The following is a 230686-nucleotide window of genomic DNA, read 5'->3' on the forward strand; positions in this document are numbered from 1 at the left end:
CACGTACGCGGCGACGACCGCGCCCGCGCCGAAGAACGCGCCCTGCACGGAGCCGGTGAGGAACCGGAAGACGACGAGTGCGGTGATGTCCGGCGCCATCGCGGACAGCCCGTTGCCGACAAGAAACAGCACGATCAGGCCCAACAGCAACGTTCGCCGGTTGATCCGGGCCGCGAGCACCACGATCGCCGGGGAACCGATCATGACACCGACCGCGTACGCCGTGATCGCGTGGGTCGCGACCGAGATCGTCACGCCGAGATCGGCGGCGAACAGCTGGATGATGCCGTTGCTGCCGAACTCGCCGGTGCCGATCGCGAAGGTACCCAGCGCCAGCGCGAACAGCGTCCGTTTCGGGTTGCGGACGCGGGTGGTCGCGGCGATGTGCCGCTTCTCCTCCGCGAGGCACTGGCTGCGGTACGCGAGCCCGTGCATCAGCGAGCGGCGCGTTTGATGACGTCGGCCGTCGCGGCGGGCTGCGACATCATCGCCACGTGCGAGGCGGCGACCTCGACGACGCGCGACCCGGCGCGTTGTGCCATGAACCGTTGCGCCGCAACGGGAATCACCTGGTCGTTACGGGCGGCGAGATACCAGGACGGGATCGTCCGCCAGGCCGGAACCCCGGACGGCTCCTCGAACGTGCTCGCGTTCAGCGGCCGCTGACCGGCCCACATCAGGGATGCCTTCTCCCTCGGCAGGTCGCCCGCGAAGGCGTACCGGAAAAGGTCTTTCTTGATGTATGCGTCGGCGCCCGTCGGGTGCGGGCGGAAGTCGAGCGCGTCCGGGGTGACCCTGCTTCCCGGGAAGCGGTACTGCAGGCCGGGGACGGTGTCGCCCTCGTCGGGCGCGAACGCCGCCACATAGACCAGCGCCTTCACGTTGGCGTTGCCCGTCGCGGCATTCGAGACAACCATGCCGCCGTACGAGTGCGCGACGAGAACCAGCGGGCCGCTCAGGGTGGCGAGGATGCTGGCGAGGTACGCGGCATCGGCGGCGACACCGCGCAACGGGTTCGGCGGAGCGATCACCGGGTAACCGGCGCGGGTCAGCTCGGCCGCCACCTCGTACCAGCCGGAGGCATCGGCGAACGCGCCGTGCACGAGCACCACGGTCGGGGCCGGTCGGCGGTGTGCCAGCGCGGCGGGTTCCGCCAGCACGGCGCCGGTGGCGGCTCCGGCAGTTCCGGCCAGCAAGGTTCGGCGGGTCATCGTCATGATCGTGTCCTCAGGTTCGTCTCCGACAGCGTGCGGCTGAACCTAAGGACGACCACGGGACAATCTGTGAATGGCCGAATTCAGTTTTCGGGAAGTCGGCCCGGACGGTGACGACACTGGCGGGCAGCGACCCTTGCCGGCCGTCACCGTCCGGATCTGGCGTCAGGTGCCGTACACCCCGAACTCCCAGAGCGAGTAGCCGTACTGGGTGGCCCGGGCGGTGCCGTTCACTCGCACGTAGCGGCCGGAGCCGGTGACGTTGAGCGTCTGCACGCCGCCGGTTCCGGCCGTGGTCGAGTAGATCGTCGTCCACGTGGTGCCGTTGGCCGAGGTCTGGATCTGGTACGCCGTCGCGTAGGCGGCCTCCCAGTTCAGCGTCACCTGGCTGATGGTGTGCGTGGCGCCGAGGTCGACCTGCACCCACTGCGGGTCGCTGAACGCGCTCGACCAGCGCGTCCCGGTGTTGCCGTCGACGGCGTTGGGCGCGGTGAAGGCGGCGTTCTCGGTGGACGAGGCGGTGGCCGGGTGTCCCTGGGACAGCAGGGTGGCGGTGGGCGGCGTGCTGGTGCCACCGGTGCTCCACACCTTCAGGTCGTACAGCGAATAGCCCCACGCCGACTGCCGGGCCGTGCCGTTGACCCGGACGTAACGGGCGGCGCCGGAGACCGCGAAGTCCACGTGCTCGCTCGTGCCGCCGGTCTTCGTGGCGACCGTGCTCCACGTCGTACCGTTGGTGGAGGTTTGGATCTGATAGGCCGACGCGGCGGCCGACTCCCAGTTCAGGCTGACGTGGTTGAGGTCGTAGGTCGCGCCGAGGTCGACCTGCACCCACTGCGGGTCGCTGAACGCGCTCGACCACCGCGTCGTGGGGTCGGAATCGGTCACGTTGCCGGGACCGAACAGCGCGCTCTCGCTGGACGAGGCCGTGGCCGTCTTGCCCGCCGCGACGTTGGTGCCCCAGGTCGACTGCGCGGACGGCGGCTTGTTGTAGACGGCGAGGTAGTCGATGTCGAGGTGCGCGCCGGAGACGGTCGCCGCGGTGGGCCCGCCGCCGAACGCCGCCGGGAACTGCCCGCCGATCGCCAGGTCGTAGATCGGCGTGAAGTTGTGGTGCACGGCGTTGTTCCAGGTGGTGGCGTCGACCTGGGTCGAGTTGATCGTGAAGATGTTGGTGTTGTCGAAGTAGTAGCGGATCTGCTCCGGCGACACCGACCGGTCGATCTCGACCGCGTACTTGTGGTAGCCGGTCTTGCAACCCGCGCAGGCCCGCTCGCCACTGCCGATGCCGGTGTATTCGTTGCACGGTCCGGTCGGCAGCGTGCCGCAGTGCAGCGTCGCGAAGAGCGAGTCGTGCCCGTTGATGTTCTCCATCACGTCGATCTCGCCCGAGCCGGGCCACGGGATGCCGATCCGCAAGGGCGAGCCGACCATCCAGTACGCCGGCCAGTAGCCGAGGCCGTTGCCGGTGTTCACGTCGGGCTGCTTGAGCGACGACTCGATCCGGACCACTCCCCCGGCCGGCGCGCCCCAGCCGTCGGCCTGCGTCTCGACCCGGCCCGAGGTCCAGCCGGCGACCGGGTCGGAGCCGGTGTGCAGCGCCTTGAGGACCAGATGGCCCGCGCCGTCCTGATAGACGTTCGCGGTGCTGGTCGTGGTGGTCTCGACCTCGCCGGTGCCGAAGTTGGCGCCCGCGCCGGCGTCATAGCGCCAGACGTCGGTGTTGAGGCCGGTGTTGGCGGCCCCGTTGAAGTCGTCGGCCCAGGTCAGCGTGAAGCCGGCCGGGGCGGCGGGCACCGCGGCGACGGCCGCGGTACTGGATGTCAGCTGGGCGGTCGCGGCGACGCCGAGGGTCAGCGCGACCAGCCCGGCCTTGAGCCGGGGTGTGATCGACATGCGTTCACCAGTCCAGGGGAAAGGGGATGACGGTGGACCGGCCGGTGGTACCGGGGATGTGGCCGGGTGTCGACGAGCACGCTCGAGAGAGCGCTTTCTCAGGCTCGGCTCATGCCCCTCGCGCTGTCAAGGCATCGACGGGCCTCCACGGTTCCGGAACTGTTCCGGAACCTGGAGGGGGTCGTCGATGGTGGTGGGCCGAGCCGGATCAGCGGACGGCGGCGTCGGCGGCCGGAAGTGACGAGGTCGCCGGTGGGGTGGGGCGCACCTCGGTGAACACCCGGGTGTGCATGGCCCAGTAGCGGAAGGCGGTCCCGAGGCCCAGGCCGATGATGTTGGCGGAGATGTTGTCCGCCAGCGGGCTGCGCAGGTCCAGGGCATAGTGCGAGACCGCGAGCGGCGCCAACGAGATCCCCAGGCCGATCAGCGACACCACGACGAACACGACGAACTCGCGGTGAACCGCGAAGCGCCGGTTCTCCCGGAACGTCCAGTAGCGGTGACCGAGCCAGGCCACGACGACACCCATGCCGGTGGAGATGGCCTTCGCGGCCAGCGGCATGTCGTAGAGCGGGCCGTGTCCTCCGGCGAAGCGGAGCAGGTTGAAACCGCCCACATCGGCCACGAAGCCGACGATCCCGACGATCCCGTACTTGGTCAAGCGCAGGCTGTGCCGACGCAGCCCGTCGTACCAGCGGCGGAGCAGAGCCACCCTCGTTCCTCCGTTACCCCGTGAATTCGTAGACGTCCACGCCTGGAGTCTGGTGTCGAAGCGTTGCATACGGCTCGAGCGTCGGCGCGTACGGCCGGGTGTGATCGACGAAGATCCACCGCACGCCCAGTCGCCGCAACTCCTGAGCCGCGCTCTCGGTGGGATTGGCGATGAAGCCGTCGTTCAGTCGTAGCAGGTCCGGCTTCCAGTAATTGATGGTGATGGAGTCCCGGCCCTTGGGCCCGAGCTTCGCCGACATCGGCGTGGCGGTCCATCCCTCGACCAGGACCTGCCGCTCGGTGAAGGCCGCGACCGTCCAGCGACGGCTGTCGCAATGGACCGGCTCCATCGGCGTCGTGCAATGGCGGTTCGTCATGACCAGGTCGTGGACGTCGGAGTGGTCGCGGATCCACCGGGCCGCGTCGATCTGCCCGCGGCTTGTCGCCAGGTGACGGGTGACCGGCACGGCCGGCAACGGCTTGGCCGAGGAGGTCGATTGAGTGATCTGCGAGATCGGCGTCTGCCCGGGCGGGAACAGGATGCCCCAGACCGATGACAGCACTCCGCCGGCCAGCACGGTCAGCACCATCGCGGCGCCGGCCAGCCGGAGCCGGTTCACCCGCCCACTGGTCCACACCGCGCCGGCGGCGGCCAGCACAACCAGACCGATGGCGATCATGGACTCGGCCACGGTCCACCCACCTGACCGCAGGGGTCCCACGACGGCGGGTCCGAGCCAGACGAGCGCGACGCCGGCGGGGACGCTCACGATCAATGCTCGCGCGAAACGCCGCGGACCGAGCACGCTGACCATGGCGGCCAGGCCCATCGCCGAGCCGAGGACGAGCAGCGGAATGGCCGTCCTCGCGAAGTACCACTGGCTCCGTCCCGGATGTCCGAATGCCGCGACCGCCACGGCCCCCGCCACACCTCCACCGATCAGCAGCCACGAGGTCGGGCTGAGGCGCCCGGTGCGGGCAAACGGCAGAACGAAACCCGCGGCGCCGCGGGCGAGGACTCCGGCCGCGGCGATCGCCAGGACCAGAGCTATGCGGAACGTCGTGTCCGGCGCCCCGAGCCATCCCGCCACCGGGGTCTGATCGGCGGCGTCCGACGGGCTGAAGTGCAGGCCCGCGCCCGAGCCGTGGTACACGACAATGAGCGCGAAGATCAGGCAGCCGGCCACCACGGCGAGGTCGCCGGCGACGGACATGACCCGGGACCGGTTGAAGACAAGCATCGCGGCCAGCGCGAGGCCGAGTCCGGCGACGAGAAGCGGAAGTGTCGACCCCTTCGTACCGGACGCACCTAGGCAGAGCACGACCAGCAGGAGCAGGCCACCGGCGCCGGACATCGATTTGTTCCATCGAAGTGCGAGGACGACGGCGGCGGCCACCACCATGGGGATCGCGAGTCCGAGGCTCGGCGACAGCGGCGCGACCGGTGACCCGATCGAGACGCGGCCGAGCAGATTGAGATCGCCGCCGGCGAAGGCCAGCAGACCCGCGACCGGGCCGGTCCATGCGCGGCCGGTCAAACGCACGGCGGCCGTCGCGATCGCGAACACCACCACGATCGGCATGAGGACCGCCATGAATCGGAACAGCACCTCGTCGAGCGGGACGCCGGACGCCACCGAGACCTGAGCCACCCACGCATGGCTGAACCAGTGGTAGGCCAGGGATTCGCTCTGGACCCAGGGGAAGGTCGTAGGCCCGCGGTGGGCAAGCTGACCGGCGAGCGCCAGATGAAGGTACGCGTCGACGTCCACCACTCGCGAGCCGGACTGCCAGCTCAACGGGACGGCGTGGAAGTAGGAGCGCAGCTGGGGGAGCGTGACCAGGGAGATCAAGGCGACCGAGGACGCCCACCACCACGGCAGCGGACGGGTTCGCGCGGTGCGCAGCCGGTTTCGCGTTCCCGGCACGAGAACGAGGACCACCGCGACGGCGACCGGGCTGAATGCGATCCACCGCTGGGCGGTGAGCCCGGCCACGACCTGAGCCCCGATGGCGAAAATTGAACCGACCGCGAAGCCCATGGCCAGGTCCTCGAGAAGCCAGCCGTGCCGCGGCCGCACCGCCCGCCATGCCAGCGCACCCGGCAGCACCTGCGTCACGAGCACGACGAGAGTCGCCACGAGTGCGTGCGGCAGGGGCATCTCACCCACCACCGAGCACGCCAGCAGCCCGGCGACCAAGAGCAACGCGACTGCGGCACCGAGGGTCCGCGGGACTACCGAGGACCTTGTCGTCGGGGCAGCGCTTACCGGCGGCGCGGGAGTCGTTGACACCTCGGCGTCAACCTTGGGCTGTGCCACACACGCTCCTACCTCGGGCTGGCTCGGGACCGGACGGAGTATAGACAGCTCACGACGGATTATCCGTACCCGTGCCCGCCAAGATTTCCCACCCGTTGCCTTCAAGAGTGCAGGACGAGACGCTATTGTTCGTGCTCGTGCCGCACACCGACCCCAAATCGACCGACATTCCGGTCAGAACCGGACTCGAGGGCGACGACAGCGCCGACGCCGGCGTTTACGTCAACCGCTACTTCGAGACCAGGCTCCCCCACGACGAGAACCGGGCAAAGGTGTGGAAACACCTGTGCGAATACTTCGCGCGCTGGATAGCTCCGGACGCCGAGGTCCTCGAGCTCGGAGCCGGGTGGTGCGACTTCGCCAACAACGTGGCGGCGCGGCGCGTCGTGGCGATGGATCTTGACGCGACGGTCAAGCGCGCCGCGGCGGGCCATGTGACCCCCGTGGTCGGTGACTGCACGGATCTCAGCCAGTTCGAGAACGGCAGCTTCGACGTCGTCTTCGCGTCGAACCTCCTGGAGCACCTGGAACGCCCGGTCGCGTCCCGGCTTCTCGCCGAGGCCCGCCGAGTGTTGCGCCCGGGCGGCCGGCTGATGCTCCTGCAGCCCAACTTCCGGCTGAACCCGGGTCGGTACTTCGACGACTTCACCCACGTCGCGATCTTCACCGATCAGTCACTCCGGGACTATCTGGTCTCCGAGGGCTTCACGGTCGAGCAGGTGTTGCCGCGCTTCCTGCCGCTCACCATGAAGTCCCGCGGCTCCAAGCTCACGTTCCTCGTCCCGTGGTACCTGCGATCGCCCGTCAAGCCGTTCGCCGGTCAGATGCTGCTCGTCGCGGCACGCTAGTCAGTCAAATTATCCAACGGAGGTAAACCTCGATGTGGAACGGCATGTCGCTGTCGGTCGTACTCCCGACGTACAACGAGAAGGACAGCATCGCCGAGGTCGTCAACCAGTTCGCTGCCCTGGGACTCGTCGACGAGATCATCGTGGTCAACAACAACGCCGCCGAGGGCACGTCCGCCGAGGTCGCCAAGACCGTGGCGCGAGAGGTCATCGAGACGCGACAGGGCTACGGTGCGGCGATCAAGCGAGGGCTGCGCGAGGCGAACACCGACCTCATCGCGATCTGTGAGCCGGACGGCACGTTCAAGCCCGCCGACCTGCACAAACTGCTCGCGTTCCTGCCCGAGTGCGACTACGTGATCGGGTCCCGGACGGTCTCCAACTTCGTCTGGGAGGGCGCCAACATGGGCTGGTTCCTCCAGTGGGGGAACTGGGCCGTCGCCAAGATGGTCGAGGTGCTGTACAACACCTCGTACCTGAGCGACGTCGGCTGCACCTTCCGGATCATGGGCCGGGAGCAGGCGGACATGATCCTCGACAAGTCCCGGCTGGACGGGTCGGCGTACGGCCTCGAGATGTTGCTGCTGGCTGTCATCATGCGGACCAAACTCGTCCAGGTCCCCGTCAACTACCAGGAACGGATCGGCGTCTCGTCGGTCACCGGCGACTTCGGCAAGACGGTCAAGCTCGGTTTCGAGATGATCGGACTGGTGCTCCGGATGTGGCTCGGCCGGCGGCGGATCCGGCGGGGGTACCGGCTCGGCGGGGCCAGCCCGCGCGTGAAGGTCGGTAGCTAGCCGGGCTCACACATGCGGGGATGGAATTCGACGGGGGACGCCGGCGCCGACAGCGTCCAGTACGAGCTGGGCGTCGGCGGAGTCCGAGCGAGTCATTGATGTAGGCGGACTGGCCGCCGGGATCGTCGGCTGTCATTCCGCGGACGAGTGCACGCCGGGCGTCAGCGTCACCCTAGGGCGGAGGCGGGCGAGGAGCGGCTTCGGTCCCGGGAGCTGAGCTTCCAGCAGCTGCTTGAACGCCGCACGCCGACTCCGAAACGCCCGCAGCAACGGGTTTACCCGACCCCCGCAGGCATCGGGTGACGTGACCGGCGCTCAGGGCAGCTGAACCACGCCGGCTTGAATCGGACCGTCTTCGGCGTAGTACGGCCCGGTAATCACGAAGACGAGGCCGGATTGCCGCCACGAACCCGTACACGCGAGGGGGATCGTGAACCGGCTGTAGCCTCCCGGGATCGCCGAAGGCACACGCGTCCACTTGCCGGGGTCACCGAGGGTGACGGTTGACGAAGAAGTCCTGGTCGCTGTTCGCCGTGACCACGATCGTCCCCGACACGGTCGGTGCGGCCGAGGGTAGGTATCCCTGTCCGCAGGTCCCGGCTGGTCTGATGGGCAAGCTTCTGGCCGTAGTTCGGGTCGCGCCGCCCTCCGCGACCGTGCTCAGAAACTCCCAGGTGACCCTGCCGTCGCGGCTTGCGTAGAGCTGGATCCTGGTGCTCGAGAAGTCTCCCAGCGCGTTGCCCGCACACAACACCGCGCCCAAGGCCGGGTTCGCCAACATCGCGATCTACGAGGCGAAGCGGCAGCCGCCCGCATCCGCGCGACCGAGCTAGCTCCGACGTCTCGCCGCCTGCGCCGGCCAAGGTGCCGTTGGGAATCGAACCGATTCGCTCACGCGACGCCGCTGGCTTGATGGGTCCGGTCGGCACGCTGGACCGAAAGACGAGGCCGCGCGAGAGGCGAATCTCGCGGGCTTTCCACCGGCAACTGCCGTCGGGCGGAATGCGGCAGCCAGAATTCGCAGCTAGAGCACGTTTTTCCGGGACAGCCGGAGTGATCGGCGGCCTCGCCAGAGCATCGGCGTCCATCGCTTGACATCATCACACGTGCGACCTATGTTGCAGGCGTATTACGGGCAGCTTCGCCGTCGAACCGATTCCTCGCCGTCCCCCGCACCGCTTCCCCGGTGCCTCACGAAGGCTCTCGTGGCCGCGTCGACCGCGGCCCTGGCTCTCATTCAGGAGGCATTCATGGTCAGAACGCACTCCCGTCTGCGGCGCGCGCTCGCGGCGACGGTGGCCGTCGTGCTGGCGTTGCTGGTCTTTCCCGGCGCGGCGGAAGCCGCCACCGCGACCGTCGTCCCGGCCACCATGTGGACCGACACGGCCGGCAACCGGCTGCAGGCGCACGGCGCCGGCATTTTCAGGGTGGGCTCCACCTACTACATGGTGGGCGAGGACAAGATCGCCGGCTCCACCTTCACCGCGGTGGCGTGCTACTCATCCACCGATCTGGTGCACTGGACCAGACAGGCCAACGCACTGTCCAGGCAGGCCAGTGGCGACCTCGGGCCCGGACGGATCGTGGAACGCCCCAAGGTGATCTACAACAGCACCACCGGCAAGTACGTGATGTGGATGCACATCGACAACACCTCGTACAACGATCAGCGCGCTGGTGTAGCGGTCGGCGACACGCCCTGCGGGCCGTACACGTATCTCGGCGCGACCCGGCCGCTCGGCCACCCCAGCCGGGACCTTGGGCTGTTCAAGGACGATGACGGCACCGCGTACATGATCCACGAGGATCCGGCCGCCGGCATGCGTATCGAGCGCCTGTCCGCCGACTACACCAGCGCGCAAAGCACGGTCGCCACCTTTCCGTCCCTGGAAGCTCCGGCGATGGCGAAGGTGGGTGGTCGCTACTTCCTGCTCACCTCACACCTGACCGGCTGGGGCACCAACGACAACGTCTACGCCACGGCCACCTCGCCGGCCGGGCCATGGAGCGCATTTACCAACTTCGCGCCGTCCGGTACGCGCACCTACGACTCACAGACGTCGTTCCTGCTGCCGATCAGCGGCAGTGCCGGAACCAACTACGTCTATGTCGGCGACCGCTGGAACTCCGGGGATCTGTACTCCTCGTTGCCGGTCTGGCTGCCCATCACGCTGACCAGCAGCGGCACCGCGGCCATGAGCTGGTTCCCGTCATGGGGGCTGGACACTTCGACCGGGGCGTTCACACTGCCGGCCTATTCCCGGCTCACCGGCAACCAGTCCGGCCGATGCCTGGACATCACCGGAGGCGTCTCGACAAACGGCACCCCCGCGGAGATCTGGGATTGCAACGGCGGCGCGTGGCAGCACTTCGCACCCAACCCCGCCGGCGAACTTCGCGTCTTCGGCAGCAAGTGCCTGCAGGCGCGGGGGCAGAGCACGTCGGCCGGCACTGCCGTGGAGATCGGGGACTGCAACGGGGGTGCCTACCAGAAGTGGATGTTGTCCTCCGACGGCACCATCGTCGGCGTTCAATCCCGACTTTGCCTCGACGTCAACGCGAACGCCACCGCGAACGGCACCAAGGTCCAGCTGTGGACCTGCAACGGAGGCGCGAACCAGAAGTGGACCCGACAGTGATCGGCCAGGTTTCTCCGAAGCCGAAGCTCGTCGACTGACCCCGTCCGTCCTCCCCCGGGCGAGCCGCCGGCTCGCCCGGCGATCCCCGGTGCCCTGACCCGAAGCGCATTCGGGTCCCCGCAACACCCTCGTCCCCCATCATCGACTCGCCCACCGGAGACTTCGATGCAGAGAAAAGGAAAACTCGGCCGGCTTGCCGCAAGAGCCTCGATCGCGATCGGCATGGTCCTCGCGGCCGCTGTCCCGCTTACCGTGGCGGGAGAGAGCCAGGCGGCCGCCAGCGAGGCGCTGAGCGTCGACCTGGCGTCCAGCCGTGGCACTTCCACGCTGGTCGGTGAAGGTGTCCTGTACGGGATAAACCAGGACGCGACGCTGCCGGCGGACCAGTTCATCCAGCCGTTGAGGCTCAACGCTTTCCGAGGTGGCGGTTGGTTCTCGGGCGGCTGGATCAAGGACAACTACCAGTTCGGCTCCGCCACCCAGGCCGATATCACCTCGATCATCGCTCAGGCCCGGCGGTTGACCCAGGTCGGAGCTCATCCCCAGTACCAGGTGCTGCTCAGCGACCTGTACGGCCTCAACGCCGGCCAGCCTTCGAACACCGTCTATCCCTGTGACAACGGCAACTGCACCAATTGGGCCACGTTCATCGACTCCACCGTCACCGCCCTGCAAGCCAGCGGACTGCCCTTCGCGTACGACATCGACAACGAGCCGGATATCTCCGTCTTCTGGAAGGCCGGGGTGAACAGCACCCAGTACTTCCAGATGTGGGACACCGCGTACCGGGAACTCCGCAAGGTGGCGCCGAGCGCGCAGATCGTCGGCCCGTCGTTCGCCTACACCCCGCAAAGCAGGCCGGCGCAGTGGAGCACGTTCCTGACCCACGTCAAGTCCGCGGGAACCGTGCCGGACTGGATCACCAATCACGATGAGGGCGACGTCGACGATCCGGTCACGGTGTCGCAGGCACTCAACAGCCAGCTGTCGGCCGCGGGGATCTCGGCCCGGCCGCTGTCGGCCAACGAGTATCAGCCCGCCGACCGGCAGACGGCCGGGGTGACCGCCTGGTATCTGGCCCGGTTCGCGCAGTCCGGTTACACCAACGCGATGCGGGGAAACTGGGTGTGCTGCATGACTCCCAACCTCACCGGGATCCTGACCCAGAGCAACGGCAACTGGACCACCAGCGGCAACTGGTGGGCGATGCGCGCGTACGCCGACATGACCGGCACCCTGGTCAACACGTCCGGCCAGGTCGGCAGCACCGCGATCTCCGCCTCGATCGACAGCGCCAACCGCCGGGCCGTGGCCATCATCGGCGACAGCAACGGATACACCGGCAGCGCATCGGTCGCCTTCAAAGGGGTGTCGTCCTACAGCTGGCTGGGCGGCAACGGCAGCGTCAACGTGATGGTCGAGCGCATACCGGACCAGGCAACGCTGAGCACGCCGCAGGTGGTTCTCAACCAGACGATGACCATCTCCGGCGGCGCCATCAACGTGCCGATCACCTTCCAGGCATCGCATGACGCCTTCGCGGTCTACCTGACCCCCGCCTCCTCCGGCGGTCAGCAAGGAGTGGAACTCGTCGGCGGCCAGTCCGGCCGATGCGTCGACGTGCCCAACGGCACAACCACCAACGGAGCGCAGACCCAGCTGTACGACTGCTCGGGCGGGTCGAACCAGCGCTGGACCTACACCTCGAGCAAGCAACTGCAGGTGTACGGCAGCAAGTGCCTCGACGCCAACGGCAACGGCACCGCCAACGGCACCGCGGTGATCATTTGGGACTGCAACGGGCAGACCAATCAGCAGTGGAATCTCACCTCCAACGGCACTATCACCGGCGTGCAGTCGGGCCTGTGCCTGGACGCCAACGGCGCCGCAACGGCCAACGGCACGAAGCTGATCCTGTGGGCCTGCAACGGTGGCTCCAACCAGCAGTGGAGCACGCGGTCATGAGAAGGGACCCCCGACCCATGTGGAAATCTCCACCATTTCGGCGCATGCGTACGGCAGCCGCGGCGCTCGCCGCGACGGTCCTCGCCGCCGCCGGTCTCGCCGCCGCGACCGCCGGGCCGTCCGAAGCCGCCAGTTCCATCACGATCAACGGCAACTCCTCCGGCCAGACCTTCGACGGGGTCGGCGCCGTCAGCGGCGGTGGCGGCAACAGCCGACTCCTGATCGACTACCCCGAGCCGCAGCGCACCCAGATCTTGGACTACCTCTTCAAGCCCGGCTACGGAGCTGCCCTGCAGGTTCTCAAGGTCGAGATCGGCGGCGACACCAACTCGACCAGCGGTGCCGAGCCCAGCCACGAACACGTCCGCGGTGACCTCAACTGCAATCGCGGCTACGAGTGGTGGATCATGGAGCAGGCGAAGGCCCGCAATTCCGGGATCAAGCTGGTCGCGCTGGCCTGGGGCGCGCCCGGATGGCTGGGCAACGGCAACTTCATGTCCACCGACACCATCAACTACCTCATGGATTGGCTGGGTTGCGCCAAGCAGCACAACCTGGCCATCGATTACCTCACCGCCGCCCAGAACGAGAAAAGAACCGACGCCAACTGGACCATCAGCCTCCGCAGCGCCCTCAACGCCAACGGTTACCAGGGCGTGAAGATCATCTTCGGAGACGACTATCCGGGAAGCTGGAACCCGGCGAACACGGTGGCAAGCAACGCGACCTTGCGTGGCGTCGTCGACGTCATCGGCGGTCACTACCCGTGCGGCTACCTCAGCGCCGAGTCCACCTGCACCGTCTCATCCACCGCCACCAGCACCGGAAAGACCCTCTGGGCCAGCGAGAACGGATCGCAGGACTACAACGACGGCGCCAAGCCGCTCGCCCGCGGCATCAACCGGGGTTACATCGACGGCCGGATGACCGCCTACCTCAACTGGGACCTGATCGCGGCGGTCACCCCGAACGTTCCGTGGTCGACCGTCGGCCTGATACTGGCCAACCAGCCATGGTCGGGCTGGTACGGCGTGGGCAAGGAAGCCTGGGCCGTTGCCCAGACCACCCAGTTCACCTCGCCCGGCTGGAGGTACCTGGACTCCGCCAGCGGCTACATCGGCGGCAACCGGAGCAACGGCAGCTACGTCTCGCTGCGTTCGCCGAGCAGCTCGGACTTCAGCACCGTCATCGAGACCATGGACGCCGGCGCCGCCCAGACGCTGAACTTCGCCGTCACCGGCGGGCTCTCCACCGGACAGGTGCACGTCTGGGCGACGAACCTGAACTCCAGCAATCCGGCCGACTACCTGGCCCACACCGCGGACATCACGCCGTCCGGCGGTGGGTTCAGCCTGACCGTGCAGCCCGGGTACGTCTATACCGTCACCACTACGACCGGCCAGGGCAAGGGCTCGGCCACCCCACCGGCCCAGGGTTCGCTGAGCCTCCCGTACACCGACAACTTCGACCAGTACGCGGCGGGCAAGGAAGCCAAGTACCTGATGGACATGCAGGGAGCGTTCGAAACAGTCTCGTGCGGTGGCGGCCGGTCCGGCATGTGCGTACGCCAGGAGACCACCCAGGTGCCGATCGTCTGGAAGACCGCCGCCGACCCCTACGCGGTGCTCGGCAACGTGAGCTGGAACAACTACACCGTCTCGTCCGACGTCCTGCTCGAACAGTCCGGTTACGCCGAGTTGCTCGGCCGCGCCGGCTCTCAGAACACCACCGACACCAACGGCCAGAACGCCTATTACCTACGGGTCAGCGACACCGGCGCCTGGTCGATCCTGCGCAACAACACCAGCGCCCAGATGACCACCCTGCGCAGCGGCAACACCACCGCGCTGGGAACCGGCCGGTGGCACACCCTCGCGCTCGCCTTCTCCGGCAGCACGATCACCGCGGTCATCGACGGCACGACGGTCGGCTCGGTCACCGACAGCACCTTCGCCGCCGGGCAGGCCGGCATCGGAACCAGCCGCAGCGAAACCGCCCAGTTCGACAACCTCAAGGTCGTCGCCGGTACGGGTGGCGGCACGGGCGGGTCCGCCTCGACGCTGCGTAACGTCAACGCAGGCCGCTGTCTGGACGTCCCGAACGCGTCGCAAACCAACGGCACCCAGACCGAGCTGTGGGACTGCAACGGCGGATCCAACCAGCAGTGGACGCTGACCTCGTCCGGCCAGCTCCAGGTGTACGGCACCAAGTGCCTGGACGCCTCCGGGCAGGGCACGACCAACGGCACTGCCGTGGTCATCTGGGACTGCAACGGGCAGGCCAATCAGCAGTGGACTGTCAACTCCGACGGCACGATCACGGGGGCCCAATCCCACCTGTGCCTCGACGCGACAGGGAACGGCACCGGGAACGGAACGCTCATCGATCTCTGGACGTGCAACGGCGGCAACAACCAAAAATGGGCTCGTAGCTGACGAGCTTCCGGCCCGGGTCGAGCGGACCCGGGCCGGAGCGTCGCCGAGCATCTTCAGCCGCGGGTCCATTTCTGATTGCTTCCACCGCTACCGGCCCACAACTCGACGAGTGTCCCGTTCGCTGTCCCGTTTCCGGTGGCGTCCAGGCACAGGTGCGACTGCGTTCCGGTGACCGCACCCGAGGCCGAGGCCGTCGGGGAGCGGCCGCTCCCCAGGTTCAGGTTCGCGACCACCCGGCTGCCGGGATTCGCGAAATTCGAGGCCGACGTCATCGCCGGCAGGCCACCGATGTTCAGCTGGTCGGGCGAAAGCCGGTTCGGCATCGTGTCGCTGCGATTGAGCTGCGCTGTGAAGCCGTTGGCGGCCCATTCGGCCACGCCCAACGAGCCGTTGCCCAAGGGCAGGAACTGCGTCGCGGAGCTCGGGGAGGAGCTCCAACACAATGGCGCAGACGCTGACGGCTACCACGTCGGTCGCTCCCGGTGCCGGGGCCTCTTCCAGACCCCGGCACCTGACTCATCGGCCGGCTATCGCAGGCTCCACTGCTGGTTCGATTGGCCGTTGCAGGACCAGAGAATCAGCTTCGTGCCGTTGGCCGTGGCCGCGCCGTTCGCATCCAGGCACAGCCCCGACTGCACGCCAGTGATCGTGCCGTTGGAGTTCACATTCCACTGCTGGTTAGTCTGTCCGTTGCAGTCGTAGATGATGACCGCCGTTCCGTTGGTCGTGCCCTTGCCGTTCGCGTCCAGGCACTTGTTGCCGTACACGGTGAGCTGCTTGCTCGAGGTGGCCGTCCAGAGCTGACCGGTGCCGCCCCAGCAGTCGTACAGCTGCATCTGTGTGCCGTTGGTGGTCGAGGCGTTCGGCACGTCAACGCAGCGACCGGACTGCCCACCGACGATTTCCTTGCCGCTACCGGTGCCGCCGCCGTTCGACGCGCCGTAACCGGCTGCCACGATGTTGGCCTGCACAGCGTTCTCCGTGGCGTCCGTCGGGTAACCCGAGGTCATCACGCCCTCGTAGAAGGTGCCCGCGGAGCCCTTGCTGTTGTCCCCGCCGATGCCCAGGATGATGGCGCCCTCCTTGTGCATGGGGTTGTAACCGGACACGTTGGGCCGCGCACCGCTGTAGAAGGTGGACAGGCCGCCGGACTGTGCGTTGCCGGCCCGGATGGCCCACTGATTGGGCTGACCCTTCACGATGGCGGTCAGGAACCGGTAGTTGACCGACGGGTCGTTCGCGTTGTAGCCCGCGTTGACACCTGAGAACAGGCCGTTCTCCAGATCGGCCATGACCCACGGCCCGTTGCCCGTGCCGTAGCCCCACACCCTGATGTTGCCGAAGTAGATGGCCTCCATGTGACCGTTGCCCGTGTCGTTGCTGCTGGTCTCGGCGTTTCCGTAATCGAAGCAGCAGCCACCGTTGTAGTGCGTGCCGTCGAAGATGGCGTACATGCCCTCCGGCTGATCGCCCGTGGCAATGCCGTTGGTGCTGTTGTTGCGGTAGCCCGTGCCGGCCGCCACGTAGACGCCGTAGGCCTTGTTCCCGTTGATGGTGATCGGGGCGGCGGTGGCGTTCGCCAGGTTGTCCGGGCCGCCCGCCGCGCCGCCGCCCGGCGCCTGGGTGAGGTCGTTGCCCCGGCCGGTCTGGTCGTAGATCCGGGTGATCAGGCAGGTGGTGCCGGCGCAGAACGAGTCCTGACTGGCCGAGTCGGCGTAGCCGCCCGCGCCCAGCGGCGCGATGCTGCGATACGTGTTGTCCGAGGCCCGGCGCACCTGATAGAGCGGCCCCGTGTAGGCGCCGAACAGGGCTCGGGTCGTGCTGTGCGCGGCGACGCAGGGCGTGCCGCCGGAGGCGTAGATGTCGCAGGGCCCAGTGGTCGCGGCCTGGGCGGGGGCCGTCGTGGCGAGTACGGCGCCGAGCAGGGCCGCGGCGCCGGCCGCGGTCAGCAGCGCCCTTCTTCTACGGCGCGAGACGATGATGGCCATGGGAACCTCACAGAGCGGTGGACGGAGCGGCGATGTGAACGTTAACGATCCAGGAGAGTCGATTGTTACGCCGCCATTAACGAGCCGTCAATGGCGGGTCTCACCGCTGACGAGCGCGTGAAAACCCCGTGAGGTCGGCGCTGAAATTGCGTAATCAGGAGCTGCTCATCGAAGTCGCCACACTGACAGTCACCATGGAAGACAACGGCGGCACCGGACGGCAGAACCGCGGAGCGGCGGTCTTCGCCCGGCCGGATGGGCCGGCCACCGGAAGCGCATGGGCGGCAACCGGGCGATTCGCGCGCTTAATTCCTAGGCCCGAGTGTGTTGAAACGCTCCGGCAACCTCCGAAGCGAATGTTGTTAGCGTTATCATTTCCGGCTCGGGTCACACGTCGGGATGTCCTGCGACAGCGCCCACGGTTCGAGGAAGGTGTAGATCTCATCGATCAGCTCGCCGCGCAGGGTGAGCACGGCGGTGTGATGCGGCCGGAAGCTGTGGGTCGGCGGATCCCAGAGGTGAGCCCGGGCGGCGAGTTGGCCGTTGGCGAAGGTGGGCGTCAGTCGCCACCTCAGCGAGCCGCTCAGCGGCCTCGCGCGCAGGAACGCCGCGATGGCGTCGACCCCTCGATACCACGTCGGGGTCGGCGGCATCGCGATAGTCGCCTCGTCGGTCAGCATGGCCGCGATGGCGCCGATGTCGTGGCGCTCCCATGCTTCGACGTACCGGCTGACGATCTCGCGCAGCCGGTCGTCGCCGAGCGCTCTGAGGGTCGCCTGCTGGCTGCGGACGGGGAGGCGGTCACCGACGGTTTCGTGGGCGCGACGCAGAGCGGCGTAAACCGAGGTCGGCGTCGTTCGCAGCGCCGTGGCCACCTCGGTGCCGGAGAAGCCGAGCACGTCGCGGAGGATCAGAACCGCCCGCTGGCGGGGCGGCAGGTGCTGCAGCGCGGCGATGAACGCGAGCTCGACGCTTTCCCGCTGCTCGTATCGCGCCTCCGGGCCGGCGATGCCGGCATCGCGATCAAGATCAAGCAATTCTTCCGCGTACGGCTCGATCCAGGTCGATCCGGGCCAGGGGTCGCCTAGCGGCCGGTGCGGATCGCCGGGCGGACCGTGGTCGATCGGCAGTACGCGGCTCGGACGGCGCTCGACCGCCCGTAGACAGACGTTGGTCGCGATCGTGTACAGCCAGGTTCGCACCGAGCTACGGCCCTCGAACGACGGCAGGTTCCGCCAGGCCCGCAACAGCGTCTCCTGCACGGCGTCCTCGGCATCCTGCGTCGATCCGAGCATCCGGTAACAATGCGCGCGCAGCGCCCTCCGATGCGGCTCGACCAGCTCGGCGTACGCCCGCTCACCGCCGGCGGCGGCTTGCCGGAGCAACTGGGAATCGGTCATCCACGCGTCCCTTCGGCCCTTGCGGGGCTCGAGCGGGGCCGTGGCACCGAGACCGCGGCCCCGCAAGCTGTCGAACCGTTACGCCGAGACGGCGACCAGCGCCGCCATCTCCCGCTCCACGGCCTTCGGCGAAGAGTGGAACTGCTCGCCGAGGGCCACCGCGAACGGATCGGGGAAGATGTCGTCCACGCCCGCCTCAACCCCGTCGAGGATGGCCTTCGCGACCTCGTCGGGTGCGGTCTTCTGGAACTGAGGCGGCAGATCCCTGGTCATGTCGGTGTCGACCGGACCGGGGTAGACGCCGTGCACGGTCACCCCCTGACCAGCCAGCAGCGCTCGTGCGGCCTGGGTGAGCGAGTGCTGTGCCGCTTTGGAGGCGCTGTAGGTGGGCTGCAGGGGCACGTTCGTGAGGCCGGCCGCCGACCCGATGTTGACGATGACGCCGCCGCGCCCCGCCAGCGTGCCGGCGAAGCCCGCGAGCACCCGCAGGACACCGAAGTAATTGACTTCCATCTCGCGGCGAGCGACGTCGACGATGGCATCGTCGGTCAGCGAAGTCGGCTCGAACGCGCCCGCGTTGTTGATGAGCAGATCGACGTCGGTGGCCCGGCTCGCCACCCCGGCGACCTGCCCGGCGTCGGTGACATCCAGCCGCAGGGCGACCAGGCGAGAACCGTGACGGTCACCCAGTGCCACGAGTGTCCTCGGATCACGAGCGGCGGCGTAGACCTTCGCAGCACCTCGTTCCAGGAGTGCCTCGGTGAGCGCCCGGCCGATGCCCCGGTTGGCGCCGGTCACCAGCGCCACTGATCCTTCAATCCGCCTCGAACCCTGCATGTCCGTCTCCCTCTGATCGAGTTACACAAGTAGAGATCCGGAGGGGCGGTGATATCTGTCGGTCGCGAAGCCCCGGAATGCATGACGCGCGTCACCAAGTTCCTGGTCGTCACGCGCGTATCGGGCGGGGCGGCGGTGGCGGTTACCCGCGGCCGCGGACGATGTCCTCGACCGCCCTGGGCAGCGTGGTCTCGAAGTCCAGCAGCTTGGCCCAGGTCGGCACGATCGTGATCACCGCCATCTGATCGAACAACGCCCGGACGCCGGATTCCCACGCCTGCCGCTGGTCTTCCGGCAGCCGCCTGGTCGACGCCCGGACGTACACGTCAGGAATTCCGTCGACGATCTCCACGCGCGCGGTCCCGCGGAGCAGCAGCACCTTCGGCGGATAGCCCTCGGTGTCGATGGTGATCGCGACCTGGGGGTTGACCCGCAGCGCGTCGTTCTTCGCCGAACCCATGACGGAGGCGAACACGAAGTGGGTGCCGTCCCACTCGTACCCCACGGGGACCACGCGGGGCGCACCGTCGAGGCCGACGTAGGCGATGCGGGCGGGGATGCGGGATTCCAGCAACTGCCTCGCGTACGGCATCGCCATCACCTCGGCGATTTTCGCGGCACTCATCGTTGTGGTCATCGCGGGCGGCCCTTCTTGTTGCGGAGGTGCCCGGCGAGGCTCCGGTCGGCCGCGCCCATAGCAACCTCACGGTTGCCATAGTAATGCAACCAGAGAGTTGCCACTAGGGAGACGATATTTGCGCCGTTGCCTCCGGGCTCCGGAGGCAACGATCACCGGGAATCACTCACCCAGCACGGCCACACCGCCGAACTCGTCGACCTCCACGCTGGTCTCGTCGACCACGCCCGGCCGCCACCGCGAGCAGGACACCAAGCCGGGCTCGAGCAGCGTCCAGCCGGCGAAGAAACGGGCGATCTCGTCCGGTGACCGCAGCGTGATCTTCGGCTTGCCGAACTGGTTCCAGTGGCGTACGCCCTCGTCGCTGGCCTCGCCGTAGACCGCGTTCGTGGCGTGGTTGATCACCAGGTAGCTGCCCGGCGCCAAGGCGCCTTTCAGCCGGTCGACGATCTTGTACGCCTCACCGGTGTCGGCGACATGATGTAGCACGCCCATCAGCATCAGTCCGACCGGCTGACTGAGGTCCAGCGTGCGGGTCGCCTCACGCAGGATCGTCGCCGGGTCCTCCAGGTCGGCCTGAATATAGTCGGTGACGCCGTCCGGGGCGCTGGTCAGCAGCGCGCGGGCGTGCACCAGAACCAGAGGGTCGTTGTCGACGTAGACGATCCGCGATGACGGTGCCACCCGTTGGGCGACCTCGTGCGTGTTGTCGGCGGTCGGCAGGCCGGTTCCGATATCGAGGAACTGCCGGATCCCGCGCTCTCCCGCGAGATGGCTGACGGCCCGGCCAAGGAACGCCCGGTCGGCGCGGGCCTGCTCGACGATGCTGGGAAGCATCTGCAGAACCTGCTCGCCGACCTGCCGGTCCACGGCGAAGTTGTCCTTGCCGCCGAGCCAGTAGTTCCAGACCCGCGCCGAATGCGGCGCGGTGGTGTCCAACTCGGCGAGAAGCTCTTCCCGAGACCGCGGATGCTGCGTCATGGCGCGACCCTAGTCCATTTCGGACCCGCTCGGCAGCCCGGAATTGGGACGTTAGGCGACTTCGATGGCGCGTGCGACTGCGCTGCCTCGTGTCCGGAACGCGACTGACCGGCCGGCGCCATCGACCCTCCGGGGATGAGCCCTTACGCTCTTAGGATGCGGGCCCGTCGGTGGGAGAACGCGTACGGCTTCGATCTCTGTGGTTGCCGTCCACTCCGAGCCGGCCGGCTGCGTACGCCTTGCCGGCGCCGGCCGCCGTGGTCACCGTCGATGGATCACCGACGGTGACGCCCGCCTTGGCCGACGTCATCACCGCCTCGCAGGACAACCTGCGTACCGGCTGGGATCGGGGTGAGCCTGCGCTCGCGCCGAGCACGATCACGAGCACGATCTTCGGCCAACTGTTCGCGACCAAGGTTCAGGGCCAGGTGTTCGCGCAGCCGCTCGTCATCGGCGGCACCGTCGTCGTCGGTACCGAGGACAACTACGTGTACGGCCTGGACGCGGTGACCGGGGCAGTGAGATGGCAGCGCAACCTGGGACCGTCCTGGCCGGCCAGCGCGATCGGCTGTGCGGACATCGCACCCAACGTCGGCAACACGGCCACCGGCGTCTACGACGCGGCGACCGGCCACGTCTACCTGACCACGAAGGTCAACGACGGACCGGACGTGCTGCATCCCAACTGGTACCTCCACGCGGTCGAGGTCGGATCCGGAGCGGAGCGTGCCGGCTGGCCGGTGAAGATCGTCGGCACGCCCTCCAACGACCCCGCTCACCCGTTCCAGCCGTACGACGTGAATCAGCGGCCCGGATTGTTGCTGATGGACGGCCGCGTCTACATGGCGTTCGGCTCGATGTGCGACCACGGCCACTATGTCGGCTGGGTGGCCGGCGTGAACACCGGCACCCGGGCGATCAGCGTGTGGTCCGACGAGGTCGGTGCCACCAGCAGCGGGGCCGGTATCTGGCAGGCGGGCGGTGGCCTGGTCTCGGACGGTCCCGGCCGTGTTTTCCTGACCACCGGAAACGGTGTGACCGCTCCGGACGGGCCCGGCGGTAACCCGCCACAGCAGCTGTCCGAGTCCGTCGTCCGGCTCGGCGTCGCGGCCGACGGCACGATCTCCGCGAAGGACTTCTTCAGCCCGGCCAACGCCGCCCAGCTCGACCGCAACGACCAGGACCTCGGCTCGGGCGGCCCGGTCGCGTTGCCCGCGCCGTACTTCGGCACGGCGACCACGCCGAACCTGATGGTGCAGATCGGCAAGGACGGCCGGTTGTTCCTTCTCGACCGGGACCGCCTCGGCGGGAAGAACCAGAAGGCCGGTGGCGGCGACGACGTGCTCCGGGTGGTCGGCCCGTACCTGGGGGTCTGGGGACACCCCGCGGCGTACGGCGGCGAGGGCGGTTACGTGTACGTCGTGCAGAACAGCGGCAGCATGCTGGCCTTCAAGTACGGTGTCGACGGATCGAACAGGCCGACGTTGTCCCTCGCCGGGAACAGCTCGGAAAGCTTCGGCTACAGCTCCGGATCGCCGATTGTCACCTCGGACGGCACCACGCCGGGCACTGCCGTGGTGTGGGCGACCAATGTGGACGGGCCGTCCGGCGCGAACGGGCGGCTGTGCGCCTACGACGCGGTCCCGGCGAACGGTCACCTCACGCTGCTGCGCTCCTTCCCGATCGGCACCGGCGCGAAGTTCACCACGCCGGCCTCGGCCGATGGGCGCGTCTATACCGGGACGCGCGACGGGTTCGTCTACGGCTTCGGGCAACCCACCACCGCCGCGCTGCAAACCACACAGACGCCCTTCGGCGACGTGCTCGTCTCGCAGACCGGCGCCGCGACGGTGACCGCGACCGCCACCCGCACCGTCACCGTCACCGCCGTCAGCACGACCGGCCCGCCGTTCGGGGCGACTGCACCGGCGCTTCCGGTCACCCTGACCGCCGGCCAGACGATCTCCGTTCCCGTCTCGTTCGCACCCACCTCGCCGGGCTCGTTCACCGGCGCGCTGCGGTTCACCATCATCGAGGCCGGCGTCAGCCAGACGCTCGGGGCCGGCCTGCAGGGCAACGCCATCAAGCCCGGCCTGACCGCGACGCCGGCGACCCTGGACTTCGGCGACATCGCCGTGGGCACCGACAAATACCTGACAATCAACTTCAGCAACACGGGTACGACGGACGAGACCGTCACCGCGGCGGTCGGTCCGGCGGCGCCGTTCACCGTCACTGGGCTGCCCGCCGTCGGCACCGTCCTGCGGCCTGGGCAGTCCGTCGGCGTGTCGGTGACCTACCGGCCCGAAGCACCCGGCACCCACACGTCGTCGGTCACGGTCACCGGCCCGCAGGGCGACGCCACCGCACTGCTGACCGGCACCGGCGCCATCGGCGTCGCCCAACTCTCCATCACGCCGGATTCGCTCAGCTTCGGCGCCGTGCCGGTCGGTGGATCCGCCACCCAGACGCTGGCCGTGGCGAACACCGGCAACCTTCCGGTCACCGTCACCAAGGCGGCGCCACCCGCGCTGCCGTTCGTCGTGAACACGCCGTTGCCCGAGGGACTGGTCCTCAACCCCGAGGACACCGCGCAGGTCGACGTCACGTTCGCTCCGACCAGCTCCGGGAGCTTCAGCAACACGTACGTGATCAGCTCGGACGACGGCCACGGGGCACACGACGTCCCGGTCACCGGCACCGCCGCCGGCCTGCCCGGCGGAACGCCGTTGCCGCCGATCACCCAGGGCGGCTGGTTCGTCAACGGGTCCGCCCAGATCTCCGGCACCAACGTGGTCCTCACCCCGAACGCGGCGGGTCTGGCCGGATCCGCGGTGTACTCGACGCCCGTGCCCAGCGACGGCCTGACCGCATCGTTCACCGCGCAGATCGGCGGCGGGTCGGGCGGTGACGGCATGACCTTCGCCCTGCTCTCCGCGTCCGGCAACAACAGCCGCAGTCTGGGCGGCGGCGGTGGCGGCCTCGGCGTCGCCGGCCTTCCGGGCGTCGCCGTCGCCCTCGACACGTACGGCAACGGGGCGGACCCGTCGAACAACTTCGTGGGCATCAGCACCGGCGCCAGCGGCGGCGCGCTGACCTATGTCGCCACCTCGACGAACATTCCGAACCTCCGCAGCGGCCCGCACGGCGTCACCGTGACCGTCTCCGGCACGACGATCACCGTCTTCCTTGACGGTGCGCAGCGGCTGTCGGTCAACGTGCCCGGACTCGCGCCGGCCGTCCTGCCGGCGTTCACCGGCGGCACCGGCACCGCCACCGACCTGCACGCGGTGCATGACGTCTCGATCAGCTCCGGCGGAACCCCGCTGCCGCCGCCGGGAACCGGCTGGCGGTTCAACGGCTCGGCCGACGTCGCCGGATCCCAGGTAGTCCTCACGCCGGCCGCGACGTCGCGGGCCGGCACGGCCATTTACACCAACCCCATCGCCACCGACGGATTGACCGCCTCTTTCACGTTGTCCATCGGCGGGGGAACCGGCGCCGACGGCGCCGCTCTCGTCCTGCTGGATCCCGCAAAAGCGGGCCCGACCAGTGTGGGAGGGGTGGGCGGCGGCCTCGGGTTCGCCGAGTTGGCCGGTGTAGCCGTGTCGTTCGTGACCTACCCGCAGGGCGGCATCGACTCGCACAACTTCGCCGGGATCGAGACCAGTACGGCCGGTGGCGCCGCTTCGTTCCTGGTGTCCACCACCGACGTCCCGGACCTGCGGGCGCGCAACCACGACGTGGTGGTCTCGGTCAGCGGCACCACGATCAGCATCGCCATCGACGGAACGGACGTGCTCAGCAGTGCGGTTCCGGCGCTCAAGCCGACCGCGCTCGTCGGCTTCTCAGCCGGAACCGGCACCCTGACCGACGTCCACGGAATCACCGACGCCCGAGTGGTCAGCGGCCGCACCGCCATGCCGGTGCCCGGCACCGGCTGGTCGCTGAACGGCTCGACAACGCTGTCCGGCGGAATCGTGCAGTTGACCTCCGCGGTCGCCGGCCAAGCCGGTACGGCCATCTACGCCACGCCGGTGCCGATCGCCCATCTACAGGCGAACTTCACCATGGCGATCGGCGGCGGCACCGGCGCGGACGGCCTCACCTTCATGCTGCTCGATCCGGCTCAGAACGCCCCGTCCTCGGTCGGCCGCAACGGCGCCGGTCTGGGCTTTGCCGGGCTCACCGGCGTGGCGGTCGCCTTCGTCACGCACGCCCAGAGCGGCGTCGCGTCGAACAACTTCGCCGGCATCCAGACCGGCGTCGCCACCGGCGCGACCTTCGTCACCACCTCCACCGCGGTACCCGGCCTACGCACCGGAACCCACGAGGTGAGTGTGGCCATTGTCGGCGGCGACCTCGTGGTAACCATCGACGGGTCGGCGTTGTTCACCACCCCGGTCGCCGGGATTCCGGCAGCCTGCCTGGTCGGGTTCTCCGGTGCCACCGGCGGGCTCACTGACGTCCACGCTGTGAGTGGCCTGCACATCGCGTACTAAAGAGTGCGCCACGAGGCAAGCACCGACATGACCTCGCCGTTGCAATCGACGCCGACGTCGTGCCCCGACGATTCACTGACGTGCAGGGTGGCGTCCGGTAGTTCCTGCGCGAGCCGGCGGGCGAAGGCGATCGGCGCGTTACGGTCGCGAGCGCCGTGCCACAGATGCACCGGCGTGGCGACCTCGCTGAGCGGAAACGTCCACCCGCGCTTGATCAGCGCGAGCTCCTGCACCGTGGCGCGGGTACCCTGCCGCAGCGCGTCCGCGACGGCTTCGAACTCGCGAATCGGTCCAGGCCGAGATGACCAGCCAGCGCGCGGAGGTCGTCACTCCAGCCGGCCAGGCTGCGTCGCCGCTGGTAACCCGAGGCGCCGTAGCCGGGTTTGTCCGGCGAGATCCACCGCAGGCCGGCTGCCCGTGCGGTCTCGTCGTAGCAGGCTCCGCCCAGGCCCGATACCGGCGTCCCGGCCGTGTAGATGACCGGGGATCCGGCCGGGTCTCCGAACTCATGCCAGCTCAGCGGCCTGCCGTCCGCAAGGATCATCACCGGGTGATCTGGCCGCTCACGCCCTCCTCGGGCGGGCTCTTCGCGGCTGAGGCTTGTGACGCGTCACCGCCGGCGCCTTCGTCCACGACCTGCCGGCCACGGGTGAGCATGAGCTGCGGCGGCTGCTCCTGGCCGCGCCAGCCGCTGACGTCGGTGCCCTGCGGCGCGTGCCGGGCGATGAAGTCGGCCATCGTGGTCAGCAGTTGCTGGTCGGTGAACGGGGTCCACCCGTGCGGCTGGCTCACGCCGTAGAGGAACTGGAAGTCGGGCGCCGGCGAGGTGAGGGCGTTGGTCCGCTGCTCGAAGTACGCCACACCGTTGTTGAGGAAGTAGGTGTCCTCGGTGCCGACGTAGACGGTCAACCGACCGGCGATCTTCGGTCCCAGCCTCGTCCAGTCGGTCGCGACGATCGACGAAAGGTCGAAACGCTTCTTCCAGTAGGCGGCCACGGTGTGGTCGATGACGCCGGTGCGCTTGTCCCAGATCGGCGCCGGGTATCCATCCTTGCCCTGCGGACCGAATACCGCCTGCCAGATGTCCCACTGCCCTTGGCTGCGCCCGTGCGAGGCGACCGCCCGCTCGTACGCGTTCTCCTGCTCGGTGGTCCACCAGGTGTCGCCGGTGTTCCCGCGGGCCGCCGGCCGCGGCACCGGCACCCACGAGCTGCCGGTGACGTACGCGTTGTCCTCGGCGTAGATGTCGATCACCTGATGGGCGCGGAAGTCCATCGAGTCGGGAAAACCGGCCCAGGCGCCGGCGTACGTGTCGGGGTAGAGCACGAGCGACGCCGCGGCGATCCACCCGCCGGTCGACCCGCCGGCGACGACCCGGCCCCAGCGCTGCCCGATCGTACGGAACGACTTGTCAATGGCGGGGATGAGCTCCCTGTTGATCGCGTCGCCGTACGGGCCGAGATTGGCGGAATTCGCGTGATAGGAGTCGTCGTAGAACGGATTCTCGCTGCGCACCTGCACGGAGATGAACCGGGCCGCGTCGGCCGACATCCACCACCGCGAGAAGTCATCGCCCAGCGCCTCATCGAAGCGGTGCGGGTTGGCGCGGGGGAAGTGGCGCGCGATCAGCTCCATCGGATAGCGGACGTGGCGGTTGGCGGCCAGGTCGTAGCCGGCCGGCAGCAGGATGTCGGCGCCGAGATAGACGTCGCGGCCCCAGAAGCGGCTCAGGAGCGCGGAGCGGATCTTCAGGTGTTTGACGTGCGCCGAGTCGGCCGGGTTGCCCTGCTGGCCGGTGCCGCCGGGCGGGATCGTGCCGATCGGCTCGATGACCTGGTCGAGCGTGAGGTGCACGGTCTGCGCGTGGCCGGTCAGGTGCACGGTGCGTGGTGTGGAGTAGACGTTGCCCGGCGAGTGCCAGATGTCGCCGCCGTCGCCTTGCGGCCAGTGCACCTGGACGACCGACCCGTCCGAGCGATGATTGGTCTCGTAGGTGCAGAAGAACGCCTGCACCACGTAGTCGCCGGCCGGGATGTCCTCGAACCGGGCGAGCGGGTAGCCGACCACCGTGGCGCCGGAACGTAGTAGGACCGGCCGGCCGGGCACGGCGTGCGCCACGTCCTGGCCGAAGAACGGCACGGTGATCGGCTCAAGGTTCTGCAGGTTGTCCCTGGGTTCCGGCGCGTCGGGGCTCAGATCCGACGGGCGGGCGATGATCACGAAGGCGCGGCCCGCGCCGCTGTAAGTTCCCGCGGCCAGCGTGAGCGAAAAATCCGGGCCGGGCCGCCCGCCCGCCTGAGCGGCGCCGGCGTCCGCCATGGTCACCAGACCGCCCACCGAGGCGAACGAGCCCGTCAACACGAAACGCCGGCTGAACCTGCCCTGCCCTGCAGCCATCATCTGTCTCCCGTTGCCGCGCCAACGCACCCTCCATCGAAGACGATAAGGCCGACCGGGTGGTCCGTGTGCCCCGATCATCGATGCCCTCGGCCAGGAAGACGCGCTGGAGGCGAGGATGTCGTGCAAGGCGCGGGCGCCGAGGGCTTGACGCCCTCGCGATCCGGATCCGGGCGGTGCAAACCCGGCACGACGGCACCTCCGGGGCGCCGCGGATCACCGCCGAACTGCACGACGACGGCCTGCAGTTCCTGGTGATCGGCGAGGCACTCGACGTGCGTCTTTTGCCGCCGGAAAAGACATCCGGGAAAGGTCTGACTTCGCAAGTCTCTTACGGGCTCGACACTACTGTCGTACGGTTCTGTCGAGGCGCGCCGCACATTGTGTCCGACCCCGACCCGTCCATCGACTCAACTGTTGGCCGTGACTGATTTCGGCCAGACACGATTGCCTTATGACAATACTTGAGGAGTCAGGAATAAAAAGGATCGAGGCGGCGCTCAAGAATGCAGCGTACATCACGGACGCGGCCAATGTCATCTCGGAGGACGGGTGGTCTCGTCTCCTTGGCCGCAGGGAGACGTGATGGGTGGTGTGGCCGGGACGCGGATCGTCGCGGCCGGCCGGACGGAGCGCTCCTCACCCATTGGGGTGGGCGGTCGCGCGAACGGCTTTCGGCCGTGATAGGGCCACAAGAATGCAACGAATGGCACTCTCCGGCGCCAGCGCTCGAGATTCGAGTAGAAGCGGCCTCCAGCGATCGGATTCTCGTCATCAGAGTGAGCGGTGAGATCGATATTGCCAATGCCCCTGCCTTGACCGACTGGTTCACCGATGTGGTGGAAGCGACCTCGACGGCTCAGATCACCATTGACATTGCGGATGTCGATTTTTGCGACGTCGCGGGGGTGCGCGCGTTCATTTCCGCCTACATTCATGCGAAAGTCCGTCGTATTGATTCCCAGGTCGTCAATCCACGCCCCCATATTGCTTGGCTGCTCGACGCCGCGAACGCGGCGTTTCTCCTCGAGCGAGGATCCTGACGGTGCCGCGGTTTCCAGCGCGGGCAGCGGCGGCACCTCTCTGACTGCTCCATCGGTGGTCTCTTGCCGTTCAGAAGTCGCCCAGCAGATCGTTCACGAAAGCCGACAGTCGTTCGTTGTGGGCGTCGTCGGTGACGAGGAACTGCAGGCCGAGCTCCGTCTCGTCGCCGCGGTCGCCGTGGGCCTTGTTGACGACATTGGCATGCACGGTGAGCCGTTCTCCGTCGTGGAGGAGCTCGACCGAGACGGGATCGCCTTCTTGGAGCCCCAGGTTGGATGGCGTGGTACAGCGCAACCCGCCGGAGCTGATGTTGATGGTGGCGACCGGAACCATCGGCCGGCCAGCCACCGACAGCCGAGCGTGGCCCGCAGCCGCGATCCGATCGTGCTGGCGTCGCTCGAGTTGACCGGCCAGGTTCGACATCTGTTCCACCCGGCCGAGGGTGTCCTGCATCTGTCCGGACAGTTCGTTGACCAGACTGTCCTGGTCGGCGGCGACGGCGCGCAGTGAGTCGGAGGCCTGCCCCACGCCCTCGATCCCCTCGATCATCGTGGTGATCGTGCGGGCCATCTCCGCGGTGTCGCGCTCCAGATCGTTGATGGTTGCGGTGATCTGCTCGGTCGATCGAGCCGTGGTGTTCGCCAGGTCTTTGACCTCGTCGGCGACCACGGTGAAGCCCTCGCCGAGGTCGCCGGCCCGGGCCGCCTCGATGGTGGCGTTCAGCGCGAGCAGACGGGTCTGGCCGGCGATGCCGGTGATCAGTTCCGCGGTCGACGCGACCCGGCGCAGGCTCTGCTCCAATATGTTGATCACCTGTTCGGCCTCCCGGGCCTGCTTGATCACGGCGCTGGTGGCCGCGTCGCTGGTGGTGATGCTGGCGTCGATGATGCCGGCCGCGTCGCGTACATGGCTGACCTGAGCGGTGATCGCGCGCAGATCCTCCGCGATCACCCCGGTTGATTCGTCGATGACCTCCTGGGTGCGCTGACGGAACTGCATCTCGACCTGCCGCTGGTGCTGGAAGCCGGCCCGCAGTTGCTGTTCACGAGCCGTTTGGGCGGTGTGGATGGCATCGTCCTGTTGCTGCAGCCGGTCCCGGGCCACGGCGAGGGCGCGGCCGATGTCGCCGAGTTCGTCGCGCCCGTCCGGTAGCGGTCGTTCGCCGAGATCCCCCTCGGCGATGGCGGTGACCGCGTGGGTCGTGAGCCGTACGTCATGAGTGGTACGCCGGACCGCGGCAATGGCGAACCAGCCGGCAAGCAGGAAGCCGCCGAGCGCGGCGCCGAGCACAAGGAGGCGCTCGCTGGCGTATGTCCGGATCCGGGCGTCGAGCAGGTCGGCGAGAGCGCGGTTCAGCGGTGCGACAGCGGTGCGAGCCGCCGTGCCCACGGCTGCCGGGTCGGCATTGGCCGGCGAGGCAAGGGCCTCTGTGACGGCCGACGCCAAGGAGACGGCCGCGTCCTGGGCGCCTTGTACCGGGCTGAGCCGGGTCTTCAGACCGGTCAGCTTGGTATTGCGGACCGCGGTGCCGATGTCACCGCCGAGGCTTTCCGCGCTCGACGCGAGGTTGCCGGCCGTCACGGCACGCGCCGCCAGCCGTGCCTGCCGGCTGTCGCCGTTGGCGGGGTTGGCCGCCCGCATGGCCGCGACCAGGGCCTTGGGCAGCTGAACGATCTGGGCGTCCATCAGATAGAACGAGTCCAGGTCAGGGTCGAGAATCAGGTTGGAGGTGTTGCCGGCTTCGGTGATCATCGCCGCCAGGGCCTCGGCGAGGGCAAGCCGCCGCGCGGCGCTGCCATCACCGAGTTCGGGCAGTGCCGCGGCGAGCTGGTTCAGGCCGAGGCCGGGCCGTTCGGTAGCGGCCCGTCGCGCGGCGGCCAGATCTGGTGATCGGCCCGCCACGGTGTCGGCGAGCGCGAGCAACATCGGCTGGACAGCGTCCGCACCCTCGCGCTCGGCCACGCTGAAGTCCACCTGATCGCCGCGGACGATCGAGTACATCGCGGTAGCCAGGGCGCCCGGAATGACCAGCACCACTACCAGGACCAGCAGGCGCATGCCGGTGCGCAGCCGCTCACATATGGCGAGCATGGGACGCAGCAGCCGTTGACTACCTGCGGTGTGGATCATGTGACGCTCCCCGGGTAGGTCTATTGACAGCGCCCTCTGCCAAGAAGGGCGCAAGATCGACCGGAATATTGATCATTCCAGCGGGAACTGAAGTCGATACGGCCGACGCGAACGGCGTTTGGTGTTGCACTGGACTGCTGCTTATTTCGGATCAGCACGGCACGACCGAAGCGTCAGGAGCGAGCTCGGGACTAAAGTCCCGAGCCGGGCGTCGGCGACGACGTCCAGCAACCGAGCGCGGGTGCCGGATGTGGCGTTGTCCCAGGGCCCGCCGGAGCACGAAGATCGTCGTCCGGATCGGCCGACGGTGTCGTTGAGGTCGTCGATGATCGTCGTGATGCGGTCCTGGATCCCGCCCAGGCCCGGCGCCGGCCCGGCGTCACAACCAGGACCCGCCGGATCGAGCGTTCGGATTTATTGCGAATATCGCGCCCATATTCTGAGTTCAAGCGAGCGCTTGCGGCGGTCGCTTGAGCCCGAAGAGAGGTCCGTCATGGTGCGGTTGCCGGCCACGTCGAAGGCCCGTGAGGATTCCTCTCGCGACAGTGTGGATCAGTCTGGCATTGCGCCAGGCATAACCTCTGACCAGGTGGTGGACTGTGTCCAGGCGAACATCTTCGTTGCCGACGCCGGCCTCGACCTCGTCTACATGAATGCGAAGGCCGCGCAAACGCTGCAAATCATCGGACCGGAGGTCGAGCGCGCATTCGGCGTTCGCCTGCAGGACGTGCTCGGCGGCAGCATCCATCGGTTCCACCGGGACCCCGGCCGGATCGAACGCATTCTGCATTCCTCCGCATTCGTTCCGCACGACACCCAGTTCACTTTCGGATCGGTCACCTTGGAGGCTCACATCAATCGCATGCTGGGACCGGGCGGGTCGGTGGCCGGCTATGTCGTGGCATGGGAAGACGTCACCGAGAAGGTTGCGGCGGCGGAGCGCGCTCGCACCGTGATCGGGCGGTTGGGTGAAACGGTGGAGCTGACCAAGGAGGTCAGCACGGCTTTGCAGTCGGTGGCCTCCGCGATGGACGAGATGTCGACGACGGTCACCGAAATCGCGCGCAACGGCAGCGAGGCCGCCGCGGTGGTCACGGGCGCGGTCTCCGTCGAGACGGCGACCTCCACGATGGGCCGGCTCGGTGAGGCGTCCGCCCTCATCAGCGAGGTGGTCAACACGATCTCGCAGAATGCCCGGCAGACGAATCTCCTTGCGCTCAACGCCACGATCGAAGCTGCCCGAGCGGGCGAGGCGGGCAAGGGCTTCGCGGTGGTCGCCGGTGAGGTGAAGGATCTATCCGGTGCGACTCAGAACGCTACTGAGCGGATCGGCGATTTGATCGACAACGTCCAAGGTCTCAGCCGGGCCGCGGCGGAGGAGATGACCAAGATCGCGGAAATAGTCGACACGATCAAGGACAGCCAGAATGCCGTCGCGGCGGCCGTCGAGGAGCAGACCGTGACCAACGCTGAGATCGCCCGCAACCTCGCCCAGGCCGCGCAGCAGGCCGAGACCGTCACGGGCCAGGTGTCGGCGTTCCTTGCCGCCAACACCTGAGACTCCCCCACGGGACGCTTCCGGGCCGACCGGCTACCGCGGTGGGACCGGAGGCAGCGAGTCGCTCGTCCACCGCTCGAGCGCCGCGCGCAGCGCATCGGGATCGATGGGCTTGGCAAGGTAGTCGTCCATGCCGGCGGCGAAGCACTGTTCCCGGTCCTCGGCCAGCGCTCCGGCGGTCATGGCGATGATGGGGATGTGCTCGCCGGGTGCCTCCCGTTCGCGTAGCGCGGCGGTGGCCGCGAAGCCGTCCATCTTCGGCATCTGACAGTCCATCAAGATCGCCCGGTAGGAGTGGGCTGCCGCCAGGCGCAGGACCTCCGTACCGTTTCGGGCGAGGTCGCAGTCGAAACCCAGGAGATCAAGCAAGTCCTCCGCGACCATCTGGTTGATCTGGTTGTCCTCGGCCAGCAGGACCCGGGTCCGATCGGCGGCGACAGTGTCGGATCGGTCGATCGCCGTGGCGCCGGCGTCGGCGTCGGCGCCGGCCGTGGACAGCCGATGCAGGCAGTCTCGCAGCCGGCCGACACCGACCGGTTTGGTGAGCAGGTGGCCGCCGAGATCCGGGATCGGTGGAGAATCCGTGTGGTAACTGGCCGAGGCCAGCACTACAACGCGGCATCCGCCGGCGGCGACCGCCGCGCCCAAGGCCGTCATCAGCCCGCCGCCTCCCGCCAGCATGCGATCGTCGACGACAACGAACTCGGGCGCACCTTCGGCCAGCGCCGCACAGGCCTGCCGCTCATCGATTGCTTCGACCGCGGTCAAGCCCCAGCTTCGGGTGTGTTCGACCACGAGCCGTCGGCGAGTGGGGTGGTCGTCGATCACCAGCACGCACCGCGACGCCAACGGGAAAGACTCCTCGTCGTCGGGCGGCGGCACGCTGGGGAGCGGGACGGTGAAGGCGAACCGGCTGCCCTGACCCGGCTCGCTCTCCACGGTGAGTTCGCCGCCCATGAGCTCGACGAACTGGTGGCTGATCGTCAGGCCGAGTCCCGTGCCGCCAAACTCACGGCTGATGGCGGCATCGATCTGGGTGAACGGCTCGAACAGGCGCGGCAGGTCGTACTCGGCTATGCCGACGCCGGTGTCGATGACGGAGAAGGTGACGCGCGGCTCGCCGTCGTCCGTTGGCGGATCCGGTTCGGCACACATGATCACGTGTCCGCGCTGGGTGAACTTCACAGCGTTGCCCACCAGGTTCAGCAATGTCTGCCGGAGCCGGCCGTCGTCGCCGTGGACTGTCGTGGGCAGGTCCGGTGGGTAGTAGCAGACGACTTCGATGTCCTTGCCGCGCCCGGCCTCGGCGGCGACCTCGATGACGGTTTCCAGCAGCTCCCTGAGATCGAAGTCGGCCGCGACGATGTTGATCTTCCCGGCTTCGATCTTGGAGAAGTCGAGGATGTCGTTGATGATCGTCAGCAGCGCCTTTCCGGAGGTACGGATCGCCTCGGCGTAACGCCGTTGCTCAGGGTCCAGGGCGGTGCCCAGGAGTAGTCCGGTGAGGCCGATGACGCCGTTCATGGGGGTTCGAATCTCATGACTGACCATCGCGACGAACTGCGACTTGAGCATCGCGGCCGCGAGTGCGTCGTCTCGTGCGGCGGCCAGTTCCTGCTCGACCTCACGGCGCTGGCTGATGTCCCGGATCGCTCCCGAGATCATGATGCCCTCGTCGGTCTGCAGCGGGGCGAGGCTGATCTCGATGGGGAACTCGGTGCCGTCCCGGCGTAGCCCGCACAGCTCCATCCCCGAGCCCATCAGCAACTTGTGCGGCGAGGCGAGGTAGTGCTCCCGATGGCCGACATGCCGGTCGCGGGCGCCGGCCGGCACGAGTTGCTCGACCGAGATGCCGGTCAGCTCCTCGCTCGGATATCCGAACAGCCGCCCGGTCTGATCGTTCGCCAACGTGATCTTTCCGGTGCCGTCGACGATGATCATCGCGTCCGGCGCCGTCTGGACCAGACGCCGGAACCGCTGTTCGGCGGCGGCCTGCGCGGTGACATCGCGGGCGATCGAGGCCGCCCCGACGATCGCGCCGTCCTTGTCGCGTATCGGGGAGATGGTCAGATTCACGCGCAGCCGGCTGCCGTCGGCCCGGCGCCGGACGCTGTCCATGTGAACAACCGGCCCTCCGTCGCGCAGCCTGGAGAGAACCTCGTCGATCTCCTCGAAATGACCGGGAAGGGCGAGCATCCGGATGGACTTACCGATGGCCTCGTCGGCCGTATAGCCGTACATCCGCTCGGCCGCGGCGTTCCAACTGACGATCGTTCCGTCCAGCGTCTTGCCGATCACGGCGTCGTCGGTGCTGCTGACGATCGCCGCGAGGAACGCCTGATTCCGTTCCGCCTCGCGTTGCGCGGTCATGTCCCGCGCCACGCTGTAGATCATGGAGTTCCCGTCGGCGAGCGTTGCCGTCCAGTTGAGCCAGCGGTACGTACCATCCCGGCAGCGGTAGCGATTCTCGAAGTTCGTCATCCGAATACCCGAGGCGATCAACGCGCCCGCGTCGATCCTCGTACGCTCGCGATCGTCCGGGTGCACGAAGTCCAGGAAGGGTCGGCTCATCAGCTCATCCGTGGTGAAGCCGAGTGTCTGCTCCCAGGCCGGATTGAGCCGCCGGAAGTAGCCGTCCCGATCGGCGATGCACAACAGGTCGCCCGACATGTCGAAGAAATGGTCGACCTGATCGCTCATCCGCTGCCGTTCCGCCTCGGCTGCTTTGCGCTCCGTGAGGTCCCGGTAGGTCGCGGTCCGGAGAACGACGCCGTCGCGGCTGCGGATCGGGCATGTCGTCAGCAGCACGTCGACTCGACCCCCGTCCGGGCGGACGATCTCGGTGTCGATCTCCTTCGCCTCGAGCGACCGGGCTTGCACGTCCAGCCGTCCGCTCAGCGCCGCCCTCCGTTCGGGCGGCCACCACGGGAACGGCGGCCGCAAGCCGACCACATCACCGGCGGCGTATCCGGTGATCTCGCACCATCGCGGAGTCACATGCAGGATTCGACCGTCGGCGTCGGCGGTGATGACGCCCTCCCTCAGCGAGTCGAGCACGGTCCGCACGTAGTCGCGCTCGTCCCGCAACTTCTTGTCCGCCGCATCCATCGCGGCGCCGGTCCGCATGAACAACAGGTAGAGGGAGGTAATCACCAGGCTGGTCGCCGCCGTTACGGCGAGGCCGACGTCGATCGGAAAGGAACTGCGGCCGGTCGCTGTCAACAGCACCGCGACGACGAGGATGGTCGCGACGGACGGCGCCAGTCCCCGCATTGCACGGCCGCCGGGACCCTGCCCGGTGAAGACGTCGCCGGGAGGGCGGTCCGGACGGCAGAGCGTGAGGCCCAGGCCGAGCGACAAAAGACCCAACCCTGCCAACAGCGATGTTCCCGGAAGCCGGTCGCTTCCCCGCCGGATGTACTCGGCGCCGTACAAATCGCCGAGGACCACCGTGGCGCCGGCCAAAAGTGTCCCGGGCACCAGCAAACGGCCGACCCGGCTGGTCCTGATCACTTTCGTGTCGAGCCCGACCAGAGAGAGACCTACGAGGAACAGCCCCACCGCCATGTGCAGCGACGGCCGGCCGGGCACTTCATTTACCGCCCACAGCCGGACCCGGCTCGGGAAAAGAGCGAAATCGACGAGGCGCACCCCGGCGGCGTATTCGAACAACGCGGTCGCGGCGACCACGGCCACCAGACCGCCGGCGAACCGGCCCGCCCGACCAACGGCCGGTCGACCTTGACTCGTCAAGATCAGCAAAAGGCCGGCACCGGCCAGCGTCAGCGCGGCGGCGGTGAGCGGCGGCACGGGCTGCCAGCGGTAATACCCGCGAGTGAGCGCCTGCACGCCGGTCGCGTATCCCGAGAGAACGACGAGCCCGATGGCAACCGCTGATCCGGCTGCGAACTGGGCGGCCAGCCGCGTCCCATGGCCGCGTACGTCCGCTGCGATATAAGCCATGTATTCCACTATCCAGTGATTTTTTACCAAAAAATGTTTAAACTGCAAAAGGGGTTTATCTGACCATTCGTAGGACCGAGGTACGCCATGACCGGGTCTTCCTTGGCGGCAGCGGATTCCGCTGCCGTGCTGGGCGAGTTGCGGCCGAGTCTGCCCCTCGCTGGGCATGCGATCCTGACGATCGACGCCACCGGCGCCGTCACGTCATGCAACGAGCACGCCCGGAAGCTCTTCGCGATCGCCTCGTCGGACGAACAGGTCCGGGCCGCCGATCTCGTTGGGCCTCCGGTAGGTGCGCCGGGTGGTGTACGTACGCTGCTCGACGGATTCGCAGCCACGCCGGACCGGCCGCCGGCCTGGACCGGTCACCTTCTGTGCCTTCGCGGCCCGGGCCGTCGATTCGCCGTCACCGCCACGGCCTCCCGCCATCGGAGCGGCGCTGCCGGCGGAGATGGATTGATCGTGGCCTGCGGGCTGCCGCCGGACGTGACGACATCGGCCGCGAGCTGGCTTCCACCGGACTACTCCCGGCAAATCGGCCACGAACTACGCGGTTGCTTGACCGGGATCGCGGGCCTCGCGGCGGCATTGGCAAGACACGCCGACCGAACCACGACCGGGGCCGGCGACATGCTGCGCCGACTGCGGATGATCGAACAGAGCGCCCGCACCGGCATCGCCACCGTGGACACCTTGGTGGAACTCACCCAGCTCGATTCGGGGCGGATCCGGTGTCACAGGGTGACTGTCGAGATCCAGCAGATCGTCGCCGCCGCCGTCGGCATGTGCGCCGCGATCACAGGCCAGGCCCAACGGGTAACAGCCGAGTCCGCCGCCGGCCCCATCCTGGTCCGAACCGATCCGGTTCTCGCGAAGCCGGTGGTCGCTGAGCTGATCACCAACGCGCTGGTCGCCGGCTCGGCCACGGACGTACGCGTACGCGCCGTCGCACGGGAAGACACGGCCCTCATCGAGGTGACCGACGATGGCTGCGGCATTGCGCCCGAGGAGCAGGCGGCGATATTCGAGCCGTTCGTACGGGGAGAGTCGGCGGCGGACGGCACCGCCGGCCTCGGTCTTCACCTGGCCCGCCGACGCGCCCAACTGATCGGCGCCGGCCTGACCGTGCGGAGCCGCCGCGGCTCTGGAAGCACCTTCACTCTGGCCCTGCCGATCCAGCAGGATCAGATCGCGGTCACGCAACCGACCTGCGTCGCCGGGAGCGGGAAATGACCACGGTACTGGTCGTGGATGACCGCGCCGCCAACCGCGAGGTGGCCCGCGACGCTCTCGACGAGGGCGGCTACGACGTCATCGAGGCGTCCGACGGCCGGCAGGCGTTGCAACTCGCGAGGTCGCAGCACCCGGATGTCGTCCTCACCGACATGCTCATGCCGGGCATCGACGGCTACCAGTTCGCTCAAGAGATGCGCGACGACCCGGAGACGACCGGCATACCGCTGATCTTCTACACCGCGAACTACAGCCAGGCCGAGGTACGGCCGCTCGCCGAGGCGGTCGGCGTGAGCCGCATCGTCGAGAAGACCGCACCACCCCAGGAACTGCTCGACGCGATCGCCGAGTCGCTCCGCGAATCCCCCGCTGCCGAAGCCAGGCCGCGAGGCACCCAGGCCACCCAACACATCGGCGTACTCAACGCGAAGCTCCTCGAAAAGACCGGTGCCCTGGACGAGAGCGAGGCACGGTTCGCGGCCATGGCCGAGGCCTCGCCGGTCGGCATCATCATCACCGATCGGCACGGCCGGGCCACGTACGTCAATCCGGGAGCCCGTCAGATCACCGGCTGGCCGGACGACGGCCTGCTCGGGACGGGATGGCTGAGTTGCCTGGGCATCGGACCCGGAGACCTGACGACCGTCGATGGCGAATGGCGGGCCGGCGGCGACCGTCGCGACTGCCGCCTCGCCCACCCGGACGGCCGCGACCGGCGGCTGACGCTGCTCGCCCGGTCGATCGTCGATGGCGAAGGAGAGGTGACCGGATCGGTTGTCACGGTCGACGACGTCACGGCCATGGTCGAGGCCGAGGAGCGACGACGGCTCGACGATCTCGATCGCGCGAGCGAAGCCCGGCGCCAGGCGACCGCCCGGTTCGAAAGCCTGGCTCGGCTGGCGGGCGGAGTCGCCCACGACTTCAACAACCTGCTCAACATCATCCTGTCGTTCGGGGACTTCGTCGACGAGTCTCTCGACGACGCCGAGAACGCCGTTCTCACTCGCGACCGGTCCGACGGCATCCGCCACGACGTCGACCGCATCCGCCAGGCCGGCCGGCGCGCCGCCGACCTCACGCATCAGCTACTCACCTTCGGCGGCAAGGAGGTGATCAAGCCGGCACTCGTCGACCTCAACGCCGTCGTACGCGAGGTCGTGGATCAGGCGCCCACCCCGGTCGGAGGAACCGTCGCGGTATCGACCAACCTGGCCGGCGACCTGAGCCCCGTGAAGAGCGACGCCGGACAGCTACACCAGGCGCTCATCAACCTGGTCACCAACGCCCTCGAGGCGATGGGCCCGGGAGGCCGTCTCGACATCACCACGGAGAACACCACCGGAACGTCGGCTCCCGGCGGTTCCGAGCGTCTCGTCCACCTGAGCATCACCGACACCGGAGACGGGATGTCTCCCGAGATCCTCGACCAGGCCATGGAGCCGTTCTTCACCACCAAGCCCAAAGGCGCCGGACCAGGTCTGGGCCTGGCCACCTCGTACGGCATCGTCCGTCAGTCCGGTGGTCGCCTCGTCCTCGAATCCGAGCCCGGACGAGGCACGACCGCGCACCTCTACCTCCCGGCCGCTCGCCCCGCGGCCGGGCCGCCGGCACCGGAAGCGGGACGCACCAGCCCGGCCGGCCGCACGATCCTGGTTGCCGAGGACGAGCCGGGACTCCGCGAGGTCATCCTCCGGATCCTGCGAAAGGACGGATTCCACGTGCTGGTGGCCGCCAACGGTCGCGAGGCGGCAACGATGGCAGGGCAATACGAAGGCCCGCTCGACGCCGTCCTCACGGATGTCGTCATGCCGGTGATGAACGGCCGTGAACTCGCTGCCGATCTCGCCGTGAGCCGGCCCGGCACTCCCATCCTGTTCATGTCCGGATACGCCGAGCCACTGATGAACGAGCAGGGACTCATCGAGACCGACGCCGCCGTCCTGAACAAGCCCTTCACCCGCGACGAGTTGCTGGCCGCGGTGCAACGCACCCTGGCGGCGATCGCCTCCTGAGATGATCATCTACCGCCGGGCAATGGGGAAACACCCGCTCCGGTCAAGCCGAGCAGGCTCAGTTTGTCCTCGATCGCGTCCCGGGTGAAGGGCTTGATCACGTATTCGTGAGCACCCGCGGCCAGCGCGCGTGCGATGCGTGTCCGCTCGCCTTCTGTGCTCACCATGATGATGCTGATGTCGCGCCAGTCAGGCCGAGAACGCACCGCGGCGACGAACTCCAGACCGCCGACCTCCGGCATGTTCCAATCAACCAGGACCAGGTCCGGCGGCACGGCCATGTCACCAAGAGCCTCCAGACCGGTACGGCCGTTGTCGGCTTCGGCGGTCTCGAAGCCGAGCGAGGCAACGATACGGCTGAGGATCATTCGCATGGCACGAGAGTCGTCGACGATGAGAGCCAGCATCTTTGCCTCCATCTGCGTGGGAACACGGTGCCTTCATCGGAAGCGCCGCACGGTCCGTGCAGCTTTCGGCTCGAGGACAGGACCAAAGTCCCGTCGTCGCGATGTCGGCGCGCCGGACGGCCAACGCGGAGAGCGCCCCGCCGACGACGGGCGCGATCAAATACGCCGCCAGCAGGTGGGTCTGGCCGGAGAACAGCGCCGGACCGAGCTGGCGGGCCGGGTTCGCCGACCCGCCGGTGAACGTGCCGAAAATGGCGCCTTGCAGGCCGAACAGCAAACCCACGATCCACGGCAACGGCCAGGCCGGCCGGTGCTCCAACACCCAGCACATCACCGCGACGATGATCGCGAGAGAAGCGGCCTCGACGACCGCAACCGAGGTGCCTCCCCGGCCGGGCGCAGGCTGAACGACCGCCCATCGCGTCGTGTGGTCAGACATCGCTCGACCCCAGGCGAGGCGAGCGAGGATCGTCGCGGCGATCGACCCGGCCGTCTGGGCGGCCAGGTAGGGCAGTACCCGGCGGGCCGGTGTACGCCCGTAGGAGAACATGGCCACAGTGATCGCCGGATTCATGTGCGCGCCGGTCCAGCGTCCCGGCCTCGACACCACGAAACCCACGATGACCAGGCCGACCAGCATCGACACGATGGCGCATCGGACCCACCGCTCGGCCGGCGCCGCTCCGGCGCCCATAGTGCCCCACCCCCAGCGCACCAGGGTGAAGACGGCGAACATGAAGGCCGTGGTCAGGCCGAGCTCGCCGAGGGCCATACCCATGTCCTCGCGGTCCGGCCTGAGCCGGGAGTGCAGGATTCTCGCCGCGACCTCGCCCGATCGTGCATTGACCAAGACCATGCCCTCAGTCTTTGCTGCCGGGCCGAAGATGATCAGTGCCGTTGGTCCCGAGATCATCCGCGGCTTTGAGCGGCGCACGGAACAAGAGAACGCGCACACGGACGATCGCCCGGGCCGATCGATCGGCCCGGGCGGTGCGTGGTGCTGGGGATTCAGATGAGCCAGCGGTGCTTCTGGACGAAGGGCAGCGAAGCCCACCAGCGGCCCAGTCCCCAGGTGTGCCCGGCGTAGGTGAGGGCGAGCACGATCGCGGAAACCGCGTAGATGAAGTGGTAGTCGGTGACCGGGTTGCTCGAGCCGCTCGGCTTGCCGGCACTGGTGTGCTGGGCGAGCGGGTACTCGGCGAACCACATCATGGCCATCATCAGGGTGGCGGCGCCGGCGGCGATCCGCATACCGATTCCGAGGATCAGGGCGAGGCCGATGCCGAGCATGCCGAGCATGAAGGCCCAGTTGGCGAACGGGGTGCCGGCGAGGTGGTGGAAAGTGCCCTGGAACGGGCCGACATCCACACTGGACAGGAAGCCCTTGGTGGGCGAGCCGCCGTGGATCCAGGCCTTGGCCGACGGGGTCGCGTAGCCGAAGCCGAAGGTCTTGTCCAGGAATGCCCACAGGAACACGAACCCCGTGGAGATGCGCAGCACGGCAAGTGCGCGGGCGGCGGAGTGGGTGAGCATGGAGCCGGGCGCCTCGACCTGTTCGAGGTGGGCCGCGTGGCTCCGGCCGGTGATCGTCATGACTTCCTCCTCGTTGATCTCTATGCCACTGACTCTGCTCCCCTGGCGAGGCCGGCACCCGGGCCGAAACACCCGACTACGGCGGGACTTTGGTCCCGGCTCGGCCGCGGGTGCTCAGGCCGTGATCGAGGTCGCCGGCAGGGTCCGGGGACCCTGCCGGCCGGAACGCTCAGCGCGAGAGGACCACCTTGAGGGCGCTGGTGCGCGCGGGGTCGCCGAAGACGTCGTACGCCTGCATGAATTCGTCGAGCCCGAACCGGTGCGTGACCATGTGGCCGAGGTCGAGCTGGCCCGCGACCAGCATGTCGAGCAGCCTCGGCGTCGAGTACGTGTCGACCAGGCCCGTGGTGATGGTGACGTTGCGGATCCACAGGTCTTCCAGGTGCAGCGTGGCGGGCTTGCCGTGCACGCCGACGTTGGCGAGATGGCCGCCGGCCCGCACGAGCGTGGCGCACAGCTCGAAGGTCTGCGGTGTGCCGACCGCCTCGATCACGACATCGGCGCCGAGACCGCCGGTCAGAGACCGGACCGCGCCGAGCGGGTCATCCGTGCCGGCCAGGACGGTGGTGTCCGCGCCGAACAACTTGGCGGCCTGCAGGCGGCTCTCCGCCTTGTCGATGACGACGATGTGGGCGGGCGAGTAGAGCCGGGCGGTCACGATCGCGGCCAGCCCGATCGGGCCGGCGCCGACGATCGCCACCGTGTCGCCCGGCCGCACGTGGCCGTTGAGCACGCCGACCTCGTACGACGTGGGAAGGATGTCGGCGAGCAGGACGGCCGACTCATCACTCACCTGCTCGGGAAGCTTGTAGGTGGACAGATCGGCGAACGGAATCCGAGCCAGCTCGGACTGCACCCCGTCGACGAGGTGGCCGAGGATCCAGCCACCGCCACCTAGGCACTGCCCGTAGGCGCCGTCCCGGCAGTAGCGGCAGATGCCGCACGCCGAGATGCACGACGCCAGCACCCGGTCGCCCGGGACGAGCCCGCCGACACCGCTGCCGACTTCGACGACGGTGCCGACCGCCTCGTGGCCGAGCACCCGGCCCGCCTCGACCTCGGGCACGTCGCCGCCGAGGATGTGCAGGTCGGTGCCGCAGATGGTGACGGCGTCGACCTTGATGATCGCGTCCCGCGGGTCGCGGATGGTGGGGTCGGGGATCTCGGTCCAGGACCGGGCGCCGGGCCCGCCGTAGACGAGTGCCTTCATGGTGGCCTCCTTTCCTCTCACGGTTCACCCGGCCCGGCCCGGCCAGTAGGGACCTGCGGCCCTACTCGGCGGGACCGGTGCGGGACTACCAACGAGTAAAGGGAGGCAGCGATGTCCGGATACGTGTACGACTTCATCGAGGGGAACAAGGACCTCAAGGACCTGCTCGGCGGCAAGGGCGCCAACCTCGCGGAGATGACCCGAATGGGCCTGCCGGTCCCGCCGGGCTTCACGATCACCACCGAGGCGTGCCAGGAGTACCTGCGTACCGGGTCGATGCCTACCGGGTTGCTCGCGGAGGTCGAGCACCACCTGCGGCAGATGCAGACCCGCATCGGCCGGACGTTCGGCGACCCGCGGGACCCGCTGCTGCTGTCGGTGCGTTCCGGCGCCAAGTTCTCGATGCCCGGGATGATGGAGACGATTCTCGACATCGGCCTCAACGACAGCAGTGTGGCCGGGCTGGCCCGGCAGAGCGGCGACGAACGGTTCGCCTGGGATTCCTATCGCCGGCTCATCCAGATGTTCGGCCGGACCGTGTTCGATGTGCCCGCCGGTGAGTTCGAGGACGGCGGCGATCGGGACGCCGCCGGCTTGAAGGAGCTCGTCGAGGCGTACAAGAAAGTCTTCCAGGCACACACCGGCCGCGACTTCCCGCAGGCCATCCACGAGCAGCTGTTCCTTGCGATCGGCGCGGTGTTCCGCTCGTGGAACGCCGAGCGGGCCACGCTGTACCGCAGGCAGGAGCGCATCCCGCAGGACCTGGGCACCGCGGTCAACATCATGGCCATGGTCTTCGGCAACCGCGGCGACGACTCCGGCACCGGGGTGGCGTTCACTCGCGACCCGGCCACCGGCCTGCGCGGCAGTTACGGCGACTACCTGCGCAACGCGCAGGGCGAGGACGTGGTGGCCGGCATCCGCAACACCATCGGCCTGTCTGAGCTGGCCACCATCGACCCGGCGAGCTACCGCCAGTTGCTGTCCATCATGCAGCGGCTGGAGCAGCGCTACCGCGACCTGTGCGACATCGAGTTCACCATCGAGAACGGCAAACTCTGGATGCTGCAGACCAGGGTCGGCAAGCGCACCCCGGCCGCCGCGTTCGTGATCGCCGCCCAGCTCGTCGACGAGGGCACCATCACGCTCGACGAGGCGCTGCAGCGGGTCACCGGCCAGCAGCTCGCCCAGCTCATGTTCCCGAGCTTCGACGAGACCACCGCTCCCCCGCCGCTCACCACCGGCGTGGCCGCCTCACCCGGCGCCGCAGCCGGCGCCATCGTGTTCGACTCCGCCGCCGCGGCCGCAGCGACCGGGCCGGTCATCCTGGTACGCCGCGAGACCAACCCGGACGACCTGCCCGGCATGATCGCCGCGCAGGGCATTCTGACCAGCCGGGGCGGAAAGACCTCGCACGCCGCCGTCGTGGCCCGCGGCATGGGCAAGACCTGTGTCTGCGGAGCCGAGGAGCTGGAGATCAGCGACGACAGGCTCGTCATCGGTGGCCGGACGCTGTACGCCGGTGACGTCATCTCGATCGACGGCACGAACGGACGCGTCTATGCGGGGTCGGTCCCGGTGCACGCGTCGAAGGTCGTCCGGTACTTCGAGGGCGAGCTCACCGCGCACGGCGACCCACTGCTCTCCGCGATCGAGCGCCTGATGATCCACGCCGACCACTCCGCCCGTCTCGGCGTGCACGCGAATGCCGACACGTCCGCCGACGCCGCCCGCGCTCGCCGCTTCGGCGCCACCGGCATCGGCCTGTGCCGCACCGAGCACATGTTCCTCGGCGACCGGCGGGTGCTGATCGAGCGCCTGATCCTGGGCGAACACGACGCTCTCGCGGCATTGCTTCCGTTGCAGCGCACCGACTTCGAGCGGCTGTTCGAAGCGATGGACGGCCTCCCGGTCACGATCCGGCTGATCGACCCGCCGCTGCACGAGTTCCTGCCGTCGCTGGAGGAGCTGACCGCCCGCGTGGCCCGCGCGACCGCGCTCGGCGAGGACCCCGGCCGCGACGGGGTGCTGCTGGCGGCGGTGCGCCGGATGCACGAGCAGAACCCGATGCTCGGCCTGCGGGGCGTACGGCTGGGTCTGGTTGTGCCTGGTTTGTTCGCCATGCAGGTACGTGCCGTCGCCGAAGCGGCCGCGGCCCGCGTCGCCGCCGGCGGCGACCCACGGCCGGAGATCATGGTTCCGCTGGTCGGTGCCGTTCAGGAGCTTGAGATCGTACGCGCGGAAGCCGAGTCGATCCTGGCTTCGGTGCCCGGCGCGCCCCCGATCCGCATCGGCACCATGATCGAGGTCCCGCGAGCGGCGCTCACGGCCGGGCAGATCGCCGGCGCCGCCGAGTTCTTCTCCTTCGGCACCAACGACCTGACCCAGATGACGTGGGGCTTCTCCCGCGACGACGTCGAGGGCGCCTTCTTCGGCCGCTACCTGAGTCTGGGCGTTTTCGCCACCTCCCCGTTCGAGACGATCGACCCGGACGGCGTCGGCGAGCTGGTGCGCATCGCCGTCGAGCGTGGCCGGGCCACCCGTCCCGATCTGACCGTCGGTGTCTGCGGCGAGCACGGCGGCGACCCGGCCTCGGTGCACTTCTTCCACGAGGCCGGCCTGGACTACGTGTCCTGCTCGCCGTTCCGCGTGCCGATCGCCCGCCTCGAGGCCGGCCGCGCCGCGGTCGCCACCGCCGCCGATTCCGACAGCCGTTAGGAGGAACACCATGTCGACGTCGACCTACGGGCCGGGGGTAACGGTCACCCCGGCACCTGCGGTCAGTGTCATACCCGTCCGGGACGGCGAGCGCGAAGTGGGCGCATGGATCGTCGGCCCGGAGGCAGCGTCCTTCCGTCCGGTCGTCGACGTGACCAGGCTGGCCGGCGCCGTCCTGGCCACCGCGGGCGCCGTGCTCGTCGCGACGGCCGTCACCGCCGCGGCGACCCGTCACCGTCCCGCGATCGGGGCGGTGACGATGGGACCCGGCGGCTGGGTCAGCGTCAAACGGGCCGGTTGCCCGCCGCTGCGTACCCGTGCCCATCGACCGTGGTGGGCGCGGGTGCTCCGAGCGGAGCGGATCGACTGATGGTCAAACCAGACGGACCGCGCGTTCATTGCCGTGCCAGGAAGACGGGACATGCCGCACGACGAAGCAGCTGCGCGACCGGCGAGCCGGACAGACCCGCGGCAAGCATGCTGCGACCATGACGGCCGACCACCACGAGCTGGGCTCGATGTGAGGCAGCGACGAGCGCCGCCGCCGCACTGGTGTGAGCCAGCTCGAGCTCGACGGGAACCCCCGGGTACCGCTCCTGCCAAGGGGCGAGTACCCGGCTGAGGCGGGCACGCTCCTCCGCCTCGGTCTCCGAGGTGTCGGCCTCTTCACCATCCGCCACCGACGACCGAAACGGAATCGCCGAGATATAGGCCCGAGCGGCCAGCAAACCGCAACCGCGGTCTGCCGCCGCTGAGAACGCGGTCCCCAGCACGTGATCGGCCGACCTGTCGGTGACACCGACCGCGATCGGACGTCGTCCGCAAAGGGACTGTCCTCGTACCACGACCACCGGGATCCCCGCCCGGACGGCGATCCGGCGGCTCACGTAGTCGGCCAGCGCTCCACCCGAACCAGCGATCACCAGCATCTCCGCGTCGCTGGACACCTCGAGCAGCCTCGGTGCGGCTCGCCCGGCGATCGTCGTCATCTCGGTCGGGACGCCTTCAACGAGATCGCACGTCGTCAGGTCGTCGACCGAGAAACTGTCGTCGCCGGTTCCCCGGCTGAAGGCAAAGCGCGTACGGCCGGCAAAATTTGCGACCAGCAGCCCCACCCGAAGCCGCCTCGCTTCCCCGGCTGCCCACCTCAGGGCGGCCACGCTCGGGATGGAGCCGTCCAAGCAGACGACAACTCGTGATGTTCCCATGGCTGTCCGCACTCCTCAGAACGGCCGCCACGGTCGGCGAGCCAGTCCTGCAGAAGGTCGGCGTGCGAGCGGCGGAATTTAGTCATTCACCCCGAGAGGCCGAATTCAGGCCGTAATCATGACGAACACCCCTGAGCACGCCAAAGGGCCGCCGCTCGTCGAGCTTCGAGACGCCTGTGCTGAGTAAGAATGCCGTGCCTTCGCCCGAAGGTGCAGGGTCGAAGGTCCCAAGCCGGCCTCACCGACGGGCTGCCGGTCTACTGACCGGGCCCGCCGGCGCTCGCGGACCAGGCGGCCTGGGCGCCCGAGTCGCCGATGCGGTAGATCCCGTACACCCCGGCCGCGCCGACGGCCAGCGAGAGCACCGCCACCACACCGGTCACCGCGGTGGACAGCGGGGCCAGATAGGTGCGGCGGCCCGGAGTCACCTGTGCCTCGCGCTGCCGCCACCAGACGACCAGCGCCAGGAGCGCGATCGGGATCGCATAGAAGATCGCGCTGTCGCCCAGTTCGGTGTGGTGGCGCAGGGCGGCGCTCTGCGGCACCCGGCCCTCCAGCCACTCGCCCGCACTGGTGGTCAGCGGCACCAGGAGCACGACCACGACGGAAAGCACGGCGTTCGGACCGGCCAGCCGGCGCCGGACCGCCGGCGACAGTGCGGTCAGCACGAGCAGGAGCGCGGACAGCGGCAGGAGGACGACGACGCCGTGCACCAGCAGCACATGGGCCGGCAACCCGTTGACGGTGTTCATGCCGGAGAAGGCTAGGGACGCGATTCTTGGAGTTCTCCCATTTCCGCCTCGCAGGCTTGCCCGGATGAACGAGCCATTGGCCGGGGCATGCGCCGCGTGACCCTCTGGATCGTTTCGACGATCGCCGCCGTCGTGCTGCTGCTCAGCTACCGGACGAGTCTGGGCGGCGGGAACGCGGCTGCCGGCACCGCGGTGATCCTGGCGCCGAGCGCCTCCGGCCCGGGCGGGAGAGATCTGACGGTCAACGGCTCGGTCGTCCGCACTCGCTGGGGGCCGGTCCAGGTCCAGGTCAAGATCAACAACCACAAGATCGTTGACGTACGCGCGCTGCGGTACCCGGACGGCAACGACCGGGACGCCGAGATCAACGGGTACGCGCTGCCACAGTTGCGCGCCGAGGTGCTGTCCGCCCAGAGCGCCCATGTCGACGTGGTCGGCGGTGCGACCTACACCAGCGGCGGATACCTGAAGTCGCTGCAATCGGCGCTCGACGCGGCACACTTCGCATGACCGAGGGCAGCTGCGAGAGTGGGACCGTGACCCGCGTACTGATCGTCGAGGACGACGGAGAGCTGGGCGACCTCCTCGTGCGTGCGTTCGCCGGCGCCGGATTCACCGCCGATCTGGCCCGGGACGGCCAGGCCGGGCTGCACCGCGCCCTCACCCGTGGCTACGACGTGCTGATCATCGATCGTGGCCTGCCCGCCATCGAGGGCCTCGACCTGCTCGCCCGGTTGCGGCGCAGGGGCGTGCGGGCGCCCGCGCTCATCCTCACCGCGCTCGGCACCGTCGCCGACCGGGTCGCCGGGCTGGACGGCGGCGCCGAGGACTACCTGGTCAAACCGTTCGAGCTGGAGGAGCTCATGGCCCGCGTCCGCGTGCTGTTGCGTCACCGCGGCGCGCCCGCCGGTCACGCCCTGCCGATCGGTGAGGCCGAGTTCGACCTGATCACCCGCACGGTCACCACCGAGGACGGCCCGCCGGTCACGCTCTCCGGCCGGGAGAGCGACCTGCTGCGCCTGCTCGCCGCGAGCCCGGCCCGCGTGTTCAGCCGCCGCGAGATCGTCGCCGGCGTCTTCCCCGAGTCCACCACCGAAACCCTGGCCGACACCTACGTGCACTACCTCCGCCGCAAGCTCGGCCCTGGCGTGATCGACACCGTACGCGGCAGCGGCTACCGGCTCGGCCGGCTATGAGCCGCCCCGACGCCGACCAGGAGCTGCTACGCCGCGCCCGCCGCACGCTGGCCGTCCGCAACACGGTCGCGATCGCCCTCATCCTGGTCTTTGTCGGCGCCGTCGCCCTGCTCGTCGTGTACCGGGAGGAGCGCTCCGCCCTCGCCGTCTCGATCCGGCAGACCGCGGCCACCGAGGAGGACGTCGTCGATCCGCCCGCCGGGAGCTGGATCTTCCGGCTGGACGCCGCCGGACGGCTGACCGCCACCGAGGACGCCCCGCCGGGCTTCCCCGACCGCGCGGCCCTCGACCGGGTCCGCGCCGGTGGCCCCGCCGAGGAGACGGAGACCGGTGGCCATCTCGTGGTCACCCGCCGGCGCGGCGCCGTGACCGTTCAGGTCGTCGGCAGTCTCGCCGCCCAGCAGGCGCAGACCCGGCGCCTGCTGGCCGCGCTCGCCGCGGCCGAGTTGCTCGGGCTGGCCGCGGCGGCGCTGACCGGCCGCCTGCTCGCCGGCCGGGCCACCGCACCGCTCGGCGACGCCCTGGCCCGCCAGCGCCGCTTCGTCGCCGACGCGAGCCACGAGCTGCGCACCCCGATCGCCCAGTTGCACACCCGCGCCCAGCTGATCGAGAAGGACCTGCGGACCGGCGCCGGCGCCCCCGACCTCGCGTCCGACGTCGGCCGCCTCGTCGCCGGCACCCGGCAGCTCGGTGAGATCGTCGACGATCTGCTGCTTTCCACCCATCTCACAAGCCGGTCCGAAGCGGCGGTGGAGGTCGATCTCGGCGTGGTCGCCGACAGCGTCGTGGGCGGCTTCGAGGAGCGAGCGCGATCCCAGGACATCGACCTCGAGGTTCGCGCCGACCCCGACCAACCCTCGATCGTGTACGGCCGGGAAGCCGCTCTACGTCGTGTCCTGACCGCCCTGGTGGACAACGCCCTCAGCCACACCCGGAAGGGCGGGTATGTCACCATCGAGCTCCACCGGCTCGACGGACCGGCCAGGGTTCAGCTGGTCGTGCGGGACGACGGCACGGGGTTCGCGCCGGGCGACGCCGAGCGCCTCTTCGACCGCTTCGCGCGCGGCCACGACGACCACCGGCGCTTCGGACTCGGCCTCGCGCTCGCCCGCGAGGTGATCACCGGTCACGGCGGCACGATCGAGGCCGCCGCCGCACCGGACGGCGGGGCCGTCTTCACGATCCGGCTTCCGGCGGCCCTGGCCTGAATCTTCGAGGTCTCCCATTTCCGCCGCCCAGACTTGCCCTGGGAAGCGAGCCGGCGCCACGGCGCCGGCCGGCATCGACAGAGACCACACAGCCAATCCATAGGGATCAGACCTTTGTCGCACAGAACCGTGACCGATGGTGATGGCATGTCCGTCACGGCCCCCTCCCGTCACTCGGCCCCGCCGCCGGCTCCGGCGCGTCGCACGTCCCCACGGGTGACGCCGCGGTGGTGGGCGGATCTGGGTGGACTGGTGGCCGGGCTGACAATGCTGATCGTGACCGCCCTCTGGGTGCACAACGGCGGGGCCCAGCAGCTCACTGGTGGAGGCGCCGACGCGCTCTCCGCGATCGGGCGCCTCACCGGTTTGTGGGCGTCCGACCTGCTGTTGCTCCAGGTGCTGTTGATGGCCCGGATCCCGCTGGTCGAGCGGGCGTTCGGGCAGGACCGGCTGGCTCGCTGGCACCGGTGGACCGGCTTCACCTCGTTCTGGCTGATGATCGCGCACGTCGTGCTGATCACTCTCGGCTACGCGGGTGCGGCCCACGCCAACGCGTTCGCCGAGCTGTGGGACATGGTCTGGACGTACCCCGGCATGCTGCTGGCCACCGCCGGCACCCTCGCGCTGGTCATGGTCGTGGTCACCTCGATCAGGGCGGCCCGGCGCAAGCTGCGCTACGAATCGTGGCACCTCCTTCACCTGTACGCGTACGCCGGCGTCGGGCTGGCTCTGCCGCACCAGCTGTGGACCGGCACCGACTTCATCGGTTCCACCACGGCGACCGTGTACTGGTGGACGCTCTACGCGATGTCGGCCGGCGCCGTCATCGCGTACCGGATCGGGCTGCCGGTCTGGCGCAATCTGCGCCACCGCCTCGTCGTCGAGCGCGTGGCCTGGGAGGGACCCGGGCTCACCTCGGTCTACCTGACCGGCCGGCGTCTCGACCGGCTTCCGGTGCGCGCCGGCCAGTTCTTCCACTGGCGATTCCTCGACGGGCCGGGCTGGTCGCGCGCCCATCCCTACTCGCTGTCGGCCATGCCACACGGGCGCGGGCTGCGGATCACGGTGAAGGACCTCGGCGACGGCAGTTCCCGCGTGGCCACGCTGCGGTCCGGCACGAAGGCTCTGATCGAAGGGCCCTACGGCAAGCTGACCGGCGAGACCTACACCGGCGGCCCGGTGACCCTGCTCGCCTGCGGCATCGGCATCACCCCACTGCTGGCGCTGCTCGGGGAACTGCCGTACGCCCCGGGCCAGGCCACCCTGATCTACCGCGCCCGCAACGAGGCCGAGCTCGCCTTCCGCGAGGAGCTCGAGTGGTTCGCCGCCCGCCGCGGCGTACGCGTCATCTTTCTCCTCGGGCAACGTGCGGCTCGACCGTCGTGGCTGCCCGCCCGGTACGCCGATCGCACCGACGCGGACGCCCTGCGGCAGCTGGTTCCCGGAATCAGTGGCTCGCAGGTCTACGTCTGTGGCCCCGAAGCCTGGGCCGAGGCCGCCCGCACCGCGGCCCGCGACGCCGGCGTCCGCCCCGAGAACCTGCACACCGAACTGTTCGCCTGGTAACGAAGGAGGGCAGGAAAGCAGATGCGCCGGATCACCCTGTGGCTGATGTCCACTGTCGCCGCGATAGTGCTGCTGTTCAGCTACCGCACCAGCACCAACGGCGGTGCCGTCGCAGCCGCGGCAACGGCGACGGCACCCGGCACCGCCACCCCCACGCCCGGCCCGAGCTCCCACCCGGCCTCCGGCGCGACGCCCAGCCCGAGCGCGTCCCGTTCCGGATCGTCCTCCGGCACCAAGACCTACACGGGCTCCGTCGCCTCGACCCGCTGGGGCGACGTCCAAGTGACCATCACCGTCACCAACGGCAAGATCACCGATGTGCAGGTCCCGGTCTATCCCAACGGAAACGGCCGGGACCAGGAGATCAACGCATACGCGCTACCGATCCTCCGGCAGGAGACCCTCCAGGCGCAGGGCGCGAGCATCGACGCCGTCTCAGGCGCCACCGTCACCAGCGACGGTTACCTGGAGTCCCTCCAGGCCGCCCTCGACGCCGCCCACCTGGCATGACCGCCGCCACGGTCGTCCTCAACCGTGCGTGTGCTCGCCGAGCAGGCGGGTGGCCAGGACGGCGGCCTGGGTACGCCGCTCCAGGCCGAGCTTGGCGAGCAGGCTGGAGACGTAGTTCTTCACCGTCTTCTCCGCCAGGAACATGCGGCCGGCGATCTCCCGGTTGGTCAGGCCCTCGGCGATGAACTCGAGGATCCGCCGCTCCTGATCGGTCAGCCCGGCCAGCTCCTGCGGCTGCTCCACCCCGTTGCGGATCCGCTCGAGCACCCGCTTGGTGACCGCGGGATCGAGCAGCGACTGCCCCCCGGCGACCCGGCGTACCGCATCGACCAGATCGGTGCCGCGGATCTGTTTCAGCACGTAGCCACTCGCACCGGCCATGATCGCGGCAAAGAGCGCCTCGTCATCCTCGTACGAGGTGAGGATGAGGCCTTTGATTGTCGAGTCGATCGCGCGCACGTCCCGGCAGACGTCGATGCCATTGCCGTCGGGCAGCCGGGCGTCGAGAATTGCCACATCCGGCCGGAAGGCCGGAATGCGGCGCGTCGCCTCCTGCGCGGACCCGGACTCACCCACGACCTCGATGTCGCCGGCCGCCTGCAGCAGGTCGACCAGGCCGCGGCGGACCACCTCGTGGTCGTCGAGCAGGAAAACTCGGATCATTCCTCATTTCTACCGTGTCATCGGCCCGACTCGAAGGGCCGAAGGTCCCGCTTCGTTCGGTGACGCGGGACTACGCTCAATGTCGTGGCCGAGCAGCCCGAACCTCCTTTCCTGGGCCTTCGCCCGCTGTCCAGAATCCGGCTCGACGAGTTGCTCCAAGAGATGCTCGACCGGGTCGGCGACGTCATGGCCAGTCGTGAGCGGCTGCGGGCGCTCCTGGACGCGGTCGTCGGCATCGGCACCGACCTCGACCTGCGCAGCACCCTGCAACGCATCGTCGAGGCCGCCTGCGCGCTNGCCGNCGCCNNNTACGGCGCGCTNGGCNTNATNNGCGCCGACCGCACCGAGCTGNNCGACTTCATCACNCANGGCATNGANNNCGCGANNCACGCNCNGATCGGCGACCTGCCGCACGGCCGCGGCGTGCTCGGCCTGCTGATCACCGACCCCCAGCCGGTGCGCCTGCCCGACATCCGTAAGCACCCCAACTCGTACGGCTTCCCGCCGCACCACCCGCCGATGCACAGCTTCCTCGGCGTCCCCGTCCGCATCCGCGAGCAGATCTTCGGCAACCTCTATCTGTCCGAGAAACAGGGCGCCGCCGAGTTCAGCGAGGACGACGAGGAGATCGTCGTGGCCCTGGCCGCCGCGGCCGGCGTCGCCATCGACAACGCCCGCCTCTATGCGATCGCCCGGCGCCGCGAGAGCTGGCTCGCCGCCACCGCCGAGATCACCGGTGTGCTGCTCGGCACGGTCCGGCTCACCGAGGCATTGCGGCTGATCGCCCGCCGCGCCCGCGAGGTCTCGGGCGCCGAGCTGGTGCTGGTGATGCTCTACGACGAGGAGAACAGCCGCTACACGATCGACGTCGCCGATGGCGACGATCCGGCCAGCGGCGAGCTGGTCGGCCGGCTCGTCGCTGTCGACCGGGCCGCCGCCGCCGAGTTCGGACAGGAGAAGTACCGGGTGGTGGAGAACTTGCGAGCGGTTGCCGAATGGCCGGGCCCGGTGCCCGAGAGTCCGGCGCTCGCCGCCCCGCTGGCCGCGTCGGATGTTCTTCAGGGCGTCCTGATCGTCACCCAGCCGACCGATCGCCCCGCCGGCGACGAGGACGCCGTCCTGCTGTCCACCTTCGCGGGCCAGGCCGCGCTGGCCCTGGAACGGGCCCGGGCGCAGGTGGAGCGCCAGCACCTCGCCGTGCTCGAGGATCGCGAGCGCATCGCCCGCGATCTGCACGACGTGGTCATTCAGCGCCTGTTCGCGACCGGCATGCAGCTGCAGGGTGCGGCCATGCAGGCGGCACGGCCGGACGCGGCCAGGCGGATCAACGGCGCCGTCGACGACCTGGACGCCACCATCCGGGACATCCGCCGTTCGATCTTCGAATTGCGCGGCCCGACCGGCCCCTCGCTGCGCGGCGAGCTGCACGATGCTGTCGATGCTGCCGCCACGGCACTCGGCTTCCGGCCGGTGCTCGACACCGTCGGCCCGGTGGACAGCGCCATCCCCGACGACATGGTGCCCGAGCTGATGGCCGTGCTGCGCGAGGCGCTGTCCAACATTGCCCGGCACGCCCACGCCGCCGGCGCTCGGGTCACCGTGCGGGTAACCTCCGCCGAGGTCGTGCTGCTCGTCGAGGACGACGGCGTCGGCGCCGACCCCGGCCGGGCCCGCGGCGGCGTCGTCAACATGGCCGAGCGCGCCCACGACCTGGGTGGGACCTTCGAGCTCGGGACGGGGCCAAAAGGCGGCACCGCGATCACGTGGCGGGTGCCGCTCGCCGGGTGAAGGGGACTTTCGCCCCTGATCGGGCACCGCTGTCAACCGGCACCGTGGTGGGACAAGCGACGTCAGCACCGTCATCGCTTGACCGACCCCGTGAGGTGCGTCATGCAACCCTCGATCACGATGCCGAACGGCATCGCCACAGCGGTCTACGACGAGCCTGCTCTGCTTCGAGCCGCCGAGGCGGCGATTCGGGCGCCGTCGCTGCACAACAGCCAGCCGTGGTTGTTCGGGTTGCGGGACGGGGCCATCGAGATCCGCGTCGACCCTGACCGGCGGCTCGCCGCCGATCGGGCCGGTTGGGCAGCCCGTATGGCTTGCGGCGCCGCCACGTACAACGCCCGGCTGGCGCTCGCCGTCGCCGGCCGGCCCGCGGTCGTGGATCTGCATCCGGATCCCGCCGATCGTGACCTGGTCGCCCGGCTGACGCCGGGTGTCCGGCGCCCGCCGACCTACGCCGAGTCGGAATTGCACGCCGCCATCGCGCGCCGATACAGCAACCGCGGACCGTTCTGGCCCGCTCCGGTTCCGGCCGAAGCGCGAATTGCCCTGCTCGAGGGCGCCCGCAGCGAGTCGGCCTGGCTCGACCTGCTGGTCGGCGCCACGGCCCTCACCGCGATCAGCGAGATCGCCCACAGCGCCGACCGTGTCCTCCGGCGTGACCTCCGCTACCAGGCCGAGCTCACCACCTGGACCCACGCCGACGAGGCGCCCGACGGCGTCCCGGTGCAAGCCGGCGCGCCGCTCGCCGAGTCGCAGGATCTCCTGCCGCAACGGCTGTTCGCCGATCGGCGCCGCGTTCCCGGCCGGGACTATGACGCGGAGCCGCTCGTCGGCGTGCTCGGGGTGCCCGGGAATCAGCCCGCCGACCAGACCACCGCCGGCCAGGCCATGCAGAAGGTGTTGCTCACCGCCACCGCCAAAGGCCTGGACACTTCGATGATCAGCCAGCCGATCGAGGTGCCGGCGGCCCGCGAGCAACTGCGCCGCGCGCTGGGCCGGTCCGGTCACCCCCAGATCGTGCTGCGGTTCGGATACGGCGACACACCGGGACATCCGACCCGGCGACGGGCCGTGGCCGAAGTCCTGGTCTGAATGATTCACCTGCCGAACGGCCACCTACCACGGGACCGGTGACCCTGACCGCCCCATCACGCCCGCGCGCACGGTGAAGGAAGAGGAGGGAGACCACCATGAGCGCGCGGCTACGGCTGGCCCAGTGTGGGCTGAGCGCGGGCAAACGAGCCCGGCTGCACCGCGATCCAGATCGGCCTGGCCGAGAAGTTCTACTGGGACTACGCGGGCGAGGTCCCGCAACGTCTGGCAGCGCGAGCACGACGAGTCGCTGCGCCTGGTTGACCAGCTGCCAGATCCTCGCCAAGTACCCGACACCGTGAACGGAGGCAAAGCCGTGAAGGCGCTGATCGTCTACGAATCCATGTTCGGCGGCGACACACCTGGTGTGAGGAAGCAAAGGGCACCGGCCGGACGGAATCCGGCCGGTGTCAGTGCGTTCCGAGGTGCGCCACGTCCAGGACCGGCCATCCGGCCGGAACCAGCGCTACCGGGCAGGTCGCCGGCCGCAGGCCGACCGGCCCGGCTCCGGCCGAGCCGTACAGCAACTCGGCGAAGCGCCCGTGCCGGCCGATCCCGGTGACCAGCAGCCGCCCCCGACGGGACGCTCGATCGATGGTGCATGCCAGGTCCAGATCGGACACCACCAACCGCTCGACGGCCACCTCCGGGAAGCGCTCCGACCAGTCGCTCAGAGCTTCGGCCAGCCGGGCTTCGGCCTCTCGGCGCTCGGTGGCGTATCCACCCTTCGCGATGACGGGTGCGGAACCGTAGGCGGCGCCGGGACGAGCCCACATGTGCACCGCCACCAAACGGGTTCCCAGGAGCGCGGCCTCGGCGAATGCGTAGCCGAGCGTCGCCGTCCCCGACCGCTGGGCCGACGACGCCACGACGACCGGACCGTTGTGGCCGGTGCCGCGGTTTACCAGCAGCGGGCATTCGCTGTGGTGCGCCAGGTAAGCCGCGGTCGATCCCCACGCCGGCCGGGTGACGGGATCGTCGCGGTGGCCCACGACGAGTAGCAGTGCCCGGGAGGAGCATCCGGTGAGCACGGTCGCGGCACCGCCGTCCAGCAGCTCGGTGCTGATCGAAAGGCTCGGCCCGGCGAGTTCCGCTCGCCGCGCCATGAGCTCCAGCAGCCGCGAGCCGTCGGTCCGGGAGGGCACCAGGTTCCTGCTCCGGAAGACACCGCGATATCGGCCGGGCCACACGTGCACGATCAGCAAGGACGCTCCGGAGCGTGCCGCCTCGGCCACCGCCAGATCGACGGTGGCGGGAGTGCTGCGTGAACCGTCCACTCCGACGACGACGGCGCGACTCTGCGGTGTCGGTGCTTCGTTGCCCATGGTCGCAGGCTAGGCGTGGCACGGAGCGGCCCGGCACGGTCGGGAGACCGGTCGGGCCGGGCCGTTGGTCATGGGACCTAGGTCCTTCGCGCGCCCGGCCTTTGGCCCTGCTGGGGCGGCGTCCTCGCGCCGGACGATGGTTGCGGACCCACGGAAGGGACGCAGCCATGATGTACCACGGATACGGATACGGCATGAGCGCCGCGTGGCCGCTCATCGTCTTCGCCGTTGCGCTGCCGCTACTGCTGCTCGCCACGGGCCTCCTGGTCGCCCAGCTGCACCGGCCGCCCGCCGCTTCCTCGCGGCCGGAGCCGGAGCCGGAGGCCGAGCGGGTGCTGGCCGACCGGCTGGCCCGCGGCGAGATCGACGCGGAGGACTACGAACAACGCCTGCGCACGCTACGCGCCACCCGGCGGTAGCCGTGCCCACCATCACCGCCCCCGCCGGCCTGAGCTCGGCGGAGGCCGCCGCGCGCCTCGCCGCCGACGGGCCCAATACCGTCGCCGCGCCCCCGCGCCGCCACCTCGCCGCGAGGATCGGTCGTCAACTGGCCGACCCCCTGGTCGCCCTGCTGCTGGCCGCCGCCGTGGTGACTACCCTGCTCGGCGACCTCGCGGACACCGCGATCATCGTGTTCGTCGTGGTCGTGAACACGGTGATCGGCGTGGTTCAGGAGGTGCGCGCCGACGCGGCGATCGCCGCGCTCGACGATCTCGCCGCGCCGTCGGCGCGGGTGGTGCGTGACGGCCAGGATCTGGTGGTTCCGGCCGCGTCGCTGGTCAAAGGCGATCTCGTACGCCTGGAAGCCGGCGATGTCGTGCCGGCCGACCTGGAGCTGACCGTCGCCGAGCGGGCCACGTTCGACGAGTCCTCGTTGACCGGCGAGTCGGTGCCGGTGCCCCGGTCGGCGGGCAAGCCGGCCGGCTCCGGCACCGTACTCACCACCGGCCGGGCGGCGGGCATCGTGACACAGACCGGCGCCGCCAGCTCCCTCGGCCGGATCACCGACCTGGTGGCCCGCACCAAGCCGGGCCCGACCCCGCTGCAGCGCCGGCTGTCCGCCCTGGGCCGGGCTCTGGGCATCGCCGCGGTCGCCGTCTCCGCGGTCGTCTTCGCGCTGGGTGTACTGGCCGGCCAGCCGGTCGCCCGGATGGCGATCACCGCGGTCAGCCTGGTGGTGGCGGCCGTGCCGGAGAGCCTGCCGGCGGTCGTGACCCTGGCCCTGGCGCTCGGGGCCCGCCGGATGGCACGCACCCGGGCGATTCCGCGCCGGCTGCACGCGGTCGAGACGCTCGGCTCGGTGACCGTGATCGCCGCCGACAAGACCGGCACCCTCACCGAGAACCGGATGTCCGTCCAGCGCGCCGTCACCGCGACCGGCGACCGGTACACGATCGAGGGCACCGGCTACGCACCCGCCGGCACGATTCGCCCGTCCGACCACGACGACCAACTGCGACGGCTGGCGCTGGCCGGCCTGCTGTGCAACGACGCCGGCCTGGTGCCTCCGTCCGGCGACGGAGAGTGGGGCGCGGCCGGCGACCCGATGGAGGCCGCCCTCGTCGCGTTCGCGGCCCGCTGCGGCCTCGACCCGGCGACCGAACGGGCCAGGGCCCCCCGGATCGCCGAACAACCCTTCGACCACGCCACCCTGCGCATGTCCACCGTGCACCGGCTCGGCACCGGCGAATACCTGGTCGTGGCCAAGGGCGCGCCGGAGGCCATGCTCGACTCCGCCGACGACCCCGCCCTGGTCGCCGCGGCGCGGGAAATGGCCGCCGACGGCCTGCGGGTGCTGGCCATCGCGACCGCGGTCACCGACGAGCCCGACCCCACGGTAACGACCCGAGCGGTGGGCCTGGTCGGCATCGGCGACCCGCTGCGGCCGGCCGCGGCGCTCACTGCCGCCGCGTTCACGCGCTCCGGCGTACGGCTGCTGATGATCACCGGAGATCACCCCGCGACCGCCGCAAGCATCGGCACCAAGCTGGGAATCCTCGGGCCCGGCGACGTCGTCGCCCGCGGCGACGACGGCCCCCTCACCGACCAGGAAATCGAGCACGCCCGGGTCTTCGCCCGCACCCAGCCCGAACGCAAGCTCGACATCGTGGCCGCCCTCCAGCAGCGGGGCGAGGTCGTGGCGATGACCGGCGACGGCGTCAACGACGCACCCGCCCTGCGCCGCGCCGACATCGGGGTGGCCATGGGCGGCGGCACCGAAGTCGCCCGGCAGGCCGCCGAACTCGTCCTGGTCGACGACAACCTCGGCACCGTCGCCGACGCGATCGGCGAAGGCCGGCGCATCTACGACAACATCCGCCGGTTCCTGCGCTACGCGCTCTCCGGCGGCATCGCCGAGCTGCTGGTGATGCTCGTCGGACCGCTGCTGGGCATGCCCCTGGCACTCCTGCCCGGCCAGCTGCTCTGGATCAACCTGCTCACCCACGGCGTCCCCGGCGTCGCGATGGGCGCCGAACCCGCCGAGGCCGACGTCCTGGATCGGCCACCACGCTCGCCGCAGGAGTCCGTGCTCGGCGACGGGCTGCTGGTGAGCGTCCTGCTGGGCGGGGCGGCGGTGGCGTCCGTGGTGCTGGCCGCCGGGTTCGTCGCGCATCAGGCCGGACGACCGTGGCAGTCGGTCATGTTCGTAACGCTGGGCCTCGCGCAGCTCGGGGTCGCCCTCGCCGTACGCGCCAAGGCCGCGCCCGCCGCCCACCGCAACTGGTCGCTGCTCGCCGCCGTCGCGTTCTCGGGAATTCTGCAGATCGCGGGTGTGCTCACCGAGCCGCTGCGTGTCCTGCTCGGCACCGAGCCACTGACTGCGGCCGAGTTGCTCGCCTGCGCCGCGGTCGCCGTCCTGCCCGGCCTCGCGCTGCGCCTGCTGCGGCACGGACGCGCCTGAGGCGGGACTTCCGGCCTGTCCGGTCGGGACCTGCCACCCTGCCGCCCCGGACCGCTCCGCCCGACGATCGAAGGAGATCGAAGGGAGACTGTCATGACCATTCTCGCGGCCACCGACGGGACCGACTGGAGCATGGCGGCCGTGGAATGGGCCGCCATCGAGGCGCAACGGCGGCACACGCCGTTGCGGATCGTGCACGCGTTCGACTGGGACTGGCACGAGTCCCGATTCGACATCGGCAACGAATACGTCGACGTCAGCCGCCATCTCGCGGAGGGTCTGCTGGCCGAGGCATACGACCGGGCGCGCGAGTGCGCGCCGGACGTCGGCATCGAGACCGAAGCGCTCATCGGGCAGGCCACGCCCCAACTGCTGGAAGCGGCCCGCGGCGCCGAGCTACTGGTGGTGGGCGGCCGGGGCCGCGGCGGGTTCACCGGCCTGCGGCTCGGCTCGGTCAGCCACCGGATGGCCGCGCACTCTCCTTGCCCGGTCGTCGTCGTGCACGGACACGACGTTCCCGGCGGTCCGGTCATCGCCGGAGTCGACGACTCGCCGGCCGCCGACCAGGTGCTCGGCGCGGCCTTCGACGAAGCGGCCGTCCAGGGATGCGACCTGATCATCCTGCGCTCGCTCGCCCCGGCGATCCCGCCCTGGCTGGCCGACGTGCGCCGAGCCGATCTCCTGTCGCCGGAGGACCGGGCGGCCAAGCTGCGCCGGATCGAGGACCAGCTGGCGCCATGGCACGACAAATACCCAGGCGTACGTACCGCGACTGTCCTCACCCACGACACCGCCGCCTCGGCCCTCATCCTGAGTTCCAGGAAGTACCGGCTCGTGGTCGTCGGCTCCCGGGGGCACGGCGCGGTCGGCGGCACCGTGCTCGGATCCGTCGGCCTGCAGCTGCTGCACCACGCCGCCTGCCCGGTGCTGATCGTCCGGGGCGAGGCCGCGCGATGACCACCACCGCGGAGCACGCCTACGACGCGGACAGCGCCGACGCGCTGGCCGTGGACGGCGGGATCATCACGATCCGGCCGGTCCGGCCCACCGATCGCCGAGCGCTTGCGCGGCTCTACGGTGACGCGACACCGGACAGCCTGCGCCTGCGGTTCTTCGCCATGCCCGGCAGTGGCACTATCGCCGCCGAGGTGGACCGGCTGTGTCAGCCGGAGTCCGACCGGCACCTGGCCGTGCCGAGTTCTCGCTGTTCGTCGCCGATGCCCACCGGGGACGCGGGATCGGCACCCTGCTGCTCGAGCACCTGGCCGCGCGCGCTCGTCGACCTCAACCCGGTCCTGGCCGGCCCGGAAGGAGTGGTCGCGGTGGACGCCAAGCTGCGGCTCGCGCCGGTCGGCGCCGAGCCGGATCCCCTGCTGCGCGCCGGAGTCGCCCGGACGGAGCAACCATGTCCACTCGTAAGGCTCTCGCGTTCGCGGCCGACCAGGCCTCCGCCCGCGGCGTGCCGCTGCGGGTGATCCGCGCCTGGAAGCCGGTGGCGGGCCCGTGGCGGAGACGCCGATGGTGACCCGGACCGTCACGCCCCAGGAGCGGCAGCCGTTCGATGACCTGGTCGCGGCATGCTGCTCGGATCCGTGTCCCAGCACATGCTCCGCCACGCCGCGTGCGACATCGCGATCGTGCACGAGGCCAAGGCCTGACAGAGCGACCGGCCCGGGGGCTTCTCCCAGGCCACAGGTCAGGCAGTCGTCAAGGGGCATCCGGCCCGCCGTGCCACCGCGCGCACCACTGCGGTCGCACGGGCGTCGGCGGGCCGGGCCAGCACGGCCAGGCAGCAGCATCGAGTGGCGGCGGTCATGGCGATCGCCGGGTCCACCGCGTTACGGACGGTGACAGAGACCGGCACGTCGGGATGTTTCCCGGCCCACCGTGTCACCAGGTCGGACAGGTCGGCCTCGTCGCCGGGGCGCAGGCCGGCGAACAACACCAGGAGAGAAACCGAACGAATCTGCGCCTCGTCGAACGCCTGCCGCAGGACATCCTCGGCGGAGGCCATGCTCAGGATACCGGCCAGGACCGGCCCGGACGTGCCGGGCCGTCCCGCATCCGGCCTGGTGGTCATGCCGGCCGGCTCGGGCCGACGTCGACGGCGGCGACGCCGGGGACAGTGCGGGCCAGCACGGCGGCGATGCCCTGTTCGGTGTCGTCGTCGAACTCACCGGTGACGTGGGCGACGCCGCCCTCGACGACCGCCGTCCAGCGGTGGCTGCCCGCGTACTCGTCGAGCCTGTGCTGCACCTCGGCGGTGAGCACGTCGTCGCCGCGCACCATGGCGCGCAGGATGTCGCGGCGGCTGATGATGCCGACGACCGTGCCGTCCTCGAGCACCGGCATGCTGCGTACGTCGTGCTCCAGCATCCGCTCGGCCACCTCGGCGACGTCATCGTCGGGGCGAGCGGCGACCGGGTACGGCGACATGATCTCGACGATCATGCCGGGCCGGTTGGCCGGGTCGGTGTCGGGCAGCCGACGCAGGCGCGCGGTGGGGTCGGCGGGCACGCGATGCCAGAGCAGGTCACTCTCGCTCACCATCCCGACCAGCCGGCCGGCGGTGTCCACCACCGGCAGCGCTGTCACCTTGTGAGCGGTGATCAGCTCGGCGGCGCTTTCCACCGTCGCGGTCTGCGTCACGGTGTGCACCGGGCTGCTCATGATGTCCTTGGCCCGCATGACGTCACCTCCGCGCCATCTGCTTCGTCAGATCGACGAGGCGGTTGGTGTAGCCCCACTCGTTGTCGTACCAGCCGAACACCTTCACCAACCGGCCCGACGCCTGGGTGAGCCGCGCGTCGAACACGCAGGACGCCGGGTCGCCCACGATGTCGGTGGATACCAGCGGCGCGTCGGCGTACCGGATGATCCCGGCCAGCGGCCCGTCGGCGGACGCGGCCGCGACCGCCTCGTTCACCTGATCGGCGGTGACCTCCGTCGTCAGCTGCAGGGTCAGGTCGCTGATCGAGCCGTCCACCACCGGCACCCGCAGCGCGACGCCGTCCAGCCGGCCGGCCAGTTCGGGCAGCACCAGGCCCACGGCCTTCGCCGCGCCGGTGCTGGTCGGGATGATGTTCACGCCCGCGGCGCGGGCCCGGCGCGGGTCCTTGTGCGGCGCGTCCAGCACGTTCTGGTCGTTCGTGTACGCGTGCACAGTCGTCAGGTACCCGTGCTCGATGCCGAACGCGTCGTGCAGCACCTTCGCCAGCGGCGCGACGCAGTTGGTCGTGCAGGACGCGGCCGAGACGATCTGGTGCCGCACCGGGTCGTACGTGTCCGCGTTGACCCCCGGGACCAGGGTCGCGTCGACGTTCTTACCGGGCGCCGAGATCAGCACCCGGCCCGCGCCCGCCTTCAGATGCAGCGCGGCGTCGTCCCGCGAGCGCAGCTTGCCGGTGGACTCGATGACCAGGTCGACGCCCAGGTCACCCCAGGGCAGCACGTCGGGCCGGCGCTCGGCGAACGTCGGGATGCTGTGCCAGCCGACGTTGAGCGTCTCGCCGTCGTAGGCCACCTCGGCGTCCACCCGGCCGAAGGTCGAGTCGTACTCGAACAGGTGCGCGAGCGTCCCCGTGTCGTACAGGTCATTGATCGCCACCACCTGAAGGCCCGCGTTGGCCATGTCCTTGGCCAGCAGGCGGCGGAGGTAGAGGCGGCCGATCCGGCCGAAACCGTTGATCGCGACTCGATAGGTCATGATGGTCCTCCCACAGTGGTTCTCCTCCCTCTCAGCCTTCCGTCGCCCGGGCCCGCGGGGCAGAGTCGAAGGTCCCGGCAGAACGGGACCGCTATCGGTACGCCTCGTCCACCCCGGACGATCAACGGGAGTGGCAGCGGGAGGGACAGCCGGAAAGGGCTCAGCGCCGCGGTACCGAAGACCGGGCCTCCACAACGTCGTAGTCGTGTCGGCGCCCCGGCCCGGCAGCAACGACGGCAATCCGCAGGCCGAAGGACCCTGGTGAGGCTCAACTCGACTGGTTGATCATTTGGGGTAGATCGGGCGGACGATCCAGGAAGATGCGGGAGGCGTCATGACTCGCGTTGAGTGCACGTGCACGCGTCGTATCCGGCGGCGGCCCCAGCAAGGCCCTCGTGCCCCACTACCCGAACCGCTCGGAACCTAGCCCGAGCGAAATGCCGATGCCCCAGCCGTGCGACCGATCTCGAAGGTGGGGAGGCGAAGGGCGATGAAGGAGTTCGCCGACTTCCTCGGTGGCCAGCCGCCCTTCGACGGGCTCGACGCCGACGATCTGGTGCGGCTGGTGCGGCACGTGGAGGTCGAGTACTTCGCCGCCGGGGCTGTGGTCGTTGCCGAGGACGAGACGCGGATCGACCACTTGTGGGTGGTCCGCACCGGCGCGTTGGTGGTGCTGGATCGTGGGCAGGTCGTCGACCTGCTCGGTGTGGGTGACATGTTCGGGCATCTCTGGCTGCTGTCGGGTCTGCCACCGCGGCTGCTGGTGCGCGCCGATGAGGAGAGCCTGTGCCTGCGCATTCCCGATCCGCGTGCGTTCCTCGCCAATCCCGAGAGGTTGCGGTTCACCGCGGTGGAAGCAGCCACCCGCCGCGGAGCGCTTGCGGACGGCGCTGTGCTGCGGGGCGACCGGCGACTCGCCGACTTGATGCGCCCGGTCGTCCGGTGCGCCGAGCTCGACAGTGTTCGCGATGCCGCCGACCGGATCAGTGCCGCCGGTGCCTCCTGCGCGCTGGTATCGACGGCTACCGGCCTCGGCATCATCACCGACCACGATTTCCGCCTCCGTGTGGCCACCGGGCGGGTCGGCGTCGACGCGCCCGCCGCGCGGGTGGCGACGGTGCCCGCCCTGACCATCCGCGAGGACGCCACCCAGGCTGCCGCGTTGCTGCGCATGGTGGAGCACGGTGTCCATCACCTCGTCGTGTGCGACCGGTCCGGGCGTCCGGTCGGCGTGGTGCGAGTGGTCGATCTTGCCCAGGCCGACGTTCGCGACCCGCTGCTGATCCGTTCGGCGATCGAGGGCGCCACATCGATCGACCAACTGGCGGAGGCGGCACGGTTGCTGCCGGCCACACTCGTCGAGTTGTTCGACAACGGTGTGTCCGCCGCTCACATCGGTGCGGTGCATGCCGCCATCGTCGACGCTGTCCTCCGGCGGGTGCTGAGCCTGCGCCACAGTCCGGCGCTGGGCGCCGTGGAGCATTCGTGGGTCCTGCTCGGCTCGCTTGCGCGGCAAGAGCCGCTGCCGATGTCGGACATCGACACCGCCCTGGTCTGGGCCGATCCGCCGGAGTCGGAGCCGGACCCGGCCGCAATGATCCGCAAGGAGGCCTGGGAGGTGCTTCGCGACCTACAACGATGCGGGTTGGCCTTGTGCGCGAAGGGCGCGAACGCCCACAGTCCCGTCTTCAGCCGGTCCCGGTCCGGCTGGATCGCCGCCGCCCGCGGCTGGCAGCACGACCCCACCCAGGAGAATGCCCTGCTGCTGTCGGCGATGGTCGCCGACAGCCGTCCCTTGACGAACGTGCCGCTCGGCCGCGCGCTGACCGAGCAGATCCGGACACACACTCGCAGCAACCAGTTCCTGAGGGCGCTGCTGGACGAGGCCTTGGGCTGGCGCCCGCCCACTGGATTCGTCCGGGATTTCGTGGTCGCCCACGGCGGTGAACATCGCGGTCAATTGGATCTCAAGAGTGGTGGGCTGGCCCCGGTGGTGGCGCTGGCACGGTGGATCGCCATAGTCAGCGGCGATGCCCGGGGCACGACGATCGACCGGTTGCGCCGTGGCGCCCGGAGCGGCCTTCTCAGCCAGGACGAGGCCGACACTCTGGCCGGCGGGTTCGAAAATGTCTACGCGATGCTGCTGCGGCACGAACTGCGCGCCGTCCGCGGCGGTACGACGCCCACGACGTACTTCATGCCCCGCGAACTCGACACCCTCACGCGCCGGCACCTGCGCGAGTCGTTCCGCGCCATCGCCCTCGTCCAGACCCGGGTGGACCGGGACTGGTGGAGGCGACTCGACCGATGAGATCGGCCCGGACGATGTTCCGGCGCCGCGCGCCGCTGCCCACGCCGCACCCACGTACCCCCTGGCGCGCGGCGGAGTACTGCGTCATCGATCTGGAGACCACCGGCCTCAACCTTGGCCGCGACGAGATCGTCGCCTACGGCGCGGCGATCGTGGCCGAGGCGCGTATCTCCTGCGGCCGCTCGGCGTACGGGCTCGTGCGTCCCGCCCGCCCTGTTTCTGTCGCGGCCTTGACCGTCCACGGGCTGCGCTCCGCCGATCTGGTCGACGCGCCCACCATCGACGAGGCGGTGGACGACCTCGTCGGTCTGCTCACCAACCGGGTGGTGGTGGCGCACGCGGCCTGGATCGAGCGCGCGTTCCTCAACCGGGCGTTACGCCCGCGCGGGATGTCTCTGGGACGGGCAGTGCTCGACACCGCCGCCCTGCTGCGAGCCTGCCGGCTGGCGGATGTCAGCGCCGCCCGCGAGCCGGATCTCGAGACGGCCTCCCGCCGGCTGGGACTTCCCGTCCACACGCCGCATCACGCTCTCGGCGACTCGTTCACGACCGCCCAAGTCTTCCTCGCCCTCGCCACGCGGCTGGAACGAGGGCACACCGGGAGCAACCCGCGTCCACTCACACTGCGACAGCTGTACGCCATCTCCCGGCACCACAGCCTCGATCGCCGCACGGCCTGAAGGACCGTTCGTGCCGCGGACGGCGCCGGGTCAGAGTCGGGACTTTGGTCCCGGCCGGTCGAGCAATCGGGCTCAAGCGCGAGGAAGGGGTGGCGGGCAGTGTCAAAGGCAAGGACATCGATTGAGGAGGACACCATGACCACCACCGGCCGGGACACCGCCGCCCACCTCGAGAAGGTTGAGGCGCCCGGCTCCATGCTGACCCACGGCGCCGCCCGCGCGCTCGCCGTACTGCGCATCTCCACAGGCTTCGTGTTCCTGTGGGCGTTCTTCGACAAGACCTTCGGCTGGGGCTTCGCCACCCCCTCGGCCCGCGCCTGGATCAACGGCGGCTCCCCCACCAAGGGCTTCCTCTCCAGCGTCGAGGTCGGCCCCGGATGGCTGCAGACCTTCTTCCACAACATCGCCGGCGACCCCTGGGCCAACTGGCTGTTCATGCTCGGCCTGCTCGGCATCGGCCTCGCCTTCGTCCTCGGCATCGGCATGCGCATCGCCGCCGGCGCCGCCGTCGCGATGATGGCCCTCATGTGGCTCGCCGAGTTCCCCCTCGACAAGACCGGCGCGAAGGGCGCCCCGAGCGGCTCGACGAACCCGATCACCGACTACCACTTCATCTACGCCGTCACCGGCATCGTGCTGGCCCTCACCTACGCCGGACACACCTGGGGACTCGGCAAATGGTGGGCCTCCCTCCCCCTCGTCCAGAAGAACCGCTGGCTCATCTGAACACTGCGGACAGTTGCCGCCCGGCCGACAAGCCGGGCGGCATGCCCGCGGTGCCGGCCGGTCGCCGGGTCCGTGAGCCGCCGACGCACCTCGGGCACTGACTAAAGGCTCCGGTCCGGCGGGTACGCGTAAAGGTCGACGAGCCGGTTCCGGGCAGCCTGCAGCCGGTCGGCGACCACGGCCAGGAAGCGGTTCTCCAGCTCACGCCCCAGCTCCGCATCCTCCGCCACCAGCGAGCGGACCTGGGCGGCATCAAGCTCGACCGCCCGGATGTCGCCGACGACGATCGCCCCGAAGCGGCGGCGATACGGCGGCAGCAGCCAGGACCACCCGACCGCCGAACCGGGCGCGAGTTCCTCGACGACGATGTCGCCGCGGCCCGGCACGTGCAGGTCGATCGCGACGGCACCGGAATGCACGAGCCAGAACCGATCGGCCGGCGCGTCCTCGCGGAACAGCCGGTAACCGGCGAAGTGGCAAACCGGCCGGGCGTGCAGGGCGAGCCGGTGCAGCCAGCCGGCCGGCAGGTCCGCGACGACCGGGTGCAATACAAGCAGATCGAAGACCGACAACATGGTCCTGCCTCCCTCACCTCGAGGCCAGGGACGCCGTGGTCGTGGCGAACGCCGACGGCACGCGCGGCGTCCCCGTCGACGCCTGCGGCGGCGTCCAGATGCCCCGTCTGGCCGATCTCGGCGGTGGACTGCTCACGGCCGGCATCGTGCTCGGCCTGATCGCGATCGGCCTCATCGTCCTCGGTGGCGTCGGGCTTGGCCGCCCGTACGTCGGCCGGCGGCACGTTCCGTACTGCGGTGGTCAGACGAGAAGTGTTTCGGCACCGGGCGCACTCCACTCGGCGCGTTCCTTGATGCCGAGCAGCATGCGCCGCTCCATGACCAGGCTGCCCGGTTCGACGACCAGCCGGCTCGCGAGTCGCTGCATGCGGCTCGTCCGGGTGGTCGCGATGCGGTTCCGGCTGACCAGCCGAGTCCCCAACCAGTAGCTGGACAGGTGGAAGATCCAGACCCAGTCGCCGTTGGTGGAGCGGAACGCGAGCGTGTGCTCCGGATCGCAGATCTCCACCCGCATGCCCGGTCCGGTGGGACCGAGCGGCAGGACGTCGCCGACGGCGAGGTGCTGGAGCTCCGGCACGATGTCGTCGGCGCTGTGCATGTCCAGGCCGAGCAGGTTCTCGATCCAGTCATAGGTGTACGCGCCGCCGCGCCCGCTGCCCATCTGCACGAGCCATGGCCAGACCGTCGCCGGCGCGGCCTCGATGGTGATGGCACGGGTGGACTGCAGGTCCGGGTGCGGCAGCAGTTCGTCACCGGGCAGAGGCCCGGCGACCTCCTCGTCGGTGGCGCCGTAACCCAGGCACCACCGACGCGCGGGCGGCGAGTAGGCCGCCGTAGCGGACGCCGCTACCAGGACGACGCCGCCGATTCCCTTCCAGGCTGCTGTTCTCATGTCTTGACGCTGCCTCGCACCGGGCCTGTCCGGTAGAGGCCCTTGGACCCCACCGACAGGACGGTCGGCGCGACCGGGCGGGACGGGTCACCGTCACGGTCGTCTCACCGCGCCGGGCCGATCGGGACACGAGCCCGGGACGCGGCGGGGTCTCGCATCCGCAGCAACGGCACGCCGAGGCCGTACGTCACGAAATGCCCGGTCGGACGGATCTCAAGGACCAAGCTCTCGGTACGGCGCTCGTCAGGGGCAAGACCCGCCAGGCGGGGAAGGCCGCCCAGAACAGCCGGCGGACGCACGACGGCGACGGCCGGGAAACTCACGGTCGCCGGCGGGATCGGCACCAACAGCGACATGATGCCGCCGCGACGGATCGGCACCGTCACCGCCACGTTGCCGTCGGCGGCGATGTGCCGGGCCTTCCAGCTGTATTTGCTGACCACCACGAACATACGACCACCGGACACGGCGTAGACGACACCGCTGGACCGTGGCGTTCCCGCCGGTGTGACGTGGCTGAGCACCGCGAACGACACGTGCGCCAGCGCACGCCAGACGTCCTGTGTGGTCGGTCGGCGGACCGTACGGCCGCCTTGGTGCTGGGTTGAGATGGACATGGGGCACCCCCTCTTCTCCCCAGGCATACCGGTAGCTTCCGGCGCTCGGCAGGGCCGGAAGCACCGGTCCGCCGGGCCGTCCGGCTCGTCGAGTTTGGCGGCGCCCTGCCACTGACACGGGGCGTGAGTTGCCACCCGCCGGCTCACCGAGCCCGGCAGCAGGCTGGCAAAGCCACCACGGCCGGTCTCGGCGTCCGCGAGCAGCTGCGCGGCCGGATGGCCGATCACCGGGTCGTCCTTGATCTCCAGCTCACCGCCCGCCACGCGGGCCTCGTACGAAGCGGCTGCGGTGATGCCTTCGGCGTGCCGGCGCGTGTCGTCCAGATAGACGCCGCTGGAGTCGTAGCGGGCCTCGCGCCACTCCCAGTCGTAGACATGTGTGATTCGCAACGAGCGGGAGACCCCTCGCCGACATCGGAGGGCCTCGCTCAGTGCTTGCCACGCACGACGACCACCGGGCAGTGCGCGTGCTGGACACAGAGCTGGCTTACCGAGCCGAGCAGCGTCCCGGCGAAGCCACCATGCCCTCGGGAGCCGACGACCAGCAGTGCCGCGTGGGCCGACGCATCGATCAGCACCTGGGCGGGGTGCCCGGGCAAGACGGTCTCCATCACCTCGATGTCCGGCGGATCGAAGCCGAGGGCATCCCGTACCGCCTCGCTGAGCAGCCGGCCGGCGGCCGCCCCGAGGTCCTCGGACCCGATCCGGGCCCACCCGGCGTAGGCCGGGACCTCCCACGCGATGATGGCTCTCATCCGTGCCCCGGTCAGTCGCGCCTGATCGAGAGCCCACCGCAGGGCGGCCTTGGAGGGGTTCGAGCCGTCGACACCGACCACTACATCGGAGTCACGAGCCCCGTCGAATCGGTCAACGTCGGACATCGGGTCCTCCTCACGACCGCCCTTCTCACCACGTTCGCTCCAGGAGCCGCTGGGCGTACAGGGCCACCGCGCCCGGCTTTGCTCAGGCCGCGCCAAAGGCGATGCCGGCGCCGAGGTCGGTACGGTCGTCGACATCGAAACTCAGCTTGTCGGCCACCTCGACGACGCCGGGCACCTGGCGGGTCAGCCGGGCGGCCTCGTGCGCCGAGGACCACAGCTCGACCCTGCCGTCCAGGGTCACCGCGCCGTCGTCGACCGTCACGGCAACCGTGCCGACGCGGCCGGCCAGCAGCCCGCAGAGGACGCCTGATTCGATGTCGGCGCGGATCTCGTCGTCCGGGCGCAGGTGCACCTTCAGCAGGTCGCCGCGGGTCACGATGCCGGTCAGCCGGCCGAGATCGTCGACCACCGGGAGCCGCTTCACCTTCTCGTCGTCCATCTTGCGTGCTGCCGCCGCGATCGACGTCCCGGAGAGCACCGTGACCGCCGGCGCGCTCATCAGGTCGGCCGCGGTCCGGGCCTGCGCCTTGACACGCTCGCCCCGATGGCGACGGCTTTCGAACAGCCGAGGCGCCTCGTCGCCCGCGTACTCGATCTTGCGCAACAGGTCCGCCTCGCTCACCACGCCGGTGACGCGCAGGTAGGCATCGACCACAGGCACGGCGCTGACACGATTTTCGATCAGCATGTCCACCATCGACCGGTAGGTGGCGGTCTGATCCACGGACACGACCGCCGTGGTCATCACATCGTCCACTGTCCAGTTCTCCATCACGCACCTCCCTCTGTGCCGAGGCTAGGAGCGCCCGCCGCGGGCGGGCAGGGCCATAGGACCCGACCTTCCCGAGCGCCGCGCGGCGCAGTCCGGTGCGGGGCTGGCTCATGTCCGAGCCGGCCGCCGCGCCCGCGGACGCTGGCCACCCGTGGTGGAAGGTGATGTGCCTGACCAGCGTCGATTACTTCTCGAGGTCACCGTGACCGACCCGTCGGACTTCGAGGCCGATCTTCTGGTCCGCGGTATCGTCCGGCACCACCGCTACCGGGTCCTCACCCTGGAGAGTTCCGCCGTGCCCAACGCTCTTCGGGCACGGCGAGGTGGCACCGGTGACGCGCGAGATCCTGCGCCGGCATGCGCCCGACCCGGCGCGGCGGCCGCACGTACACGCCGGCTGATAGATCGTTGGATCCGCCCGGTCCACCCGCCGACCTGGCCGGACCGAGAGAGCCGGGCCATCACCTGAGCGTGCGAGCGAGCAGCCGGCACAGGCCGAACCCCGTGATCGCCGACGTCGTCGCCGCCATCAGCAGGCCCCCGGCCACGCCGATCGCGGCGATGGCCACCAATCCCTGCCCCGGATGCCACAACGGCATCGAGAAGGCGAGGAAGACGCCGAGGCCGGCCGTCCAGGCAGAGGCCGTCACCGCGATCCACCGGGCCGGGTGGTGCACATACAGGCGGAGAACACACCATTGCGCCGTTCCGATCGACAGCAGCAGCCCGAGGCCCAGCACCGGGCCGAGAGCGATCAGCAGCGACGGAGGGACGTCGATACCCATGCCGACGGCGGTGGAAGGCAACATTCCGATGGCGTACGCGATTACGGCGCCACCCGCGGTAGCCGCGACCCAATGCGCCACATGCAGTCCCTGAAGCGCATGCCGGAGGACACTCGCCTGCGCCCATCCGAGCACGGCCCCTTCCACAGCGCCGGCCAGGACGACGGCCGTCGCCGCGAGTGCCGCGGGCGCGGGCGCGGTCGCCGCCCCGACGACGGCCGGAGCCGAGAATCCCAGAAACTCGCCGAGCGTGACGGTGAAGAACCAGCGCCGCCACAGGCGACGGCCGGACAGCGATCCGCTATCCGCGATCTTCACATGATCCGTGGTGGTCACAGCATGAGCGTGCTACCGGTCGGTGGCTCGCGGCAGGACCGCCATGCCCCCACCCTCGGGCCTTTCGCCTCTGACCCCGGAGACGGCACGGCGCCACGGTGGGCGGGAAACCACATGCCGGCCGGTCGGCCCGCGCATGAACGGAGACCGTCATGAATCCACATTCCATCGTCGTCGGCACGGCCGGCCCCGATTCCGGCAACACCGCCGTCGAGTGGGCCGCCCGTGAAGCCCAGCTCCGTCGACGGCCGCTGCACATCGTGCACGTCCTCGAGTGGAGTCCCGACGAGGCGCGAGAGGCCGGCGGCAGCAGCTACGTCGAGCGCGTGTGGTCGGCCTCGGAGGCGTTGACGGGCGCGGCGCGGCGACTGGCGCTCGAGGTCGCGCCCGAGGCAGACGTCACCGTGGGCACCCTGGTCGGTCACCCGGCCGCCCGCCTGCTCGAGGTCGCTGACAACGTGGAGCTCATGGTCCTCGGATGCCGTGGCCGCGGTGGATTCGCGGGGCTTCGGCTGGGCTCGGTCAGCCAGCGTGTCGCCACACACGCGTCCTGCCCTGTGGCCGTCGTGCGCGGCCGGCCGCATGCCGACGGTCCGGTCGTCGCCGGCGTCGGCGACTCCGCAGCCGCCGACCATGTTCTGGAAACCGCCTTCGAGGCCGCGGCCGCACGGTTGGCAAGCCTGGTTGTGGTCCGCTCGTTCGCGCCCGCGATCCAGCTCTGGGTGGCGAGCGTCAGCCCCTCCGAAATCGCGACACCGGAGCAGGACGCCGCCGAACGTGGCCGCGTCGAGGAGCAACTGGCATCCTGGCGGGGCAAGTTCCCCGAGGTGCCGGTCGAGATCGTGCTGACGCACGACGGCATCGCCGGAGCCTTGGTGGACGCGTCGTCCAGCGCCCGACTGGTGACCGTGGGAAGCCACGGCCGCGGCGCCATCCGCGGCGCCCTGCTGGGATCCACCGGTCTGCACCTACTGCATCACGCCGGCTGCCCGGTCCTCGTCGCCCGTCCACGCGGCGACCGCGCGTCCTGACGCATCTGTGCTCCGCCGGGGGACCATCCGGGCCGGCGACGTCACCGTCGGGCAAGCGCGGCGGACTCGGCCCTGGGCGGGCGGGATCCGCCGCGAATCCGAGCCACGCGGAAGACGGCTGGCCGGTCGGCGGGTCAGCCGATCATGCGAACGGCACCGACCACGTCAGGACCGTACCGGCGCGTTGGCCCGGCTCGATGGAAAGCGTGCCGTGGTGGCGCTCGGCGCGCTGCCGGAGGTTGGTCAGTCCGCTGCTGTGCCCGCTCTCAGTGAATCCGACGCCGTCGTCGCGCACCTCCAGCGTTAGCTCGCCGTTCGCGACCGTGGCGATGACCTCGGCCGAACTTGCCCTGGCGTGCCGGCCGACGTTGCTGAGCGCCTCGCGCAGCACCGCGACGAGGTCGTCCACGACGTCCCCGCGAACCGTGTCGAGCAGGCCGGAGAATCGCAGCGCCGGTTCGAAGCCGAGCGTCTCGCGGGCCTCGGTGACGATGTCCAGCAGCCGGGCACGGGTACCGCCGGTCGTGGTGTTCTGCCGGGTCTGCTGCAACGCGAAGATCGTCGTCCGGATCTGGCCGATGGTGTCGTCGAGGTCGTCGATGATGCTCGAGATGCGATCTTGCGCAGCGCCGGGCCCCACCCGAGCGGCCACGGTCTGCAGCGACAGACCAGCGGCGAAGAGCTTCTGGATGACGTGGTCGTGCAGGTCGGCGGCGATCCGCTCGCGGTCGTCCAGCATCGCCACGCGCTGCTGCTCCGCCCGGGCCTCGGCCAGCTCGATGGCGACCGCGGCCTGGGCGGCGAATCCGCTGGCCATCTCGAGTTCCTCGGCCGCGAAGCCGGCCGCGCCACGGCGACGGAACGCGCCCAGCACACCCAGCACCCGGGTCGACCCCCGCAACGGAAGCATCATGGTGGGGCCCACGTCGAAAGCGCCGCTCGTCAGCGGATCGATGCCGGCCTCCTGAGGCTCGTTCAGGCGCAGCGGTTCACCCTCGCGATAGACCTTCCCACTCAACGAGCCGTCCAATGACAGGACCTGACCCGTCAAGCCGTTCGCGCCGTCACCGACGGCGACCTCGATGCCCAGGACGTCCCCGTCGGGCAGCGGCAGGACGACGATCACCAGATCAGCGCGGGCCAACTCCCGACTGCGGTCGGCGATCATCCGCAGCGCCGTACCCTCCTGGTCATCGGCTGCCACCAGCTGACCGGTGATGGCCGCGGACGCCTGAAGCCACTCGCCGCGACCACGCGCGAACTCGTACAGCCGGGCATTGTCGATGGCAACCGCGGCGGTAGCGGCCATCGCCCGGGTGAGCTCCTCGTCCTCCTCACTGAACTCGCCCTTGTCGCTCTCGGCGAGGTAGAGGTTGCCGAACACGGTGCCGCGGATCTCGATCGGCACACCGAGGAAACTCTCCATCGGCGGATGCTCGGGCGGAAATCCCGAGGAACGGGCATCGTCGGCGATGCGACGCAGCCGGATCGGCCGAGGATCATCGATCAGCGCGCCGAGCAGGCCCTTGCCCTGAGGGAGATGCCCGATGCGGCCAAGCATGTCGTCGGGCATGCCGACGTGCACGAACTCGCTGAGCCCGCCACCGGGTGCGATGACGCCAAGAGCGGCATAGCGAGCACCTACCAGCTCCCGCGCAGCCTGAACGACGTGCTGCAACACCAGGGACAGATTCAACTCCCCGACGATCAGCTGATTGGCCCGCAGCAGGCCGCGCAACCGGCCCTGGGTGCCCATCACTTCCTGCGCTCTGCTGACCAATTGACCCAGCAGCTGATCAAGCTCCAGGCGAGGCTGATCGGGAAAGGTGAGCCGTGCCGCCGAGCCGGACGGCTGATCCTGCGCATCGGGGTCGTGGGCCGACATAGCCGCACCTCCTGGCCGGGCAGCACCGCTGCGGTGAGCAGCCCTCGGCATGACGAGCCACCTGATGCCACGGCGTCGGATCACACACCTGAGCACCGAAGAGGCCGTGTTCCCCCCGCTCAGCCGGAGCCTACCCGATGAGCATGACGCCACCGACCGTGCACACGTAGCTTGCTCGGGTCCTTCATCTGGAAGACCCGGTAGGTACGGCCCTTGGGCCCTACCTGCGGTCTTCGCCGGAGACGAGTCTCGGGGCCGAGGAAAACATGAAGGAGGAGCATCATGCGCGCAGCGGTGGTCACCGGCTTCGACAAGCCGCTAGTGGTCAAGGACGTGCCCCTGCCCGAGCCGGGCCCGGGCCAGATCCGGGTACGGATCGAGGCCAGCGGACTATGCCACACCGACATCCACGCCGCTCGTGGCGACTGGCCGGTCAAGCCGACACCGCCGTTCATCCCGGGCCACGAAGGCGTCGGCATCGTCGAGAAGCTCGGCGCGGGGGTCACCGAACACAGCGTCGGCGACCGGGTAGCGATCCCGTGGCTCGGGCACGCCTGCGGAACCTGCGAGTACTGCGTCACTGGCTGGGAGACCCTGTGCCAGGAGCAGCTCAACACGGGCTATGCCATCGACGGCGGTCATGCCGAGTACACCGTCGCGGATGCCCGGTACGTGGTCCGGGTGCCCGACGGCATCGACGCGGCCGAGGCCGCTCCACTGACCTGCGCCGGCGTGACCACCTACAAGGCGATCAAGGTCGCCGGCGTGACCCCGGGCGACCGGGTCGCGGTCTTCGGCATCGGCGGCCTCGGACATCTGGCCCTCCAGTACGCCCAGATCTTCGGCGGGGAGACCGTCGCGATCGACGTGACCGAGGAGAAGCTCGCACTGGCCAAGCAACTCGGGGCCGCCCGCGTGGTCAACGCGATCGCGGTCGACGCCATGTCGCTGACCGATCAGGTCGGCGGAGTGGACGTCGCCATCGTCCTCGCCGCCGATCGGCGTGTCCTCGAGCAGGCGCACGCCTGCCTGCGGCCGGGTGGCCGGCTGGTCCTCGTCTCGCTCCCGAAGGACAACGGGATGACGTTGCCGATTTTCCAGACCGTCCTCAAGGGCATCCGCGTGATCGGCTCGATCGTCGGCACCCGGGCCGACCTCGCCGAGGTCTTCCGGCTGCACGCTGCCGGACGCACCAAGGTCCTCTACGAGACGCGCCCGCTCGACGAGATCAACAAGTCGATCGACGATGTGCTCGCCAGCCGGGTCCCGGCACGGCTGGTGCTGATTCCCTGACGGTCATTCCGGGCTCGGAGGAAGACGAAGGAGGCCGCCGTGTGCCGAACAGGAGTCCGACCGCGAAAGCCCGCACGCACCAATCGTGGACGGCGTCTTCGCGAGCTCGGCTAGGAGACGCCGAACTCGTCCTTCATGACGTTGGCGACCGGCGAATCGGGCCGCACCCTGGGCACACCGTCGACGGTCACGTCGACAACCTCGTCGAAGAACGCGACCAGACCGGCGAGCGGTGACGCGTCAGGCAGCGGGTCGAGGTAGGTCCAGGCCAGATTCTCCCCCACCGCGAACGACAGGTACGTGGCGCGGCCCTTGTACGGGCAGGCCGTCACCATGTCGCTGGGCAGCACCTCCGCCTTGACGTCCTCGCGCGGCAGGTAGAACCGCGGGTACAGCTTCGTCTCGAACACGAGCGTCGGACTGCGCGACTCGGCCAGCAGCACGCCGTCCCGCTCGATACGCACGTGCCGGCTGCTGCGCCGCGCGTCCACGCGGGAGAACGGATCACGCGGGTGCGAGAACACGGGCTCGTCCTCCTCCGTCCAGTCGAACGCGTCGAAGTCGAACACGACATGACCGGCAAGGTCCGCATCGTCCGGACGGAACGCGGCACGCTCACGGACGTCGTCGGCAACGCGGACGTCGTACGCCTGCCCGGGCGTGGAATGCACGGCGAACGGGATGCCGGGATGCAGCACCGGTACGTCGCTCCCCGCAGCCGGCTCGACGGGTACGAGTTCGGCCCGGACATCCCCGTCCGGCACGGCGTACGTGGGCACGATGCGACGCGGTTCCCACAGCAGCAGCGCGGCACGGCTGTCGACGACGATCCGGCCCCCGAGCCTGGCCCGGACCCATTTGTCCGTCGGCTCGTGCCGCAGCACGCCGGACAGCCTCATCATCTCGTCACCGATTTTCAGACTCATGCCGGCAAGTCTTACCCCTGCACCCCTGGCTGGGGCGCCTTCATCAGATTCTCGACTTCCCGCAACGACGCCATCGACGTACGACCCTCGCGCTGTGGACCGCGGACCGGCTGTCCACGCGGTGACCCGGTCAACCCCCTGAACGGGCGGAACCGCTCGATCGGGAAGCCGGATGTCGGCCGCCGTGCGGCCGAAAGTACGGACGGCGGCCGGCGCGGACGGAGCCCTGCGTCGATACATTCATCGCCCGGAAACGGATTAACGATCGACTATCAGCGCAATTCTGGCCCCGCGGGCCTACGGCGCATCACGCACGGTGACGAACACGGCGCGAGCAGCAAGAAGTCTCCAGTTGTACAGTCCGGCGGATTATCCCCGCTAGCCGAGACGGAAGGCCGATGGCCAAGCACCGTGCCAGGGGCGCCCTGCGATGGGAGTGGCCGGCGTTGGCCCTGCTCGCACTGGCGGGGCTCGTGCTGGCCGGCGTCCTCGTCGCGGCCGCTCGCTCCGGGGATACCGGCACGGTGGCCGGGGACAGCTGCGGCCGGCCGGTGCGGGTGGTCGCCGCCAGCTCGTACACGCCGGTCCTCGCCGCCCTCACCCTCGGCCTGCCGCCGGACGACTGCCTGCGGCTGGAGGTGACCGCGGCGGACGGCCGGGCCGCGGCGAAGCGGGCCGGCGACGTGAACGCCGACCTGTGGATCGCCGACGACAGCTCGTGGGCCGCGAGCGCCGGCTCAGTCAGCCTGGCTCAGGCGCCGGCGCTCGGTGCGGGGACGGTGCTGGCAACCAGCCCGATCTACATGGTGACCGACCCGGCCACCGGGGCCCGGCTGAAGAAGGCCGGCGCCGGCTGGCTCGGGCTGGCCGGGCTGGTCCGCGAGAAGACGGCCCGGCTGGTGGTACGTGATCCGGGCGGTTCCGGCGACGGCCTGGTCGGCGCCGGCGCGGTGGCCGAGGCGGTCTGGCTGGACAAGGACATGGACGCCTCAGCGCTCTGGCTGGCCGATGCCAAGCGGACCACCCGCACCGTCATCGGCGACGACCCGGCCATTCCCGCCAAGGGCGGCGAGGTGGGCCTCGTGCCGGAGTACGTGCTGCTGCGCGACCCCGAGGCGGCCCAGAACCGCACTGTCCTGCCCGGCACCGACCACACCGCCCTACTGCGCTACACCTGGCTGCCGCTGGCGGCGGCCGCCGCCGACCCGGCGCGGGCGGCCGCGCTGGAGCGCCTGCGCACGCGGTTGACCAACAACGACGCCGCGGCCGACCTGCGGGCCGCCCGGTTGCGCACCCCGGACACGCGCCGGGTCGTCAGCGGCGAGGACCTGCTGCCGCCGCCCACCGCCGAGCCGTTCGGTGTGCTCGCCCCGCACCACGTCGATCACGTCTTCGCCACCTGGTACGCCGGCGACCGGCGGACGAACCTGCTGGTGGTGGTGGACGTCTCCGGTTCGATGGCGGCACCCGCCGTGGGCTCCACGTCGTCGCGGATCGAGCTGGTCCGGCAGGGCTGCCGCTCGGTGGCCGGCCTGCTCCCGGACGACTCCCGGATGGGCCTGTGGGAGTTCGGCAGCGAACTGGACGGCGGCCGGGACTACCGCTCGCTGCTCGCGATGACGCCGCTGACCCCGCAGCACCGGTCCGCGCTCGCCGGTGCCGTGACCGAGCTCAACTCACGCAAGACCGGCACCGGCCTGTACGACACGATTCTCGCCGCCTACACGTCGGCGCGGGACGCCTACCAAGCAGATGTGCCGAACCAGGTCCTGGTGCTCACCGACGGTCGCAACGAGTCGGACAAGAAGTCGCTGACCGCCGCCCAACTCTCCGCGGCGCTGCAGAAGGTCGCCGACAAGAACCGGCCCGTGCAGCTGAGCGTCGTAACCTTCGGCACGGCCGCGGACGCCAAGGTGGTCAACGACGCGGTCGAGCCAGTCGGCGGGTACGTCGACAACCTGTCCACGGCCACCGAGGTGGCGGCCGTGTTCATCCACGTGGCAGCCGGCGGCCTGCACCATTGAGCAGCTCCGGCTGACCGGGAAACGGGCAGCACGACGACGGTAGTAGTCGGTGCGTCGGCGAGCGAAATCGCCGCTGCCCTCGGGAATCCGGCATGGCGCCGCTCTTCGCCACGATCGAACCCTGGCCGCGGGCTTCAGCGTCGCTTCAGAGCCGTGTCAGCGGTGTCGGCCACGCTGGCGGCGATCGGGGCACACCAGATTTGCCGCGATCGGCCCCCACCTTTCAGGCCAGCTCTATCGGAGGTCCCATGAAGAAGCGGCGGTCGATCGTCTTCACGTTATCCGTCATGCTTGTCGCCACCTCTCTCTCCTTCCTCCAGACCGGACCGGCCCACGCCGCGGCCGAGCCGAACCAGGTCACGAACGTCACGGTCAGCCAGGCGGACGGCTTCACCACCGTGGCCTGGACGCCGGTGGACGGCGCTACCGACTACCAGATCGAGCGCACCGCCGTCGACGCCGACGACTCCCCCACCGCAACTCCCACCGTTGTCGGTGTGTGGCGGCCCAACCGCCAGATCAACAACGGGTCGCCGACCTTCGCGGACGCCGGCTTCAACCCCGGCGATCGGTTCGAGTGGCGGGTGCGCGCCCGGATCGGGACGGCGGAGCAGCCCTACTCGACCCCCGTGTTCGGCACCACGCTCACGCTGTCGGGTGATCCGGGCATCCCCCACGGCCTGCGCACGCAGTGGGAGACCACCCAGGCCGCGCAGTTCACCAGCGACGTCAACGAATTCGCCTACACTGCGGCCGTCGACGAGATGAGCGACCGGGTGCGGGTGGTCGAGATCGGCCGGACCGTCCAGGGCCGGCCGATCAACATGTTCGTCATCGGTCTTCCGGCGCCGCCGGCCACCCCGGCCGCCGTCGCCAAGACCTCGCCGCTGGCGATCAACTGCAACGTGCACGGCAACGAGCCCAGCGACCGGGAGGCGTGCCTGATCATGGCCCGGCAGCTCGCGTTCGGCACCGACGGGCGGACGCTGGACCTGCTCCGCAACACCACCGTGCTGATCATCCCAACGATCAACGGGGACGGCCGGGCCGCGGGCACCCGGGGTAACTCGACCGGGCAGGACTTGAACCGGGACTACTCACTGATCCGGCAGCCGGAGACTGCGGCGTACGTGCGAATGCTCCGCGACTACCGCCCGGTGGCCGGATACGACGGTCACGAGTTCGCCAACAGCCAGGCCGGTGACCTGCCGATGCTGCCGCCGCGGCACCAGAACGTGGCCCAGCCGATCTTCGACGAGTCGCTCGACATGATCGAGAACCACATGTACGTCGAGGGCGCCAAGGCCGGCTGGTGGCCGTGCCCGTACGGCTGCCAGAACGGCGGACCCGTGGGCCTGTCGGAGGAGACCATCCTCCGCAACACCCTCGGCCTGAAGAACACGGTCAACTCGCTGCTGGAGCTGCGCAGTGCCGGCGGCCCGACCCGTCCCGACGAGGCCAACGCGGCGAACAACCGGCGACGCAAGACGTTCTCCGCACTCTGGACGTTCAACTCGTTCCTGGACTTCCACCGCGCCCAACTCCTCAGCATCCAGAAAGCACGCATCGAGGCGATCCAGTTCCAGTCCGGAAACACCGGCCGGATCGTGTTCCGCGGCTCCCGGATCATCCCGGCGCACCCGGCGCCGCACCCGGGTGAGGCGCCGCCGCCCGACGACCAGCCGGGCCCGGGCCAGATCCTGGACAACGCACCGTGCGCCTACAAGCTCACCGACAAGCAGTACAACGGCGGGCGTACGGACGGCCCCGGCGGCATCGGCACCACCGTCGCCCAGCGGATCGCCGATCACGGCTGGAAGGTCGTCCAGGTCGCCGACGGCTTCATCGTGCCGCTGGCCCAGCCCGAGCGTGGCCTGATCCCGTTGCTGTTGGACGGGCAGGCCGCGGAGCCGTGGGTCAGCGGCGAGCGGATCTTCCCGACACTCACCGGCCCGCAACCCGGCCCGCTGACCGTCAACGGGTTCGTCTGCCTGTCGGCAGCCACCGTCAACGGCGGGGTCACCGTGCGCCCCGGCGGGACGCTGATCGCCACCGGCTCCACGATCGGCGGCCCGCTCACGGCCGACAGCGCCGCCGGGGTCTTCCTCGGCAACACTCAGGTGCGTGGTTCGGTCCAGGTCGGCCGCACCGCCGGCCCGGTCTCGCTGATCGGCTCGCCCCTGCTGGGCCAGGTCACCTTGGCCGGCAACATCGACGGCGGCGCGCCGTACCTGGCTGGCAACACCATCGCCAGCACGCTGAGCTGCACGGGCAACGTTCCGGCGCCGATCGACCTCGAGGTCCCCAACAAGGTCATCGGGGCGAAGACGGGGCAATGCGTGGCCTTCTGAGCCCGATCGAGAACCGGCGGAGCAGGTCGACCGACCACCCCGCCGGTTCTCAGATGGACCGACCCGGCCAGGCGCGAGCGGCTCACGGACGTCGGCAACACGGAGGCCGATGCGGCCCGCCCGCTGTGGTCTGTGCCTTCGGTGTGGGCGAGGCATGCTCGTTCCGTGACCTGACGGGACAGCGGGGTGCGGCGATCGATTGCTAGCATCCGGCATCTCAACTGGATCAAGGGCTGGAGCTGGCGTGCGGCGTATCTACAAGTCGGTCGTGGCCGGTCTGGCCCTTTTGCCGGTGGCCCTGCTGACTACCACCGGATCGGCCGCGGCGGCCACCAACTCGCTTACTGTGGCGACCTACGACCGCACCGGCGCCAAGGTCTCCGCTGCGCTGACGGTCGTCAACGTGTCGACCTACCAGGAGTACAAGGGCACCGGCAACAAAACCCGGTGGGTGCTGCCGAAGGGCACCTACGCGATCGTCGGCGACATCTGGACCAGCCGCGACCACAGTGACACGCTGAGTGCCCGCACGGTGATCGTCTCAGGGACCACCAAGACCACACTCGACGCCCGGTGGGGGAAGCCGCTGACGGTCAACCTTGACAAGGCCCCCGGGCCGGCGTTCAACCAGACGCTCAACGCGTTCATCTGCGTAGGGCCGGACACCTTCGGGCAGACGGGGGCCTGGAACAGTCCAGGGAAGCTCTACGTCATTCCGCACAATTCCAAGTATTTGCGGTTCGCCTACTCGTCGGACTGGCAGGATGCCCTGCACAACGAGTCCTACGTCGTGGCCGGCTCCGCCACGACCGTTCCGACGACGCTGACCCACACCTTCCACACGGCGTCGCTCGCCACGCTCACGAACTACATTCGCGCCGGCGCCTCGGCCGGAGACAGCGTGGACCTGCGGATGACCGCGAGCGGCGCGTGCCAGAACGGCAACAGCATCTCGATGTACGGCGGGGAGATGCCGGCCGTGGCCAAGGTGCACGCGCTGGCCGGGACCTGGACCGTGGACACCGACTGGTCCGCGGCGCAGAAGAACGGCGATCAGGCCTTCATCGGCTTCCTCCCGCGTACCGTCAAGCTCGCGGCCGGAAAGTCCTCCGCGCAGGCGCTGCTGAGCTCGGCGTGGGGCCCGGCCCGGGAACTGCCCGCGGTCGGCGGCGGCACGATCAGCTTCGGGACTTCGTCGATGTTCACCGACCCGTCAGCCGGGACATGGGGCGGTGAGGGCAGCGAGCGATCCCTGGTCACCCTCTACGGCCCGGACAACAAGGTGATCAGGGCGCTGTGGCGCACCGACTGGCGCGACGGCGACCCCTGGTTCTCGGCGAACGTGAAGAAGAACGGCTGGTACACCCTCAAGGTCAACGCGCAGCGATACCGGCCGGACCAGACCTACCCGGCGACCCTGCTCTCCACCCGCGCCGACGTGATCTTCCGGATGAACGTGACCGCGAAGGCCCCGGCCCGGACGGCCGACGTGATCATCCCGCAGCTGATACCGCTCGGCCTGAGCCTGACCAACAGCGCGAAACCCGGCACGAAGACCACCGTGCAGATCCGCCCCGACCGGCGCTACCCGGGCCCCGGCAACGGCCTGCGCTTCGGCTCCGTCACGGGCAAGTCCGCCACCCTGCTCTCGTCCTCCGACGGCGGGAAGACCTGGCACCCGGCCGCCGTACGCAAGGTCGGCTCTTCCTGGCAGGCCGTCGTGACCAATCCCGGCCAGGCCGGCTACGTGAGCCTGCGCGCCCGCCTGCTCGCCACCAACGGCCAGTGGGTCGAGGTGACGATCCAGCGGGCATACCGCGTCAGCTGAGCGCTGCGACGCGATCGGCTCGTACAGTTGATCAACGTCGCGGCAGGAGGTTTCAGCGATCCCGACTTGACTGATGCTTATCAATTTTTAACACTCTTACGCATTACCGCCTCTTCCCCGGAGGAATCCCCATGCGTAGGTCAAGATTTTTCACCGCGGCGGCCGTCGTCGTGGTGGCCCTGAGCGCCGGCCTGGCCGTCGCCTCCCGAAGTGATCGAGCCGAAGCGGCCGTCGTCTGGAACGAAGACTTCAACGGCGCGGCCGGCGCCGGCGTCGACACGTCGAAGTGGAGCTTCGACGTCGGCGGCGGCGGCTGGGGCAACCAGGAGCTCGAGTACTACACCAGCGGCACGAGCAACGTCGCCATGGACGGCCAGGGCCACCTGGTCATCACGGCGCGCAAGGGTAGCGGTGGCCACAACGACTGCTGGAACGGCACCTGCCAGTTCACCTCCGGCCGGATTCAGACCGCCGGGAAGTTCACCCAGCAGTACGGCCACATCGAGGCTCGCATCCAGGTCCCCAACGGCTCCGGTCTCTGGCCCGCCTTCTGGATGCTCGGCGGCGGCAACTGGCCGACCGACGGCGAGATCGACATCATGGAGGTCGTCGGCCGGGACCCCAACCGGCTGTACGGCACGCTGCACGGCCCCGGCTACTCCGGCGGCAACGGGTACGGCGCCAATATCGTCGCCGGCTCGCCGTGGTACGCGGCCTTCCACAACTACGCCGTGGACTGGTCGCAGAACCAGATCGTCTGGACCGTGGACGGTCAGGAATACTTCCGGGCCACCCCGGCCTCGCTGCAAGCCGCCAAGGGCAACGTGACCTGGGTCTACAACCATCCGTTCTTCATCATCCTCAACCTGGCGGTCGGCGGTAACTTCGGCCAGGGCAACCCGGCGGGCCTGCCCGCCGAGAGCAAGATGCTGATCGACTACGTACACGTCAGCACCTCGAACTCCACGCCGCCGCCGACCGGCAACGCACTCAAGTCCAACCTGAGCGGCCGCTGCATCGACATTCCGGGCGCCAACCCGGTGGATGGAGCCCGGCTGCAGACGTATGACTGCAACGGCACTGCCGCGCAGCAATGGACGGCGAACAGCGACGGCACGATGCGTGCCATGGGCAAGTGCATGGACCCGGCCGGCGGCGCACTCACCAACGGCACACCGATCCAGCTGGTCACCTGCAATGGCAACCCGGTACAGCGGTTCACCCTGTCGGCCGCCGGCGACCTGGTGAACGTATCCGCCAACAGGTGCGTCGACGTGAAGGACCGCAACACCGCCAACGGCGCCCAGCTCCAGCTCTGGGACTGTACCGGCGGCTCCAACCAGAAGTGGACCCGCGCCTGATCTGTTGATCGGCCTTCCTTGCCGGCCCGGGAGTGTCGCTGAGCGGCCTCCCGGGTTCAATCCCCCTTCGGGCCGTGCCGACGCGTTCGAGCGGCGATTCGGCCTCGGCCCGCCGCCTGCCTGGCCGGACGGGACGGCTTTAGAGCCAGTCGTTCTCTGTGGCTATTCGGATTGCGTGGATTCGGTTTCGGGCGTTGAGCTTGTCTGTTGCTGATGCCAGGTAGTTGCGGACCGTGCCGTGGGTCAGGAAGAGGCGTTCGGCGATCTCTCGCGGGTCGAATCCCTCGGAGTGCAGGCGCAGCACGTCGGTCTCGCGGGGCGTCAACGGGCTGGGGCGGGCGTCCAGTGCCGCCACCGCGACGGCCGGGTCGATCACCCGGGCGCCGCGATGGATCTCCCGGACGGCGCGGATCAGGTCGACGGCCGGTGTGTGCTTGGCCAGGAATCCGGATACGCCCGCGTCGAGGGCGGTCCGCAGGTTGGCCGGCTGGGCCAGCGCGGTGAGGATCAGCACCCGGCAACTGGGGACATCCGTTCCCAATTGGCGGGCGGCGGTCAATCCGTCCTGGCCGGGGAGGTCGATGTCGACGATGGCGACGTCCGGCTGCCAGCGCCTCGCGGCGGGCAGGATCTGGTCGCCGTGCGATACCTGGGCGACCACCTGCATGTCCTGCTCGAGGTCGAGAACGGCCACCAGGGTGTCCCGCAGGATCGCGGTGTCCTCCGCAAGCAAGATTGAGATCATGCCGGCAGCGCCTGGCTCACCGCGCGGATCTGAGCCGACGGGACCATGGCCGTCAGCGTGAACTCCTCGCCGTCGATCCGGGTGTTCAGCGAGCCGTGTACGGCGGACAGGCGTTCCGACATGTTCGTCAGTCCGTGCCCGGGCTCACCCCCGGTGGCCGGTGTCACGCCGTCGTTCGTCACCACCAGGGTGATCGTCTCGCCGGTGCGGGTCAGCCGGATGCGGCAGCAGGTCGCGCGGCTGTGCCGCAGGACGTTGGTGACCGCCTCGCGCAGGACGGCGGCCACGGCGTCGAGGTCAGGCAGATCGGGATCGACGTCGAACTCCGCGCGCAGGTCGGCCGCGGCCAAGCTCTGCCGGGCCGTGGCGACCTCGGTGGCGACGGAGAAAGTGACCCGGTCGCCACTGACGGCGTCGACGTCGGTGGCGACCAGCCGGGCCAGGTGCAGGGCCTGGATCGCCTCGCGGCGCGATCGGGCTCGATCTTGGCCGGCGAGGGCGGCCACGAGGTCGGTCTTCAACCCGATCGTCGAGAGTCCCAGCCCGAGCTTGTCGTGAGCGTCCCGGGCCAGGCGGAGACGCTCCCGCACCCGAGCGGCGGCGGCGATCTGTTCCTGGACCTCCTCCAGTTGCGCCGCCGTCTGGGTCAGCCGGGCGAGCCCGAAGATCAGCAAGGACGCCGCCGCGACCGTGGCGCCGGCGTACGTCGCCCAGGTGATCGTCTCGAGGAGGGTGCGCGGCTCGGGCGCGGGGTCGGCTAGCGCGAGGACCGGCAGCCCCAGCACGACCGCGCCCAGCAGCAGCCATCGGCTCCAGTGCCGGATGAGCAGCAGCCCGCTGGCCGCCAGGAACGCCAGGAAGTTCAGGCTCGAGGCGCCGGTCGTCGGGTAGAACGCCAGGCACAGGGCCGCGAGGAGCGCGAGGGTCAGCGGCCAGGCGCCCGGCCGGTGGTTTTCGGTCGTGGTGGAGTGCCGAAGCTGAAGAAGCACCACCACCGCGGCGACGAGGACCGCGGCCAGGTCGACCAGGACGCCGGGCCGGGGCTTGGCGACCGGCACGATGACGTTCACCAGGTACTGCGCGGCGAACAGCAGCAGCATCGCGACGGTGATGGCCCGGGCGAGCCGCGGGGCCACGGGACCGGGCCGGCCCGGTCTCACCCGGAGGGTGCTCTCGGGCAGATCGACAACCAGGCGCCGTACGTCCTCGGCAGCGTCACGCGCCGAGCGGCCGGCCTCACTGATGAGCTCCCGCGTCCGCTCGGCGCTCCCCGCATCGAGCGCGGCCTCGATGCGCTCGGCGATGCGGTGCAGACGGGTCTGGACGGTCTCGCGCAGATGCGTGGTCGCGGCGAGTCGCTGCTGCGTCACCTCCAGGCCGGCCAGTGCGTCGCGGTCGGCGTCCAGGGCGTCGACGTGATCGGCCAGCCGGCTCAGGCCGTACAGGATCAGGCTCTGGTTGGCGAACGCGACGAGCAACCACGTGACCGAGTTGACCCGCGGCTCGTACGGCAGGCCCACCACCAGCCACAGGGCGATTTCGAGACCCACCAAGAGGGCGTACGCCGGGACAGCCGCGCGGCTGGGAAGCAGAAGCAGGACCAGGCCGGCCAGCAGACCGGACACCCCACCTACCCAGTGCGTCCCGAATATGGCGAACGGAACGACGGTGAGAACCGCCTGCGCGGCGAGGAGCACGCCCGGCCGACGCATCCATGGGCCACGCCGCCATCCGCTGGCGTACCACGCGGGGAGCACGTACATGGCCAGCACGAAGGGGACGTAGGCGGCGTCCGGGTGCGGGAACGCGTCGAACGCCCGGCCGAGCATCGCGCATGCCAGCACCACCAGTACCAGACTCCGTGCGCTGACGCGTCGGCCGTACGGCGGCATGGGCACCTCTCGCGGCGGTCAGGTCGGTGGATCTCCCGACTGTGGCACGCGTGCCCCTGGGCACGGTAGTGCGAAACGCATACCCCAGGCATGCGAAACGCCCCGGGAGCGGGTGTAGCACGGCACTGCCCCGGCGCGGATCGCCGATGGGACGGTGACCCGGCGAACACATCCCCACTCAGGAGGAACCACCTTGCAGACCGAAACCGACCTCGTCATCCGCCGCAGCTACCCGGCCTCGCCGGAGCGGATCTTCCGGCTCTGGACCACCCCGGACGGCATTGCCGCCTGGTGGGCCCCGGACGGGTTCACCACCACCGTCGACCGCCTCGACCTGCGTCCTGGAGGCGCGCTGGACTACACGATGACCGCCACCGGGCCGGCGCAGATCGCCTTCATGGAGAAGGCCGGGATGCCGCTGTCGACCCGCTCGCACAAGAAGTTCATCGAGGTGGTGGAGCCGGCCCGGCTGGCGTACACGTCGCTGATCGACTTCGTTCCCGGCGTCGATCCGTACGAGCACCGCACCGTCGTCACCCTCGAGCCGACGCCGACCGGCACCGACGTCGAGATGCGCCTCGAACCGCTGCACGACCAGGACTGGACCGAACGGATTCTCGCCGGTCGCGCCAACGAACTCGACAACCTCGATCGCCTGATCACCGGCAAGGAGTAGCCATGAAAATCACGGTATGGATCGCATCGTCCCTGTTGGCGTTCGCGTTCCTCCTCGTCGGCGGAGGCAAATTGCTGGCATCGGCAGCCGACCTCCAGCAGATGTCCGAAGGAGTACCTGTCGCCCTGCTGAAACTCGCCGGCGCCGCCGAGGTGCTGGGCGCGATCGGTCTGGTGGTGCCGGCGGCAACGCGCATCATGCCGGTTCTGACGCCCATCGCGGCAACCGGGCTGGTTATCACCATGGTCGGCGCAACAATCGCCAACATCGCCATCGGTCAGCCCTCCGGCGCCGTTCTCCCCATCGTTCTCGGCACGTTCGCGACCCTCGTGGCCTGGGTCCGTTTCGGACCCGTCGCCGTCGAACCTCGGGGTAGCAGCCTCGCCTCCGACCCCCGCACGTCGAGGGCGGCCAGACTTGCCGCACCTTCGATACCGCGTCGCGAAAGCTGAAGAGCCGGCAACCACCGCGCCGGCAGAGCCAGGAGATGACCCGCCACCGAACACGCGGTGCCGGGTCATCTCGCGCGACCACCTGACGAGAATCCGGTGTGCGCCGTAGTCATGCGCCCGGACCGCCTATGGCCGCGTCCGGCTCGAGATCGGCGGGCCGCCGGCCATCGCAAGGTCCGGCATCGGCGGACAGCGGGGTGGGCCCGTGCCGCTCGCCGGCACGGGCCCACCCTTTCCCTAGGTGGTGCTCATCTGCGCAGGAGGCGGTCTCCGGGGTTGCAGAACTGGCCGGTGAAGAACGTGCTGCCCGGCACACATCGCCACATGCTCGGGTTCGTCCAGCTCGGCGCGAGACGGATCTGGGTGGTTTGTTCGAGGGCGTAACCGTCGGCGAGCAGCTTCGCTTCGCTGTAGGCGGTGCCCACCAGGGTGACGCCGATCGGGTTACGGCCGGTGGATCCGGTGCCGTAGCCGGCCGGGATGGTCAATGCCGGGTAGCCGGCGCGGTCCGCGACGTTGATCAAGGTGTTGCCGGTCGGGACGAGCACGGCGTCGAAGTCGTCGGACAGGTCGCCGGGTGTGCCGTTGCCGAGGACCCCGTCGATGACGGCCCGGCTGGCGGTCTTGCCGGTGGTGAGATTCGCGGTGTACGAGGCCAGCGTGGCTGGGTCGGTCAGGTCGACGGCTTGGTCGGTGACCAGCTGGGTCTGCTGGTACTTGAGTCCCTCGACGGGGTGTGCGTCGTTGTAGTCGATGATCTCCTGAAGCGATCCGGCGGCCCGGCTGCCCTTGGCGAAACGACTGTCTAGGTAGGCGTTCAGGTCTCGCTTGAATTCGGTGTGCACGATGCTCGGTGTGTCAGGTGCGGATCCGATCGTGACCTGAACCGTTGTCGCGCCGGCGGCCTGCAGGGCCGAAACCATGGCCGGGTACGGGCCGGTGGCGCCGGAGATGACCGCGATCCGCTTGCCCGCCAACGCGTTCGGGGTGAGCCCGGCGGTGTAGTCGGCGACCGGCGAGGTGGAGCCGGCGGGATCGGACCGGTCCTTGCCGGCAAGCGCGTTGAGCGTCATCGCAGCGTCGTAGACCGACCGGGTCAGCGGGCCCGGCGAATCCTGCGACTTCGCGACCGGCAACACACCGGTCCGGCTGACCAGACCCACCGTCGGCTTCAGGCCGACAATGCCGGCCGCGTCCGCCGGGGCCAGCAACTGCGCCGTGTCCGTGGAGGTCTCCATACCGATGGTCAGAGCCGCCAGGCCGGAGGCCGTCGCCGCCGCCGAGCCGCCGGACGAGCCGGCCGGGGTCTTGTCGGTGTCCGAAGGCAGCAGGACCTGCCCGCCCAGCGACGAATACCCCTTGGGCATGGTGCCGGAGAAGACGCCGTTCAGTTCGCTGACGTTGGTCTTGCCCAGGATGAGCGCGCCCGCCTCCGCCAGCTTCGCCACCACCGTCGAGTCCTTCGCCGGTTTCAGGTTCTGCAGCGCGATGGAGCCGCCGGTGGTGGGCATCGACGTGGTGTCGAAGGAGTCGTCGAGGAGCACCGGCAGGCCGAGCAACGCCCCCGGTGGCTTGGGCTTCTTGCCGTGCTTCTTGTCGTCGCGATACTTCTCGAAGACCTTGTCGGCCTCCCTGGCATCCTTCAACACGTCCGGGTTGAGGCCCCGGACGGCCTGGGTGGCGGGCCCTTCGGCGTTGGTCAGGGCAATGCGATAGAGGTACGCCTTCGTCAGGTCGACGGCCGAGATCTTGCCGTCGAGCAGTCTCGCCCGCAGGCCGGCCGCGGTCTCGGTCTCGAGCGAGAACGGCAGCGACGCCGGGCGTCCGCCGAGCATCCGCATGACCTGGTCGTACGTCGGGTTGCAGTCACCACGGGCGGCGAACGGCTGCGCCGGGACAGTCTGCGCGCACCGGTACATGCTGGGGTTCACCATGCCCGGGGTTTGCCGCAGCTTCGTCGCCTGCTCGATGGTGTACGCGACGCCCAGCAGGTTGCGCTCGTCGTAGGCGTTGCCGTGCACGCTCACGTTCACGGTGCGCCGGGTCGTCGCGTTGTACCCCATCGGGACGGTGATCTGCGGGTACCCGGCCCGAGGACCGTTGGACACGCTGCCGAGGATGGCGATGAAGTCGTCGGTGGGGTCGTCGAGGGTGTCGTTGGCCATCATCCGGTCGATGCCCTGGTGCGAGAGCTGCTTGCCGGCCACCAGATCGTTCCGGTACTGGGCGGCGTCCGCCGAGTCCGGGTCGGTGTTCAGCGCGAGGGCGGACTGGTGCGTGCTGTTGCCGAACTTGAGGGCCTCGTGCTCCTCGCTCTGGTTGACGGCGACTTCCTCGGCGAGGCTGTTGATCGGGGCCTGCGGCCCGAGGTGCTGGTAGTAGTGGTCGATGTCGCGGTGCGCTTCCCAGCTCAACACGCTGCCGGGCACGCCGGCCGGGCTGATGACCGGGCGCTCGACCATGATCGCGCGGGCCTGGGTCAGCGCGTCGTACGCGAGCTTCAGGGGGCTTCCGTCGGTCAGCGTGCCGTTGTAGCCGATCCGCTTACCGCGGACGAAGTTGAGGTCCAGTGCGGACAGATAGTTGGGCAGCTGGTGCGGCACCGGCGGAACGATGTCGGCGTCGTTCACGCCCGGCCCCCAGATCCCGGCGTAGTACGCCTCGTTCTCCGGGTCGTACCCCGACATCGTCTGCAGCAGCAGCGCGGCGTCGCTCACCGTGCGGACCATCGTGCCGGCCGTGTCCTGCGAGGCCGAGATCGGTGCGATGCCGTACCCCGGCACCAGGCCCACCGTCGGCCGCAGGCCCACGATGCCCTGTGTGGAGGAAGGCGAGATGATCGACCCGGAGGTCTCCGTGCCGATGACGAGGGTGGCCAGCGAGGCCGCGGCCGCGGCGCCGCTGCCGGACGACGAGCCGCTCGGGTTCTGATCGGCGTCGATGGCGTTGACCACCTGGCCGGTGAGGTTGGAGAAGCCCGAGGGCTGGTTGCCGAAGAAGTTGGCGTACTCGGACAGTCCGAGCTTGCCGAGGATGACGACGCCGTTCGCCCGCAACTTCTTGACCAGGCCCGCATCCTCGGCCGGGTAGGAGTCGCGCAGCGAGAAGTTGCCGGCCGAGGTGTACATGCCCTTGACGTCGATGAGGTCCTTCATCAGCACCGGCAGGCCCATCGCCGGGCTGAGCTTGACCCCCCTGGCCCGCAGCTTGTCATAGCGCGCCGCCTCGGCAAGCGCGTCCCTGTTCAGCTGGGTGACGGCGTTGAGACCGGGGCCCCTCTTGTTCAGGGCGTCGATCCGGTCCAGGTACATCTTCGTGAGTTCGACGGAGGTCAACTTGCCGGCGTCCATCATGGCCTCGAGTTGCAGCCCGGTGACGCGCTCAAGATCGATCTGCGGAGGCTTGCGATGCGAGGTGGCCGCGGCGGGCCCGCCCACCGCGAGCGTCAGAGGAACCGCCACGGCCAGGCTGAGCAGGGATGTCACGGCACGAGCAGGTCGGTGCACGGATACTCCTTAGTCCCGTATGGAGCTGGTGCAGCCTCCCGACCCTAAAATTGATCAATTACCGCCGTATTTCGGCCGTGGGTCTCTCCCTGCCCCGGCGTTACCCCCGGGTCACGTCGCATGCCGATCACCGGCCGGCGAGGACCGCCAGCGGATCATGGTGCAGGGGCTTCCAGCCGAGGTCGTTGTGCGCGCGGGCGGAGCTGAACCGCTGGTCGAGCGCGAACGCGTCGGCGATCGGGCCCATTTGCTCGCGGGCCTGTTCCAGAGTGATTGAGGTCGTGGATCCGGCGCCGACGACTTCGGCGACCTCCCGCGCGGTCGGCCCGACGCCACCCACACCGAGGTAGACAGCGCCGGCCGGGGCGCCCAACGCGGCCGCGTACAGGGTGGCGATGTCATCCACGTGGATCAGCGCCCAGTTGTTGGTTCCGTCGCCGATGTACGGCACGGCGCCCGTCTCGCGACCGGGCTGGGTGAAGAAGTAGTCGATGAGGCGGTTCTCGCCCCCGTAGACCAGGCCGGGTTGGACGATCACCGCGTGCTGGCCGCGTTCGAGGACCGCGTCCTCGACCTGCTTGCGCCAGGCGACGACCGGCGGCGGGTTCCACGGCGCGGTCTCGTCGACGATCCCGTTGGTGTCGCCGTAGACCCAGCTGCCGCCGGTGTGCACATACAGGCCCGAGCCGACCCCGTCCATCATCGCCAGGGCGGCGGTGAGGTCTTCCTGAGCGGTGGATGCCTGGGCGAGGTGGATGACCGCGTCGGCTGCGGCTGCGGCGTGGCGCAGCACGCCAGGGTCGCTCAGCGCGCCGCTGACCGGCTCGGCGCCGTGCCGGCGGACAGCCTCGGCGGCGCTGCCGGTGCGGGCCAGTGCGTTGACCTGGTGTCCGCAGACGTTCAGCGCGTCGATGGTGGCTCGGCCGATGTACCCGGATCCGCCGGTGAGAAAGACCTTCACGTGGTGCTCCTTCATTCGGATTCGCACCACCAGCGTGACGGCGAGGCCGGGCGAGCGTCCAAGACCTGTTCCGGCTTCTGTGATACCCCTGGGGCATCAGCGAAGGGAAGGCGGTTCAGTCCGATCGGGTGCGCGCAGGGCGTTTTGCCCGCGCCCCGACCAGGTCATACGCTGAGCTGTATCGACGTTGACCTGCGCAAGCTGCGCTATTTCGAGGCGGTCGCTCGGCACCTGCATTTCGGGCGTGCCGCCGCCGAGCTGCACATCGCCCAGCCGGTGCTGTCCCGGCAGATCCGGGCGTTGGAGAGCGAGCTGCACGTCCAGCTGTTCCGCCGCGACCGCCGCGCCACCGAGCTGACCGATGCCGGCCGTCAGCTGCTTACCGACGCCGTTCCCCTGCTCACCTCGGCCACCGCGTTGCAGCGCCGGGTCGCCCAGGCGGCGCGCGGCGAGGCCCGGCTGGTGGTGGCGTTCATGCCGGGCCTGATCGTCACCGACGCGATCCGGCGCCTGCGCCGCAACCATCCCCACCTCACCGTTGAGGTGTTGCGCACCACCTGGGACGACCAGGTTGCGGTATTGCACGACGGCCGCGCCGACATCAGCTACCTGCGGCTGCCCGCGCCGACCGAGGGGCTGGCCGTGCGGCAACTGTTCACTGAACCCCGCGTGGTGGTCCTACCGGCTGACCATCCACTGGCCGGCAAGGAGCAGGTGTCGGTCCGGGATCTGGCCGGAGAAACGCTGCTGCAGCGTCCGGACGCGGTCCCGGAGTGGCGGGATGTCGCCACCGTGGCGGCGGTGGCCACGCCGACGTCGGTGGTCGAGGAAAAGCTGGAGAACGTGGCCTCCGGCCTTGGCATCGCCGTACTGCCGCTGTCGACGGCCCGGTTCTACATCCGCCCCGACGTGGTACACGTGCCGGTGACCGACATCTCGCAGAACCGGGTGGTGGTGGCGTGGCTGCGCGAGCGGCGTGAACCGTTGCTGGCGGAGTTCGCCGCGCTCGCCTGACCTGCGTCCCCCGGGCACCTGGCGGCGCTGACCGCGAAGCCGCCTCGCTGGGTGTTCCCGCAGATCCGACGAACAGCGAGCCGCAGTTATCGGCAGCGCCGGCGCGGCGCGTCAGGACAGATCGTCGTGCCTGCGCCTGTCAGGCGACCGGCGTCAGGTTGCGCACGTCACGCATCGCGGCCGCCCACGTCTCGAGCTGGCCGAACATGGTGCCGGCAAAGTTGCCGTGCGCCTCGGCCGGCTTGAAGACCGAATAGTTCTCGAAGTCGGTCAGCATCGAGAAGCTGATCTGCTGCTGCACGTGGGCGATCTGCAGCTCACTCAGTACGCCGCGCAGGTGCTCGATCGCACGGGCGCCGCCGACGACGCCGTAGCTCACGAACGCCGCAGCCTTGTTGTTCCACTCGGCGTAGAGATAGTCGATTGCGTTCTTGAGCACGCCCGACGTCGAGTGGTTGTACTCCGGCGTCACGAAGACGAAGCCGTCGTACTCGGCGATTTTCGACGCCCACGCCTTGGTGTGGTCGCCGGCCGGCTCCAGCCCGGCGCGAGGAGACATCGGCTCGTCGAAGTGCGGCAGCGGGTAGTCCAGCAGGTCGATGAGCTCGTAGTCGGCGCCGTCGCGGCCCGCGGCCTGGGCGAGGACCCAGTCGGCGACGGCTTTGCCGTTGCGGCCGGGCCGGGTGCTACCGAGGATCACGGCGATCGTCAGGTTGGGCATGGTGTCGTTCCTCCGTCGATGACATGAACGTTCATGCGTCACCATAGCGCGAGTCACATGAACGTTCATGTGATCCGATACACTGCCGGCATGACAGGGCTGAGCGACGAGGAGCTGAACGTCTGGCACTCGATCCACGCGGTGTTGCTGCTCCTGCCGACCGCCCTCGACCGCCAACTGCAACGCGACTCGAATATCAGCTACCTCGAGTACTACGTGCTCGCCGGCCTTTCTGAGCTGCCCGAGCGCACCGGACGCCTCAGCGACCTGGCTGTGCTCACCAACGCGGAGCTCTCACGCATCTCCCACCTCATCGCCCGGCTGGAAAAACGTGGTCTGGTCCGCCGTCAACCCGACCCGGCCGACGGCCGCTACACCAACGCCGTTCTCACCGACCCAGGTTGGGAACTGGTAAAAGCCGCCGCGCCCGGCCACACCGACGCCGTACGCCACCTGATTTTCGGCGGCCTCGACGAGACCGCCCGCCGTGCCCTGGGCCAGAGCATGGACCGTATCGTCGCCGCCCTCACCCGATCCGGCACGGACCTGCCCTGGCCCAAGTCGCCGCACGGCGACACATAGCCAATCGATTGCCCATTCGCCAACGAGGTGAGGCTCGGGCCGACCGAGCGCGCGGCTGACCGGCCGGACACTCCTGTCCTCATCGACGCGACTGTGGGCGGCAGACCAGGCCGACGGCGGTCACCCCGCGAGTCTGCGGTACAGCGACAGGTGCCGTCGGGCGGCGGCGGACCAGGTGTGGGTAAAGGCCAGGGCACGTCCTCGGGTCTGCCGCGTCGGGTCGGGATCCTTGATCGCGGCCAGGAGGCCGTCGGCCAGGGACGCGGGGTCAGTGCCGTAGCGGACAGTGTCGCCGAAAACATCTCGCAGCACAGGGAGGTCGCGGACCACCACCGGGACTCCGGCGGCCAGTGCCTCCATCGCCGCCAGACCGAATCCCTCCTTTGTGGACGGGAACGCGAAGGCCGCCGCGCCGGCCACCAGGCCGGGCAGGTCGTCGTGCGGGATCGTGCCCAGCACCTCGGGGGTGACGCCGAGCGCCCGCGCTCGCTCCTCCCAGGTCGCCCGGTAGGAGCGGTAGTCGAAGAGCGTTTCGCCACCGGCGATGATCAGACGCAGCCACGGGAGCCGATCACGCAAAAGCGCGTACGCCTCGAGCAGGTCGATCGAGCCTTTGCGAGGCTCGATGCCGCCGACCGTCACCAGGTACACCCCGTGCCGGCGGGAGGGAATCGCCGCGGCGAAGCGGGCTGCTTCGACGCCGTTCGGGATCACCACCGCACGGCGGCCCCAGCCCGCTTCCATCTCGGCGGCGACGGCGGCCGAGACGCAGATGTGCGCGTACGGCCGGACGATCGCGCGTTCGTGGCAGGCAGCCAGTTCGGGGGTGGTGAACTGGTCGAGGTGGTGCACGGTCCGTACGCAGCGGTCCACCGCGTTGGCGGTGATGCAGTCCTGGGCGTGCACGATGTCGTACCCGCTGGGGGTGAAGGCGGCCCGCAGCACCGCGATCGAGCGGAGGATCCGTGGCCCGACCGCCTCGCCGGCCACGTCGGGAAAGGGCACGATCCGCAGGCGTACGCGCGGGTCGACCACCCGGAAGAAGCCCGCGTCGCCGCCACGGCCCAGGGTCCAGACAGTGACGTCCTCGCCCAGTTCGGCGAGGGCCTCGGCCAGGGCCAGGGTATGCACCACGCCGCCGCGCGGGCGCGTCGAATAGCTGAGCAAGGCGATCTTCATCGAGCGGTCCGGTACGTGGCGGGGCGCAGCTCGTCGAGGTGGCTGAGCACGCGCCGGGCCGTGGCGATCTCGGCGGTGACGTCCAGCTCGGCCACCGCGAGGCCGGCTTTGGCCCAGGTGCGGGCCAGGACGTTGCCGGCCGGGCCGACGACCTTGGCCTGGCCGAGGAAGCGCAGGCCGCCGACGGCCCCTGTCTGGTTGGAGCTGACGACGACGATCTGGTTCTCGGCGGCGCGGGCGCAGTCGTACAGGTCGAAGAGACGGGACTGCCGGTCCTGGGCGAGTTTCGGGGCCCGGTTGGTGATGCTGGCCGGCCAGGCCGACAGGCAGGCCACGATCTGGGCGCCGTCGAGGGCCAGGGTGCGGGCCGACTCGGGGAACGTCTTGTCGTAGTCGATCAGCATGCCGACCCGGCCGACCGGGGTGTCGAAGGTCGCGAAACCGTCGCCCGGGGCGTACACCGTGCTCTCCGCCGCCGGCAGGTGCACCTTGCGGTGCCGGCCGAGCACTCCGTCGCCGCACAGCGAGACCGCCGCGTTGTAGCGCAGGTCGCCGTCCGCCTCGCAGTAGCCGACGCAGACCACCATGGCGCCGGCCATTGCCGCGACCTGCTCGAAGATCGGGTCTTCGGGCTTGAGGGCGGGCGGCAACGCGGCGGGGTCGGGGTGGCGCAGGTCGGCGAGGTAGCCGCCGATCGCCGCGTCGGGCAGCACGAGCAGGCCGGCCCCGGCGGCCCGGGCATCGGCGATGAGCTTGCCGATGCGCCCGAGGTCGTAGTCGAGGTCGCGGCCGAAATGCGCGGCCGCGGCCGCCATCCGGGTGACTGTCATGGAGTCAGAAGGGGTTCGAGGGGGCGGTATGCGTCGGGTCGCCGGTCCCGCAGGTGGGCCATCGAGCGGCGGGCCGCGGCCAGGGCGGCGGTCACGTCCACGCCGGCCACGGCCATGCCGGGCGCGGTGCCGGTGGTGGCCAGCACGTCGCCGCCAGGGTCGACCACCTTGGCGCTGCAGACAAAACGCAGCGAGCCGAACGTGCCGGACTGGTTCGCCGACAGCCAGATCACCTGGTTCTCCAGGGCGCGGGCCCGGTCGAAGAGGTCGAAGCGTCGGGTCCAGCGGTCGTCGGCGAGGTCGTCCGGAGCGTTCGTGCGACTGCCGGGCCAAGCCGAGACCACCACGATGATCTCGGCGCCGTCAAGGGCGAGTGCCCGCGCCGACTCAGGGAATGCCTTGTCGTAGCAGATCAGCAGGCCCAGCCGGCCGACCGGCGTGTCGAACGCGGCGAACGAGTCGCCGGAGTCGTAGCTGGCGTTCTCGCGCAGCGGCTGGTGCACCTTGCGATGGTTGCCGAGCACCCGGCCGTCGTGCACGCAGACGACGCTGTTGTACCGGCGGTCGCCGTCGGCCTCGCAGTACCCGGCGCACACCACCATGTCGCCGGCCATCGCGGCGAGCCGGGCGATCTCCGGGCCGCCCAGGCTCAGCGCGGGTGGATCGTCCGCGCCTCCGTCCAGGTGGGCCAGATATCCGCCGAGACAAGCCTCAGGCAGAGCAAGCAGCCGTACGCCGTCCTCACGCGCCCGCGCGATCAGATCCGCGACCCGCGCGAAGTCCGCCTCCAGGTCCCGGTCGAAGGGGGCCGCCACGGCCGCCATCCGGACAATGCTCATGCTGCTGTCCCCAATCCCGTGACACCGGCGTCCACAGCGTCGGTGATCTCCCCGTCCGGCCAGCGCAGACGCACGCCGCGGCCGGTGACCAGCTCGCCGCAGTCGGCGGTGACCGCCGGCCCGGCGTCGCCGTCGGCCACCGGGCCGGCAGTGAGCATGGCGAAGCCGGGAAAGCAGGCGAGCCAGTCACCCGCGGTCGCACCGGCCGGCCGCGGCACCCGGGCCACGTCCAGCAGCGCGCCGCAGCCGCTCGCCTCGGCGAGCATGCCGAGCGTCCCGGCGATGCCGGCCATCGAGACGTCCTTAGCCGCGGCGGGCCGGGCCCGGCGCACGAACGACTGCATGCGCCGCAACTCGTCCGGCGTGCGGTCGCTGGTCGAGTCCCATTGCCGACCGTGGTACCCGGCGCGCCAGCGGCCGCCCAGGTCGGCGCTGAGCCGTACCCGCTGCCCCGGCCGGCCGCCGCCGCCCGGCACCGGCCGCGCCGCCCGGCCGAGCGCGGTGGCCGAGAGCGCCGCCGGCACGCCCAGCTGGGTGTGCCCGCCGAGCACCGGGATTCCGTACGCCTTCGCGGCTCGCCGCAGACCGCCGAGAATTCGCGCGCAGTGGTTGGCGTCCCGGGCGCCGACCGCGTTGAGCAGACCCACGGGTTCCGCGCCCATCGCCGCCAGGTCGTTGACGTTGACCAGCACCGAGCACCAGCCGGCCCAGTCCGGGTCGCGCTCCACCATGGACGGCACGATCGCGTCGCAGGCGGCGATGAGGTCGGTGCCGGGCACCGGCGCGCCGTCGTCGCCGACGAATCCGGCGCCGCCCGGCGCAAGGCCGGCCAGCAGCCCGCCGAGCGGGCTCTTGGTGGCGGCGGCGAGCGCGGCCAGCCGCCGGATCGGCCAGCGCATCAGCGTGTGCGGCCGCCCGGCTACCGGCACGTGCCGCACCGGCTGCCAGCCGAGGCGGCGGAACATGGGCTCGTTGCGCGGCTGGACGGTCGCGTCGAAGCGGAGGGCGCCGGCGCTCTCGGCGTACGCACAGGCCGCCCGGACCAGCGCCGGGCCGACACCGAGGGCGCCCCTGGCGGCCGGGTCGACGGCCAGTCGCCCACCCTGCCACCAGCCGATGTCGGGCCCGATTCCGGCCGGTCCGAGCCGGACGCCGCCGAGAAGGTCGCCGCGCGCCGACCGGGCGACGAGCACGACCGTACGCGGGTCGTCGTCCCGCTCGTCGCGGTCGGACCGCTCGAAGAGCTCCTGCTCGTCAACGAAGACCCGCCGGCGCAGGCGGTGGTAGCCGGCCGGATCGTCCTCCGGCTCGATCATGACGTGCGGCCCGACCAGGGCCGGAACCAGATCCGTCATCCGCCGGCCGCCTGGAGGACGCCGCACGCCCCGCACGCGGCACAGCCCGCCTTCTGATCGGCTCCGATCATGCCCGCCTCGCGCAGCAGGGCGGCCACCCTCGTGCTCACGTCGCGCACCAGCGACGGTGCGGGCGCCGTCACTCCGTCGCGGCGGGCGAGCGTGCCGGCCATCGGCCGGAACGGCACCACGAACGGATAGACACCCCGGGCGATCAGCGTGGCCGCGCCCGCGACCAGCTCGTCCGGGTCCTCACCGAGGCCGATCAACAGGTACGTCGAGACCTGGTTGCGGCCGAACGCCGCAACGGCGCGATCCCATGCGGCCTCGTACTCGGCCATCGACACCGATCCCTTGCCGGGCATCCATCGCCGGCGGACGGTGTCGTCGAGGGACTCCACGTGGATGCCGATCGAGGCGGCCCCGGCGTCGTGCAGGTCGTCGATGACCGACAGGTCGGCGGGTGGCTCGATCTGCACCTGGACGGGCAGGCCGGGGACCGCCGCCAGAACCGCTCGCACACAGCGCGCCAGATTGCGGGCGCCGCGGTCCGGGCCGCTCGTGGTGCCGGTGGTCATCACCATCTGGCGTACGCCGTCGAGCCGGACCGCGGCCTCGGCCACCTCAGCGAGCTGGGCCGGGGTCTTGGCCGCGATCGTGGTGCCGCCCCGGAGCGACTCCTCGATCGTGCAGAAGCGGCAACGCTGCTCCTCGCCGTACCGGATGCAGGTTTGCACCACGGTCGTGGCGAGCACATCCTTGCCGTGCAGCCGCGCTATCCGTTCGTAAGACACGCCGTCGATCGTCGACAAGTCATAAAATTTCGGGCGTCGGATGACATCGAGCGAAAGGCCAGTGTCGTCGTTGCCGAGCCAGACGCGCCCGCCGCGTACGGAATAAGGGCTTTCCGGGTTTATCGGGAAGGTGACGTTCTGCCCGTCGAGGACGACGTGGCCGTCATCGCTGGGACCGGCCCCGGCCGGGCGGCGGACGGGAGTGGGCGCCCGCACGCCACGCACGGCCAGGTCGGCACGGACGTCGATGCTCATCAGAACATGTAGGTCGAGTTGATGATCGCGCCCTTGCGGGCGTAGTGGATCAGCGCGTCCTGCACGTCCAGCGGGTGCGTCGGGATGACCCCCTCGATCAGGTCCTCCTCGCGGGCGCCGTGCAGCGACAGACCGAACCGGCAGCAGTACACCTTGCCGCCCTCGGCGATGAACGTCTTCAGCGAGTTGTTGATGTTGTGCTCGCCGGGGAAAGCCGACGCGCCGGTGGTCGGGAAACCGCGGGTGGCCAGGCAGTTGAGCGAGCCGGGTCCGTAGAAGTAGATGGCCGACTCGAAGCCCTTCCGCAGGGCTCGGGTGGCCTGGAGGATCGCGACGAAGCTCACCGAGGACTCGTGCGCGATGCCGTGCACGAGCGTGAAGTAGGTCTCGCCGTCCTCGGCCTTGTAGTCGGGGAAGACCTTGGTGCCGCCGTAGAGCGACGAGCCATCGGGCAGTGACGGGTGCGGGATCTCGGTGATGCTCTGCTGTTCGAGGTCGGTCAGGTCGGTCATTTCGTTCCTCCGTAGAGCGTCTCGAAATTCGTGTGGAAAACCGCGTCGGACAGTTCCCGGCCGGCGACGGCCGCGCGGAGCCGGGCACTTTCCCCGGCGTGGTCGCCCCATGGCTCATCGCTGGCGAACAGCACCCGGTCGTGGCCGAAGCCGCGCCGGTCGATCTCGGTGACCAGCCATCGAGGCGCGAACCCGATGGCCCAGGACAGGTCGGTGTAGACCCGCTTGCCGGCCGCGACCCAGTCGAAGAACCGCGAGCCGATCAGCTTGATGTGGCCGCTCATCCCACCGCCGAAGTGCACGAGGTGGAGGCGCACGTCGTCGCCGAACCGGTCGACGAGCGTGCCGACCTGTTCGATGTCGGAGGCGGCGCCCGGCGAGGTGTGCACGTGGACGGTCAGGTCGTGCTCCCGGGCCGCCCCGAAAATCGTCTCCAGGCCCGGGTCGTCGATCCCGCCGCCGAGCAGGAAGCTCAGCTTCAGCGCCCGCACGCCGCGCTCCCCCGCCAGCCCGAGCGCCTTCACTGTGCGCGCCCGGTCGCGCTCCTGGGCCGACACCCAGAGCCCGCACCGGATCCGGTCGTCGCGCTGGGCGGCCTCGACGACCAGGTCGTTGAAGCCGAACGCCACGTCCGGGTCGGGCACGCCGTAGTTGGGCAGGATCAGCGCCTGCTCGGTGCCCTCCCGGTCGAGATCCTTCAGCAGGTCGCCGACGGTCGCCCGGGCGGTGACGTCCGGGTTGACCGGCGGTCCCCCATAGAAGGGGTACGCGGGAAGCACGCCCAGATGCCGATGCGCGTCGTTCATCCTTTTTGTCATGCCGCGGCCCACCACTCGACGTCCGGATAGGTCTCCGTCGGCGTGCCCGCCAGCCAGCTCACCTCGTCGGTGAACCGTCTGCGGCGGGCCGCGGCGATCCGCTCGGACAGGTACGCGGCGTCCCGGGCCACGCCCGCGAACCGGCCCGACCCCCACGTCCACTGCCACGGCAGGCCCAGGAAGTAGAGCCCCGGGCAGCCGGTGACACCCCGCTCGTGGGTCGGGTAGCCGCGGCCGTCGAAGACCGGCACCTCGATCCAGCGGTGGTCGCGATGGAACCCGGTCGCCCAGACCACCGCGGAGACACCGGCGGCGGCCAGGTCGAGCACGCCGCCGGTGGTCTCCGGCACCCAGACGGGCTCGTAGCGGGCCTCCGCCGGCGCTACGATCCCCGCCTGGTCGATGTACCGGTCGATCGCGTCCTTGATGCCGTCGGCCACCGCGTCCGCGCCGTCGAGGTTGGCCGCCAAGTCGCCGTCGAAGCTGACGGTCGCGCCGTCCACCCCGCGCAGCCTCCCGTGCAGTCGCATGCCCTGCACCGCGAACGCCCGCAGGTCGATGTCCCGCCCGCCGTCCCGGCCGGTCATGTAGTGGTTGGCGCGCAACCGCACCGCGTCGGCATCGGCGAACTCGTCGATGCCCCGGTCGTAGTGGCCCATCTCGTCGAGCCAGGCCAGGGTGTCCCGGCCACGGTAGCGGCGCGCGGCCCGCGGGGCCGAGCCGACCGCGAGGTGCACTCGGCGGCCGGCGAGGTGCAGGTCCTCGGCGATCTGGCAGCCGGACTGGCCGGTGCCGACCACCAGCACGGGGCCCTCAGGCAGCTGCGCCGGGTTGCGGTACTGCGAGGAGTGCACCTGAACCAGGCCGGTGGGCAGCCGCTCGGCGATCCGCGGCACAGCCGGAACGTGGTACGGGCCGGTGGCGACGACGACCTGGTCGGCGGTGGTGAGGCCGGCCGTGGTGACGAGCTCGAACACCCCGCCGGCCGTGCGCCGCAGCCGGGTCACCTCGACGCCCTCCACCAGAGGCGGGTCGAAGGAGGCCGCGTATTTCTCAAGGAATCCGGCGACCTCGGGGCCGGGCATGAAGCCGTCCGGGTCGTCGCCGGCGTAGGCGTACCCCGGCAATCTGCACTGCCAGTTGGGCGTGACCAGGCAGAAGGAGTCCCAGCGGCGTTCCCGCCACTCGTGACCGACTCGCTCCCGCTCGATGACCACGTGGTCGACCGCGCGCTGCCGCAGATACCAACTCATCGAGAGCCCCGCCTGCCCGCCCCCGACCACGGCGACCGCGCGATGGCCGCCGGCAAGGCTCACGGCTCGATCCTTTCCACGGTCACGGCGCCGCCGGCGTAGCGCTCAGCGGTCGCGGTCACATCGGCCAGCGCCGCCGCGGCCCGCCCGCACGGATACCCGTAGGCAGCCCTCACCCGCTCGCTTGCCGCGCCGAGCGCCGCCCGGCTACGCGCCACGAACTCGTCAACCGGCACCCGCTCCCCGGCCGCGAAGTAGTCCTCGACCACAGTGGAGGGCGAATAGATCTGCTGCACGTGGCCATCCGGCCAGCGCACCGACACATACCGTTCCGGCATGGCTCTCACCTGGCCGTTCTCGTCGCTGGTGGGAGCCAGTCAAGGCAGCGCCAGTTTCCCGGTTGTTTCATCCGGAACAACGCCCCGTTAGATGGTTCTCACTACGACCGCACGTTGCGCCCCGGTTTCTGGCATGCGACGTCCGCCGGGCGTAGGCGATGAAGAACGACATGCGCAGCTCGCACTCGCCCCTCCTCGCCGCCTCTTGATGGCATGAAGGAGCGGGCCTCGACGAAGGGGGCCCCACATGTCAGCAACATACGACGGCCCGCAGATCGTGGGTATCGACCTGCACCGGCGCCGGTCGGTGATCGTGCGAATGGATCAGACTGGGCAACGGCTCTCGCCGCTGGAGGAGCCCAGAAGCCGGTCACGGCCGGCGGAGTAGAGCTTCGCCGCCGCAAAGCTCCCTTTCGCTTTCTACGGCCGGGTCTCCACCGAGGACAACCAGGATCCCGAGTCATCGCGGCACTGACAATTGTCCCTGGCACACAACCTTATCGCCTCGCGCGGCGGCGTGATCGCCGAGCATTTCCAGTTCTTCGACGTCGGGCAAAGCCGCTCGTTGCCGTGGTCGCGTCGGCCGGAGGCGAGCCGGCTGCTGGCGGCGTTGCAGGATCCGAGCCGCGGATTCGTTGCTGTGGTGATTGGTGAGCCGTACCGGGCGTTCTACGGCAATCAATTCGGTCTGACATTGCCACTGTCGCCGACGGGGTCTTGAGCCCGTCGGGTTACGACCGGAAACGAATCGTCGCGGGCGGCAGCTTCCGTACGCCGGAAAGGATCGTCCGCGGCGCGGGGACCACCGAGTGGAACGTCATGTAGTGCTGCAAAGCGACCTTGTCGATCGAGGTGTCCACGTCCCCAGCCGCGAGCAGCGCCGGCAGCGTCGAGGCGAACCGCAGCCGCCCGGGTGCCCCGGCCAGGTACAGCGGCTTGACCCCGAGCCGGTCCCGCGCCAGGACGACCTCGCTCGACTCGTGCGACAGGATCGCGAAGGCGAACATCCCGAGGAATCGCTTCACGCACGAGGAACCCCACCGGTGGTACGCCTTCAGGAACGCTACCGGCCCACGCTCGAAGAAGCCCTCGCCGTCCGGCCCGCGCGACGCCAGGGCCGGCAGCATCCGCCGGACCGCATCGGCGTCCGCTGGACGGCCGTCGAACCGGAGCTCACCGGCGAGTCCGCACATGCATCCTCCTCAAGACAGCAACCAGGTGTCCTTGGATCCGCCGCCCCGTGAAGAGTTGACGATCATGCTCCCGGCCGGGGCGACCCGGGTCAGCGCGGCCGGCGCGACCACCGCCGACGAGGCACCGGTGAAGACGAAGGCGCGCAGGTCCACATGGCGCGCCGTGAGCCGATGCCCGTCGAAGACCGGATGCGTGGAGAGTCGCACCACCTCCTGCGCCACCCACCGGTGCGGCGCTGCGAGGATCTGCCGGCGCAGCGCCGCGAGTTCCTCCCGCGACGCGTGCGGGCCGATCACGATGCGGTCCCCGCCATACCCGTCGACCGGCTTGCAGACCAGCTCGTCCAGCCTCCCGAGGACCTCCCCGGCCTGGGCGGGGATCCCGCAAAGATACGTCGGGACGTCCGCCAGCAGCGGCTTCTCGCCCAGGTAGTACTCGATGAGCCGGGGCACGTAGGCGTACACGGCTTTGTCATCGCCGATCCCGTTCCCCAATGCGTTGGCGAGGGTCACGGTGTCCGCGTGCAGCGCGGCCACCAGGCTCGGGCCCAGCGGCATCCCGTCCGCGCCCGGCGAGTGCACCAGGCTGTCCTCCCCCACCCGCAGATAGATCACGTCGACCCGGTAACGCTTGCCGTCCCGCCTCCGGTAGACGCGGGTGTCCTCGACGAACAGTTCGGTCGAGCGCACCACCGGCACGCCCATCTCCTCGGCCAGCATCCGGTGCTCGAACCAGGCCACGTCGTCCGGCCCTTCGCTGAGCACCACCACCCGCGGGTCGTCGCCGGCCGCCGGGCGGGCCGCCTCGCGCAGCACCCGCAGCAGCAGCGCCGGGGTCGGCTCGACCGAGAGCAATCCCTCGGGCACCGGCAGCTCGGGCAGCACGCTCCTGGTCAGGCGACGGTTCTGCATCGCGTACCCGATCCCGGAGGGCACCCGGATGTTGTCCTCCAGGACGCACCAGTTCCCGCCGGCATCGCGGACCAGGTCGACGCCGGCCACCTGGGCACGCACGCCGTCGTGGCCGACCAGTGCGCCGCTGGGCCGCAGCTCCGGCGACCGGTCGATCACCCAACCAGGCACCACGCCGTCGCGGACCACGGCACGCTCGCCGTAGACGTCGCTCACGAACCGATCGAGCGCCCGGACCCGCTGCACCAGCCCCGCGCTCAGCCGCCGCCAGTCCTCGGCGGCCACGATGCGTGGCACGAGATCGAACGGGAACAGCCGGGTCGCGGCCTCACCGGCCACGCTGAAGGTGATGCCCCGCGAGCGCTGCTCATCGTCCCGGGCGTCCTCGCGACGGCGGAGGCCGGCCGAGCCGAGCCCGCTCAGGATCTGCACAATTCCGGCGTACGCGGGGACGGCGTCACCACGCGCAAATACCTCGTCGCCATTTCCGGCGTACGGGGAAAGGGCCGCCGCACCGGTATCGCTCGGCCCCGCCCAGCCGAGCCCGGTCGACCCGCCGCGCGTGTCCTCCACGACCAGGTCGACCACGTCGGAGATCCGGCCGCGCCGCGCCAGCGCCCGGCGCTGGCGGGCGGCCGAGCTGCCCCGGCTCAACGCGCGAACCGACAGGTCGAAGACCTGCTCCCAATCGCCCAGCGCCTCCAGCTGCGACCGGAGCTCGCCGACCAGGCGCTGCACCGCCACCGCGGCCGGGACCGGCGCCGGCGAGCGCGGAAGGTCCAGCAGGTCGCCCTCGAGCCCGGACCGCGCGGCCCGCCACATCGCCGCTCGATGCAGCGGCGGACGCACATGCCTCACCGGGGTGCCGGCCCGATGCTCCTGCCGCGCCCGCATCACCAGCGCCCGGAACAGTCCGGCCAGCAGCACCACCGTGTCCACATCCGGGCTCGAATCGGTGACCCGAAGCTCGACCGTGGGTAGGTGCGCCGACGGGCGGACGTCGAAGTAGACCATCTTCGGATCGCTGATCGTGCCGGACTTGATCAGGTCGGCGACCAGCTCGTCGTGCTCGTCCGCCGAGCGCAGCACGCCCGGGTCGCCGGCGGTCGGCCAGCGCATCCAGACCAGCGAGCGGACGCTCGCGTAGCCTGAGTCCTCGCCCATCCAGTACGGCGAGCTCGCCGAGAGCGCGAGAAGCACGGGCAGCGCCGGCGCGACCCGCTGGGCGACCGCGACCGCCTCGTCCCGGTCCGGCACGCCCACGTGCACCTGAGCGCCGCAGATCAGCTGCTCCCGGGCGAGTAGCTGGTAGTCGTCGAGCATTCGCCGGTAGCGCGAGGTAGGGGTCACGGGCAGTGACTCCAGGTCGACCAGCGGGACGGTGCCGGCAGCGACCAGGCCCAGCCCTCTTTTCTCGGCTTGCCTGATCGCCCCACGCCGCAGGCCGACGATCCCGTTCCGCAAGCCGTCCAGGGTCCCGGCCACCGGGGTGTTGGTCTCGACCACCGAGCGGTGCAGCTCGGCGGAGTAGCCGTCGGTGTCGAGGCGGGCCAGGATCTCGGGCGCCCTCGGCACCAGCTCGCGGGTGACCAGATCGACGACGTGCAGCTCCTCCTCGACGCCGAGGGTGAGATCCGCTTCCTTGACAGCTTCGTGCGCCGTCACGGGGAGAGACTCCGTCATGCCCTACCCTCGCCATCGCTTGTACCGGATATGTGACGTGCCTATTTCGCGCCTGTGCCATACCGGGCAACGTGGATCGGGCACAGGTTCGGTTCCCGACCGCGTTCGGCAGGGCGACCGAGTCGATCCGCGCCGCGCGCACCGAGGCCACGGCCCAGCCCGGCGGCGTCGGCCTGGTGGAGCTGATGGGCCGGCACTCGGGTACGGACGCCTCGGGCAACCGGCTCCTCGGCGACTTCGGTATCTACCTGCGTGGCCGTGTCCTGTCCGACTTCGCGGCGGCCGGGCAGGAGATCAACCTCAAGTACATCGACCCGAGCTACGTGATCCGCAGCGTCCCCGCCAACCCGTACGACAGCGTGTATTGCCTGCGTCTGGCCCAAGTCTGGCTGGTCAGCAAGCTCGCCGGGGTCCGGGCTCAGTGTGCCGGGTCGGTTGCGCAGCCGCGGCGCGCGAATCGTTCGAGCAGGCGAAGCAGGGTTGAATCAAGCGCGAACGTCCGGCTCTCAATGGCGGCCACCCACGGAAACGGCACCGCGGCGGAGGCTACCCTCCCTGGCCGGGCAGGCCTGAGCACGTCTTCCCGTCGATGCGGCAGTCCGTCGGCTGGGCGTCCACCAGGGTGGCGCCGCGGACCTCGAAGGCGATCGTGGCCGACGCGCCGGCGGGGATCCGCCGGGTGGAGTTGTCCGGGCTGAAGGTCCACACCGCGCCGGCCCGCTCGGCGGTGGCCCCGGAGACGGCGGCGACCTGGAGGGTCGTGCGGGGCAGCGTGATGGTCAGCCGCCAGTCGGCGGACGGGCCGGGGCCCTGGGCGTGGAGAGTCACGGTGGCCTGGTAGCCCAGCACGCCGCTCCCGTTCACCGCCGCGTAGGCGGCGCTCAGGCTGCCGCCCGTGCTGGTTGAGGGCCGGGTGGACGGGCGACCGGCGGAGGGGCCGCCGGCCACGCCGGTCACGGCCGGCGTGGCGGACGCCGGCGACGACGGGCCGGCCGAGACCTTGCCGGTGGTCGTGGCGGCGGGTGGGGCGAGGCTGGTGACCGGCGGCGGGGGCGCGGCCGCGCCGGGCTCGGGCAGCGCGGTGAGGGTACCCGGGGCGCCCATCAGCACGCCGATCAGGATCGCGGTACCGCCGGCGACGACGAGCACGCCCGCGATCAGCCAGACCAGGCCGGCCCGGCGTGACGCCGCCGGATGGCCGTCCGGCCGACCGGCCGGGCGGCGGCGGCGGCCCGGCAGATTGCCGGTCTGCACCGCGGTGACCAGCCCGAGCATCGCGTCGAGCAGCACCACCGTCGGTGAGCGCCGGGGACCGGGGTGCGGGTCGTTCATCGTCCGAACCTCCGTCAGAGCGAGTTCAGGCCGCTGAGCACCTGCTGGAGCAGGCTCAGGGAGGGACGCTCGGCGGCGTCCCGGGCGCGGGGCACGGTGACCAGGCGGGCGTCGCGCAGGTCGGCCAGGATCACCCGAACCGGGCCGAGCGGGAGCCCGAGCCGGGCCGCGATCTCGGAGACCGAGACCGGCCGCTCGGCGAGCTGCACGATCGTCGACTCGGCCAGCGACAGCTCGCTGCCGGGGACGGCCCCGGGCACCCGCTGCACGGTCGTGCTGAGCGTGAAGTCGCCGGCCGGCGCCTCGGTCCGGCCGCCGGTGATCGCGTAGAGCCGGACGATCGGGCCGGCCTCGTCGTCGTACCAGATGTCGTCGATGCTCATGAGATCGGCAGCAGTTCGGGTTCGGCGGGTGATATGTCGACCCTCGCCAGCCGTACGCCCAGGTGGTCGGCGAAGGCAGCGATCCGCTGGCGCGTTCCGGACAGGTCGTTGACCGCGTCGAACACCACCGCGAGCAGCATCTCCCCGGTGACCGGGACGATCACCAGCATGCGGTAGTCCATCTCGACGACGGTCTGGTCGACCCGCCCGCCACCGTTGAGGCTGTCGGCCGCCCGGGCGATCGCGTGCAGGCCGGCCGCGACCGCGGACAGCTGGTCTGCCCGGTCCGCCCGCGTCGCGGCCGACGCGGCCAGCAGTATCCCGTCTCCGGACAACAGCACCACGCCGTCGGTCCCGGGCAGGTGGTCGTGCAGTTGGTCGAGGAGCGGGCCGACGCCCGTCACACCGAAGATCCAGTCGTTCACTGCGCCTCCGAATCCCCGCGTGGGGCACTGCCCACGTTGGAGAGATCTACGGATGTTCCCGTCGAATCGCTCACCCGGCCGGCCCGCGCTCGCATCCGATCCACCCGGTTGATCGGCGGTCCGTCCTGCTCGGGCCGGTCCGGGACGGGCCGCGACATCAGACCTGCGGGCAGCCGGACCTCGGCGACAAGCCCACCGGCCGTCCCGCGCAGGAGCTCGACGCCGGCCCCCCACCGGGCAGCGAAGCGGCCCACGGCGTAGAAGCCCAGCCACACCCCGCGCTCGGGCGGCCGCGGCGTGGACATCACCTGGCGGGCGTGCTCCAGGTCCAGATCGCTCATACCGGGCCCGGCGTCGGCGACGGTCACCGTGTACCCGCCGTCCGCCCAGCGCCCGCCCGCCCGCACCCGGGTCTCGGCCGGCGAGTACGCGATCGCGTTGTCGATCAGCTCGGCCAGCAGGTGGGTGATCTCGAGAATCGCCTCGCCGGCCAGCGCGGAGGGCTCGATCTGCGCGGTGGAGACCCGTACGTAGTCCTCGACCTCGGCGGCCGCGCCGCGCACCACCTCGCCCATCGGCATCGGCCGTCGCCATTGCCGCGCGGGCGGCCCGCCGGCCAGCGTGACGGCCTTCTCCACGTTGCGCCGCGCCCGGGTTGCCAGGTGGTCGGCCCGGTACAGCTCGCCGAGCATCTCCTCGTCGGACTGGCGGCGCTCCAGGCCGTCGAGCAGGCGCAGCAGGCGGTGCAGCAAGCGCTGGTTGCGCCGGTGCAGGTCGAGCAGCAGCGGTTGCAGGCCGGCCGCGGCGTCGTCGGGGGCGGGCGCTGCCACCGCGCGCGACGGCAGCGCGGGCCGGAACCGGCGGGCCAGAACGAGGACGCCGACCAGGGCGACCAGCCCGACCCCCGCGACCAGCCCGCCGTAGACCGTCGCCCGGATCGCGCCCGGGGTGTCCGCGGTCACCGCGTCGCGGGCGGCGCGGTTCTCGGCCGCGCGCAGCCCGGCGTTGACCAGGTCGGCCGCCGCCGCCCACTCGGCCGGGCTGACCGGTTTCCCCTCGCCCAGGATCACCCGCGCCTCGACCGCGGCGAGCCGCTGATCGGCGGTGGACGGTTCCCCGGCGCGACGCTCGCCGGCCAGTTCGCCCACCCGGACGCGTTCCGCGCCGGTGACCCCGGCCGTCGTGCTCAGCGCGGCCCGCAGCAGCGCGTCCTCCTCGGACAGCGCCTCCCGCGCCCGGCTTTCCGGGCCGGAGGGCAGCCATGGCAGCCCCACGCCGGCAGCGATGGCCGAGCCGTACGCGGAGAGCACCGCGGTCCGCCCGATCGCCCGGCCGTCCACCTGGGTGCGCACGGCGGCGAGGCCGTCCAGTCCGGACACCAGTCCGGCCGCGGAGGCGCTGTAGATCCAGCGGCCGGTGCGGGCACGCAGCTCGTCCCGCGCCGCGTCGGTGCGGCTCCGGGCCGCGTCAAGCGCGGAGGCGTCGCCGCCGGCCAGGACCGCCAGCGACAGCCGGCGTTCGTCCTGCGCCGCCACGACGGCCGCGTCCACCGCGCGGCCGAGCCGGTCGGCCGTGGCCCGGTCGCGCACCCGGTCGGCCGCGTTGAGCACGGCCGGTGTCGCGGCGGCCAGCCACAGGACGGCGAGCAGGATCAGCCCGGCGCCGAGCCGGGGGTCGAGGCGCTTCATGCCGGGGCTCCGTCGGTTTGATCGGCCAGCAGCTCGCGCAGCCGGGTCAGCAGCTCCCGCCGGTCGGTGCAGCCGAGGCGCTGCCGGATCCGGGCGACATGGTGCTCGACCGTCTTGGCCGAGAGGAAGAGCTGCTCGGCCACCTGCCGGTAGGTGAGCCCGGCGACCACCAGCGCGGCCACTTGCCGTTCCCGCTCGCTGAGCAACGGCGTGGCCGACTCGGCGGCGCCGTCCTCCGCGCGCTCCCCCGCGGCGCGGCCGCCCTGCAGCGCCCGGGCGCAGTCGAGCAGCCAGGTCATCGCCTTGCGGTCGCCGGTACGGATCGCGGCCTGCCCGGCGAGGCGGGCGCCGTCCCAGGCCAGGCCCGTCGCGGCCAGGCCGCGGGCGGCGGACTCGATCTGCTCGGGGTCGATCCGGTCGGTCATCACCGCGATCCAGCCCCGGGCCGCGGCAGCCGGTGCCTCGGCATAGGGATGGTCGGCGGCCAGCCGGGTGAGGGTGTCGGCGTGCCGCCCGGCCTCGGTCGCCTGCCCGGCCAGGATCGCCGCGTGCAGCCGACTCCAGTGCAGCGGCAGGCTCCACAGCGGCGGGTCGCCGAGCCGGGCCAGCAGCCGGTCGGCCTCGGCCAGGTGGGCGGCGACCCGGCGGTGCTCGCCGAGCCGGGCCGCCGCCACGGTCAGCTCGCCGAGCGGCAGCAGCGTGAAAAGGTCCACCGGCTGGCTGATCAGGACCTGGCACGCGTCCGGCCAGACCGCGCGCAGGCCCACCGGGTCGCTGTCGCGGCGGGCCAGCGCCACCCGCAGCGCGGTGGCGAACAGCCGGTCGCGGCCGGGCGCGGCGGGGCCGCCGGCGCCGTTCGCCTCGGCCAGCAGCCGGCCGGCCTCGCCGAGGTGGCCACGCAGCATCCGGGACCAGGCCCGCAGCAGCAGGTGACGGGCGGCCAGCGGCGAGCCGCCGGTCGACGTGCGGATCGCCCGGTCGAGCGTGGCCTCGGCGGTGTCCAGGTCGGCGCCGTGCAGGGCGACGATCGCGGCCAGCGCGGCCGGACTGTCCGGCAACAGCACCGCCGCACCGGCGGGCTCGAGCAGGGTGGCCGCCTGGACCAGGGTGGACAGCGCGGCGGTGGGCGATCCGGTGACCGACTCACGGACGCCACGTGCCGTCAACGCCGCGGTCGCGCCCAGCAGGGTGGGCGGACCGTCGCCGGCGGCGTCGAAACCGGCCTCGTCGGCGCGGCCGGCGCCGGTCAGCGCGACGTCCCGGAAGCCGGCGGCCGGCCCGGGACCGGCCCACCGCAGCAGCTCGGCGGCGCTGTCGAGCCGGCCGCGATGGGCCATCGCGACCGCCGAGACATAGGCGGACTCGGCGCGCTGGGCCGGCAAACCGTCAGCGACGGCGCGGTCGGCGAGCCGGGCCGCGCGGTCGAGGTCGCCGGCGAGCGCGGTGGCCAGGGCGTGCCGGGCCGCCGCGGGCCGGCCGGCGTCGGCGGCAGCGGCGAAGAGCCGGGCGGCCAACGCCGGGTCGTCGCCGAGCGCCTCCTCGCCGGCCGCCTCGAAGGCCGGGCCGAGCTCGGGACCGGGCCGCGGGTCGCCGCCCTCGGGCAGGAGGTGGCGGACCAGCGGCAGCACCGGGCCGCCGCGCGCCAACTGGAGGCCGGCCAGCCGCTGCCGCACGTCGATCCGCTCGGCGATCGGGCCGAGCGCGGCCAGCGCGTGCCGGGCCAGCGGGGCCATCGTGCCGTCGGTGCCCAGCATCCCGGTGGCCTGGCCGGCCGCGACCAGCTCGGCCACCTGCCGGGGATCACGGCCGAGCAGCTTGGCGATCAGGTCGAACGACAACTCGGCGCCCGCCTCCAGGGCGAGCAGCAGCGTGCGCAGATCGGCGTCGAGCTCGCCCAGCTCGGACGCGAACGGCGCGAGCGCGGCAGCCGGCACTCGAGCGGGCGCGTCGCCGGGCAGGCCGGCGAGCGCGTCGGCCAGCCGGGCCACGTAGCCCGGAACGCCCGCGCTGAGCGCGGTCACGTACCCGGCGAGCGGCGCGCCGACCCGGTCCTCGATCTCGGTGACGGTGAGTGCGGGCAGCATGATCGGGGGCCGCCGGCGCCGCAGCACGTCGGTGAGTGCCACCAGGCCGTCCGGGCGGGGCCAGGGCCGGTAGGCCACCACGATCCGGGCGTCCGGGCGCTCGGCCTGGGCCCGCAGCTCCGACAGCCGGACGTCGTCGAGCCGGTGGGCGTCGTCGACCAGGAGGAGCCGGTCGTCCAGCCGCTCCAGCTGACTCAGCAGGGCAGTCTTGCCGTAGCCGCCCGGGGCGCAGACCGCGGCGCGCAGTGGCGCGGCCGGGTCGGCCCGCGCCTCGTCCAGCAGGCCGGCCGCGTTCATCGGTCGCCCACCAGCGGCGCGGCGACCTGCACCGGCGGCCGGGCCGGCATCTCGCCGGGTCCGAGCTCGGACAGGCCCAAGCGGCTGTCGGTGATCGGCAGCAGCTCGGTGGGTAGGACGAGCGCCTCGGCCGCGGCACGGACCGGCGGGGCGGACCGGCGCAGCGACAGGGCCGTCCCCCGGGCGACCGTGAGCCACGGGTCGTCCTCCCGGATCACCGGCGCCGGGATCGCGTCGGCCAGGGCCGGGGTGACCGGCGGGTGCGCGGCGCCGCCGCCGGCCGGAAGCACCGCGGCCAGCTCGCCGAGCCCGACCCGGCAGTCCCGGGCGGCGCCGCGGACGACGTCGAGCACCGCGGCCATCACCGGCGCCCCGCTCTCGGCCAGGTCGTCGCCGCCGAAGTCGTCCGACGAGGACACGCCGAGCACCTCGAGGCGGTCGGCCTCGTCCGGGACCACCAGGGCGACCTCGACCGACGCGCGACCGATCCGGCAGACCAGCACCGGCCGGCCGGCGACGGGCGGGCGACCGGCGGCCGCCCGCCGCACCACCGCGGCGGCCCGGCCGACCAGCACCACGTCGCTCATCCCGGCGTCGGCGAAGGCGGCCCGCAGCCGGCCCGCCCGGGCCGGACCCCATCCGCTGGGATGGGCCACCGCGACCCGTTCCGGTCCCTCCCCCTCGCTCGCCCAGATCTGGTCGGCGGCGGCACGAGCCTGCTCGACCACCAGCGCCTGGGGCGTGATCAGCAGGTTGTCGCAGTAGACAGGTACATCGTCGCCGCACCGCCGGAGCAGCCCCGGCACGGCCGGCGGCGAGTCGGTGGCGACCGGCTCGGGCGGGCCCCATCCGTCCGGCCCCGGTGCACGCCGGCAGATCGCCGCCCAGGTGGTGGCGGATCCGACGTCGAGGCCCAGCAGGTACGGCAAGGGGGAACTCCTCATTCTCCGGATTCGGGACCCCATGTTCGTACCAGATCGGGCATCGAGGGTCTTCCCCCAATATTCGCCGCGACCGATCCCCTAACCCCCTAATGCCGACGCGACCACGCACCGTCAGGAAGAGGGGGCGCGCCCCGATGCCCGGGGCGGCGGCCGCCCCTAGCTTGGTGGCACACCACGACCCCCGTGAGGAGTGCGTACCGATGGAGTTTTCTCCGACGCTGCAGGACTTCGTCCTCAACCTGATCTACGACCCCGGCGCCCGTTCGGCGTTCGAGCTGGACCCGCACGGCACGCTCGAGGCGGCCGGCCTCGGCGACGTCACCGCCGCCGACGTACGCGACGTCCTGCCTCTGGTACTCGACAACGCGCCGGACGCCGTGCACGCCCCGGCCGGGCTGTCCCCGGTGGACGACGTGACCGCCGGGGTGGCGCACCTGGACGTCGTCGGCGCGGTCAGCCAGCTCCAGGCGATCACCGCCCAGGTCGGTGGCGGCCTGTACTCGCACGCGACCAGCGACCTGAACATCGCGGCGGCGGGCACCATGACCGCCGACCACCTGGTCTCCGGGGTGGTGAGCGCTGGGGTGGGCATGACCGGCGGGCTGGACCTCAACGGTCTGGGCGGCCTCGACCTGTCCCACGACCCCGCGGCGGGCCTGGACTCGGCGGTGCACACGCCGCTCGAGCACACCAACGCCGATGTCTCGTACGGCGTGGACGGGCTGGATTCGCACGCGGCCCTCACCGGAACCCTGGACACCACGGTCAACGCGACGACCGGCCTGACCGGCTCGCTCGGGATCGACGCCGGTGGCCTTGACGTCTCCGGGTTGCACGAGGCAACCTCATCGGTTGCCGGTGACCTCTCCGGTGTGGACCACACAGTCGGCGGCCTGCTGCCCGACGGCACCGTGGACAGCGCGACCGGGGTGATCGACCACCACGTCTCGAGCGTGACCGGGCTGCTCGACGGCGTGACCCACCCGGCGCCCGAGCCGGCTACGGAGGCGGGCCACGACGTGCTCGGCGGGCTCACCGGTCTGCACTTCTGACGGTCGGCCCCAAGGAAAGGACGAGCGGCACGATGGAAAGCTGGGAGACCGGACCCACGGCCTATGCGGGTCCGGCCTCCCCCGCCCGGCCGGGCGGGACGGAACTCGACGCCCTCGCCACCGCCGCCGGGCCGGCGCCGCTGTGGCTGGATGTCCTCGACGCGACGATCCGGACCTGCACCGAGCATGGCCGCCCCGATCTCGCCGGCCGGCTGTGGCAACGCCGCACCCAGCTGCTCGACCCGAGCCTGCGGGTGCTCGTGGTCGGGGCCGCCCGGCAGGGCAAGAGCCAGCTTATCAACGCGCTGATCAATGCACCGGTCTGCGTGACCGGGGACGATCGGGGCACCGCCGTGCCGACCGTCGTCCGGCACGCCGCGCAGCCGACCGCCCGGCTCATCCGGCGCCCGGCGGCCGACGCCGGCTGGCCGGCCGACGCGGGCCCGGACGACCGGTTCGTCCTCGCTCCGGACCGGCTGGGCGACGCGCTGGCCGAGTCGCTGGCCGGCCAGCCGGCCCGATCGATCGAGCGGATGCACGCCGACGTGGGCCTGCCCCGGTCGCTGCTCGCCGCCGGGCTCCAGCTGATCGACACGCCGCCGCTGCCCGGACTGGCGGCCGGCGAGACGGCCGGCGAGACGGCCGCGCTCGCCCGGGTGCGCGACCTGGTCACCGCCGGGCAGGCCGACGTGCTGCTGTTCGCCTGCGAGGCGGGACGCGAGCTGACCGGCGCGGAGATCGCCGTACTGGCCGATCTGGCCCTGCTGCTGCCCGGACTGGCCGTGGCGTTCACGAAGACCGACTATGCCCCGGACTGGCGCAGCGACGTCGAGGCCAACCGGATGCGGCTGGTGCAGGCGGGCGTCCGGGCCACGGTCCTGCCCACGTCGGCCGCGCTGCGGATGCACGCCGCCCGGACCGGCGACGGCACGCTGAACGGCGAATCCGGCTTTCCCCGGCTCATCGCCCACCTGCAGTCGTTGCTCGCGGCCAAGCCGGACCGGCTGTCCCGGGCCGCGGTCGGCCTGCTCGGCCGGACGGTCACCGAGGAGCTGGCCGTCCCGCTGCGCTCCAGCCTGGCCCGGCAGCAGGCGGAGGGCGGCAGCTCGGACGCCGCGACCCGGCTGCACGAGGCCCAGCGCCGGATGGACCAGCTGCGCCGATGCACGACCCGCTGGCAGAGCCGGCTGGCCGACGAGGTCGGCGACCTGATGTCCGACATCGAGCACGACTTGCGCGAACGCACCCGGGCCGTGATCGCCCGCGCCGACGAGACCCTCACCGAGGCGGACCCGCTGCGGGTCTGGGACGACTTCGAGCCGTGGCTGCGGGAGGCCCTGCTGGAGACCGGCCGGACCAGCCTCGACTGGCTGAGCGAGCGAGCCGCATGGCTGGCCCGCGCCGTGGCGGCCGAGTTCCCGCCCGAGCTCGGCGACGTGCTGCCGTCCTGGGTGCCGGCCGTGCCCGGCGACCTGCCGCAGCGGGTGACCGAGCTGGACAGCCCGCCGGTCGATCGGTTCACCCTGACCCAGAAGGTGTTCACCGGCCTGCGCGGCTCGTACGGCGGGGTGCTGATGGTCGGGCTCGTCACCAGCCTCACCGGGATGTCCCTGATCAACCCGCTGTCGCTGAGCGGTGGCGCGCTGTTCGGCGGCAAGAGCATCCGCGAGGAGGGCCGGTCGCTGCTCAAGCGGCGCCAGGCAACCGCGCGCGCTGCCGTCCAGCGGCACGTCGACGAGATCTTCATCGGGATGGCGAAGGACGCGAAGGATTCCGTACGCCGGGTGCAGCGTGCCCTGCGCGACCACTACACGGCCGTCACCGAGGACCTCCAGGACGCGATCGTCGAGTCGCTGCGCACCGCGAAGGCCGCCGCCGACCAGGACGCCGCCGCCCGCGAGAACCGTGCCCGGCGCGTCGAACAGGAGCTGCTCCGCCTCGCCGGCCTGCAGAGGCAGTCGCTCGCCCTGCTCCAAGCGCCCGCATGACCGACGTCGAACGCAGGGCGGAAGACCTGCTCGACCGGGCCGCCCTGGCGTTCCGCGGGCACTCCCGCGCCGAGAACTGGCTGCGCCGCCATCGCGAGCGCCTCGGCGAGCCGCTCCGGGTGGCCGTCACGGGCGGTCCGCAGTCCGGGAAGTCCACCTTGGTCAACGCCCTGATCGGGGAGGACGTCGCACCGGTGCGGGCGAACGGGGGATCGGTCTGGTACCACGACGGGGCGCAGCCGCTCGCCCGGGTGTTCCCGGAGGGCGCCCCGCCGTTCACGGTTCCGCTGGAGCGCGATGCCCCCCACGGTCATGCCGTCGCCGCGCCGGCGGACGGGATCCGGTCGGTGGTGGTCGAGTGGCCGTGCCGGGCGCTGCGGCACACCCGGTTGCTGGAGACCGCCGCGGCCGTGCCGGGCGAGGCCGATGCGGTCCTGCACCTCGTGCGGCACCTGGGCGACGACGAACTGGCGCCGCTGCGGGAAGGCGCTGCTCACCCCGTACACACCCTGGTTTTGCTCTCCCGGGCCGACGAGACCGCCGGCGGCCGGACGGATGCCCTGCTCACCGCCAAGCGCATCGCCCGCCGCAGGCGAACGGAGCCGCGGATCGGCGCCCTCTGCCAGGACGTACTGGCGATCTCGGCGCGGATCGCGCACGCCGGGCGGACGCTGCGCGAGGAGGAGTACGCAACGGTCGCCGCGATCGCCGGCCTGCACCGCACGGAGGCCGAGGCGCATCTGCTGTCGGCCGACCGCTTCACCGGCGCCGCCTTCGCGCCGTCGATCCCGGCCGGGCGGCGGGCGGCCCTGCTCGACCGGCTCGGCCTCGGCGGCGTCCGGCTGGCCGTCACGCTGGCCCGTACCACCGCCCGCTCCCGGGCGGCGCTCGGCGAGCAGCTGGTGCGGCAGAGCGGACTGACCGAGCTGCAGGCCTCGATCAGCGACCTGCTCACCGCCCGGCGTGGCGTACTCAAGGCCCGGGTGGCCCTGGTCGCGCTCGAGCACCTGCTGCGCGCGGAGAATCATCCAGCCGCCGGTCACCTGGCCGCCGAGGCGGAGCTGCTGATGGCCGGGGCGCACGAGCTCCGCGAGCTGCGCCTGCTCGCGGCGCTGCGCACCGGCCGGGTCGCGCTCCCCGCCGACCTCGCCCTGGAGGCCCGCCGGCTGATCGGCGGCGACGGCGGGGCGCACTGCGAACGCCTCGGCCTCGACCCGCAGACCCCGCCCGAGAAGCTGTGGCCCGCCGCCGAGTCGGCCGCCGTCCGCTGGCACGAGCAGACCACCGTGGCCGCGACCGCCGGCGGCCGCCGCGCCGCCGAGGTAGTGCTCCGCAGCTGCACCGCGATCCTGGACGCCCTGGGCTGAATCCTCAGGCCCCGGGCCTCGGTACGGCCCGACGCGATGCCGGACTTCTTGATCGCAACCAGCCCTCGAACTCCTGCTCCGGGCATCAGGCAGCCGACGCCGAGTGGTCGTGGTCACGTCCGGACCGGTCGACGTCACATCCTGAGGCGCTACCTCGTCTTGTCTGCAACCAGGAGGCGACCGGGGAGGGCACGGCATGCGCGCGATCGAGAGGACGGCCAAGGGCGTCGACGAACGTTACAAAGCCGCCACGCCGCTGCGAGGGCTGCTCAACAAGGTCTTTCCCGACCACTGGTCGTTCCTGATCGGCGAGATCGCGCTGTTCTCGTTCATCGTGCTGCTGCTCAGCGGGGTCTTCCTCACGCTGTTCTTCGATCCGTCGATGCGCGAGGTGACCTACGACGGGCCCTACTCCGCCCTACGCGGGACGTCGATGTCGGCGGCGTACGAGTCGTCGTTGCGTCTTTCGTTCGAGGTCCGGGGTGGTCTGTTCGTCCGGCAGATGCACCACTGGGCGGCCCTGCTATTCCTGGCCGCCATCGTGGTGCACATGCTGCGGATCTTCTTCACCGGCGCGTTCCGCAAGCCGCGCGAGGCGAACTGGGTGATCGGGATCCTGCTGTTCTGGCTGGCGTTCCTGGCCGGGTTCACCGGGTATTCGATGGTCGACGACGGGCTCTCCGGCGCCGGGTTGCGGATTGCGCAGGCCATCGTGCTGTCGATTCCGGTGGCGGGCAGCTGGCTGTCGGCGGCGCTGTTCGGCGGCGACTTCCCCGGCCACCTCATCGTCGGGCGGCTCTACATCGTGCATGTGCTGCTGCTCCCGGCCGCGCTGTTCGCGCTCATCACCGTGCATGTCGCCCTCGTGTTCGTGCAGAAGCACACTCAGTGGCCCGGCCCGCGGCGCACCGAGAACAACGTGGTCGGTGAGCGGTTCGTGCCCCGGTACGCGCTCAAGCAGGGTGGCTTCTTCATGGCCGTCTTCGGGGTCATCTCGCTGATGGCCGGGCTCTTCCAGATCAACCCGGTGTGGCTGTTCGGCCCGTACCGTGCCTACGAGGTGTCGGCCGGCAGCCAGCCCGACTGGTACGTGATGTTCCTGGACGGCGCGATCCGGCTGATGCCGAACTGGCAGATCTACCTCGGGAACTACAGCATTCCGCCGATCTTCTGGCCGGCCGTGGTGCTGCCCGGCGTCCTGACCGTGGCGCCGATGGCCTATCCGTGGATCGAGGCGCGGCGGAGCCGCGACCGGGCGGCGCACAATCTCCTCGAACGGCCGCGCGACAACCCCGCCCGTACGGGATTGGGAATGATGGCTTTGTCGTTCTTCCTCGTCTGCACTGTCTCGGGCGCGAACGACATCATCGCCGACAAGTTCCACCTCAGCCTGAACGCGATGACCTGGGCCGGCCGGATCGGGCTGCTGGTGGTGCCACCACTCGCCTACCTCGTGACCCGGCGGATCTGCCTGGGGTTGCAGCAGCACGATCGGGAGGTGCTGGCGCACGGCGTCGAGACCGGCATCATCCGGCGGCTCCCGGACGGCCGCTTCGTCGAGGTGCACCAGCCACTTCCGCCGGCCGAATACGCGGGCTGGGTCGTACCCAAGAAGATGAACCGTCTCGGCGCCCTCGCCCCAGCCGTAAACGGCTTCTTCGTGGCGGTGGAGAGAAAGCCGGAGCGGGAGCCGCGACCGGAGAAGGACCTCACCAGCCGGTAACTATGACCCCGGTTGAGCGCTCGGGTTCGCGAACTGGCGTCGCAACGTGGGCCGTGCGCCCAATCCGGAGAGGCTCCGTCTGTTCGCTTTGTTCCCGAGGTGGCGGTAGTGCGCAGATCGGGTGTCGGGGCGAGTCATTGTGTTTTGTGGGCGATGGCGAGCCGGGTCCGGTACTGCTTGGTGATTGCTCCGTTGTAGACGTCGTCGATCAGGTGGGAGATGCACGCGAACAGACCGTTGCGTGTCTGCGGCGCCATGCCTCGATTGCCGGAGTAGGTCATGAGCAGGTTCAGATACTCGGGCGACGTATAGGTCTGTTGCCATTCGTAGCGCCGGAATTCGACTGGCCCGAATCGTGCCGATCGCTCGAACTCTGCCGTCTCCTCGGGGTTTTCGTCGTCGGTCGTCAGACGCATGCCGGGCGGTGTTGTGGGGTCGAAACGTTCGTAGCATCGTTGCGCGTCGGCGAAGAAGGCGTTCGTCCCGCCGGCGATGTGGTGAGTCGAGACGATGCCGAGAGATCCGCCTGGCCGCAGCAGGTCAGCGGCTTTGATCATGCGCACCTCGGGGTCAAGCCAATGGAACGCGGTCGCGGAGAGAATCGCGTCGAAGGTTCCGTCCGAGGGCTGCCAGTCCTCGAAGGCCGCCGCGACGACGGTGACATTCGGGAACTGTGCGAGGTTGCGTCGGGCGATGGCGGCCATGTCGGGGCTGAGGTCCATCGCGACGACATCGCATCCCAGTTGTGCCAAGGGCAGGGTTGCTTGGCCGGTTCCGCATCCGATCTCCAGCACCCGGGAGCGGGGACCGAGATCTGCCAGGGTGGCGAGGTCGGTGAACAGCTGGGGCGGGTAGGTCGGACGGCATTGGTCGTAGAGTTCGGCGTCCTGGCCGAATGTGGTGCGCAGGGTTTCTCGGTTGGTGTCGGTCATAGTTGCGGTTATCCCTTCAAGTCGCGCGGGCCGGGCTGATGGAGCGGGCCAGGCAGGAGCGAACCCATCCCCGGCGTCCGGACGTGCTCAGGTGGTCTCTGCGGGATGCGCCGGAGTCCGTCGAGCAGTTAACGCGTCCGGGGAAATGCCGCAACGGCAGCGCCTTGGCGGGGCCATCGCTAGCCCGACGGAGGAGTTCCTTGTCGGGGATAGGGTCCGCGGGCACGCGCGACATCTTCCCAGCGGGCATGCTCTGCTGGCGACGGGTTTCCGCCGTCACCGGTCAGGGTCGACTGGTGCTGCCGAGGTCGGGGTAGCTGATGACGTTGGTGTAGCGGCTGCCGGCTTGGATGCTGAGGCCGAACAGGTCGGCCAAGCAGCGGACGTCGCCGCCGGTGGCGTGGGCCTCGTCCAGGATGCGGTCTTCGCGGATGGCGGCGATCGACAGGTCGGGGCCGATAGTCAGCCAGATCCAGCGTTTGCTGCATTCCTCGGTGCTGCGCCCGGTGTGTTTGGTCAGGAACAGGTGCGCGTTGGCGGCCTCGGGCCAGCGTTGCTGCCGCAGGTCGAGGTAGGCGTGCAGCCGTTCGCGGACGGGTTCGGCCAGGATGATGACCCGGCCGTCGACGTGCAGACGGCCGTCGCGGTGGGATCGGTGAAGAGCACCTCGCGGCCCTTGAGCAACCGGCAGATCGACTTGAGGCCATGCCCTGCGGTCGAGCGCGCGTTCCCGACGGAGCCAGGGCATCGAGGACGTGTTCGCGGGTGATCTTCCGCAGCGAGTGGTGGCCGGCGCACGCCGTTCCGGGCGCAACTCGCCTTTGCCGACGACCATTAGCCGGTTTTCACGTTGAATCGGCTGACGTAGGGCCTAGCAACGTCGATCCGGCGGGATCGGCAGGACGAAGCCTGCGTTCGTCCGCATCCCCGTAGGGATTTGCGTGTCCGGAGCCCAACACGAGGGACATTCGCACGGCGATCGCATCCAGTGAGTTGCCGGCATCTGTCTCCTCCACCTGATCAGGTTGGGGGCGGGGGCACACGCCACACGGCGACGCCACCGTAGTCCTCGGGGGTGCCGAGCACATCGGCCAGCACCCCGCGTACGGCAGCCTGATGCGGCATGTCCGGCAGCAGGACGACCACCCCGGCGTGCCAGTAGCGCAGATCGGCCAGCATCGCCCGGCGGAGGTCGACGCTGATCGGCGGCAGGGTCCCGGTGCGGCGCAACTGGTCAAGGACGGTGACCGTGAAGCGCGGCGGCGGCGACCACGAGCCCCGGTCGTCGGCGGGCGCGTTCTGCGGGCCCATGAAGTAGCCGCGCGGCACCGGGAAGGCGAAGGTGTTCAGCGCCGCGATGCGCATGGCCGTCCTGCCGGTGCGCATGCTCGGCAGGGGCACGATCACCACAGTCTGGTCGCCGTGCACATAGGACCGCCATGTGCCGTCGGCGAAGAACGCCGGCATCGGCGGGGCCGGCGAGGTTGGCAGCGGCTTCGGGAAGAGCGGTACGAAGGCCAGCGCGATCCCGGTCCAGTACGGCACGCGGGCGAACCACCGGAAGCCGTGCACCCGGTCGGCGGCCAGCGCCATCAGCACGCCGGCGATCGTGGTGCTCGCCAGCGCGTATCGGGGCGTGGTCACCAGGTCGAGCAGCGGGACGCGGGTGACGAAGCCGAGCGGTGAGCCGGCGCCGGTGGTCGCGGTCCGGTCGAGGCGGAACCGGGTGCCGAACGACAGGACCAGCATGACGAGGCCGGCGAGGGCGGCGGCGCGGGCGGCTGCCGATCGCCACAGCACCGCGATCGACACCAGGATCATGAGGCAGGCGCCCGGGCCCCAGAAGACGCTCTCCTCGGTGACGCTACCGCTGCTGACCTCCGATGCCCGGGCGACGCTGCCGGCGATGGCGTTGCGCGGGAACGCGGCGACCGAGCGTAGCGTGGTGGCGGACGTGCCGACCGGGAAGGGCAGCCCGGTGTAGTGGCCTGGCCCGCGGAACTGCTGGTAGAGCGGGTAGGCCAGCAGGAGGCCGGCGACCAGCACCGCGACCGCGAGGCCGGCCAGGAACCGGGGGCCGGCCTCGAGTGCCTCTCGCCAGCGCATGGCCGCGTACGAGACGGCGATCAGCGCCATCGTGATCGCCAGCAACAGCAGGAACTCCTCGCCGACGAAGGCCTGCAGCGCGACCAGCACGCCGAGGGTCGATCCGCCACGCAGGATCCGGGCCGGCTCGCGCAGCCGGATCACCTGCCAGACGATGAACGGGACCACGAACCCGCTGGCCAGGTTGGGCTGGCCGTTGGCGTGGGCGAGAAAGCCGGGGGCGAAGCCCGTCCAGAGCCCGCCGATCCAGGCGGCCGGCCCGCTGCCGAGCAGGTGCCGCCGCAGCACCCACCACCAGGCCGTCGCCGTGCCGGCCAGGGCGCCTGTGGCCATCATCGCCACGGCGACGGCCGGGCCCAAGGCGTGGGTGAACGGGGCGAGCGGGATGCTGATTGCCAGCACCGAGGTGTTGGCCATCATGTTCACGCCGGTCGGGACGTTGAGCCGGGTGAAGTAGAACAGCGACTCGCCGTGGTAGACCACCCGCTCGCCGTGCGCCATCATCGCCAGGAAGAACCCGTGGTCGTCGGGGTTGTAGAGCACCTGCCCGGCGGGAGCGGCCCACAGGCCCCGCATGACCCAGGCGGCGAGCAGCAGATAGCTCAGCACGGCGCCGACGTCACCTGCCGCCCGGCGCGCGGATGCGGGGGCCATACCACCCATCATTACGCAGCCTCTACCTGCTCGATGGCCGAAGGCTTGACCCGCTTTGCCGGTCGGAATGTCTCGAGGACCATGTGCACAGGCAGGAGCCCATTGCGAGCTGTGCAGCGTGCAGTCGAGTGCCGCCCGAACGAGTCGACGCATCCGGCGTTGGTCAGCGACGCCGACTTACTCGCCGCGCAGCAGGTGACTGCTCTGGCGATTCTGGCGATGCCGGAGGACGGCCGGGTGCACCGGTATCAACTGACCGGCCTGGTGGTGTGCGCTGCGTGCGGGCGGCGGATGGAGGGGCATTGGGTGAACCGGCGTCCGGGCTACCGGCGCCGGCACGGACACACCAGCGTGCATCCTGCCGACCCGGGTAGCCCGCGCTGGGTGTACTGGTCGCAAGCCCGCATCGTCGAGGAGATCCTCGCGACGGGCGACAGCGAACTGCGGGATCAGCCGACGCCGGCCAGATCTCCGCTCATCTACGGACACGGGACATGCTCGTCGTCTGCGGCCCGGACACAGTGACACTCGAAGACCCGGCCCAGAACGACGCCGACCTCGGACGCCGGGCACCGGAGCTCGAGGCCCGGGCCGTTGACGAGATGCCGGGCGACGGTCAACTCATCCTGCCGCTACCGACCTGGCCGACCCGAAAGAAGAACAGATTTGGCAGGCGAACGCCGTGGCCGAAGCTGGAAAGTGAAGACCCCATCGAGATCCATCCAGAATATGAATGATCTCTTTGGGGGTTAACGTGTCCGAGCCCAACACGAGAGTTATTCACACCGTAATCGCATCTCGAGTGCTGGCATTCAGTCGGCCATCGGGCTAAGCGGCGAGCGGTTTTGTTGACGCTGCCAGTAATGCTGAGTCGTCAGGCGGGAGCCTGGCCACTCGGACGTGTGCTGAGCCTGGCGGTAGATCGAGAGGAGGACCGATGTTGTTGGTGCCCAAGCAGCTGCGGCGTTCCGGTATGACCGGCAATGTGCCGTACTACGGTGGCCGGCTCTCGCCGGCGCAGGCCTACGCGGCATCCCATACGCCCCGCGTGCGGCCTCAGTCGGCCGCGAGGCCGGGAGCGGACCTGCTCCCGCTTTGCAACAGCTGCTCGATACCGGGGTGATAACCGCTGAGGAGTTCCAGGATCGGCGGGCGCGGTTGATCCGATGATCAGGCCGGTGCAGGTGCTCGTCGTCGGGTTCGACCGGCTGGCGTTCTCCGGCGAGATACTCGCTGAATTCACCCGGCTCCGTCAGGCCGGAATTGTCCGCCTGGTCGACCTACTCCTCGTCTCGCGCGCCGAGGATGGCACGGTCGACACGCTGGCCGCGCCGGCCGGCGCGGACCCGGGACTCGGCGGACTGGCGGCCGCGCTTCTCGGGCGGCCCGAGGACGAGGGCGAAAGCGACGACGAGGCCGGCGTCGACATCGACGGTGTCTCGGTGTGGTCCCTGGCCGATGCCGTGCCGCCCGGGTCCGTCGCAGCCGTCGCCCTGATCGAGCACATCTGGGCCGGGCCCCTGAACGCAGCGATTCAGAAGGCGGGAGGTGCCCCGCTGGAGGAGACCTGGCTGGCACCCGACGACCTCGCGGTGCTGGAGGCCCTGATGAACCAGCGCGAACCGCGGAGGAGCTGAGACGACCAAGGCCGCGTCTTCCGCCGAGGAGTGCGCTCCGTGCTCGAAGGTCCACCAAGCGCCGGCTTGATCGTGGTGATTGCAGCACGCGGCGGGATGTTCCGCGAGACGATCGCGATGTCGAAGGCGCACGCCGAGGCGCGTTTCCTGTACGGCCAAAATGAGCTGCTCGACGAGATCGTGGCGGCCAGGCCCAAGGCGGATCACGGGAAGTACCGCACTCCCCAGGAGTTCCGGGATAACGGCCCTTCGGCACCTGGGTACCGCGGTGGCGCTGCTGGAGAGCAAGGCGACGGCCGACGCGGTCGAGGGGTATCGGCGTTTCGTGCTCACCCTGGCCAACAAGGTTGCGGCCACGCACCGCGAGACGGCCAGGGCGGGAGCCCCGCCGGGGCCGTGGCGATCGATCAAATAGCGGCCGCGCTGGGCGCGACAAACGCTTAGCCGTGGGTTCCGCCGCCGGAGAGCTCTCCGCTGATCGTCAGCGCGAGCGGGCTGTCGCCGCGGATCATCAAGGCGATTGAGGTAGGCAGCAACAACCGCTGGGCTACGTCGAGGGGCTGACCGGCGTCACCGGCCAGCCCCTCACCTCGGGACCTGACGGTCAGTTGCCGCCGGCGCGGAATGCCAACCAGGCGTCGCTCATGCGATCCGCCTGGCCTGCGGTGAACATGTCCATGCAGGAATCCTGCGAGTAGTCCATGAAGTTGTGGATCGGGTCGAAGCCGGGCGCGGAGCAGGTGTCCGCACCCACCGGGCAGTTGAACTGCGGGATCGCTTCCTTCGGCGTGTCGGCGACGTAGTCGCCGGCCGCCGAGCAGCCGTGCGCGAACGTGTGCTCGAGCATCAGCCAGTGCCCGACCTCGTGGGTCAGGGTGTCGCCCAGGGAGTACTTGCCGGCCGTGCCGCCAGGCATCGACTCGTCGAGCATCACGACGCCGTCGATGTAGTCCCGGCCGTGGTTGTAGCCCTTCGGGAAATACGACCAGCCGAGGAGCCCCCCGCCGATGTTCGCCGCGTACACGTTCAGGGTGCGGGCGTCGCCGGTGTACAGGGCCTTCTTCATGTCGCGCTCGTTCTTGCCGGGCACGACCGTGTACCAGTTGCCGTTCACTGTCCAAGTGGTGTTGACCAGCGAGAACCGGAACGGCGTGTCCGAGGCGTCCGGCGCGGTGCGGCCCGCGTACGAATCGTTGAGAACCTTCATCTGCGCCGTGATCATGGTGGTAAACCGGCTCGTCTGCGTATCGCTCAGCGGGTGATCCGAGATCATGTGGAAGACCGTGGGCACGGTGACGCTGCCGTTGGGCAGACGTGGAGAATCCTTGATCACGCCGTACGCGTTCGCCTCGTTGTCGGGGTAGAGCGCCGGCTCCTGGGCGGCGCCCCCCTCGGCCACCCGCGCCCCATTGCCGGCACACGCGGCGCCGACGGCGGAGGCGACCGGCACCGCGGCGACCGGCCCGGAGGCGGTGGCCGCGACTGCGACCGCGGTCAGTACGGCCAGCCGCGTGATTGATCTTGCGCGCATCAGTGCACCTTTCGTCGTCCCGGGCGGCGGGTTTCTCCGCCACCCAAAGTCATCGACCGACATTCCGGACATCGAGCAAGGGGAGGTAGCTGCCTTTGACCGATTCACGGCTGAACAGAAGAGCGACGCCGATGGCACCGGCGTTACAGCGGCCAGCCGTCACAAATCTCGCGGCGTCGCGATACCAGGCGACTCACTGACTTCAATCTCGGCAGCGATGAGCGGGTAGTCGGCCGGCGAGTGCGGCAGATCTGGTCGATGACGCACACCCGGTAGAAGCCGATGACGACAGGCAATCGGCGCGACACGGTCGACGGCCGGTAGCAGCGGGCTTCCTGCAGCCAGCGCAAGTACTGCTCGATGTCTGCTCGGCCAATGTCAACGGCGAGCGGATCCTGGCCCTGGCCGGCGTACCTTGTCAGGAACACGTTGAGCCTGAACCAGTGTGTAGGCGGGACTCGTCCCGATAGCGGCCTGGGTGCGTCATCGCCGAACACGACCACCAGAGCCCTCGGAGGCGGGTAACGACGGCTCATGCTGCGCCGGCGAACCACGGTGCGACGTAGGCGAGCAGGCGGCCATTGCCTTCGATGAGCTCACCGGTCGGGATGATCGCTGCCCTTTCGGCGGCTCCCGCCTGGTCGGGTCAGGTGGCGGCGTTCCAGGTCGAGATGGGCGGTCGCCTGGTCGCCGGCTCTCGTGTTGCCGTCAGATCGACAGGTTTACATACTGAGATTTCCGAGAAGCACCCGTCCCCGATCGGCGACGCGTCTTCCAGTCTCACTGACGGGATCCACCCGAGTCCCGTCGAGCCCTTTGAGGAGGAGCAGTGAGGATCACCCCCATCCACGCCCGCGGACCCGCCACCCGGCTACTCGCCGTCGCCGCCGCCGCGATCGCTCTCTGCCTGTTCGTCCAGCCCGCAGCCGCGAACGCGGCGCCTCGGACGTACGGCGCCGCCACACTCACCGCGGTGAACAACGCGGTCGGACGGTCCGGCGTCGACGGCATCTCCTGGTACACCGACGCCGCCGGCGGCCACGTCGTGATCACCGCGGACAGCAGCGTCTCGAGCGCCGAGATCGTGACTTTGAAGCGGGCCGCGGGCGCCAACTCCGGCGCGGTCCGGATCAATCGCATCAGCGGCGTGATCACTCCGCTGTTGTCGGCCGGCGACGCCATCTACGGTGGCCGGTACCGCTGCTCGCTCGGCTTCAACGTGGTCAGCGGCAGCACCTACTACTTCCTCACTGCCGGACACTGCGGCAGCCTGGTCAGCACGTGGTACACCAATTCGAGCCACACCACGCTCATCGGCCCGACCGTCTCGTACAGCTTCCCCGGCAACGACTACGCGCTGGTCCGCTACAACAACACCTCGCTCAGCCACCCCGGCGGCTACACCGTCGCGGACGCCGTCGTCGGTGAATCGGTCACCCGCAAGGGCTCGACAACCGGCACCCACAGCGGGACGGTAACGGCGCTCAACGTCAGTGTCCGCTACTCCGGTCATCCCGGTGGAACGGTCAGCGGCCTGATCCAGACCACCGTGTGCGCCGAGGGCGGCGATTCGGGCGGCCCGCTCTACGACGGCAGCAAGGCCCTCGGCCTCACCTCCGGCGGCAGCGGCGACTGCACGAGCGGCGGCACCACCTTCTTCCAGCCCGTACGCGAAGCGGTCAACGCCTACGGCGTGACCATCCTCTAAACCATCCGGCGCGCCCGGCCGACAGCAATCATCGCTGCGGCCGGGCGTCGGCGTCGGCGTCGGCGTGCCTTAGGCCGGCAAGGCGTCCTGCATAGCTGTTCCGCGAAGAAACCCAGCGACGCGGATGGGCTCGATGGTGCGGATAGCATGTTCCGCAGTCGGCATGCCAGCCGACCGGCACGCTCGGCGCGCACGCGAGTCCCGACTTGCAACACGACCAGGCGGCTGCCGCCGGCATCCGCCGGCCCGGTGCCGTCGATCGTCGCGCCGCCGAGGATAAGGATGTCCGCTTCGAGGCCGACGCTCGCACGGCCAACCTGGCGCTGCTCGACCTGCTCCGCGGGCACGTGCCAGCGCCGAGAACAGCGCGGCCCGCCCCACGACGGAGCCAAGGCCCTGGGCCTCACGTCCGGCGGCAGCGCCAATTGCACGAGCGGCGGCATCACGTTCTTCCAGCCTGTACGCGAAGGCGTCAAGGCCTACGGCAATGACCATCCTGCAAACCAACCGGCGCGCCGGATGGCAGCGATCACCACCGCGGCCGGGCCACCGTCCGCCGGCCCGTCACCGGGCTTCCCGCCCCGCCTTTCCCCTTGATGGGCGGACTCAGGCGCCGTTGACGGCGGTGACGCCCGTGCGGGTGCCGACGTACGCCCGACCCCTGGACAGCGTGGGTGACGCGAAGTTGGGCGTCTGGCCAACCCGTATCTGCGCGCGTACCGCGCCGGTGGCGGGTTCGAGGGCGTACAGCACGCCGCCGTTGGAGTCGACGACCCAGACGGCGCCGCCGCCGATCGCGGGCGAGCCCTCGGCGGGCACGCCGATACCGGCTCGCCACAACTCGCTTGCTGTGCCGTCGGCGGCGATCGTGACCGCACGTGGCCCGGTGGTGCACGGTAAGAACACGGTGTTCTCCGAGACCGCGCTGCCGCCGAAGGCCTGGCAGTTGTTGTTCAGCTCGGTGACCTGGCCGCCGATGCCGCCCAGGTTGTCGCGGCGCAGCACGTACCCGATGCCGGCCTTGCCGTCGGCGTAGACGTACTGGCCGACCAGGGCCGGGCTCATCGATCCGAGATCCGCGTCGCGGGCGTTCTGCGAGGCCCAGTCGGCCGGGGCGAAGAAGTCGGTCCGTTGCAGGTCGGCCGAGAGCGCCAGAACGGAGTCGCTGCCGTCGTACGTGGTGGTCGACTCGCCGTTGCCGACCGCGTACAACAGGTGGGCGCCATCCACCACGCCGCCGGCGGTGCCCCAGATGCCGGCCTCGCGGGTGGTCGGCACCGCGTAGCTCAGCTTGCCGGTACCGTCGGTGGCCACCGAGACCACGGAGCCGATGTACTGGCCGCAGTCGCCGAAGAGACCGCCGTAGCCGATGTGGACCCGCCCGTTCAGCAGGGTCAGGGCGCCACGCTGCTGGTGCGCCTTGGCGTCGCCCAGCGGCGGCTCGACGGCGGCCCGCACCTCGACGGCGCCGGTGTCGGCGTTGATGCCCAGGAGCGTGTGCGCCCCACCGGTGGTCTCGGCGACCGCGAACACCCGGTTGGTGGCCGGGTCATACACCATGGTGCTGGTGATGCCCAACGGATCGATGTTGCCGCAGGGCAGGTCGGACAGCGGTTCGGGCTGTCCGACGTGCGCCGACCACAGGACGGCGCCGGAGTCCGGACTCAGCGCGAAGACCGTGTCGTTCTCGGTGGCCGCGAAGATCCGGCCGCCGACGACCAGCGGCTGGCCGTAGACGGCGCCGTCGAGCGCCGCGGTCCAGGCGACCGAGAGCGTGGACAGCGGGGCGAGATTCGTCGCGTTGCCGTCGCGCGCGTTGTCGCGGTGGTACGTCGGCCAGTCGTCGGCGCCCGCGGGCTGTGTGGACGTCGACGGCGTCGGCGACGTGGGAGTGCCGGTCACGCCGCCGGTGCAGGTCGCGCCGTTGAGGGCGAAACTCGACGGCGCCGGGTTGCTGCCGGTCCAGGAGCCGTTGAACCCGAACGCCACGCCGGCGTTGGTGCCGATGCTGCCGTTGTAGCCGACGTTACGAGCCGTCACCTGACTGCCGCTCTGCGACACCGTCGCGTTCCATGCCTGGGTCACCTTCTGGCCGGCCGCGTACGTCCAGGTGAGGGTCCAGCCGCTGACCGGGTCGCCCAGGTTGGTGATGGTCACGTTCGCGCCGAAGCCGCCGGGCCACTGCGAGGTGATCGCGTACGTCACCGAGCAGCCGACGATGGCGGCGTGCGCGGCAAGCGTGGCGCCGAGACCTGCCACGAGGGTACCGACGACGGCTGATGCGGCGATCCGGGCGGAGACGCGCATTGCCGGGTCCTTCCGACGCAGGGAGATATTGACGATAGTCAGTATTCTTAACCAGTTCAGCAAAGGTCACAAGGCCGCAGGCTCTTTACCGCAGCACGTCGAAGCCGGCCAAGAGGCGGCCCTGGTCCGGCACGACCGCGAGCAGGCGGCCCGCCGCGTCCCGGTCGACGGCGAAGTCCTCATCCGTTGACTCGGCGCCTCGTTTGGCTGTGTGGTTTCTCGCCGAAGGCCGGCACCATCGCCGGGCGGACCGCGAAAAGCCAGCCCGATATGGCCGGCTCCGTCGTCGAAGATGCCGTCGAGCACCCGGTAATCCCACTCGTGCCGCCTCAGGCTGGCTCTCGCTGCCCGACGCCACCACCTCCAGCTTCCAGGACCTGGCCGCTGCCAGCAGCTCGGCTCGCGGCGACTCGTGGCCGGCGTGAGGGTCGATCGTGAGCCGTCGCCTTTGCGCTGCCGATCTTGATATGGGCGCGGGGCGGATCGAAGAAGTCGGGTTCGGTGCGGTGATGGTTGTCGCGGGCCAGGTTGGGCCCGTGGCTGGCCTGCCGAAGCCGGCTGGGTGGCGGGGAGCGGGAGGCAGGTGGATTCGGGCTGATCAGGCGTGCCTCACAGCGACCGTCACCCATCGCGGCGTGGCATAGATCTCGCCGGCCCAGCCGTCAGCGTTTCGGAATGCCAGGCTGGTCGTGTCCGGTCCGGCCCGGTCGGCGACGATCGTGAAGGCGCCCCGCGGCAGCTCGCGCCGATAGAACGCGAGCACCGCCTCCGGGTCCGGCGCAGTCAGCGTGAACGAGGCACCCGACTTGCGGTCGCAGAGCATAGTGACTTGGCTGTCCGGCGGGAGCCGGAAGGCGGACGGCAGATGGTTCACGCCCGTGGCGGCTTGGGCGGCGGCGTGGACCGTTCGCGCGGCCGTCCGCGCAATGCTCGCCGGACTCGGCGCGATCGCGACCGGTTCGTTGTGCCGCGCCTCGAGGATGGTGGCGGTGCCGCAAGCGCCCAGGCCGGCGAAGGTCAGCAGGGTTGTCACCAGGGTGGCGATCCGCCTCGCGATCATGCGTCTACTTCCTCCGGTGCCACCGTGGGCGCACACGACGGTCAGGTCACGAAAGGCGCCGATCTCCATTCTCGGTGATCGCGACAAGGTTTGGCGTCGACTGGCTCAACGTGCATGCCGGCGAGCTCGATCAGAATGAGACCACGCGTCCGATCCCGACGGCCGATACGTGCCGCACCTGGCGCCGCACTCGACCGGGCCCAGATGTGCGCGCCGTTACCGCCTCGAACGCCTTGACGTCGGGAGGGCACTGCCCAACACCGGTGTGGCTTGGATACCCATCCCGTACTCGCACCGCAGGTCGGCTCCGACGATGGCACTGATGACAGCCTTCCAGCAACGCCAGTCGAATCCGGGCCACCGCTACAGGCCCGCGACTCCTGCCACACACTGGCCCGACCCACGCGCGGACAACAGCAGAGAAGGACGTTGTATGGCGGGTCTGAGGAGCTTCAGTGGTCGCACTCTTGTCTCGTGTCATGGACGGAATTGACATCCTGCCGGAAAACGGCGATCTCGACGGCGTCGTCCCCCGCCTGGGCAAAGAAGACTCGGCAAGTCGGATTGAGCCACCACCAACGCTCGGCAAAAGTCATTCGCCGGCTCCTGCCGACCCGCAGGCCCGGTAGCGCGATCCGGCGTCCCGGCCGCGGCCGACGCCGACCCATGAGCACGAAGGACCGGGGGCCGAGCTCGAGATAGCCAAGCCGCCACCACGACCGACCGGAGTCGCCGGCCGGGCAACCGCAGACCAGCGTCGAAGCGTACCGGACGCTGTTCGTCGACAGGCTGCCGCGGGCTCTGGCAGGACAGCACACCGCCCAGCACGCCACCAAGAACGTCGGCGACCAGATCAGCGATCACGGCATCATCATCGCCCAATGCTGCACGTGACGATGTGCGGGCGGGTGTAGCCACGAGCGTGCCCAACCAAATCGTCGGCCGCGACTCTCGTTGGCGATCGGATCGCGCAGATCAGTACGTCGAGCCGGGTTTGAGGAGGAAGCCGGCCTTCATTGTTTCTCCGGTGTCGACAGCTGGCGTCGTATGCCGTCGGTGTCTATCAACGACCACACGTTTTCGATCCGGTTCTCGCGAAACTGGTAAAACACGTGCTCGGCGAACGAAACCCTCCGGCCGGCCGCATCGATGTCAAGAAATACGCCTGCAACCTCGCCGGGACAACATCAAGGGTGGCGATGCCACCGGCGGCGGCACTGTCGCAGGCAACACAGGACAACGCCGGAAAGAGATAGCTGCGCACCGCTGCATTCCGCTCTTGGCGCATCAGCGTCTGCACAACCACGGCCCTCACTGACCTGGCCTCGCAACGCGTCCGCCGAGGACCACCGATTCACCCAACCCGCACCATCGACATCAGGCACCCATCCGCACGAGACACTGCCGAGACTTCACGCTCGCAGCATGCCGGACGCACCAACCTGGAATATCCGCCTCTCCATCCGCTCAGGCTGAGCTGCCTCAAGTTCGGGCCGTGTGAACGCCATGGCAGAGTGCCGACACACGTGCTGCAACCCGTTCGGAGTCCTGCAACGCACCGTTCCGCGACTGGCGGTTCTCCTAATATTCTCCCACGGGGAGTGCCGAAGGCTTCGGACGGCGCGGATGCGGTGGTAGCCGGGTCAGGTCGAGCCCGACTCCGGTGACGGCAGCCAGGTCGTGCGCGGATCCGCCGGGACCGCGGGCCAGCCTGGGGCCAGTTCGTCCACTGCCGCGTGCAGGGCGCGCAGCCCGGGGTGGTCGGCATCGACGCGCCAGATCATCGCCCACGGGAACAGCGGGACCGGATCGACGATCGGGCGCAGCACCCCGCCGGGAACGGCGGGCTGGGTGCTCATCACCAGGATCGGGCCGTCGCGGTCCACGAGGTGCTGGGCCAGCTCATCGTCGCCGTGGACGTGCGGATGGGCGCCGGCCGCGTCGATGCCGAACGGGGCGAGCAACTGCAGCATGGCGTGCTCCCAGGCGGGGGTGGCGTGGCTGCCGGCGCGGAAGCACACGCCGGCAGTGCGCAGTGCGCGCAGCGGGACGGCATCGTGCGCGGTGAGCGGGTGGTCCGCGGGCAGCAGCACCGCGAGTGGCTCATGACGGACCGGCCGGTGCCGCAGCCCATCGGTGTAGTGCAGGATCCGGCCGAACGTGACGTCGATGCGCTCGGCGAGCAGTAGCGGCACCGCGTCGTCGGTACCGGTGTGGAAGCGGGCGAAGAACTCCAGCTCCGGGGCGAGGCGCCGAGCGGTCGCCAGGACGATGGCCGCGGTGAGCCCGGCGCCGACGACGTCGACGGTCAACGAGCGCGGCTCGTGGTGCAGTTCGCGCAGCGTGGTGTCATGCAGCGCGAGCAGCTCCCGCGCCCGGCGCAGCAGCGTCTGCCCGGCCGGGGTCAGCACAACACGCCGGGTAGTCCGGTCCAGCAGTCGCACCCCGGTCCGGTCCTCCAGGCGCCGCACATCGCGGCTGAGCGCCTGCTGCGCCACGAACAGCCGCTGCGCGGCGCGGCTGAAGTGCAGTTCCTCCGCCACGGCGACGAAATGGCGCAGCAGCCGGATGTCGAGATCTTCGGGCACCCGTCAGTTGTACCGGATTTACACGCGAGTCGTGTAAATGGGCTCTGAACAGGTGTTGGAGTCCGGACCGCCGACCGGGCCACGATCGGATCACCAACAACAATGATCGAGGTTCGCGATGGGTGCACGAGGCGCGGTGGCGCTGCAGTACGCGGCGGCCGGTACGTTGACCGCATTGTGGGGCGCGTCGCTGCCCGCGTTCGACGCCCGGCTCGACCTCGGTGCAGCCCGGCTCGGCGCGATCCTCATGGCCCTCGCCCTCGGTGCGCTCGTGGCCATGCCGCTCGCCGGCAGGCTGGCCGACCGGTGGCCCGGGCGGCGGCTGCTGCGGCTGAGCGCACCGGCGGCGGCGCTGGCACTGACTGGTCCGGCGCTCGCCGGCTCGGCCAGAACGCTCACGATCACCGCCATCGGCCTCGGCATGCTGCTCGGCGTACTCAACGTCGCCTTGACCATGCAAGCGGTTGCTGTGGAGCGGGCGGCCGGCAGGCCGGCGATGACCACGATGCACGGGTTCTGGACGCTCGGCGCGGTCGCCGGTGGTGGCGCCGTGGCCGCCGGGCAGTGGGCCGGTGCGGGCGTGCGAGTACTGGTAGTGGCCGGGGCGGTGGCGCTGGCGACCGGGGTGGCCGTGGCCGGCCGCGGGCTCGTCGAGGTTTCACCGTCGGGTACCCCACAGGCGGGCACTCCCACCGGCTCGGCCAGTCCCGTGCCCATCCGTGCGACGTTGCTCGTCGCACTCGGGCTGCTGGGCGCCGCCGCGTTCGTCGCCGAGGCGGCCGCCACGGATTGGGCCGGAATCCACACCACCCGAGTGCTCGGCGCCGACGCCGCCACCGGTTCATTCGCGTACACGCTGTTCCTCGCCACGATGACCGCCGTGCGCTTCATCGGCGACGCGGCCCGGTCGCGGCTCGGCATCGGCCGAACGATCCGGCTAGCCGGCTGCACCGCCACCGCAGGGTTTGGCCTGATTCTGCTGGCTGGCGAGCTCCACACCGACGAGTCGACACGGGTTGGCTGCGCACTGGCCGGCTGGGCGTTGACCGGCGCCGGGATCGCGGTGGTCTGGCCGGTGGTCACCAGCACCCTCGGTGCCGTCGGCGGTCCGGCGCGGCAGATTTCCGCTGTGACCACGATCAGCTACGGCGGCGGGGTGGTCGCACCGGCGCTGGTCGGGTTCGTCGCTGCCCGCGTTTCCCTTCCGGTCGCGCTGCTCATTCCGGCCGCGCTGATGGTCGCAATCGTCGTTGTCGCGCCCGCACTGCTCGCCGCGACCATGCGGGGCCACCGCCGGCCGGTCCGCCCACACCAACCCGTGCCACATCCAACGACCCCCGCACACCCGACCCGTACGGCGGGAGAACTCGTCGACACGAAGCGATCCCTACGATGACCGCCACAACCGGTCTTGTCGGCGTGTTGAGCGTCCACGGGGCACCCCCACTCGTCCCACGCGACGGTGCGCCTCGAACTGCTCGAATCCGAGATGACAGCGTGCGGGCCGATCACTGAGGACACCCGGCCCAGTCCGAAGGGTGATCAGGATCCGTACCTGACATCGCACAACGCACAGTAACGAACACGAACACGAACAACGAGAGGCAGTCATGCGAAACGTCGTCCTGTACATGTCGATGTCGCTGGACGGGTTCGTCGGCAGCGACCGTGAGCACCCGGGGGTCGCGGTCCCCGAAGGCGCTGAACTGAAGCAGTGGAAGCTCGACCACATCAGCCGGGCCGGTGCCCACCTCATGGGTCGCATCACGTACCAGGAAATGTCGTCCTGCTGGCCGCAGTCCGACGACCCGTACGCGTCGCCGATGAACGACATCCCCAAGGTGGTGTTCTCCACGACGCTCAGCGACGCCGAGGCCAGCTGGCCCGAAACCCTGGTCGCGCGGGGCGAGCTCACGACCGAGATCGCCGCGATCAAAGCCGAGCCCGGCCCGGACGTGATCGTCTGGGGTGGTGGCCGGCTGGCCGGCGCGCTCGCCGCGACCGACCTGATCGACGAATACCGCCTACTGGTCCAGCCGCTGGCCCTGGGCCGCGGACAGGCCCTGTTCGGCCAACTGCCGCAATCACGGCGCCTGAACCTCGTCGAAACCACGCCGTTCCCCAGTGGCGTCGTCGTCCACATCTACCGACCCCAGCACTCCTGAGAAGGGGCACTTCCGTGGGCACAGTACAGGCGCAGGCGAATATGTCCCTCGACGGATACGTCGCCAAGCAGGACAACACCATCGGCCGGTTGTTCGACTGGCTACAGAACGGCGAGGTCGCGATGCCGAGCCCGGCTGGGGACTTCACCCTTCACCTCACCCCGCAGAGTGCGGAGCACATGCGGCGGTGGGTGTCCTCGCTGGGCGCGCTCGTCTGTGGCCGGACGCTGTTCGACGTGGCAGACGGCTGGCAGGGGCGGCACACCCTGGACGTCCCCGTTGTCGTGGTGACGCACCGAATCCCGGAAGACTGGGTCGACGCCCATCCCGACGCGCCGTTCTACTTTGCGACCGATGGCGTGGAGGCTGCGATCGCACGGGCCCAGGAACTCGCCGGCGACGCGGTCGTCGCGGTCACCGGAGGAACCATCGCCCGGCAGTGCCTGGACCTGCGGCTGCTGGACGAGGTGGCCATCGACCTGGTGCCGGTGGTGATGGGCGCGGGAAGCCGACCCTTCTTCGGCGAACTCTCCTCCGACGACGTCGTACTCGGCAACCCGACGGTCTGCGTCCACGGCGACCGGGTCACCCACCTCGTGTTCCCGGTTCTGCGGTGACCCGGCGGCCTCACCCACGATGGCGACATCGCGGCCCGCCCGGGATCAGCGCGAAATACCAACCCAGACGCCCCTCACTGAATTTCGCATAGTCGAAACAACAAACAGAATCACCCCGACCAGGTTGAATTAATATCTCAACAATACCGCCCAACCCCCACGAACCATGATCGAAAGGTCGTGTTTCGCATACATCCCAACGGCATGATTGAATGCACTCAATTCGGATCCGGATGTTCGGTTGACAGCATCAGGTCGTGTCCGATCAACCACCCGACCAGGATCACGTGCGCGCCGGCTCCTCTACGTCGCTGGGGTCGATCTCACCGAGTCGGGGTGCTCAATGACGAGTTGCCACCCGACTCAGTGACTGAGGTCGTTGAGGCGTCGGCCCAGCTCGGCTGCTCGTGCGACGAACGCTGACCACCGGGGCGGGGTGCGCTCCAACAAGGGCTAGGCGGCGGGCCGGTCACAGCTTCTCTGCTCCCAGCGGCACAGGCGGCCCTTGCGGATGCGAAAGTGACCCGTAGGCCGTCGTCCCAGCCGTACACATCGGCGTCGGCGGCCGGGACCAACGGGGTGACCTTCTGCTCAGCGACTATCCACGCGATGGCCCCGCCATCACGAAACCATCAGCGCGCGGCCGGGTCTCGCATCGCGGCCACGAGCGCGCACGTCGCGGCGACCGCGATGCCTGACCAGCGCAGGTGAGCGGGCGTCCACTCCGGGCCGAGACCGACCAGCATCGGGGCCTGTGGAATCGACGCGGCCAGCAACAGCGACGCCAGAAGCACGGGCGTGGTGATGATGCCGGGCTGGTCGAATCCCTGGCGACGGGCCCACGCGGCCACGGCCCACATCACGGTGACCGCAGCGGCCAGCTCGGTCGTGAGGCCGAGGCCCACGCTCCACCGATCGCCTGCCGGAGCCGAGGGGAGATTGACCGCGAGCACCGCCGCCCACACCGGCACGACGACCGCCGCTGCACAACCGATCCGCAGCCACAGCCGGCGCGCCAGGCCGTACGGGCTGGCCTGCACCGTGATCGCGGCGCTGTCGTCGAGCGCGTAGCCGCTGCCCAGGGTCAGCAGCAGACCCAGGACGCGCAGGTCGCCGATGGCGTCGCGTGTGTCACCGAGGCGGGCCACCAGGTACGCGGCGACGGCGGCAGCACTCGTCGCGAACGGGGCCAGGCGAAGGCTGCGTACCAGGTGGCCGCTGCGGACCAGTTCCCGGGCCACGGACCGTGTCATGGCAGCTGAAGCCCGCCGAGGACGAGGGTGGCGGCCAGAACCGGCCCGCCGATGAGGACCAGCCGGCGACCCTGGGAGCGGTACACGGCGGCGATGGCGGCGCACGCGCAGAGCCCAGTCAGGTAGGCGACGTGCAGCCACGGCCGGCCCGGCACCGGCGCCCAGCCCTCGAACGTCATCCCGGTCGTCCACCACATCCACCAGGCGCCGCCGTCGAAGCGGCGGAACGCGACGAGACCGCCGAGCGTCGCGAGCACGAATACGATCAGCACGCCGCCGGCGAAGGGTAGCCAGCGGGCGGCGAGGACGCCGAGCAGCCCGGCGCCGGCGATGACGAGCGGAAGCTGGGCCAGCTCGCCGGCGTTCATGAGGTCCGTGGCCGGGATGTCGTTGAGGCTGCTGATGACGGCCATGGCCGTCGCTGCGACGGCGCCGATGCCGGCCAGGGGCAGCGCGATGCCCAGGCCCATCGCCCAGGTCCGGCGCGTGTCCGAGGTCGGGGTGACATGCAGCATCTCCTCGGCCCGGCTGCGGCGGGCGCCGCTGGCGACCAGGTTCGCCGCGAACAGGACGATGATCGGCCCGAAGAACGCGACGGCGGTGAAGATCGTGCCGTACCAGTAGTCGGCGTTGCGGCCGTCGCTGGCCGAGTCGGCGGCGGCGGTCACGGCCACGACGACCGGTACCAGCCAGAGCACGGGGTGCCGGACGAGGCGGCGGGCCTCCCGACCGATCAGGATGGCGTTGCTCATGAGTGGGTGACCTCCAGATCGGGCTCGCCCATGAGTAGGAGGTACGCGTCCTCCAGCGTGGGTGGGACCAGCTCGGCGCCGGCCGGCGGGTCGCCGACGTTGCGGAAGGTGCCGTCGCCGATGCGCCACGCCGCGAGGGCGGCGGCCGACCTCTGGCTGTCGGCCCACACGCGGCCCGCGGCCTGCGCGGTCAGCTCGTTAGGGGTACCGGTGAATCGGACCCGGCCCCGATGGAACACGGCGATCCGGGTGCACAGGGCGGTGATGTCCTCGGTCTGGTGGCTGGACATGACCACCGTGCGCCCCTCCCCGGCGTGCGAGATCATCTCCCGGAAACGCAGCCGCTGCTCGGGATCGAGGCCGACCGTCGGCTCGTCGAGGACGAGCAGATCGGGATTGCCCAGCAGCGCCTGGGCCAACCCGACCCGCCGGCGCATCCCGCCGGAGAGGGCCCGGATCCGCTTGGCGCTGACCGACGCCAGGCCGGTCAGGTCGATGACCCGGCGGACCTCGTCGTGCCGGGGCCGCCGGTCGGTCATCTGCTTCAGGATCGCCACGTAGTCGATGAACTCGAAGACCGTGAACCCCCGGTGGAAGCCGGCGTCCTGCGGCAGGTAGCCCAGGCGTTCGCGGATCCGGGTCCGGTCGTCGGGGCGCGACGGATCACGGCCCAGCAGGGTCACCGTGCCCCGGTCCGGCGCCAGGACGGTGGCGATGATCCGGAGCAGGGTCGTCTTGCCGGCGCCGTTCGGTCCCAGCAGACCGGTCACCCCATGGCCGGCGTCCAGGTCGACGCTGTCCAGCGCCGTCGTGCGACCGAAGGATTTCGTCGCGCTCCGCACGCGTACAGTCATGCACTTCTCCCGAGTTTGATCGTGACGGTGTTACGGGTGACGGCGAGCCACAGGCCGCCGCCGACGGCCACGGCGAGCCAGAAGATCTGGGCGCCGACGCCGAAGGCGAGGTCGAGGTGGCCGGCCATGGCGGTCGGGGTGGTCACCAGCACCCAGGCCGTGGCCACGACGCCGACGGCGACGACGGGGGTCATCCGGGCCGTCAGCGCAAGCGCGGCGCAGGTGAGCCCGGCCGTGGGCAGGAGCCAGGCGGCGGCCAGCCAGTGGGAGCCGGGTAGCGCGAGCCCGGCCGCGGCCACGATCGGGACCGTGACCCCCAGGACCGCGGCCGTGCGGATCAACAGCAATCGCAGGCCCGAGTACGGCGCGGCCAGCCCGATCTCCCGGGTCGGGTCGAGGCCGCCCGCGAACGCGACCGCGACACCGGCCAGCGGCCCGAGCGGGGCGGCCACGAGAAGCATCCGCAGCAGGCGCTCGTCGACCTGAGCCGCCCAGACGGAGAGCGCGAGTACGCCCGCTATCCCCAGCAGCCACGGCCCCCGCAGGGTCGGTGTGGCGGCGACGAGGCGGGCCGTCGCCTCGCCGACGCCGAGCCGGGCCAGTATCCGTTCGGGCCAGCTCGGCCGGGGTGCGTCGGCCCGGTCGACCACCTCGCGCCAGATCGCCTCGACCCGCCGGGTATCGACGTGCGACGCGATCGCGTCCCGGCAGGTCGCGCACCTCATCAGGTGCGCCTCGGCCGACGCGGCCAGCTCCGGCGGGGCGGCGCCCTGCGCGTACCGGCGGATCGCCTCCGGATCCAGGTGCCAGACGGTCATCCGAACCTCCCCGGTCATGCCAGCCGCTCCCGCAGCTGAGCGCGGGCGCGCATCATCCGTGTCTTGACCGTGCCAGGCGGGATGCCCAGCAGCCGGGCGGCCTCTCCCGTGGTCAACCCGTCCAGGACCGTCGCCTGTACGACCGCCCGCAGCTCCGGGGACAGGCTGGCCAGAGCCGCGCCGACGTCGCCGTACTGGACCGCGAGCAGCACGTGCTCCTCGGCCGACGTCTCGACGCCGGCGAACTCGGTCAGCTCATCGGCCGGCGGCCGGCTGCGCCGCAACGCGTCGACCAGGCGGCGGATACCGATACCCCAGATCCACGCAGCCACCTCGCCCCGGCCGTCCCACCGCCCGGCCGACCGCCAGACCGCCACGAACGTGTCCTGCACGACCTCGTCGACGAGCTCGGACGACGAACACCGCCGCCCCAGGCGTACCAACAGCAACGGCAGATGCCGCCGGTACAGCTCAGCGAACGCCCCCCGGTCGCCGTCCATGATCGCCGCAAGAAGCTGGGAGTCCGCCCGAGGGTCCGGCGGTCGGGTCAGCATGCCTGACCTCCCGGTTCTCGTACCTCGGCGAGGTCAAGAGTCACATGCCCGGCGATGCGGCTCCCATCCATGCCCTGTTCGTCGTACCGGGCCGGGCAAACGGTTCACGGGACGTGGCGGCAATTCCTCGGAGGTTCGCGGCCAGGACGGCCACCACGACGGTGAAGAACACCGCCCAGCCGATGAGCTCGCGGGCGACGACCCGCAAAATGAGCAACCAGCCGAATCCCAGGCCCGGCGACCTCGGCCAGCCGAGCGCCGACGTTGCACAGCACCCGGATGATCGCCACGTCGCGGAGATCGGCGACCAGCTCGCCCTACGTCCGGGCGGACCTAGAAGACGTCGCCGAGGCCCTCGCCGCGCTCACCGGTGAACCACACTCGCGCATTCCGCCACCATCGCGCCAATCCCACCCCCGTGAAAGACCGGCTGGACCCGCTCCAGGCCGCAAGCGGGTCCAGCCATCAATGCCGCTACCCCCGAACCGATGCGAGCGGATGCGCCGTACCCGCCTCTGGTTACCCAGGGGTCCGGGCGGGCAGCTCGACGCGACGCTCGCAGACCTCAGCGCCGGCACGGCTTGGACCCGCATTTACCGAGTGCAACCCCGGGTCGTGCTGACCTGCCAGGCCTGCGGCGGGGCAATGCACGCCGAGGTCTCTCCACGAGGGTTGCGGTTCTTCGCCCACGACGTCGCCTGCCGCGACTGTCCGCTCAACGGCGAAACACCCGATCACCGCCTGCTCAAGTCAGCGATCGCCGTGGCTGTCCGGCTGTCCGGCTGTCCGGCTGGCACGCCACCCTCGAAGCGACCGGACCAGACGGGCATTGGCGGCCGATGTCCTGGCGGCCTCTCCCGACGGCAGCAGAACGGTGGCGTGGGAGGCGCAGCTCGCGCATCAGCACGACGACTACACCCGCGCCCGGACAGACCGCTACGCCGAGGACGCAGTGGAAGGCGTGTGGATCTTCGCCCAGCGCGTGCTCGGCGACATTCCGGCCGTCGCTATCGCCATCGATCAGAGCAGCCTTAAGGTAGCCGCCCCGATCGCGCGGCCGACCGCCGAGCACTGCGCCCGGTACCTGCAGCCGCTACTGCGATCTCGGCTCGGCATCGCCGTGTCCCGGCCATGGCCGATGGGAACCGGTCACCCTCAGCCGAGACCTACATCAAACTGGTGGACCAGTCCCGCATACCTGCAACGTGCCAAGGGCATCCGCACGGCACAGCCGAGGACCGACGCCTCCGTCGACGGTGAACGGACGCGGCTCAGACGGCAGCGGGGACAACGGCGGCGGTACGAGCAGGACGAAGCAGATAGACGCGAGGCCAACGGGGCGGCACTGCACAAGCGCCAAAAAGCGGCTTCAGCCCATCGTCGTACGCGCCGTCGGCGAGCGACTCGGAACGATGCCATGGGCGCTCGACCGCGACTATGCGCATTCCATGGAGATTGCCGGGGGGCCCATCCGGTATGCCTGAGACTCAGGGGGCGGGCACGGCGAGCACAGCGAGGGCGGCTGCGGTGACGAACTGTTTCTCCGGCTCGGTGAGCCGTCGGGCCGGACCGCAGGCGCTGTCGGGTTGCTCGTGCGGCGGTCCGAGGATACTGGTGAAGATCAGGCCGAGCGCGCACCGCACGCGGATGGCAGTGGTCGCGTCGGTCGAGCTGGTGAAGTTGCGCTCGAGTTCGGCGAACGGCGCCGTGATACCGCGGCCTTCCAGCTTGGCGCGGGTGACGGCCGGATCGCTGGCCAGAGAGCGGACGAGAGGCGCGTTGGCGTCGAGGATATCGACGAGTTCCCGGACGAGTCCCGGGCTTACCGTCCCGGCGTCGCGGAGGGTGCCCAGGAACGTGGCGACGGCCTCGAGCAGCGGGGTCACCATCGCGTAGAGCAGCTCGTCCTTCGACGTGAAGTGGTAGTACAGCGCGCCCTTGGTCATGCCGAGGCGTTCGGTGATGTGGCGGATCGAGGTGCCGGCGTAGCCGCGCTCGTGGAAGAGCTCGGTCGCCGCGTCGAGGATGCGCCGGCGGGTGTCCTCGGCGGCGCTGCCTACGGTGCGAGCCAAGTCCATCACTCCTCGATGTGGCGCTCGTCATCATCTCAGCCGGGTCACAGCAGCCGCACTTTACCCTCCGCCGGAGGATACCGGCCGTTCAATTAATTCTAGGGGGTGTGATGGCCAGCTTGGCACGATGGTGCTTCCAGCATCGTTTCATTGTGATGCTGCTCTGGTTGGGCGGAGTGGTGGGAATCGGCGCCGTCAATGCGGCCGTCGGCACCGGGTACAACGACAACTTCAACCTGCCCGGCACCGAGTCGTCCAAGGCGCTGAGTCTGCTCCAGTCGTCGTTCCCGGCGCAGGCGGGCGAGTCGGACACGATCGTCTGGCGGGTCGACCTGGGAACCGTGACCGACCCGTCGGTCAAAAACCGGGTCAGCGCGATGCTCGACCGGATCGCCACGGCGCCGCAGGTGTCCGGCGTGACCAGCCCGTACTCGCCGGAGGGCGCCCCGCAGATCAGCGCCGACGGCCGCACGGCGTACGCGACTCTCCACCTGAGCGAGTTCGGCCAGGCCTTGCCGGTCGACGACGTCAAGAACATCGTGAGCATCGCGGAGTCCGCGCGCACCGACGGGCTGCAGGTCGAGCTCGGGGGCAACGCGATCCAGCAGGCGAACCAGGTATCGACGAATGTGGCCGAGCTGGTCGGCGTGGTCGCCGCCGCGGTGATCCTGCTGATCGCGTTCGGCTCGCTGTTGGCCATGCTGCTGCCGATGGTCACCGCGATCATCTCGCTGGCGGCCGCGACACTCATCATCGGTCTGCTCAGCAACGCGATCACGATGGCGACGATCGCGCCGACCTTCGCCACCCTGATCGGCCTCGGCGTAGGCATCGACTACGCCCTGTTCGTGGTAACCCGCTACCGCAACGGCCTCAAGGCCGGGCTCGACCCCGAGACGGCAGCCGTGCGGGCGCTGAACACCTCCGGACGCGCGGTCATCTTCGCCGGCCTGACCGTCTGCGTCGCGATGCTCGGCCTGTTCGTCCTGAACGTCAGCTTCCTCAATGGCATCGGCGTCTCCGCGGCGTTGATGGTGCTGTTCAACGTGGTCGCCGCGATCACCCTGCTGCCCGCGATGCTGGGCCTGATGAAGACCCGGGTGCTCAGCCGCCGCGAACGGCGCCAACTCGCCGCTGCCGGCCCGCACGACGTCAACGCCAGCGGTTTCTGGGCGCGCTGGGCCGGCCTCGTCGAACGGAACCCGAGACCCCTCGCCGCGGCGGCGCTGATCGTGATCCTGGCCCTGTCCGCGCCCGTCCTGTCGCTGCGCCTCGGCTCCTCCGACCAGGGCAACGATCCCGCCGGCAGCACCACCCGCAAGGCGTACGACCTGCTCAGCGAGGGATTCGGGCCGGGCTTCAACGGGCCGCTGCAACTGGTCGCGCAGACCCCGGCGGCCGCCGACCAGCAAGCCCTCACCGCACTGGCCGCCGCCGTGGCCCGCACCCCCGGCGTCGCCGCGGCGTCCGCATTGCCCGCGCAGCCCGGCGCGCAGATCGGCATCGTCCAGGTCATCCCCACCACCTCGCCGCAGGACGAGGCCACCAGCAAGCTGATCGAGCGGCTGCGCACCGACGTGATCCCGGCCGCCGAGCGGGGCACCACCATGCAGGTGTACGTCGGTGGGCAGACCGCCATCTTCGACGACTTCGCCGACGTCCTCACCGGCAAACTCCCGCTGTTCATCACCGTCATCGTCGGACTCGGCTTCGTGCTGCTGCTGATCGCCTTCCGCAGCGTGGTGGTGCCGCTGACCGCCGCAGTCATGAACCTGCTCGCCGCCGCCGCCTCGTTCGGCGTCGTAGTCGCCATCTTCCAATGGGGCTGGGGCAGCGAAGCCCTCGGCCTCGGACGGCCCGGACCGGTGGAAGCGTTCCTGCCCTCGATCATGCTGGCGATCCTGTTCGGCCTGTCCATGGACTACCAGGTCTTCCTGGTCAGCCGGATGCACGAGGAATGGGTGCACACCCGCGACAACCGGCACGCCGTCACGATCGGCCAGGCGTCGACCGGCCGAGTCATCACCGCCGCGGCAACCATCATGATCTGCGTCTTCATGGCGTTCGTGTTCGGCGGTCAGCGGATCATCGCGGAGTTCGGCATCGGCCTGGCCAGCGCGGTCTTCATCGACGCGTTCGTCCTGCGTACCGTGCTGGTGCCGGCCCTCATGCACCTGTTCGGCCGGGCGAACTGGTGGCTGCCACGGTGGATCGACCGATCACTGCCGCACCTGTCCGTCGAGCCCGCCGAGGACAGCGCGCCGACGACGACAGAACCGGCAGCCGCAGCCCCCGCGAGTGTCTGAGCGCACACCTTCGCCGAACTTGACCTGTCGTGGCTGGCCCCCGGGCGCATCAGACCAGCCCGCGGGCGGGCCGCGACGCCCGACCCGGGACCGACCGCCCACCACAACGAGCAGGGCGCCGGAGTTCGCAGTGTACGAACCGCTACCCCACCGCTGCGACCTCCGGTCCCGCTCGCCCACGAACGCCGCACAGCAGCCCAACAGAAGACAACGCGACACAGTCCTAGATGTCGATGCATGAGCCTTCGTCGGCACGCCCTACCGGCAGCCCGCGGCTCCGTGTTTCATCGCGGATCTGGACGTTGCCATCGCCACATTGTTTGCGTGGCATGCGCCGATCCGCTGGTCAAACTTCAGCAATGCAGGCGGCTTGTACGGAGCCGGCAAAATCTGCAGGATCGCGGGGACGGGCCGGTGACCGGGTCCTGGCTCTGCTCAGGGAACCCGCCGAGCAGCTCGTCCGGGAGCCTGACGAGGCGCTCGACCTCATCCACGCCGTGGGGGCCATGGCGCACGGCTTTGCGGCCTTCCTCGCCGAGGGCGTCTTTGGCGATCCGGCCGAGGCCCTGGCGCCTACCCGGCGTCAAGCACGCGACGCGGCCCGCAAGCTGGTCGCCTTGCCCCATCTGCGCAATGGCGACACGCTGATCCGGCTGGACTGCGAACTCGAGATCGGTGTGACCACGGCCTGGCGATACATCCGCAAGGCCATCGACCTGCTCGCCGCCACCGCAGGCGACCTGGACACCGCCATGCACAGGGTCCGCCTGCCGGCCCAGCTCCATCCTCGACGGCACCGTGATCCCGATCGACCGGGTCGCCGACCAGTTGTCCCACTACAGCGGCAAACACCACCGTCACGGCGTGAACGTGCATCGCCGGCCCGGGCCCAAGACTCTGCGAATGACCGTAACCCCCTGGCCGAGGTGGCTGAGCGCTGGGACGGTCGTGTGGTGGACAGCCTCAATGCTCGTAACGGCCGCCGGCGTGACAGTGATCGCCGGCGGTCGGCGCCGGGATGTCCAGCGTCGGGTTGCGGTCGAAGAAGCCGTATGGCCGCAGCGTGAAACCGCACCGCTCGACCGGCATCACCGGCCAGTCCTCGGGTCGCGGGAAGTGGGTCGGCCCGAAGGTGTGCCAGAGCACGATGTCGGTGCCGTCGATGTCCCGGTCGGCCGCGCGGAACGCGGGCAGTCCAGCGCCGCCCGGGTGCTGATTGACGAAGTCGCCGGCCGGGTAGCGCTCGGCCGGGTCGTAGGCGGTGACCCATAGGTGCCGGGTCGCGAAGGCGGCCCGCCGGGCCAGCGTGGTCGAGCCGTCGGCGAGCAGCGTCGGCCCCGGCTGGGGGTGCAGCACGTAGGCCGTCTCCTGGCCGAGCCGGTTACGCACGCCCGGGTTGGCGATCCGCCAGACGCGGCCCTTCTCCGGCGCGGCCAGGCGGTCGGCCTGCGACTCGCGCCGGAGCCGGGTCACGTCGCGGACGATGGCATTGCCGTACGGGTTGTCCGGCCCCACTGGGAGCCCCCGCACGTCGATCTCGTCGACCGCGTTGGTGGTGCCGTCCACTGTCATGTCCAGGCGCGCGCTGAACAGGTGCTGGTGGGCCGGGGCGGCCAGGCCGGGGGCGACCTCGGTGGCGTAGGGGTGGCCGGGGCCGGGATGGGCCGCCGTCCACACCACGCCGGTCAGCTTGGCCTCGAACTCGATCGTGCCGTCGAGGTAGAGATACCAGTAGAAGCCGTAGTCGTAATTGCCGACCGTGCAGAAGAAGGAGATGACCAGGCGGCGCTGGCGGCGGGTCTGCGCCGAGCCGCTGAAGATGTCGGTGTGTTTCCAGAGCACGCCGAAGTCTTCCTCGTGGATGCAGACGGCGTTGCGGATGACCCGTGGCTCACCGTGGTCGTCGGCCACCGTGGCGTCCAGGTAGACGATTTCGCCGAGGCAGTCGCAGCCCAGTTCGAGGGAGTTGGCGAACTTGCCGATCAGGTATTCACCGTTGTCGAAGTAGGTCTGGAAGAAGCGGGCGGGGGCCGGGTCGCCGTAGGGCACCACCATCTCGGCGATCGAGGCACGGTAGACGACCGGACGGTCCTGAACGTCGATCTGGTGCAGCACCAGCCCCTCGCGGGCGTCGAAGCCCACCCGCAGCGACCACCCCTCCCACTGGAGCCGGTGGCCGTCGAGCGTGAAGCTGACGCCCTCGGGCTGGGTGATCTCGATGGGCCGCAGCGTGGTCCGTTCCGGGCCGCGTACCGCCGGGTCGTCGTAGTCGCCGGTCTCGGCCGGCACCGGGTGGCCGGCCGCGTCGACGACGCTCAGCACGGCCCCCTCGATCAGGTCGACGTACGCGACCACGCCGTCCACCGGGTGGGCCCAGGCCAGGTCCTTCGGGTGCTCCTGCACGAAGGCCAGCACCCGGACCATCCGGCGGCCGTCCTCGCCGTCGAGCCCGAACGAGCCGGCGGTCAGCGGGCAGGCCCGCACCAGCGACAGGTCGGTCAGCCCGCGCCGGGCCATCGCCGCCTGCCACTGCGGGTCGGCGTGGACCAGTTCGTCGGCCTTGGCGAAGTCCTCGTCCAGGATCGGCACCTGGCCGTCGGTGCGCGGGTCGAGCCGGTGCCGCCGGGCCACCCGGCCGGCGGTCAGGTCGACCACGACGTCGTCCGATTGGCCGGTGTGCACGTCGATCAGGAAGGCCCGGGCCGCCCGGGGTACCGGGTCGCCGTCCCGATGGGCCAGCACGTCCGGCTTGGGCGGTTCCTCCAGTCCGACGTAGGCGAAGCGGGTGGTTTCGCCTAGTAGCCCGGCCGCGCGGACTGCCTCGCGGGTGGCCCGGTACTCGTCGGCGGTCATCGGGGCGAGGGGGTGAGTCGCGATCATCGTCAGCCTCCGTTAGTCGAAATGGGCGAGGCGCCGCGCCAGCGTGACGGCGCCGGCGACCGGCGCGTCCGGCAGAACCTGGAAGGACAGTTCGGGATGCTGTGTGCGCAGCCGTTGCGCGAAGGCGTCCCGCAGTCGTGGTTGACGCATGATCACGCCACCGGCCGCTACCACGATGTCGCCGATGGCGCCCCGGCCGAGCAACTGGTCGACGAGTACGGCCAGGTGATCGGCCCCGGCCGCGATGACCCGTTCGGCCCGCGCCGAACCGGCGTCCGCGGCGGTGAAGACGGCCGGGGCGTGCGGCGCCCAGTTCTCGATGGTGGGTTCGTCGTTGACCGCGCGGGCCAGCCGCTCGGCCGTGGTCACGTGGTAGGTGGCCAGCAGCGCGCTCAGCAACCCGTCGTCCGGCTCCCCCGCGTCGTTGGCCAGGAGCGCGGCCTTGACGGCCTCGCGCACGAGGCCGACGGCGCCCGCGTCGTCGCCGAGCACCCAGCCCCAGCCGCCGGCGGCCAGAGCCTCGCCGGTGGCGGACACGCCGACGGCGATCGCGCCGGTACCGGCGATCACGCCGATCCCGGCCAGGGCTCCGGCGGCCGGGACAAGCAGGGCGGCGTCGTTGACCACGACGGCGGGGATACCGGCCGCACCGAGCGTGTCCCGCAGGGCGGCGGCGACCTCCGGGTTGTCGCAGCCCTGGGCGCCCAGGCCGAGCGCGGCGATCCGGCCGCCCGCGGGCAGCACGCTCGTCAGGTGCCGCAGCAGCCAGGCCACGGCGTCATCGGCGGGTTCGGCTTCCCAGCCGTCGGCGGCGATGGCGATGTCGACGAGCCGTTCTCCGTCCGCGGACTCGATGCGGATGGCGAGCTTGCTGGCGCCGGCGTCCATGCCGACCAGAAGTCCGCTCATTTCGCGGCCGCCGTGCTGCTCGAGACCTTGGTGTCGGCGTTGTGGAACACGAATTCCTCGATGTCGACGCCCCGGGCCTCCGCGACGGCCCCGGCCAGGATCTGGAGCACGAGGGCCTCGAGGACGGCCCGCTGGGCGGCCGGCCGGCGCGGTATCCGTACCGGGTGCAGGGCCGGGCCCGGCGCGACGGGCTCGGCGGTCACGAGGATGACGTGGTGCCCGGCTGTCGAAAGGGTCGAGGCGAGGTCGAGCTCACGGCCGTCGCCGAACACGACGTGCACGCTGCCACCGGCTGATTCCATCAGGCCGTGCAGGTACTGCCGGGTGCTCATGCCGCTCGACGGGATGCGCGCGACCTCCCGCAGCAGCAGGGCGCCCGCCTCGGCGGAGCCGGCGGCGGGGCCGGCGCCGACGAAGTCGGCCGAGGTGGCGTCGGCGAAGAGCGGGGCGAGGCCGCGAACGAGGTCACCGACCGCCTGTTCGGTGCGGGCGAAGAGGGCGCCCAGTTCGGTCCAGCCGGCATCGACGGTTCCGCCGTCCCAGGCATCGGCGAGCATACCGAGGGCCGTGACGGTGGCCGTGTAGCCGATCGTCGAGGCGTAGCTGTCGGCGATGTTGCCGAGGCCCACGACGCCACCGGCAAGACGGGCGATGGGCGAGGGGGCGGTGTTGACGACCGCGAGCCGCAGGCGCTCGGGCACCGACTGCAGCACGGCCAGTGTCTCGGCGCTGCGCCCGCTCTGCGAGATGCCGACCACCGGGTGGTCGCTGTCCGGGAAGGGAAGCGGCTGGTCGCCGGCGCCCAGTCGCCAGGAGTGCACCCCATCGCTGCGGAGTTTCCAGACGGGTGCGGCCGCCGCAGCGTGGCTCGCGCCGATCCCGACGAAGATCGGACCGGGGCCGGCGAGGCGCCCGGCCGCGCGCAGGGCGGTGAGCTGCTCGGCGATGCGGGGCACCACAGCGGTCAGTTCGGCCGCCTGCGTCTGCCGTGCGGCGGCGTAACTGATGTATCCGTCGGGCATGGCCGCGTGTCCTCCGTCTGATGATGAGACTTGCCTGGAACAGAAATCAAAACCACTATATACCAATTCAAAACCACTTGAGGCCACGACGAGGCCGCCTCGGCAATACATGCAGCGGTAACGGAGGAGCCGCCAGGCGAGGCGGCCCAAGTGGTACGCAGGTGGTATTACGCGGGACTGGAGCGCGCGAAGGAGGTGCGCAGCCGGTACCGATCACCGGCGTACTTGATCATCGAAGAGAACAGCGGGTGCTCGTCCTGATCGAGCGCGACCTGGCGCATCACCAGCAGCGGCTTGCCCACGTCGAGGTCGAGCAGCGCGGCGACCTCGGCGTCGGCCTCTTCGGCCTCGATCGTGGCGTCCGCTCGCGACGGCACGATGCCCCGCTTGGCCAGCTCCTCGTAGAGCGAGGCCTGCGCGAAGTCGACGGTGCCGATGTCCGGCACGAGACTCAGCGCGATCCGGGTGGTGTCCAGCGCGATCGGCATGCCACCCAGCAGCCGGACGCGTTCCAGCCGGAATATCGGCGTCCCGGGAGCGATCAGCAGGAGCTCGGCCTCGTCCAGCGTCGCCGGCCGTTCCTCGCACCGCCGCACCTTCGAGGTGGCCGCGAGCCCCATGCGCTCGGCCGTCTCACTGAAGGACTCCAGGCTGTTGGGCCATTCCTTCGTCGCGCTGGTCTGCGCGACGTACCAGCCGCGCCCGTGCGCGGGCCGTAGGACGCCGTCGCCGACGAGCTTCGTGAGCGCCTTGCGCAGGGTCACGCGGGAGATGCCGAGCTGCTGGCAGAGCTCGCGTTCGGGAGGCAGCCGCGTGCCTGTCTTGAGCACGCCGGCCTCGATCTCGCCGGTGATGATGTTGACCGCCTGGACCCACAGGGGCTCCGGGTAGTCAGGGCTGATCGCCGACGTGACCTCGCGGGGGTCCGTCGGAGCCTGAGCCGTTTCGGCGTCGTCGGTCAGCTTCATCGTATGCACAGCCGTTTCGCGCTGGGAACGGTGCAGTCGGGTGGGGTGTCCGGCCATCAGGGCCTCGCCGCCAGGACATCGTAGGCGTGGTCCAGCTCGGCGTCGAACTGCCGCCGGGCCGGATCCGCGTCGTGGTAGGCGACGATCGCCCGGGCGCCGGCCGAGAAGCTCCACCGCGGGGCGAAGCCCGGCACCAGGGCCCGCAGCTTCGCCGTGTCGAACAGCATGGAATGCCGGAAGTCCTCGGCGAGCACGTCGCCCCAGGCGGGCAGTTGCGAGGCGATCGTCTCGCTGGAACGGTGCCGCAGCTGCGGCTCCCGGACCCCGGCCGCGGCGGCCAGGCCCCGATATATCTGGTCCCAGGTGAGGATGTCCCCGCTGACCAGGTTGACGGTCTCGCCGACCGCGTGCAGGTTGCCGAGCAGCGGCACGAAGGCCCGCGCGAAGTCGCTCGAGTGCATCAGCGTCCACAACGAGGTGCCGTCACCGTGCACGACGACGGGCTTGCCGGCCCGCATCCGCTCGACCGTCGTCCACGAGGCGGGGAACGGCACGGTCGTCTCGTCGTACGTGTGGAACGGCCGCACGATCGTCAGGGGCAACCCGGCCTCCTGGTACGCGTCCGTGAGCAGGCGCTCACAGGCGATCTTCCCGTTGCCGTAGCCGAAGCGCGGTTGTGCGACCGGCGAGGACTCGGTGATCGGCAGGTGCGGCACCGGGCGGGCGTACACCGTGCAGGTGCTGATGAACGTGTACTGGCCCGTGATCCCGGCGAACAGCTCCGGTTGGCCCGCAAGGTCGGCCGGCGTGAAGCCGACCCAGTTGACCACGGCGTCATAGCTGCGTTTTGTCACGGCCGCACGAAGAGCTTCGATGTCCCGTACGTCGAACCGCAGCTGCTCGACGTCGTCCGGCACCGGCCGGGACGGCTCGCCGCGGGTGACGACGGTCGGGCGCAGCCCCTGCGTGACCGCCTCGGCCAGGACCGCAGAGCCGATCATGCCGGCGCCGCCGAGGAAGAGCACTCGCGCGCTCATCGCACTGCCCCAAGCGAGAGCCCGCCGCCGACGAGGTAGGCGTAGCTGCGACGCAGCGCCTCGAAGGTTTCGACGTTCAGACGCTCGAGCTCGACGATGTGCCACCGCAGCCCCGAGGGTGCGGTGAGCGTACGCGTCCAGTCGATCCGTCCCTCCCCGATGGGCACCATGATGTCGTCCTCGTAGCTTACGGCCGGCCCGTCCTTGATGTGGACGAGGCGTACCCGGTCCCCGAGGCGCTGCAGCACCTCGGCCGCGTCCGCCCCGCCCATCTGCGCCCAGTAGGCGTCCAGCTCGAACACGACCCGGTCGTCGAGCTGCGCGCGCAACAGGTCGTACGCCTGCACGCCGTCGAAGCGCTGCGAGAACTCGGCGAAATGGTTGTGGTAGGCGATCGTCATGCCACGTCCCGCGGCCAGCTCGGCCGCCTCGTTGACCCGCCGCAGCCCCGCACTGATGGCATCGGGCGAGTCGAACTCCTCCCGCTCCATGCTCCACACCAGAATGCTCGCGCCCAGTTCGGCCGCGTCGTCGAGCAGCCGTTCGGCCTCCTTCCCCGCCGGGAAGGGAGTGTGCGCGCTGGTGATCTCCAGCCCGGCCCCGGCGACGGCCTCCCGGACGCGTCGCGGCCCGTACTGCTCGACCAGACCGTACGTCTCGATCCCACGGAACCCGATCGCGGCCACCCGGTCCAGGGTTCCTTCCAGGTCCTGCGACGCCTGTTCGAGCACCGTATAGGCCATCACCGCGAGAGGCCGGGCCGTCACGCGAGCTTCTCCGATCCGGCGGCCCAGCGCAGCGCGCGCCGGACGAGCTCGCGTACCGGGGGCTCGCCCCAGGAACGCATGTCGTGGCCGAGGGCGAGGTACACCACGCGTCCCCGGCCGGCCTCGCGGGCGTACATCACCGGGATCACGACGCCGTCGGCGCGGCGCCGCTGCGCGATCACCTGGATGTCGTCGTCCGCGAGCTCGAACTCGTAGTACTCGTCGAACAGCTCGAAGTCCGCCAGCCCGTCGGCGATCGGGTGGCCACCGACGATCTCGATGGTGTGCCGGCCCTCGTGGTGGCCGGGGCCGTGCGAGAGGTACCGGTTGCCGAGCAGCTCGAACAGCGGCCGGTCGGCGGCGTCGAAGCCCATGATGTTCGCGCCGTGGACGGCCACGTAGCCCTTGCCGCCGCGGACGGCGTCGGCGAGCGCCTCCTGCTGTTCGGTCGTGAACTGGCCGCCGGCCGTGTAGAAGAGGTACACATCCGCGTCCGCCGTCTCCGGCCGGGGCTCGACGAACCGGTTGGTCCCCATGGCCCGGCGGGTCACGAAGCCCGCCTCGATGCCGAGTTGCTGGTAGACGAGTGAGGCGCTGATCAGGTCGTGGTGGATGTCATCGCCGTTGACGATGACCATTGCCGTTGCCGGCTGTTGTCCAGCCATGGTGGAAGCCTTTCCGTCGGTCCGCGGCCGGGCGCCGGCCCGGCCGCAGACCCAGTCGGGTTACTTGACGGGTGTCAGCCGCAGGGCGACGACCTCGTTCGGAACCGGGGAGAAGTACGGGTTGTCCTGGCTGGGCCATCCGGTGACCTTGGCCGAGCTCCAGTTGCCGTAGCTGCCCCAGTAGAACATCGGGATCCATGGCAGGTCGTCCACGAAGATCTGCTGGATCTGGTTGATGATGGTCTGCCGCTGATCGTCGGTGGTGGCCAGCGGGTACTGCTTGAACAGCTCGGCCAGTTGCGGGTTCTGGTACCGCTCGATGTTCTGGAAGGTCGGGGTGGCCTTCCCGATCGGGTAGTACAGGTTGGGGTTGATGGTGTCGTTGTAGTACGAGAAGGCGCGCGGCGCCGAGTTCACCGGGTACCCCTGGGTCGACTGGAACTTGCCGGTCGCGGTCAGGTTGTTGATGTCGTTGACCGCGACGGTGTCGATGTTGAGCTTGATGCCGATGTCCTTGAGCTGGGACACCATCACCTGCACGCGGGCGGCGATGTCGGTGTACGCGCCGGGGAAACTGATCGAGAACTCGGCCCGCTTGCCGTCCTTGGCGTAGTAGCCGTCGCTGCCCATGGTGAAGCCGTCGCCCTCGAGCTTGGCCTTGGCGCCGGCGACGTCCTGCGTGAAGTCCTTGCCCTTCAGGGCCGGGGACACCTGCGACTCGTACGCCGGCATCGGCAGGCCGGTGACGCTGGTGGCCGGCGGAAGGCCGCTGGCCGCGCCGATCGCGGTGCGGTTGACGCCCAGGCTGATCGCCTGGCGGAAGGCGAGATCGCTCAGTGGCCACACGGTCAGGTTCGGGATAAGGCCGTCGGTTCCGGCCAGCGGCGCCCAGTAGTGGTTGTCCTTGCTCTTGGACAGGTACGTCTTCTCCGCGTCGGCGATGTACGTGCCGCCCCAGTCGGCCTGGCCGCTGACCAGCGCGTTGGTCTGGCCCTGGTTGTCCTTGTAGGCGACGAAGCGGAGACCGGTCACCCCCTTCGGCGCACCCTGCCAGTAATGCGGGTTGGCCTTGAGCAGGATGCTCTGCGGCGAGTAGCTGCCCAGTTCGTACGCGCCGGTGCCGACCGGGTTGGCGTCCGGGTACTTGGTCGGGTCGCCGGCCGTGGACCAGACATGCTGGGAGACGATGGGCGCCGAGACGATGTTCGTGAACAGCTGCTGCGACGGCTGGTCGAAGGTGAACACCACGGTGTTGTCGTCCGGCGCGGTCACTGTGGAGTTCGGCACGCCGCCGGCGTTGAGCGCGGGGTACTGCTTGAGCAGCCCATAGGTGAACACGACGTCGGCCGAGGTGAACGGCTTGCCGTCGCTCCAGGTCACGCCGGTCTGCAGGTGGGTGGTGAGCGTCTTGTTCCCGTTCGACCATTCCCACGACTTCGCGAGCCAGGGGATGTCCTTGCCGATGTCGACCGTGTTGATCTGCACCAGCGGCTCGTAGATGAAGCCGGGCGAGCCGCCCGGGGAGAACATCAGGCCCTGGGCCGTGTTGGGCAGGTATGGGTTGAAGGACTGGGTCAGGTTGTCCGACTGGCCGGCGACGACGAGGGTGACGCCGGCGCCGCTCGAGGGTTTGTCCGAGTTGGACGAGCAGGCCGCGAGGCCGATGATCAGCGCGGCGGTGGCGCCCGCGCTGATCAGCTTCCGGGCGAGAACGGGCTGTCGCATTATGACTGCTCCTTTGTTTGCGGCTCCGGGGGTTGGGGTGTGAAGGAGGTCTGGGATCGGCGGGTCTCGGCTTCCTCGTCGTCGGCGTAGAGCCAGCACCGGGTCGTGTGCGAGTCGCCGAGGTCGAAGCGCGGCGGCGCCTCGGTCTGGCAGCGCTGCATCGCGTACGGGCAGCGCGGGTGGAACCGGCACCCGGCCGGCGGGTTGATGAGGCTCGGAGGCTGGCCGATGTCCTTCACGCGTGCGCTCTCGCCGCGCGAGGGGTCCGGCGCGGACGCGATCAGCAGCTGCGTGTACGGGTGCGCGGCGTGCTGCGTCACCTCTTCGCTCGGGCCCTGCTCGATCAGCTCGCCGGCGTACATGACGGCGGTCTCGGCCGCGAAGTACCGGGCCGACGCGATGTCGTGGGTGACGTACAGCAGCGCGACGTCGCGTTCCTCCGTCAGCTTCTTCAGCAGGTTGAGGATGCCGAGCCGGATCGACACGTCGAGGCTGGACACCGGCTCGTCGGCCAGGAAGACGTCGGGGCTCGCGGCCAGGGCCCGCGCGATCGATACGCGTTGCAGCTGGCCGCCGGACAGCTCATGCGGGAACTTCTCGGTGAACTGCTCCGGGGGTACGAGGCTCACCTGGCGCAGCAGGTCGTCGACGGTGGCGCGCTGATGGGCGCGGCTGCGGTCGGCGTGGTGAATCCGCACGGCCCGCTGCAGCGTCCGCAGGATGGAGGCGACCGGGTTGAAGGAGCCGAAGGGATCCTGGAGGATCAGCTGGACCTTGCTGGCGTAGGCCCGGAACGCCTTGCCGCGGGTGGCCTTCACCGCCTGGCCCCGGTAGCGGATCTCGCCGCCGGTGACCGGGTACAGCTGGGCCAGCAGCCGCGCGAGCGTGGATTTCCCGGAGCCCGACTCGCCGACGAGCGCGGTGATGTAGCCGGGATAGAGCTTCAGCGATACGCCGTCGACGGCGTGCACGACCCGCTTGTGCCGGCGGAAAGGACTGCCGCCGCGGGCCGCGAAGTGCTTGGTGAGGTCGACGCCTTCCAGGACCGGCTCGACGCTGTCGGGAACGGTCATCGCGAGGTTCCTTCGCTCACGGAGGTGTCGTAGATCAGGCACGCGGCGTCGGTGGTGCGACCGGTGGCGGTCTCGAGCTGGTACAGCGGCGGCACGACCTCGCTGCAAGCGGCGAACGCGAGCGGGCACCGGGGGTGGAACGCGCAACCGGGTGGCGGATTGCGCAGGTTGGGCGGCGACCCGGGGATGCCGGTCAGCTCGCGCCGGGGTCCGCTGAGCGTCGGAAAGGACGCGAGCAGGCCGCGGCTGTACGGGTGCCGGGGGTCGCGGTAGAAGTCCTGCGCGGCGGCCCGCTCGACGATCCGGCCGCCGTACATGACGACGATCGTGTCGGACAGCTCGATCAGCAGGGACAGGTCGTGGGTGATGAAGATGACGGAGAAGCCGAGCTTGTCCTTCAGCTCCATGATCTTCTCGACGATCTGGCGCTGGATGACGACGTCCAGGGCGGTGGTCGGCTCGTCCATGACGATGATCTCGGGGTCGAGGGCGAGACCGATAGCGATCATGGCCCGCTGGCGCATGCCGCCCGACAGCTCGTGCGGGTAGGCGCGTACCCGATCGGGTTGGATGCCGACCAGCTGCAGCAGCTCGATGACGCGCTTGGCCCGGTCCACCTCGGTCATCTGAGGGCGGTGCGCCTTGATGGCGTCGGCGATCTGCTCGCCGATGCGCAGGACGGGGTTCAGCGCGTTCATCGCCGACTGGAAGACGATGGACAGCTCCTCCCAGCGGAAGTCGCGCAACTCCTGCTCGTTCAGGCCGAGCACGTCGACCTTGGCGCCGTCCGGGCGGGTGTAGAGGATCTGGCCGGCGCTGATCGTCGCCGGCGGCTTGTGCAGCCGGGTGATCGCGTACGCCAGCGTCGACTTCCCGGAGCCCGATTCGCCCGCGATCCCCAGCACCTCGCCGCGCCGCAGCGTGAAGGTGACGTCGTTGACGGCGGGAGTGCTGCTGCCGTACTCGCCGAGGTAGTCCACCTTGAGGTTCTGGACCTCGAGGATGACGTCCGTGCTGTCCGGGGTGAAGGGGACGGCCGCCGGGCGACTGACGCGCGGGGGGCGGCGGCGGGTCGCCCGGCGGCGCTTGGTGATCCCGCGGGCCGCCTTGCGCGTGCCGATCCCGGCCTGGCGCAGCCGCGGGTTGATGAACTCGTCGATGCCGAAGTTGACCAGGGAGAGGCCGGTGCCGAGCAGCGCGATCGCCAGGCCGGCCGGCACGAACCACCACCACGCCCCGGTCAGCAGCGCGCTGGAGACCTGGGCCCAGTACAGGATCGTGCCCCAGGACCACTGCGTCACGTCGGTCAGGCCGAGGAAGGCCAGGCCTGCCTGGGTGAGGATGGCGCCGGTGACGGTGCCCAGGAACGAGGCGGCGATGATGGCGATCTGGTTCGGGAGGATGTCCCGCAGGATGATCAGCGACGTGCGGTCACCGGTGGCGCGCGCCGCCTCGACGAAGTCCCGGCGCCGCAGCGAAAGGGTCTGCGCGCGCAGCACCCGAGCGCCCCACGCCCAGCCGGTGATCGAAATGACGAAGATGATGCCGAGCGATCCGCTGTTCGGCAGGTACGCGGCCAGGATGATCGTCAGCGGCAGGGCCGGCAGCACCAGGAAGACGTTGGCCACCAAGGAAAGCAGCTCGTCCGCGGCGCCACCGAGATAGCCGGCGAGCAGCCCGACGAGCACCGACAGGAACGTGCTCACGACGGCCGCGCCCACGCCGACGAACATCGACACCCGGGCGCCGTACAGCATCTGGGAGAAGATGTCCTGCCCGTTCTGGGTGGTGCCGAGCCAGTGGGCGGCCGACGGCGCCGCGGTCGCCGCGTCCGACACCGCGGACGGGTCGTACGGGGCAAGCCAGGGGCCGATGATCGCGACGACGGCGAAGAAGATCGTGATGATGACGCCGGTCGCGGTCAGCGGACGGCCGAGCGCACGCAGCCAGGCCCGGCGGGAGGCGCGGGGGCCGGCCTCGGATGCCTGCGCCTCCATGTTGATTGCGGCGACCATGCTCACGCCTCCCGGGTGCGCGGATCGAGGAAGGTGTACGCGACGTCGGCCAGCAGGTTGGCGATCAGCACCATGACCGTGATGAAGAGGAAGATCGCCGACATCAGCGGGTAGTCGGCGGCCTGTGCCGCCTTGAACAGGACGGTGCCGATGCCCGGGTAGTTGAAGACCACCTCGGTCACGATCGAGCCGCCGACGACGAAACCGAGTGACATGGCGAACCCCGACAGGGACGGCAGCATCGCGTTGCGGGCGGCGTAGGTGAAGACGACCCGGCGCGGCGGCAGGCCCTTGGCCTCGGCCAGCCGCACGTAGTCCTCGCTGAGGGTGGTGACCATCATGTTGCGCATGCCGATCAGCCAGCCGCCCACGGACGCGGCGATGATCGTGAACGCCGGGAGCACCGCGTAGTACAGGGCGCTGGAGATGAACGGCCAGTTGAGACCGATCGTCGCGTCCCAGGAGTAGCCGCCCGAGATCGGGAACCACTTGAGGGTCATCGCGAACAGCAGCACGACGATGATCGCGAACCAGAAGTACGGGATCGAGGAGACGAACGTGGTGACCGGTACGAGGGAGTCGAGCCAGGTGCCACGTTTCCAGCCGGCGAGCACCCCGAGCCCGGTACCGAGCACGAAGGCGATGACGGTGCACAGGGTGATGAGCACGAGCGTCCACCACATGCTGGTGCGCAGCACTTCGCTCACCGTGGCCGGGTAGTACGCGTACGAGAGTCCGAAGTCGCCGGTGAACACGTTGTGCCAGTAGTCCAGGTACTGCTGCCACAGGCTCTTGTCGCTCTGCCCGAACAGCGCCCGCATCGCCGTGACCGCGGACGGGCTGAGACGGCCGTGGAACTGGTTGATGAGGTGCTCGGCCGGGTCGCCCGGCATGATCCGCGGGATGAGGAAGTTCAGGCTGATCGCCGCCCAGGCGGTGACCAGGTAGAAGAACGCGCGGCGCAGCAACGATTTCACGGTGCTTCACCCACGGTCCACCGCGCCGCACGCCGGACGATCTCGCGCACGCCGGGCTCTCCCCAGCTGCGCATGTCGTGCCCGAACTGGACGTAACACACCCGACCTGCTCCCTTCTGCCGTACGTGAACGAGCGGTTCGTGTCGCTGCCCGGCCGCGCGCCAGGCCACGGCATGCGCGGGTGTGCGCAGATCCAGCACGTAGTGTTCGTGGGTGATCTCGAACGGCTGCAGACCTCGCACGAGCGGGTGACCGACGTCGACGTTCACCCGGTAACGGCTTTCGTGCGGCCGCGGGCCGTGACCGGCGTACCGGCTGCCGATCAGATCGGCGAGCGGGGCGTCCGCCGCCAGCACGTTGGACGCGTGGATGGCGATGAGTCCCGTTCCGGCTTCGACGCGCCGCTCGAGCTCGCGCTGTGCCGCTGTGCCGAACCAGCCCGCTGCCGTGTACAGCACGACCAGGTCCGCGTGCTGCCGGGGCACGGCGGTCAGGTGGCCGGTGCCCATCCCGACGGTCGCCGCGAAGCCGGCCTCGCCCAGCAGCCCCGGCAGTTCCATGGCGGCGGTGAAGATGTCCTCGTACACGTCGTCGCCGTTGACCACGACCAGGGCGCGCCGCGCGGAGGTGCTTGATCGTGTCGTCATGGCGCCTCAGTACGTCGACCGCAGTTCGCCGACCGGGTGCCAGAACCCGGTCCGCAGTCCGGCGGTCAGGGCGTTGTCGAGCTGTCGCAGCGGTAGCTCGATCCGGCGCCGGGACCGGCTGCTCTCGTACGTGGCGAAGATGACCTCGGCGCCGGCGAGCGCGTGCGCCGCCGCGCAGACCGGCTCGGTGCCCGCGCCGAGGCTCGTGATGGCATCCGAGATCGCTTCGGCCGTGCCGGCCACGATCGCCGGGTCGACACCGCGCTCCCAGTGCGTGGCGTCGCGGTCGAACGGCGACTCGAGGACCACGTCCTCCGCGCCGAAACGACGCACGACGCAGCGCGCACCGCGGGCATCGAGCCGGCCCCCGGTTCCCTGTACCAGAATTCCCAGGTTGTTCTGGAGGTTCAGCGAGGGAGTCCATGGTTCCCGGCCGGTCGCGATGATCGCGCTGATGCCGTTGGCCCACCTGACCTGGGTCAGCGAGGCGGTCTCCGCGAACGCGCCGTAGACGTACCGGTTGACCGAGACGTCCACCTGCCCGATGACCGACTGGGCGGGCGCGTCGCCGAGGTAGAAGAACATGAGGTCGATGACGTGTGCGCCCCAGTCGCCCAGATTCGGGCAATATCCTTCGATGCTCACGACATCGCCGAGCACGCCGCCCACGATCTGCTCCCGAGCGAAGCGGTGGACCGCCTCGAAGCGGCGTTGCAGGTTGACCGTCAGCTGCACCCCGGCGTCCCGTGTCACGCGCGCCATCTCGAGCGCGTCGCCGTACGAAAGAGCGACCGGCTTCTCGCAGTGGATCGCCCGGGCGCCGGCGGCGACCGCCGCGCGTACCACGTCGAGGTGCTGGGCCGGCGGGGTACACACCGAGACCAGTTCGGGCCGCTGCGTTTCCAGCAGCTCGCGGTAGTCCTCGTACACCGCGGGGATGCTGAGGTCGTCCGCCAGCTCCTGGGCCGCGGCGCGGTTGATGTCGGCGACCGCGAGCAGCCGCGCGCGGGCGTCCGCCGCATAGCCACGGGCGTGGACGCGGCCCTGGGAGCCGGCGGCGATCACCGCTGCCGTGTAGGAATCCATGTCCGGCACCCCCCTCTGGCGTCTCGTCCAAGTGCAGTCCAAAGCTATACCACTTCAGGCCATGAAGTCCAGAAGGAAGATCGGCCGCCGCCGTCGACCTGGTCGAGACCATGCTCAAGGGGATTTGCCGGGAAATATGCGGTCCAGGTCACAGCATTCCACTGCGTACCAATCTTTATCCAGTGGGTACCTCCGGGGCTACACTCCAAGCCGGCTCGCCGACCACTCCAGGCACCGCGGGCACGCAGCACGCGCCTCGTCAGAAAGCTGCCAGCCAATGCTCATCAGCCAGATCGTCGCCCCACGCACCTCCGAGATCGTCGAACTCCCCGACCCCGAACCCGGCCCCGGCCAGGTGCTCGTCGAGGTTCTCGCGTGCGGCGTCTGCACCTCCGACATCGCACCGTGGCGCTCCGGCGGCAGTCGCGAAGAGCCGCTCCGTCTCGGCCATGAGATGGTCGGCCGGGTACTCACCACCGGAGCGCACGCGGGGCGCTGGGCGCGCGGACAGCTGGTCACCGGCCTCGGCGACCGGGGCTTCGCTACGCGTGCCGTCCTGGACGCGAACGCCATCCTGCCCGTGCCGGCGGGCATCGCCCCGGAGCACGCGATCGGCGAGCCGATCGCCGACCTGGAGGAGGCGCTGGCCCGCACGAACCCGCAGCCCGGCGACCGGATCGCCGTCGTCGGCCTCGGCTTCATGGGCCTCGGGCTGATCCAACTCGCCAAGACCCGCGCGCCGGGCCTGCTCGTCGGCGTCGACCCGAGCCCTCATGCCCGCGAACGGGCCGTCCGGATGGGCGCCGACCTGGCCTTCCACCCCGACGACGTGCCGTCGGGGATGCGCGGCGAGTTCACACCCGGCAACGACGGGCGGATGGACATCGTGCTGGAGGCCACCGGCGTCACGCCCGGGCTCGAGGCATCCTCCCCGCTCGTGCGCCCGTTCGGAACGCTCTGCGTGGTCGGATACCACCACGCCGGCACAGCGAAGATGGACATGGACCTCTGGTACAAGGGGGCCACGATCGTCAACGGCTTCTGCCCCGACCGCGGCCGGCTCGTTGCCGCGATGCACAACGCGCTCGAGCTCATCGCGTCCGGTCGCGTCAGCTACGAACCGCTGATCACGAATCGCTTCGGCCTGGACGGCATCGATGCCGCGTACAAGCTGATGGACACGCGCGACGCCGCCTTCGTCAAGTCGGTCGTGCTGCCCACCGCTTGACGGGATCTCGCCGCATCGAGGTGCCGCGGCCGGCACTCAGCGCGCCGCGCACACCGCCAGCACGTACCAGCCCGAGTGCGGGATCCACTGCTCAGCCCAGCGCCATTGCTCGCCGTCCGGCGCATCGTCCGGCAGCAGGGCGATCGCGTCCTCATCGTGGAACCCGCTGGTGATGCCGTTGGCGATGCCGCCCGGGCTGTTCTGATACTCGCTGGAGTAGTCCGGGTTGTTGCGACCCTTGCCCTGCAGCATGCAGCTGTCGAAGGGGTTGAGGCCGCCCACCCAGCCGAGTACGTCATCGGCCAGCCGCAACAGCCGTTCGCGCAGCTCCGGGGAGACTTCGTCGAGCCGGGCCCCGAGCGTCGCCGCGTACGCCAGCGAGGCCAGGCCCGCATTCTCGCCCTGCCACCAATAGCCGGTCTCGTTCTCGTGCGGGTAGAAGAACGCGTCGCGGGCCTCGCCGCCGATCGGCTGAACGCGCTGGCGCGGGTAGCCGAAGGGGTTGGGCACCGCGTCGGTGCGCCGGGCGAGGTCGGCGAGCAGGGCGCTCGCGAGGCCGCGGGCCTCCGATGCGGTGTCCGGCAGTTGCTCCGCCGCCAGGATCAGTGCAATGACCGGCAACCCCGGTTCCGTCGCGTGGAAGAACGGGGCGCCCGTCGCGTCACCGACGAGGTATCCGACGCCGTCGTCGTCGAACCGGCGCCGCGCCGTGAGCGCCCGCGCCCGCGCGCGGGCGGCCTGCTCGAACGCCACGACATCGGCACCTCGTCGCCGCCCGGCGCGTACCAGCTCGGTCGCCGCCATGAGCGCGCAGTACTCGTCGATGATCGACTCGCGCCCGTCGAACAGGTACTTCGTGTTGTGCCGCTCCAGGTGCTCGAACCCGCGGACCGCCGCCGTCCAGTACTCCTCGGGGCCGAACTCGCCGGCCTGGTCGAGGGTCGCCGCACGGGCGAGGGCCGCGATGGCCATCCCGCCGCCGTGCCGGTACGCGGCCTGCCAGCGCTGGGTACGCACGCTGTCCTGCAATGGCGCGGTGATGACCCGCTCCTCGAGGACCTTGGTGAGCGCGTCGAAGATGCCGGTGTAGAAGTAGCCATCGGGCGACCGGAAGCGCATCAGGAAGTCGGCCCCGTGCAACGCCTCGTCGCGCAGCCGCGCGTGCTGGCTGGTGCGGAAGCCAGGGTGCACCGCGGGCAATTCCGCAGCCGCCTGCGCGAGCGCCCAGGCCACGAGCGGAATCTGCTGCGGGCTCATCATCCGGGTGTACGTCAGGTGGCTGAGGAACTTGCTGTAGTCACCGGAGGCGTCGAGCCAGCCTCCGTGGGCGTCGACCTCCCGGCCCGAGTCGTCGCCGTAGAAGCGCGCGTGCCGGTCCTTGCGGTCGATCTCCCCACTCGAGCGCGCCGAGCGGAAGTAGGCGGTGATGTCGGCCACGGCGGATCCCGGCCGCACGTGCTCCCCGATGCGGAAGGCCGTCGAGGACAGCACTCGGCCGTCCACGACCGCCTCGACGCGGTATTCGCCCGGCTCGGTGACGTCGTCGAATCGGAGGGGGTGGTAGACCGTCGCGGACCATCCGGCGGCGCACTGCGCCTCGGCGGGCCGCAGCTGCCGGGTCCAGCCGTCTTCCCGTACGAGACGGGCCGAGACGGGCGCGGCCGAGGGTGTCGTCGCGAGCAGCGCCTGCTTTGTTGCCTGGGCGTTGTATCCCAAGTGAGACACCAGGACAGCCGGCGCGTCCTCTCCAACCAGTCTCATCAGCCGCCCTCGTTTCGTATTACCGCTGCGATACCAAATGAATACCACACGATACAAATCGCAGCGACGCGGACGGCGACGGCTGCGATCACCGGCTCGACGGGCGACATCACAGCTTCTGATCTGCAAAGACCCGGGGTCAGATGCGGTTGCTGTTCAGACGTCGAGCTCGGCCGGCTGCCCGGCGGATGCCGCCGTGATGCGGTCGAGCCATTCGACCAGCAAGTGGCGCTCGGCGTCGCTGAGCGCTCCCAGTTGCGGCACGACAGCCCGGAGGGCGACGGCCGTCGCGACGGGTCCGTCCGGCGCCTCGGCGGGGGCGTCGGTCAGGATACGGCCCAGGACGGCGTTCATCATCGCGTCGCCAAGGGATGGATCCCGCTGGTCCCGCGGTGTCGCCAGCAGTGTCTGAATGGTCCCGACGCCGGCAGCCTGGATGAGGTCGACCGCATGCGGTTCGGGGACCCGGAGCCGGCCGGCCGCCGCCAACCGATGGATGCGCGTTTCCAGAACCTGTCGGCCCATGCGGGCAGCGGGTGAGCCACGCACGTGTTCCGGGTCACTCAGCAGACGGAACACTGCCGGGTTGGCGAGACCGAACTCGATCTGCTTGCGCCAGCTCGCGCGTAGATCGTCCAGTGGGTCGACATCTGCCGTCGTGGCCGCCGCCACGCCTGCGGCTTTTTCCGAGACGAACGCGGCCATGACATGCTCAGCCACCGCCTCGAGCAGACCGTCCTTGTCGCCGAACAGGCGGTAGATGGTCGGCGCCTGGACGCCGGCCCGTTCGGCAACGCCGCGAGTCGTCACCGCACTGGGTCCGCCCTCGCGCAACAGCCACGCGGCAGCGCCGACGATCGCCTCCCGGGTGTCCGCTCGGCTCTTGCCCGCCTCACTCACGAACCAATGATAACACCGACTTGCTATCATCCCGTATCGGCGATACCGTGACCACGTTTCCATCGATAACAGGAGGAAGTCATGATCGTCGTGACCGGAGCGACTGGAGCCCTCAACGGCGCGACCGTCGACCACCTGCTCGAACGCCTGCCCGCGAGCGAGATCGCGGTGGCCGTGCGCGACACCTCGAAGGCCGCACGCTTCGCGCGGCGTGGTGTCGAAGTCAGGCGCGGCGACTACGCTCACCCCGACTCTCTGCCTGCGGCGTTCGCCGGGGCGGACCAACTGCTGCTCGTCTCCTCCAACGATCCGACTGCGGACGCGATCGGCCTGCACCGCGCGGCAGTCGATGCGGCAGTCACAGCCGATGTAAAACGGATCCTCTACACCAGTCACCAGGCTGCCGCACCCGACAACCCGTTCGCTCCCGGACGGGACCACTTCGCCACCGAGCAACTCTTGGCCGCCTCCGGGATCCCATGGACCTCTCTGCGCAACGGGTTCTATGCCCACAGCCTCAAGTGGCTCGCCGGCCCATGGCGCGAGACGGGCGTGATCGCGGTGCCCAGCGATGGACCGGTGTCCTGGACGGCACGCGAGGACGCAGCTGAGGCAGCCGCCATTATCCTGGCCGCACGCGGCCCGTACGACGGCCCGATCACCATCACCGCGCCCGCGGCCCCGACCTTCACCGAGCTCGCCGAGATCGCCTCCGAGCTATCGGGACGAACCGTCCGGTTCCAACGGATCGACGCGGAGGAATGGGCCGCCGCGCAGAGCGCCGCCGGACAACCGGAGCACATGACGCGTTTCCTGCTCGGCTTCTACCAGGCCGCGCAGGGCGGATTCTTCGCCGGCACCGACCCGCTGCTCGGCGAGCTCCTCGACCGTCAACCACGCAACGCCCGGGACGCCCTGCAGGCGACGAGTGAATAGCGCAAAGACACCGCAGTAACCAGCCGAGATCGGGTGGGCTCGCGGTGGCGTGCCTATGCCGGCGCGGTTTCTGCTGATCGCGGCAGCGTTCGGGGTAGCCCGAATCGGCGTAGGACGTCTGTGGGGAACAGCGTCAGGGCGCTGATGTGGGTGCCGGCGAGGGTGATGACGAGTAGTCCGGCGGCATGTTGGATTTCGGCGTGAGGGTCGGTGCGGTACATGGCGAGGGCGGGTACCTCGTCCCCAACGCGGACGTCGTACGCCTGCCCGGGCAACGGACGAGCAACAATGCAGAATTCCCGTCGTGGTCGTATCCCGACGACGGGCCGTTTATGGCTTAAACAACGGAGGTCCGTGATTTACCCATGGCGGTTTGCGCTCACTCGTCCGCCGTCAGGCGGTGCGGCCGACGGCGGCGCGGCAGCAGCAGGGCGACACGGTCGAGCAGCGCCTCGAGGGCTTCGTCGAAGTCCTGGGCCGCGAAGTCGAGCGACAGGTGTGGTTCGAGGCGTTGCAACAGCGGATAGCCGCTCAGGTCCTCGGTCGGCATGACGTCGGGTTCCTCGACCGGACCGGTTTCCACTCCGCGGCCGGCCACCTCGAGCAGCAGGTAACCGAGCAGGAAGCTGCTGAACGTACGGTAGACCGCGGCGGCGTTCTCGTCGGAGAAGCCGGCGTCGGTCATGACCTGCAGCAGCGACTCGATCCAGCGCAGGCTGCGCAGCGGCGGCCGCACCCAGGGTGCCGCCGTCGGCCGCGTCGCCACCAGCGGAAACACCTCGGGATGTGTGAGGGCGATGCGGCGCAGGCCGTGGCCGAGGCGCTGCAGGTAGTCGACCCACCCGGCGTGTGCCTCGAGGTGCACCTCCGGGTCGTTGAACAACTCGTCGACGACCGCCTCGACGACCCCGTCGAGCAGCGCCTCCCGTCCCGGTACGTAGCGGTAGAGGGCCATGCCCTCCACGCCGAGGTAGGCACCTAGACGCTGCATGGTCAGCATCCGCAGGCCGTGCTCGTCGATGAACCGCACCGCGGCGGCGATGATGCGCTCCGCATCCAGCCCGCCGCGACCTGATCCGGGGCCACCAGCGCGGGCCTCGGGCGTGACGGCGTCCCTCATGCCGTCCCTCCCTTCCCGCGCCGGGCGCTACCCCGGCCAGTCTGTCATATGTCGACATCGGTGGCATGCAGGCCTTTCCTCGCGTCAATGATCACCTTTACCTTCGACCCGGCCAAGGTCGTTTATGCGATAAACCGGAAGAGGGTTAAAAGCGATTGAGGAGGGCATGCAGACCAACAATGACCGATTCGTAGGAGGCAACGTGAGTGAGTCGACAACCGGTGCGTATGCGCCGGAGCACGCCGTGGGCGACGACCCGTCAAAGGTCAAACAAGTCGCCGGTACGACCCAGCAGGCGGCCGGCCATGCGGTGAGCGAGGTCAAGGACACCGCCGGGCAGCAGGCTCAGCGTGTGGGCGACGAAGCCAAGACCCAGGTTCGCAACGTGGCCGGTGACGTCCGGGCCAAGGTCAACCAGCAGGCGCACGCACAGAATGACCGCTTGGTCGGGAGCATCCGGCAGACCGCGGATCAACTCGACGAGATGCGCGGTGACCGTGCCGACAGTCCAGCCGCGACGGTGGTTTCCCGGGTGGCCGACGGTGGCCGGCAACTGGCCGACTACCTGGACCGCAACGGCCCCGAGGGAGTGCTGCGCGAGGTGCAGGACTTCGCCCGGCGCCGCCCCGGCGCCTTCCTGGCAACCGCGTTGGCCGCCGGGTTCGTCGTCGGCCGGCTGGGCAAGAGTGTCGCCGTGGCCGACCCGGCTGCCGGTGGCAGCGACGTGAAGCCGCCCAGCGATGCGTTCGCGGCCAGCTACGACCCGGCCGACGTAGCCACGGGCCCGGCACCGTACGCGGGCACCGAGACGGCCGAGCCGATCGGCAGCTACCCCGCAACCGAGTACGCCTCCACCGGCACCGGCACCCCGATCGTGGTCGACGAGGAGTTCCCGGTCGCCCAGACGGAGCCGCGGCCATGAACATCCCCTATCCAGAAGACCAGTCGGAGCAGGTGAGCGAGAAGTCGATCGGTGAGCTGATCGGCAACATCAGCGACGATCTCTCGCAGTTGTTCCGTCAGGAGGTCGAGCTCGCGAAGGCCGAGCTCAAGGAGGAAGCGACCAAGGCCGGCAAGGCCGCCGGGATGCTCGGCGGCGCTGGGTTCGCCGGCTATCTGGCCGTCGTGCTGCTCAGCTTCGCGGCGGTGTTCGGCCTGGCGAACGTCATGGACGCCGGGTGGGCGGCCCTGATCGTCGCCGTCGTCTGGGGCGTCATCGGCGCCGCACTGTACGCGACCGGCCGCAACAGACTGAAGACCGTCGACCCCATGCCGCGGCGCACCGTCGACACGATCAAGGAGGACGCGCGATGGCTGAAGAACCCGACCGGCTGAGGCACGACATCGAACGCACCCGGGCTTCGCTGACGCAGGATGTCGACCTGCTCGCGGAGAAGACCAGTCCCACGATGGCCGCCAAGCGGCGCTGGACGGCCGCGAAGGAGAAAGTGATGGGCACCACCGAGCGGGCCCGGCAAACCACCGGTGACGCTACCTCGTCCGCGGTGAGCACTATTCAGGACAAGGCGTCCGGGCTGGGCAACACGGCCGGGGAAAAGGCGCACGACGCGGCCGATGCCGTACGCAACGCGCCCCGCCAGGTGACCGCGCAGACACAGGGCAACCCGCTCGCCGCGGGCCTCATCGCGTTCGGCATCGGACTGCTCGCCGCTACCGTGATTCCGGTCAGCGACGCCGAACGGCGCGCCGGCCAGGAACTCAAGGACCGCAGCGGTGACCTCACCGATCAGGTCAAGAACGTCGCCGACGAGATGAAGGACGACCTGTCTGGCAGCGTGCAGCACGCCGCCGAGCGGGTCAAGGACACCGCTCAGGACGCCGCACAGACCACCAAGGTGCAGGCGCAGGCCTCGGCGCAGGACGCCAAGGACGAGACGAAGCGGGCCGCGCAGAACGCCTGATACCAACCCGCTGATGCCGGTTGTCGCCGTGCCGGCATCAGCGGGCGGACCACCTCACATCCACGAACCTCTGATCTCGGAGGAGACCTGCCATGGCCCATCGCCACAACACCGGCGATTTCGATCTGGATGCCGCCGCCAGCACCCGCACCGGCGACGACCGGCCCACCGATCTGTCGGCGGTGTCACCCGGCGCCGGCCCGGACAGCCCCACGGCCCTCGGGGGGAAGGGCTTGTTCGCGGCGCTGAGACGTACGGGCAAGCAATTCTCGTCGGACAACCTATCCGACTGGGCGGCTGCACTCACCTACTACGGCGTGCTCTCGATCTTTCCGGGCCTCTTGGTGATCGTGTCGCTGCTCGGCATGCTCAGCAACAACGGCCAGAAGACCGTTACCGACGCCGCCCACCAACTCGCTCCCAACGACCAAATGCGACACCTGGTCGACACCGTCCTCACCCAGGTCAAGGACCCCCGCACCGCAGGCGTGGCGGCGATCATCGGTATTCTCGTCGCGTTCTGGTCCGCCTCCGGATATGTCGCGGCGTTCATGCGCGCCTCGAACGCCGTCTACGACGTGCCCGAAGGCCGGCCGATCTGGAAGACACTGCCCATTCGTGTCGGCGTCACCGCGGTCGTGGGCCTGATGCTTGTCGTCTCCACCGCCCTCGTCGTCCTCAGCGGAAATCTCGCCAAGATTGTCGGCGAGAAGATCGGCATCGGCTCGGTGGCCGTCGCCACGTGGAACATCGCGAAATGGCCGGTCCTGCTCGTCCTGGTCAGCCTGATGTTCGCCATCCTGTACTGGGCGTCCCCGAACGCGAAGACCGGCGGATTCCGGTGGGTCAGCCCCGGCGGCCTGTTCGCCGTCGTGCTCTGGATCCTGGCCTCCGTCGCGTTCGCGATCTATCTCGCCAACTTCGCCAACTACAACAAGACCTACGGTGCCGTCGGCGGCGTCATCGCCTTCCTCGTCTGGCTCTGGATCTCCAACATCGCCATCCTGCTCGGCGCCGAGCTCGATGCCGAACTCGAACGTGGCCGAGCCATCGCCGCCGGCCACGACCCCACCGACGAGCCCTTCCTCGAACTTCGCGACGACCGCAAACTCAAAAAGGGGCAATGAGAGACGGCGCCGTCCGGCACGGTCCGGCGGCCAGCGATCAGCCCGTGCTGCGGACCCGAGTGCGCGGCAGCATGGTCGAGGTGTGCCAGCCGCGAGGGGGCCGTGCCCGCGACGGCACCCCCGTACCAGGCCTACAGGAACTCGCGGCGATACATGTCGGTGATCTCGCGATAGTGCGGCCCCATGTTGGCGATGTAGACCTCGTCAAAACCGGCCTTCTCGTACGCCTGAAGCTGCTCGGCGTGTTTCGCCGGGTCCGGTCCGCACGCCACGGCGTCCCGGGTCATCTCTTCCGAGACCAGCTGGGAGACTTGCTCGAAGTGTCTGGGAGAGGGCAGTACCTGCGACAGCTCCTCCGGCACACCGCTGTTGGCCCAGAACCGGTGGGCGGTCTCGACAGCCTCCTTTTCGGTCGGCGCCCAGCAGCCCTTGAAGCCGCCCTGCACCGGCTTGTCGCCGCCGCCGGCCTCCCGGAATCCGCGTACGAGGTCGGCGTCGGGTGTGGTGGAGACGTAGCCGTCGCCGATGCGGGCCGCGACCTCGAGTGCCCTGGGACCGAACGCGGACACGTACACCTTGGGCGGGGTGTCGGGGCGGGTGTAGATCTGCGCCTGGTCGACGGTGAAGTGCGGGCCGTGGTGGGTGACGAAGCCGCCGTCCCACAGCTCGCGCATGACCGTGACCGCCTCCTCCAGCATCTCCAGGCGTTCCTCGGCGAACGGCCACCGCTGTCCGGTGACGTGCTCGTTGAGAGCTTCGCCGGTGCCGACGCCGAGCACGAACCGGCCCTCGTGCAGGACCGCGCTGGTTGCCGCCGCCTGCGCCATGACAGCCGGGTGGATACGCATGATCGGGCAGGTCACGGCAGTGGTGATCGGTATCGTGACGACCTGGCTGAGGGCGCCGATGATCGACCAGACGAACGGGCTCTGGCCCTGTTGGTCGTTCCACGGGTGGTAGTGGTCGGAGATCCATAGGCTCCGGAAACCGGCGTCCTGGGAGAGCTTCGCCTGCTCGATCAGCTGTGCCGGGGTGTATTCCTCGCAGGACAGGAAGTATCCGATTCGCATGCTCGCCGGATACCCGCAAAGAGTCAGTCAAGCCTGGTCGCCGGAGGCGGAGTGCCCGGCAAGCGGGGGGACAATCAGCCAGGCTCAGCCTGGCCGGTGCAGGTTCGGACGGCCGCTGATGTGGCTGACCGTCGCGCCGGCCGCGGCGGTGGCGAGGTGTGCGGCCTGCTCGTACGGGAGTTTGCGCAGCAGCGCGGCGGTCAACGCCGCCGTGAAGGCGTCGCCGCCGCCGGTGGTGTCGACGACCTTGTCACCCGTCAGAGGTATCCGCAGCCGGCCACCGCGCCAGAGGAACAGGTTCGCGTCGGCCTCGGCCACGGCCAGCAAGGACGGGCCCTGGTCGAGGACATGCTCGCCGAGGCCTTTCGCTTCGCGTTCGTCGGCTCGCACGACATCGGCGTAGGCCAGCAGCCGCCGGTCCACGATCTCGCCGTCCAGCACGACCAGTCGGCCGGCTTCCCGGCCGATCCGGGCGGCGGCCAGGGCGGCCGGCGCCGGCTGCTGCAACTGGACGAGTACGGCGTCGGCGCTCGCGATCACGTCGCGGGCGGCCAGGACGTCGGCTTCGCTCAGCAGCACCCCGGGTGGCAGATGCTGGACGTAGCGCCACTGGGCGTCGTCGTCGAGCAGCTCGACGATCAGGCCGGTCAGGGTGTCCCGGCGGCGGATCACGGCGGCGACGTCGATCCCGTCGCGCCGGGCCTGGTCGAGCAGCACGTCGCCGATCACATCGTCGCCGGCCACCGCGACCAGCCGGGGCCGCACACCGAGCTGGGCGAGGGCGACCGCCTGGTTGGCGCCCTTGCCGCCGAGTTGTTCGAAGCGGTCGCCGGCGTCCGCGGCGGTGCCGGCGGCGGGTGCCCGGTCGATCGTCAGGACGAGGTCGCGGGCGAGTTGGCCGACGACGGCCGCCACAAGTGAGGTCACGGATCAGGTGATACCCGGGTCGAGGGTGCGGATCACATCCGTCGACTGCCCGATACCCGCGACCTCTATTGGTTGCCCAGGGCGTGCCGCAGCTGGGCCTTGGTCATCGAGGAGCGGCCCTCGATGTTGCGGCGCTTGGCCTCGGCGTACAGGTCGGCCTTGGACGCGTCCTCGCGCGGCTTGCTCGACGATTTCATGGTCTTGGTCGGCTTGCCGAGCTCACGCCAGCTCGACTCGCTCACCTCGACGCCGAACCTGGCGGCGGCCTTCTTGATCCGGCGGAAGGCCTCGTCGCGCTCCCGGTCGCTGACGTCCTGGACCTGGTCGAACCGGGCGATCGCGTTGCGCACGTGGCGGGCGTCGTTGAGTGGCTCCTTGCGCACCCGGGGGAACGCGAAGGTGCTGTCGGACATCTTGTTACGGTCTTCGGCATCCAGCTGATGCCCCGTCTTCGTGGCCATGAGTGCCGGATACCCGCCGTTCGAACCGCCTATGCATCTTGCCCTGACGCTCTGGAAGTGCCTCTCTGCGGTCTATCCGCTGGCAGCAGAGCACCGCTCAGGACAGCGGCGGTAGCGCGGGCAGCGGCCGCGCGGGCGAGGTGCGCAGTTCCGAGCCGTCCCCGCGACCGGTGAGCCAGGCCAGCAGCGGTGCCGGGTCGCCGGCGACCACGAGGTCCCCGCCGCTGCCCACCGGGAGGTCGCGGCCGGGCAGCCGTACCGTGAACGCGCCCGCGTCCGGCCGCTCGCCGAAGGACTTGGTCACCCGCTCGAGCTGGGCCGAGACGAAGTCCGCGGGCCAGTCGCCCGGCCCGTAACCGGCCGCCAGATCGACGTGGTGATACTCCACCTCGCGGCGCATGCTGGGTACCACCCGGTGTACCGGCCGCAGGCCCATCCCCAGCCATTCGCCCGGCGCGTCCCACAGCTCGGCCGGGTGCTCGGCCACCGCGGTCAGCAGCCGGTCCAGTGCCTCCACGACGTCCTGCCGGATCTGAGCGGGCGCGCGACAGGCGCCCTCCTCGATCTCCCGGTCGCGCTCATCGTCGCTGGGGTACTGCCGCCCGACCCGGCCGTGGCGTGCCGTCTCCAGCAGACCCCGGCGAGAGTCGGCGGACCTCGCCACGTGGCTGAGCACATGCCCCCGACTCCAGCCGGGCAGCAGCGAGGCCGCGCGCACCATCGGGTCGGTCAGGCCCGGCACCGAATCGCAGAACCGCGCCACGCTGGCACGCAGCGCCGTCACGTGGTCGGAGGGCGTTGACACGGTCACGCACCCTAACGCACTGGACGGCAACTGCATCGAGGGCTGACCGCGGCGTTTAGCCGGCGGCCGGGCGGTCATTTCTGGATTCATGGTGATCCGATTCGCGCAGTGGACACTCGACGTGCACGACGTGCCGGGGATGGCCGAGTTCTGGTCGGCGGCGCTCGGCTACCGCATCGACCGGGGGGACGACGGCAATGTGCACCTCTGGCCGCCCGACGGCGGGCTCAGCGTCTGGCTGCAGCGCACCGATGCTCCGAAGACCGGCAAGAATCGCGTACATCCCGATCTGGTTGTTGCCGACGGTGACCTCGAGAAGGAGGTGACCCGGCTGCTGGCGTTGGGCGCGACCCACGCCGATGTCGGACAAAGGGGCGACGAGGGATTCACGGTGCTCGCCGACCCCGAGGGTAACGAATTCTGCCTGCTGCACCATCGCTGACAACAGCCGGCTCGGCCGGCGCTCCTGCCCACGGCCAGCCGGAATGGCGACGTCATCAAGCCGCCAGCGGCGACGACACACCATCAACCCTCGGCTGAGTGGTTGCCGCGCTCGTCGCGGTAGCCGGCCGGATAAAATATCCGGACCAATCGCAGATAGCGGCGTTCCAGGTCGCTCATGCGATCCCTCCACTGAGGCGGGGCGTGGCCCGACGGGTACGGGCGTGCAGCCGCGCGGTCGCGGCCTCAACGTTGCGGCGCATCCGCTCGGTCTCGTCGGCGAGCAGGTCACCGCCGTGCTCGGTGAGCCGGTAGTAGCGGCGCAGCCGGCTGTCGACCACTTCCTCCCGCTCGACGGTGACCAGCCCCGCATCGAGTAGCCGGTCGAGGGCGCCGTAGAGCGTGCCGGGGCGCAGCGAGACGCGGCCGTCGGAAAGCCGGGTCACCTCGGTGATCAGTCCGTAGCCGTGCAGTGGCTCCGCGGCCAACGCGTCCAAGGACGAGAGTGTCACAGTCGGGTGCGACCATCTGGTCATGCTGAACGGACGGATTATCGCCGAGAGCCTTCGGATCGGATGTGACCTGCGGGTACGGGGTCTTCGAATTTCACGCATCGATCGACAGGACTTCTCCTCGGGGACGGTGTCGTACCAACCTGGCGTCTGGACTTTGCTTGATATCGAGGGCCCGGATGATGTCGCCAGCGACCTCGCATCTGCACTGGCCGAAGCCCTGATCGAGGGTCAGGGCTGGTACGCCGACTTCCGCGTGAGCGCCGATCACGTCGTCATCTACCCGGGCCGGTCGTTCCGCTACACCATCGGCGACCAGGCCGGCCGCAACGAAGCCGTGGAATACGGCAGGTCCGTCGGTGTGCCGGCATGCCAACTGGATTGGGGCGAGTGAGTCGACAGCGTTCCACGACCGATCCGCGGCAAGTCCGTGTACCGAGGTGACGCCGGGCAGGAATGTTCAAGCCGCCGGAAACGTGTCACCGCGTGCGGCTCCTCTCTGCCCGAGATCCTCGCCCAGGAGCCGTACGAAATGGTCGCCACCGTCGCCCGCGCCTCGCTGATGGCCTCCTATTCTCGAGCAGTCAAGGACAGCGGCGCCCCGCCACCTGGATGATCGGCGGACGGCGAGATCGCGGGCGCGCTCGGCGACATCGGCTACACCATCCCCATGCAGGCGCCGCCGGAGTGACGCCTCACGTCACGGCGAAGGCCCGGATCGGGGCCGACCAGGCTGCCGGATACTGCCAGTTGAAGGTGTGCGGCCCGTTGACCTCGGCGAAGCTGCCCTCGGCGGCCAGGGCGGCCAGGCGCCGCGGCCAGCCCGGGGTAGTCAGCGCGTCATCGCGCCCGCGCAGGACCAGCACCGGTACCCGCAGGTCGGCGACGGCGTCGGGCAGGTTGTAGTGCCGGTGCTCGTGCAGCACGTGCAGCAGCCGGCGCAGGCCGGCCCGTTTGCGTTCGGGCCGGTTGGCCCGCTCGAGGCTCGATGGTTCGCGGGTGAGGTCGAGCGCCCAGCGCCACAGCACCGGGGCCAGGCGCCGGTAGGCGGGATCGAACACCGGCGAGGCCAGCACCACGGCGGTGACGTCGCCGGGCCGGCGCCGGGCCGCCTCGGCGGCGACCTGGGTGCCGCTGGAGTGGCCCACGAGGACTACCCGACTTAGGCCACGGTGGTCGAGCCAGTCGAGGACCGCGTCGGCGAACTCGGCGACGGTCAGTTCGTGCGGGGGCTCCCCGCTGCCGCCGCAGCCGGGCAAGTCGATCAGGTGCGCCCGGGTCCAGGTGGCCAGCTCGCGCAGGCCCGGCACCATGTAGTCGCAGGCCGTCATTCCGTGGATCAGCACCAGCTCGGGCACTCCCGCGCGGGCGGCGCCGAGGCTGCGGCTGCGGACCCGGCCCAGCCCACCGTCGTGGTGATCTGTGGCGATACCGGTCATGCAGGGCGGATACCCGGATTCGGCGGCCCCGATGCCGGGCATGAAAGGGTCATGAAGCTGCCGCCCGAAGTGGCCGGATTCGACTCCGCGTCGGCGATGGTGGTCGCCCTCGCCCGGTTCCTGTACGGCCAGGCCACTCCCCCGCTGGGCAAGCCCGCCATGCGCGCGTTGCGGCCGGTCGCCGCGGCGGCGTCCCGGCTGCCGGCCCGGGTACAGGAGCCGCTCTACAGCGTGTTCAGCGGGGCCGAGGGCCGCACGGAGTCCGAGCTTCGCGAGCTGGACATGGACGCGGTCTCCGCCGGGATCGCGTCGGCCTATCCGCGGCGCCACTACCCGGCGGTCATGATCGGGTCCTCCGGTGGCGCGTTGGTGCACCTGTGCGCCGCGTTCGGGGTGCCGTGGCTGCCACAGACGCTGCTGTTGCCCGTACGGCAGCGGGGAATCTCGCCCGACGAGCCGCGGCAGGCGGCCCAAGCGCTCGCCGGCACCGCCCAGGCCTTCTTGGAGCACAATCCGGACCTCGTGCTGCACCACATGCACGACCCGAATCAGGACCGGCTGACCCTGCGGCGGATGGCCTACTTCCGGGTGAAACGGCAAAGGCTCGGGCCCGCGTACGAGAAATTCCTGACCGACCATCTCGAACCTGGCGGCGTCATCGTGGTGGCCGAATGCGGGAAACGCTGGCCGGTCACCCGCCTCGGCGACCGGCACCTGTTCCAGTTCGGCGCGGTCGGCGGTATACCGCCCGAGGAATACCGAGATGGCAGCGACCGGGTGACCGAATATCTACGCCGGTACCGGACCGGGAAGACCCGGTGGGATGCGCCGGCGGCCGACAGTGACGCGCCGGAGGCGGAATGGGGTTTCGAATCCGCGCTGCTCCACGACATCACCGCTTTCGCCGACCGGCACGGCTTCCGGGTGCGCCGGCTGCCGTTCGACGAGCCGGAAAGCCTCAGCGCCCCGGTCGCCGAGCTGTACCGGGCCTGGTACCGGCAACGCGGACTGCCCGGCAACCGGCTCTACGTCGACTCGTTCATGCTGCTCGACCCCTGGTGGACGCTGCGAGCCGGCGCCGTGCCGTATTGGTCGGTGTTCCCGGTGCAGCCGTCCCTCGCGCAGCTGCACCGCTACCTCGACACCACCGAGCCCTACGAGCACATCCAGCTCGCTCTGTTCTGCCACGGCGCCGAGTCGGCCGGCCTGACCACCGCCGACGAATGGCGCCGGCTACTGAGCCGGGCCACCGTCGAAGGCACCTTCGCCGGCGTCTCCCCGAACCGCTACCCGCGCGATTTCCGCACCTTCTTCGGCTTCCAGGACGCACTGCGAGCCGTACGGCCACGCCAACCCATGCCGGAGCCGCTGCCGGTCACCGCCCTCGACGACTTCCTCGGCCGCCACCACACGCTGGCGGGATAAGCGAGTGCGGAGACGCCCGGCCGACGACACGGCACCGGGTCACGGCCCGACGCCGAGCGTTTCCTCCGGTCGTGACCTGGGAACCATCCCCGTGTTGACCTTATGGAGCTGAAGGAGGGCGATCATGCCGGCCGGATCCAGCCCGAAACGGGAACGCCAGTACGAGCACATAAAGGACAGCGCCGAGAGCCGCGGCGCCTCGACCAAACGGGCCAAGGAGATAGCCGCCCGTACCGTCAACAAGGAACGTGCCCGCTCGGGTGAATCCCGCACCGCGAGCCGGTCGTCGACCCACGACGTCTCCTCCGGCCACCGCGGCGGGAAACGCTCACACACCGGCTCGCAGGGCCGCACCAAGGAACAGCTGTACAACGAGGCAAAGAAGCGCAACATCAAGGGCCGCTCGTCGATGAGCAAGGCCGAGTTGGAGAAGGCCCTGGCCCGTTGACACTTCGTGCGTCGCCGGCGGGCGAACGACCGCACAACAGGTATACAAACTGATCGTGGGCGGCGGCGAGAGGTCTCGATCCGGGTCTGGGGCTGGGGCATACTGGCGTGGTCGGTGGATGGTGGGGACGATGGGTGACACGACGTTGCTCGAGCACGGGGTGGCCGGTGCGCAGTCGAGGTGCCGATGACCGGCGTGGACCGCAGAACCGACACAACGCCGCTGCACCGCGGCGTGTCCCGGCACGCGGACGGAACCGACCAGCTCTCGGCCGGCTACACCCTGCTGCTCATCGAGGACGACCCGGGCGATGCGTTACTGGTCCGTGATTACCTGACCGACAGCGACGTCGCGGCCCGCCTTCACGTCGCCTCGACGCTGGCCGAGGCGATCAACTCCGATCACTACCCCGACGGTGTGCTGCTCGATCTGCATTTGCCCGACGGCGCCGGCCTGGAGGCGTTACGGCGGGTCCTCGACCGGTGGCCCCAGACCGCGGTGCTGGTGCTAACCGGCCTCGACGACGCCGCCACCGCCGCCGCCGCGGTCGCCGCCGGAGCGCAGGACTACCTGGTCAAAGGCCAGATCGACGACGCGGTACTCGGCCGTACCATCCGCTACGCGATCCACCGCAAACGCGCGCAGAACGCCGAACGCAGCCTGCGCGACAGCCGGCTGCTGGCCAACGAGAGCGTCCGCCTGCAACGCGGTCTGCTGCCCAAACCCATTCTCGCCGACCCGGCCGTCCGGCTGGCCAGCCGATACCTGCCGACCCGGCAACGCGCCCTGCTCGGCGGCGACTTCTACGATGTCATCCAGACCGCCGACGGCGCCGTCCACGCCGTGATCGGCGACGTCTGTGGCAGCGGCCCCGACGAAGCCGCCATGGGCGTCGCCCTGCGCGTCGGCTGGCGGACCCTCACCCTCGCCGGAGTACCGAAGACCCAGCGGATGCGCCTGCTCGAAGACGTCCTGGTCGCCGAACGCCCGCACGACGGCATGTTCGCCACCGTCCTCGGTGCCCGCATCGACCTCGACCGCAACCAGGTGGTCCTCACCAGCGCCGGGCACCCACCACCGCTGATCGTCACCGCCGACGGCGCCTGGCCGGCCGACGTCCGGCACGGCCTGGGCCTCGGCATGTTCCCCGGCCGCGGCCACTGGCACGAGACCACCATCACCCTGCCGCCCCAGGCCGGGCTGCTGCTCTACACCGACGGTGCCTTCGAAGGCATTTCCGCCGACGGCACCCGCCTCGGCGAGGAACGCTTCATCACCCTCGCCGGCCGGCTCGCCACCATCACCGACCCCGTCGCCTACCTCGACGCCCTCCTGGCCGCCGTGCACCAGGACGACGGCCGGCACAACGACGACACCGCACTGCTCTACATCACCCACACTCGCGGCTGACCCAAGCTGGGCAGGCGCGTGCCCATCGTCCGGTCCGACCACGCCGCAAGGCGTGCATGGAAAAGGCCGCCGAGGAGAATACCGGCGCTCATGCGTGACGATCACCGCAGTCCAAGCCGGTGGGCACTCCCCACACGGCGATCGGAATCGAGGGCTGAGCCCGGCGAAACGGCTTGCTGCCGACCGCGAATGGTCAGCTGCTCAGCGTGTCGACGATCTTCTTGGTGAAGGCGGCCAGGTCGTCGGGTTTGCGGCTGGTGATCAGGGTCCAGCCGTTCGCCGGGTCGACCAGCGCCTCGCCGTCGCGCCACTCTCCGCCGGCGTTGGTGATGTCGGTGCGCAGGCTCGGCCAGCTGGTCAGCGTCTTGCCTTCGACCACTCCGGCCTCGACGAGGGTCCACGGCCCGTGGCAGATCGCGGCGACCGGTTTGCCGGCGGCGACGAACCGGCGTACGAAATCGACCGCGTCGGTGTCGAGACGCAGCTTGTCGGGGTTGGTGGTGCCACCCGGCAGGACGAGCAGGTCGTAGGCGGCCGGGTCGGCGTCCTTGACGGCCTCGTCGGCCTGGAAGGTGTCGGCCTTTTCCACGTCGTGGGTGAAGGCCTGGATGGTGTCCTTCTCGGGCGCCAGCAGGACCACCGTGGCGCCGGCCTCGGCAACGGCGTCGCGGGGTGCCGTGAGCTCGGCCTGCTCCACACCGGAGTTGCTCATCAGGAACGCGACCGTGCGGCCGCGGAGGGAGTCGGACATGGCAACCTCTTTCAGTCGAGTGCGGCGGTCGACGCGCGCCGTCCGGGTGTCGTCTGCGATGACGTCGAGGTTCCCGTGCTCCCGGCCGCCAAACCTGGGTATTGATCGCCCGTGAGTCACCGTTCTCGGTCAGTGTTCGGCCAGGGCGAAGGTGGCCCACACACGTTTGCCGAGGCCAGTGGGACACCAGCCGACTTCCAGCGCGAGACGCTGCGCCAAAACCAGGCCCAGGCCGCCGTCCCCGGCCGGCCGCTGATCGGCGACGGCCGGCACCGCACCCGGCGCGCCGTCGGCCACATCGACAACGAGATGGCCATCGGAACGCTGCAGGATCACCACGGTCGGCGGCCGGCCGTGCCGTAGCGCGTTGCCGGCCAACTCGGTCGCGACGATGACGAGTCGCTCGGCGAGATCTTCGCGGTTCTCCGCGTCGGCCCGGCCGAGGACAGCTCGCTGCAGTCCTGCGCGCAGAGACTCCAATTGTGGCGCATCACCGAGAACCCACCGTCCGAGCTCCTCGTCGGGACTCGGCGGATACCGGATATTCCACCCCGCCATAACGAGTACCTTGCCCGTTTCTCACCCGAGAATGCAGAACGATCCCTGCCCACGAACTGATCGGTCCTGGGCCCTCAGAGGATCGGCTTGCCGCCGGTGACGGGGATGATGGCGCCGGAGATGTAGCTGGCGTCGTCCGAGGCGAGCGGTTGTGCTGGGCGGCTGTTGCTGGGGCTCGTTGTCGGTCATTGTGTCCCTCGTGATGGTGGCGGACTTCTTTCTCCGCCGTTCCCGGGACGGGCGATCGGAAACGTGCCGGGTCAGCTCGCTCGGGTTCGATGCAGGAGCGCGTCGTACACCTCGGCAAACTGTTCCCGCCGTCCCGCGTAGTACTCGGCGTGAGCGGGCCGGGGCTCGTACGTCGTCCCGGTGGCCCGGGGTGCGCGTGGGACTTCCGGTGCCAGGACGTCGAGGGCCAGCAGCGCCGTGCCGCGCTGGGTGGCGCGACGCCGGGTCACGTGGGTCACGGGCCGTCCGAGCACGTCGGCGAGGATCTGGAGCCAGCCGGGTTGGTCGTTGCTGACCCGGCCAGCCGCCGCGACCTGCACGACCTGCGGGGCGGCCGGGTGCAGTTCGTCGGCGACGCGCGCGTAGGTCATGGCCACGCCTTCGACGATCCCGCGGAACATCGCGTCGGGGTCGGTGGCCGCGGATACCCCGCCGAACACGGCACGTGCCCCGCCGACCCAGCCCGGCGCGCGTTCTCCGGTGAAGTACGGCAGCACGAGCGGGATGGCCTCGCTCGGCGGCGCGGTGAGGACGGCAGCGGAGTCAGGGCTGAGGCGCAGTGTGTTCTGCGCCCAGCTGACGGCGCGGCCGACGTCGTTGATCGCCCCGCCGAGCAGGCTGCGTCCGCCGCCGACCTGGTAGTTCCACAAGCCGAACGGCAACGGGTCGGCCGGGCCCTCGAGCAGCACCCGCAGCGCACCGCTGGTGGCGGTCGCGGCGGCGAGCACGGTGGCGTCGAGCGCTCCGGCCCCGATGTTGCTGGCGAAGCCGTCGGTGATGACCGGGAACCACGCGGCCCGGGCGAGCGCGGGCCAACGCGATGGGGCAACCGGCGTCACCGGAGCGTCCCGCGGTGGGGAGAACTGCTCGGACCCGGCGCCCGCGGCGGTGAGCAGCTGCGCGTCGAGCTCGCCGGTGCGCCGGTCGAGCAGGCCGGTCCACGCGACCGTGGACGTCCCGGCGAGCGGTTGCCCGATCAGCTTGGCCCAGACGTATTCGCCCAGCGACCACCAATGTGTGGCTCCGGCGGTGACGTGCGGCTGGGCCGTCGCCAGCCAGCGTAGGCGCGGGGCGTGGTAGCTGGTGTGCAGGCGGGGTGCCGGTGCGCTGTTGCACCGCGTGCTCGTCGAGTTCCTCCCGCAACGCCGCGACCGTGCCGGCGCTGCGCGAGTCGGCGTAGGTCAGGCAGGGGGTGAGCGCGTGCCCGGCAGCGTCGACCGCGATCAGCGAGGCGGCGAAGGTGTCCATCGCGACGCCGGCGATGCGGGTCCCCAGCTTCGGGTCGCCGGTCACGGCGTCGAGGACCTGCTCGACTTCGGCGGTCACCTGGTCGGGGTCGATGATCGAGGTGCCGTCGGGCGCGACCGTGAAGGCGTGCTCCACCTTGTGCTGCAGGCCGTGGACCCGCCGATCCGACGCGTCGTGCACGCCGCCACGGGTGGCGGTCGAACCGATGTCCAGCGCGACGACCAGCGGGTCGAGCGCCGTGTCGAGGGCGACGTCGTCATCGTTCTGAGTCATCGCCGTCCCTCGTCGTCGTCGGCGCAGGTCTCCCCGGCGACCCTAGTCCAGTTCGCAGCGTTTGACAGCGCTACGGGCTGAGCTGATATGTATGAGTCATGCATATCAGTAACGTCGTTGCCGCGTACGTGCTGACCGTGCATGACCAACTGCGCGGCGGCATGCGCTACGCGGAGCTGGAGCCCCGCGAGGTCGCGGCTTTGACCCTGGTCGCCGAGCATGACGGGTGCTCGCTGGACTGGCTGCGGAGCCGGATCGAGCTCACTCAGTCCGGCACCGTGCGTCTGGTCGATCGGCTCGCCGGCCGGGATCTGCTGCGCCGCGGCGTCTCCACGGGACGGGGTGTGCCGCTGCACGTGACCGAGCGCGGCGCCGACAGTCTGCGGCGCTGGCGGGGCGAGCGCGACCGGATCGTCGACGAGCTCATGGCCGCTGTTCCCGCGGAGCAGCGCGGCCTGCTCGTCGACGCGATGGCCGGCGTGCTGGCCGGGCAGCAACGACGACGTCCGCAGGCGGATGCGGCCTGCCGCACCTGCTCCTGGCAGGTGTGCGGGCGCGACTGCCCGGTCGACCGCAGTGTCCCGTCCACCGCGGCCGGCGGCGAGTCATGACCGCGACCGTGCCGGATCGCCTGCCGAAGATCTCGCGGCGACGGCCCCCGCGGGCGGTGTGGGCCGCCGGCGCAGTGACCGCACTGGCCTCGACGGCGGACAACTTCGTGTTGTTCGTCCTGCTGTGGGCCGCTCAGCCGCAGGGCTGGTCAGCAGCGCAGACAGCGGTAGTCGTGCTGGCCCTGCGCCTGCCGACCCTGGCCACGGGCGTGCTGCTGGGGCGGGCCGTCGACCGCTGGGGCGGCCGCCGCCTGATCCTGCTCGATCTGATCGGCCGGGCCGTCCTCCTGCTCCTGCTCGTGCTGGTTTCCAGCCCGGCGGACAAGCTGCCCGTGCTGCCGGTCCTCGTCCTCGGCGGCCTCTGCGGCGCCTTGGCCCCGGCCAGCTACGCCGGCGTCCGCTGGCTGGTCCCGCGGATGGTCAGCAGCGCAGAACTCGGGCGGGCCAACGCCGTGGTCGCCCTCGGCGACCAACTGCCGTTGATGCTCGGGGCCGCCGTGGCCGGGCCCGCGCTGGCGCTGCTCGGCGCCGCCACCAGCATGGTCCTGCCGGCCGGCATGCTCCTGCTCGCGGCGGCACTAACGGTCGCGCTGCCCCGTCACGTTCCCGCTCCGCCGTGGACGGCCGGGGACGATCATCGGCCGCCGTCGACGGCCGATCGGGACGCCACCCGGCGGTTGCAGCCGCGCGTGCTCGCCATCATCGCTCTGTCCACGGCGTACTACTTCGCCTACGGGCCGTTCGAGACCGCCAGCCCGCCGTTCGTACGCGACCAGCTCGGCGCCACCGAGGGCGTGTACAGCCTGCTGTGGGCCCTGTTCGGCCTCGGCGCGCTCGCCACCCTCGCCGCCGGGCCGATGCTCAGCAGGCGTCTCCCGGGCGTGGTCAACGCGGTGGGCGCCCTCGTCTGGGGCGCGGTCATGCTGCCGATCACGGTCGTCCACGACGTGCCGCCGGCCGCCGTGCTGTTCCTGGTCGGCGGTGCGATCTGGGGCCCGTACACCACCATCGAGACCAGCGCCCTGCAGCGTTGGGTCTCCCCGGCCCGGCACGGCGCGGTCTTCGGGCTGCAGCGCAGCCTGCTGTCCGTCGCGACGCCGCTCGGCGCCGCCCTGGCCGCCCTCGCCCTCCAGGAAGTCGCCCCTCGTACGGTGCTCGCGGTCAGCGCGGGCGGGTGCGCTCTTGCGGGGGCACTGGCGCTGACCAGCCGCGACCTGCGCCGGACATCGTCGGCATAGCGGCCGAGGACGGCTCCCGCGGGCGGCGCCCACCGGCCGGTGACCCGATCAGCGCCACCCCGCCGGCCAGGGCCGCCGCCGTGGTGACGACGCCGGCCAGCACGAGCGCACCGCGCGGGACGGCCGTGTCGCACAGCCAGCCGACGAGCGGCGCGCCGACAATCCCGGAAGCGATGAGGTCATGCCCAGCGCGGCCAGAACACGGCCGCGCATGTCTTCGCGGGTGTCGAGCTGCACCCGGGTCGACACGACCGTATCGAGGACCACCGCGCCCGCGGCGATCGGCAGGATCAGGCCCGCGCAGCCCAGCATGTTCGGCGCCAGGCCGGAGCAGGTTCTGGACATGCTGGCGGATTCCCCATGACACCTGTTCGACGAGGATCTCACCGTGCGACGACGAGGGCCTGAGGTGCGGCCTGCTTCATGCGGGTGCGCAGCCAGGCAAGTTGGACGGCGGTCGCGGCGGCGGCCTCGTCGATGACGTCGATCAGGTCGGTGTCGCGCAGGGCTTCGGCGGCCTGGCCGACCAAAATCCAGCAGATGTCGCACTCGGCGGTCATCAGGTAGAGGTCCTGCAGGTCTCGGAGCAGGCCGAGGCCACCGGTGCGGGCGCCGCGGAACAGCTCCGAGTGCAGGCGTTCCGGTTCGTCGGGGGCGTCCTCGGCGTATCGGTCGGCGAACGGGCGCAGCGCGGCCGCCCGCTCGTCGCACCGCTTGGCCTGCTGGGTGCAGAGGTGGGCGATGTCGGCCTCGTCGGCGTGCGCATCGCCGACCTCGCGGAACGCGGCGGCCAGGGTGTCCTGGGCGCGGTGCAGCAGGCCGAGGTAGTGGGCCAGGTGCATGGTCAGGCCTCGATTCGGCGTACGCGGACGGCGGCGAGCTTGAACAGCGGCTGTTTGGAGACCGAGTCCCAGGCAGTGATGGTCAGCTCGTTGGCGGCGTGCCGGGCGTAGTGGAACGGCACGAACACAGTGCCGGGGCGGATGTCCTCGATCCGGGCAGGTGCCTCGATCCCGCCGCGTGGCGACTCGATGCGTACCGTGTCGCCGGCATCGATCCCGAATGCCTTGGCGTCGGCGGGATTGAGCTCGACCCACACCTCGGGCGCGGCGGCGTCGAGTTCGGGGACACGGCCGGTCTTGGTGCGGGTGTGGAACTGGTAGAGGTTGCGCCCGGTGACCAGCCGCAGCGGGTAGTCGTCGGTGGGTTCCTCGGGCGGCGGCTGGAAATGTGCGGCGTGCAGGAAGGCGCGCCCGTCCGGCCGCTTGGCGCGATGGCTCTCCGCGGTGAACTCGGCGCCGGTGGCCAGGTCCTGACCGTACGTCTCGCAGTAGTCGGAGTCGGTGTTGAACCGGCCGCCGGTGTAGAGCCGCTCGCCGCCCCACTGCACGCCGCCGTCGCGCCGCAGCCGCTCGTACGAAATGGCGGTGTAGTCGCACGGCCGCCCGGCGGAGCAACGCTGCCATTCCCGGTACGCCGACTCGGGGTCCGTCCAGGTGATCAGCGGCATGCCGTCGCGGTTGCGGAAGTCCATCCGTCGTGCGTAGTCGAGGAAGATGTCCAGGTCGGCGCGGGCCTCGCCGGGCGGTTCCACGGCCTTCTCGGACAGGTGCACCGTGCGGTCAGCGTTGGTGAACGTGCCGGTCTTCTCGCCCCAGGTCGCCGCGGGCAGCACGACGTCGGCGAACTCGGCGGTCTCGGTGCGGAAGATGTCCTGAACCACGACGAACAGGTCGCGCCGCTTCAGGATGCGGCGAACGCGGGCCAGATCCGGCAGGGACACGGCCGGGTTGGTGCCGCTGATCCAGAGCAGCTTGATCGAGCCCTGCTCGGCGTACCGCCAGATCTGCATGGCATGCGTCGGCGGCGACCAGTGCGGGATGGTGGCGGTATCGACATTCCACAGCTCGGCCAGCTCGCGTACGTGATCGGGGTTGTTCCAGTTGCGGAAGCCCGGCAGATCGCCGTCGGCGCCGGTCTCCCGGGTGTTCTGCGCGGTGGGCTGGCCGTTCATCTGCAGTACGCCGGCCCCGGGCCGGCCGATCATGCCGCGCAGCAGATGCAGGTTGTTGACCGCCACGGCCGCCGCGGTCGCCTGATTCGACTGGTAGAAGCCCTGCAGCACGGTGGACAGCAGCCGCTGCGAGCCGCCCAGTAATTCGGCGGCCCGCTCGATGTCGGCCGGTTTGAGGTCGCAGACCTGGGCCACCCGGTCCAGCGGATACTGCGCCACCACCTTCTCCAGGTCGGGTCGGCCGAGGGTGTGCGCGGCGACGTACGCCTCGTCCACCCAGCCGTGCTCCAAGATCATCCGTAGCAGACCGTTGAGCAGCGCCAGGTTGGTGCCCGGACGGATCGGCAGATGCACGTCGGCCTCCCGGGCCACGGGCGTGGGCCGCGGATCCACCGCGAGCATCGCCGGCGGATTCGCGCCGCGCCGGCGGTCCAGCATCCGCATCCACAGCACCGCCTGCGTCTCGGCGACGTTGTGGCCCCACAGCGCGATCGCGTCGCAATGGTCCACGTCGGCGTAGGAGGCGGGCTGGCCGTCGGTGCCGAAGCTGGCCTTCAGCGCCGAACCCGCGGTCGCGGTACACAGCCGGGTGTTGCCGTCCATGTGCGGGGTGCCGATGCCGGCCTTGCCGATCACGCCGAGCGTGTAGTACTCCTCGAGGAACAACTGCCCGGTGGTGTAGAAGCCGAAATGCCCCCAGCCGCCGGGACCGTCCAGCAGCTTCCTCGAGCGGGTCACGATCCGCTTCATCGCGTCGTCCCAGCCGGTCTCGACCAGCGTGCCCCGCCTGCGCACGAGCGGAACGGTGAGCCGGTCCGGGCTGAGGCCGGCCTGCCAGCCGTACACGTCCTTGGGGTCGAGGCGGCCGCGATTGACCCGATCGGTGGCCCGGCCGCGCACCCCGACGATCCGTCCGTCGCGCACCCCGATGTCGATGGCGTCACCGTTGGAGTGCAGCAGCGACGCCGACCGCACCCACCGCTCCGGTTGCTTGACGGTGTACGCGTCCACGCGCACCGGCCAGCGCTCACCCGCGGCGTACGGGGTGCGCTCGCCCCACGGGTCGCGGATCCGGTCGTCACGCGAAGGGTCCATGCCGGATCGATTACCGCCGAAATGCGCCGATCAAACGTGGGCCGTCAGCCGCTCGGCTGGGCCGAACCCGGTTGATCGGGCGAGGCGGGGGTAAATCTGTGTCCGTGCTCATGATCGACCTGCCTGACCTTCCCCTGCCTGGGCAAGGCGCGACCGCGGAACGCCTGCACCGGCTCGCCGCGCTGGGCCGGGCCGACCTGGTCGCCTGCCGGCTCGCCGAAGGGCATGTGGACGCGGTGGCGATTCGCGCTGAGCTCGGCGACGCTGATTCCTCGAAAGACCACGGTGGGCAGCGCTGGGGTGTCTGGGCGGCGGCTCCCTCGGCCGTACGCGCGGAGCACGGTCCAGATGGCTGGCGGCTGAGCGGCGACCGCCCGTGGTGTTCGGGGGCAGTCTGGTGCACCGACGCATTGGTCACCGCGGCAGCCGATGACGGCATCCGGCTCTTCGCCGTGCGCAACCGTGCCCCGCACGCGACGCCGCTGGACGGCACCTGGCCGGCGGTCGGCATGGCGGCCAGCGACAGCCGAACGGTCCGCTTCGCCGACGCCCCGGCCCGTCCGATCGGCGGACCCGGCGCGTACGTCGATCGGCCCGGCTTCTGGCACGGCGGTGTGGGCGTCGCCGCCTGCTGGTTCGGCGGCGGGCTGGGCGTGGCCGACGCCCTGCTCGCCGCCGCCCGCCGGAAGGACCCCGGCCCGCACGCCCTCGCCCACCTCGGAGGGGTCGACGTGGCCCTGGGCGCGGCCCGGGCGGTGCTGGACGACGCGGCCACGCGAATCGACGCCGACCCGAAGGCCGACGCGCACCGGCTGGCGCTGCGGGTCCGCGCGACGGTCGAGGCGGCCGCGACCGAGGTGATCGACCGGGTCGGTCGCGCGCTGGGCGCCGGGCCGCTGTGCCGCGACGGCGACCACTCCCGCCGCGTCGCTGACCTGACCGTCTACCTGCGGCAGAGCCACGCCGAGGGCGACCTCGAACAGCTCGGCCGACTGCTCGCGGAGGAGGACCCGCGGTGGTGAGGGCGATCGAGGGGAACGGGACCCCCGAGGACGAGTGGCGGGCGTGGGCGGCTATGGCCGACTGGCCGTCGCTGCCGCTCGATGCGCCCGGCCCGCCGCTGGTGGTCGCGCCGCACCCGGACGACGAGATCCTCGGCGTGGCCGGACTGATGGCCTTGCTGGGCGCCGCCGACCTGGCCGCGGTCACCGACGGCGAGGCGTCGCACCCCGGCTCGACCGTGCACACCCAGGACGAGCTTGCCGTGATCCGGCGCGCGGAGACCGGCGAGGCGCTGCGCCGGCTCGGGCTGGGGAAATGCCGGGTGCACCGGCTCGGTCATCCGGACGGCGGTATCGAGGAGGAGACCCTGGCCAAGGAGCTGGCCGCCCTGTTGACGCCGGGCCGGTGGTGTCTGGTGACCTGGCGCGGCGACGGGCATCCCGACCACGAGGCGACCGGGCGGGCCGCCGCGCACGCCTGCACCGAGACTGGCGCGCGCCTGCTCGAGTACCCGATCTGGACCTGGCACTGGGCGTACCCGAACGATCCCGAAGTGCCCTGGCAGCGGGCCCACCGTATCGATCTGCCGGCCGAGGCCCGGGCGGCGAAGGCCGCCGCGATCGCCGCGTTCCCCAGCCAGATCGCACCGCTCGGGCCGGCCGAGGCGGACGCCGCGATCCTGCCGCCGCACGTGCTCGCCCGGTTCACCCGCCCGTTCGAGGTGATTTTCGCGTGAGCACCCCGATCGGCTACTTCGAGCAGATGTACGCCACGAGCCGCGACCCGTGGAGCTTCGAGAGCCGCTGGTACGACGCCCGTAAGCACGCGCTCACCGCGGACGTGCTGCCCCGGCGCCGCTACCGCTCCGGCTTCGAGCCGGGCTGCTCGACCGGCATGCTCACCAGCCGACTGGCCGCCCGCTGCGACCGGCTGCTCGCGGTCGACGCGATCGAGGCCGCGGTCCGCGCCGCCGCCGAGCGGGTCGCCGACCAGCCGCACGTGACCGTCCGCGCCGCCCGGATGCCACGCGACTGGCCGGACGACACGTACGACCTGATCGTCCTCTCCGAGCTGGCCTACTACTTCGACGACGCCGACCTGGCCGAGCTTCTCGACCGAGTGGCCGGATCTCTCGAGCGCGGCGGCGACCTGGTGGCTGTGCACTGGCGTCACCGGGTCGCCGAGCACGCCCGTTCCGGCGACGAGGTGCACGCCCAGCTGGCCGCCCTCCTCGGCCTGCACCGGATGGCCCGACACGAGGAGACCGACTTCCTGCTCGAGGTCTTCACCTCCGACCCGCGGTCGATTGCCCAGCGCGAGGGCCTGGTGTGAGCGGATGGCGCGGCGCGGTGATCGTTCCCGCCCGCAATGAAAGCAGCCTGCTGCCCGCCTGCAGGGCGGCCAGGTGAGCGTTGGTCTGAGCACGGCCGATCGCGTAGTCGTCCCAGGACCGCTGGGTGACCAGGGCGCCCGGCGTGCCGACCGGCGACCCGCCCAGCGTCGCGATCCGCTCGGCCAGTGCGTCGACCATCGGCCGGACCGCGTCGACCTGCGGGTCGAGCATCGTATGCACGGCGATGAAGTTCGGTCCTACCATGCCGGGGCCATGTCCTGCGGTTGAGCCACTCACCGATAAATCGCGCGGTGGGCTGCGGACATCGCCGCCCGGTATGCCTCGCCGGTCAGGCCGCGGTCGCGCACCAGGGCGGCGCGGGCGGCGTTGCCGCCCGCCGCGCCGTGCACGCCGCCGCCGGGATGGGCGGACGAACTGGCGAGGTAGAGCCGGTCGACCGGTGTGTCCGGCCGGCCCAGTCCCGGGATCGGGCGGAGGAACAGCTGTTGGAACGCGGCCGCCGTGCCGCCGCCGAGCGCGCCGCCGGACAGCGAAGGGTTGGCGTCCTCGAGGTCGGCCGGGGAATTCACGCAGCGGGCGACGACGGCCTCGCCGAAGCCGGGCGCGTGCCGCTCCACGGTCGCCTCCATCCGCTCGACGTGCTCGGCGATCTCGCCGGCCGTCCAGCTCGGCCGCCGCGGCAGGTGCGTGTACGCCCATGCCGACTCGGTGCCGGCCGGTGAGCGGGTGCTGTCGGCGGTGGTCATCTGCCCGAACAGCAGGAACGGCTGCGGAGGTATCTCGCCGAGGGCCAGGTGCGTGGCGTACCGGGTCAGCCCGTCAAGGTCAGCGCCGAGGTGCACGGTGCCCGCGCCAGCGACGGCCGGGTTGCTCCACGGGATCTTCGAGCCGATCGCCCAGTCGATCTTCACGGTGGCCCCGTCCCACCGGAAGTGGGCCAGATCGTCGATCAGCCGTGGTGGCAGCCATCGGGTTCCGACCAGGTCGAGGAAGAGCGCCGGCGCGGGCACGTCGGCGACGACGGCGCGGCGGGCTCGATAGTCGGTTCCGCCCGACGTCCGGGCGCCCATGGCCCGGCCGCGGGCGATCAGGATCCGCTCGACCGGTGCCTCGTACACGACCTGGCCACCGCGCGACTCGAGCCGCCGTACGAGGGCTTCGGTGATGCTCTGCGCCCCGCCACGAGGGACCGGCCATCCGACCTGCTGGCCCAGCATGGCGAGCAGCCAGCCGTAGACGCCGCTGCCGGCCTGTTCCGGCGACAGGTCGGTGTGCAGGGCGCACCCGGCGAGGGCGAGGGACGCGCCCTCACCCCGGAACCATTCTTGGCCCAGCTCGCGGGCCGGCAGCAGCAGGCGGCGGGCAAAGCGCAGGGCTTCTGCCGTACGCAGGCTGCGCAGCAAAGCCAGTCCGTGCCGCACCGGAGGGAAGGGGGTGAGGAGGCTGTGCAGGAGGAGCTCCGACAGCGCGGCCCACTCGTGGTAAACGGCCTTCCAGCGCTCGCCGTCGCCGGGCGCGAACTGCTCCATCGAGGCCATCGTCGCCTCGACGTCGCGGCTGACCGTGGCGGCCCGCCCGTCCGGCAGGATGTGCGAGAACACGGCGGGAGCATGCTTCCACTCGATCGGCAGGTTCAGCCCGCGCAGGACCGGGGAGGCGTACCCGAGGGGGAAGAAGGAGCTGAAGAGATCGCTGAGATAGCCGGGCGCGGTGATGTGACCCGACCGGACCGCGCCGCCGGGGTGGGCCGTCGCCTCCAGTACCACGATCGACCAGCCGGCGTCGGCGAGCAGGTTCGCGGCGACCAGCCCGTTGTGTCCGGCCCCGATGACGATCGCGTCGGATGCGTCCATCACCGGGGAACGGAGCCGGGCCGCCGGGAGTTCTCGGCGAGCTCCGCCAGCCGGCGGAGCGCCTCGGTGTTGCGGAAGTGCAGCACCACGTCGTTGATCTTGTTCGTGACCCACTGCAGCGGTCCGGCGTGGAAGTCCTCGTGCATGGTCACCCGGGTGTTCTCGCCGTCAACCGGCGCGAGCTGGATGCGGATCGTTGCCTCACCGAGCGGCCACAGACCGGCCCGCAGGGTGAGCGAGCGGTCGGGGTCGGCGGCGATGACCGTCGAGGCGTCCTTGAGAGAGAGCGGCCACGGGCCGATCTTGTGGTGCAGCTTCGATCCGACCGCCGGCCAGGAGGCGTCGACATCGCGGATGTGAGCGGTGCCCACCACCCAGTCGCTGTAGGTCCAACCGTCGGCCAGGATCGCGTACACCTGCTCGGCGGGGGCGCTGATCGTGCGGGTCACGGTTGCCATACCACGCGGATACCCGCGTCGCCACCCGGCTAACGCGTACAAGCAGTCCGGCCTGGGCCCGTGCTTCTGTCCGTCGCTCGCTCAGGGGTTGCGTTCCGTCGGACCGGGTACCCAGTCAATGTTGGCTGGCGATGAAGTGGAGGCCCTGATGGCGTTCGACGACAAGGTTGACAACAAGGCTGAGGAAGTCGGCGGCAAGGTCAAGGAAGGTGTAGGCAAGGCCACCGACGACGAGCGTCTGGAAGCCGAGGGCAAGGCCGATCAGAGCACCTCGAAGCTCAAGCAGGCCGGCGAGAACGTCAAGGACGCGTTCAAGTCCTGAAGCCGCGCCCACGCCGCTCACAGAGTTGGCAAGGACGCTACCTCGCGGAGCGGAAGAGGGCCGAGGCGACAATTTCGCCTCGGTCCTTCTCGCGCGGCCCAAATAGCTGCCTGTCGGTGCGGTTGGATACGCCGCCGCGCAGGCACCGCAAGCGGCCGGGAGGTCGCCGAGCGGGCGACGGCCGCGAAGCAGCAGCTCGCCGACTCGGACCTGCCGCCTTGATGCGCCGGCCGCTGCCGCTGGCCGCCCTCGGTGCCGATCGAGGACGACGGCAACTGTCTGGTTCAGGATCTGAACTTATCCAGTTACCCGCGAGGTGGCAGGCTGTTGGTGTGCGGACCTACGGGCAGTACTGCCCTATCGCAAGGGCGTCGGAGCTGCTGGCTGAGCGCTGGTCCCTCATTATTCTTCGCAACATCGTGATCTTGGGCTGCCGAACGTTCAACGAGATCGCCGATGGCGCCCCCGGGCTCTCCCGTGGGCTGCTCTCGAAGCGACTGCGGGAGCTGGAACGGGCCGGCGTGATCGAGATCCGTCCCAAGCCCGGCGGCTCCGGATCGACGTACGAGCCGACTCAGGCGGGTCACGAACTCTCGGCCGTCATGATAGCCCTGCAGCACTGGGGGTCGAGGTGGGCCGATCTCATGCCCGAGCATGCTCACCCGGGCATCGTGCTGTGGATGTGGGCGACGTTCTACCTGGACCGTGACCGGTTCCCGCAGAAACGGGTGCTGATCCGGTTCGACTACCCCACCCTGTCCAGGCCCGGCAGCCGCAACTGGCTGCTGATCGAGCGGGGCGACGCCGAGATCTGTGAGAAGCACCCGGGCGGCGAGGAGCAGCTGGTTGTGGTGGTGCATGACCCGATGGCGTTCGCCCGTTGGCACCTCGGAGAGATTCGCTGGGGCGACGCGCTGCGCTCCGGGGCGATCGAGGTAAACGGCTCCCGCGCGCTGGCCCGAGCCCTGCCAACCTGGCACCGCGATCAACAGCGTGGCCCGCAGCCGCTGCACGCGGCAGCCTCCGCCTGACACGTCCGGTTCAAACACTGCACTTCTGTCGCGGTCCTGCGGTCTTCACCATCGACCTTGCTTGCCTTCCTCATCGGAATGCGGAATGAGACGTGGTGGTCGCAGTGTCCAGTCGGTTCTCAGTGGTCGTGGTCGGAGCGGGTCAGGCAGGTCTGGCGGTGAGCTACGAGCTGACCGCTCGCGGGATCGAGCACGTGGTACTGGAGCGGGCACGCATTGCCCAAACCTGGCGGGGGTTGTGGGACAGCTTCCGCCTGGTGACACCTAATTGGACCATGAGCCTGCCGGGCGCCACCTACAGCGGCGACGACCCGGAAGGGTTCGTACCCCGTGATGAGATCGTTCAATATCTGCACCGGTACGCATCGAGCTTCGGCGCGCCGGTTCGCGAGGGAGTGGGTGTGGACAGCCTCGAACCCACGCCCAACGGCGGGTTCCTGCTTCGCACTTCGGCCGGCGACTTGCAGGCCGCGTCGGTTGTCGTGTCCACGGGCGCCTATCAGCGACCGCACCGCCCCGATGTTGCGGCGGGGTTCCCGCCCGAGCTGCTCGCCATCGATGCCGAGGAGTACCGCAACCCGGCAACCCTTCCGCCGGGCAAGGTCCTGGTCGTGGGCAGCGGCCAGACCGGCTGCCAGATCTCCGAGGAACTGCATGAGGCGGACCGCGAAGTGTTCCTGGCTTGTGGACGAGCGCCGTGGCTGCCCCGGCGGGTCGACGGCCGCGACATCGTCACCTGGCTCAACGAGACCACCTTCTTCGACACCCCACTGAGCGCTCTGCCCTCACCCACAGCCCGGCTGGGCGCCAACCTGCAGGTGACTGGCCAACGAGGCGGCCATGACCTGCACTACCGCGCGTTGCAGACCATGGGCGTACACCTCCTGGGCCACCTGGCCGGGGTGGAGGGACATCGTGCCTACTTCGCTGACGACCTGGCCGACTCAGTCGCCTTCGGCGATGCCCGCTACGCCGACATTCGAAAGCTCCTTACCGAACAACTTCCCGCCAAGGGCATCACGGCGCCTCAGCTGGCCGACCCTGCGCCGTTCCACGCCGACCCACCGCGGGAACTGGACCTCACCGGACTCGGGGCGGTGATCTTCACTTCCGGCTTCCGCCCCGACTACACCCGCTGGATCCGGTTCCCGGCCTTCGACGCCATGGGCTTCCCGCTCACCGACAACGGCGCCAGCACCGTAGTCCCGGGCCTGTTCTTCTGCGGCGTCCACTTCCTGCGCAAACGCAAGTCCGCCGTGCTGTTCGGCGTGGGCGAGGACGCCGCGATCGTGGCCCAATCGATCGCACGCCACCGGTCACACCGTCACACAGCCCCAGCGAACGGTTGAACACTCTCTAACGGCCATCGACGGAACAGCTGACGCCTTCAGCTACGACGCGCCGCCCGCGACCCGACGCACGCGTTCACGCTGCTCTGTCTCCGAGATGACGACGGCGGCCCGACCACCCGCCACCCATTCGATCGCGCTGCGCTTGGAGACGACCCGCCGGAGGAGCACGGCGACCTCCACCCGTGGCGGGGCTGCGCCGGCGCGGCCGGATCCATAGCCTTCAGTCCATGTCTCGAGACAACGCGCGGAAGGCGGTGCGGTTCGCCGCGGCCGCCGCCGTTCTCAGCCTGACCGCCCTGCTGCCCGCCGCGCCGGCCGCCGCCGCGGGCACCCAGATCATCTACATGAACGCGTCCGGATCGGACTCGGCCGCGGGTAACTCCCCGGCGGCCGCAGTGAAGACGCTCGAGCGCGTCGAGCAGCTCGTCGCGGCCGGCCCGCCCGACCAGGACGTCGAGGTGCGTATCCACGCCGGCACCTACGTCGCCCAGCAGACGATCTGGCAGACGTACCGGCTCGGGCACACGATCTCGTTCATGCCCGACGATTACGAGATCGGCGGGGGCGCCGACTCGATCGCCGCGCGGCCGGTGTTCCAGAACGCGCGGGCCAGCGGCTCCAACCGGTACATCGCCGGGTACTGGTTCTACGCCTGCGCGGGCGGGGCGCTCAACGCCGGCGGCACTTCCGGCCTACGGTTCTACTACCTGCAGGCGCAGTACTACTCGAGCGGCGGCATCTCGCTGGACGGATCGGCCGGGTCCTGCGGCGGCGGATACAACCCGTCCTCCGGGCCGGGCCAGCCGTCAGCGCGGGGCCTGGACGGCAACACCGTGTTCGGCATGGTCCTCACCTCGCTCGGCAACGCGTACACCGGCGGACTCTGCGATGACGCGGACTGGCCCCGCTGCGGGTACGGCGGGATCGTGCTCACCGAGTCGTCGGGCAACCGGATCGCCAACAACCACTTCGTGAACCTGCGCAACAGCGAGAACAGCTACATCCACGCCACCTACATCACGCACAAGAGCTCGCGCAACACGTTCACCGGCAACAACGTGACCGGGGTCAGCAGCGATCCCGTGAAACTGCGCGACGGCAGCGACTTCAACACCTTCGATGCCAACGTGTTCGGGGCGAACGGCTTCCCCCGCTCGTCGACGCCGCCGTCCGCGCACTACCTGGAAGAGGTCAACGTGGACGCGGGCGAGTGCTCGTCGTACCACAACCGGTTCACCAACAACGACCTCGGCACGTACCTGATCGGCAGCAGCGCCAACCTGCCGACCTGGTACCTCTACCCGGCGGGCGCGACCTGGGCCGGCGCGCCCGGCTGCCCGGCGCTGCCGGCCGGCGAGACGCGGCTGACCACGGCGAACAACACCTACTGACGGCTAGGGTCACCGGCCCGTGGCACGGCTGGCGCTGGTCTGCTAGCCCTAGCCTCGCGCGTCCTCGGGCGGCTTCGCCCCCCGTGAGACCTCCTGGCTTTGCTGGCCCGTCGAACGCGAGCCCAGTGATGTCGTCGACGAGCCGCACGAAATGGGAGCCGTAGACTTCCCGGCCGAAGAGCCCGAGCACGAAGCAGAAGTTTCCCGCGTTCCCGTACGTGCGAGAGAGGACAGCCTTCTCCCGCACCAGATATCGCGCCGCAGCTTCGTTAGCCAGCGCCGTCTGACCGAAGATCAGAAAGATCGGCCGTTTCGCCCTGTCGATCAGGATACGGGCCACGAGGGCGTATTCGACTTCACCCCGTACGCGCTGGAAGGCTTTCTCTCCGACCTGGATCGTAAGCCCTTCCGGACCTTCCTCGAAGGTGCCCTGCGTGACGCCGGGCATGTGCCATCGCAGGTGGGCTGCAGTCCGCTGGTTGGACATCGGGCCGCCGATGCAGAATTCGACCTCGTCGCCGATCCCTGGCACGTCCTCGTGGTGCATGTAGAAGCGGGGTGTGACGTCGCAGGACTTGAGCAGAACGGCGAGCTCGACCATGGCCGAGACGTCGGCTTTCTCGATGGCAGTGGCCCATTCCGAGCGGGCCTGTTTGGAGACGATGAGCAGCGCACTCGATCCTGCCTGCAGGCCGAAGAACCCCTCCACGCGCGCCCGTTTGCGGCGCCGTACGAGTAGTTGGGAAAGCCACACCGCGAGGCCCGCGATCGCGCTGGCGAGCAGGTTGACGGCGAGGTCAGACATGCACCCTCCGCTCAGGGCCTGGGTGGCTTGCCGAAATCTTCCCCCAGGCGGACGCAGATCGATAGTGCGTCGGGGATGGGCTGTCCGGCGGTGGTGCCGGAGGTCCGGGGAGGCGGTGGCGCAGCATTCGGATGGGCTGGACGATGTGGGCGAGGACGCCGGCCTCGGCCGTGAGGTCGGCGACGAGCGAGACCAGGGCGCGATTCAGCGGTCATGGAGGAGGGGCTGCGATGGGCCAGGTGACGTCGAGGGACGGCACGTCAATCGCGTACGGCCGGCAGGGAGAAGGGCCGCCGCTCATCCTGGTGGGCGGCGGCATTACTGACCGGTCGGAGAACGCGCCGCTGGCCGCCGAGTTGGCGGCGCATTTCACGGTGTACAACTACGATCGGCGGGGCCGAGGACTCAGCGGCGACGCGCCGCGGTACGCCGTGCAGCGCGAGATCGAGGACATTGAGGCGCTGCTCGTCGTCGCGGGCGGATCCGCGCACCTGTACGGCGTGTCGTCCGGTGGTGCGTTGCTGTTGGAGGCCGCGGCGGCCGGTCTACCCGGGATCAACGGGCTCGCGGTGTACGAGGTGCCGTACGACATGGCTGACGATTGGCCGCATCTATGGCGCGACTACGTCGGACAACTCGAGACCGCGCTCGCCGAGAACCGGCGCGGCGATGCGTTCGAACTATTCATGCGGTTGGCGGGCTCCTCCGACGAGGAGATCACGGGGGCGCGGAACTCGCCGATGTGGCCCGGCCTGGAGGCGATCGCACACACGCTTGCCTACGACGCAGCCTGCCTGGGAAACGGCCAGCCCCCCATTGCGCGCTTTGCGAACATCACGCAGCCGACCTTGGTGGCCGCCGGCGGCACCTGGATGCCGGGATCGGCCAGATGGATTCGTGCGCTCGATCCGGCCGCGGACGCGATCGCCGCGGGCATCCCCGGCGCCCGCCGCCAGATCATCGCCGGCCAGTCACACGTGGCCGACCCGAAGGTGATGACAGCCGTCCTCAAAGACTTCTTCCACCACTGACGTGGAGACCGTGGCCACGACGTGAACTCATAGATAAGAAGCTTCCGGTATCGAATGGTGGGAACGACGCCGCAGTGCTGCGCGACACTGGATCCCATCCTGTCGACGGCGCTCGCTACCCTGCCGCCGCGGGATGGTCGCCTTCGTGCACGAGCAGACACCAGTGTCCGACGCACTGATCCACGCGAACCAGACAGTCGGCCCGAACGGCAGCGCAATTGCTGTCGAGCAACGCGTGTCCGACATGCTGCACCGACGCGGCCCAGACTCGCCGTACGCCCCGGCGCATGCCCGACGGGCGCCGACGCCGCACGCCGCTGTCAACGAGTCCAGCAACCCCTCGCCGCCGCCCGGCGAGGTTATCCCCCGCACACCAGCCGGGCGGCCGGGCGCTGTTCCTACAACGGGCTCGAAGCCGAGGCAGCCGATCTGGAACTTCGACGCTCTGACCACGCACGACGTATGGCGCAGGCCGAAGCTCCCGACCACCGCACGCCGGCGGAAACGCTACTCACATGATTCGATCACCTCGACGACCGATGCAAGGTCTTCCTCGGCATCCATTAATGACCCCGGCTCGGGGAGCAGCCTGCTCGACGCCGCGGCCACGTACGACGCTTGGGCGAACAGCTCCGGACGACCTCGCGGGTGCCACGCGGCGAGCGACACCTTGCGGAGCGCGCGTAGCGGGCCCGAACCCATTCTCTCCGGTCGATAGGGTGACCCACATGCCAGCCCGGACCGATTCCACATACCAGGTGGACCGCGGAATCCTGCGGATGCTTCTCGATTCATACTGGAACAGCGACGGCTGGCGCAGCGACGTGCCGCCACCCGCGAAGGCGGCGGTGGCAGCCGGCGTTATGTTTGATCAGCCATGGGTGGCCGGGCACGACGAGGTGGTCGAGGCCGCACGCGCGGCTGCGAAGCGGCTGGACATCGGCGAGGTCAGCGACGCCTTCCTTGCCGGGCTAACCGCGAAGCGGATGGATCTACGGTCAGCACTGGGGTCGTACGCCGTGGCCCGGCACCTGCCCGCGCACACCTTCCGGCCAGGAACCGACGCCCACCGCTGCGACCTGTGCGGGCTGATCGACGATGTCCAGCCGATCGACCGCAACGCGATGAACTTCGAGCGTTTCAAGTGGGGCGGAGTCCGCCGTGACGATCTCGGCTACGTGGCGTTCGACCTGGCGCAATTCGCCCGCGCGCCGCGTCTCGAGATGCAGGGCGCCGACGTCGAGCTCGGTCAGGAGTTGATCGCGGCGCTGCGATCGCTCCCTCCGAAGACAACGGCGGCCCAGGCCGCCACGGCGCTGAAGCTACTGCCGGGGAACAAGGACGAGCGCAGCGCCGTGCTAGACATCCTGGGAGTCTGCGGCATCCTGCGGGCCGGCTCCCGGCCGTCCTACGCGGAGGCTTTCGTCCCCTACTCGGCCCGGGAGCTACCACCCGCCCACCACAGCGACCTATCCTATCCGGTGTGCTGGTGGCGCGCCTCACACGGCGTTGCCGCGAGCGGCCTCCGTACGTTCTTGCCACGCCTTCGATGAAAAGTGGACGCTGCTGCCACCGTGTTCCAGGCTATGTCCGTTCCGGACGGCGAGTGCCCGCGTTGCAACAGCGGCGACCAAACTGATTCCCCCAGCGGGTTGACTAGCGCCTAGACTGTCATGGTGGCCTCACCCATTGATGACGCGCTCCGCCGGACCGCTCAGGCGGTTGCTCGTTACGAGGCACCCGAACCGATGATCGCCAATGCGGCCGGAAGCCTCGCGGGACATCCCTGCCAAGTCCGCGCGCAAATGGAAGTCGATGCGCTGCACGACGCCATCCTCGTCATCGCGCACGAACACGGCGGCCTGCACGATGGGTGCGCGACCTGTCACGCCGTCCGCAACGGCCTCGCCGTCGCCATGGGTATCGTGCGAGCCGAAGTCGACGTAGAACTCAGACGAAACTATCCGATTAAGCGCCCGCCCGGTCCCAGCAGATCATCGTGGGCGACTCATGCAGGAGCAGCCATTCGGCCAGCGGGCGACGCATCGCGTTCCGCGACCAGATCGACGACGCGGTGGTTCTCACAGTCGATCAGAACGGTGCCGTAGTGGTGCCCTCGTTTGACTGCGAAGTCGTCGACGCCGAGGACCCGCACCAAACCCACCGCTGGATCTGGGATCGCTCTGACCAACACAGTCATGAGCGGCACGTTATGGATCATGCACTGCTGCGCACACCTCCGGACGGATCGAGCGGCACGACGAAACGCCCGGATTGATGCCCGTTCGTTCGCCGCGGTTACCGCCGGCGCGGGGCTATTGCGTGCATGGTTGGTGCAGGCGCGCTGACCAACCTGTCCAAGGACGCGGCCGCGCAATAGGTGTCCCGGCTGGCCGACGCCGACGCCAGCGGGAAGGTGCAAGCCGAGCTAGCGCTCGTCGTGACGACGGTGCGGGCCGGTGGTGCGGGACTTCAGTGCCGCGTGCGCCCCGCAACCACCGGGTGCAGCTCCCACGCATAGCCCCAGAGGTACGACGTGGCATACGAGCGGTACGGGTGCCACCGTTCGCTGTGCTGTTCCGCCGCGTTCGGGGTGATCAGGCTGTCCAGCTGATCCAGTGCGGTGATCGCTTCGCGCACCGTAGGGTCGCCGGCCGGGAAGATGTCTGGTCTGCGCAGGTAATGGAGCATGAATCGCTGCGCGGACGACCGGCCGATACCGGGCACGGCCACGAGGCTGGTGAGGATTTCGGCATCGGTCATCGTACCCAGTGCGTCGAACTCCAGGGCGCCGTCATGCATGCGTTCGGCGAGCATGCGGATCGTCCAAGCCTTCTGATGAGACAGCCCGGCCTCGCGCAGCGTCTGCTCGTCGGTCGAGATGACGCGCTCGGCAGTGATCGCTCCGCCGAGTTGTGCGACCAGTCGGCCGTAGATCGTCAAGCTCGATGCTCTGCTGAGCTGCCGCGAGGTGACGGCGAACGAGAACCATTCGAGCGGGCCGCCCACCGTGATGGGCAGATGTGCGTCGTAGGCATCGATCGGTCCAACCGACTGCACCCACCGACCAAGGGAGTCATCGAGCGAGCCTAAGCGCTTGGCGGCTGCTCGCTGTTCCTTGGTCGCGCTCTTCCCCGTGCGAGTCATAGTCACGCCACCAGCCTCCCAAGCTCGGGACGATATAGTCCAGCGCTAGGATCAGTCTGCGCCGTGGTAGCAGCATATGGTCGCATCAGTGCAGTCTTACTAGACTGTTTGGTCCAGAACTAACGAAGACGGAGTAAATGTCATGTCGGCTCGTACGGCCCTAATTACGGGTGGCACCAGCGGAATCGGGAAGGCCACCGCACGGACTCTGCACGATCGCGGTTACCGGGTAGCCGTCACCGGACAACGCTCCGAGAGCGTGGCTCGCACGCGTGAGGAACTGCCCGACGACATCCTGGTCCTGCAATCTGACGCACGGTCTCTGTCGGAGATCGACAAGGTCGTATCCGAAGTGGGAGCACACTTCGGAAGCCTGAACACGCTGTTCCTCAACGCCGGCGTCAACCGCCCCATGACGCTGGAGTACTGGGACGAAGCTGGGTACGACGAGGTGTTCGCTGTCAACACCAAAGGCGTGTTCTTCACCCTGGCCAAGGCCGTGCCGATCCTGGCTGACGGCGCGTCCGTCATCGTCACCGTAGGAATCGGAGCAACGCGCAGCCTCACCGGCAGCAGCGTCGCCGCCGGATCTCACGGCGCGATGCTGTCCATGATCCCCACCCTTGCACTCGAACTAGCACCGCGCCGGATCCGCATCAACGCAGTCAGCCCGGGCATGACCGACACTCCCATGACGAGGACCTCGATCCGAACGGTTACCGAGGACGTCGCGGGAACGATGACGGCGATGGCCGAGAACAATCCATTCGGCCGCCTCGCCATACCAGATGACATCGCCAGGACGGTCGCATTTCTGGCGTCGGACGACGCCGCGTACATCACTGGGCAAGAGATCGTCGTATCCGGAGGCGCGGGGTTGGCCATCTGACCGAAGCGCCCACCCAGAAATCCTTCCGCGGGAGACGCGCGTGGCCGTGACCGCTCTTGACCGCTCCCTACCCACGCCGGCGGGGGGCCTGCTGCCTCCTCTGAGCACCCCCGCGCAAGCCCCTCCGTGGCCGCCGCCACGTCGACCAGCCCGACAGCGGCGTCCGTTCTATCGGGCGGACAAGCTGTCGATGTGGTCCAGCGCCATGGTGATCGAGGTACCCATCGGGGCGACGTCGTGCGCCGCCCGTGCCAGCAGGTAACCCCCCTGCAGTGCACCCATCAGGCCCGTCGCAAGCTGCTCCACGGAGGCATCGGCAGGGAGGGTGCCCTTGTCCTTGAACCGCTGCAGGACTTTCGCGAGAAGGTCCTGCCACTCGCCGAACAGCTGCGCCAGGGCCTGGCGTGCGACATCGTCATGGTCAGCAACATCTGAGGCCAGTGAACCAAGCGCACACCCGTACGCCCCGTGCCGGAGGGCGTTGTTCTGTATCAGCGCGTCTCGCCACCGCTTCAGTCCGGCGATCGTCGACACGTGACTGAGGGCATCGGTCTCGCGCTGGATCACTCGTTCACCGGTGAGCTCGATGACCGCCCGCACCAGCATGTCCTTGTCCGCGAAGTAGTGATACAGCTGCGACTTGCTCACTCCGCTCGCGGCGACGACGTCGTCGAGGGTTGTCATGCCCACACCGCGCACGTACATCATGTCCGCCGCGGTGGCGACGATCTTGGCGCGTGTCTTCGCGCCTCGCGGCGTCAGGCGTTTTGTGTTGGCCGCGGGCACGGAAGTCGTCACCACACTATGGTACCGACGGTCCTCTTTTCTCCGCTTCCATCAGTTTTTCTCCGCTTGCATCAGTGCCGAACCCGTGAACGGCAGCAGTGGCGCGAGGGCGAGTCCGACCGAGACCTGCAGGGGGCTGGAGTCCTTCGCGAGGCGGCTCAGGATCGTTCCTCCGTACAGCGCGGCGAGGATGGAGACAGCCGTCTGATCGAGGTCGATCTCGGCACCTCTCGGGGCTTCGGCACTCACGACACGCCTGAGCGCTGCTGCTATCAGATCCCGCCACCGAGCCAGGAATACCGCGCGGTCTGGGGGATCGCCCGCCAGCCGCAGGACTTTCGTGTAGGCGGAGTCCGCGGTCGTCGCCTGGTTGACCAAGTGTTCTCGCCATTGGCCGAGAGCCACCGCGTCCGCCACGGCGGCAAGGGCGATGGTTTCTTCGGCGAGAACTTCCGCGAAGGCTGCCTTCATCATTCACTCCTGACGCTCGGAGCCGCACATGCGCCCCACCGCTATACTGGACGAATCCGTCCAGTATAGGATGCCTTGTGGGATGCTTTGCTACCGCATGTCCGGCCTGTCGGCGCCGCCGAGTTCAAGACTTTCCGTCTCGCGGGGGGTCGTTGCTTGAGATGTGGGTGGCATCAACTGGACGAGGAGGTCCATAAAGTGTGTTGATCATGAACGGCGCGACCATGCACGTAAGGTCGCTGCGCTTGGGCACTAATGAATGTCTGGGCAGTCAGCCGGGGACCTCTGCGGCCCCTGAGACGGACCACGACATCGTCCTGGCGCTGATGACCCACTACATCACGCGGGCGGACCCTTGGAAGGAACGACGTTATGGCCGGCTCCGAGCTCTATGAGAAGTTCATGGCACTCCACACGCGCGAGGGCGGGCACGTGCTGCCCAATGCCTGGGATGCGGTCTCGGCACTGATCCTCGCCGACGCCGGCTTCGAGGCCATCGGAACGTCATCGGCGGCGCTGGCGGCCACGCTCGGACGACGGGACGGACGCCACAGCGTGTCGGCCAAGGAGCACCTGGAGCACGCTGCGCTCCTGGCTCGCGTGACCAACCTGCCTGTGAACGGCGACTTCGAGGACGGCTACGGCCAGACCGCTCAGGACGTCGCCGCAACGGTGAACGCCGCGGTCGATCACGGGCTCGCCGGCATCGGGATCGAGGACACCACGGGAATCGCCGACGACCCGATCCGCGGCTTCGACGACGCGGTGGACCGCGTCCGTGCCGCGGTGCGGGCCGCGAAGGGACGGATCGTCGTCACTGGCCGCACCGACAACTATCTCCAGGGGCGTCCTGACCTCGACGACACCATCCGACGGCTGACGGCGTTCGCCGACGTCGGCGCCGAGGTGCTCTACGCGCCGTTCCCGCCCGACCTCGAGTCCCTCGTGAAGATCGTCGCCGCCGTCGCGCCGACGCCGGTGAACGTGCTCATCTCCCCGGCGGACCAGGTGCTGACCGTCGCCGAGCTGCGGAAAGTGGGCGTCAAGCGGGTAAGTCTCGGCCCCGCGCTGTACGCAAACGCACTGACCGCGCTTGAGCAGGCCGCGCAGGCGTTACGGCGCGGCGACATCGCCTCGGCCACGGCCGGTATCGGCTTCGGCCGCGTGAACGACCTGCTCGCCGCAGCGTCCTGACCCCCCAGACCTTCCACGCCACATCAACCTGACCTCGAGAAGGCTGAATCCCATGGACCTCGACAAGATCATGAACAAGCATCTCAACCGGTATTTCGACGGCACCAAGGCGATCCCGGAGGAGGCGATTCAGCAGCTGCTGAAGTTCCTCCGCTCTGCCCCCACCTCCACGAACATCCAGCCGAACCACTTCATCGTCCTGTCCACTCCGCAGGGCAAGGCGAAGCTGGCTGCGAACCTCGGCGAGCGGTTCGCCGACAACGGCGAGAAGATCACGAACTCCTCGCACACGATCATCATGACCACCCGCGCGGACATCCCCGCCGAGCACCTGGACGCTGTGTTCGGCAAGGAACGCGAAGACGGCCGGTTCCCGACCCTCGCGAAGCAGGAGAACTGGGAGTACATGACCCGCGACTTCGTGAACCTGCGCACCTACACCTACAAGGACACCTACCACTGGATGGAGAAGCAGACCTACCTGGTGATGGGCTTGCTGATGATGGCCGCCGCCGAGCTCGGCGTCGAGGCCATGCCGCTGGAGGGATTCGACCCGGTCACGGTCGATAAGGCCTTCGATATCCGCAAGAGCGGATACACCACGACCGTGCTGCTGGCCCTGGGATATCCCGACCTGAACAAGCAGTACACCACCCCGATCTCCCGCTTCGAGCCCGACCAGCTGTTCACCTTCGCCTGATCGAGAAGTGAGCGAACAATATGGACGAGCAAGAGCTGCAGGAAGTCGCGCACGATACTGCGATGTCCCTTCCCGGCGTCACCCTTGAACACCGCGTCAACCCCAACTGGGAGACCTACAAGGTCGGCGGCAAGATCTTCCTACTCATGACTGACATGCCGGGTCATGCCGTCGTGACCGTCAAGGCGGACCCAGAAGAGGCAGCCGTGCTCCGCGAGCAGTTTGCGGAGATCACGGCTGGTTACCACGCTGACAAGCGTCACTGGGTCAGCGCCGCCGCCGGCCCCAGCATCGACGGGGCCCTGGTGCGGAGGCTGGTGACCGATTCCTATGGTCTCGTGGTCGCCAAACTGCCGAAATCGGCGCGCCCCGCGGCCTCGTCGAGCGATGCCGGGCAGGAATGATGACGGGATTCTCCACCGGCTCGACGCACCGGACTGCCTCGATGCGCGTGGTCAACAGTGCCACCTGCGCGAGGGCTGTACCTACCCAAGACGTCTCGAGCGAGCAAATCGTTCAGAAAGGTAGCAGCTGGCGTGGTTGGGCCTCGGTCGGCGCGATCGCGCTCGGGGCGTTTGTCATCGTCATGACCGAAACCCTGCCGGTCGGACTTCTGCCTCAGATCGCCGACGGACTCGGCGTCACCCTCGGCCCTGCAGGATTGATCGTGCTGGTGCCGGGGTTCGCCGCCGCTGTCACCGCGCCACTGTTCTACCTCGGATCGAGTAGTCTCAACCGGCGCGGGCTCATCCTGCTACTCGGCCTGACAGTGCTCGTTTCCAATGCCATCGTGGCGCTCGCGCCCAACTTCGCTCTCGTGCTGATTGCCCGGATGCTGTTCGGCGCAACCCTCGGCGCGTACTGGACGGTCGTGTCACCCGTCGGTCCACGGCTCGTCGGTAAAGCCAGCGGTACCCGGGCGATATCCATCATCGCCGCCGGCATCTCCGGCGGAACGGTCGTCGGGCTCCCGGCCGGACAGTTCCTCGGCAACCTCGTCGGATGGCGCTACACCTTCGCCATCGCGGCTGCCGCAACACTTCTCATCGTCATCGCTCAGAAGATCGTGCTGCCCTCGATCCCGCCGCCCGCGCAGCGAACGCACCTCGCCGATCTGGGCCGCGTCATCTCCCGACCGGCCACTCGCTTCGGAATGGCGGCCGGCGCGCTGGCCTTCATAGGGCAGTTCACCGCCTGGACCTACCTCACACCGTTCCTGACGGACCACACACAGCTGTCCAGCGGCGCCATCTCCGTGCTCTATGTCCTGTACGGCGTCGCCGGGATCGTCGGATCCGTCATCGCGGGATCGTTGTTCAACCGAGGCGTAGTACCCAGCTTCGCCGGGGCGGCCATCGTCGTAGCCGTGCTGGTGATCGCGCTCGCCCTCACCGGCACGGTGCCTTGGTCGGCCACAGTCCTGCTCGTGCTTTGGGGCGGATTCTGGGGCATCGTCAACCCTGGCACCCTGGTCTGGATCCTGCACTCATCACCCGCGGCCGCCCAGGAAGCAGCCTCTGCCGTCAACGTAACGAACCTTCAGATTGCGCTCGCCCTCGGATCGGGCCTCGGTGCAATCCTCGTCTCATCGACGACTCTGCCGACACTCTTCGGCGTCTCGGGCGTCGTCATCCTCGCTTCCGGCGTGCTCGCCGCGATATCGACTCGGTTCGTCCGGACCGACCCGCCGACGTGAGCGGACCACGCCCGCGACGTTGCGGCACGCGGCTGGTCAAGGTCTCGTCCTGGCACCGCGGTCTGGGGCTTGACGAGACCGGGACGCCCGAGTTCACACACCCCAGGCCAGGTGGCTTTTGGACTCGCGCAGTGCGAGATCTTTGAAGGGCCGGGCTTGGCGATGTATTCGAGGTACTCCTCGCGGTTGCGGATGACGTCCGGTGTCTGCACGACGAAGTCTTCTGCGAGCAGTTCGCTGAAGCGCTTGGCGTCGCTGGCCTGGTCCGCATCGTTGTAGTCGAGGTTGAGCTGTCCGAGGATCGCCAGGTCTTCGGGCGGTTGTTTGATGTCGCTCATTTCTCTTGCTCCTCTGTCCGATGGTGAACCTGGTGTTCACCGGCCGGGACTATGCGGACGTGTGCGAGGCGGGGGTATCGGGATTCAGAACGTCGGCGTATTCCGGATGGGACTTGACGAAAGCCGTGGCGAACGGGCACGTGATGGTGGCGGTCCGTCCCTGCCTGCGCAGCTGGTCGAGGACGCCGCCGATGACTCTGGCGGCGAGTCCCCTTCCGCGGAACTCGGGGAGCACCGAGGTCGCCATCAGTACGACGCGGTTCCCGACCTTGCTGTAGACGAGCCCGGCGGCTGTCCGGCCTCCGATCGTGGCCTCGAAGGTGCTGAGTTCGCTGTTGTCGGTGATGACGAGGCCGTCCACGTCGGGGGCGGTGGCTCCCGACAGGCTCGAGTCAGCCTCGTCTTGCTCGGCACTGGTCAGTGTGATCATGTCGTTGGCGCTACCTGGCACGGTGTTTCCCTAATTCTTCTGCACAACCGCGGATGACCTTCTTGACTCACCTAGGACGCTGGGCTCTGGTACCGGCCGTCGTAGCGGACTCCGCTGCGGGTGTCGGTGAAGCTGACGCCCACCGGCACTTCGTTCTCGACGGTCCAGCGAGCTGTATATGTCGCTCGGTAGGTCGGCGGCCAGAACGATGCGAAGGTGCCTTCGGCGGCAACGGACCATTCGCCGTCCGACGGCACACCTCGCTCGACGTAAGTGGTTCGACCATCCGCCGTGAACGACTGGGTCGCACCGTCCTGGAACACGAACGGGGCGGCGGTCAGGGCAGCGATCATGTCTGTCGCACCAACCTGCTGACCATCGACAACGTTCGTACCGGAGGGCAAATCGTTCATCGAAATTCTCCTGACATCGGGCAAGGCGGTGGCCGCTAGCCTCTCGCAGCGGCGCCAACCCGGAACGATCGGGACGCCTCGTATTGGACTATATCGTCCCTTGCTTCGGCGAAGGCGAGCGGTCGTCTAGGCTATTTAGATCGTCGTATCCCGGGTTCTCTGCGCACAGAGTTGGACTATATCGGCCATTCAGCGTATCGTCTCGGGCGGCATCCATAGGACGCAGCCCGCGCGAGCGGCGCCCGTGGTGTGACGCCTGCCGCGCGTGCCTGCGCTCGTGGTTCGGTGTCGGCGACACGAGTTTCCTGGCCCGCGCGATCGATCACCGAAGTTGGGAGCGAGCGTTGGCCTTCGCGACTCGTGGTTTCTCCGGACATCGGCGTACGCCGGATGACCGGCTACCGCCCGGGCAGACTCTGGTCCAGAGGTGGCCGGTCCTGTCCGCTGGTCCCACACCCCAGGTCGACACCGACACGTGGAAGTTCGTCATCCGCGATGAGAGCGGCACCGACCACCACTGGAACTGGGAACAGCTCCTCGCGCTCGGCGTCGAGGACGTCACGGTCGACATTCACTGCGTCACCCACTGGTCGAAGCTCGACATGCCCTGGCGTGGTGTCCGCCTCGACAAGCTCTTCGCGAACGTCGAGACCGAGTTCGAGTACGTGATGGCGCACTCCTACGGCGGATACACCACCAACGTCCCTCTCGAGGACCTTCTCGATGGCAAGGCGTGGATCGCGATCGAGGCGGACGGGGCGCCACTCGACCCCGAGCATGGCGGCCCGGCCCGCCTGCTGGTCCCGCACCTCTACTTCTGGAAGAGCGCGAAGTGGATCCGAGGCCTGACGCTGATGCCATCCAACGACCCGGGATTCTGGGAGCAGAACGGTTACCACATCCACGGTGATCCGTGGAGGGAAGAGCGCTACTGGTGAGTGCCCAGATATCGCCATTGATGCGGACGCGTCACCGACGCCCGGCGTGGCACGTCGCCACCGTCGTCGAGACCCGGCCAGAGACACCGAACTCCGCCCGCCTGGTCCTCGATGTGCCCACCTGGCCCGGCAATGAGGCGGGCACACATGTCGACGTACGCCTCACCGCGCCGGACGGCTATCAGACGACCCGCTCCTACTCGGTCGCCACTTCCGAACCGGGAAAGGTCGTCCTCGGTATCGACGAACTGCCAGACGGTGAGGTCTCCCCGTTCCTCGTTCGCGAGGTACGCGCCGGGGACACGCTCGAGATCCGTGGGCCGCTGGGCTCGTACTTTGTCTGGCGTGCGGGCCAGAGCGACCGTCCAGTCCAGCTCATCGCCGGAGGATCAGGCGTGGTCCCGCTCTTCGCGATGGCCGCAGCTCACGCAGCCGCGTCGGATCCCTCGCAGTTCCGGCTCCTCTACTCCGTCCGTACGCCGGCACACGTCTATTTCCGTGACGAGCTCGCCGCCCTGGCGGGGCCGTCGTTGGCCGTCGACTACATCTACACGCGTCAGGCGCCGCCGGGCTGGGCCGGGATGGTCGGGCGCCTGACCAAAGACTCGCTGGCTTCGACGACAATCGCGCCGCACCAGCGGGCACGCATCTTCGTGTGCGGATCCACCGCATTCGCCGAAACAGTGGTGACCTGGTTGCTGGAGCTCGGACATTCGGCACGCGACATCCTCACCGAGCGATTCGGAGGTCTGTGATGACTACCCGGCTGGATGGAAACGCGCTCGCCGGCCTACTCGCCCACCTGTTCGTGACAGACCCCACTGGCCTGAAAGCCCGATGCACCAACTGCGGTCAGGTCGCTCCGATCGCCGAGGCCGTTGTCTATCCGGACGCACCTGGACTCGTCGCGCGCTGCCGGTCGTGCGATCACGTGCTGGCGGCGATCGTCGAAGCCGGGGACAAGACGTACCTGAGTCTGTCCGGACTGAGCGCCATCGCAGTACCGAAGTGACCCGTCGCCACAAGGAACTACAGGAAGGCATGGCTGTTGCATACCGATCGGGATCGTGTCGTCGCCTCCGCCTGAGCCGTGCTTCCGGCCATCGAGCGCCGGCGCACGGACGTGGCCACCCGCGGCTTCACCTTCGTTGCCGATGAACCGCACAACGGCGCGATCGACGAAGGCCCGACGCCGACGGAGTACCTGTTGATGGCGCTCGCCTCGTGCACCGCGCAGACGTTGCGGCAGTACGTCGACTACAAATACGACGACGCCGGCGACATCACCGTCGAGATCAACTACCACGAGCCCGAGCGGGAAGGCGCCGAGCGTTACCTGCAGCGCACGATCACGCTGAGCGAGGAACCCGACCCGGACGACTTGAAGGTGATGCATGACATCGCCGAGAAGTCGCCGGTGACCCTGCTGATTCAGTTCGCATGGAGCGTGCGCACCGAGTTCGTCGGGCCCCGCTGAGTGCGGCCGCCGGCGGGCGGTTCCGATCACCTGCTGGAACAACACGTTGTAGGAATGAGCCAAGGGCCTCCGAGGAAGACTGGCGGTGTATCGCCGAGGCAAGGCAGCGGTAAGCGGGCTGGCAGAAGCCGTACTAGATCGCGCACTCGCCGATGTGACGTTCATGCGTCAGCACCTCGAGCAGCTTGCCGTCGGCCAATCGAAGCGTATTGCGGTACGGGCCTAAGACGCTTTGCAGTGGCCTGACCTACACATCCGATGAGCGATGGCAGCGGGCCGGCAGCTGATGGCTAGGGACGAAATCCCGGCGCTCAGCCGCGCGTCGGCTCGGTCCGGCAGTGGAAAGCAGCCCGAGGTGTATGCGGGAGAACGGTCCGGAAACCCACACGCCCCGGGCCAATCGCGGTCGAGTTGAACGCCACCCCGGGCCGTGGGGAACCGACCCGAGCCGGCAACGTCGGCCGGAGACGACGTCGAGCTGACAGCCTTTCAGTGGCCGGTAGATGGTGGCGTCGGACCGGGAGCTACGGCGGAGGCCTCCGCCGTAGCGGCCAAGGCCGGCAGAGCGTCTCGCCGCACGCCGACTGCGTGGCGTGGCTGCCGGCGCAGCTTGTCCAATGGCATGGCCGTCGAGCCTCGGCGGTTTGGTACGGGCGCGAGTAGCGGGAAGTCCCGGTCACCGCTGCCCGATCGCCCGTCTTTGCAGCACCGGGATTGCAGCCGACCCCGAGGTTAGGTGCCTTCGACCGGTGGCTCAACCTGTTTCTCCGGGCGCGTCGCTGGGAAGCGCTGACCCTCCGGTTCAGCAGGAGTCTACGAGCTGCGAAGGCGGCCACTTGCGGCCGTACCATCAGAGCGCAGGCTGGCGGACAGTCACCAGTGTGTCCGGCCGAGGTTGGCTCGCGGCGGGCTGGGTGTGGGTTCAGCACGGTGAGTTGAGGTTCGACCGCTCGGCCGTAGGCGGCTTGGTCGTGACGACTCCCGCAGCCGCGACCCGCTCGACCACATCGGCCGGCGGCCGGGCTGAGTACGGCCCCGCGGGTGTCCGCGAAGCTGCCAGCGCGGCGCCTGTGCCCAGGTCACGGCCATGCCTCGATCCGGCCCGAGGCGGGCCGCCCGCACGCTCGCGCGAGGCGAAGCCGCTGATGCGTGACCCGGCGCCGGCGCAGGCGTTGGACGGCGGCTGCCGATAGGTTCCCGGCTGCGTACTAACGGTGCCCGGCTGAGCCCGTTACGGTGCCCTGCTGTGACGATCAGTGACGGACCCGCCGGGGTGACGCTCTGGTGATCGAGTCTTCGACGCGGCCGGTGGATCCGGCCGTGTTCCGCGCCCATGCGGTGAATCTCGACGTCGTGCGGGGGTTGCTGGGCGAGGTCCGGGTGCGGGTGCGCGGATCGGACAGGATCAGGCGGCGTTCGGGCCGTTGTGCGGTGGGGTCTTGACCGGCCTGGCTGATCGGCATACCCGCCATCAGGAGCTACTGGCCTTCGGCGAGGAGTCGCTGCGGTTCGCGGCCGACGACCTGCGGGCGGTCGCCAGCGGGGTCCGGGAGCTCAAGGAGGTGATCCGCCGGGACGGTGAGGTAGAGACCCGGGACGGGACGCCGGTCATTGAGGGACCGTCGGATTCGCTGCGTGGGTGCATGGATTCCGTGATCACCCGAGTCCGTGACCGGGAATGGGTCGAGCCGCACCTGGCCGATGCCGCGCCGGTGGCGGAGTTCGCCGCGCCGGTCGATGAGCTGACGGCGGCGTTGCGGGCCGGTGGGCTGCGGTACGCGATGACCTGCGTCGAGCCGCTGCGCCGGATGCTCGACGACCTCACCGGCGCACCGGACGTGGTCGCTGCGCAGGCGGCGAGCTGGCATGCGATCGGTATCGATCTGGCGCAGCTCGCCGTCTTCCTGCAGGAGTGCCTGGACCGTGATGTGCCGCGGCGGGACCGGCTGGACGTGCGCTCTTATCTGGCGTTGATGGCGCGCAACGTCGAGGGGCTGATCGGGTGCGCCGAGATCGCCGAAGCGAACGCGGTCATCACGAAGGCCGCCGGTGACCTCATCCTGCTGACCCGTGACATCGTCCGCGGTGTCATCGGGCACCTGTTCGCCACCACCATCGTGTGGACGTTCGACACCTCGACCGTGGTCACCCGCCGGGTCATGGCCGCCCGGCTCGGCATCGTGGTGGCCACGTCCTGGCGCATCCACGCCTATATCAGCGCGTTGACAACCAGCATCATCACCCTCTCCCGGAGCCTCGATGGCTGACCCCGGCGGCCGGATCGCCCAGACTCGGCGGCCACCGGCACGGCGGGAGGTCACCGCAGGCGCCGTTGCATTGCGGTCAACGCCCACGTCAAGGAGCAACGCTGTTGGTGAATGACATCGATGCCGACTGGCAGCGCGCCGAGGACCTGGCCGAGGTCGGCCGGTACGCCGAGGCGGAACAGACCGTGCGTGGCGCGCTGGGCGCGGCGCCGGACAACGCCGGGCTGCTGACCATGCTCGGCTACCTGCTGCACCGTCAAGACCGTTTCCTCGACGCGCTGGCCGCCTGCGACGCGGCCGTGGCCTGCGCGCCTGCGCACGGCGACGCCCACGCGCAGCGTGCCTGGGTTCTGATCGGTATCCACCGTGGCGCCGACGCGGTCCTCGCGGCGACCGAAGCCGTTCGCCTCGGCCGGCACCTGGCCGACCGGCATCACGTGCTCGCCGAGGCGTTCGTGGACGACGACCGCCTCGACCAGGCCCGCGCGGCGGCCCGCGAAGCGCTGCGCCTGGCCCCCCGTTCGGCGCCGGCCCTGCTGACACTCGCCCAGATCGAACGGATCGCTGGGAACCTCGACGCCGCCGGTGCGGCGGCCCGGCGGGCCCTGGCCATCGACCCGGCCAATACCCGGGGGCGGCGGATGCTGGCCATGCTCGACGCCGACCGCGGCGTCGTCCGCCGATCGATACGGGCCCTCGCGGAGATCGCCCGCGACCGGCCGGCGGACCCGGACCTGATCGGGCTGCTCTGGCCGATCCGGCGGGTCGTCGCCGCGCCGCGCTGGTGGCTCTGCGCCGCCGCGGCCCTCTCCGCGGTCCTCGGCCTGGTCGCCGCGGCCCTGGATTCTCCGCCGGCCGCGGTGGCCGCGCGGGTGGTGGCGGCGGTGACCTGCGCGGGCACCGCCGGGTTCGTGCTGCGCATCCTGCTGCCCGCCGGCCGGCTGCCCTGGCGGGCGCTGCGCCTGGCGCCCCCGCTGGTCCGCCGTTGCCTGCACACCGGACTCGCCGTGATCACGGCGGTCCTCGGGCTGCTCGGCAGGTACGCCGCGGGCGGCCCGCTGGTGCCGCCTGTCCTGGCTGTCGTGGCCGGGCCGATCCTGTGGACCTGCATGATGGCCGAGATGCTCGGCCACGGCCTCGACGACCCGGGCGACCGGCAGTTCCTGCACGACTGGCGTCGGCAGGTCCGCGACGTCCTGCGCGAGATGCGGGCCTGGCCCGCCGAGACCCGCCGCTCGCTGCACACCGCCTGGCACGCCGGCGACGCCGAACAACAGCAACGCAAACAGCGACAAGCGCAGCTGCGGCAACCCCTGGCGGTCTACCAGAACCGGCACCGCAACAACGTCCTGTGCGCCGCGTACGGCGCCTGGGCCGCGCTGGCGGCGGTCATCGCCGTTACGAGCCGCCCGCAGACCGCCTCAACGATCGGCTTTGGGCTGCTCGCGCTGCTCCTGCTGTACGCCAGCATCCGCGTCACCGCCATGAAAGCGATCGCCACCCGGGAAGGGCTGATCCTGGACGGACCATTGTGGAAAGCGCTCGTGCGCTGGGACCAGGTCACCCAGGTCGTCGACGACAACCCCGACAACACCCACGGCCCGGTCCCGATACGCGCACCGACACTGCTGCTCACCAACGGTCGACGACTCACGGTCCGACAAGCCGGCTGCTACGACCTCACCGCCCGCAACGTCTACCGCCAGCCGACCAACCCGATACACCACATCACCGCCGAACTCGAAGCCATCCGCCGCACCTACAGCTCTTCACCCGACACCTCCCCCGACCAGCAACACCCCAACGAGCCATCCGCCGACACCACCCCCGCCGGCACGTCCACCCGCCCGGCGGACCACGCAGTCACGGACGACCGAGGTGACAACGGCGCGCGGGCCGACCCATGAAGACCGGACACCCCGCTACCGGCGTACACCCGGACATCGACGAAGCCCGGCGAAGCGGCTGCAACCATGGGTGATGTGGCGGAGCCGGCCGCGGCGGGCGTCCGGCCGATCTGGTGCATCGTCGCCAAGGTCGTGGCCGAACGGCCGTACGGGCCCGGCGGCCGCCAGCGACGACTCGGCACCGCGCTGTTCCCCGGCGGGGCCACGGTGTACGTGCCGGACGGCCACGAAGGCATGGGCTACCAGACCGTCACCGTCATCGGCCACACCCGGCATCGCGGTCGCCTGGCCACCGTCGACATGGCCATCGGATTCCTGACCACCTGGCACGTCGAACTCGTCTACAGCCCCGCGGTGCTCGCGCGCATCGCCGAGGTCCTCGACAAGCCGGCCCGTGGCTTCTCCCGGCACGGCGCCGACCGGGCCGGCGTCGACCACAGCCTCGACGCGGGTCGCGGCCGGGCGACGACGCCAGGCACGACCCATGGATCAGCGAGAGTTCTGCTGATCAGGGTTGGCGCCGGTCGCCGCAGTTGCCCCGAGGGTGCTCGTCTACCGAATCGAGATCTTGCTGTGCCGCCGACTGTGGATTCCCGCGATGCTCCAGCCGCGCCGTTTCTGGTGCGACCCGGCAGGCCAGTCCTCGTGAACGAACGGCTGGACCCGCCCCAGACTGCAAGCAGGCCCAGCCGTCTTTGTCGCTATCCCCGAACCGACGCGAGCGGATGGGGTTCATTCGTCAATGCGGACACCGCATCCGCCAGCTCGGTCATACTCGCCCGCACATACCCCGCCGTGGCACCGACGTCGCCGCCAGTGTTCTCCGCATGCCCTGCGTAGGCACGGGCCACCGCGTAACCGAAGTTGCGCTCGACCCACGTCAGCGTGGTGTGGCGCAACCAATGGGCGCTGATCTGCTGCGCAGCCACCCACGGCAGCCGAGCCCCGATCCGTTCCCAGAGATGGTCGTAGCGGCGCCGGGTGATCGGCTGACGGTTCCGATACCGCAACAGCTGACCACTCGGCGGAGCGCCGCGCTCAGCAGCATGCGCCTGAAGATGCGTCATCAACGTCGGCGACACCGGCTGCCACCTGAACGCCCCGCCCTTCTCCCGCAGCAGAATCAAGCACTGGTCAGCGTCGAGATCCATCGGGCGCAACGCCAGCGCCCCGCCTCGCCGGCACGCTGTCTCCCCATGCAAACGGATCAACAAGCCGTCCAGCGCCGGATCGTCGCCACTGGTCGTCGCCACCTCATTGATCTCCGCCAGCCGGCCGTCCGGCAGCGCCCGGCGGGTGCTCGGAAGCCGCTTGGGTTTCGGGACCTTCAACGCGGGGTTGTCGGACTCACTCATGAACCCGTCCGCCGTAGCCCGCCGGTACAGGCAACGCAGCGCGGCAATCGTGTGCTCCTCCGCACTGCGCCCGCCCCGACCATTGCGGCGCTGCACCCGGTTCGCCTTGATGTCGACAATCAGCGCGCGAATGTCCGACGGACTGACCTGATCAATGGGGCGAGCACCCCACCGCTCGACGACCCGATCCCAGTACGTTCCATAGGCCCTGAGAAGGCCAGCGGAGATCGAGGCAGCTACTACCGGAACGTATTCAGCGAAGGTCGGCGCCGCCGGGCGTGCTGAGGCGCCCGCGACGAGATCGAGCGGCGAAATGCCCATCCGCTCGAGCAGCAGCCGGGCCGCCTCCAGCCCGGCCTGGTCGATCATCGATTCAGCCATTCGCATCCACACCGAGCGCGTCGGCGTGGACTCGGTCGACCACCGCATCTAAGGCAGCTGGCGGATGCACAATCAGCAAGCCGCCCTGAGGATAGGCGGCGAGCAGCACGCGGTCGCCCGGGGAAAGGTCGCACCATCGGCGAGCCGCAACGGGGAGGTGAAGGAAACTTTGCGTGGTGACCCGAAATACCCCTCGGGCGTCCTTGAAGATGGCGATCAGGCCCCGGCTCACGCGGATGTCAAGTCGCCCGCCGGGTACCCACCCCAGCGCAACCATGATCACCCGATTAGCGACTCGCCCGCCCGCATCGAGCGTGCTGAGTCCGTAGACCGCAGACCCAGCACGTTTTTCAGCCAACGCCATGAGCGGCATTGGAGGCCGCGCTGACAACGGCGCGATCGAGTTCCGAGGCAGCCGCACGCTCCGGTCGGCGAGGACCAACGGCGGCACAACAGGAGGTACGGAACGCTCGGTCACGGCAACCACCGCCAGTCGAGACTGACCGGTTTTGACGATGCCGCAGGAGACCGATTTGGGTGGTCAAGCGCGCCTGACCACGGATACGTCGTTTGACGCACGAATGCTACAGATTTGTGTCCGGAGGGGGACTTGAACCCCCACGCCCGATAAAGGGCACTAGCACCTCAAGCTAGCGCGTCTGCCATTCCGCCACCCGGACCTGCACCGACAAGCCTACCGAGGCCGAACCGGGGTTTCCCACCGAGTATCGGCAGCCCGGCGGGCCGCACAGGGAAGAACTGTACACGGCCTCCGTGGGGGGTTGCAGGGAGGGTGGGGGTGGGGACATTCTGGGGCAAAGAAACGCTCATGTCTGGCGTGAACGGGGTGTACCGGGCAGCATGGCGGGCGTGTCGCAACCCTCCCCTCTTCTTCCGGCTCGGCAGCGGGCTCAGGCGCTTGCTTCGAGCGGCGATCTCGCGGGGGCCATCGGGCTGCTGGAGCGGGCCGTTGAGCTGGGGAAAATCAACCTTACTGAGGATGACCCGGACGTTTTGCGCACTGCCTACCTTCTTGGGCAGATGTTGCAGAAGGACGACGATCCGGTGGCGGCTCGGCGGGTGCTGGAGGATGCGTACGGGGCTGGGTTGTGGCGACTTGGGGACTCCGATTCGCTGATGCTTGAGATCTCGCATGACATCGGGGTGGTCGCCGAGGAGCTGGGGAATCGGCACGAGGCGCGCAAGGCGTTCAGCCGGGTTGCTGAGCTGGGGCCGGCCACTCTGGGGGCCGCACATCCGGCGGTCGCTCGGGCGCGGGCCTACCTCGGGCAGGAAGCGGGAGCGCCGGCGGAGGAAGCCACGCGGCCGATCAGCACGCCGCCGGCGCGGCCGGTTTTTCAGAGCAGCGGCGCCGTCGCGGAGGAAGAGCCGACCACCACACTTCCGGTCGTCGCGCCCCCGGCCGATCTGGTCCAGCCGCCGAACGACGTCAACCAGCAGGTCTGGCCGGCGCCGGCTCAGGAGCAGGCCGCCGCGCCGGCCTACCGTCCGTATGAGGCCGCGCCTCCACAGCCGCACCAGACACAGCCGCACCAGACACAGCCTCAACCTCAGCAGAGACAGCCTCAGCAAAACTGGCACGAACCGGCCCTGGCCTGGCCCCAGCAACAGCCGCCGCAGCAATGGAATGCGCCTCCCCCGACGTACGCCCAAAATGCGCAACCGGTGCAGAAGCGGTCCCTGGGAATCTTTGCGGCGATCGCCGCGGTATTGGCGGCGGTCATCGCCGTGTCGGCTCTGGTTTTCGTGCTCGCCAATCGGTCGAGTGACAAAGGCGACTCGGATGTGCCAACTCTCGGTGGATCGCCGCCGACCGGCGTCACGTTGCAGGACAACGGCTCGCGCATTCGTCTGACCTGGAAGGACCCGGCCAACGGGAGCGTCTCGTTCCTCGTCGCGATGGCGCATCCGGGTGAGCAACTGAAGCCCGTGAGCACGCTCGGACCTGGGCAGACGTCCTATGAGATCGGTGCGCTGAATCCGTCCTTGAACTACTGCTTCGCGGTGGTCGCGGTGTACCGCAACAACAAGTTCGCCACCTCGCAGCAGGCCTGCACGAACCGGCCTACGTCGACCAACTAGTTGATCACTCTGGGCGACCGGAGTTATCCACAACCGTGACTTCCGGGTATCGATGGTCACCCCCGTCCCCCTATGATGGCCTGCGTCCTTGCGGAGGGGGTCCGTCAAAGGAAGGGATTGCGGCTTGTGACCAGCGCAGACAGCGCGGCGCCACGACGTCGGTGGCGCAGTCGCGGCTACCTCGTCACGATGGGGACCGTCGTCGCACTCGCGGGTGGGCTCGGGCTCACCGTGCTCGGGCTGGGTTCGGCCGATCAGGCCGTGGCCAGTTTCGACGCGGCGTCCTGGGTGTTCAGCAAGTCCAAGAGCGAGGTCGCCCGGATCAACGGGGTGACCGCCAAGGTCGACACCCGGGTGACCGTGCCGGACGCGCGCGGCCATCAGCTCGAGATCAGCCAGACCGACCGGTTCGTGATCCTGCGGGATGTGAACACCGGCCGGCTGGGCTCGATGGACCTGACGACCCTCAAGCAGTTCTGGAGCGACTCCAACGCCTCGCCGGGGCTGGGCGTGCGCGTGGCGCTGGAGAACGACTCCGCGTTCGTGATCGACACCGTGCAGGGCAAGGTGCAGCAGCTCGATCCGGTCACGCTCGGGCCGATCGGTGACGAGATGCGGTTCCCGCCGGGCATCACGGGCGGGGTCTTCGACGGCAAGGGTCGTCTGTGGATCGCCGCGCCGAGCGAGGGCACGGTGACGGCGATTTCCCCGGCGCCGTTGTCGTCCGGCGCACCACAAAAAGACGCAACCCCCCATGTCGTACGGACGGAAGCCGTGGCCGCGAGCAGCCACGACCTCGCGTTGTCCACCTTGGACGACGGCGTGGCGGTGCTCGACCGCACGACGAACGCGCTGGCCACCATCCACGGTGACGCCAAGGCGACCAGCGTGACGCTGCCGCTGGCCGGGCCGGGCGCGATGCCGGCGCGCACCGACGGCCGGTCCGTGCCGGTCACGGTGACCGACTCGCGGCACGTCTACGTGGTCGGTGACCAGGGCCTGCGCACCGATTTCGCGGTACCGGGCACCAGCGACGACCTGCAGCCGGCCGTGGCCTGGCAGGGCTTCTTCTACGTGGCCGACGCGGCCGGCGAGACCGTGCACGTCTTCGACTCGGCCGGCAAGCCGCAGAAGGACATCCCGTTCAAGAGGCCGGGCGGTCCGCTGGAGCTTGACGTCCGCGAGGGCTACCTGTTCATCAACGCGCCGGGCTCGTCGACGGCCCGGGTCGTCGACGACGCGCACGGCGTGCGCACCGTCGACAAGTACGCGGACGACGTGCTCGGCGGCACCCCGCCCAAGACGCCGCCGGAGCAGACCCCTCCCCCGCCGAAGCCGAAGAAGCCCCTGGTGTCCAAGCCGGGCGCCCCGCGCAACGTGCGGGCCGCGGCCGGCAACGCCGAGGCCCGGGTGACCTGGCAGGCGGCCTCCGACAACGGCGCGACCATCACGCGGTACGTGGTGCAGGGCGCGGGCAAGACGTTCCAGGTCGGCGCCGACCAGCGGTCGCTGACCGTGACCGGCCTGGTCAACGGCCAGGCGTACCAGTTCGTCGTGCACGCGGTGAACAAGAAGGGCGACGGCCCCTCCCGGACGAGCAACACGGTGAAACCGACCTCCGAGGTGCCGGACGCGCCGACCGCGGTCACCGCCGAGGCCAAGCCGGACGGCACGGTCGTGGTGACCTGGCCGGCCGCGAACGGTCAGGGGCTGGCGATCAAGCGGTACACGGTGACCGCGATCTCCGAGGGCGGCAGCGCCCCGGTCGGCGACGCCACCGAGACGTCGCTGACGATTCCGGCGGGCCAGCTCGAGTACGGCAAGCAGTACGCGTTCACGGTCGTGTCGGTGAACGAGCGCGGCGCCGGGTCGAAGGCGTCGCCCGTGAGCGGAAGCGTCGTGCCGTTCACGATGCCGGGCCGGCCCGAGGGCGTCGAGGCGGCGACCGTGGGCGACAAGGCCGGCGCGATCCAAGTCGCCTGGCAGGCCCCGGCCGACAACGGGCGGCCCATCACGAAGTACGTCGTGGCCGCCGGCGGCAAGAGCACCGAGGTCACCGACGGCACCGCCGTGACGCTGACCGGATTCGAGAACGGCGCCACCGTCGCGGTCCAGGTGACGGCGGTCAACGAGGCCGGCGCAAGCCAGCCCGGGACGGCCACCGCCAAGACCCTCTCGGTGCCCAAGGTGACGATCACGGGGGTCAGCCCGGCCGCCACCTCGGCCACCGTCTCGTTCACGGTCGACGCGGGCGGCGGCACCGCGGCCTGCTCGCTGGCCGCGTCCGGCGCCGGGTCGGCGTCGGGCAGCTGCGGTTCGCTGTCGGTGAGCAAGCTGACGGCCGGTACGGACTACACGTTCACGGTCACCGCCAAGAACGCGGCCGGCACCGCCACCGCCTCCTCCAACAACAAGACCGACAACCTCTCCGGCACCGCCACCTGCAACAACGGCCAGAACGGCGACACCGCGACGTACTGCGACCGGGACGTGCCCAACGCCCGGAACGGCAACGAGATCTTCAGCATCACCCAGCAGGACAACAACAGGCAGGTCGGCTGGGCCAAGCCGGGGACGAAGCTGACCGCGTACTGCAAGAAGACCGGCGACGAGGTGTACGCGTACATCTACAACAACGACAAGCGCAGCACCTGGTGGGTCCAGGTCAACTACAGCGGTAAGAACTACATCCCGTGGGCGTGGCTGAACCTCGACGGCGGGGACGACATCAACGACCTTCCGACCTGCTGAGGAACTGTCCCCGTGCGCACCGAACCCCTTCCGCCGCAGCACATCCAGGGCTTCGCCCAGGTGGCGGCGCAGCTCGCCGAGCGGATCGGCACGGTGGTGCTGGGCAAGCCCGAGGTGGTGCGGCTCGCGCTCACCGCGCTGTTCGCGCAGGGGCACGTCCTCCTCGAGGACGTGCCCGGCGTGGGCAAGACGACGCTGGCCCGGGCGCTGGCCGCGTCCGTCCAGGGCCAGTGGCGGCGCATCCAGTTCACGCCCGACCTGCTGCCGTCCGACGTGTCCGGCGTGACCATCTTCAACCAGGCGAGCCGCGGCTTCGAGTTCCACCCGGGCCCGGTCTTCGCGAACATCGTGATCGCCGACGAGATCAACCGCGCCTCGCCGAAGACGCAGTCGGCGCTGCTGGAGGTCATGGAGGAGCGGCGGGTCACGGTGGACGGCGTGCCGCACCCGGTGCCGCAGCCGTTCCTGGTGGTCGCCACGCAGAACCCGGTCGAGATGGACGGCACGTACCGGCTGCCCGAGGCGCAGCTCGACCGGTTCCTGGTGAAGCTGTCGGTCGGCTACCCGAGCGAGGAGGTGGAGATCGAGGTGCTGCGCGGGGCCGCGATGCGCTCCCCCGACGCGCTCGAGCCGGTCACCGACACGGCGGTCATCGGCGAGATGGTGCGGATGGCCATGCACGTCCACATCGCCGATCCTCTTTACGGGTACGCCGTCCGGCTCGCCGCGGCGACAAGAAACCATCCGCAGGTACGGGTGGGAGTCAGCCCTCGTGGAGTGATCGCTCTGACGAGGGCGGCTTGTGCGTTCGCCCTGATCCAGGGCCGCGGGTACGTGCTGCCGGAGGACCTGAAGGAGCTGATCGGGCCGGTCTTCGCGCACCGCGTGCTGCTCTCGGCCGACGCGCAGCTGCGCGGGGTCACGGCGGCCGAGGTCCTCGACGACGCGGTCCGGTCGGTGCCGGTGCCGCTGCCGGACGCCCAGCGCGTCCCGGCCGGGGCGTGACCGAGCACCACGGCGTCCCGCCCGGGGCCGGCGCCGAGCACCACGGCGTTCCCGTCAGGGTTGCCGCCGAGCCGCCGCTGCCGGACGGCAGCGCTCCGCCGCCCGGCAGCGGCCCGGCTCCGGCGCGCCCGGAACAATCCGGGCCGGGCCCGATCGCAACGCGGCCGAGGCTGGGCGGGCGGTGGCGATGGCTCGGCGGGCGCGGGCCGGGGGTTGGCGCGCGTTTGCGAGGGCTGCGCGGGATCACGGCGCGCGGGGTCGGGCTTCTGGCCGGGGCGGTTGTGCTGCTGGTCGCCGGGTTCCGGTTCGGGTATCCCGATCTGGCACTGCTCGGGGCCATCGCGGCGGTCGCGCTCGTTTGCGGGGTGGCGTTCGCGCTGTGGCGGCCGCGGCTCGGGGTCGAGCGGGTCGCCGATCCCGATCGGGTGGCGAGGGGCGAGCCGGCGCGGATGACGCTCACCGTGCGGAACACGAGTCGGCTGCGGGCGGCCAACCTGATCGCCGGTGACCGGTGTGGCGGGGCGTCGGTGCCGGTTCCGCTGCTGCGGCTGCGGCCGGGGCGGGACACGACCGTCGAGTATCCGGTGCCGACCAGCCGGCGTGGGGTCGTGGCGATCGGGCCGCTGCGGGTCACGCGCGGGGATCCGTTAGGGCTGATCACGCTGGCGCGCACCTATGGGGAGACGGCCTCGGTCTGGGTGCATCCGCGAATTCACCTGCTGCGGGCCGTGCCGGCCGGGATCTCGCGGAGCCTCGACGGGCGGATCGACAAGGTGCCGCACGGCACGATCACCTTCGACTCGCTGCGGGAGTACGTGGTCGGCGACGAGCTGCGGCGGGTGCACTGGCGGAGCTCGGCCAAGGTGGGCGAGCTCATGGTGCGCGAACAGCTCGACACCTCCGAGCCGACGATCGTGGTGCTGCTCGATGATCGGGCCATTGCTCATCCGGTACGCCGGGACGGGGTGGCCGAGTCGTTCGAGGCGGCGTGCGAGGCGGCCGCGTCGATCGTGGCCGCCGCGGTGCGGGAGGACCTGCCGGTCGGGCTGCACCTGGTGTCGACCGTGGCCACCGGGCCCTATCTGGACGTGCTCACCGAGGCGACCCTGCGGGACGGCGACCTGGCGGCGACGCTGCGCCGGCTGCGGGCCCAGCGGCTCGGCGACACGCTCGTCTTCCTCACCGGTCCGGGCGGGCGGAACGATCTCGGGGCGGTCAGCGCGCTGCGCGGTCCCTATCCGGCGGTGCTCGCGGGGCTCTTCGGCGACCGGGACGCGGCGCCGTTCTCGGCCGGTGACGGGCTCATCGTGATCGAGGCGGAGAACGGCCAGGAATTCGCGGCCGCCTGGGACGGAGTCCGCGGATGGTGAGGTGGGTGCGGGCGCTCGTCGTGGGCGCCGCGCTGGCCGGGATGATCACGCTGGCGGGGGTGGTGCTCGGGCGGATCTACGCGGATCCGCTGCTCGTCCGGCTCGTCGCGGGGGCCGCGATCGGGTCGGTGGGGCTGAGCGTGGGCATGCGACGCCTGCCCAACTGGACGGTTGCTCCGCTGTCGGCGACGGTGCTCGGGGCGTACACCATCGTGGGTTTGAAATTGGCCGCAGGCCAGGCCGACGTGACCGGTCCGCTCTCGCAGATCGCGCGGGATTCACTGGTCAACGGGATTCCGCGACTGCTGACCGCGATGATCCCGGTGCAGCCGGCGCCGGACACGGTGGTGGTGCCGGTGATCGCGGCCTGGCTCGCGGGGCTGGCCGCGGCCGAGGTGGCGGTGCGGGCGCGGCGGGTGCTGCTCGGGCTGCTGCCGGTGGTGGCGCTCTACGCGGGAGCGCTCTATGTGGTCGGTCCGAACGCCTCGGCGGCGGGTTGGACGACGCCGGCGTTCGCGGGGCTGGCGATCGTGGCGCTGGCGACCAGCGCTCGGCCGGCACACGCCGAGGTGCCCGAGGTCTCGGCCAAGCTGCGCGGACGGGCGATGGCGGGCGCGGCGGCGGGACTGGTCGCGGTGATCGCGCTGGGGGCGGCGGTCGGGCCCTGGGTCGGCGGGCAGGTCTCGGCGTCGCCGGTCGATCCGCGGCGGTATGTGCAGCCGCCGCAGGTGGACAGCCTCGACGAGAGCCCGCTCAACCGGATCTCGGGATGGGCGCTCAGCCCGGAGCAGCGGCTCTTCGAGGTGTCGCCGACCGGGGCGAAGAGCAGGACCGTGCGGCTTCGGCTGGCCGTGCTGCCCGACTACGACGGGATCACCTGGCGGGTCGGTGCGACCTATCGCAACGCCGGGCGGGTGCTCCCGCAGCTGCCGCGGCTTCCGGATGCGACCACTGCGGACGTACGCCAGGAAATTGTGATCGATGGTTTGACCGGCCGGCTGCTTCCGGTCGTTCCGACGCCCACGGAGATCACGGGGGCGCGGATCGCCTTCGACGCGGCGACGGGCACCCTGATCCGGCCCGAGCAGCTCTCGACGGGGCTGCGGTACTCGGTGGTCTCCGAGGTGCAGACGCCGGACGTGAACCTGCTGCCGGCCGCGGACGTGCCCTCCGGGAACGCGGTGGCCCGCTTCCTCGCGGTCGGCCCGGGGGTGCCCGAGCGGATCCAGCGGCTCGCCGACCAGCTGGCCGACGGGAACGGCGCCGCCTTCGACCGGGCGACCGCGATCGAGGAGTTCCTGGCCGAGCACTATCGGAAGGTCGCCGACGCGCCGAGTGGTCACGCGTACCCGAATCTGGATTTCTTTCTGTTCGGGCCTCGGGCGCAAGGCGGGCAGGTCGGCACGTCGGAGCAGTTCGCGGCCTCGTTCGCGCTGCTGGCGCGGCTCACCGGGCTGCCGAGCCGGGTGGTGGTCGGGTTCGATGCGCCGGCCGGCGGTGGCGCGGTCACGGCGGGGAACGCGATCGCGTGGCCGGAGGTGCTCTTCAACGATCTGGGGTGGGTGGCGTTCGACCCGATGCCCAAGAGCAAGAACCCGCGGCCGGTCGAGGAGGACTTCACGCCCAAGCCGACCAAGCCGCCGACGCCGCCGTCGGAGCCGCCCACGTCGGCGGACACGTCGTCATCGTCGGCGCCGCCGGCGGCCCTGGCCGCTGCGACCGATGGCGGGCCGGGAGCGGCGGTGATCGCCGGCGGGGCCTCCGGATCGGTGGTGCTGCTGCTGGCGGGGTTGGCGCTGGCGCTGGTGGTGATGCGGCGAGGGCTGAGCCGGCGGCGGTTGACCGTCGGCACTCCGGACGAGCGGATCGGTGGGGCCTGGGCGGAATTGCGGGATGCGTTACGGCTTTCGGGGCGGCCGCTGCCCGCCCATCTCGCGGCTACCGAGGCGGCGGCATACGCAAAAGAGCCTTCAGCCGTACGCATTCGCCGCGCCGCGCCCGCGTCCGAGGCGGCTCCGCTCCCGCCGCTCGATGAGCTGGTCGCCGGGATCAACACCGTCGGCTTCGCGCCGGGGGCGGCCGACGACGCCCAGGCCGATCGGGCGGGCTCGCAGGCCGTCGCCTATGCGACCGCGCTGCGGGCCCGGCGCTCCTGGTGGCGACGTGTCTGGTGGAGCCTGCACCCTGGGCCGCTCCGCTGGCGCCGCCCTCTTTAGTTCTCAGTTCGTGAGCAGGTCCTCCGCGCGGTGGGCGAAGAGGTGCGCGCCGCGCTCGGTGGACAGCGTTCGGGCCCGCTCGGCCATGCGCCGGACGTCGGCGGCCGGCTCGCCCCGGGCCCGCATCAGCCGCGCTCGCAGGAGGATCAGCAGGCCCTCGGCGTACCGCTGGTCATATCGGACGACGAACGAGTCCGCCCGGTCCAGGGCCGCGGCCGCCTCGTCCAGCCAGCCGGCCGCCAGCCACATCTCGCCGAGCAACCCGTACCAGGTGGCCAGGCCGGAGCGCGGCGGGTCGAGCAGGGCCACGGCGATGATCTTCTCCGCTTCGGCCGCGGCGCCGGGGTCGCCGCCGGTCACGGCCCGCGCCCAGCAGCGGGCCAGCCGTTGGTACGCGCCGAGGAAGACGAAGGAGAATTCGTGGTCCTGGGCGATGCCCAGCTCGGCGGCGCGCAACGCCCAGGACGGGTCGCCGGCCAGCGCCGCGGCGGTGACCGAGAAGGCCGACCAGACGGTGATCGCGTACGGGTCGTCGCCGGCGGCGGCCTCCAGCGCGTCGAACATGACCCGCGACTCGTCGACGTCACCGTGCAGCGCGGTCATCAGCGCGAGCATCACCGGCGAGAGCAGCTGCAGGTCGTGCCGCAGCGGCGCCTGCTCGCGCCCGGCCGAGTCGCGGTTGATGGCCGAGTTCGACCAGCTCAGGTATCGATGCGCCGCGCCGATGTTGCCGATGTCCCACTGGTGGATGCCCCAGGCGTGCCGGCCGTACGTGCGTACCACCGGATCGTCGGAGGCTTCGCCCCGGTCGAGCAGGCGGCGCGCCAGCCGGCCCGCCTGGTCGAGCTGGATGCCCTGGGAGTGCGCGGCCCACCGGGAGAACAGGAAGTCGGCGGCCTCCCGCTCCCGGCCGAGCTCGCGAGCCAGGTGCTCGGCGCGCTCCAGCAGCTCGGGCGCCGAGCCGACGTAGCCCGCCCGCATCCCGTCCACGGCGATGAACAGCGAGAGGGCGGACAGCTCAAGCTCGGCCAGGCCCGCCGCCCGCGCCACCTCCGCGGCCAGCCGCAACTGGCGGGCGGCGGCCTCCAGCGCCGACTTGGTCCCGGCGCAGCGGCCCGCGCGCACGAGCGCCGCCGCGGTCCGGGCCGGGTCGGCGAGCGGGCCGGCCGCCCACAGGTGGTGGGCGAGGCGTTCGACCACCTGGTCGTCCCCGGCGGTCGTGCGCTCGAGCGCCTCGGCGACGCGCAGGTGCAGCCGGGGCACCACGCGCGTCGACGTGCTCCCGGCGACGGACTCGCGCACCAGGTCGTGCGCGAAGCGGAGCGAGAACGGATCGCCGCGCGGGGGCTCGAACAGGCCGAGCGCCTCCAGCGGTTCCATCCGGTCGAGACAGCTCTGCACCTCGAGGCCCGCCGCGTCGGCGAGCAGGGCCAGGTTGACGTCCCGGCCGATGAGCGCGGCCGTCTGCAGCAGGGCCCGGGCGTCGTCGTCGAGCCCGGCGATCCGGTCGCTGACGACGTCGCGCACGGTGGACGGCACCCCGGGGCGCCCGGCGGCATCGAACTCGCCGCCGTCGGCGAGGAACCGGGACAACTCCCGGACGAAGAACGCGTTGCCGCCGGTGCGGAGGTGGATGCTCCGGGCGGCGGCGGGACCGGGCACCCGGCCGGTCTCGCGGCGGACCAGCTCCGCCACCTCGTCCGGGCCGAACGGGGCGAGGTGGATCCGCCGGTGCTGGGGCTGCCGGCTGGCCGTGGCGAGCGCGCGGGCCACCTCCGGGCGGGGCACGGGCGCGCGGTCGCGTAGCGCTCCGATGATCGCGGTGCCGTCCGGGAGCCGGGTGGCCAGGTGGCTGAACAGGTCGAGCGACGTGCCGTCGGCCCATTGGATGTCGTCGATGACCAGCACGATCGGCCGGCGCGCCGACACCTGCCCGATCAGGGCGACCGCCTGCTCGAACAGGCGGAACTGTGCGCCGCTGTCCGGCAGCACCGGCGCGCCGTAACCTCCGCCGGCCGACCCGATGAGGCGGCCGAGCTCGCCCGCCTGCCACTCCTCGCGGGCCGCGGCGGGCAGGCTCGCGAGGACGCCGCCGATCACCTGGACCCACGGCCACATCGAGGGGGTGCCGTCCCCCTCGAGGCACCGGCCCCAGACCACGAGCGCGTCCTGCCGGGCGGCCTCGGCGCCGGTCTCCTCGAGCAGGCGGGTCTTGCCCGCCCCCGGTTCTCCCTCGACGACGACCAGGCCGGTCCGGCCGGCGAACGCCGCCTCCACCGCCTGCCGCAGGACCGCGAGCTCCTCGGTCCGCCCGACCAGGAGATCGGCGGGCGCGGCCGGAGTGGGCGGTTTCGCCGGCGCCGACGGCCGGCCCAGCAGCCTCCGGTGCGCGGCCAGCAACGCCGGTCCGGGATCGATGCCCAGCTCCTCGGCGAGCCGGGCGCGGACCGTCCGGAACACCGACAGCGCCGTGGCCTGCTGACCGGCGGCGCCCAGGGTGGAGAGGAGAGCGGCCTGAACCATCTCGTCCAGCGGCGCCATGGCGGCGGCGCGCCGCAGGGCCGGCAGCACCAGTTCCGGCCGGCCCTGGGAAACGGCCAGCTCGGCCGCCGCCACGCACGCCTCGAAGAACTCACCGTCCACCGTGGCGAAGACGGCCATCGCGGCCGCGCCGTGCGCCATGCCATCGCCGGCGGGGCCGTGCCAGAGTTCCAGTGCCCGGGCGTAACAGTCGAGGGCCGGGCCCGGCTGCTCCTTGGCGGCATGGGTGCGGGCCGCCTCGGCCAGCTCCCGGAACGTGACCACGTCCAGCATTCCGGGCTCCGGGACGAACATGTATCCGCTGCCCCGGCGCTGCAGGTACGAGCCGGTCCCGCGGGCCGGCAACTCCGGCTCGAGCAGCCGCCGCAACGCGCCGGTGTACTTCTGCAGGATGTTGACCGCCGAGGCGGGGACGTCGTCACCCCAGATCAGATCGATCAGCTCGTACGTGCTGATCGGCCGGCCCGCCCGAACCAGGAGCAACGCGAGGAGATAGGCCTGCTGCCCCGGACCGGCGTCGAGCTCGACCCCGTCGCGCCACACCCGCAGTGGCCCGAGGATCTGCAGGCGCACACGCTCGCTGCCCATCGTGCCGCTCCTGCCCGCGCGCTGTCGAGTCAGGCCTTTTGTAACAGCAGCCGGGCGAGTTTCACAGCACTCAGCTTCAAGAAATCGAGATCGTCCCGGTCAAGAGCGACGCTGGCGGGCGGCCTCGTACAGCACGACGGTCGCGGCGGTGGCCGCGTTCAGGGAGCTGGCGGTGCCGGACATGGGGATCCGGACCAGGTCGTCGCAGGCCTCGCGCCAGGCCGCGCTGAGCCCGGTGGTCTCGTTGCCGACGAGGGCGAGCGTGGGCCGGGTGAAGTCGTACTCCGCGGCATCTCGGTCGCCGTCCTCGTCGGTGCCCACCACTCGCAGGTCGATGCCACCGGCCCTGACGTCGCGCACCCAGGCCAGGACCGCCTGATGCGACGGCACCCGCACCACGGGCAGCCCGAACAGCGAGCCCGTGCTCGCCCGGACCGCCTTCGGGTCGTACACGTCGGCGGCGTGGCCGGTGACGACGACGCCGTCCGCGCCGAACGCGTCCGCCGAGCGTACGAGCGTGCCGATGTTGCCCGGGCTGGTCGGCCGGTCGAACACGACCACCAGCATCGACGGACCGGCCGGGATGCGGTCGAGGGAGTCCTCGGGTATCGCCACGACGGCCAGCAGCTCGGGAACCGTGTCTGCCTTCCCGCCCAGTTCGTGCATCAGCTCGCGGGCGACGGCGACCTTTTCGGCCCGGACGTCGGCCAGCGTCTCCCGCGCCCAGCCCGACAGCGACGAGCCGGCGTCGTAGAGCAGTTCCCGGATCTGCCAGCCGTGCGTCACGGCCATGGTGATGGGCCGGACCCCCTGGACGAGGAACTCGCCGCGGCGCTGGCGCTTGGTCCGGTTGCCGAGCAGGGCCTCCCACTGCTGGAACCGCGCATTGCGGGTGCTCACCCGCAATCCCTGGGCCAACCCCGCCTCCGTCGTACGTCGTTACCGGCCTGCCTCTACCCGCGAAAGGGTACGGGATCGTCAGTCCCAGTCGGCCCAGGCGATCCAGCGGTCGGGTCGCAGGACCAGGATCACCGCGGCCGCGAGCTCGTCCTCCGACCAGCCGGACGAGAAG

General features: G+C 70.0%; 204 protein-coding genes, 1 tRNA gene and 4 pseudogenes (2 of these 209 only partly in view). 93 read left to right on the top strand and 116 right to left on the bottom strand.

Annotated elements, in window-relative coordinates; translation table 11 throughout:
• The 5 genes from A3CQ_RS0104715 to A3CQ_RS51515 form a co-directional block, all read right to left on the bottom strand.
• Positions 1-435: the 5' end (the start) of an MFS transporter gene (locus tag A3CQ_RS0104715; protein ID WP_020509760.1), read on the bottom strand. Its footprint begins 798 nt before the window's first position; 435 of the gene's 1233 nt are visible here — the first part of the coding sequence; it begins with the start codon at positions 433-435; its stop codon lies beyond the left edge, outside the window.
• Positions 435-1211 carry an alpha/beta fold hydrolase gene (locus A3CQ_RS0104720; RefSeq protein WP_245576989.1) on the bottom strand — a complete coding sequence of 259 codons (777 nt, stop codon included), beginning with the start codon at positions 1209-1211 and terminating at the stop codon, positions 435-437. The genes A3CQ_RS0104715 and A3CQ_RS0104720 overlap by 1 nt, the downstream gene beginning before the upstream one ends.
• 168 nt (positions 1212-1379) lie before the next feature.
• Positions 1380-3110, bottom strand: coding sequence for a discoidin domain-containing protein (locus A3CQ_RS57080; RefSeq protein WP_020509762.1), 1731 nt, complete (start codon positions 3108-3110; stop codon positions 1380-1382).
• Positions 3111-3318: 208 nt separating this feature from the next.
• Entirely contained in the window at positions 3319-3822 is a 504-nt protein-coding gene (locus A3CQ_RS0104730; RefSeq protein WP_020509763.1) for a GtrA family protein, read from the bottom strand.
• Between the two features lie 13 nt (positions 3823-3835).
• Positions 3836-5983: a hypothetical protein gene (locus tag A3CQ_RS51515; RefSeq protein ID WP_157295284.1), complete on the bottom strand. Its 2148-nt coding sequence runs from the start codon at positions 5981-5983 to the stop codon at positions 3836-3838.
• 266 nt (positions 5984-6249) lie between these two features.
• On the opposite strand from A3CQ_RS51515, the gene A3CQ_RS0104740 reads away from it, so the two are divergent.
• The 6 genes from A3CQ_RS0104740 (at position 6250) to A3CQ_RS0104765 (ending at position 14826) form a co-directional block, all read left to right on the top strand.
• On the top strand, positions 6250-6990 hold the full coding sequence (locus A3CQ_RS0104740) for a class I SAM-dependent methyltransferase (RefSeq protein WP_211216451.1): 741 nt from the start codon (positions 6250-6252) through the stop codon (positions 6988-6990).
• A 44-nt stretch (positions 6991-7034) separates the two neighbouring features.
• Complete coding sequence (locus A3CQ_RS0104745; protein WP_211216452.1) at positions 7035-7787, top strand: glycosyltransferase family 2 protein; 753 nt, start codon at positions 7035-7037, stop codon at positions 7785-7787.
• Positions 7788-8290: 503 nt separating this feature from the next.
• The gene (locus A3CQ_RS60485; RefSeq protein ID WP_157295286.1) at positions 8291-8488 is read left to right on the top strand and encodes a hypothetical protein; all 198 of its coding nucleotides are present in this window, start codon (positions 8291-8293) and stop codon (positions 8486-8488) included.
• A gap of 549 nt (positions 8489-9037) precedes the next feature.
• Positions 9038-10426: a ricin-type beta-trefoil lectin domain protein gene (locus A3CQ_RS0104755; protein ID WP_040431727.1), complete on the top strand. Its 1389-nt coding sequence runs from the start codon at positions 9038-9040 to the stop codon at positions 10424-10426.
• Between the two features lie 165 nt (positions 10427-10591).
• Positions 10592-12391, top strand: coding sequence for an RICIN domain-containing protein (locus A3CQ_RS0104760; protein WP_026205308.1), 1800 nt, complete (start codon positions 10592-10594; stop codon positions 12389-12391).
• A 44-nt stretch (positions 12392-12435) separates the two neighbouring features.
• Positions 12436-14826 (top strand): RICIN domain-containing protein, encoded by a 2391-nt coding sequence (locus A3CQ_RS0104765; protein WP_020509770.1) that lies wholly within the window; start codon positions 12436-12438, stop codon positions 14824-14826.
• A 53-nt stretch (positions 14827-14879) separates the two neighbouring features.
• On the opposite strand, the gene A3CQ_RS61990 is transcribed toward A3CQ_RS0104765, so the two are convergent.
• The 6 genes from A3CQ_RS61990 to A3CQ_RS0104795 all read right to left on the bottom strand — a co-directional run bounded on the left by A3CQ_RS61990 (position 14880) and on the right by A3CQ_RS0104795 (position 20669).
• Entirely contained in the window at positions 14880-15203 is a 324-nt protein-coding gene (locus A3CQ_RS61990; RefSeq protein WP_211216453.1) for a ricin-type beta-trefoil lectin domain protein, read from the bottom strand.
• A 150-nt stretch (positions 15204-15353) separates the two neighbouring features.
• Entirely contained in the window at positions 15354-16814 is a 1461-nt protein-coding gene (locus tag A3CQ_RS0104775; RefSeq protein ID WP_020509772.1) for an arabinofuranosidase catalytic domain-containing protein, read from the bottom strand.
• A gap of 371 nt (positions 16815-17185) precedes the next feature.
• Positions 17186-18214, bottom strand: a complete 1029-nt coding sequence (locus tag A3CQ_RS0104780) for an RNA polymerase subunit sigma-70 (protein WP_020509773.1) — start codon at positions 18212-18214, stop codon at positions 17186-17188.
• Positions 18215-18292: 78 nt separating this feature from the next.
• Positions 18293-19051: an SDR family oxidoreductase gene (locus A3CQ_RS0104785; RefSeq protein ID WP_040431316.1), complete on the bottom strand. Its 759-nt coding sequence runs from the start codon at positions 19049-19051 to the stop codon at positions 18293-18295.
• Between the two features lie 142 nt (positions 19052-19193).
• A complete protein-coding gene (locus A3CQ_RS0104790; protein ID WP_211216454.1) occupies positions 19194-19688 on the bottom strand; it encodes a pyridoxamine 5'-phosphate oxidase family protein in 495 nt (164 codons plus the stop codon).
• A 162-nt stretch (positions 19689-19850) separates the two neighbouring features.
• A complete protein-coding gene (locus tag A3CQ_RS0104795; RefSeq protein ID WP_020509776.1) occupies positions 19851-20669 on the bottom strand; it encodes an SAM-dependent methyltransferase in 819 nt (272 codons plus the stop codon).
• Positions 20670-20953: 284 nt separating this feature from the next.
• Between A3CQ_RS0104795 and A3CQ_RS51520 the strand changes: the two genes are divergently transcribed.
• Positions 20954-25171 (top strand): Ig-like domain-containing protein, encoded by a 4218-nt coding sequence (locus A3CQ_RS51520; protein ID WP_169516251.1) that lies wholly within the window; start codon positions 20954-20956, stop codon positions 25169-25171.
• Here the strand turns inward: A3CQ_RS51520 and A3CQ_RS0104805 are convergent.
• Entirely contained in the window at positions 25168-25404 is a 237-nt protein-coding gene (locus tag A3CQ_RS0104805; protein ID WP_020509778.1) for an alpha/beta fold hydrolase, read from the bottom strand. The two genes, A3CQ_RS51520 and A3CQ_RS0104805, sit on opposite strands and share 4 nt — an antisense overlap.
• A 310-nt stretch (positions 25405-25714) precedes the next feature.
• Complete coding sequence (locus A3CQ_RS51530; protein WP_157295288.1) at positions 25715-27568, bottom strand: alpha/beta hydrolase-fold protein; 1854 nt, start codon at positions 27566-27568, stop codon at positions 25715-25717.
• Between the two features lie 176 nt (positions 27569-27744).
• Between A3CQ_RS51530 and A3CQ_RS63565 the strand changes: the two genes are divergently transcribed.
• Together A3CQ_RS63565 and A3CQ_RS63570 are read left to right on the top strand one after the other, a co-directional pair.
• Positions 27745-27999: a hypothetical protein gene (locus tag A3CQ_RS63565; protein ID WP_026205312.1), complete on the top strand. Its 255-nt coding sequence runs from the start codon at positions 27745-27747 to the stop codon at positions 27997-27999.
• Between the two features lie 102 nt (positions 28000-28101).
• On the top strand, positions 28102-28611 hold the full coding sequence (locus tag A3CQ_RS63570) for an STAS domain-containing protein (RefSeq protein WP_281171430.1): 510 nt from the start codon (positions 28102-28104) through the stop codon (positions 28609-28611).
• Between the two features lie 70 nt (positions 28612-28681).
• Here A3CQ_RS63570 and A3CQ_RS57085 read toward each other — a convergent pair whose 3' ends face one another.
• Complete coding sequence (locus A3CQ_RS57085) at positions 28682-30574, bottom strand: methyl-accepting chemotaxis protein (RefSeq protein ID WP_169516252.1); 1893 nt, start codon at positions 30572-30574, stop codon at positions 28682-28684.
• 757 nt (positions 30575-31331) lie between these two features.
• Between A3CQ_RS57085 and A3CQ_RS57090 the strand changes: the two genes are divergently transcribed.
• On the top strand, positions 31332-32300 hold the full coding sequence (locus A3CQ_RS57090) for a methyl-accepting chemotaxis protein (RefSeq protein ID WP_020509783.1): 969 nt from the start codon (positions 31332-31334) through the stop codon (positions 32298-32300).
• 33 nt (positions 32301-32333) lie between these two features.
• On the opposite strand, the gene A3CQ_RS57095 is transcribed toward A3CQ_RS57090, so the two are convergent.
• Entirely contained in the window at positions 32334-36431 is a 4098-nt protein-coding gene (locus A3CQ_RS57095) for a PAS domain-containing hybrid sensor histidine kinase/response regulator (RefSeq protein ID WP_084698910.1), read from the bottom strand.
• Between the two features lie 390 nt (positions 36432-36821).
• Between A3CQ_RS57095 and A3CQ_RS60495 the strand changes: the two genes are divergently transcribed.
• The gene (locus A3CQ_RS60495; RefSeq protein ID WP_157295296.1) at positions 36822-37496 is read left to right on the top strand and encodes a sensor histidine kinase; all 675 of its coding nucleotides are present in this window, start codon (positions 36822-36824) and stop codon (positions 37494-37496) included.
• Positions 37493-39508: an ATP-binding response regulator gene (locus tag A3CQ_RS0104850; RefSeq protein WP_020509786.1), complete on the top strand. Its 2016-nt coding sequence runs from the start codon at positions 37493-37495 to the stop codon at positions 39506-39508. Before A3CQ_RS60495 ends, A3CQ_RS0104850 begins: the two co-directional genes overlap by 4 nt.
• A gap of 5 nt (positions 39509-39513) precedes the next feature.
• Here A3CQ_RS0104850 and A3CQ_RS0104855 read toward each other — a convergent pair whose 3' ends face one another.
• The 4 genes from A3CQ_RS0104855 to A3CQ_RS0104875 all read right to left on the bottom strand — a co-directional run bounded on the left by A3CQ_RS0104855 (position 39514) and on the right by A3CQ_RS0104875 (position 42718).
• Positions 39514-39882, bottom strand: coding sequence for a response regulator (locus A3CQ_RS0104855; protein WP_245576991.1), 369 nt, complete (start codon positions 39880-39882; stop codon positions 39514-39516).
• Positions 39791-40849 carry an MIP/aquaporin family protein gene (locus A3CQ_RS62525; RefSeq protein WP_084698912.1) on the bottom strand — a complete coding sequence of 353 codons (1059 nt, stop codon included), beginning with the start codon at positions 40847-40849 and terminating at the stop codon, positions 39791-39793. Before A3CQ_RS62525 ends, A3CQ_RS0104855 begins: the two co-directional genes overlap by 92 nt.
• A 74-nt stretch (positions 40850-40923) precedes the next feature.
• Entirely contained in the window at positions 40924-41508 is a 585-nt protein-coding gene (locus A3CQ_RS0104870) for a DoxX family protein (protein WP_020509790.1), read from the bottom strand.
• A gap of 169 nt (positions 41509-41677) precedes the next feature.
• On the bottom strand, positions 41678-42718 hold the full coding sequence (locus A3CQ_RS0104875; protein ID WP_020509791.1) for an alcohol dehydrogenase catalytic domain-containing protein: 1041 nt from the start codon (positions 42716-42718) through the stop codon (positions 41678-41680).
• Between the two features lie 111 nt (positions 42719-42829).
• Here A3CQ_RS0104875 and ppdK point away from each other — a divergent pair, with 111 nt between their 5' ends.
• Together ppdK and A3CQ_RS0104885 are read left to right on the top strand one after the other, a co-directional pair.
• Positions 42830-45436: a pyruvate, phosphate dikinase gene (gene ppdK, locus A3CQ_RS0104880; protein WP_020509792.1), complete on the top strand. Its 2607-nt coding sequence runs from the start codon at positions 42830-42832 to the stop codon at positions 45434-45436.
• Between the two features lie 10 nt (positions 45437-45446).
• Positions 45447-45806 (top strand): hypothetical protein, encoded by a 360-nt coding sequence (locus A3CQ_RS0104885; RefSeq protein ID WP_157295298.1) that lies wholly within the window; start codon positions 45447-45449, stop codon positions 45804-45806.
• A gap of 25 nt (positions 45807-45831) precedes the next feature.
• On the opposite strand, the gene A3CQ_RS0104890 is transcribed toward A3CQ_RS0104885, so the two are convergent.
• The gene (locus A3CQ_RS0104890) at positions 45832-46644 is read right to left on the bottom strand and encodes a universal stress protein (RefSeq protein ID WP_026205316.1); all 813 of its coding nucleotides are present in this window, start codon (positions 46642-46644) and stop codon (positions 45832-45834) included.
• A 257-nt stretch (positions 46645-46901) separates the two neighbouring features.
• Positions 46902-47396: a DUF2231 domain-containing protein gene (locus A3CQ_RS0104895; protein WP_020509795.1), complete on the bottom strand. Its 495-nt coding sequence runs from the start codon at positions 47394-47396 to the stop codon at positions 46902-46904.
• 87 nt (positions 47397-47483) lie between these two features.
• On the opposite strand from A3CQ_RS0104895, the gene A3CQ_RS0104900 reads away from it, so the two are divergent.
• The 5 genes from A3CQ_RS0104900 to A3CQ_RS0104920 all read left to right on the top strand — a co-directional run bounded on the left by A3CQ_RS0104900 (position 47484) and on the right by A3CQ_RS0104920 (position 51876).
• Positions 47484-47906, top strand: coding sequence for an FMN-binding protein (locus tag A3CQ_RS0104900; protein ID WP_020509796.1), 423 nt, complete (start codon positions 47484-47486; stop codon positions 47904-47906).
• A 26-nt stretch (positions 47907-47932) separates the two neighbouring features.
• Complete coding sequence (locus A3CQ_RS0104905) at positions 47933-48592, top strand: response regulator transcription factor (RefSeq protein ID WP_026205317.1); 660 nt, start codon at positions 47933-47935, stop codon at positions 48590-48592.
• The gene (locus A3CQ_RS0104910) at positions 48589-49800 is read left to right on the top strand and encodes a sensor histidine kinase (protein ID WP_020509798.1); all 1212 of its coding nucleotides are present in this window, start codon (positions 48589-48591) and stop codon (positions 49798-49800) included. Before A3CQ_RS0104905 ends, A3CQ_RS0104910 begins: the two co-directional genes overlap by 4 nt.
• A gap of 252 nt (positions 49801-50052) precedes the next feature.
• The gene (locus A3CQ_RS0104915) at positions 50053-51366 is read left to right on the top strand and encodes a ferric reductase-like transmembrane domain-containing protein (RefSeq protein ID WP_020509799.1); all 1314 of its coding nucleotides are present in this window, start codon (positions 50053-50055) and stop codon (positions 51364-51366) included.
• Between the two features lie 21 nt (positions 51367-51387).
• Positions 51388-51876, top strand: a complete 489-nt coding sequence (locus A3CQ_RS0104920) for an FMN-binding protein (RefSeq protein ID WP_020509800.1) — start codon at positions 51388-51390, stop codon at positions 51874-51876.
• Positions 51877-51894: 18 nt separating this feature from the next.
• Here A3CQ_RS0104920 and A3CQ_RS0104925 read toward each other — a convergent pair whose 3' ends face one another.
• Positions 51895-52539 carry a response regulator gene (locus tag A3CQ_RS0104925; RefSeq protein ID WP_020509801.1) on the bottom strand — a complete coding sequence of 215 codons (645 nt, stop codon included), beginning with the start codon at positions 52537-52539 and terminating at the stop codon, positions 51895-51897.
• A gap of 162 nt (positions 52540-52701) precedes the next feature.
• Between A3CQ_RS0104925 and A3CQ_RS0104930 the strand changes: the two genes are divergently transcribed.
• Both A3CQ_RS0104930 and A3CQ_RS0104935 read left to right on the top strand, forming a co-directional pair.
• Positions 52702-54327, top strand: a complete 1626-nt coding sequence (locus A3CQ_RS0104930) for a GAF domain-containing sensor histidine kinase (RefSeq protein ID WP_020509802.1) — start codon at positions 52702-52704, stop codon at positions 54325-54327.
• Between the two features lie 102 nt (positions 54328-54429).
• Positions 54430-55419 (top strand): Acg family FMN-binding oxidoreductase, encoded by a 990-nt coding sequence (locus tag A3CQ_RS0104935; protein ID WP_020509803.1) that lies wholly within the window; start codon positions 54430-54432, stop codon positions 55417-55419.
• A gap of 410 nt (positions 55420-55829) precedes the next feature.
• Here A3CQ_RS0104935 and A3CQ_RS51555 read toward each other — a convergent pair whose 3' ends face one another.
• The gene (locus A3CQ_RS51555) at positions 55830-56744 is read right to left on the bottom strand and encodes a universal stress protein (protein ID WP_084698913.1); all 915 of its coding nucleotides are present in this window, start codon (positions 56742-56744) and stop codon (positions 55830-55832) included.
• A 167-nt stretch (positions 56745-56911) separates the two neighbouring features.
• Here A3CQ_RS51555 and A3CQ_RS62530 point away from each other — a divergent pair, with 167 nt between their 5' ends.
• The 4 genes from A3CQ_RS62530 (at position 56912) to A3CQ_RS61995 (ending at position 61171) form a co-directional block, all read left to right on the top strand.
• A complete protein-coding gene (locus A3CQ_RS62530) occupies positions 56912-57163 on the top strand; it encodes an SHOCT domain-containing protein (protein WP_020509805.1) in 252 nt (83 codons plus the stop codon).
• A gap of 2 nt (positions 57164-57165) precedes the next feature.
• Positions 57166-59646: a cation-translocating P-type ATPase gene (locus A3CQ_RS0104950; protein WP_020509806.1), complete on the top strand. Its 2481-nt coding sequence runs from the start codon at positions 57166-57168 to the stop codon at positions 59644-59646.
• A 93-nt stretch (positions 59647-59739) separates the two neighbouring features.
• Complete coding sequence (locus A3CQ_RS0104955) at positions 59740-60603, top strand: universal stress protein (RefSeq protein WP_020509807.1); 864 nt, start codon at positions 59740-59742, stop codon at positions 60601-60603.
• A gap of 202 nt (positions 60604-60805) precedes the next feature.
• Positions 60806-61171 (top strand): GNAT family N-acetyltransferase, encoded by a 366-nt coding sequence (locus A3CQ_RS61995; protein WP_084698915.1) that lies wholly within the window; start codon positions 60806-60808, stop codon positions 61169-61171.
• 171 nt (positions 61172-61342) lie between these two features.
• On the opposite strand, the gene A3CQ_RS0104970 is transcribed toward A3CQ_RS61995, so the two are convergent.
• The 3 genes from A3CQ_RS0104970 to gap are packed head-to-tail and all read right to left on the bottom strand — an operon-like array spanning position 61343 to position 63352.
• Positions 61343-61726, bottom strand: a complete 384-nt coding sequence (locus A3CQ_RS0104970; protein ID WP_020509809.1) for a hypothetical protein — start codon at positions 61724-61726, stop codon at positions 61343-61345.
• Positions 61723-62334, bottom strand: a complete 612-nt coding sequence (locus tag A3CQ_RS0104975; RefSeq protein WP_020509810.1) for a CBS domain-containing protein — start codon at positions 62332-62334, stop codon at positions 61723-61725. The genes A3CQ_RS0104970 and A3CQ_RS0104975 overlap by 4 nt, the downstream gene beginning before the upstream one ends.
• Positions 62335-62338: 4 nt before the next feature.
• Complete coding sequence (gene gap / locus A3CQ_RS0104980; protein WP_020509811.1) at positions 62339-63352, bottom strand: type I glyceraldehyde-3-phosphate dehydrogenase; 1014 nt, start codon at positions 63350-63352, stop codon at positions 62339-62341.
• 490 nt (positions 63353-63842) lie between these two features.
• Between gap and A3CQ_RS0104985 the strand changes: the two genes are divergently transcribed.
• The 3 genes from A3CQ_RS0104985 (at position 63843) to A3CQ_RS0104995 (ending at position 67069) form a co-directional block, all read left to right on the top strand.
• Positions 63843-65663: a putative nucleotidyltransferase substrate binding domain-containing protein gene (locus tag A3CQ_RS0104985; RefSeq protein WP_020509812.1), complete on the top strand. Its 1821-nt coding sequence runs from the start codon at positions 63843-63845 to the stop codon at positions 65661-65663.
• Complete coding sequence (locus A3CQ_RS0104990; protein WP_211216455.1) at positions 65660-66343, top strand: 3'-5' exonuclease; 684 nt, start codon at positions 65660-65662, stop codon at positions 66341-66343. Before A3CQ_RS0104985 ends, A3CQ_RS0104990 begins: the two co-directional genes overlap by 4 nt.
• A gap of 135 nt (positions 66344-66478) precedes the next feature.
• The gene (locus tag A3CQ_RS0104995; protein WP_020509814.1) at positions 66479-67069 is read left to right on the top strand and encodes a DoxX family membrane protein; all 591 of its coding nucleotides are present in this window, start codon (positions 66479-66481) and stop codon (positions 67067-67069) included.
• Positions 67070-67170: 101 nt separating this feature from the next.
• On the opposite strand, the gene A3CQ_RS0105000 is transcribed toward A3CQ_RS0104995, so the two are convergent.
• The 6 genes from A3CQ_RS0105000 to A3CQ_RS0105025 form a co-directional block, all read right to left on the bottom strand.
• Entirely contained in the window at positions 67171-67644 is a 474-nt protein-coding gene (locus tag A3CQ_RS0105000) for a Crp/Fnr family transcriptional regulator (protein WP_020509815.1), read from the bottom strand.
• A gap of 241 nt (positions 67645-67885) precedes the next feature.
• A complete protein-coding gene (locus tag A3CQ_RS0105005; RefSeq protein ID WP_020509816.1) occupies positions 67886-68536 on the bottom strand; it encodes a hypothetical protein in 651 nt (216 codons plus the stop codon).
• 104 nt (positions 68537-68640) lie between these two features.
• Complete coding sequence (locus tag A3CQ_RS57100) at positions 68641-69543, bottom strand: hypothetical protein (RefSeq protein WP_020509817.1); 903 nt, start codon at positions 69541-69543, stop codon at positions 68641-68643.
• A gap of 38 nt (positions 69544-69581) precedes the next feature.
• Positions 69582-70034, bottom strand: a complete 453-nt coding sequence (locus tag A3CQ_RS0105015; protein ID WP_020509818.1) for a universal stress protein — start codon at positions 70032-70034, stop codon at positions 69582-69584.
• Between the two features lie 82 nt (positions 70035-70116).
• Positions 70117-70806, bottom strand: coding sequence for a CBS domain-containing protein (locus A3CQ_RS0105020; protein ID WP_026205324.1), 690 nt, complete (start codon positions 70804-70806; stop codon positions 70117-70119).
• A gap of 461 nt (positions 70807-71267) precedes the next feature.
• Positions 71268-71927 (bottom strand): hypothetical protein, encoded by a 660-nt coding sequence (locus tag A3CQ_RS0105025; RefSeq protein WP_211216456.1) that lies wholly within the window; start codon positions 71925-71927, stop codon positions 71268-71270.
• Positions 71928-72079: 152 nt separating this feature from the next.
• On the opposite strand from A3CQ_RS0105025, the gene A3CQ_RS0105030 reads away from it, so the two are divergent.
• Positions 72080-72958, top strand: coding sequence for a universal stress protein (locus tag A3CQ_RS0105030; RefSeq protein WP_020509821.1), 879 nt, complete (start codon positions 72080-72082; stop codon positions 72956-72958).
• A gap of 142 nt (positions 72959-73100) precedes the next feature.
• On the opposite strand, the gene A3CQ_RS51565 is transcribed toward A3CQ_RS0105030, so the two are convergent.
• Positions 73101-74843 carry a sensor histidine kinase gene (locus A3CQ_RS51565; protein ID WP_051115134.1) on the bottom strand — a complete coding sequence of 581 codons (1743 nt, stop codon included), beginning with the start codon at positions 74841-74843 and terminating at the stop codon, positions 73101-73103.
• A gap of 282 nt (positions 74844-75125) precedes the next feature.
• On the opposite strand from A3CQ_RS51565, the gene adhP reads away from it, so the two are divergent.
• Positions 75126-76136 carry an alcohol dehydrogenase AdhP gene (gene adhP / locus A3CQ_RS0105040; RefSeq protein ID WP_026205326.1) on the top strand — a complete coding sequence of 337 codons (1011 nt, stop codon included), beginning with the start codon at positions 75126-75128 and terminating at the stop codon, positions 76134-76136.
• A gap of 110 nt (positions 76137-76246) precedes the next feature.
• Here adhP and A3CQ_RS0105045 read toward each other — a convergent pair whose 3' ends face one another.
• Positions 76247-77062, bottom strand: coding sequence for a DUF427 domain-containing protein (locus tag A3CQ_RS0105045; protein WP_020509824.1), 816 nt, complete (start codon positions 77060-77062; stop codon positions 76247-76249).
• A 398-nt stretch (positions 77063-77460) separates the two neighbouring features.
• Between A3CQ_RS0105045 and A3CQ_RS0105050 the strand changes: the two genes are divergently transcribed.
• The 4 genes from A3CQ_RS0105050 to A3CQ_RS0105065 all read left to right on the top strand — a co-directional run bounded on the left by A3CQ_RS0105050 (position 77461) and on the right by A3CQ_RS0105065 (position 84626).
• Positions 77461-79086 carry a VWA domain-containing protein gene (locus A3CQ_RS0105050; RefSeq protein WP_020509825.1) on the top strand — a complete coding sequence of 542 codons (1626 nt, stop codon included), beginning with the start codon at positions 77461-77463 and terminating at the stop codon, positions 79084-79086.
• Positions 79087-79334: 248 nt separating this feature from the next.
• Positions 79335-81437, top strand: a complete 2103-nt coding sequence (locus A3CQ_RS0105055; RefSeq protein WP_020509826.1) for a M14 family zinc carboxypeptidase — start codon at positions 79335-79337, stop codon at positions 81435-81437.
• Positions 81438-81681: 244 nt separating this feature from the next.
• Complete coding sequence (locus A3CQ_RS0105060; protein ID WP_020509827.1) at positions 81682-83265, top strand: hypothetical protein; 1584 nt, start codon at positions 81682-81684, stop codon at positions 83263-83265.
• Between the two features lie 131 nt (positions 83266-83396).
• Entirely contained in the window at positions 83397-84626 is a 1230-nt protein-coding gene (locus A3CQ_RS0105065) for a glycoside hydrolase family 16 protein (RefSeq protein ID WP_026205327.1), read from the top strand.
• Positions 84627-84765: 139 nt separating this feature from the next.
• On the opposite strand, the gene A3CQ_RS0105070 is transcribed toward A3CQ_RS0105065, so the two are convergent.
• On the bottom strand, positions 84766-85371 hold the full coding sequence (locus A3CQ_RS0105070) for a response regulator transcription factor (RefSeq protein WP_020509829.1): 606 nt from the start codon (positions 85369-85371) through the stop codon (positions 84766-84768).
• The gene (locus A3CQ_RS51570) at positions 85368-87218 is read right to left on the bottom strand and encodes a sensor histidine kinase (RefSeq protein ID WP_157295302.1); all 1851 of its coding nucleotides are present in this window, start codon (positions 87216-87218) and stop codon (positions 85368-85370) included. Before A3CQ_RS51570 ends, A3CQ_RS0105070 begins: the two co-directional genes overlap by 4 nt.
• 238 nt (positions 87219-87456) lie before the next feature.
• Here A3CQ_RS51570 and A3CQ_RS0105080 point away from each other — a divergent pair, with 238 nt between their 5' ends.
• Both A3CQ_RS0105080 and A3CQ_RS51575 read left to right on the top strand, forming a co-directional pair.
• Positions 87457-87939, top strand: coding sequence for an SRPBCC family protein (locus A3CQ_RS0105080; protein ID WP_020509831.1), 483 nt, complete (start codon positions 87457-87459; stop codon positions 87937-87939).
• Positions 87940-87941: 2 nt separating this feature from the next.
• Positions 87942-88391, top strand: coding sequence for a DoxX family protein (locus tag A3CQ_RS51575; RefSeq protein ID WP_020509832.1), 450 nt, complete (start codon positions 87942-87944; stop codon positions 88389-88391).
• Between the two features lie 248 nt (positions 88392-88639).
• Here the strand turns inward: A3CQ_RS51575 and A3CQ_RS57105 are convergent, their stop codons facing one another.
• Positions 88640-91897, bottom strand: a complete 3258-nt coding sequence (locus A3CQ_RS57105; RefSeq protein ID WP_157295304.1) for an amidase family protein — start codon at positions 91895-91897, stop codon at positions 88640-88642.
• Positions 91898-92024: 127 nt separating this feature from the next.
• On the bottom strand, positions 92025-92858 hold the full coding sequence (locus tag A3CQ_RS0105095; protein WP_026205328.1) for an NAD-dependent epimerase/dehydratase family protein: 834 nt from the start codon (positions 92856-92858) through the stop codon (positions 92025-92027).
• A 144-nt stretch (positions 92859-93002) separates the two neighbouring features.
• On the opposite strand from A3CQ_RS0105095, the gene A3CQ_RS0105100 reads away from it, so the two are divergent.
• A complete protein-coding gene (locus A3CQ_RS0105100; RefSeq protein ID WP_020509835.1) occupies positions 93003-93872 on the top strand; it encodes a LysR family transcriptional regulator in 870 nt (289 codons plus the stop codon).
• A gap of 139 nt (positions 93873-94011) precedes the next feature.
• Here the strand turns inward: A3CQ_RS0105100 and A3CQ_RS0105105 are convergent, their stop codons facing one another.
• Positions 94012-94593: an NADPH-dependent FMN reductase gene (locus A3CQ_RS0105105; RefSeq protein WP_020509836.1), complete on the bottom strand. Its 582-nt coding sequence runs from the start codon at positions 94591-94593 to the stop codon at positions 94012-94014.
• A gap of 90 nt (positions 94594-94683) precedes the next feature.
• Here A3CQ_RS0105105 and A3CQ_RS0105110 point away from each other — a divergent pair, with 90 nt between their 5' ends.
• A complete protein-coding gene (locus tag A3CQ_RS0105110) occupies positions 94684-95175 on the top strand; it encodes a MarR family winged helix-turn-helix transcriptional regulator (protein ID WP_157295306.1) in 492 nt (163 codons plus the stop codon).
• 120 nt (positions 95176-95295) lie between these two features.
• Here A3CQ_RS0105110 and A3CQ_RS0105115 read toward each other — a convergent pair whose 3' ends face one another.
• The 9 genes from A3CQ_RS0105115 to A3CQ_RS0105155 are packed head-to-tail and all read right to left on the bottom strand — an operon-like array spanning position 95296 to position 103348.
• Positions 95296-96354, bottom strand: coding sequence for an MSMEG_0565 family glycosyltransferase (locus A3CQ_RS0105115; protein ID WP_020509838.1), 1059 nt, complete (start codon positions 96352-96354; stop codon positions 95296-95298).
• Positions 96351-97184, bottom strand: coding sequence for a carbon-nitrogen hydrolase family protein (locus A3CQ_RS0105120; protein WP_026205330.1), 834 nt, complete (start codon positions 97182-97184; stop codon positions 96351-96353). The genes A3CQ_RS0105115 and A3CQ_RS0105120 overlap by 4 nt, the downstream gene beginning before the upstream one ends.
• A complete protein-coding gene (locus tag A3CQ_RS0105125; protein WP_026205331.1) occupies positions 97181-98023 on the bottom strand; it encodes a carbon-nitrogen hydrolase family protein in 843 nt (280 codons plus the stop codon). The genes A3CQ_RS0105120 and A3CQ_RS0105125 overlap by 4 nt, the downstream gene beginning before the upstream one ends.
• The gene (locus A3CQ_RS0105130) at positions 98020-99378 is read right to left on the bottom strand and encodes an MSMEG_0567/sll0787 family protein (RefSeq protein WP_026205332.1); all 1359 of its coding nucleotides are present in this window, start codon (positions 99376-99378) and stop codon (positions 98020-98022) included. The genes A3CQ_RS0105125 and A3CQ_RS0105130 overlap by 4 nt, the downstream gene beginning before the upstream one ends.
• On the bottom strand, positions 99375-100427 hold the full coding sequence (locus A3CQ_RS0105135; protein WP_020509842.1) for an MSMEG_0568 family radical SAM protein: 1053 nt from the start codon (positions 100425-100427) through the stop codon (positions 99375-99377). Before A3CQ_RS0105135 ends, A3CQ_RS0105130 begins: the two co-directional genes overlap by 4 nt.
• A complete protein-coding gene (locus A3CQ_RS0105140) occupies positions 100427-100939 on the bottom strand; it encodes an MSMEG_0572/Sll0783 family nitrogen starvation response protein (protein WP_020509843.1) in 513 nt (170 codons plus the stop codon). Before A3CQ_RS0105140 ends, A3CQ_RS0105135 begins: the two co-directional genes overlap by 1 nt.
• On the bottom strand, positions 100936-101757 hold the full coding sequence (locus tag A3CQ_RS0105145) for an amidohydrolase family protein (RefSeq protein ID WP_169516254.1): 822 nt from the start codon (positions 101755-101757) through the stop codon (positions 100936-100938). The genes A3CQ_RS0105140 and A3CQ_RS0105145 overlap by 4 nt, the downstream gene beginning before the upstream one ends.
• Positions 101754-103073 carry an MSMEG_0569 family flavin-dependent oxidoreductase gene (locus A3CQ_RS0105150; protein ID WP_020509845.1) on the bottom strand — a complete coding sequence of 440 codons (1320 nt, stop codon included), beginning with the start codon at positions 103071-103073 and terminating at the stop codon, positions 101754-101756. Before A3CQ_RS0105150 ends, A3CQ_RS0105145 begins: the two co-directional genes overlap by 4 nt.
• Entirely contained in the window at positions 103070-103348 is a 279-nt protein-coding gene (locus A3CQ_RS0105155) for an MSMEG_0570 family nitrogen starvation response protein (protein WP_020509846.1), read from the bottom strand. Before A3CQ_RS0105155 ends, A3CQ_RS0105150 begins: the two co-directional genes overlap by 4 nt.
• A gap of 517 nt (positions 103349-103865) precedes the next feature.
• On the opposite strand from A3CQ_RS0105155, the gene A3CQ_RS0105160 reads away from it, so the two are divergent.
• Positions 103866-104069, top strand: a complete 204-nt coding sequence (locus A3CQ_RS0105160) for a hypothetical protein (RefSeq protein ID WP_211216457.1) — start codon at positions 103866-103868, stop codon at positions 104067-104069.
• Between the two features lie 22 nt (positions 104070-104091).
• Here A3CQ_RS0105160 and A3CQ_RS0105165 read toward each other — a convergent pair.
• The 8 genes and pseudogenes from A3CQ_RS0105165 to A3CQ_RS0105200 all read right to left on the bottom strand — a co-directional run.
• Positions 104092-104541 (bottom strand): annotated as a pseudogene (locus A3CQ_RS0105165) (N-acetylglutaminylglutamine amidotransferase); the annotation flags it as partial.
• Between the two features lie 9 nt (positions 104542-104550).
• Positions 104551-107136 carry a carboxylate--amine ligase/circularly permuted type 2 ATP-grasp protein gene (locus A3CQ_RS0105170; protein ID WP_051115135.1) on the bottom strand — a complete coding sequence of 862 codons (2586 nt, stop codon included), beginning with the start codon at positions 107134-107136 and terminating at the stop codon, positions 104551-104553.
• A gap of 546 nt (positions 107137-107682) precedes the next feature.
• Complete coding sequence (locus tag A3CQ_RS0105175; RefSeq protein WP_026205333.1) at positions 107683-108468, bottom strand: cellulose binding domain-containing protein; 786 nt, start codon at positions 108466-108468, stop codon at positions 107683-107685.
• Positions 108469-108482: 14 nt separating this feature from the next.
• Entirely contained in the window at positions 108483-108851 is a 369-nt protein-coding gene (locus tag A3CQ_RS0105180) for a DUF742 domain-containing protein (protein WP_020509851.1), read from the bottom strand.
• A complete protein-coding gene (locus A3CQ_RS60510; protein ID WP_020509852.1) occupies positions 108848-109276 on the bottom strand; it encodes a roadblock/LC7 domain-containing protein in 429 nt (142 codons plus the stop codon). Before A3CQ_RS60510 ends, A3CQ_RS0105180 begins: the two co-directional genes overlap by 4 nt.
• Positions 109273-110964 (bottom strand): sensor histidine kinase, encoded by a 1692-nt coding sequence (locus A3CQ_RS0105190; RefSeq protein WP_020509853.1) that lies wholly within the window; start codon positions 110962-110964, stop codon positions 109273-109275. The genes A3CQ_RS60510 and A3CQ_RS0105190 overlap by 4 nt, the downstream gene beginning before the upstream one ends.
• Entirely contained in the window at positions 110961-113345 is a 2385-nt protein-coding gene (locus A3CQ_RS51590; protein WP_020509854.1) for a helix-turn-helix transcriptional regulator, read from the bottom strand. The genes A3CQ_RS0105190 and A3CQ_RS51590 overlap by 4 nt, the downstream gene beginning before the upstream one ends.
• The gene (locus A3CQ_RS0105200; protein WP_020509855.1) at positions 113342-114274 is read right to left on the bottom strand and encodes a hypothetical protein; all 933 of its coding nucleotides are present in this window, start codon (positions 114272-114274) and stop codon (positions 113342-113344) included. The genes A3CQ_RS51590 and A3CQ_RS0105200 overlap by 4 nt, the downstream gene beginning before the upstream one ends.
• A 215-nt stretch (positions 114275-114489) precedes the next feature.
• On the opposite strand from A3CQ_RS0105200, the gene A3CQ_RS0105205 reads away from it, so the two are divergent.
• The 4 genes from A3CQ_RS0105205 to qcrB all read left to right on the top strand — a co-directional run bounded on the left by A3CQ_RS0105205 (position 114490) and on the right by qcrB (position 120419).
• Positions 114490-115341, top strand: a complete 852-nt coding sequence (locus A3CQ_RS0105205; RefSeq protein ID WP_020509856.1) for an IniB N-terminal domain-containing protein — start codon at positions 114490-114492, stop codon at positions 115339-115341.
• Between the two features lie 32 nt (positions 115342-115373).
• Positions 115374-117329 (top strand): dynamin family protein, encoded by a 1956-nt coding sequence (locus A3CQ_RS0105210; protein ID WP_020509857.1) that lies wholly within the window; start codon positions 115374-115376, stop codon positions 117327-117329.
• Positions 117326-118696, top strand: coding sequence for a hypothetical protein (locus tag A3CQ_RS0105215; protein ID WP_020509858.1), 1371 nt, complete (start codon positions 117326-117328; stop codon positions 118694-118696). Before A3CQ_RS0105210 ends, A3CQ_RS0105215 begins: the two co-directional genes overlap by 4 nt.
• Before the next feature lie 196 nt (positions 118697-118892).
• The gene (gene qcrB / locus A3CQ_RS0105220) at positions 118893-120419 is read left to right on the top strand and encodes a cytochrome bc1 complex cytochrome b subunit (protein WP_020509859.1); all 1527 of its coding nucleotides are present in this window, start codon (positions 118893-118895) and stop codon (positions 120417-120419) included.
• Between the two features lie 134 nt (positions 120420-120553).
• Here qcrB and A3CQ_RS0105225 read toward each other — a convergent pair whose 3' ends face one another.
• The 3 genes from A3CQ_RS0105225 to A3CQ_RS0105235 form a co-directional block, all read right to left on the bottom strand.
• On the bottom strand, positions 120554-121351 hold the full coding sequence (locus A3CQ_RS0105225) for a class I SAM-dependent methyltransferase (RefSeq protein WP_020509860.1): 798 nt from the start codon (positions 121349-121351) through the stop codon (positions 120554-120556).
• A gap of 283 nt (positions 121352-121634) precedes the next feature.
• Positions 121635-122186, bottom strand: a complete 552-nt coding sequence (locus A3CQ_RS0105230; RefSeq protein WP_245576992.1) for a hypothetical protein — start codon at positions 122184-122186, stop codon at positions 121635-121637.
• Between the two features lie 185 nt (positions 122187-122371).
• Entirely contained in the window at positions 122372-124111 is a 1740-nt protein-coding gene (locus tag A3CQ_RS0105235; protein WP_020509862.1) for a hypothetical protein, read from the bottom strand.
• A gap of 111 nt (positions 124112-124222) precedes the next feature.
• On the opposite strand from A3CQ_RS0105235, the gene A3CQ_RS0105240 reads away from it, so the two are divergent.
• From A3CQ_RS0105240 to A3CQ_RS60520, 4 genes are all read left to right on the top strand, one after another.
• The gene (locus tag A3CQ_RS0105240) at positions 124223-124636 is read left to right on the top strand and encodes a recombinase zinc ribbon domain-containing protein (protein WP_157295310.1); all 414 of its coding nucleotides are present in this window, start codon (positions 124223-124225) and stop codon (positions 124634-124636) included.
• Positions 124606-124848 carry a hypothetical protein gene (locus tag A3CQ_RS60515; RefSeq protein ID WP_157295312.1) on the top strand — a complete coding sequence of 81 codons (243 nt, stop codon included), beginning with the start codon at positions 124606-124608 and terminating at the stop codon, positions 124846-124848. Before A3CQ_RS0105240 ends, A3CQ_RS60515 begins: the two co-directional genes overlap by 31 nt.
• A gap of 441 nt (positions 124849-125289) precedes the next feature.
• Positions 125290-125748, top strand: coding sequence for a hypothetical protein (locus tag A3CQ_RS0105245; protein WP_245576993.1), 459 nt, complete (start codon positions 125290-125292; stop codon positions 125746-125748).
• Positions 125749-126016: 268 nt separating this feature from the next.
• Entirely contained in the window at positions 126017-126163 is a 147-nt protein-coding gene (locus tag A3CQ_RS60520) for a hypothetical protein (RefSeq protein WP_020509865.1), read from the top strand.
• Positions 126164-126352: 189 nt separating this feature from the next.
• Here A3CQ_RS60520 and A3CQ_RS0105255 read toward each other — a convergent pair whose 3' ends face one another.
• Complete coding sequence (locus A3CQ_RS0105255) at positions 126353-127279, bottom strand: zinc metalloprotease (RefSeq protein WP_020509867.1); 927 nt, start codon at positions 127277-127279, stop codon at positions 126353-126355.
• 829 nt (positions 127280-128108) lie between these two features.
• Between A3CQ_RS0105255 and A3CQ_RS0105270 the strand changes: the two genes are divergently transcribed.
• The gene (locus tag A3CQ_RS0105270) at positions 128109-128987 is read left to right on the top strand and encodes a S1 family peptidase (protein WP_020509870.1); all 879 of its coding nucleotides are present in this window, start codon (positions 128109-128111) and stop codon (positions 128985-128987) included.
• A 606-nt stretch (positions 128988-129593) separates the two neighbouring features.
• Here A3CQ_RS0105270 and A3CQ_RS0105275 read toward each other — a convergent pair.
• Together A3CQ_RS0105275 and A3CQ_RS0105280 are read right to left on the bottom strand one after the other, a co-directional pair.
• On the bottom strand, positions 129594-131294 hold the full coding sequence (locus A3CQ_RS0105275; protein ID WP_020509871.1) for a cellulose binding domain-containing protein: 1701 nt from the start codon (positions 131292-131294) through the stop codon (positions 129594-129596).
• A gap of 598 nt (positions 131295-131892) precedes the next feature.
• Positions 131893-132423 (bottom strand): hypothetical protein, encoded by a 531-nt coding sequence (locus tag A3CQ_RS0105280; RefSeq protein ID WP_245576994.1) that lies wholly within the window; start codon positions 132421-132423, stop codon positions 131893-131895.
• 410 nt (positions 132424-132833) lie between these two features.
• On the opposite strand from A3CQ_RS0105280, the gene A3CQ_RS60525 reads away from it, so the two are divergent.
• Entirely contained in the window at positions 132834-132983 is a 150-nt protein-coding gene (locus A3CQ_RS60525; RefSeq protein WP_157295314.1) for a hypothetical protein, read from the top strand.
• A 384-nt stretch (positions 132984-133367) separates the two neighbouring features.
• On the opposite strand, the pseudogene A3CQ_RS58750 reads toward A3CQ_RS60525, so the two are convergent.
• Together A3CQ_RS58750 and A3CQ_RS0105285 are read right to left on the bottom strand one after the other, a co-directional pair.
• Positions 133368-133520, bottom strand: a pseudogene (locus tag A3CQ_RS58750) (ester cyclase); the annotation flags it as partial.
• Between the two features lie 477 nt (positions 133521-133997).
• Positions 133998-134942 carry a LysR family transcriptional regulator gene (locus A3CQ_RS0105285; RefSeq protein ID WP_020509873.1) on the bottom strand — a complete coding sequence of 315 codons (945 nt, stop codon included), beginning with the start codon at positions 134940-134942 and terminating at the stop codon, positions 133998-134000.
• A gap of 118 nt (positions 134943-135060) precedes the next feature.
• Between A3CQ_RS0105285 and A3CQ_RS51595 the strand changes: the two genes are divergently transcribed.
• From A3CQ_RS51595 to A3CQ_RS0105300, 3 genes are all read left to right on the top strand, one after another.
• On the top strand, positions 135061-136338 hold the full coding sequence (locus A3CQ_RS51595; protein WP_051115137.1) for an MFS transporter: 1278 nt from the start codon (positions 135061-135063) through the stop codon (positions 136336-136338).
• Between the two features lie 214 nt (positions 136339-136552).
• A complete protein-coding gene (locus tag A3CQ_RS0105295) occupies positions 136553-137107 on the top strand; it encodes a dihydrofolate reductase family protein (RefSeq protein ID WP_020509875.1) in 555 nt (184 codons plus the stop codon).
• Between the two features lie 14 nt (positions 137108-137121).
• Complete coding sequence (locus A3CQ_RS0105300; RefSeq protein WP_084698916.1) at positions 137122-137724, top strand: dihydrofolate reductase family protein; 603 nt, start codon at positions 137122-137124, stop codon at positions 137722-137724.
• A gap of 632 nt (positions 137725-138356) precedes the next feature.
• On the opposite strand, the gene A3CQ_RS0105305 is transcribed toward A3CQ_RS0105300, so the two are convergent.
• The 6 genes from A3CQ_RS0105305 to A3CQ_RS57115 all read right to left on the bottom strand — a co-directional run bounded on the left by A3CQ_RS0105305 (position 138357) and on the right by A3CQ_RS57115 (position 144027).
• Positions 138357-138977: a hypothetical protein gene (locus tag A3CQ_RS0105305; RefSeq protein ID WP_157295316.1), complete on the bottom strand. Its 621-nt coding sequence runs from the start codon at positions 138975-138977 to the stop codon at positions 138357-138359.
• Positions 138974-139729, bottom strand: coding sequence for a hypothetical protein (locus A3CQ_RS0105310; protein ID WP_020509878.1), 756 nt, complete (start codon positions 139727-139729; stop codon positions 138974-138976). Before A3CQ_RS0105310 ends, A3CQ_RS0105305 begins: the two co-directional genes overlap by 4 nt.
• Entirely contained in the window at positions 139726-140583 is an 858-nt protein-coding gene (locus tag A3CQ_RS0105315; RefSeq protein WP_040431324.1) for an ABC transporter ATP-binding protein, read from the bottom strand. Before A3CQ_RS0105315 ends, A3CQ_RS0105310 begins: the two co-directional genes overlap by 4 nt.
• Complete coding sequence (locus A3CQ_RS0105320) at positions 140580-141401, bottom strand: cupin domain-containing protein (protein WP_040431763.1); 822 nt, start codon at positions 141399-141401, stop codon at positions 140580-140582. Before A3CQ_RS0105320 ends, A3CQ_RS0105315 begins: the two co-directional genes overlap by 4 nt.
• Positions 141402-141415: 14 nt before the next feature.
• Complete coding sequence (locus tag A3CQ_RS0105325) at positions 141416-141955, bottom strand: RNA polymerase sigma factor (protein WP_020509881.1); 540 nt, start codon at positions 141953-141955, stop codon at positions 141416-141418.
• 1487 nt (positions 141956-143442) lie between these two features.
• Positions 143443-144027, bottom strand: coding sequence for a TetR family transcriptional regulator (locus A3CQ_RS57115; RefSeq protein ID WP_157295318.1), 585 nt, complete (start codon positions 144025-144027; stop codon positions 143443-143445).
• A 155-nt stretch (positions 144028-144182) separates the two neighbouring features.
• Here A3CQ_RS57115 and A3CQ_RS0105335 point away from each other — a divergent pair, with 155 nt between their 5' ends.
• Both A3CQ_RS0105335 and A3CQ_RS62540 read left to right on the top strand, forming a co-directional pair.
• Positions 144183-146333, top strand: coding sequence for an MMPL family transporter (locus A3CQ_RS0105335; protein ID WP_020509883.1), 2151 nt, complete (start codon positions 144183-144185; stop codon positions 146331-146333).
• A 506-nt stretch (positions 146334-146839) separates the two neighbouring features.
• Positions 146840-147206: pseudogene (locus A3CQ_RS62540) on the top strand (helix-turn-helix domain-containing protein); the annotation flags it as partial.
• A gap of 90 nt (positions 147207-147296) precedes the next feature.
• Here the strand turns inward: A3CQ_RS62540 and A3CQ_RS0105345 are convergent.
• The 13 genes from A3CQ_RS0105345 to A3CQ_RS0105405 all read right to left on the bottom strand — a co-directional run bounded on the left by A3CQ_RS0105345 (position 147297) and on the right by A3CQ_RS0105405 (position 162104).
• Entirely contained in the window at positions 147297-149213 is a 1917-nt protein-coding gene (locus A3CQ_RS0105345; RefSeq protein WP_040431327.1) for a primary-amine oxidase, read from the bottom strand.
• Positions 149214-149225: 12 nt separating this feature from the next.
• Positions 149226-150122 carry an N-acetylglucosamine kinase gene (locus A3CQ_RS0105350; protein WP_020509886.1) on the bottom strand — a complete coding sequence of 299 codons (897 nt, stop codon included), beginning with the start codon at positions 150120-150122 and terminating at the stop codon, positions 149226-149228.
• Positions 150119-151144, bottom strand: coding sequence for an SIS domain-containing protein (locus A3CQ_RS0105355; protein ID WP_020509887.1), 1026 nt, complete (start codon positions 151142-151144; stop codon positions 150119-150121). Before A3CQ_RS0105355 ends, A3CQ_RS0105350 begins: the two co-directional genes overlap by 4 nt.
• A 167-nt stretch (positions 151145-151311) precedes the next feature.
• Complete coding sequence (locus A3CQ_RS0105360) at positions 151312-152112, bottom strand: GntR family transcriptional regulator (RefSeq protein ID WP_020509888.1); 801 nt, start codon at positions 152110-152112, stop codon at positions 151312-151314.
• A gap of 56 nt (positions 152113-152168) precedes the next feature.
• Positions 152169-153149, bottom strand: coding sequence for an NAD-dependent epimerase/dehydratase family protein (locus tag A3CQ_RS0105365; protein WP_026205340.1), 981 nt, complete (start codon positions 153147-153149; stop codon positions 152169-152171).
• The gene (locus tag A3CQ_RS0105370; protein WP_020509890.1) at positions 153146-153916 is read right to left on the bottom strand and encodes a sugar phosphate isomerase/epimerase family protein; all 771 of its coding nucleotides are present in this window, start codon (positions 153914-153916) and stop codon (positions 153146-153148) included. The genes A3CQ_RS0105365 and A3CQ_RS0105370 overlap by 4 nt, the downstream gene beginning before the upstream one ends.
• Positions 153913-154581: a ThuA domain-containing protein gene (locus A3CQ_RS0105375; protein ID WP_040431328.1), complete on the bottom strand. Its 669-nt coding sequence runs from the start codon at positions 154579-154581 to the stop codon at positions 153913-153915. Before A3CQ_RS0105375 ends, A3CQ_RS0105370 begins: the two co-directional genes overlap by 4 nt.
• Positions 154582-154641: 60 nt before the next feature.
• A complete protein-coding gene (locus A3CQ_RS0105380) occupies positions 154642-156306 on the bottom strand; it encodes an ABC transporter substrate-binding protein (protein WP_020509892.1) in 1665 nt (554 codons plus the stop codon).
• Positions 156306-157379, bottom strand: coding sequence for an ABC transporter ATP-binding protein (locus A3CQ_RS0105385; protein ID WP_020509893.1), 1074 nt, complete (start codon positions 157377-157379; stop codon positions 156306-156308). Before A3CQ_RS0105385 ends, A3CQ_RS0105380 begins: the two co-directional genes overlap by 1 nt.
• The gene (locus A3CQ_RS62545) at positions 157376-159394 is read right to left on the bottom strand and encodes a dipeptide/oligopeptide/nickel ABC transporter permease/ATP-binding protein (RefSeq protein ID WP_245576998.1); all 2019 of its coding nucleotides are present in this window, start codon (positions 159392-159394) and stop codon (positions 157376-157378) included. The genes A3CQ_RS0105385 and A3CQ_RS62545 overlap by 4 nt, the downstream gene beginning before the upstream one ends.
• A 2-nt stretch (positions 159395-159396) precedes the next feature.
• Positions 159397-160371, bottom strand: coding sequence for an ABC transporter permease (locus A3CQ_RS0105395; RefSeq protein ID WP_020509895.1), 975 nt, complete (start codon positions 160369-160371; stop codon positions 159397-159399).
• On the bottom strand, positions 160368-161018 hold the full coding sequence (locus A3CQ_RS0105400; protein WP_040431330.1) for a ThuA domain-containing protein: 651 nt from the start codon (positions 161016-161018) through the stop codon (positions 160368-160370). The genes A3CQ_RS0105395 and A3CQ_RS0105400 overlap by 4 nt, the downstream gene beginning before the upstream one ends.
• A 6-nt stretch (positions 161019-161024) precedes the next feature.
• Positions 161025-162104 carry a Gfo/Idh/MocA family protein gene (locus A3CQ_RS0105405; RefSeq protein WP_020509897.1) on the bottom strand — a complete coding sequence of 360 codons (1080 nt, stop codon included), beginning with the start codon at positions 162102-162104 and terminating at the stop codon, positions 161025-161027.
• Between the two features lie 277 nt (positions 162105-162381).
• Between A3CQ_RS0105405 and A3CQ_RS0105410 the strand changes: the two genes are divergently transcribed.
• A complete protein-coding gene (locus A3CQ_RS0105410) occupies positions 162382-163332 on the top strand; it encodes a zinc-dependent alcohol dehydrogenase (RefSeq protein WP_020509898.1) in 951 nt (316 codons plus the stop codon).
• Positions 163333-163368: 36 nt separating this feature from the next.
• On the opposite strand, the gene A3CQ_RS0105415 is transcribed toward A3CQ_RS0105410, so the two are convergent.
• A complete protein-coding gene (locus tag A3CQ_RS0105415; protein ID WP_026205343.1) occupies positions 163369-165093 on the bottom strand; it encodes a glycoside hydrolase family 9 protein in 1725 nt (574 codons plus the stop codon).
• 156 nt (positions 165094-165249) lie between these two features.
• Positions 165250-165993 carry a TetR/AcrR family transcriptional regulator gene (locus A3CQ_RS0105420; RefSeq protein ID WP_020509900.1) on the bottom strand — a complete coding sequence of 248 codons (744 nt, stop codon included), beginning with the start codon at positions 165991-165993 and terminating at the stop codon, positions 165250-165252.
• An 81-nt stretch (positions 165994-166074) separates the two neighbouring features.
• Here A3CQ_RS0105420 and A3CQ_RS0105425 point away from each other — a divergent pair, with 81 nt between their 5' ends.
• Complete coding sequence (locus tag A3CQ_RS0105425) at positions 166075-166929, top strand: NmrA family NAD(P)-binding protein (protein WP_020509901.1); 855 nt, start codon at positions 166075-166077, stop codon at positions 166927-166929.
• A gap of 379 nt (positions 166930-167308) precedes the next feature.
• Here the strand turns inward: A3CQ_RS0105425 and A3CQ_RS0105430 are convergent, their stop codons facing one another.
• A complete protein-coding gene (locus tag A3CQ_RS0105430; RefSeq protein WP_051115139.1) occupies positions 167309-168049 on the bottom strand; it encodes a TetR/AcrR family transcriptional regulator C-terminal domain-containing protein in 741 nt (246 codons plus the stop codon).
• A gap of 202 nt (positions 168050-168251) precedes the next feature.
• Between A3CQ_RS0105430 and A3CQ_RS57120 the strand changes: the two genes are divergently transcribed.
• From A3CQ_RS57120 to A3CQ_RS0105450, 4 genes are all read left to right on the top strand, one after another.
• Positions 168252-168971 (top strand): hypothetical protein, encoded by a 720-nt coding sequence (locus A3CQ_RS57120; RefSeq protein ID WP_026205344.1) that lies wholly within the window; start codon positions 168252-168254, stop codon positions 168969-168971.
• Positions 168968-169384, top strand: a complete 417-nt coding sequence (locus tag A3CQ_RS0105440; RefSeq protein ID WP_026205345.1) for a phage holin family protein — start codon at positions 168968-168970, stop codon at positions 169382-169384. Before A3CQ_RS57120 ends, A3CQ_RS0105440 begins: the two co-directional genes overlap by 4 nt.
• Positions 169360-169971, top strand: a complete 612-nt coding sequence (locus A3CQ_RS0105445; protein WP_020509905.1) for a DUF3618 domain-containing protein — start codon at positions 169360-169362, stop codon at positions 169969-169971. The genes A3CQ_RS0105440 and A3CQ_RS0105445 overlap by 25 nt, the downstream gene beginning before the upstream one ends.
• 92 nt (positions 169972-170063) lie before the next feature.
• A complete protein-coding gene (locus A3CQ_RS0105450; protein ID WP_020509906.1) occupies positions 170064-171098 on the top strand; it encodes a YihY/virulence factor BrkB family protein in 1035 nt (344 codons plus the stop codon).
• 131 nt (positions 171099-171229) lie between these two features.
• Here the strand turns inward: A3CQ_RS0105450 and A3CQ_RS0105455 are convergent, their stop codons facing one another.
• The 4 genes from A3CQ_RS0105455 to A3CQ_RS0105470 all read right to left on the bottom strand — a co-directional run bounded on the left by A3CQ_RS0105455 (position 171230) and on the right by A3CQ_RS0105470 (position 174361).
• Positions 171230-172168 carry a TIGR03557 family F420-dependent LLM class oxidoreductase gene (locus tag A3CQ_RS0105455; RefSeq protein WP_020509907.1) on the bottom strand — a complete coding sequence of 313 codons (939 nt, stop codon included), beginning with the start codon at positions 172166-172168 and terminating at the stop codon, positions 171230-171232.
• Positions 172169-172252: 84 nt separating this feature from the next.
• Positions 172253-173095 carry a PfkB family carbohydrate kinase gene (locus tag A3CQ_RS0105460; protein ID WP_040431331.1) on the bottom strand — a complete coding sequence of 281 codons (843 nt, stop codon included), beginning with the start codon at positions 173093-173095 and terminating at the stop codon, positions 172253-172255.
• A 65-nt stretch (positions 173096-173160) separates the two neighbouring features.
• Entirely contained in the window at positions 173161-173556 is a 396-nt protein-coding gene (locus A3CQ_RS0105465; RefSeq protein ID WP_020509909.1) for a DUF6582 domain-containing protein, read from the bottom strand.
• A gap of 97 nt (positions 173557-173653) precedes the next feature.
• Positions 173654-174361 carry a maleylpyruvate isomerase family mycothiol-dependent enzyme gene (locus tag A3CQ_RS0105470; RefSeq protein ID WP_063713537.1) on the bottom strand — a complete coding sequence of 236 codons (708 nt, stop codon included), beginning with the start codon at positions 174359-174361 and terminating at the stop codon, positions 173654-173656.
• An 88-nt stretch (positions 174362-174449) separates the two neighbouring features.
• On the opposite strand from A3CQ_RS0105470, the gene A3CQ_RS0105475 reads away from it, so the two are divergent.
• Positions 174450-174803, top strand: coding sequence for a VOC family protein (locus tag A3CQ_RS0105475; RefSeq protein ID WP_020509911.1), 354 nt, complete (start codon positions 174450-174452; stop codon positions 174801-174803).
• Positions 174804-174978: 175 nt separating this feature from the next.
• On the opposite strand, the gene A3CQ_RS0105480 is transcribed toward A3CQ_RS0105475, so the two are convergent.
• Entirely contained in the window at positions 174979-175338 is a 360-nt protein-coding gene (locus A3CQ_RS0105480; protein WP_026205347.1) for a PadR family transcriptional regulator, read from the bottom strand.
• Between A3CQ_RS0105480 and A3CQ_RS0105485 the strand changes: the two genes are divergently transcribed.
• Entirely contained in the window at positions 175337-175708 is a 372-nt protein-coding gene (locus A3CQ_RS0105485; RefSeq protein WP_026205348.1) for a hypothetical protein, read from the top strand. The two genes, A3CQ_RS0105480 and A3CQ_RS0105485, sit on opposite strands and share 2 nt — an antisense overlap.
• 301 nt (positions 175709-176009) lie before the next feature.
• On the opposite strand, the gene A3CQ_RS60535 is transcribed toward A3CQ_RS0105485, so the two are convergent.
• Entirely contained in the window at positions 176010-176753 is a 744-nt protein-coding gene (locus tag A3CQ_RS60535) for an alpha/beta fold hydrolase (RefSeq protein WP_063713538.1), read from the bottom strand.
• Between the two features lie 51 nt (positions 176754-176804).
• Between A3CQ_RS60535 and A3CQ_RS60540 the strand changes: the two genes are divergently transcribed.
• The 3 genes from A3CQ_RS60540 to A3CQ_RS0105505 all read left to right on the top strand — a co-directional run bounded on the left by A3CQ_RS60540 (position 176805) and on the right by A3CQ_RS0105505 (position 180036).
• Positions 176805-178178, top strand: a complete 1374-nt coding sequence (locus tag A3CQ_RS60540) for a hypothetical protein (RefSeq protein ID WP_020509915.1) — start codon at positions 176805-176807, stop codon at positions 178176-178178.
• A 124-nt stretch (positions 178179-178302) separates the two neighbouring features.
• Positions 178303-178626: a hypothetical protein gene (locus tag A3CQ_RS0105500; protein WP_020509916.1), complete on the top strand. Its 324-nt coding sequence runs from the start codon at positions 178303-178305 to the stop codon at positions 178624-178626.
• Between the two features lie 195 nt (positions 178627-178821).
• Positions 178822-180036: a PP2C family protein-serine/threonine phosphatase gene (locus A3CQ_RS0105505; RefSeq protein WP_169516256.1), complete on the top strand. Its 1215-nt coding sequence runs from the start codon at positions 178822-178824 to the stop codon at positions 180034-180036.
• A gap of 193 nt (positions 180037-180229) precedes the next feature.
• Here the strand turns inward: A3CQ_RS0105505 and A3CQ_RS0105510 are convergent, their stop codons facing one another.
• The 4 genes and pseudogenes from A3CQ_RS0105510 to A3CQ_RS62555 form a co-directional block, all read right to left on the bottom strand.
• Positions 180230-180787: a type 1 glutamine amidotransferase domain-containing protein gene (locus A3CQ_RS0105510; protein ID WP_020509918.1), complete on the bottom strand. Its 558-nt coding sequence runs from the start codon at positions 180785-180787 to the stop codon at positions 180230-180232.
• 129 nt (positions 180788-180916) lie between these two features.
• Positions 180917-181345 carry an ATP-binding protein gene (locus tag A3CQ_RS0105515; RefSeq protein ID WP_026205350.1) on the bottom strand — a complete coding sequence of 143 codons (429 nt, stop codon included), beginning with the start codon at positions 181343-181345 and terminating at the stop codon, positions 180917-180919.
• A 260-nt stretch (positions 181346-181605) separates the two neighbouring features.
• Positions 181606-182412 carry an FGGY-family carbohydrate kinase gene (locus A3CQ_RS62550; RefSeq protein WP_020509920.1) on the bottom strand — a complete coding sequence of 269 codons (807 nt, stop codon included), beginning with the start codon at positions 182410-182412 and terminating at the stop codon, positions 181606-181608.
• A gap of 313 nt (positions 182413-182725) precedes the next feature.
• Positions 182726-183094, bottom strand: a pseudogene (locus tag A3CQ_RS62555) (FGGY family carbohydrate kinase); the annotation flags it as partial.
• 98 nt (positions 183095-183192) lie between these two features.
• Here A3CQ_RS62555 and A3CQ_RS0105525 point away from each other — a divergent pair.
• Together A3CQ_RS0105525 and A3CQ_RS0105530 are read left to right on the top strand one after the other, a co-directional pair.
• Positions 183193-183705, top strand: a complete 513-nt coding sequence (locus A3CQ_RS0105525) for a MarR family winged helix-turn-helix transcriptional regulator (RefSeq protein ID WP_020509922.1) — start codon at positions 183193-183195, stop codon at positions 183703-183705.
• Complete coding sequence (locus tag A3CQ_RS0105530) at positions 183702-184943, top strand: MFS transporter (RefSeq protein WP_020509923.1); 1242 nt, start codon at positions 183702-183704, stop codon at positions 184941-184943. The genes A3CQ_RS0105525 and A3CQ_RS0105530 overlap by 4 nt, the downstream gene beginning before the upstream one ends.
• 48 nt (positions 184944-184991) lie before the next feature.
• Here A3CQ_RS0105530 and A3CQ_RS58760 read toward each other — a convergent pair whose 3' ends face one another.
• Genes A3CQ_RS58760 through A3CQ_RS0105545 form a run of 3 tightly spaced genes read right to left on the bottom strand, consistent with a single transcriptional unit; the run spans position 184992 to position 188052 of the window.
• Complete coding sequence (locus A3CQ_RS58760) at positions 184992-185288, bottom strand: hypothetical protein (RefSeq protein WP_245577002.1); 297 nt, start codon at positions 185286-185288, stop codon at positions 184992-184994.
• Positions 185289-185326: 38 nt separating this feature from the next.
• Positions 185327-185785 (bottom strand): hypothetical protein, encoded by a 459-nt coding sequence (locus A3CQ_RS0105540; protein WP_020509925.1) that lies wholly within the window; start codon positions 185783-185785, stop codon positions 185327-185329.
• 2 nt (positions 185786-185787) lie between these two features.
• Entirely contained in the window at positions 185788-188052 is a 2265-nt protein-coding gene (locus A3CQ_RS0105545; protein WP_020509926.1) for a molybdopterin oxidoreductase family protein, read from the bottom strand.
• Between the two features lie 110 nt (positions 188053-188162).
• On the opposite strand from A3CQ_RS0105545, the gene A3CQ_RS0105550 reads away from it, so the two are divergent.
• From A3CQ_RS0105550 to A3CQ_RS0105560, 3 genes are read left to right on the top strand one after another with little or no spacing between them, the layout of a single operon-like run.
• On the top strand, positions 188163-189074 hold the full coding sequence (locus A3CQ_RS0105550; RefSeq protein ID WP_040431336.1) for an acyl-CoA dehydrogenase family protein: 912 nt from the start codon (positions 188163-188165) through the stop codon (positions 189072-189074).
• Positions 189071-189790 (top strand): PIG-L deacetylase family protein, encoded by a 720-nt coding sequence (locus tag A3CQ_RS0105555; RefSeq protein WP_245577004.1) that lies wholly within the window; start codon positions 189071-189073, stop codon positions 189788-189790. Before A3CQ_RS0105550 ends, A3CQ_RS0105555 begins: the two co-directional genes overlap by 4 nt.
• Positions 189787-190386 (top strand): SAM-dependent methyltransferase, encoded by a 600-nt coding sequence (locus A3CQ_RS0105560; RefSeq protein WP_020509929.1) that lies wholly within the window; start codon positions 189787-189789, stop codon positions 190384-190386. The genes A3CQ_RS0105555 and A3CQ_RS0105560 overlap by 4 nt, the downstream gene beginning before the upstream one ends.
• Here A3CQ_RS0105560 and A3CQ_RS58765 read toward each other — a convergent pair.
• The 3 genes from A3CQ_RS58765 to A3CQ_RS0105570 are packed head-to-tail and all read right to left on the bottom strand — an operon-like array spanning position 190340 to position 192719.
• The gene (locus tag A3CQ_RS58765) at positions 190340-190651 is read right to left on the bottom strand and encodes a Dps family protein (protein ID WP_084698918.1); all 312 of its coding nucleotides are present in this window, start codon (positions 190649-190651) and stop codon (positions 190340-190342) included. The two genes, A3CQ_RS0105560 and A3CQ_RS58765, sit on opposite strands and share 47 nt — an antisense overlap.
• Positions 190652-190680: 29 nt before the next feature.
• Entirely contained in the window at positions 190681-192261 is a 1581-nt protein-coding gene (locus A3CQ_RS0105565; RefSeq protein ID WP_020509930.1) for a phytoene desaturase family protein, read from the bottom strand.
• Positions 192261-192719: an SRPBCC family protein gene (locus A3CQ_RS0105570; protein ID WP_020509931.1), complete on the bottom strand. Its 459-nt coding sequence runs from the start codon at positions 192717-192719 to the stop codon at positions 192261-192263. The genes A3CQ_RS0105565 and A3CQ_RS0105570 overlap by 1 nt, the downstream gene beginning before the upstream one ends.
• Positions 192720-192867: 148 nt before the next feature.
• Here A3CQ_RS0105570 and A3CQ_RS51615 point away from each other — a divergent pair, with 148 nt between their 5' ends.
• From A3CQ_RS51615 to A3CQ_RS51625, 7 genes are all read left to right on the top strand, one after another.
• Positions 192868-193041, top strand: a complete 174-nt coding sequence (locus A3CQ_RS51615; protein ID WP_040431774.1) for a CsbD family protein — start codon at positions 192868-192870, stop codon at positions 193039-193041.
• 332 nt (positions 193042-193373) lie between these two features.
• Positions 193374-194072, top strand: a complete 699-nt coding sequence (locus A3CQ_RS0105580; RefSeq protein WP_026205352.1) for a winged helix-turn-helix transcriptional regulator — start codon at positions 193374-193376, stop codon at positions 194070-194072.
• Positions 194073-194200: 128 nt separating this feature from the next.
• A complete protein-coding gene (locus A3CQ_RS51620) occupies positions 194201-195421 on the top strand; it encodes a flavin-containing monooxygenase (RefSeq protein ID WP_281171439.1) in 1221 nt (406 codons plus the stop codon).
• Between the two features lie 230 nt (positions 195422-195651).
• Entirely contained in the window at positions 195652-196815 is a 1164-nt protein-coding gene (locus A3CQ_RS0105595) for a right-handed parallel beta-helix repeat-containing protein (protein ID WP_157295322.1), read from the top strand.
• Between the two features lie 151 nt (positions 196816-196966).
• A complete protein-coding gene (locus A3CQ_RS0105600) occupies positions 196967-197554 on the top strand; it encodes a hypothetical protein (RefSeq protein ID WP_020509937.1) in 588 nt (195 codons plus the stop codon).
• A gap of 296 nt (positions 197555-197850) precedes the next feature.
• Positions 197851-198651: an alpha/beta fold hydrolase gene (locus A3CQ_RS0105605; protein WP_020509938.1), complete on the top strand. Its 801-nt coding sequence runs from the start codon at positions 197851-197853 to the stop codon at positions 198649-198651.
• A 728-nt stretch (positions 198652-199379) separates the two neighbouring features.
• Positions 199380-200204 carry a hypothetical protein gene (locus A3CQ_RS51625; RefSeq protein WP_020509939.1) on the top strand — a complete coding sequence of 275 codons (825 nt, stop codon included), beginning with the start codon at positions 199380-199382 and terminating at the stop codon, positions 200202-200204.
• 129 nt (positions 200205-200333) lie between these two features.
• On the opposite strand, the gene A3CQ_RS0105615 is transcribed toward A3CQ_RS51625, so the two are convergent.
• The 3 genes from A3CQ_RS0105615 to A3CQ_RS0105625 form a co-directional block, all read right to left on the bottom strand.
• Complete coding sequence (locus tag A3CQ_RS0105615; RefSeq protein WP_020509940.1) at positions 200334-200519, bottom strand: hypothetical protein; 186 nt, start codon at positions 200517-200519, stop codon at positions 200334-200336.
• 140 nt (positions 200520-200659) lie between these two features.
• A complete protein-coding gene (locus tag A3CQ_RS60545) occupies positions 200660-200851 on the bottom strand; it encodes a transposase (protein WP_157295323.1) in 192 nt (63 codons plus the stop codon).
• 272 nt (positions 200852-201123) lie between these two features.
• Entirely contained in the window at positions 201124-201798 is a 675-nt protein-coding gene (locus A3CQ_RS0105625) for a DNA-3-methyladenine glycosylase family protein (RefSeq protein WP_084698920.1), read from the bottom strand.
• 142 nt (positions 201799-201940) lie between these two features.
• Between A3CQ_RS0105625 and A3CQ_RS0105630 the strand changes: the two genes are divergently transcribed.
• Complete coding sequence (locus tag A3CQ_RS0105630; RefSeq protein WP_026205353.1) at positions 201941-202687, top strand: SDR family oxidoreductase; 747 nt, start codon at positions 201941-201943, stop codon at positions 202685-202687.
• Between the two features lie 168 nt (positions 202688-202855).
• Here A3CQ_RS0105630 and A3CQ_RS0105635 read toward each other — a convergent pair whose 3' ends face one another.
• Entirely contained in the window at positions 202856-203485 is a 630-nt protein-coding gene (locus tag A3CQ_RS0105635; protein ID WP_245577005.1) for a TetR/AcrR family transcriptional regulator, read from the bottom strand.
• A gap of 39 nt (positions 203486-203524) precedes the next feature.
• The gene (locus A3CQ_RS0105640; RefSeq protein WP_020509945.1) at positions 203525-203947 is read right to left on the bottom strand and encodes a hypothetical protein; all 423 of its coding nucleotides are present in this window, start codon (positions 203945-203947) and stop codon (positions 203525-203527) included.
• A gap of 369 nt (positions 203948-204316) precedes the next feature.
• Between A3CQ_RS0105640 and A3CQ_RS0105645 the strand changes: the two genes are divergently transcribed.
• The 4 genes from A3CQ_RS0105645 to A3CQ_RS51630 are packed head-to-tail and all read left to right on the top strand — an operon-like array spanning position 204317 to position 207534.
• Positions 204317-205138, top strand: coding sequence for an isocitrate lyase/PEP mutase family protein (locus A3CQ_RS0105645; protein WP_020509946.1), 822 nt, complete (start codon positions 204317-204319; stop codon positions 205136-205138).
• Between the two features lie 52 nt (positions 205139-205190).
• A complete protein-coding gene (locus A3CQ_RS0105650; RefSeq protein ID WP_020509947.1) occupies positions 205191-205838 on the top strand; it encodes a nitroreductase family protein in 648 nt (215 codons plus the stop codon).
• A 20-nt stretch (positions 205839-205858) separates the two neighbouring features.
• Positions 205859-206242, top strand: coding sequence for an MmcQ/YjbR family DNA-binding protein (locus tag A3CQ_RS0105655; protein ID WP_020509948.1), 384 nt, complete (start codon positions 205859-205861; stop codon positions 206240-206242).
• The gene (locus tag A3CQ_RS51630; protein ID WP_157295330.1) at positions 206242-207534 is read left to right on the top strand and encodes an MFS transporter; all 1293 of its coding nucleotides are present in this window, start codon (positions 206242-206244) and stop codon (positions 207532-207534) included. Before A3CQ_RS0105655 ends, A3CQ_RS51630 begins: the two co-directional genes overlap by 1 nt.
• Positions 207535-207921: 387 nt before the next feature.
• Here the strand turns inward: A3CQ_RS51630 and A3CQ_RS0105665 are convergent, their stop codons facing one another.
• Both A3CQ_RS0105665 and A3CQ_RS0105670 read right to left on the bottom strand, forming a co-directional pair.
• Complete coding sequence (locus A3CQ_RS0105665; RefSeq protein ID WP_020509950.1) at positions 207922-208302, bottom strand: GNAT family N-acetyltransferase; 381 nt, start codon at positions 208300-208302, stop codon at positions 207922-207924.
• Positions 208303-208373: 71 nt separating this feature from the next.
• Entirely contained in the window at positions 208374-208715 is a 342-nt protein-coding gene (locus A3CQ_RS0105670; protein ID WP_040431341.1) for a hypothetical protein, read from the bottom strand.
• Positions 208716-209059: 344 nt separating this feature from the next.
• On the opposite strand from A3CQ_RS0105670, the gene A3CQ_RS0105675 reads away from it, so the two are divergent.
• The 6 genes from A3CQ_RS0105675 (at position 209060) to A3CQ_RS0105700 (ending at position 215304) form a co-directional block, all read left to right on the top strand.
• Positions 209060-209653 carry a molybdopterin-dependent oxidoreductase gene (locus tag A3CQ_RS0105675; RefSeq protein ID WP_020509952.1) on the top strand — a complete coding sequence of 198 codons (594 nt, stop codon included), beginning with the start codon at positions 209060-209062 and terminating at the stop codon, positions 209651-209653.
• Between the two features lie 20 nt (positions 209654-209673).
• Positions 209674-210408, top strand: a complete 735-nt coding sequence (locus A3CQ_RS0105680) for an FAD-binding oxidoreductase (protein ID WP_020509953.1) — start codon at positions 209674-209676, stop codon at positions 210406-210408.
• Positions 210408-210665, top strand: a complete 258-nt coding sequence (locus tag A3CQ_RS0105685) for a DUF6510 family protein (protein ID WP_020509954.1) — start codon at positions 210408-210410, stop codon at positions 210663-210665. The genes A3CQ_RS0105680 and A3CQ_RS0105685 overlap by 1 nt, the downstream gene beginning before the upstream one ends.
• 111 nt (positions 210666-210776) lie before the next feature.
• On the top strand, positions 210777-211130 hold the full coding sequence (locus tag A3CQ_RS51635) for an OsmC family protein (RefSeq protein ID WP_157295332.1): 354 nt from the start codon (positions 210777-210779) through the stop codon (positions 211128-211130).
• A gap of 1439 nt (positions 211131-212569) precedes the next feature.
• Positions 212570-213397: a hypothetical protein gene (locus A3CQ_RS61610; protein ID WP_020509956.1), complete on the top strand. Its 828-nt coding sequence runs from the start codon at positions 212570-212572 to the stop codon at positions 213395-213397.
• 107 nt (positions 213398-213504) lie between these two features.
• Complete coding sequence (locus A3CQ_RS0105700) at positions 213505-215304, top strand: tetratricopeptide repeat protein (RefSeq protein WP_169516258.1); 1800 nt, start codon at positions 213505-213507, stop codon at positions 215302-215304.
• Between the two features lie 15 nt (positions 215305-215319).
• Here A3CQ_RS0105700 and A3CQ_RS60550 read toward each other — a convergent pair whose 3' ends face one another.
• From A3CQ_RS60550 to A3CQ_RS0105715, 4 genes are all read right to left on the bottom strand, one after another.
• Complete coding sequence (locus A3CQ_RS60550) at positions 215320-215742, bottom strand: hypothetical protein (RefSeq protein ID WP_157295334.1); 423 nt, start codon at positions 215740-215742, stop codon at positions 215320-215322.
• 263 nt (positions 215743-216005) lie between these two features.
• A complete protein-coding gene (locus tag A3CQ_RS0105705) occupies positions 216006-217040 on the bottom strand; it encodes a tyrosine-type recombinase/integrase (RefSeq protein ID WP_026205357.1) in 1035 nt (344 codons plus the stop codon).
• The gene (locus tag A3CQ_RS58780) at positions 217033-217518 is read right to left on the bottom strand and encodes a hypothetical protein (RefSeq protein WP_211216458.1); all 486 of its coding nucleotides are present in this window, start codon (positions 217516-217518) and stop codon (positions 217033-217035) included. The genes A3CQ_RS0105705 and A3CQ_RS58780 overlap by 8 nt, the downstream gene beginning before the upstream one ends.
• Before the next feature lie 117 nt (positions 217519-217635).
• Positions 217636-217720 (bottom strand) — tRNA-Leu (locus A3CQ_RS0105715).
• A 190-nt stretch (positions 217721-217910) separates the two neighbouring features.
• On the opposite strand from A3CQ_RS0105715, the gene A3CQ_RS0105720 reads away from it, so the two are divergent.
• From A3CQ_RS0105720 to A3CQ_RS0105740, 5 genes are all read left to right on the top strand, one after another.
• Positions 217911-219143 (top strand): fibronectin type III domain-containing protein, encoded by a 1233-nt coding sequence (locus A3CQ_RS0105720; RefSeq protein WP_157295336.1) that lies wholly within the window; start codon positions 217911-217913, stop codon positions 219141-219143.
• A 75-nt stretch (positions 219144-219218) separates the two neighbouring features.
• Entirely contained in the window at positions 219219-221894 is a 2676-nt protein-coding gene (locus A3CQ_RS0105725) for a fibronectin type III domain-containing protein (protein WP_157295437.1), read from the top strand.
• 12 nt (positions 221895-221906) lie between these two features.
• Positions 221907-222899 carry an AAA family ATPase gene (locus tag A3CQ_RS0105730; protein WP_020509960.1) on the top strand — a complete coding sequence of 331 codons (993 nt, stop codon included), beginning with the start codon at positions 221907-221909 and terminating at the stop codon, positions 222897-222899.
• Positions 222900-223123: 224 nt separating this feature from the next.
• Positions 223124-224269: a DUF58 domain-containing protein gene (locus A3CQ_RS0105735; protein WP_026205360.1), complete on the top strand. Its 1146-nt coding sequence runs from the start codon at positions 223124-223126 to the stop codon at positions 224267-224269.
• On the top strand, positions 224263-226485 hold the full coding sequence (locus tag A3CQ_RS0105740) for a transglutaminase TgpA family protein (RefSeq protein WP_051115140.1): 2223 nt from the start codon (positions 224263-224265) through the stop codon (positions 226483-226485). Before A3CQ_RS0105735 ends, A3CQ_RS0105740 begins: the two co-directional genes overlap by 7 nt.
• 3 nt (positions 226486-226488) lie before the next feature.
• Here the strand turns inward: A3CQ_RS0105740 and A3CQ_RS0105745 are convergent, their stop codons facing one another.
• The 3 genes from A3CQ_RS0105745 to A3CQ_RS51640 form a co-directional block, all read right to left on the bottom strand.
• Positions 226489-229614, bottom strand: coding sequence for an ATP-binding protein (locus A3CQ_RS0105745; RefSeq protein WP_020509963.1), 3126 nt, complete (start codon positions 229612-229614; stop codon positions 226489-226491).
• A 99-nt stretch (positions 229615-229713) separates the two neighbouring features.
• Positions 229714-230532, bottom strand: a complete 819-nt coding sequence (locus A3CQ_RS0105750) for an RNA methyltransferase (RefSeq protein WP_026205362.1) — start codon at positions 230530-230532, stop codon at positions 229714-229716.
• A gap of 60 nt (positions 230533-230592) precedes the next feature.
• On the bottom strand, positions 230593-230686 hold the end of the coding sequence (locus A3CQ_RS51640) for a pyridoxamine 5'-phosphate oxidase family protein (protein ID WP_020509965.1). The gene runs 350 nt beyond the window's last position; the window shows 94 of its 444 coding nt (coding positions 351-444); its start codon lies off the right edge, out of view; the stop codon is at positions 230593-230595.

The sequence above is a fragment of the Paractinoplanes globisporus DSM 43857 genome, from assembly GCF_000379645.1.
In the GTDB taxonomy this organism is placed as follows: Bacteria; Actinomycetota; Actinomycetes; order Mycobacteriales; family Micromonosporaceae; genus Actinoplanes; species Actinoplanes globisporus.

Coding starts and splice junctions, on each gene's coding strand:
- A3CQ_RS0105725 (WP_157295437.1), top strand. CDS start 219,219: ATGGCCTGCGTCCTTGCGGAGGGGGTCCGTCAAAGGAAGGGATTGCGG.
- A3CQ_RS0105215 (WP_020509858.1), top strand. CDS start 117,326: ATGACCGACGTCGAACGCAGGGCGGAAGACCTGCTCGACCGGGCCGCC.
- A3CQ_RS0105550 (WP_040431336.1), top strand. CDS start 188,163: ATGATCGACCTGCCTGACCTTCCCCTGCCTGGGCAAGGCGCGACCGCG.
- A3CQ_RS0105280 (WP_245576994.1), bottom strand. CDS start 132,423: ATGGAGATCGGCGCCTTTCGTGACCTGACCGTCGTGTGCGCCCACGGT.
- A3CQ_RS0105310 (WP_020509878.1), bottom strand. CDS start 139,729: ATGAGCAACGCCATCCTGATCGGTCGGGAGGCCCGCCGCCTCGTCCGG.
- A3CQ_RS0105570 (WP_020509931.1), bottom strand. CDS start 192,719: ATGGCAACCGTGACCCGCACGATCAGCGCCCCCGCCGAGCAGGTGTAC.
- A3CQ_RS0105605 (WP_020509938.1), top strand. CDS start 197,851: ATGGGCCAGGTGACGTCGAGGGACGGCACGTCAATCGCGTACGGCCGG.
- A3CQ_RS0105380 (WP_020509892.1), bottom strand. CDS start 156,306: ATGCGACAGCCCGTTCTCGCCCGGAAGCTGATCAGCGCGGGCGCCACC.
- A3CQ_RS0105210 (WP_020509857.1), top strand. CDS start 115,374: ATGGAAAGCTGGGAGACCGGACCCACGGCCTATGCGGGTCCGGCCTCC.
- A3CQ_RS0105170 (WP_051115135.1), bottom strand. CDS start 107,136: ATGACGGAGTCTCTCCCCGTGACGGCGCACGAAGCTGTCAAGGAAGCG.
- A3CQ_RS0105400 (WP_040431330.1), bottom strand. CDS start 161,018: ATGACGACACGATCAAGCACCTCCGCGCGGCGCGCCCTGGTCGTGGTC.
- A3CQ_RS0105190 (WP_020509853.1), bottom strand. CDS start 110,964: ATGAAGCGCCTCGACCCCCGGCTCGGCGCCGGGCTGATCCTGCTCGCC.
- A3CQ_RS0105145 (WP_169516254.1), bottom strand. CDS start 101,757: ATGACAAAAAGGATGAACGACGCGCATCGGCATCTGGGCGTGCTTCCC.
- A3CQ_RS0105465 (WP_020509909.1), bottom strand. CDS start 173,556: ATGGCCACGAAGACGGGGCATCAGCTGGATGCCGAAGACCGTAACAAG.
- A3CQ_RS62545 (WP_245576998.1), bottom strand. CDS start 159,394: ATGGTCGCCGCAATCAACATGGAGGCGCAGGCATCCGAGGCCGGCCCC.
- A3CQ_RS0105005 (WP_020509816.1), bottom strand. CDS start 68,536: ATGAGAACAGCAGCCTGGAAGGGAATCGGCGGCGTCGTCCTGGTAGCG.
- A3CQ_RS57080 (WP_020509762.1), bottom strand. CDS start 3,110: ATGTCGATCACACCCCGGCTCAAGGCCGGGCTGGTCGCGCTGACCCTC.
- qcrB (WP_020509859.1), top strand. CDS start 118,893: ATGCGCGCGATCGAGAGGACGGCCAAGGGCGTCGACGAACGTTACAAA.
- A3CQ_RS0105345 (WP_040431327.1), bottom strand. CDS start 149,213: ATGATCGCGACTCACCCCCTCGCCCCGATGACCGCCGACGAGTACCGG.
- A3CQ_RS0105320 (WP_040431763.1), bottom strand. CDS start 141,401: ATGACCGTCTGGCACCTGGATCCGGAGGCGATCCGCCGGTACGCGCAG.
- A3CQ_RS0105545 (WP_020509926.1), bottom strand. CDS start 188,052: ATGGACCCTTCGCGTGACGACCGGATCCGCGACCCGTGGGGCGAGCGC.
- A3CQ_RS0105125 (WP_026205331.1), bottom strand. CDS start 98,023: ATGAGCATTGTCCGGATGGCGGCCGTGGCGGCCCCCTTCGACCGGGAC.
- A3CQ_RS0105685 (WP_020509954.1), top strand. CDS start 210,408: ATGACTACCCGGCTGGATGGAAACGCGCTCGCCGGCCTACTCGCCCAC.
- A3CQ_RS0104775 (WP_020509772.1), bottom strand. CDS start 16,814: ATGGCCATCATCGTCTCGCGCCGTAGAAGAAGGGCGCTGCTGACCGCG.
- A3CQ_RS0105305 (WP_157295316.1), bottom strand. CDS start 138,977: ATGACACGGTCCGTGGCCCGGGAACTGGTCCGCAGCGGCCACCTGGTA.
- A3CQ_RS0105335 (WP_020509883.1), top strand. CDS start 144,183: ATGCTGCTCTGGTTGGGCGGAGTGGTGGGAATCGGCGCCGTCAATGCG.
- A3CQ_RS0104925 (WP_020509801.1), bottom strand. CDS start 52,539: ATGATCCGAGTTTTCCTGCTCGACGACCACGAGGTGGTCCGCCGCGGC.
- A3CQ_RS0105640 (WP_020509945.1), bottom strand. CDS start 203,947: ATGATGAAGGCAGCCTTCGCGGAAGTTCTCGCCGAAGAAACCATCGCC.
- A3CQ_RS0105515 (WP_026205350.1), bottom strand. CDS start 181,345: ATGGCGGGGTGGAATATCCGGTATCCGCCGAGTCCCGACGAGGAGCTC.
- A3CQ_RS0105530 (WP_020509923.1), top strand. CDS start 183,702: ATGACCGCGACCGTGCCGGATCGCCTGCCGAAGATCTCGCGGCGACGG.
- A3CQ_RS51530 (WP_157295288.1), bottom strand. CDS start 27,568: ATGGCTGCAGGGCAGGGCAGGTTCAGCCGGCGTTTCGTGTTGACGGGC.
- A3CQ_RS0105360 (WP_020509888.1), bottom strand. CDS start 152,112: ATGAAGCTGACCGACGACGCCGAAACGGCTCAGGCTCCGACGGACCCC.
- A3CQ_RS0105120 (WP_026205330.1), bottom strand. CDS start 97,184: ATGACAGTCACCCGGATGGCGGCCGCGGCCGCGCATTTCGGCCGCGAC.
- A3CQ_RS0104875 (WP_020509791.1), bottom strand. CDS start 42,718: ATGAAGGCACTCGTCTACGGCGGGCCCGGCGCCCGGTCCTGGACCGAG.
- A3CQ_RS0104780 (WP_020509773.1), bottom strand. CDS start 18,214: ATGACCGATTCCCAGTTGCTCCGGCAAGCCGCCGCCGGCGGTGAGCGG.
- A3CQ_RS60540 (WP_020509915.1), top strand. CDS start 176,805: ATGAAGCTGCCGCCCGAAGTGGCCGGATTCGACTCCGCGTCGGCGATG.
- A3CQ_RS0105325 (WP_020509881.1), bottom strand. CDS start 141,955: ATGCTGACCCGACCGCCGGACCCTCGGGCGGACTCCCAGCTTCTTGCG.
- A3CQ_RS57095 (WP_084698910.1), bottom strand. CDS start 36,431: ATGCCCAGCGAGGGGCAGACTCGGCCGCAACTCGCCCAGCACGGCAGC.
- A3CQ_RS63570 (WP_281171430.1), top strand. CDS start 28,102: ATGTCATCTCGGAGGACGGGTGGTCTCGTCTCCTTGGCCGCAGGGAGA.
- A3CQ_RS51515 (WP_157295284.1), bottom strand. CDS start 5,983: ATGCCCCTGCCGCACGCACTCGTGGCGACTCTCGTCGTGCTCGTGACG.
- A3CQ_RS0104745 (WP_211216452.1), top strand. CDS start 7,035: ATGTCGCTGTCGGTCGTACTCCCGACGTACAACGAGAAGGACAGCATC.
- A3CQ_RS0105500 (WP_020509916.1), top strand. CDS start 178,303: ATGCCGGCCGGATCCAGCCCGAAACGGGAACGCCAGTACGAGCACATA.
- A3CQ_RS0104765 (WP_020509770.1), top strand. CDS start 12,436: ATGCGTACGGCAGCCGCGGCGCTCGCCGCGACGGTCCTCGCCGCCGCC.
- A3CQ_RS0105740 (WP_051115140.1), top strand. CDS start 224,263: ATGGTGAGGTGGGTGCGGGCGCTCGTCGTGGGCGCCGCGCTGGCCGGG.
- A3CQ_RS60515 (WP_157295312.1), top strand. CDS start 124,606: ATGCTCGTCGTCTGCGGCCCGGACACAGTGACACTCGAAGACCCGGCC.
- A3CQ_RS0105415 (WP_026205343.1), bottom strand. CDS start 165,093: ATGAGACTGGTTGGAGAGGACGCGCCGGCTGTCCTGGTGTCTCACTTG.
- A3CQ_RS0105365 (WP_026205340.1), bottom strand. CDS start 153,149: ATGAGCGCGCGAGTGCTCTTCCTCGGCGGCGCCGGCATGATCGGCTCT.
- A3CQ_RS0105440 (WP_026205345.1), top strand. CDS start 168,968: ATGAACATCCCCTATCCAGAAGACCAGTCGGAGCAGGTGAGCGAGAAG.
- A3CQ_RS0104975 (WP_020509810.1), bottom strand. CDS start 62,334: ATGCGGGCCAAGGACATCATGAGCAGCCCGGTGCACACCGTGACGCAG.
- A3CQ_RS0105525 (WP_020509922.1), top strand. CDS start 183,193: ATGCATATCAGTAACGTCGTTGCCGCGTACGTGCTGACCGTGCATGAC.
- A3CQ_RS51615 (WP_040431774.1), top strand. CDS start 192,868: ATGGCGTTCGACGACAAGGTTGACAACAAGGCTGAGGAAGTCGGCGGC.
- A3CQ_RS0105595 (WP_157295322.1), top strand. CDS start 195,652: ATGTCTCGAGACAACGCGCGGAAGGCGGTGCGGTTCGCCGCGGCCGCC.
- A3CQ_RS0105015 (WP_020509818.1), bottom strand. CDS start 70,034: ATGTCCGACGTTGACCGATTCGACGGGGCTCGTGACTCCGATGTAGTG.
- A3CQ_RS0105645 (WP_020509946.1), top strand. CDS start 204,317: ATGGCCGGCTCCGAGCTCTATGAGAAGTTCATGGCACTCCACACGCGC.
- A3CQ_RS0105230 (WP_245576992.1), bottom strand. CDS start 122,186: ATGGTCGTCGGCAAAGGCGAGTTGCGCCCGGAACGGCGTGCGCCGGCC.
- A3CQ_RS0105135 (WP_020509842.1), bottom strand. CDS start 100,427: ATGAGCATCGACGTCCGTGCCGACCTGGCCGTGCGTGGCGTGCGGGCG.
- A3CQ_RS51630 (WP_157295330.1), top strand. CDS start 206,242: ATGACGGGATTCTCCACCGGCTCGACGCACCGGACTGCCTCGATGCGC.
- A3CQ_RS0104985 (WP_020509812.1), top strand. CDS start 63,843: ATGAAGGAGTTCGCCGACTTCCTCGGTGGCCAGCCGCCCTTCGACGGG.
- A3CQ_RS0105315 (WP_040431324.1), bottom strand. CDS start 140,583: ATGACTGTACGCGTGCGGAGCGCGACGAAATCCTTCGGTCGCACGACG.
- A3CQ_RS0105600 (WP_020509937.1), top strand. CDS start 196,967: ATGGGAGCCGTAGACTTCCCGGCCGAAGAGCCCGAGCACGAAGCAGAA.
- A3CQ_RS0105140 (WP_020509843.1), bottom strand. CDS start 100,939: ATGACCGACCTGACCGACCTCGAACAGCAGAGCATCACCGAGATCCCG.
- A3CQ_RS51590 (WP_020509854.1), bottom strand. CDS start 113,345: ATGAACGCGGCCGGCCTGCTGGACGAGGCGCGGGCCGACCCGGCCGCG.
- A3CQ_RS0105510 (WP_020509918.1), bottom strand. CDS start 180,787: ATGTCCGACTCCCTCCGCGGCCGCACGGTCGCGTTCCTGATGAGCAAC.
- A3CQ_RS0105020 (WP_026205324.1), bottom strand. CDS start 70,806: ATGGAGAACTGGACAGTGGACGATGTGATGACCACGGCGGTCGTGTCC.
- A3CQ_RS0105050 (WP_020509825.1), top strand. CDS start 77,461: ATGGCCAAGCACCGTGCCAGGGGCGCCCTGCGATGGGAGTGGCCGGCG.
- A3CQ_RS0105350 (WP_020509886.1), bottom strand. CDS start 150,122: ATGAGCGGACTTCTGGTCGGCATGGACGCCGGCGCCAGCAAGCTCGCC.
- A3CQ_RS0105275 (WP_020509871.1), bottom strand. CDS start 131,294: ATGCGCGTCTCCGCCCGGATCGCCGCATCAGCCGTCGTCGGTACCCTC.
- A3CQ_RS0105745 (WP_020509963.1), bottom strand. CDS start 229,614: ATGGGCAGCGAGCGTGTGCGCCTGCAGATCCTCGGGCCACTGCGGGTG.
- A3CQ_RS0104760 (WP_026205308.1), top strand. CDS start 10,592: ATGCAGAGAAAAGGAAAACTCGGCCGGCTTGCCGCAAGAGCCTCGATC.
- A3CQ_RS51625 (WP_020509939.1), top strand. CDS start 199,380: ATGCCAGCCCGGACCGATTCCACATACCAGGTGGACCGCGGAATCCTG.
- A3CQ_RS0105110 (WP_157295306.1), top strand. CDS start 94,684: ATGACAGGGCTGAGCGACGAGGAGCTGAACGTCTGGCACTCGATCCAC.
- A3CQ_RS0104955 (WP_020509807.1), top strand. CDS start 59,740: ATGACCATTCTCGCGGCCACCGACGGGACCGACTGGAGCATGGCGGCC.
- A3CQ_RS0105445 (WP_020509905.1), top strand. CDS start 169,360: ATGGCTGAAGAACCCGACCGGCTGAGGCACGACATCGAACGCACCCGG.
- adhP (WP_026205326.1), top strand. CDS start 75,126: ATGCGCGCAGCGGTGGTCACCGGCTTCGACAAGCCGCTAGTGGTCAAG.
- A3CQ_RS0104755 (WP_040431727.1), top strand. CDS start 9,038: ATGGTCAGAACGCACTCCCGTCTGCGGCGCGCGCTCGCGGCGACGGTG.
- A3CQ_RS0105225 (WP_020509860.1), bottom strand. CDS start 121,351: ATGACCGACACCAACCGAGAAACCCTGCGCACCACATTCGGCCAGGAC.
- A3CQ_RS0105705 (WP_026205357.1), bottom strand. CDS start 217,040: ATGGCTGAATCGATGATCGACCAGGCCGGGCTGGAGGCGGCCCGGCTG.
- A3CQ_RS0104920 (WP_020509800.1), top strand. CDS start 51,388: ATGCGCCGGATCACCCTGTGGCTGATGTCCACTGTCGCCGCGATAGTG.
- A3CQ_RS0105650 (WP_020509947.1), top strand. CDS start 205,191: ATGGACCTCGACAAGATCATGAACAAGCATCTCAACCGGTATTTCGAC.
- A3CQ_RS0104900 (WP_020509796.1), top strand. CDS start 47,484: ATGCGCCGCGTGACCCTCTGGATCGTTTCGACGATCGCCGCCGTCGTG.
- A3CQ_RS0105030 (WP_020509821.1), top strand. CDS start 72,080: ATGAATCCACATTCCATCGTCGTCGGCACGGCCGGCCCCGATTCCGGC.
- A3CQ_RS58760 (WP_245577002.1), bottom strand. CDS start 185,288: ATGTCCAGAACCTGCTCCGGCCTGGCGCCGAACATGCTGGGCTGCGCG.
- A3CQ_RS51575 (WP_020509832.1), top strand. CDS start 87,942: ATGAAAATCACGGTATGGATCGCATCGTCCCTGTTGGCGTTCGCGTTC.
- A3CQ_RS0105375 (WP_040431328.1), bottom strand. CDS start 154,581: ATGGCTGGACAACAGCCGGCAACGGCAATGGTCATCGTCAACGGCGAT.
- A3CQ_RS0105475 (WP_020509911.1), top strand. CDS start 174,450: ATGGTGATCCGATTCGCGCAGTGGACACTCGACGTGCACGACGTGCCG.
- A3CQ_RS51595 (WP_051115137.1), top strand. CDS start 135,061: ATGGGTGCACGAGGCGCGGTGGCGCTGCAGTACGCGGCGGCCGGTACG.
- A3CQ_RS60525 (WP_157295314.1), top strand. CDS start 132,834: ATGGACGGAATTGACATCCTGCCGGAAAACGGCGATCTCGACGGCGTC.
- ppdK (WP_020509792.1), top strand. CDS start 42,830: ATGTCCGGATACGTGTACGACTTCATCGAGGGGAACAAGGACCTCAAG.
- A3CQ_RS0105130 (WP_026205332.1), bottom strand. CDS start 99,378: ATGACGGATCTGGTTCCGGCCCTGGTCGGGCCGCACGTCATGATCGAG.
- A3CQ_RS0105670 (WP_040431341.1), bottom strand. CDS start 208,715: ATGAACGATTTGCCCTCCGGTACGAACGTTGTCGATGGTCAGCAGGTT.
- A3CQ_RS0105180 (WP_020509851.1), bottom strand. CDS start 108,851: ATGAGCATCGACGACATCTGGTACGACGACGAGGCCGGCCCGATCGTC.
- A3CQ_RS60535 (WP_063713538.1), bottom strand. CDS start 176,753: ATGACCGGTATCGCCACAGATCACCACGACGGTGGGCTGGGCCGGGTC.
- A3CQ_RS0105070 (WP_020509829.1), bottom strand. CDS start 85,371: ATGATCTCAATCTTGCTTGCGGAGGACACCGCGATCCTGCGGGACACC.
- A3CQ_RS0105665 (WP_020509950.1), bottom strand. CDS start 208,302: ATGATCACACTGACCAGTGCCGAGCAAGACGAGGCTGACTCGAGCCTG.
- A3CQ_RS0105235 (WP_020509862.1), bottom strand. CDS start 124,111: ATGGCCCCCGCATCCGCGCGCCGGGCGGCAGGTGACGTCGGCGCCGTG.
- A3CQ_RS0104890 (WP_026205316.1), bottom strand. CDS start 46,644: ATGGGAACATCACGAGTTGTCGTCTGCTTGGACGGCTCCATCCCGAGC.
- A3CQ_RS0105000 (WP_020509815.1), bottom strand. CDS start 67,644: ATGTTGTCGGTCTTCGATCTGCTTGTATTGCACCCGGTCGTCGCGGAC.
- A3CQ_RS0104795 (WP_020509776.1), bottom strand. CDS start 20,669: ATGACGCAGCATCCGCGGTCTCGGGAAGAGCTTCTCGCCGAGTTGGAC.
- A3CQ_RS0105655 (WP_020509948.1), top strand. CDS start 205,859: ATGGACGAGCAAGAGCTGCAGGAAGTCGCGCACGATACTGCGATGTCC.
- gap (WP_020509811.1), bottom strand. CDS start 63,352: ATGACCTATCGAGTCGCGATCAACGGTTTCGGCCGGATCGGCCGCCTC.
- A3CQ_RS0105485 (WP_026205348.1), top strand. CDS start 175,337: ATGCTGAACGGACGGATTATCGCCGAGAGCCTTCGGATCGGATGTGAC.
- A3CQ_RS0105450 (WP_020509906.1), top strand. CDS start 170,064: ATGGCCCATCGCCACAACACCGGCGATTTCGATCTGGATGCCGCCGCC.
- A3CQ_RS0105480 (WP_026205347.1), bottom strand. CDS start 175,338: ATGACCAGATGGTCGCACCCGACTGTGACACTCTCGTCCTTGGACGCG.
- A3CQ_RS0105455 (WP_020509907.1), bottom strand. CDS start 172,168: ATGCGAATCGGATACTTCCTGTCCTGCGAGGAATACACCCCGGCACAG.
- A3CQ_RS0105630 (WP_026205353.1), top strand. CDS start 201,941: ATGTCGGCTCGTACGGCCCTAATTACGGGTGGCACCAGCGGAATCGGG.
- A3CQ_RS58765 (WP_084698918.1), bottom strand. CDS start 190,651: ATGGTAGGACCGAACTTCATCGCCGTGCATACGATGCTCGACCCGCAG.
- A3CQ_RS0105410 (WP_020509898.1), top strand. CDS start 162,382: ATGCTCATCAGCCAGATCGTCGCCCCACGCACCTCCGAGATCGTCGAA.
- A3CQ_RS0104995 (WP_020509814.1), top strand. CDS start 66,479: ATGACCACCACCGGCCGGGACACCGCCGCCCACCTCGAGAAGGTTGAG.
- A3CQ_RS0105065 (WP_026205327.1), top strand. CDS start 83,397: ATGCGTAGGTCAAGATTTTTCACCGCGGCGGCCGTCGTCGTGGTGGCC.
- A3CQ_RS0105385 (WP_020509893.1), bottom strand. CDS start 157,379: ATGACCGTTCCCGACAGCGTCGAGCCGGTCCTGGAAGGCGTCGACCTC.
- A3CQ_RS0104910 (WP_020509798.1), top strand. CDS start 48,589: ATGAGCCGCCCCGACGCCGACCAGGAGCTGCTACGCCGCGCCCGCCGC.
- A3CQ_RS0104885 (WP_157295298.1), top strand. CDS start 45,447: ATGTCGACGTCGACCTACGGGCCGGGGGTAACGGTCACCCCGGCACCT.
- A3CQ_RS0105355 (WP_020509887.1), bottom strand. CDS start 151,144: ATGCCCGACGGATACATCAGTTACGCCGCCGCACGGCAGACGCAGGCG.
- A3CQ_RS0105680 (WP_020509953.1), top strand. CDS start 209,674: ATGCGGACGCGTCACCGACGCCCGGCGTGGCACGTCGCCACCGTCGTC.
- A3CQ_RS0105175 (WP_026205333.1), bottom strand. CDS start 108,468: ATGAACGACCCGCACCCCGGTCCCCGGCGCTCACCGACGGTGGTGCTG.
- A3CQ_RS0104855 (WP_245576991.1), bottom strand. CDS start 39,882: ATGCGAATGATCCTCAGCCGTATCGTTGCCTCGCTCGGCTTCGAGACC.
- A3CQ_RS0105055 (WP_020509826.1), top strand. CDS start 79,335: ATGAAGAAGCGGCGGTCGATCGTCTTCACGTTATCCGTCATGCTTGTC.
- A3CQ_RS0104895 (WP_020509795.1), bottom strand. CDS start 47,396: ATGAACACCGTCAACGGGTTGCCGGCCCATGTGCTGCTGGTGCACGGC.
- A3CQ_RS0105295 (WP_020509875.1), top strand. CDS start 136,553: ATGCGAAACGTCGTCCTGTACATGTCGATGTCGCTGGACGGGTTCGTC.
- A3CQ_RS0104935 (WP_020509803.1), top strand. CDS start 54,430: ATGCAACCCTCGATCACGATGCCGAACGGCATCGCCACAGCGGTCTAC.
- A3CQ_RS0105155 (WP_020509846.1), bottom strand. CDS start 103,348: ATGCCGGAACGGTATGTGTCGGTGCGCTGGCCGGATGGCCACGTGCAG.
- A3CQ_RS0105405 (WP_020509897.1), bottom strand. CDS start 162,104: ATGGATTCCTACACGGCAGCGGTGATCGCCGCCGGCTCCCAGGGCCGC.
- A3CQ_RS0105425 (WP_020509901.1), top strand. CDS start 166,075: ATGATCGTCGTGACCGGAGCGACTGGAGCCCTCAACGGCGCGACCGTC.
- A3CQ_RS62530 (WP_020509805.1), top strand. CDS start 56,912: ATGATGTACCACGGATACGGATACGGCATGAGCGCCGCGTGGCCGCTC.
- A3CQ_RS0105625 (WP_084698920.1), bottom strand. CDS start 201,798: ATGACTCGCACGGGGAAGAGCGCGACCAAGGAACAGCGAGCAGCCGCC.
- A3CQ_RS0105205 (WP_020509856.1), top strand. CDS start 114,490: ATGGAGTTTTCTCCGACGCTGCAGGACTTCGTCCTCAACCTGATCTAC.
- A3CQ_RS0105255 (WP_020509867.1), bottom strand. CDS start 127,279: ATGCGCGCAAGATCAATCACGCGGCTGGCCGTACTGACCGCGGTCGCA.
- A3CQ_RS0105115 (WP_020509838.1), bottom strand. CDS start 96,354: ATGAAGATCGCCTTGCTCAGCTATTCGACGCGCCCGCGCGGCGGCGTG.
- A3CQ_RS0104870 (WP_020509790.1), bottom strand. CDS start 41,508: ATGACGATCACCGGCCGGAGCCACGCGGCCCACCTCGAACAGGTCGAG.
- A3CQ_RS0104990 (WP_211216455.1), top strand. CDS start 65,660: ATGAGATCGGCCCGGACGATGTTCCGGCGCCGCGCGCCGCTGCCCACG.
- A3CQ_RS60545 (WP_157295323.1), bottom strand. CDS start 200,851: ATGACTGTGTTGGTCAGAGCGATCCCAGATCCAGCGGTGGGTTTGGTG.
- A3CQ_RS0105430 (WP_051115139.1), bottom strand. CDS start 168,049: ATGAGGGACGCCGTCACGCCCGAGGCCCGCGCTGGTGGCCCCGGATCA.
- A3CQ_RS0105105 (WP_020509836.1), bottom strand. CDS start 94,593: ATGCCCAACCTGACGATCGCCGTGATCCTCGGTAGCACCCGGCCCGGC.
- A3CQ_RS0105540 (WP_020509925.1), bottom strand. CDS start 185,785: ATGCACCTGGCCCACTACCTCGGCCTGCTGCACCGCGCCCAGGACACC.
- A3CQ_RS0104970 (WP_020509809.1), bottom strand. CDS start 61,726: ATGACCACCAGGCCGGATGCGGGACGGCCCGGCACGTCCGGGCCGGTC.
- A3CQ_RS0104785 (WP_040431316.1), bottom strand. CDS start 19,051: ATGCAGGGTTCGAGGCGGATTGAAGGATCAGTGGCGCTGGTGACCGGC.
- A3CQ_RS51555 (WP_084698913.1), bottom strand. CDS start 56,744: ATGGGCAACGAAGCACCGACACCGCAGAGTCGCGCCGTCGTCGTCGGA.
- A3CQ_RS0105045 (WP_020509824.1), bottom strand. CDS start 77,062: ATGAGTCTGAAAATCGGTGACGAGATGATGAGGCTGTCCGGCGTGCTG.
- A3CQ_RS0104720 (WP_245576989.1), bottom strand. CDS start 1,211: ATGACCCGCCGAACCTTGCTGGCCGGAACTGCCGGAGCCGCCACCGGC.
- A3CQ_RS0104850 (WP_020509786.1), top strand. CDS start 37,493: ATGACCACGGTACTGGTCGTGGATGACCGCGCCGCCAACCGCGAGGTG.
- A3CQ_RS0105565 (WP_020509930.1), bottom strand. CDS start 192,261: ATGGACGCATCCGACGCGATCGTCATCGGGGCCGGACACAACGGGCTG.
- A3CQ_RS51565 (WP_051115134.1), bottom strand. CDS start 74,843: ATGTCGGCCCACGACCCCGATGCGCAGGATCAGCCGTCCGGCTCGGCG.
- A3CQ_RS0104790 (WP_211216454.1), bottom strand. CDS start 19,688: ATGACCACAACGATGAGTGCCGCGAAAATCGCCGAGGTGATGGCGATG.